Origin of the sequence: Rothia sp. HMSC065D02 (genome assembly GCF_001815285.1) — a bacterium.
Classification (GTDB): domain Bacteria; phylum Actinomycetota; class Actinomycetes; order Actinomycetales; family Micrococcaceae; genus Rothia; species Rothia dentocariosa.
In genome coordinates, this window is the sequence record NZ_KV820060.1 from 1 (window position 1) to 169,206 (window position 169,206).

The window sequence follows — 169,206 nt, forward strand, 5'->3', positions numbered from 1 at the left end:
GTTTAATTGTGGTTTTTACCAAACAACCCCGACCTACTAGCCCGCCTTCTACGAGTAGATGCAGTAGACAAAGTTATCTTGTGATCTAGCATCTCTAGGGTATCGGTCTATGCCAACCTGTACTAGAATATAAAAGGTGCATTTAGCACCCTGAGATTATCTTCCAAAATTTGTAGCGAAGATTCTGTGTTGATCCCGCCTTCCCCTTTGAGGAGATTCATGTCTGAGACCCCCCAGTCTAAAAATAAGCAGGGTGCTATTGGTGCTTCCACTGCGAAAAACTCCCAGAAGAGCAACTACCACACTAACGCTCAACATTCTGATGGGGCTGGGGCAAATCATAAGGATAGCGATGGAGGACGCCAAAACGATTTGAAAAACCCGAATAAATCGCATCGTTTCGGTTTTCGGAGTAAGTCACCTAGGCAGCACGTGTATAAGGCAGAGTCTCAGGAGAACGTGCGATCTGTTGACGGTCGGGCGGGTTATCGTCCTGCCAAGCCAAAGGCGCCTGAGCTTGACAGTGATGTAACAGGTCGTGAGTTAGATAGTGCTACAAGCCGTCAACTTCGCGCACTTGAGTCTAGGAATGCCGCTACCGTTGCAAAACATCTTGTTATGACTGGACGATATCTGGAGCTTGATCCCCAGTTTGCGCTAGAGCATGCTGTTGCTGCGTCTCGAAGCGCAGGACGTATTTCTGCGGTACGTGAGGCTGTAGGTGTCGCCGCATATGTCGCTGAAGATTACGAACTAGCATTACGTGAATTACGTACGCATCGTCGCATAAGCGGTTCTCTGGATCATCTTGCGCTCCTCGTAGACTGCGAGCGCGCTCTTAACCGTATTTCTAAAGCTCTTGACATGATAGAGGAAGCTAAACGTGAAGAGCTTCCTGCCCCGGTTCGCGTTGAACTCGCCATTGTTGAATCTGGGATATATGCAGATCAGGGCAAAAAATCGCAAGCGATATCGGCCCTTCAAATTCCGCAGCTAAACCCAAAACGGGCTTTCGAATACAGCCCTCGACTCTTCACAGCATATTCCGAGGCTCTAGATAATGCAGGACGAAGCCAGGAAGCAGAACAGTGGGCACGCCTCGCGTTCAGGGCCGAAGCCGCTTTGGGACAGGGTGAGTTCGCCGAGCCTGAGATTTTCGATATTTATGGTGAATCCGAGCTCTTTGAACCTGAGGAACCTGTGCTAGAAGACCTCGAACAACAAAGCAATACTGACGAGGGAACACAGCCAGAGAAGGAAGAGACATATAGTTCTGACAAGTCAAAGAACTTGGCGGTTGCATCTTCTGAATATGAAACGAAGCCTTCCCAAAATGAAACAGAGCAGTAGAAACTATCCGTCCCTCGCCTGAGGCTACTTGCTTTGTCTATAACCAGAAAGAATTGAACATTATGACGAGCGAACCCCTACTAGCTCAGTACGATGCCTTACTTTCAGATCTCGACGGGGTAGTATACGCTGGACCCTACGCTATTGAGGGAGCGCCAGAAGCCTTGAACCGCGCTGAAAGCAGTGGGGTTCCCGTCGTCTTTGTGACTAATAATGCCTCGCGCTCCGTAGAATCTGTAGCGGCTCACCTGCAAGATTTAGGCGTGCGCACGCAGGCGGAACGTGTTGTCAGTTCTGCCCAGGCTGGTGCGGCTTTATTGGCTCAACATGTGCCCGCCGGGTCTAAAATTCTGGTTACCGGTACTGAAGCTTTAGCAGATTGTCTGCGGGCTGTCGCGTTGGAGCCTGTATCATCACAGTCCGACAACCCTGTTGCCGTGGTTCAGGGTTTTAACCCGCAACTCAGCTGGGAAGATTTGGCAGAGGCAGCGTACACTCTCGCTGATCAGAACGTCTTATGGGTTGCCACGAACACAGACCAAACTATTCCTAAGGAACGAGGGCAAGCGCCCGGTAATGGTACTCTAGTAGCGGCGGTAGGCATCGCAGCACGCCGTACTCCGATAGTCGCAGGGAAACCTGAAGCCGCTATTTTTGAGACTGCGGCTCAATCAGTAAAAGCCTCAAAGCCCGTTATTGTAGGGGACCGCCTTGACACCGATATTCTGGGAGCCAACAAAGCTCATATGGCGGGTGCACTTGTGCTGACCGGCGTGCAGACCTATCAGGATGTTATATCGGCGGTCCCTGAACAACGTCCCACATATATTTTGCGCACTCTTGATGACTTTTTCGAACCATATCCACAGATCGAAATTCTCCATGAGGACCACGCGATTACAGCGCATGGACCATCATGGACTGCCAAGGTACAGGGAAACAATATCTATTTAACCGTCCAAGGCTCTTTCGCGCCAGATGACTTTTCCGGCAGCGATGCGGAAGCAGAAGCCTGGCGCGTAGCCTGCGCTGCCTGGTGGGCGGCGCATCCGGAGCAGGCTGTGACCCCGAATATTCAAGGCCTTCCCGAGGTTTAACTTATGGGTAAGAAACAACAAAACTCTACAGAAAATGCTGATAGCCATGAGTCCCTTGAAGAAGCTGATTACCAGGAGTTTGAAACACAGCTGCAGGCTGTTTTAGCGATGGATCCTGTAGAGCGTATTCGGGCCTATGGAACCTTAGTTGATAACCTCGAAGATAATGTACGTTTCTCCCGAGAACCCGGGGAGAACTCCTAGGTGCGGCTCGATAAATTTCTTGCCGAGCATGGGCTTGCTGCATCTCGTACTTTAGCGGCAAAACTTATTGATGCCGGGTGCGTGAGTGTTAATGGGAAAATTGTGTATAAGGCATCGCAGCCTGTACATCGTGACGATGATGTACTGGTACAAGAAAGCCCTCTTACAGAATATGTGAGTCGTGCCGGGCATAAACTTGCTGGTGCCTTAGATATTTTTACGCACATAACTGTAGCCGGCCGTCGCTGTCTGGACGCAGGTGCCTCTACCGGAGGATTTACCGACGTACTCTTGCGCCGTGGGGCTTCACATATTGCAGCAGTTGACGTGGGTCACGGTCAACTTGTTGAGTCTTTGCGCATGGATCCTCGAGTTGATGCTTATGAAGGTCTTAACGTGCGTTATCTAACTCCAGAGGATATTGGGGGCTTAGTTTCCCTAGTTGTCTCTGACCTATCATTTATCTCGTTGACGTTAGTCATAGATGCTCTTGCGCAGGTGACCGAGGAAGATGGGGACTTAGTGCTCATGGTGAAACCACAATTTGAAGTAGGAAAACATCAAATTGGGCGTGCAGGAGTGGTTACAGATCCTCAAGCACATGCTTTCGCCGTGCGTAAGGTGCAAGACTCGGCTCAATCATGTGGTCTTCGCGTGATAGATACTGTGCAAAGCCCCTTACCCGGGCAAGATGGTAACGTCGAATTTTTCTTATGGTGCAAGAAGCAGAAATAGCAAACAAATCTTTTTATCGAAATAATGTTCTAGAAAATATGTTCCAGTATAATGGGAAATTCGGCTATACTAAAGAAGTAGTCGTGGGATAATTCGCAAATAATGCCTGCTGTGAGGAGGGTAGAACGTGTCAATAACAGAAAATCGTAAAATTCTAGTCTTTGCGCATACTGGCCGCAAAGAAGCACGGGATGCAGCCCGCCAGGCGTGTAAACAGCTGCATAGTGCAGGTCTAGTGCCCGTGATGAACCGTTCTGATCTGGAAGCCTTGACGGAAAACTGGGACGATCCGGTGCCTGTGCAGGTGGTACATGAGAGTGTTGCGCTTATTGATATTGAGCTTGGTATGGTCCTCGGCGGTGACGGTTCTATCCTGCGTGCTGCAGAAATGGTGCGACATACAAGCATTCCGCTGATCGGCGTGAATTTGGGACACGTAGGATTCTTAGCGGAATCGGAAGAAAGTGATCTGCAAGAAACTGTAGACCGCATCGTCAAGAGCGAGTATGCGGTCGAAGAGCGTATGGCAATCGACATTGAAGTATGGCACGAGGAGAAACGTGTTCACACGGATTGGGCGCTTAATGAAGTAAGTGTTGAAAAAGGCAACCGCGAGAAGATGATTGAGGTCATCATTGAGGTAGATCGTAAGCCAATAAGCACATTTGGCTGTGATGGTGTGGTGATAGGTACGCCCACGGGATCCACCGCATACGCATTTTCAGGTGGGGGACCGGTAGTCTGGCCCGAGGTAGAAGCTATATTATTGGTGCCACTTTCAGCACATGCCCTTTTTGCACGACCGCTAGTAGCATCTCCGTCTTCTATGGTAGCTGTTGAAATGATGGCTCATGGTGCATCCGGTGTATTGTGGTGCGATGGACGACGTATGAATGATCTGCTGCCCGGTTCCCGTATTGAGGTGCGTAAATCTGAAAAACCAGTGCTTTTGGCACGTATCCACCCCGCCCCGTTCTCTGAACGGCTGGTTCGTAAGTTTGCTCTGCCTATTCGAGGATGGCGAGGCCCAACCTCTGAGGAAGAGCGTGAGGCGTGTGATGCCGGTGAAAAAAACAGCTCACAAGAGCCTCATTGATTTATATCTGGTACTCACACGAAAACCGAATGTTTGGGGTGCTCCAACAGGAAGTCAGTCAGTGCAATAGAGCCGCACATAGCTTGCGTATGTGGCATGACTCCAGCCCCTATGCGGTAAGGACTTTAAGGTAGACGCATCGTGATTGAAGAAATCCATATTCGGGACTTGGGCGTTATTACTGATGCTCGATTACCCTTGCAGCCCGGGCTGTCGGTTCTAACAGGTGAAACTGGTGCCGGTAAAACTATGGTCGTTACGGCGCTTGGTATGCTTCTTGGGGCACGTAGTGATGCTGCAAGTGTGCGTCAAGGGGCAAAGAGCGCTTTAGCGGAAGCCATCGTGCGCCTACCTCAAGAGCATAAGGCTTTGACCCTTGCGGAGGACGTGGGCGGAACAGTTGACCCGGTAGATGAAAAAACAAGCGAACTTCTCTTAGCTCGCACCGTTAATGCTTCTGGGCGTTCTCGAGCACATGTAGGAGGATGCACTGCGCCTATCGGTAAGCTTTCAGAGATTGGGCAAACTCTTGTAGCTGTGCACGGTCAGTCGGATCAATTGCGTCTCAAGTCTGCCAGCGAGCAACGTCGTGCACTAGACCTTTATGCGGGCGAAAAGCTTTTTGACCTGTTAGAGAAGTACCAGCATACCTATGAGCGGTACCGAGTCGCAGCCGCTGAATATAAAGAGGTTCGTGAGAATTCTCGTGCACGAGCATTAGAGGCGCAAAGCTTGCAGGGGGCGCTTGAAGAAATAGACTCCGTAAACCCACAGACGGGCGAGGACGAAGCGCTTAAGAATGAAAGCATCAAACTGATGAATGTTGAGGCCCTTCGTACCGCAACCGATGTTGCAGCGGCGGCGCTGTCGGGCAGTGAATATGCGGAAGGCACAGAGGCAAATGTACTGAGTCTTCTGGATGCGGCCCATACATCTCTTCTGGGACAAGCCGGTGCCGATAGCGATATAGAGAATTTAGCTCAACGGGTCAACGAACTTTTAGTTCTGGCGACCGATGTTGCCACCGATATCTCTACCTATTCGACCTCGTTAGATTCTGAAGGGCCTGAACGCCTAGCGCAGGTACAGGAGCGTCGTGCGCAGCTGAAAAATTTGACGCGAAAATATGGTGCAGATATTGCGGAAGTCCTTGAGTGGGCCGAAGAATCTCGTGATCGCCTGACTCGCCTTGTTGATGATCCAGCGCGACAGGAATCTCTGGAACAAGAGCTCACCGACCTGCGTCAGGCTTTAGGAGAGCAGGCAGCTCAGCTTATGAAAGCGCGTCAAGAAGCCGCTTCGCGCTTGGCGGATTCTGTTAGTGAAGAACTAACCGCGCTTGCCATGCCGAATGCTTCTCTTGTTGTTGAAGTTGCCGAGGCAGATAAATTTTCAATTCATGGTCGTGACACAGTGACCTTTATGCTTGCTCCGCATCGTGAGGCAATCCCTCGTCCACTTGGGAAAGGCGCCTCTGGAGGTGAGCTTTCGCGCGTAATGCTTGCGTTGGAGGTTGTGTTGGCAGAAGTTGATCCGGTACCTACCTTTATCTTTGACGAAGTAGATTCGGGCGTTGGCGGTAAGGCTGCTATTGAGATCGGTCGCAGGCTTGCAATGCTTGCCCAGCATGTACAAGTTTTGGTGGTAACTCACCTACCACAGGTTGCGGCTTTCGCGGATCAGCATATTCTGGTCCTTAAAAATGATGACGCATCGTTATCGAAAGTACAGGTACTTTCTGACCAAGAGCGTGTTGTAGAACTCGCTCGTATGCTCGCCGGACACGATCAGTCGGAAGCAGCCCAAGAACACGCGCGGGAGCTTTTACGCGCAGGGGGTCAGCTTGAGTAAACAGGTGCTGAAAAGACAACGGTCATAGCTGATATATCTGAGGAGCATTCCAAGGATATTCGGTAGTATTGGGTCGCAGATATTTCTAGAGGCCGTTGTGGTGTAACACGGTATTCAGCGGTAGATGAAGCGTTTATTATGGCGTAAAAACTGCGCGAAATACGGGAAAGAGCTCATTAAATCTAGGGAAGAGAAACGCTCTCGTCCGTTAGTGTTCTATTGGATAGGGGAAAAGAAAATGGTAAGCTTGAATTCCGTGGTGAATGAAAATAATAACGCTCTTAACGCGTCCGCTAACGGTAAGGTAACCCGCCAAATCTTTGTTACGGGTGGTGTTGCTTCTTCTCTCGGTAAAGGTCTTTCAGCTTCTTCTCTCGGCCAGATTCTACGTTCTCGTGGTCTATCGGTCACGATGCAGAAATTTGACCCGTACCTTAACGTAGACCCCGGTACCATGAACCCTTTCCAGCACGGCGAAGTCTTTGTAACTGACGATGGTGCTGAAACAGACCTTGATATTGGGCATTACGAACGCTTTCTTGATGAGAACCTTGACCAATCCGCTAACGTTACAACCGGTCAGGTGTACTCGACCGTTATCGCAAAAGAACGTCGCGGAGAATATTTGGGCGATACCGTGCAGGTTATTCCTCATATCACTGATGAAATCAAAGCACGTATGCGTTACGCCGCCGAAATCGAAAACGCGCCCGATATCATCATCACCGAAATCGGCGGTACGGTAGGCGATATTGAATCGCTGCCCTTTATGGAAGCGGCACGCCAAGTACGCCGTGACGTTGGACGTCAGAACGTGTTTTTCCTCCATGTATCTTTGGTCCCCTTTATCGGCCCTTCCGGCGAACTCAAAACGAAGCCTACTCAGCATTCCGTTGCAGCATTACGTGGTTTGGGTATCCTGCCCGATGGCTTGATTCTGCGTTGTGAGCGTGATGTTCCGGAATCGCACCGCGCCAAAATCGGTAACGCCTGCGATGTTGATACTGCCGCCGTTATCTCATGTCCCGATGCCCCCAGCATCTACGATATTCCCAAAACCCTTCATTCCCAGAAGCTCGACGATTATATTCTGGAATACTTCGGCATGACTGCCCCCGACCCCGATTTCACGCAGTGGGATCGTTTGTTGGATGCGGTACACCGCCCCTCCGCCGACGTTAACATTGCCCTCGTGGGTAAGTATATCGATCTTCCCGATGCATACCTCTCGGTTTCTGAGGCTCTGCGCGCCGGGGGCTTTGCGAATAATGCAAAGGTCAATATCAAATGGGTCGCTGCAGACCTATGCGCCACCGATGAAGACGCAGACCATCAGCTGCACGATATGGATGCCATTTTAGTACCCGGCGGTTTCGGTATTCGCGGTCTAGACGGCAAGATCGGCGCATTGAAATATGCTCGTGAACATAAGATTCCTACTCTGGGCATTTGCCTGGGGCTGCAGTCCATGGTGATTGAGTACGCTCGAAACGTTTTGAATCTTTCTGACGCATCCTCAACCGAGTTTGACCCGGAGACATCGGTTCCGGTCATTGCCACGATTGAAGAACAAAAGCAGTTTGTGGAAGGCGCAGGTGATTTGGGCGGAACCATGCGTTTGGGCCTGTACACAGCTAATCTGGTTCCCGGTTCACAGGTTGCTCAGGCCTATGGCGAGACCGAGGTGGCGGAACGGCATCGTCACCGGTACGAAGTTAATAACGAGTACCGTGAACAGCTTGAGAACGCGGGCTTGGTTATCTCCGGTACTTCGCCGGATTCCTCGCTCGTGGAGTACGTTGAGCTCCCCACTGATGTGCATCCTTACTATGTGGCGACTCAGGCACATCCGGAGTACCGTTCGCGTCCTACGCGGCCGCATCCGCTTTTTGCGGGGCTGGTGAAAGCAGCTCTCAAGCGTAGCGGTAAAGAGTAAGAACTTTCTTCATAAAAAGTCGCGGACTGCCGATGTAGTCCGCGACTTTGCTCTGCCAAAGGAAAATAGAAACGTCAGCGCTGTCAGCTGATAGCTCTGTCCTTAAGGTTCTGATTCTGGCGACCGTAAGTATGCAAATTAGAATAGGGATATGAACACTTCAGAGAACAAGAATCCGCATCGAATAGATTCTATGTATGCTGATGTGATCGATGCTCCCTCAACGCGAGAAATCCTAAGCCGTGAGGTGCAGTATAGCGGATATGTTCTCCAAGCAGCCGTGGAACACTATGATCTTGACGGGCACGGTACCACTTTAACGCGGGATGTTATCGACATGCCCGGTTCCGTTGCGGTTGCTGCGGTGAACAACCGGAATGAGATTCTGCTTCTGCGCCAGTATAGGCATCCCGTGCGTATGAATCTCTGGGAGGTCCCCGCAGGTCTTCTTGACATCACCGGTGAAGATCCTCTTCATGCAGCGCAGCGCGAGCTTGCGGAAGAAGCCGATCTTGGGGCTGATCGCTGGCACAGCCTGGTCGATTATTATACGACTCCGGGAGCCGCTTCGGAAGCGGGCCGTATATACCTTGCCCAAGACCTGTACGAGATTCCTGAAGCAGACCGTATAGTACGCAGGGACGAAGAAGCGGAGATTACCTACCGGTGGGTTCCACTTGAACAGGCCGTACGCCTTGTGCTCGCGGGACGACTACATAACGGTTTGGCTATTCAGGCTATTCTCGCGGCATATTGCGCGGTCGGGACTCGACAAGAGCAATTGCCTTTGCGAGATGCCGCCGATACCTGGGATTTTCACCCTTACTTGGGAGGGCGCCGTATCCGACCCGAAACTTTTAAACACGAGGAATAATTCGCTATGGTTTCTCAGCACCTGAGCGAAGGAATACATCGTATAAGTCCGCTTGAGCGGGATATTGAACAGTATCTTATTCACCTGCGAGTTGAAAAAGGCAGCAGCGAGAATACGATAGCTTCGTATTCACGTGATTTAAGGCGGTATGTAGAATTTATGGCGTCACGCGGTATCATTGATGCTCACCGAATTCGCACTGCCGATGTGCGTGCCTTTATGCGTGAACTTGCCCAACCGACACTGCCGCGTGCGGAGGAGAGCGGGGATTCGGGGCATCCCAGCAAACGTCAGGGAGAAAAACCATCTGAATCTGATACCCGAGCAGAGGAACTCGAAGATACCCTGGAGTCTTTGGCGGTTTCCCTCTACACCTCGGATCAGACAAAGGCTCCTTCAACGAGTACGCGTGATGTCACACTGCCTCTGCCGCTGGGCCCTAATTCAATTGCACGTACCATGGCTGCAGTTCGTGGCGCGCATAGTTTCTGGCATGCTTCGCGCATCCTGGAGACCGATCCTGCCGCTGTCGTGAAACCGCCTAAAAATGTGAAGCGATTGCCCAAAGCCGTATCCGTGGAGCAGATGCAAAAACTTCTTGCCACTCCCAGCCTCAAGAATCCTACCGGTCTGCGTAATCGAGCGATACTTGAGTTCTTATATGCTACCGGCGCGCGCGTGAGCGAGATGCTGGCGACAGATCTGGACGATATACACCTGGGTGAAAAACCCCGCGATGAAAACGGAGAATCTATTGCACTTCCCGGGTATGTGCGCCTTTTTGGAAAGGGGGGTAAAGAGCGTTTAGTACCTTTGGGATCCTACGCGCAGAGGGCGCTGGAAGACTATATTGTGCGCGCTCGCCCCAAGTTTGCGTCACACGGCAAAGGTACTGCTGCGCTTTTCCTCAACGGGCGGGGGAGCCGGCTGGGTCGACAGGGAGCATGGCTTATCCTCAAAGAAGCAGCTGAGGAGGCAGGGCTGAGCTCTGATTTTTCGCCCCACTCTATTCGACACTCGTTTGCGACGCATCTTGTACAGGGCGGCGCCGATATTCGCGTGGTTCAGGAACTATTGGGACACGCCTCGATTGCGACTACGCAGGTGTATACCAAGGTTACTCCGGAAGGGATGCTGGAGGTTTACCGTATGGCGCATCCTCGTGCACATGAGCGTACTTAGTAGGTGATTAGTAGAAGTAGACTGTGGGGAATAGCTGCGCGGAACGACGACACTATGTCTGTATAGCTATGCCGACAAATATGCGTTTAAAGAGAAAATACGCCAATAAGATACTATAATTTAGCTTATTTATACGATTTACACTCTAAAGATGTAATATTTATGCTGTTTGTAACAGACATGTAAATATTCTGTTGCAATGGCATATTTTAGTCAGAAAACACCCGCGTTAATGTTGCCGTAGGTGTAGCCTGTATAACATCCTGAATCCGGAACAATAAAGTTCTGGTCGGTATAGACACACAGCACCGTGCGTCCCCGGCGCGAAAGGAAAGAATTAATGAGTACGGAATCCGCAAAGAAACCGTTCTACAAAGACCCAACCCATATGCTCTACCTCTCGGTGATTGCCGCTGTGATCCTTGGGTGTATCTTGGGAATGACCGTTCCCGATTTTGCAAAAGAGCTGCAGCCCATCGGTACTGGTTTTATCGCTCTCATCAAGATGATGATCGCTCCTGTAATTTTCTGCACGATTGTGCTGGGTGTAGGGTCTATTGCTAAGGCAGCAACCGTTGGCAAGGTCGGTGGATTGGCGTTGCTGTACTTCGTACTCATGTCGACCTTTGCCTTAGGGATTGGTTTGGTTGTGGGTAATATTATCGAGCCGGGAAGCTCGCTGCACTATGACCCGGCAACAACGAAATACACGCTTCCAAATTCGTCTGAAGGACATGGCGGTGACAGCACTGTCTCGTTCCTGCTCAACATCGTGCCGACTTCTTTGCTTTCGGCCTTGACAAGCGGTAATATTCTGCAAACCCTTTTCGTAGCGCTTTTGACCGGCTTTGCCCTGCAGAAGATGGGACCGGTTGGCGCTCCCATCCTCAAATTTCTGACCTACTGTCAGGCGCTCGTATTCCGTCTGCTCATGATGATTATGTGGTTAGCGCCTGCTGGTGCGCTTGGTGCGATTGCAGCTGTTGTAGGTTCTACCGGTTCCCGTGCGATCTCCTCAATGTTTATTTTGATGGTGGCATTCTATATCACTTGTATTCTCTTTGTCGTAATCGTTCTGGGCACTATTCTCAAGCTCGTAACCGGTGTGAATATCTTTACCCTGTTGAAATATCTGGCGCGCGAATATCTCCTCATCTTCTCAACATCCTCGTCTGAGGCGGCGCTGCCGCGTCTTATCGCCAAAATGGAACACTTAGGTGTTTCGAAGCCTGTCGTAGGCGTTGTGGTTCCTACGGGGTATTCCTTTAACCTGGATGGCACCGCAATTTACCTGACGATGAGCGCCCTTTTTGTCGCGGAGGCTATGGGGACTCCACTTGCATTAGGCGAGCAGATTTCTCTGCTGGTCTTCATGATCATTGCTTCGAAAGGAGCTGCCGGTGTTTCGGGCGCAGGGTTGGCGACCCTGGCAGGCGGTTTGCAGTCACACCGCCCCGACCTTGTTAATGGTGTGGGCTTGATCGTGGGAATCGATCGCTTCATGTCTGAAGCACGTGCGGTCACTAACTTCACAGGCAACGCAGTGGCGACGTTACTCATGGGGAAGATTGTTAAAGAGGTAGATATGGATCGTGTTCATGCGGTGCTGAAAGGGGAGATCCCCTTTGACGAATCCACCATGGGCGGCGAACTACACGGTGACCAATACGTGGATAATGCGGTAAGTCAAAAATCTCCCACCAAACAGATGTCCGTTGTGACTGAACCAAAGATTAAAAATACTGTAACGCTACCGGAAGATCAATAAGTTAAAAAGTATGCGGGGAGGTGTATCTGTTTCTAGGAGGAAAGCGCCTTCCCGCATATTGCAAGGTCTGATTTAGCATGAGAATTACATAATGCTGTGGCTTATGGTGAGCGGGGCCTCTAGAATTCCCGAATTATTTGTTTTATAGACCTGAACAGAGCGCGATGTAACATAATTCGTACGTAAAGCGAACTCACAAACCTGCTGAGCGGGCGTGTGTGGGGTAACCTTATACATGAAGAGAAAATTCGTTGACGAAGGTGAAGATAAGTTGACCGAAGCACCGGCACAAGAACTCGGACCAACCGGCCGACCCCTACGTGAATATCCCGATCCTGCGCCTATAAGCCAACATGGTCCCGCCCGCATCATCTCAATGGTGAATCAGAAGGGTGGCGTAGGAAAGACGACCTCAACCATAAACCTTGGTGCTGCACTTGCGGAGTGTGGTCGTAAAGTGCTCCTTGTAGACTTTGACCCTCAGGGTGCCCTATCCGCTGGTTTCGGTACAAATCCGCATGAGCTTGAGCTGACCGTGTACAACGTGATGATGGATCGTAAGGTCGATATTAACGACGTTATTCTACCGACCGATATCGAGAACATCGACCTTCTTCCCGCAAACATCGACCTTTCTGCGGCTGAAGTTCAGCTAGTAAACGAAGTTGCTCGCGAGCAGGTACTCGCCTCAGCCCTACGTAAGGTACAGAATGAGTACGATGTTATTCTGATTGACTGTCAGCCCTCGCTCGGCCTGCTAACCGTAAACGCATTGACAGCATCGCATGGCGTTATCATTCCGCTTATATGCGAATTCTTTGCCCTGCGAGCTGTGGCGCTTCTCGTGGACTCTATCGAGAAAGTGCAGGATCGCCTGAACCCGGATCTAGAAATTACCGGCGTTCTTGCGACCATGTTTGACGCCCGCACCATCCATTCTAAAGAAGTGCTTGCACGTATTATTGACGCCTTCGGAGATAAAGTCTTTGACACCGTGATTAAGCGAACCGTTAAATTCCCGGATGCTACAGTATCGGCAGAGCCTATCCTCTCATATGCCAGCAACCACACCGGGGCTCAAGCTTACCGGCAGGTGGCCCGTGAACTTATTTACAAGGGCGGAGCCCGATAAGATCCTGGATCCCATGTGCCTTGACACCACCTATAAACCTTGAAGGTATGGTGTCAAGGCACGTATAATATGGGCGGTACATCCTGTATCTTTCATGATCTCGCAGGTTATCCTGCAACCCCCCAGTAAAGGAAATCGGTCACCTATGACCAAAAATGTCGCTGCCGTGAGGGTACCGACACCGCATGAGACGTCTGATGCCTCCAATTCGGTGAACGGTGCCGGATTCACGCTTAATTTACCGAATTTTGAGGGTCCATTCGACCTTCTCCTAACACTGATCACACGTCGTAAGCTCGATATTACAGACATTGCGCTTGCTGAAGTAACCGACGAGTTCCTGGAGTATCTGCATGCCTTATATTCACAGGGCACCGAACGCGCATTAGATGAGGCAAGCGATTTTTTGGTAACGACCGCGACTCTGCTAGAGCTTAAAGCCGCCCGGCTACTCCCGCAGAATCATGAACCATTGGATCAGGATGTGGCTCTTCTAGAAGCGCGTGATTTGCTTTTTGCCCGGTTGCTTCAGTACCGCGCCTACCGTGAGGTAGCCGCTATTTTCGCTGATCGTTGGCGCGAAGAGACCCAGCGCTTTCCGCGGACCGTGGCGCTGGAACCTGTATTTGTGAAGGCCCTTCCAGAGCTTGTTTTCAAAGGGGGAGTAGAGGAATTTGCGCGTATTGCAGCGCAAGCATTTGCCCCGAAACCTTCGACTAATCTAGAACCGAATCCGGCTGATGTTGCTGAGGAACTGAATGAGCATCTTCACGGCGCCTCAACAACGATTGCACACGAAGAACAATATATTCTGGATGCGCTTCTTACGTGTAAACCGACGGTATCATCGGTAACATTTTCGGCACTGGTGCATGATGCTCAGGGACTTGACATCGCAGTTGTGCGTTTCTTGGCGCTCTTAGAACTGTATAAAGAGGGTGCGGTAGACGTACATCAGGATGCGCCGCTTGCCGAGATTTCGGTACGTGCTACCGAATATGCGCGTGCTTTTGTTCCTGCTGAACCGGCAGTGTCAGCACATGATACAGGGCAGAGCTACAGCCCAGAACATCGCGATAGCCCGGATGATCTTACCTTTTCAGAGAGCGTTAAAAACGCAGGGGAGGAGACCGCATGAGCGAAGAATCCTTCAACTCCGCTGGTAAGACAGCCGCGCAGCAGCAGGGGAGCCGATTTGAGGATGAATTCACCGAGAATGATTTAGCGATGGTGAACCTAGGCTACTGGGACCCTAGTGCCGATACTGAGACAGACAGTGAATCCGGAGAAGAATCTGATCGCGAAAATGCCTCGGTACCCGAGCAGACTTCTACTGACCAGGAACACAAAGCCGAGACTGAGCGCGATTCTGATAAAAATATAACGTCTTCGGATGCTCGGCATCCCGCGAAGATAACCCGAGCGGTTGCCGCTGATGCAGAGGAATTCTCGCGCGTTGAGCTTATTCCTGGGGGCGTGAAAAGCGCTATTGAAGCTATTCTTGCTGTTGCTGATACTCCTGTAAGCGTGCGCGAACTCTCTGCCGCCCTGATTGTCAATGAACGCAGTATTGAGCATGCTCTTGACGAGCTTTATCGTGAATATAACGGTGACGATTCGGAATATGGTGAAGACACTCCAGCCCACGAGCCGCGTGGTTTTGAGCTTCGCCAAGTTGCCGGTGGCTGGCGGTTGTATTCTCGCACCGATTTTGCTCCCTGGGTAGCGAGGTTTGTGACCCGTTCACAGAGCGCTACCCTGAGCAAAAGCGCATATGAAACCCTGGCAGTTATCGCTTACCGGCAGCCGGTTACGCGTGCCGCAATAGCCGCAGTCCGAGGAACAAACGCAGATGCATCGGTACGTCAGCTGCTACAGCGCCAGCTCGTGCGCGCGGCCGGTAAAGAGGAGGGAACCGGCGCGGTTCTTTACGAGACTACGGAACTTTTCTTGACAAAATTAGGTCTCAACTCTCTGGAAGAGCTTCCCGCGCTTGCGCCTCTTTTACCTGATGAAACCGAGGCAGCAGTGCTCTCTGACAGCCCCTCTGAACACGGTAATCGTAACTAACCTATCCGCCCGCGGACTAAATCTAGGAAGCGGCGGGCACCAAAATCTTGTGAAAACTTCAGGCGAACGACATAAGGAATAAGACTATGACATATGGAAACTCTCGCGGTAAAAACCCCGGGTCGCGGAAACCTCGACCTGGCGTGAAACGTAATGGCGTGGGCGCTAGCTCCTCAACCCGAGGCGGTAAATTTAGCGGCAAAACTTCAGGCGGCGGAAAGCCTAAAGCCGGTACATCAGGGTCTCCACGCGCCGCGCGTAGCCACGGTGCGGGTGCTTCCAAGCGGGATAGGCGGGCGCCGCATCGCCCCTATCGTTCCGGTGAAGCTTTCCCACATGAGCGCGGTGAATACAGGGTAAATAACTACTCTGGGCCACATCGCCCACGCCGTCCCCGTAACGCGCCTGTGGATCATTTTGATTTCTATGATCACGACGGTGTACGCCTGCAAAAATTGATGGCGCAGGCAGGTGTTGCATCGCGTCGTGTATGTGAAGAGATGATCACGGAAGGACGAGTGACCGTTAACGGTGAGGTCGTGACCGAGCTGGGGGTGCGTGTTAATCCTGCCGATGTGATTGTGCAGGTTGATGGTATGACCGTGCAGACTAACGAAAAGCTCATCTACATGGCGTTCAATAAACCTGCTGGCGTCGTTTCCACGATGGAAGACCCCGATGGCCGCCCCTGCATTAAAGATTTTCTACGTGACTCTATGAATGAGCGCGTTTTCCATGTGGGACGATTAGACGTGGAAACCGAGGGGCTGCTGCTTCTTACTAACGACGGCGAGCTTGCAAACCGTTTAACACATCCTTCGTATGAGGTACCCAAAACGTATCTGGTGCAGGTGCGCGGTCCAGTAGAATCAGGTATTGGCGCTGAGCTAAAGAAAGGTATTCGCCTTGAAGACGGCATATCGAGGGTGGATTCTTTTAAACTTGTGGATTCGGCGCCCGGCCATGTGCTGATTGAAGTGACCATTCACTCGGGCAAGAACCGTATTGTGCGCCGCCTCTTTGAAGCCGTGGGGTATCCTGTGGAGAAACTTGTTCGTGTGCAGATGGGTCCCATTCGTATCGGATCGCAGAAGCAGGGGACTGTTCGTAATCTTTCTAAAGTCGAAATTGGGCATCTGCTTGCTTCGGTGGAGATGTAATGACAGAAACAACTATGACCCCCATGCTGGAAGGACCGGTCCTCGTGGTAGGGGCTGGCCTATTGGGCGCATCTATCGGGCTAGGTTTGCGTGCTGCGGGGCTTGAAGTTTATCTGCAGGATATTTCGCCCACCGTTGAAGCCGTCGCCGAAGATATTGGGGCAGGAACCCGGCTCGATACCCTTGAGCCCGATGAGCGTGAGTCTTTCGCCCCGCAGCTGGTAGTTGTGGCTTCTCCGCCGGATATAGCCGGAAAGCTTTGCATACAGGCATTGCGGGAGTATGCGCCTAGCCCCGGATATGCGGGCGCTACCGTGACCGACATTGCCTCCGTTAAAGTACAGCCTTTAGAGCAGGTACTCGCCTCTGATGCTGATGCTTCACGATACGTTGGTTCGCACCCGATGGCTGGGCGTGAAAAGACCGGCCCGGTTGCGGCGCGTGGGGAGCTTTTTCAGGCGCGTCCCTGGATTATCTGCGAACATGACGATGCACGTATCGAGTGCGTGCGATTAGTGCGCGCCCTTGCGGTAGAGCTTGGCTCTTTCGTGACGACTCTTAGCGCTGAAGAACACGACGAAACGGTTGCGTTGATTTCACATCTGCCGCAGGCTATGAGTTCCCTGCTAGCGACTCGGCTGCAGGAAACTCCCTTATATGCGCTTGGTTTAGCGGGGCAAGGGCTTCGCGATACGGTCCGCATCGCTGCTTCCGACCCCGCACTCTGGGTGCAGATTTTTGCGGCGAACGCAGCGCCTATCGTGAAGAGCCTCTATGGTGTGCGAGAAGATTTAAACCGTCTGATTGAAACATTGGAAGATCCTTCGGCATCGGGCGCCAGGCTTGATCTTGCGCAGCTGATGAGCGAAGGCAACGCCGGTGTGGCGCGCATCCCCGGTAAACACGGCGGAGTTCCGACGGCTTTTGCGACCCTCACCGTTTTGGTTGATGATGAGCCCGGAACTTTGGCCCGGATGCTGGCAGATATTGGTGACTTAGGGGTTAACCTTGAAGATTTGCGGCTGGAGCACTCCACGGGCGCGCCCGTCGGCATGGCTGAGGTCTCGGTAAACCCGGCAAAACACGACTATTTGGTAGACGGGCTCACGGAACGAGGCTGGAAAGTCGTAAAATAGCTGGCGTTCTTCAGCAGTTACCCCCCCCCGTAAGCCTGGATATTCAAGATTATTTTGACACTCAACATGCGGGACCCCTCGCAGACAGAAAGTAATGTTATGCATGAGAACCCTAAACTTACGATCGCGATCGATGGACCGTCAGGTTCTGGAAAATCATCGGTCTCAAAAGAAGTCGCACGCCATTTTGGGTTAGCGTATCTAGACACAGGCGCTATGTATCGTGCCGCAACCTATCGTGTACTTCAACTCGATATTGATCTTGCTGACCAAGACGCTATCGGGAAAGCTGTGCGAGAGATGCCGCTCGTCTTCGGAACCAATATCAATGAAGAAGAAATTTTGATGGGCACCACCGATATTCGCGAGGAAATCCGCACTGAACGAATTTCTGGTGCGGTCTCTGCCGTAGCCTCTGTGCCTGCCGTTCGTGAATACCTCATCGAGCTACAACGCTGGACGATCAACCACGCGGTCAACGGTATTGTGGCAGAGGGGCGAGATATTACAACCGTGGTGGCACCGGATGCAGATGCACGCATACTGCTAACCGCATCGGAAGAGGTGCGCATGGCACGCCGTGGACTGGAGAACACCGAAAAATCAGGGGAGTCCGGCGACCTTACGCAGCAGATCTCTGAACGCGATACCCAGGATTCTAAAGTGAATAATTTTATGGAAGCCGCTCCCGGTGTAACCTTGGTAGACAGCTCCGATCTGGACTTTAACGAGACCGTATCAACCGTTATTAACGCTGTTAACGCGCAGGTGAAGGCGAAACGACAGGCATTACGGGATGCCTCTGCAGGGACCGAGACCGCATAAAATACTTGAAAGACAGCGAACATACTAGTGAGAAATTAAAGCTGCTAGGACAAGCCTTAAGCTGGCGTTCGCGCAGAAGAAAGGATGGCGCATGGCTGAGAACGACGCTACCCGCGATGACTACGAAGACAAATACCTAGGCGGCGGAGAAGATGACCTCACCGAACGTTTAGCCGATATTGACGACGAAACCGCAGAAGCGCGTGCGCAGGCTCTTCTGGAAGGACTCGAGGACTATGACCTTGATGAAGAAGACCGTGCCCTTCTTGGCGCTTGGGGTTTCGACTTTGACGAAGAAGACGAACAATTCGCCGATCCTGTAGTAGCTATCGTGGGGCGCCCCAACGTGGGTAAATCCACCATTATTAACCGCATTCTGGGGCGTCGGGAAGCCGTGGTAGAAGATAAGCCAGGCGTGACTCGCGACCGCGTCTCCTATAAGGCTGAATGGGTGGGCAAATGCTTTACCCTCGTCGATACTGGCGGCTGGGAGTCTGACGCACGCGGTATTGATGCTCAGGTAGCGGATCAGGCAGAGATCGCGGTTGAGCAGGCCGATGTTGTCATCCTGGTTGTGGACGCACGCGTGGGAATTACCGCCTCAGACGAACAGATCGTGCGTATGCTTCGCCGTGTCAAGAAGCCCATCATTCTGATGGCAAATAAGATCGACGATTCCCACTTGGAACCGGAAATTTACAGCCTGTGGTCGCTGGGTATGGGACAGCCCTTCCCGGTTTCGGGTTTGCACGGTCGTGGTCTGGCGGATGCCCTCGATGAGCTTCTAGAGGTTATGCCCGAACACTCCCAGTATGCGCAGCCGGAGGCACCGGGCGGACCTCGCCGTGTGGCACTTATCGGCCGCCCCAACGTGGGTAAATCCTCGCTGCTGAACAAACTAGCGGGTTCCGAACGCGCCGTCGTGAACGATCTCGCGGGTACTACACGCGACCCTATTGATGAGGTTATTGAGTTGGGCGGCTACCCGTGGCGATTCATCGATACGGCGGGCATTCGCCGTCGCCAGCATATGGCGAAAGGCGCCGAATTTTATTCCTCACTCCGCACTCAGACAGCCCTGGAACGCTCCGAAGTCGCAGTCGTACTTCTGGATGTTTCTGAACCGCTGAGCGAGCAGGATGTGCGCATCATTCAGACCACGATCGATTCCGGTCGCGCTATGGTATTGGCCTTCAACAAATGGGATACCCTCGATGAGGAACGCCGCGACATGCTCGAACGCGAAATTGACCGCGACCTGGCACATGTGAAATGGGCTCCGCGCGTGAATATCTCGGCAAAAACCGGCTGGCATAAAGATAAGCTGGTTCCCGCCCTGGAACGCTCGCTGGAATCCTGGGATTCGCGTATTCCAACCGGGCGACTGAACGCTTTCTTAGGCGAATTGGCGGCGGCGCATCCCCATCCGCTGCGTGGTGGTAAGCAGCCGCGCATCCTGTTCGGTACACAGGTGTCTTCACGCCCGCCGAAGTTTGTGCTCTTTACAACCGGGTTCTTAGACCCGGGGTATCGGCGTTTTATCACGCGCCGCCTGCGTGAAACCTTTGAGTTCACAGGTACGCCGATCGAAATTTCGATGCGCGTGCGCGAACGCCGCTCTCTCGGGGACCGTCAGGGGAGCAAAGCGAAAAAGGGCGGCAAGGGCTCACGCAAACGCTAACGTGCTACCCAAACGTGAACGAGCATAACTACCCCACCCTTTATATCTTTGGTGGGGTGCTTATGCTTCCCTTGGCTAATTCGTCGCGCTCATCTAAAAAGGTACGTTTGCGAGTAACTGGGCGCGTTGCTCAGCCGTCATTTTGTCTACCCGCGCATAAGGAAGCCAGCGGAAATTTTTGATCCCGGTCTTCCGGAAAATACTCTGTTTGAAAATTCTGACGGCGGGCGCTCGCATGATGTATTTGTATATGGGCAAGGGCATACCGAGAGGGGTTACAAGAACGATTTCGGTATCGTGATTCAACGCAGTAACAAGCCGGTATTCGCTGGGCTGTGTGTACAGCAGATCTTTGGCGTAGACTTTATCGATAAAGCCCTTGGTCATGGCGGGCATAGAATCCCACCAGATAGGGAAGATAAAGATCAAGCGGTCTGCGGATTTTACACGCGCCTGATAGTCCGCTATCTGGTTAGTGATGGGATTACCACGACGCCAGTTAGCAAGATCTTCTGCTCGCATGACCGGGTCGAAACCATCGGCATGTAGATCAAGAAGATCGACCTCGTCGCCGCGTGCCTCAAGTTTATCGGTTATATTCTTGCATAGGGCAGCGCAAAAAGACCGCTGATGGGGGATATTACGCCAAGCCTCGGCAGTGTAGGGATGATCGAAAATAATGAGGTTTTTCATGATGCCCTCTCTAAAAATCTGTAGCGTCTGTGAAGAGTCAGTGTGTTTTAACACTGTCATCGCAGTAGCCCATATGCAAGCAGGGCTTTGGCAGTAATCCAACCATTCTGAAGAGACGCTATGTTCTCAAAGTTCCCTTAGTTGTCTGCGTGGAATATATATTGAGCGGCAGCGAAAAATCCAGTATTTTCGCGTTTTCTAAGTTGCACGGGGTGAGAACCTGGGGTATAGTTATTCGAGTGTTCGCAGGGATTTCCTGGAAACACGGTACATAATAGTGTGATGTACATCGGGTTGTGGCGCAGCTTGGTAGCGCACTTGACTGGGGGTCAAGGGGTCGCAGGTTCAAATCCTGTCAACCCGACGCAGAAGACGCTCTAATCGGTAAAACTATCGATTGGAGCGTTTTTATTATTGGGTTTATCGTATATCGCTGTTTTCTGTCTACAACGCCGTTTTTTGTTAAGCTCTGCCGTGGTATGGGTAATCCCCGTCTTGGTTATTGAGCTGTTACTCTCGTATTTTTTACCGCATCTGAACATTCTTTAGATCTGTGAGGGCGATGTCGCTGCAAGCTCCTTCTTGGATAGATTATTTCGCGAATCAATATCGTTTTGTCTCGATTCGTATGCTTTGCGTATTATGGCTTTCACTAGGCAAGAATACGCTTTAGGTGAAAGTACAACTATGATGTTCCTGTCTTTGAGTGGGAATACTTGCGAATTATTCTGTCGATAGTGGTATATTTTGGAGTGGATGAGGTGTCTACAGCTGGTCTGCCAAGGTAAATTCCTTGACACTACAAAGAGGTACTGGTAGCGCAGTGTGGAAGCAACATCCGCACACACTGGCTTTCGTAGCCAAAAACCACAGAATCGCAACCGTGGATCTTGGGTAAAAGTTCATGAACCCACGTTAATCCACATTAGCGGTATGCAGTGACCACTAAGAACCGCGTATGTCGCGGAAAGGAAAAACCATGTGGCAGCAGGTATATGACCCGCTCAATTCCACTATGCTCTCAGCACTAGTAGCGGTAATCCCCATTGTCTTCTTCCTCCTTGGACTAACCATTCTCAAACTCAGCGGTATCAAAGCGGCGATTATTTCTCTCGCACTCGCACTCGGTATCGGAATCTTCGTATTTGGGCTGCCAGTAGGCGCTGGAGCGGGCTCAATCCTTTATGGTTTCTTGGCTGGTCTATGGCCTATCGGCTGGATCGTGCTCATGGCGGTGTGGCTATACCGCATTACAGTGCGTTCCGGTCACTTCGACATTGTTCGCTCCTCTATCTCGGCCATCTCTACTGACCAGCGTATCCAGATGCTGCTGATCGCATTCTGTTTCGGTGGATTTCTCGAAGGCGCGGCAGGGTTCGGTATTCCGATCGCAATTTGTGCGGCTTTGCTGGTCAGCCTCGGGTTTAACCCGCTCAAGGCCGCAATGTTCGCGCTGGTTGCTAACGTTTCATCCGGTGCATACGGTGCTATCGGTATTCCGGTCAGCACCGGCGCCGAGAAAGGCAGTATTCCTCTGGCCGAATTATCGGCAAATATGGTTCCTGTGTTGCAGATTTTTGCGATGCTTATCCCAGTGCTCATGGTCGTTATCCAAGACGGGATACGCGGGTTACGCGAAACTGGCTTGGTGGCTCTGATCGTTGGTGCCGTTTACTCTGGCGGACAATCCCTGCTGCTACTGACCTTGGGAAACCCTGAGCTGGTTGATATTATTCCGCCGCTTCTATCATTGATCGTTTTGGCTCTCATCATGCGCGCATGGCAACCCAAGCATATTTTCCGTGAGCCTACCGCTCCCTCCCTGGAGGAAGTGCAAGCACAAGGCGAGACCAAGCATACCTCCGGTGAAATATTCAAGGCTTGGAGCCCATTCATCTACCTGTCCGTCGCAATTCTGCTCTGGTCTACGGTCCTAAAACCGGTATTCCCTAAAGCAGGGGAGAGCGATGGCCCCCTAGGTTTCACTAATATCCTCGTCAATGTTCCTGGTATTCATGGGGCGATCGAGCAGGTGGCTCCTATCGCTAAAAACCCGACCCCTGTGAAAGCCGTCTTCACCTGGAATATTCTGGGAGCCTCGGGTACCGCGATCCTTGTGGCTGTTATTATTACCGTGCTGTTCTCCTCCATCAGCTGGAAGGCCGCTTTCGAAGAGCTGGGCGGTGCTTGGAAACAGCTGCAGACGCCCATCATTATGATCTGCCTTGTGATGTCAGTTGCTAACGTGATGAACTATGCGGGTATGATCTCTTCCATCGCACTGGCCGTTGCGACGGTAGGGACGCTCTTCCCACTCTTCTCGCCGATTATCGGCTGGATCGGTGTGTTTGTGACCGGTTCGGTGGTTAACAACAATATTCTCTTCGCGGGTCTGCAATCGACCACCGCGCACCAGATCAGCGTGAACCCCACCCTGCTGGTGGCATCAAATACCGCCGGCGGTGTGATGGCGAAGATCGTCTCGCCGCAGTCTATCGCTATTGCGGCTGCATCTGTGGAAAGCTCTGGGCAGGAGTCGAAGATAACCTCAATGGCGATCAAGTACAGTGCTATTTTGCTGGTGCTGACCTGCGTGTGGGTATACCTGCTGTCGCTCGTCGTCCACTAGCACATACCCCCCCCCGAATGCGCCAGTCTTGTGCCTCGAACGAGGTATGAGCTGGCGTATTCTGTATGTAGGTGGGAGGAGGTTCCTCTTGTTTATCCTTGAGCCTTGGCTGTCTTACGGATTATGACGATGAGATAGTAAAATTGGTGCTTGATTTACCGAACTACCTTCGAGAAAGAGGAAATAACAATGTCTACCTTGGCAAGCGTCGTCACGGTCTTCGCATTCGTGTCCATCGCTATTCATGTGTATATCTGGATTCTTGAGACTTTCCTGTGGACTAAACCTCGGGGTCGGAATACCTTCGGTACCACGGAAGAATTTGCCGAAGCCTCCAAAGAAATGGCTGCAAATCAAGGGCTCTACAATCTCATGCTGGCCTGGATTGCAGCAACCGGCCTGTTAGCGTTCTGGGTTGGTGGTCTGCCTCAAGTTGGCATCGCCCTCATGTTTGCCGGTCTAGGTTCGATGGCCGTCGCGGGAATTTATCTCTTCGCGACCTCACCGGATAAGCGTAAACCCGCGCTTATCCAGTGTGTGCCGCCAATCCTATCTCTCATATTGCTTTTCACGATGGTGTCATAATGCAGAGCTTCACGAAATAAGACCGAGCTTGCAACATGATAGAGGTTTCTGCTTTCGCCTTTCAGTAGGCGAGGCAGGAATCTCTTCGTTTTAACCAAAAACCTTTATATCTATGAGCCCCGGCGCAATTCTCCTTCGGGAGTAAATAAGCCTGATGACCCACGCCGGTGTGAGTCCAGTAGGTGCGCATCCACCATACCAACGGCACTCATTAAGGCGTAACAGCTGGTTGGACCCAAAAATTTGCCTCCGAGCTTCTTGAATGCTTTCGACATAGCTGCAGAGACATCATTTTGCGTAGGAACCTCCTCAAGAGTTTTCGGAGTAATAGTGCTTTCGGGAAGGAAAGACCAGATAAAAGCGGGTAAACCAGGTTCAACCCATAACCCGTTTGGGAGGTAAAATCCTGCTAATGACTCGTCTCCAGCAGCTGCACGCTCGCGTAGGTCAAGAGTTAGGCGCGCATTTGAGATAGTGGCACGAATCTTGAGGTTATTCCGAATGATACGTTTATCGTGGAGCAATCGTTCAACATCATCGTCTGTAAATGCTGCAAGCTTTTCAGGAAGAAAGTTGGCAAAGACTTCCCGAAACACTGGCCTTTTGACTAAGACCGTATACCATGAAAGACCGGCCTGAAACCCTTCGAGACAAACCCGTTCAAGCACCCCGGTTTCATGGGTGATAGGTATGCCCCACTCCTTATCGTAGTAGTCGCGTTCAAGATCATGACGTACCCAAGCAGGATATTTTCGGTCTGCGCTCGTTTCGACTTTGCCAGAAGCGACAGCGTTCGCAGAATCATCTGACGACATGGCCACCTCCTAATATCGTAAATATATACTAGTATAGTATATAGAGATTCAGTTGGAAGGCAAATATAGAATATTATTTCGATAAAATAGTCGAGAGCCTAAAAGAGTCGACCCTCGCGAATTTCTGCAGGTTCTTCGAGGTCGAGAAGGAATTGTTTGCGGTCGAGCCCGCCTGCGTAGCCGGTGAGCTTGCCATTAGACCCCAAAACGCGATGGCAAGGGATGATGATTGAAATTTTATTGTGCCCAACAGCTTGTCCGACCGCCTGTGCGGGTGCGCCTGGCCCCACGGCATGTGAGATGGTTCCGTAGGTTGTGGTGTATCCGTAGGGGACTGAACATAAATATTCCCATACCATGAGCTGAAAATCTGTTCCCTCAGGCGCTAAAGGAATTGTGAAGGTTGTACGTTTGCCGGCGAAATACTCCTGCAGTTCGCGAGTGGTGTGCTTAAGGATGCTCGCTGCAGGCGCTGGCTCGCTGTTTGCAGCGATTGCCGAGGGGTCTGGAATAAACTCACCGAGCTCGTCTGGTATAGGAAAATGTGTCTGTTCCTCATACCAAAGCCCGGTAAGAGCTTTGGTGCTTGCTGCAAGATAAAGGCGTCCTACTGGGCTGTCGATGAGGCTGTGCCAGCGTTTTGCTGTGTTGTTAATGAGTTCTTGTGGTGCTTTAAGTTTCTTCTCGCTCATGACAGCTCCTTTGTGTTTTTACTTCCTTAATCATAAACTCTGCCGCGAAAACATGACGTAGAAAAACTTTACATTGCATATTATTATATAAAAATATGATATAAAATACATAGTTGTTTTTAAATTTTTTAGTTATTTTGGGTAAAATAAAACTTACATACTCACTCTTTCACTTATATGTTCGGGACCCAAAGATGACTTCCTTGACTTACCCGCAAAAAACTGTGGGCGCGCATACCGTACATTCGGTGCCAAACCTAGATTACTGGCGTAATTTAGTTCTTGACTATCTTGATGATAGTGATGACATAAATCTTTATTTCGCTGCGCAAAAACTCAACGTTTTAGCACCTGAAGACCCGGTAGGTTTATATGGACTAGCTTGCGCTCAACGGTATAGAGGGGAACTTAATACCGCATATTTTAATGTTATCCAAGCACGTCGACGATTGGCATACAATTCCGGGTTTCCCGTAACCTACGAGGAAGCTCTAGAACTTGAAGCAGCTATTGCCGTCGATCTGGGACATATTGCAACTGCGATCGATCGTTATGGGGAACTCATTGAGTTGAACCCCTTAGAACCTAACTATGTATCGGCTCGCGCAAAGTTATTCGATACCGCTGAGAACATGACGGTTAGCGCGCATAAGCGACGGCAGGGACAGGACGATTCCTCTCTGGCTGATGCGCAGACCAGCCTGTTTTTGCGCGCTGCTGAGGCACACGCAATTGAGCTTGAGGGTAAGCCGGTTTTCGTTTCCTACGAAGCCGCTCTTGAAGCGTCCAAGGCACTAAGGCGCATTCAGGATATTCAGCGGGCACCGCAAAACCTCAGAATGCGATATACCGAATTGCAATCCGCTGTTACCTATGCTCTCCGTAGAAATTTTGTGCGTTACCAATGGTGGCAATTTTGTCTTTACGTTCTGTGCGGAATGACTCTGCCAGGATCGGTCATGAACAATATTGCAAAAGATATTGCAGAAAAGGGGAGCGCCGGAGTTTTCTCTGGAATATTCACGAGTATTATGATGATTTCTCTCTTTATTCTTGTGGGACTTTATTTTTTCTACCCCGTAGGGCATAAATACAATGCTCGTCGCGTGCGTAAACGTGATGCAAAACTACGTGCAGAGATGCTTGAAGAACCTGAGGGCATCTCTAGTTAACCCTGCGAATCCTGCGATGATAGACTCGTATCCCGTACACTTTCCTGCATATCGTACGCTTTTACCCTACGAAGATGCGGCAAAGTGTACGGGATATTTCTATCCTTCTAGGCGTATCACCTAATCATCTGAGACGCTGACTGCTTTTTCGATAGGTTTGATACCCTAGACATGCGCAGTGCTGAAGGGAGTGCGTAGATGCCCATACGTTTTTCTAGCGAGCAGGAAGCCAGAGACTATTCTCAGAGCGTGCTGGTTCTCCCGCTTTCGACGATGCGCGTGAGTATCAGTCCTGATGCTCGTAAACACAAGCGGCTATTTTTTGCCCCGGTTTATTATATAGATATACAGTTTGAGACCAGCCAAGAGACCGTTGTTATTGGTGGGTATGAGTTCTATGACCGTGCGTTGACCATGTTAGACACTGATCCTGATCACGTGCTTATTGGTGATAATGGGCCACCTTTTCTGATGGGCGGTGGTTTCCCAGGTGTGTATGCAGGAGAACTCAGAGATGCATATCATGTCCCAGAAGATTATTTAGCTTTAACCAGCGCAGATTGTGAACGTATTATCGCGACCGTTGCTCCGAACGAAATTCCTATGCTTCGTACTTGGATGGCTAGAGTTGTCTCTTAAAACTCGAATAGCATTTATCTTGTCTTGGGTCGCTCAACTACTCGACGGCGTAGTCTGCCAACGCTGTAAGAAGAGAGAGCTCAGATTCCGAATAGAGATTGCCGGTTTTCAATCCATATCAAGTGCGATGGTGCCGGAGTTGAACTCTGTCATGAATTCAGATGCACTATAGGTTACAAGAAAACCTAATGAAGGGGTCTGTTATGGAATCAATGCGCCAGATGATGACGGTGCTCCAGCGCGCGATTCCTGATGTGGGCGTGTGGTGGCCAGCCGAAACAAAATTCGAGATCTTGGCAGGCGCAGTATTGGTGCAAAACACCACGTGGACGAACACCGAAACCGCATTGGCAAACTTGCGTACCCTTGACCTTCTCAATCCTGAAACACTCGCTGCAGCTGATTCGGCTGTGGTACAAGAAGCGATCCGTCCCTCAGGATATTGGCGCACTAAAACCGTCTATCTGCATACCATTACCGATTGGTTCCTTACTACCGATACCCTTGCTGAATCTATGAGTGATGCACAGTTGAGGGCTTCGCTGCTAGGGGTGAAGGGCGTAGGCGAGGAAACCGCTGACGATATTTTGCTGTATGCCTATCACCGAGGTGTGTTTATTTACGATGCTTATGCGCGCAGGCTTCTCGCAGCGGCTGGATGGGGAGATTACACCACCTATGCGCAAGCACGTAAAGCGTGCGATGAACGCATCCGTTCTGAAGTATTGAGCGTTGAAGAGTATGCACTGTTACATGGGCTAATCGTCCAAGCAGGCAAAGCGGCCCGAACCGCGGGAGGATGGCAAACCTATTGGCCTGCTATTGCTGGTAACTAAGGTTGTTCTCATACCTGATATAGACACGTGCTGTAATTACCCCGTACATTTTCCTGCAATTTCGTAGGGTAGAAGCGTACGATATGCGGCAAAATGTACAGGATACAGTAAGAATATAAAGCCCGCACTCTTTTGCATGTCTCGAACAGCGGTGCTGTGCGTTTTACGCAAAAGAGTGCGGGCTTTATGTACGAAGAAAATTCTTAGGAAGTCGGCACGTCCTCATCCACCCAGTCGAGGGTACGTGCCACGGCTTTCTTCCAGAGGCGGTACTGGCGGTCTACCTCGGACTGCTCCATGGCAGGCAGCCACCGCTTATCCTCAGCCCAGTTTTCGACAACGTCTTTCTCGCCGTCCCAGAAACCGACCGCAATACCGGCTGCGTAGGCGGCACCCAACGCAGTAGTCTCAATAACCTTCGGACGGATCACCGGAACCCCTAGAATATCTGCCTGGAACTGCATCAGGAACTCGTTTGCGGTCATACCGCCATCCACACGCAGCTCGGAAAGCTTCACACCGGAATCGGCGTTCATCGCGTCCAACACCTCGCGGGTCTGGAAAGCGGTTGCCTCCAACGCCGCGCGCACAATATGCGCCTTGTTTACATAGCGGGTTAAGCCCACGATCACGCCGCGTGCGTCCGAACGCCAGTGCGGTGCAAACAGGCCCGAGAATGCAGGAACCACATAGCAGCCACCCGAATCCTCAACCGAAGTTGCTAGTGCTTCGGAATCGGAGGCGTTGGTGAGCATGCCCAGGTTATCGCGGAGCCACTGAATCAGCGAACCGCTCATCGCAACCGAACCCTCTAGGGCATAAACGGGGTCAGCGTCCCCAATCTTGTACGCCACGGTCGTAAGAAGGCCGTTATCTGAGAATACGGGCTCTTGTCCGGTGTTCATCAGCATGAAGTTACCGGTGCCGTAGGTGTTCTTCGCCATGCCCTTCTCGAAACAAGCCTGCCCGAAGGTTGCCGCCTGCTGATCGCCCAGAATACCGGCAATGGGTGTGCCGCGCATCAGACCGGTGGGGCGACCATAGCCGTAGACCTCAGATGAAGACTTGATTTCGGGGAGCATGCTCATGGGAATACCCATATCGGCAGCGATCTGCGGATCCCACTCAAGAGTACGAATGTTCATGAGCAAAGTGCGGGATGCATTCGTAACGTCGGTTACATGTACACCGCCATCAACACCGCCGGTTAGGTTCCACACTACCCAGCTGTCGGTGTTGCCAAAAAGCAGATCACCACGTTCGGCACGCTCACGGGCGCCGGGAACGTTATCAAGAATCCACTTAATCTTGGGTCCTGAGAAGTAGGTTGAAAGATTCAGACCCACAACATCGTGGTACTTACCCACGCCATCATCGCCAGCAATTTCATCGACAATCTCTTGGGTGCGGGTATCCTGCCAGACAATTGCGTTATAGACCGGCTCACCAGTGTTCTTATCCCACACCACCGTGGTCTCACGTTGATTGGTGATGCCCACTGCGGCAATCTCGTGATGGTTTACTTCACCGTTTGCCATCGCCATTGCAACGGCTTTACGCACGTTATCCCAAATCTCAGCGGGGTTGTGCTCAACCCAGCCTGCCTTGGGGAAAATCTGCTCGTGCTCAAGCTGACCCACAGAAACGATCTTGCCCGCCTTATCGAAAAGGATAGCTCGGGAACTGGTGGTGCCCTGATCGATAGACATAATGTATTTACGTTCAACATCCAAAGTTGCCGAATGCAAGGAAGTAGTCATGAGTAACCTCACTTAAATGGTTGGGGGAGGCGCATGACCGCGCCATAACAAGGAATAATGGGTGATGCCCATTCATTAAAATATCTTTAAACCGTGCAGTGGTTTCTAGAATCCCAAGACTGCAGGCACGATCAAGCCAGCCAATACGCCACCGATGATAGGGCCCAGAATCGGAACCCAAGAATATGCCCAATTCGAGCCGCCCTTACCGCGAATAGGCAGAACAGCATGGGCCATACGAGGGCCAAGATCACGCGCAGGGTTAATAGCGTACCCGGTAGGTCCACCTAGACTCATGCCGACAGCTACTACAATAAGTGCCACGGCCAGTGGACCCAAGCCGGAAGGAGTCTGTCCGGAGGCAACAACCCAGCCAACAAGTACGAATGTACCCAGAATCTCCGTCACCAGGTTCCAACCATAAGACTTGATCGCGGGACCGGTCGCAAAGATACCCAGACGATTACCGGGCTCTTCATCAAAGTGCTTCTTGTAGGCCAAGAACGCGGCAACAGCACCTAGGAAAGCCCCAAGAATCTGCGCCACAATATAGATCGCAATGTTTTCCGGAGTTGCTGGAACACCCTTGGCCAAATCTTTACCGGCCGCCGCTAAGCCAAGGGTAACCGCCGGGTTAAGATGCGCACCCGAAGGCCCGGAAAGATAAACGGCCGCAAAAACCGCAAACCCCCAAGCGAAAGTAATGACAACCCATCCGGCGTCCTTCGCATACGATTTGGGGAGTGAGACACCGGCGACCACGCCAGCGCCCAGAAGAATCAAAATGAACGTTCCAAAGAGCTCAGAAGCAAAAAGCCCAAGATGGGTAGCAACACCATTATCTCCCACCAGCAGGCTTACCGCCTGCACAGGAATGGTTGCAGCCAAGAGAGACATATTTTTCCTTTCGTCGCCGTACAAGATATCCGCACTAGGGCACGTTACCGGGTAGCCCGGTCGTGCCATTGCGGATGCGCCATGACGGTGCGTTTGTGAGGTAGAGGAATCTCACGGAATACAACATATCGTAGGATTCCAAAATTATGGGTGGTGTGCCTGCTGGAAAAATACTAAATCAAACAGGCATACCATGCAGGATACGGCAACTATAAATGCCGTATCCTGCGGCAGTATTGAGCGAAACTCTGAGCTTCGCACAAGTTTTAGTGGTGCTGCACGTTGAGCTTCCTGCGGGGAGCCACCGGGTCTACAGCCACAATCTTGGCAGACGCCTCAGCATCGGTAGAAGTGGACTCTGCCTCGCGAATAGCTTTCACCCGTTCGGTGTAGAGTGCAAGTTCGCGCGCGACCTTCGTATCATCCCAGTTGAGTTCGGATCGCATAATCTCAAGGATCTCAGGAGCCGCAGCCAACCCGCGATCACGCTGTTCAAGGTCAAGACGCACGCGGCGAACCAGTACATCCTCGAGGTGCAGGACACCCTCGTAGCGAAGAGCGAACACGACATCGGCGCGTAAGAACTGCGGTGCATGTTTAAGAGGTTTGCCAAGATCCGGATCAGCATCAATAAGCGCACCAAGATCCTCAATCTGTGCGCCATAGCGTTCCAGCAGATGGGTAATACGGTCTTCATCCCAACCATAGCGTTGTGCGTAACGGCCACGGCCCGCCTCAATAGCGCGATACCCATCAGCACCCACCAGTGTGATCGTCTCCGTCACCGATGGACGTTCCTGCGCACGATCACCGAGCGCAAAATCAACCGCATCAGCCGCCATTACACGGTAGGTAGTCAGCTTGCCGCCAGCAATGGCACTCATACCGGGGGCAACCTCCGTAACAGTATGCTCACGAGACACCTTAGTGGACTGAGCGCCATCACCCTTAACCTTCGGCTGCAAGAGGGGGCGCAGCCCCGAATAGGTACCGATGATATCGTCGTGGGTCAGCGGATTAGCAATCAGCTTATTCGCCTGCTCCAGCACATAATCAATATCCTGACGCGTTGCCACAGGGCGCTCGCGATCCTCGGTATACGGGGTATCGGTCGTACCAATAATCCAGTAGCGCTGCCACGGAATAATGAAAAGCACTGATTTTTCGGTTTTCGTGAAAATACCGCTGGTAGCCTGGATACGATCACGCGGCACGACAATGTGAATACCCTTAGAAGCGAGTACTTCAAGACCGGCATCCGGGTTTGCCAGAGATTCGGATTCTTCGGTCCAGACCCCGGTGGCGTTAATAATGTGCTTGGCTTTGACCGTGAGTTCCTGTCCGCTTTCAAGATCTGCCAGTCGCGCACCTACCACCTTGCCAGAGGTGTCTTTATCAATACCCACCACCTGGGTACGTGAGGCAGCCAGGGCACCATAACCGCTGGCGGTGCGAACAACATCAACGACCAGGCGGGCATCATCTACACGGGCATCGTAGAACTGAATAGCGCCGGTAAAAGCGGAGTCTTTGATATCTGGGAAGACTGTTTTGGTGCCCTTTTTTGTAAAGTGACGCTGCGAAGGAACTCCCTTTTTGCCACGCGAACCGAAGTATGCGAGAGCATCGTACATGCCAATACCGATAGCGGAATAGGAGCGCTCAATGACCGGTGTCTTCAATGGCCACAAAAAGGGCTGCGCGTGTACAAGGTGAGGTGCAATTTTTTCGAGTAACAGACCGCGTTCCTTGAGAGCCTCGGTTACGAGTTTGAAATCTAGGTTATAGAGGTAACGTAGGCCACCGTGAATAAGTTTTGAGGACCAAGCGCTGGTGCCCGCAGCCCAGTCTCCGGCCTCCACAATACCCGTACGTAGGCCGCGAGTCGCCGCATCAAGGGCAATACCGGCACCAGTAATGCCGCCGCCAATTACCAGAACATCAAGTTCAGTACCGCTGCTCATCTCAGCTAGGGCACGTGCACGGGAATCTGTTGTTAGGTGCGAGAGTTGCGCAAATTGTTGAGAGCTCATAGGTATCTTTCTTCTTGTGAGTATGGAGGCCGGACTACATGCCGAACCGAGGACGTATTGCTCTCAAGTAAAACTTAGTGGTGAAATAATTACCAAGTGGAGTGAACGGATTTTCACTTAAGGTTAGGAACGAATGAACGAACGACTCAGCCAAACCTATGAGGTCGCGCAGCTGTATTACATCCAAAATCTCACAATGGATACTATTGCATCCCGCCTAGGAGTTTCACGCGCAACTATCTCGCGTTTACTCAAAAATGCGCGCGAGACAGGCATGGTGCAGATTCGCCTCGACGACTCGTATAGAACCCGACATGAGCTCGAAAAACGGTTGGGGGAGCGGTACAAAGTTCGCGTTACTCTTGTGAATACCAAGCAGGACGCTACCCCAATCGCTAGGATGAGCCAGGTTGCGCGTTCTGCCGCGCAACTTCTTGATTCGCTAGTCGATAACGGCACAAGCATCGGGGTGGCCTGGGGTGCAACTCTCACAGAGGTTTCGCGGCATCTGCCTAAACGACCACTAGAGGGGGTGAGCGTGGTGCAATTAAATGGGGCAGGGAATGCGCATCATTCTGGAATACCATATTTAGGCACGCTATTGGGACGCATGGTAAGCGCTTACGATGCTTATATGATTCATTTTCCGGTGCCCGCATTCTTTGACTTTGCCGATACCAAAGCTGCGATGTGGCGCGAGCGGAGCATCCAGGCAACACTGCAGGTACAAAGCCGGGTCGATGTAGCAGTTTTCGGTATTGGCGCTTTCGGAGGGGCTATTCCCTCACATGTGTACTCTGGCGGGTACTTTGATGCGGCAGAACAACGCCTACTGCGTGAGCAGGGAGTGGTCGGCGATATCTGTACGGTACTTCTGCGGGAGGACGGAAGCTGGAATGACCTTGAGATTAACCGTCGGGCATCCGGCCCCAGCCCTCAAGAGCTTTCCCGCATTCCTCGTCGTATATGCGTAGCCTCCGGAACGCACCGTGCGGCAGCGCTGAGAGGAGCGCTGCGTACGGGCGCTATTACAGACTTGGTGCTCGACGAAAAACTCGCCCGAGCCGTGATAGAGAAATAAGTGTTTAGGTTTCTTGTTATGAGCCGAATGCTTCTTTAACGGCATGCTGAAGTGCATCACGAACCATTACTAGAGCCGGATTCTTCGCCGACTCTGTGCGGACTGCGGTAAAGATCTTGCGTGAAGGCTTACCCGGAAGATCTACTGTGCGAATACCCTTTGTGTTAGAGAGGCTTGAGAGTACGAATCCAGGCACTATAGTGGTTGCGCAGCCTGAACGCACCAGGTTTGCATTAGTGATCATATCATTTGCGCTGTACCGAATATCTGGTTCGAACCCTACAGTGCGGCACTGATTGATAGCCCACTGACGTGATGTATTCTGCTCCATCTCAAGAACCCAAGGCAATTCGTTGGCTTCTTTGAGAGATTTGATGCTGGATTCTTCGGGGACGATAAGACTCAGGGGATCCTCTACCAAAAGCTCAGAGTGCAGGTCTGGATACTCGGGGATAGGGTGGTGCGGATAAGCCTCTGAAAGAACCATGTCGTACTCGCGGCTTCGAGTGAGTGAAGTTCCCGTCTCTGGGTCGATCTGTAGAACGTGCAGAATTAGACGCGGTGCATGTTCTTCGAGGTATTTGATAGCGCGGGGCAGAAGCGCAAAGGAAGCGGATTGGAAGATCGCCAAGCGCACGGTTCCTGCTGGTTCTCCTGCAAGGTTTGCTACTGCTGTCTGCATGCGGTCTATCTCGCGCAATATAGTACGAGCACTATCGACCATGACAAGACCGGCGTTCGTGAGCTGAACGCGCCGCCCAACACGTTGTAATAATGCTGTACCTGTATCTTTTTCGAGGTTTGCAATTTGCTGTGACACAGCAGATGGGGTCAAGCTAAGAGCATCCGCAGCAGCGATAATGGTGCCGCGTTCGTGAATCTCCAGAAGCATTTGCATACGCCGGATATCAGATACAGACATAAAGTCTCCTTAAATTAGCGCGGTCGTGGTTGGTTTAGTGGAGTAAGGGTGCGCTGTTCGCATCGGTCTTGCTGCCCCTCATTTTGCGGAGTACTAGGCTGCCTGATGCGGTATCTTAAACCACCTTAAGCTTTTCTTCATGGTATCGAAATAGGTACTTTCTGTGTCGCAGAAACGACGGACGCAACGATAAAGTTTTCATAAACATTTTGGGATGTCATTCTCTTGTAATAAATGAACTCTGTTCGTTTTGTCCGGCATTAAGTACTGTATTTTGATTGCAAACAAGTCGGGCTTAAGGCCGTAAATCTTTAAGGTTTAAAGTGCTTGTTGAATGTTGGATGAGGTGGGGTTGGATGGTAGTTGTTTGGCTTGTAGTGCGCTCATGCCCTTCCGCCTATTTCATAGGGCTTAGTGGGGATTTGCGGCCGTCAAAAATATTTAGATATTCTAAAATATTATTGGCAAAAACATTCAGTTTTTCTAATGAGGTATTCAATACCCTTTTGTGGTGAAATAGAGACATCAATACGCTTCGTGTGCTTATAGCACACCGTAGTTAGTTAGGAGTCAAGGATGACGCATCCTTTCGCATCTGAGCATTACCAGAAATTGGCTCAGGACGCTCGTGCACTCGTTCGTCAATGGGTGACTGAGTCTCAGTCCATTAAGCCAACTTATGCTGCCAAGCAACTGGCTGGTGTTTTGAAAGACCCAAAGGGTCTGCCCTTTACCGTTGGATTTGTCGATGGCGTCATTCGCCCTGAGGACGACAACGTTTCGGGTCGTAACCTATCTCGTATTTCTGGTCTAGCCCCTTCCTTCTTGCCGTGGTACATGAAGTCCGCCGTTGGCTTCGGCGGTAAGCTGGCCGGTAAGGTGTCGTGGCCTACCGTTCCTGTGGCGCGTCGAGTATTGCGCGAAATGGTGGGTCACCTGATCGTCGATGCTTCCGAAGAGAAACTGGGAGATGCCATCGCAGAACTTACCAAGAGTGGTAACCGTTTGAACGTTAACCTGCTGGGTGAGGCAGTGCTGGGTGATAATGAAGCCGAGCATCGTCTCTCTGAGACTAAGCGTCTGCTCGCTCGTGACGACGTTGATTATGTTTCTATTAAGGTATCTGCTGTCTCTGGTCCTCATCAGCACTGGGCATTTGACGAAGTTGTCGAAGAAGCGGTTCGACGTTTGACTCCGCTGTATGAGCTGGCCGCATCCTCTTCCCCCAAGAAGTTCATTAACCTGGACATGGAAGAGTACAAAGATCTCGATATGACTATTGAGGTCTTTACCAAGATCCTGGATCAGCCTCATCTGAAGGATCTTGAAGCAGGCATCGTGCTTCAGGCATACCTGCCCGATACTCTCGCCGCAATGCAGCGGTTGCAGGCATGGGCAGCAGAACGTGTTGCTAACGGTGGTTCCTCGATCAAGGTTCGTCTGGTTAAGGGCGCTAACCTCTCTATGGAAATCGTGGAGGGTGTTATGCATGGTTGGCCTGTTACCACCTGGGACACCAAGCAGGCTGCAGACACCAACTACAAGCGCATCCTCGATTACGCACTGCGTCCCGAGCATGCGAAGAACATCCGCCTAGGCGTTGCCGGGCACAACCTCTTTGACGTTGCGTTTGCGTTGCTTTTGGCTGAAGACCGCGGCGTTAAGGATCGCGTGGAGTTCGAGATGCTGATCGGCATGGCCGAGCAGCAGGCAGAAATCATTCGCCGTCGTGTGGGACACCTGCTTCTGTATGTGCCCGTGGTGAACCCCAAGGAATTCGACGTTGCTATTGCATACCTGATTCGTCGCCTAGAAGAGAACGCATCTTCCGAAAACTTCATGTCGGGTATTTTTGATCTCGCAACTGACGAAGAAATCTTCAAGCGCGAAGAAGACCGCTTTATGCGCTCACTGAACTCGGTCACTGATGAGGTTCCGGAAGGCAAACGCCATCAAAACCGTCAGACTGAGAATGCAGATAACGTCTTCGTGCCCGCAGGTCGTTTTGAGAACACACCCGATACCGACCCATCGCTGTCTGGCAACCGTGAGTGGGGCCGAGCAATCCTTGAGCGTTCCAAGACCACTCAAATCGGTATTGCTACTTTGAAGGAAAACGAGCTAACTTCTGCCGCTGAGGCTGAACAGCTTGTTGCTGATGCTGAAGCATCGGGTAAGGTTTGGGGTCGTCTCTCTGGCGCTGAGCGTGCTGCTGTACTGCGTAACGTTGGTAAGGAAATCGCCCTGCACCGTGCCGAGCTTCTGGAAGTTATGGCTGCTGAGGCTGGTAAAACTCTGGATCAGGGTGATACCGAGGTTTCTGAAGCTATCGACTTTGCCTACTACTACGCAATGCTTGCTGAAGACTTGGAAAAGATTGACGGTGCTCAGGTACAGTCGGTTGATTTGACTGTGGTTGTTCCGCCGTGGAACTTCCCGACGGCTATTCCCGCCGGTGGTGTTCTTGCCGGTCTGGCTGCAGGTTCGGCTGTTATCTTCAAGCCTGCAACTATTACCGCACGTACTGGTGCTCTGATTGCTGAGATCATGTGGAAAGCAGGTGTTCCCAAGGACGTTCTGAAGCTCGTCAAGGTTGTTGACCGTGAGGCTGGCAAGGTTTTGATCTCTCACCCCGAGGTTGATCGTCTGATCCTCACCGGTGGTTACGAGACGGCAGAGCTCTTCCGCTCCTGGCGCGATGATCTTCCGCTGTTTGGCGAGACCTCTGGTAAGAACTCTATCATCGTGACCCCCAACGCTGACATCGATCTTGCTGTCAAGGATGTTGTATACTCGGCATTTGGACACGCAGGTCAGAAGTGCTCCGCAGGCTCTACCGTCATATTGGTAGGCGCTGCCGCACAGTCCGAGCGTTTCCGTCGTCAGCTTCTTGACTCCGTCAACTCTCTGCACGTGGCACATCCGCAGGATATTGAAGCTCAGATGGGGCCTGTTGCACAGAAGCCTGAAGAGAAGCTTCTGCGTGGTTTGACTACTCTAGGGCCGGGGGAGCGCTGGCTCATTCAGCCTAAGGAACTTGACGATACCGGTCGCCTATGGAGTCCCGGTGTTCGTGAAGGCGTTAAGCCTGGATCTGAGTACCATATGACCGAGTATTTTGGTCCGATCCTGGGCATCATGACCGCGGATACTTTGGAAGAAGCTATTGAGCTTCAGAACGCACCGGATTACGGCCTCACCGCTGGTCTGCATTCGCTGGATGCAGAGGAGCTTGAGCTCTGGCTCTCCAAGGTGCAGGCAGGTAACGTCTATGTGAACCGTGGTATTACCGGCGCTATCGTCCGCCGTCAGCCCTTCGGTGGCTGGAAGAAATCCACTGTTGGTTCTGGTACCAAGGCAGGCGGTCCTAGCTATCTCATTGCACTGTCCGACTGGGAGCGCACCGAGGCTACCGCAACCGCTGTTCCTCAGTCAGTTGCTGTACGTGAAGTTCTGGCAACAGCAGATAATGCCGATTTGTGCACCGCAGAAGATTTCGCCTTCCTGACCCGTTCGGCATCCTCGGATGCTGAAGCTTGGGAGAGCGAGTTTGGTTACGGCTACGATCCCTCGAAGCTTGGCGTTGAGCGTAACATTCTGCGTTACGTTCCCACTCAGGTTCTGGTACGTGCTGACGAATCCGCCTCTGTCGCAGAGGCTGTTCGTGTGGTTCTTGCTGGCTTGGCTGCGGGTGCGCCGATGGCTCTGTCTGTGGGCAAGGATCTGCCGGTCGCTGTACGCGGTATTCTCGAAAACAAAGGCATCAAGTACCTGGTCGAGTCCGATGAAGCATGGCGCACATACTTGGCTTCTAACGCTAAGACTCCGGTTCGCGCTCTGGCTGGTACTCCGCTTGAAGGTACTCGTATCCGTTACATCGGTGATGACGTCAAGTCCGTGTACACGGCCCTGGGTGGTCGTCCCGATGTTGCTGTGTACTTCCACCCCGTGACCGAGGCTGGTCGTATCGAGATGCTCCCCTTCCTGCGTGAACAGGCCGTTTCGATTACCGCACACCGCTTCGGTAACCCGAACCCCTTCTCAGAGAGTGTTATCTCCTCTCGATAAGTGAGGTTCTAGCCTGAGTTGGGCTAAATAGAATGAGATGCCTCGTCTCTGCTATACGTAGAGGCGAGGCATCTCACTATATTCTGTCTGATTTTCAATGTGTGAAATTTGCGAGGCACATCTTAACCTTACGGAAATTACTTCTAAGAACCCATGACACGATTCGGAAAAAACGTGCTCAACATTACGTATCTATGAGATAATTTATGTATTGCCTCTCGTGTCCCACACCGTGAGAGGTTCGCACAGAACCGTGCGTAGCAAGAACACACTGAAAGGAAATCGCTGCTATGAGCAACGTTCCCGCAGAACTTCTGTACACATCTGATCATGAGTGGGTTTCCCCCCTTTCGGCTGAAGGTACTGTTCGCGTCGGTATTACCGATCATGCGCAGGATGCGCTGGGTGACGTGGTTTATGTAGACCTGCCCTCTGTCGGTGACTCCCTCGATGCTGAGGGTAGCTTTGGCGAGATTGAGTCCACTAAGTCCGTATCCGATCTTCTGTCACCAGTTGCTGGTGAGGTTGTCGCCGTCAATGAGGCGCTGGCTGATGACCCCGCACAGGTGAACTCCGATCCTTACGGTGAGGGCTGGCTTATCGAACTTCGTCCTGAAAATGCTGATGATGTGGCAAAGCTTCTTTCAGCGGAGGCCTATCAGGCTGAGTTGGACTAATTACCGGTACCTAGGCGTAGATATATATCCGGTGATTACCGCCAAAAAGACGGTAATCACCGGATGATTTTGTAAAATGTGACGAAAAATAAATACAAATAATTCTAAAAATTTATCAATACCTATACTTATATATCGCGTGGAAAAATAAGGGTTTTTGGATAAATTGGTATTGTTTTACTACTTGATGGTTAAAGTTTTGTAATCTTTCGGCATCGAAAATGCCGTTATTCGGCGGTTTTCTAATGGAATTCTGAGACGGAACACTATAAGATTGACTCAAAGGTTCAGTGTTTATCATTTTGTGATAAATTATCTGAACCTCACTCACTCACAATACAAAAGAACAAGTAACGCCGTCTGCGAAGAAGCCGATTAGGTACTATGCAGCACGCCGAGGCGGTCTGCGCATCGGCGTAACTTTGACGAGCACAATTTCTCAAAGGAATACTATGAACTCCCGCATTGATGACAATCTCGCTCGGGCAGAGGCTCTAGTAGAGAGCGCTGAACGTGGCAAAGATAGTCGTGACCCCCGAGATATTAAGAGCCGCACTATAGGACAGGTTTTAAGTCAACTGGATCTTGATTTTCCGGGGATTAGCGCCTCTAAGATTCGTTTTTTGGAGGAGCGTGGTTTGGTCCATCCCAAACGTACCGATACTGGGTATCGAAAGTACTCCCAAACCGACATCGAGCGCCTGCGGTATATCTTGACGATGCAACGCGACTACTATATGCCGCTCAAGGTTATTCGTCAGCATCTTGACGATCTTGAGGCGGGTCGCGCCATTAACTCTGTACCTGCACCCGTTTCGGACGAGATGTTGGACCAGGTTTTGGGATCCACCAACGTTGCGGAGGGGCGTACATACAGTATTCGTGAACTCGCAGAGTACTCGGGTGCGCCCGTTGAGCTTATTCGTGAGCTTATTGACTTCGGCCTTCTGGATGACGAGGCAGATGCGAAATATACTGAATATGATGTGCTTATTGCCCGAGCTAGCGCTGAACTTATGGGACATGGCATTCAGCCCCGTCATCTGAGAGCTTTCAAATCTGCAGCAGACCGTGAAATCTCTCTTGTTGAGATCGCGGTAGCTCCTTTAGCTTCGCGCCGTGACGCAGCTTCTCAGACGCAGGCTCAAGAGCGAGCCGATAAGATTCGCAAACTTTGTCTGCAGTTGCATGCAACCCTTGTAGAGTCTGCAATGCCGACGTATAACTAGGGCTTTCTGTACGCATGTAGTTAGAAACTTGCGCTGGCTTCTGCGTCTGTCTACGAAGTAGGGGCTAGTCCTGCCAAGAAAAATATCACTCAATCTCAGTGTTGGATGCGTGAAAGTTTGATCGCTTTTGCGCATCCATTTTTTAAGGTTTGTTGCAGATATAGTGCTCAATATGAGTAGGGTTTACATGTTTCCATGACCGTATTCTAGGCGCGCTTAGATGTTGTATGGGCGGAGAATAATCTACTAAAGCTCAACTCCCACCCTGAAGATGTGCAAGTTTTATGCTAAAGGGAGAGATAGGTTAAACTATAAAGGCTGCCGTAGCTTTCAGAAGGCGCGGTTCCTCTTTTTATCCCGTAATGTATTTGCTCTCTAAACGTGTAAAAACTGCTGGAGCTTAGTGCCCGGTATTTCCGTGCATTTGAACGGGTAACAAGGTAGGATAACAAACAGAAGTAACCCGTTCGGCTACGGACATCGGATAAGAAGGAGGTATTGCCAATGGCGCGATATAGCGTCGGTGACAAGACCACACCAGGGAATACCTCAAAAACTGGATCTCGTTCTTCTGAGGCTTACCATGATATGCATGGTACAGCCGAGCAGTTAGAAGGGTTTGAAGTTCTTCTTCCGATGGCACCACCTCCGCGTGGTGAACAGGGGGTTCTTTTTAAAGATCCTGTATCAATCGTCGACGAGAACTTAGGGTACCGCGGGTCTGTTGCCAGGAAAGCTGCCGGGATTAGCTATCGGCAGCTTGACTACTGGGCTCGTACGGAGCTTGTGGTGCCTACTGTGCGCTCCGCCTCAGGGTCTGGGACTCAACGGCTCTATAGTTTCCGCGATGTATTGGTTCTCAAGATCGTTAAGCGCCTTCTCGATACCGGAGTATCTTTACAACAGATTCGTACCTCTATTGACCATCTTCATACTCGGGGGATCGAGGATCTTGCAGGAATCACCCTGATGAGCGATGGAACCACCGTTTATGAGTGTACGTCACCGAGCGAAGTTATTGATCTCGTACAGGCTGGCCAAGGTGTCTTCGGAATTGCTATTGGGCGAGTCTGGCGTGAGATCGAAGCGAATCTGAATGGGCAACCTAGTGAAGAGATGCAGACGGTATCGGACGCGGAAGACGAACTTGCCGCACGCCGCGCCCGTAAAGCCTGACGTGCACTAAAACCTCAATACTCTAGTAGAGTGGTTTTAAAGACATACGCTGTGGCACCACATATGCGTGATATACACGAGTGTAAAGATTATTGGGAAAACTTGCGATCGAGAGTTATCGAACGCAAGTAATTTCGATAAAATAAGAGTGCACTCATTCAATTGTTGAACTTATAACTTCGGAGCGCCATGCCTAGAATTGTCAGTGTTAGTAGCCTCAAAGGTGGCGTGGGTAAGACCTCCATTGTGTTAGGTCTTGCATCAGCAGCGTTGCACGGTGGGCTCAAAACCCTTGTCATAGATCTCGATCCCCACGGGGACGCTAGTACCGGACTTGCCGCGGAAGGCGGGTGCCCGGACATTGCCTCTATCCTGCTTACCCATGACACCGATGCGCTCACCCGCCTTGTGAGCCCGTCAGCTTGGAATAGCCTGGTGGGTACACCTACGCTACTCACGAGCAATCCTATAGGGGGCGGCGAAATTCATGTAGCTCGTGGTTCGGCGCGTTCGGCTCTTCTCGATACGAAAGAGCCCACGCCCTTCATTGAACGGTTGCAGAATCTTATCGAAAATACTGGGAGCACATACGACCTAGTCCTCATCGACTGCCCACCGTTTTTAGGGACCCTTACAGCAACTGGATGGGGCGCAAGTCAGCGAGTGCTTTCGATTGCGGAGCCTTCACTTTTCTCCGTGGCGGGTACTGAGCGTACCCTCCGTGCGATTGTTAGGTTCCAGAAAGACGAGAATAGTTCTGTTGAGGCTGCTGCCGTTGTCGTGAATAAATTACGTGCCGACGATCCTGAGCACAGCTATCGGTACGAAGAATTGAAGGCACTCTTTGGGCAGCTTGTTGCTGAGCCTACGTTCAACGAGGAAGCTGTTATTCAACGTGCTCTTGGGGCAGCACATCCGATTCACTTCTGGCCCGACGAAGAAGCTGTGGAGCCCTCCATACGATTTACACGTCTGCTTGCCGGACTCATGGCAGCACTGTAGAACCTAAGTAATTGGTTGCCTGCCTGCACCCCGGAATAAAATCTGGGGTGCAGCGTTGTATTGTTCGTATTAAGACTCAAGTAATTTTTATTGCAGGTGAGGGACTATGAGTATCAAAGAGCTCGAAATTATTGATGGCGTAGCACAGTACGACCTTATCGTCATCGGTTCGGGATCGGGGAACACCCTGATAGGACCGGAATGGGATACCAAAAAAGTAGCGCTTATAGACGGCGGTACTTTTGGCGGAACATGCCTGAACGTTGGGTGCATCCCCACGAAAATGTTTGTGTACCCGGCAACTACTGCGCAGAAAGCACGTGAGCTCAATAAGTTAGGCATTGAGGCTGAAATTACTGCAATTAACTGGGCACAGATACGCGATCGTATTTTCCCTCAGCGCATCGATAAAATTTCTGCTGGTGGGCGTGACTGGCGCGCTGGTCTACCTAATGTGGATTACTACCCCGAATACGCTCATTTTGTTGATGCTCACACAGTGCAGACAGAGTCCGGGCAGAAACTTTACGGTCGCCAGGTTGTAATTGCTGCGGGTTCGCGGGCGGTTCTTCCGGCGGTTCCCGGTATTGACTTACCACAGGTTCATACAAACGACACGATTATGCGTTTGGAGGAGCTCCCTAAACGTCTTGTAGTGCTTGGTGGCGGGGTTGTCGCTGCTGAGTTCTCACACGTATTCTCTGCTTTGGGGGCACAGGTCTATCAGATGGTCCGTTCTAACCGTATTCTCCGTGAGGTAGATGTAGAAGTTGTAGACAGGTTCGTAGAAGCAGCATCTCACCAGTGGAACATTCTCCTGGAACGCTCTCTTGTCGAAATCCGCGAGAATGGCGATGGAACCGTTACCGTTGTGGTTGAACACAATGGTGAGGTAGAGGAGATTGTTGCGGATATTGTACTTGCCGCAACTGGTCGCCGCTCCAATAGCGATACTCTTAAAGCATCCAGTTTCTTTGACGTCGATAGCCGCGGGTTTATTGGAACTGATAAATACCAGCGCGTACTGTATAACGGTTCTCCCGTACCTGGAGTATTCGCGCTAGGTGATGTCTCCTCGCCATTCCAACTCAAGCATGTGGCGAACCATGAGGCACGGACCGTTCAACATAACCTCAGCCACTCCGATAGCTTCGTTGCCAGCGATCATCGTTTTGTCCCTGCTGCGGTTTTCAGTAATCCGCAGATAGCAACTGTGGGACTCTCAGAAGAGAACGCCCGGAAGCTGGGAGAGCGTGAGGGCTTCGAAGTTACGGTGAAGAGCCAGAACTACGGCGATACCGCTTATGGATGGGCTATGGAAGATTCCGTGGGATTGGCGAAACTTATTGCCCGCAAAGACACGGGACAGCTCTTAGGCGCTCACCTTGTAGGGGAAGAAGCCTCAGTGTTGATCCAGCCGCTTATTCAAGCCATGAGCTTCGGGTTAGGCGTGAAAGACATGGCCCGTGGTCAGTATTGGATTCACCCTGCTCTGACTGAAGTTATAGAAAATGCTCTTCTTGGGCTAGATGTAGATAACTAGTTTTCATATATAAAGCTGTGGGGCCCTCCCCAACCTTGGTGAGAACCCCACAGCTTTTAGCCTCTTTTCGCATTCAAGAGCTACGATTCTTCCGAAGAGATTCGTGGAGCTTTTTGTTGTTCTGAATCTCCGTGCACGTGCTCTTTACCATCAGGGTATGTACGCTCTTTATCTGAAGGTGTGGCTCGGACTGGCTGATGCTGAGATAACTTTTCCGCCGCTTGCCCTTTAAACTCTTCAAGACGTTCAGTCGCTTCAACCTTCAGATCATGAAGTTTTTCTGTCTTCTCTGTTTTGAACTCTTGGAGCCTATCAGAAGCTTGCTCGGCGTAGCTTTGCAGACGTTCGAGTTTATTATTAGCGCTTTCCGAAACACGGCTATAGATGTCATCCACATAAGCAGAAAAATCCTGCAGAATCTTAGCCCGTTTGAGCTTTTGAGAAGGTGTTAAATAGCCGTCCGCCTCCGTCAAATCCTTACCCATAATGCGGAATTCGCGAATAGCTTCTGCACGAGATACCAGTTGATTAGCCTCATCAATAATGCGCTGGATCGCGGCGCGCACGGCAGGATGCACGGCGGCCTCTGGCATAGAAAGGGAACGCGGAAGCCCCAAATGCTCAAGCTGATCGGGGAGAGTATCGGGATCGAGAGTAACCAAAGCCGCAATAAAGGGTTTCTGGTCTCCCACGAGCATAGCCTGAGATACCAAGGGAGAAGTTCGTAGATGGTTCTCCGCAGTGCCCGGAATAACATTCTTGCCCCCGGCCGTCACGATGATTTCTTTTTTGCGCCCCACAATTTTGAGGAGCCCTTGATCATCGAAACGGGCTAGATCACCGCTCTTGAACCATCCATCGTCAGTGAAAGACTGGGCATTTTCAGCGGGATTTTTGTAGTATTCCTTCATCACGCCGATTCCACGCAGTTCAAGCTCGCCATCTTCGGCAAGACGGCCTTGAGAACCTGGCAGGAGCGGACCAATAGCCCCGATCTGAAAATTGCTGATGCGCCCGGCAGCAATCGGCGCACATGTTTCCGTGAGACCATAACCCTCAACCACTCGGACTCCTACCGCATGGTAGAAATGATTCAACCGTGGGGAGAGAGGCCCGCCTCCGCAGACTGCGTAACGTAATTTACCACCCATAGCGGCACGCAATTTTGTGTAAACTAGCTTATCGTAGAGTGCATATTGTGCCGCCAACTTGAGGGGGAGTCGTCCAGAAACTTTAGCCTCAGACCAAGCGATGGCGACCTTAACCGCTCGCTTAAAAAGATTTTCGTTTATGGTTCCGCCACGAGCCGCCTTAGCCAATGCTCCCTCATAAATCTTTTCAAAGACACGCGGTACCACCAGCAACATGGTGGGCTTAAAACTATCCAGATCAGCCGCAAGATTCTTGATGGTAGGGGAGTGCCCAACAACAACCCCGGAATCCAAAGCAAGAACCTGAATAAACCTTGCCAGAACATGCGCTAAAGGTAAGAAAATAAGGGAAGAACTACGCGGATTAGCGATCTCCGGCTCCGCGATGCGCGTGTTAAGACTCAAATTAAGAAAGTTTCCGTGCGTGAGCGCACATCCTTTAGGCTTACCTGTTGTTCCAGACGTGTAGACGATGGTTGCAAGCGAATCGGCATGGGCATGTGTGCGTGCCGCTTCAAGTTCGGCATCGGAGACGTCTAAACCTGCTCTGATGAGCATATCCAAATCCCCATTTTCAATGACCCAACGATTTTTAATATTGAGCGGGTGAAATTTATGCGCCTTATCAGTAATCTGAACCAGTTTATCGTTCTCCACAAAAATTGCTTGTGCCTCAGAATGCGATAAGGCCCAGGCAACTTGTGCGGGTGCGTTCGTCTCGTAGATAGGTACCGATATGGCTCCGGCATACCAGATAGCAAAATCTATTAAAGCCCACTCAAAGCGGGTGCGGCTCATAATACCTATGCGATCACCAGGTTTAACGCCATGCGCAATGAGTCCCTTGGCTACAGAAACCACCATGTCATGAAACTGATGTGCGTGAATGTCCTGCCAATTGCCAGGCGACATCTGCCACCGATACAGCACTGGATTTGAGGTGTCGGAGGCATGGCGTTCCACAATACTGGTGAGATTCAACGCTGGATCTACCATAGCTTCTGCGGGTACGGAGACAATTTGCATACAAGGCCTTTCAACGCTGTAGCTTGGATTATGCTTCACAGTCAACGACAAAATCTTGTATCACGGATAAGACAAGTTCCGCGTCGTAGTCTAGAGTCGGCACATGGTAACTGTGAGTCAACCATTTAAAGTTTACCGGTGCTGAGCAGTGTTCTAGAAAATAGCGGTGCGAACTATCTGAGACAACATGATCATGAAGGGAACGCAGATAAAGCACCGGAGCTCGTAGCAAGGGTATCAGCTCACGAGTCTCTCGGCCCAAAAGGTGAAGCTGCCGTACAGAAACGGTAGGAGTTCGCGGATATGCACCTTCATCAACTCCAGGACGGGCAATGTCAGATCCCACAGATTTGAGCGAAGGAAATATAGGGGCAACTCGGTGTGCCACTTTCATCATGGGGTTTACATCCACAAAATAGGGGTTAATGAGCACCATGCCTAGAACATCATGCCGAGCCGCTAAATTGGCAGCAATGCACCCGCCCATAGAAATACCGATTACGATAACCCGATAGCCTGCATTGAGGAGTTTCCAATATCCTTCTTCGACACCGTCAACCCACTCTTTATACTCGGTCGCCACCATGTCTCGCCAGTGTGTGCCATGCCCAGCAAGACGAGGCATCTCAACAGGGTAGCCGAGCTTAATAAAGTGATCTGCTATAGGTCGCATACTGTGCGGGGATCCTGTGAAGCCATGAATGATGAGAATGCCAACATCACCCTCATAGAGTTCACGGTCAGCCGGATGGGAAATAGGATCGTGGTTGAACTCCGACTCTAAAGAGCTTTGCGCACGCATTATTGAGGGCTGGATGGCAAGCTCACGACGCTGACGTGCCTGACGGCGGATGCGGCGAAACGGTTCACCTGCATTCTCGAAAATACTCATGGCATCCTTTCAACAGTACACTCTCACTTTGAGACTTGGAACCGTTCAAGAGTTGAAATAGGTTCGTGGTCAATTATTACCTACAGCTCTGGGATAACACCGTCTGAGCTACGCTAAGAGCGCGAAAACGATAATATTCACAGATAACTATCAGACAAAAGTCACCTCGGCGTCGGGAAAGAGGGGATTTCGGCACGGTACTGCTAAAACCGTTACAATCTAATCACGTAGAGGTTTCGCATTGTTGCCGTCCTCTCGTGATATGTGCTCGCTAACCACATCCGTCATATACGGGTACGCGTGCCTATCCCGCATTTATTGTTTTATGACGGAAGAGCTATGACCCTCGCCTACAGCACCCTCAAATTTCTTAGTACGCCCATTCTGCATAGTCTCTATCGGCATGAGATTATCGGGCTTGAGAACATACCCCAGGGACCGGTCATTATTGCAAGTAACCACCTAGCATTTTGCGATTCAGTTTTTATACCTCTTGCGCTCGATCGCCCTATTAATTTCTTGGCGAAAAGTGATTACTTCACAACATCCGGTGTCAAAGGTCGCGCTATGGCTAAATTTTTTACAAGCATGGGTCAGCTTCCCATGGATCGTTCCGGTGGGGTCAAAAGTCAAGAATCTCTTGCCAGAGGCCTTCGGGTGCTAGAATCAGGCGGCATACTGGGGATCTATCCCGAAGGCACCCGCAGTCCTGACGGGCGTGGCTACCGTCCCAAAGTTGGAGTAGCAAGATTAGCCCTTGAATCTGGAGTTTCCGTCGTACCAGTAGGGCAGATTGGTACGGACCTGGTGCAGCCGCTGGGAACAAACAGGCCGCACCTGCACAATCGCGGACAAAAGATAACGATTCGTACAATTTTTGGAAAGCCGCTAGATTTCTCCAGCAGAAGTCACGAAGCGCATCTTTTCTCCGTACAGCGTGAGATTGCGGATCGTGTAGGTGTAGCTATTCGTGAGCTTAGCGGGCAAGAATATGTTGATGTGTACGCGGATGCGGTGAAAAAACTCATGGCGTCCGACAGCTTAACCGCCGAACAGGCTGTAAACCGTCTGTGTGCAGAGTGCCCATAAACTTATCTAAGACTGCGCCATATGCTCAGATACGGCATTTTAGGAAGGTACAATAATCTTTATCCTTGTAACGCCGCGTCAGCGTGCTGAACCATACAGAAATTCTGGAGTACACACCCATGAGCAACGCGAACCATAACCACCAGCTTGGCGCAGATTACGGGTTGGATACCTGGCGGAATCTGCATATAGATCAGCAGCCTACATGGGCAAATCACGCTGATTTTGACGCAACTGTTGCCGAGCTGAGCTCTCTGCCCCCGCTAGTTTTTGCTGGTGAGGTAGATTCTATGCGCGAACAGCTGGCGGAAGTAGCCGAAGGACGTGCGTTCTTGCTACAGGGCGGTGACTGTGCCGAAACTTTTGAAGGTGCCACAGCCTACAAAATCTCTGGTCGCATCAAAACTCTTCTCCAGATGGCGGCGGTTCTTACCTACGGCGCTTCGATGCCTGTGGTGAAGATGGGTCGTATGGCTGGCCAGTTCTCAAAGCCACGTTCCTCGGATACGGAAACACGTGGCGATGTTACTTTGCCTTCCTTCCGGGGCGAAACCGTCAACGGTTTTGAGTTCACGCCTGAAGCTCGTGAGCATGATCCTAAACGTATGCTGCGCGGCTACCACACCAGTTCCGCCACCCTTAACCTTGTGCGTGCTTTTACAAAAGGTGGCTTTGCAGATCTACGCGCGGTACATCAATGGAACCGCGGGTTTACTTCAAACCCAGCGCATGAGCGATACGAACAAACAGCTGATGAAATCGGCCGCGCCCTCAAATTCATGGAAGCCTGTGGGGTTGATTTTGATGCGCTCAAAACTACCGATATGTATGTGGGGCATGAGGCTTTAGTCCTTGACTATGAAAGGTCCCTCACTCGCATCGATTCACGAACCGACTTGCCCTATGACACCTCAGCCCATTTCTTGTGGATTGGTGAGCGAACTCGTGGGATTGATGATGCGCACGTGGATTTCCTCTCTAAAGTGCGTAACCCCATCGGTGTAAAACTCGGTCCCACAACCACCGCTGAAGATGCACTGGCCCTTATCGATAAACTTGACCCGAATCGTGAACCCGGTCGCCTCACTTTTATTACCCGTATGGGGGCTAAGAATATTCGAGAGAAGCTGCCTCCTATCGTCGCAGGGGTACAAGCTGCTGGTGCACAGGTTATCTGGGTAACCGATCCTATGCACGGTAATACAATTTCCGTTCCTTCTGGCTATAAGACCCGCCGTTTTGATGATGTACTCGATGAAGTTCGCGGTTTCTTCGAGGTACATGATGCTCTCGGCTCATTCCCTGGCGGTATTCACGTTGAGATGACCGGGGATGACGTTACTGAATGCCTAGGTGGCTCAGACGCTATTGATGAAGAAGCCCTCGCTGATCGTTATGAATCTCTTTGCGATCCCCGGCTGAATCACTCGCAGTCGCTTGAAATCGCGTTCTTGGTATCCGAGTATCTCAGGAACCGATAAGCAATCTAGTTTTAGCTTTATGCTGAAGGTCGCATAGAACTTTACAGAGCTCTATGCGACCTTCGCATATGGGATTACTCTATAATCCGCCGAAAAGCTTGGAAAAATCTTGCCACCAGGCGGCCTGCAGCACTGATGTGGCGAGCATCCAGCCCGTAAAACCAGCCGCCATAAAGAGAACGACCACCACTAATGCGGCGAGACTCCACGCTGTAGCTGAAGGTGGCTCGGCAAGAGACTCGGTAGGGAATCGAGGATCAAGAATGTGCCGACGTTCGCGCTCCTGCGTTTGAGAAATCCAGCTTTGTTCAGAGTCTAGAGAGGAATTTTGCTCCTGGTTTGCTTGGACAGGAACACTTGAATTCCGGCGATCATATATTCGTTGCGGATCTGCATAGGCAGAGAACGATTCATTGTCCAGCTGCTCTTTGGACATAGACTTTTCTTGCTGAGGAACGTGCTGAGTGGAAGGTGATTCTGATCGTGGTACTGGCGATGGCTCTGGTTGTAGCGCGTTATGGAGATTCGCTGGTGCACTAGGGGTTGAAGATGGGGGAGATATTAGGCTCTCGTTGGGACCATGTGGTTCTGGGCCAATACCGATATGCCCTTGTTCATGGACAGCAGGGGAGAGAGGGACACCAAAATCGTCAATTACCGAATTCTCTGCATCTACGTCGAGAATCAAATCTACCGCGCTGCCGTACGCGCTAATAGGAGTATCACGCACCATTTGCGCCATGCCGCTGCGCTCAGCAATATCACCCACCTCATCCCAAAGTGCAAGCTCGGGAGGTTCAAGATGCGGGGAACGCCATGCACGATCTTTAGGATTCATCCGCTGGGCTATCTCGGATAAAGCAGTGAAAAGTTCCGTGGCGTCCTCGGGGCGTGCATCCGCTTGTTTACGTGTGCACCACCTGATAATCCCCGCTATATCGGGGTCGATTCCCGGAGCTACTTCCGTAATTGGAGGCATCTCAATGTTGGCGTTGTGGTAGAGAACCTGTTGATCGTTGTGTAAACCGGTAAACGGTAAACGACCGGAGAAAATACGGTACATCATAACGCCCAGCGCAAAAATATCCGCTGGAGCACCAACACGTCCTTGCGGGTCTAAAATTTCAGGCGCCACATAGGCGGGGGTACCCATAAGAACCCCAGAGTCATATTGGTCATTGCGGCGCGTAAGACCAAAATCTGCTAACTTAATGCGCCGCTGAGTATCTAAAAGAATATTCCCCGGCTTCATATCGAGGTGAACATACCGATGCGCATGCACCTCTGAAAGCCCCTCAACAACGGGAAGCAAAATTTCAAGACCTTCCCCCATAGACAGCGCTTGGCGAGAGCGAAGGAGCTGGCTGAGCGTACACCCATAAACGTACTCCAAAGCGATATACATAATGCGCTGCCCCTGAAGATACTCGGTACCTGAAGACAACACACCTACTGTGTGACCCCCGCCAATTTTACGCAGAGAGCTTTCCTCACGATGGAATTTTTGCCTGTTCTCCGCTTGTTCGGCAAGTTCGGGCGTAAGTACTTTAATAGCTACGGGATTATTCGACCACAAGTCAGAAGCGTAATAGACTTCACTCATGCCTCCGCGGGCTATCATTCGTCCCATGAGGTAGTGCTTTTCGAGCACTTGACCGGTTAACCGCAGCGGCTGCTTATGATTCGTCTGGGGAGCAGGACCGGGCACAGAGGAACCGGAATTAGGCTGTGGAGTATGACTCATAGTGATAAAAATTTTAGGCGATGCATTTGAATGATGCGACCCTATTCGTCATGTCGGAACCCAACCCTCAGCAGATTTTCAGGAAAGGTGTATACCTGTGATTTAGTCGTAGGCTAGATGAGCACGCTACTTGCAACACACCAGCTTGCGGTACGGAATAAGTGGTAATTGATTAGGCTCTCTGGCACTCTTAAAGGGTGACTAACGAAAATATTGCTCAGACCTTTGCCCTTGTAGGCGAGTGGGTCACTATTCCAGAGATCTCTGAGATCCTCGATCTGAAGATCACTCGCATACATAATCTTCTTTCTGACGGGTCTTTGATAGCCTTGCGTGATCCCGAAACCAACGTGCGTAAAGTCCCCGCACTCTTTTTGAACGGGAACCGCGTCTTGGAATCTTTAAAGGGAACTCTAGTCGTACTCAAAGACTCAGGGTTCAGCGATGAAGAAGCAATCGTCTGGCTATACACGGATGATGACTCTCTTCCTGGGCGCCCTATTGATGCTTTGAAAGACGGACGCAAGACAGAGATCCGCCGTCGCGCACAGGCGCTTGCCTGGTAGAACAAAACTAAGAAGAGTTTTTATCAAGATCGAGTTCCAACGGTACCCGAAAAATATATAGTTATGCGGCGCATCTAACAGCTTGGATGCGCCGCATCGCCATTCTCTCTAAGCTTTACGGTGCAGCGCCTTAGCCGCTATCGCGCTGAGCGCGCAGCGTATCGGCTCGGATACCGGCAGCGCATGAAGAGCAGTATCTACAGCTTCTGACTTCTGAGCGATAAGCTCTTCGACATGCTCTAGAGCCCCAGAGCCTATCATAAGCTCTCGGATTTTAGAGATTTGCTGGTTCGTGAGTTCCGGGTTCCCTAAGGCGCCTTCAAGCATCCTGCGGTCTTCAGCAGAGATATTTTGTGTTGTTAGCGCTATGAGAACGGTGCGTTTTCCCTCACGAATATCATCTCCGGCGGGTTTGCCTGTGGCGCTAGGTTCTCCAAAGACACCAAGTTCATCATCACGAAGCTGAAATCCTTCTCCCAGCGGAAGTCCGAAAGCACGATATTTCCCAAGAATCGGGTGGTCTTGATGCGCGATTGCGGTGAGTGCTAAAGCCCCTCCTAAGACGAGTGGGTGCTCACAGGAGTACTTTGCGGATTTGTATTGAATAACACGGTGAGCACGAGCGAGGGCGTTCTCAGGAGTCTCTGCTGGAATAACTTCGGAAAGCACATCAAGGTATTGGCCAGCCATGACTTCGGTACGCATAGTATCGAAGATGTTTCGCGCTTCGGTGCCGGATAAAGCACCTTCTCCGATGGATGAGAACATCTGTTCCGACCACGAAAGGCACAGATCACCCGCGATGATTCCACCGGTTAGTCCGTAGTTGAAAGTATCGCCCACCCATGAGTTCTGGATGTGCTGCGTTTCAAACTTTTTATGTACTGAGGGCTTTCCGCGGCGTGTATCAGAGCGATCGATAATATCGTCGTGAATAAGAGCCGCTGATTGAAAGAGCTCAAGGGCAGCCCCTGCTCGAATAATAGGGGCAGGAGCCGACCCTTCGAGTATGGAGTCTCCTCCAGCACCTCGCCATCCCCAATAGCTCAGAAGAGCCCGGAGACGTTTCCCCCCGGAAGAGAGCGACTCGATAGCTTCAAGAAGGGGCAGCGCATCGTGAGATATAGCGGTCAGCAGAGTGCGTTGTTGTGCGAAAAATTCTGACATAGTAGCTTCGACTGCGCGTAGGTAAGCTTCTTGCTCAGACTTAACGCCGTCGCTGAGATTTTCAGGTTTCGGCTGTTCTGTCATGTTTGTGTTCCTTAGGGGAGTGCGCGCGAATACTCCTCTAGAGTAAAGCACCGGTTGATATTTGCGAATATTATAACCTTCCTAAGGTCTGAGGTTTCTATAATATAGAATACAAGTACTAATTATAGAATATATATGCTATTATATTGTGAATTGGGAAGGAGGGGTATGAACCAGCAGCAGGGGCGCGTTGTTATGCATCTTGATATGGACGCTTTTTTCGTTAATGTGGAGCTTCTGGAGAGCCCCGAATTACAGGGTGCACCTATCATCGTTGCTCCACAGGGGCCTCGCGCCGTGGTGTGTTCTTCCTCGTATGAGGCTCGCATATATGGAGTTCGTTCTGGTATGCCCCTTTCACGAGCTCTTTCTCTATGTCCTGCTGCTGTGGTCATGCCTCTTCGCGGTAACTATAGGTATTATTCGCAGGCTGTTATGGATATTTTGCGTGCAGAAAGCCCGTTGGTAGAACAGGTAAGCGTGGACGAAGCTTTTGTGGATCTCACGGGTGCAGTTATCCATGGAACGAGTCCTGTAGATATCGCTCAGCGTGTGCGTTCACGAATTGCGGAGGAACTTCATCTACCAAGCTCGGCAGGGATTTCCGTCAATAAACTTATTGCCAAGATGGCTTCGACCGGTAGTAAACCTAACGGGCTATGGGTGGTTCCTCCCGCAAAAGTCCGTGAGTTTTTAGATCCACTTCCTGTCTCAAAGCTCTGGGGTGTAGGGTCTAAAAGTGCTGCAGCCCTCGGTAAATACGGTATTACAACAATTGCTGGTTTACGCGAACTCGACATAAGCTGGCTGCGTGCACGGTTCGGACGAGCTGCTGGAGAACACCTTTGGGCTACATCTCGTGGGCTCGATAGCCGTGATGTTGTGCCCTATCGTGAAGAGAAAAGTATAGGCGCTGAGCACACATTCGGGACTGATACTACGGCGGGGTATGAGATTACAGATGCTTTGCGCTCGCTTTCGTTTAAAGTGGGTATACGTTTGCGCCGTGCACGTAAGCTGGCCGGTTCTCTCAGCCTCAAAATTCGGTATGAAGGATTTGAGACTCATACGAAATCTGTGCCGTTGTCGGTTTCTTGCGATTCAGGTATGGAAATTTATCGGGCATCTCATGCTGCACTGCGCGGGATGGGGCTTTTGGCCTTTTCTGCTGAGCAATCTCAGGAGTATGCGACACGCGCTATTCGCCTCATTGGTGTTCGCGCCGAAAAACTTGAACGTAGTGAGCTCGGAGTGCAGTATCCACTCTTCGACGATGCAATACTGTTAGATATAGAGGCAGGTTCTAAACATCTTGAAGATACTGTGGGTGATGATAGGTTCAGGGTCGGTGCTTGGAATGGAATCCGCAGTGCTCCTGACTGGAGCGCAGTGGAACATGCTCTCGATAGTATCCGTCAGAAGTTTACTGATGCAGCTGTTTCTAGTGCTTCTGATCTTTCATATATTCACAAGAGCAGCCCAGAAAAACAGAAAACTTCTTAGGGGAGCGCTCTGGAGTATAGGGGAGTAAAAAGTGGAGGGAATCGAAGGATTTGGGGTAGAAAAATCTGTCCTGAGGTGAATCTTCCCATAAAGAGTGTAAACAAGACCATATTTGGTTAGAGAAGAAAATTTTCACGCGAGCGAGCGGTAGGTATCTTAAAAAAGGATTGCGGGGTAGTATAAAAGCAACGGAGTGTTGTAGGTTTAGGATAGACGAATAAGCACTCATGTCACCGGTTCGTTCAAGGAGAATGAAATGGCACTTTCTGAGCGTGAACAGAAGGTTCTCGACCAGCTCGAAGAACTGATGAGCGCTGAGGATCCACATTTTGCGTCATCAATGTCATCAACGGGTAATACAGCTCCCGTATTTAGTGCCCGACACATGGCTCTCGGCATTTTAGGCGTGTTAGCTGGGTTGGGTATTATTATCGGTGCCGTTGCCTCAAAGATGATATGGCTGGGCATTATTGGATTTATTATTGCTGCCGGTGGTGTTTATTTGGCGACAACAAGTAAGAAGACTCCGGTGGATTCGTTCTTAGGAGACAAGGCGCAGGGAGCAACCCAAGCTCGCCAGGAAGGTGCGGGTTCTTCTGAAAAATCTACAAAGCAGTCGAAGTTCATGTCTCGCCTCGAAGAGCGTTGGGACGATCGTAACCGTGGTGAAAACTAACTTTTGATGATTTAAATTTTACTAATAAGTTTAAAGAAACGTCCGAGAGGGCGAGTGGTTTTTGATAAACCACTCGCCCTCTTTGGCGCTTAAAACTAAGGAAAAGCTGTGTTCTTTCTGAGAAAAATCCTCATGAGGTAGGAATAGTGGAGCAAAATGGAGTAAAGTGGAGGGGAAGATAGTTTCAGGGGTAGACATGCCTAATTGGAGTCGCGGGTATTCCGCTTGTCAGGAAAGGGGTGCCGCATGTTTCTTGGAACATATACACCCCGCCTGGACACCAAGGGGCGCATCATCCTGCCAGCGAAATTTCGCGATGAGCTATCAGCTGGTCTCGTGCTAACACGCGGTCAGGAACGCTGCCTATACGTGTTTCCTGTCGCCGAGTTTGAGCGTATCCACGAAACGATGCGAAGCTCTCCGCTTCCTGGGCGGCAAGCACGTGACTTTATGCGCATGTTCCTTTCGGGAGCTTCTGATGAGGTGCCTGATAAGCAGGGACGTGTAACGATCCCGCCTGTGCTGCGTGAGTATGCAGGTCTGTCGCAAGAGCTGACTGTGATTGGTTCAGGAAGCCGTGCGGAAATCTGGGACTCCAAAGCATGGGAAGAATATATGGCACAGACAGAAGCAGAATTTGCGTCGTTGGACGAAGATCCTTTCGCCCCAATTCTGTAATGACTATGTCACCACACAGTTTTGTTGCCCCAAACGTAACCTGTGATCCGCTGTGAACGACCGCTAGAGCTATGGGAAGGAGCATCATGATCGCCGAGTCTCACTCACTTACCGGCGTGGTTGCCCCAACGCACGATGTTTCGACATCCCCCAATGCTGTATCTGGCGACCCTGGATATCGGGAAGGGCTTTTGGGGCAGCTTTCACAACGACAGGCACAGGAACGCCATGTTCCGGTTATGCTCGATCGTTGCCTGGAGCTGTTGGAACCCGCTATTTCGCGCCAGGATGCGGTTGTCATTGACGGGACTTTGGGTATGGGGGGTCATACAGAAGCAATGCTTGAAAGGTTCTCCAACCTAACGGTTATCGGCATAGACCGTGATGCACAGGCGCATGCTATTGCTGCCGAACGTCTGGCACGTTTTGGAGATCGCTTCGTGCCTGTGCACACCGTATATGACCATATAGAAGATGCGATGTCCGCGGCGGGAGTCACCTCTGTAGATGGCGTTCTTCTGGATCTAGGCGTGTCTTCGATGCAGCTGGACGAACGTTCCCGTGGGTTCGCGTATTCCTATGATGCACCTTTGGACATGCGCATGAACGGTGATGATGAGCTAACTGCCCGCATCGTTGTCAATGAGTACAGCGAGAATCAGCTGCGTCGCATCATCAAAAACTGGGGTGAAGAGAAATTTGCTGCCCGTATTGCCCGGCATATTGTGGAACAGCGAAAGCACGCACCCTTCACCACGACTGGGGAACTGGTAGCTGCCATTCAGAAGGCTGTACCCGCTGCAGCACAGCGCAAAGGCGGTCATCCGGCTAAGAGAACTTTCCAGGCTTTGCGTATCGAGGTTAATCATGAGCTAGAAGCTCTTGAACGGGCGGTTCCAGCGGCTTTGGATGCTCTGAGACTCGGCGGTCGTTTTGTCGCTATGAGCTATCACAGCCTTGAAGACAAAATCGTCAAACGTGCTTTGACCGAGGCTGCTACGTCGAAGGCCCCTAAAGGCTTTCCTGTGGAGCTCGACGAACATCAGCCGACGATAAGAGTTATCACCCGCGGTGCAGAGCCGCCTACAGAGGCTGAAATCGCCGAAAACCCGCGTGCAGCAAGCGCTAAACTGCGTGCCGGAGAAAAAATCAAAGTATCCAGCTGAATCTCTAAGACAGCTTAATTTAACTCTCCCGGCACATCTACCTAATTGGCATAACAACAGATACAGACTTGAAAGAGCAGGATATGACCCCTCCGCAACACTCTCCGAGCGTTACCACTCCCGAAGCGCCGACTGTAACCGGCGTAGAGGAGACGCCCCGCACTGCCAATCGGCGCAGGGGAACTCGGAACGCTAATTTGCGTATTATCCCTGAGCATAAACCTGCTCAAAAACACCCAACGCGCCGGGGTGTACCGGGGCGGAATAAACCTGCGTCAAATGTGAAAAGCCGTGTTTCTCAAATCCAGGTTCCACGTACTTCTGTAACTTCTGATACGCACGCTCGAATTGCTCATCGTGCGCAGAACCGGTTGTCGGAACATGTAACCGCATACGCTGGTCCGCGCACTGGCGGTGCTCAGCATCCGCGTACTATCGGATACCCGGCGAAATCTGCATACCCAGCTCGTTCGATTGCGGCTAAGAGCTCACGAGTAAAAGCTCAGGCTCGGGAGACTCGTCGTGTACCGCTTGCCCTGTCACTGGTACGTCCGCGAAGCTGGAGTCCTGTGGCGTTGGTGGGTGTATTTGTTGCTATCCCGTTGACCTTGGTCTTTATCTTGATGCTCAATATCTTGATCGCAACCCGTCAATACGACCTTGTGGACTTGCGTACCCAAGAGCAAACACTGACCCAAGAGAACCAAGCCCTGCAACAAGAAATTGGGTACCAACAGGCCCCGCAAAACTTGGCGAACCGTGCAAGCTCACTGGGTATGCATGCGACGGATATTCCGGCAACTTTGGATATCAACAGCGGGCAGATTAACGGCACGGCTACTCCTGTAGCGAAGCCTAAAGATGATGCCCCGGGCGCTCGCAACCTCGTGGATGCCCCCGCCGTTCCCAGTCAGGGGAGCCGCGCTTCGACATCTGCAACACCGAGTGCAGCACCGTCTGCATCGGCAGATAAACAGCAGCCGGCTTCGAGTGCGTCTGCTTCATCGTCAGCGTCTGCAAAACCCTCGGCATCCACTAACCCTTCAGCATCTCAACGATAGTATATTGGTGGAGACTGGAACGAACTGTTTAAGAGTTTGAAAGGACACCTTTGAGCTTTCATGAGAATGCGCCCGTGCCGCCCGAGCCTCAACAGCTTGGGCGTCGCGGGTTTGTAGTGGGTGCTTTGGCCACTGGCGGCTTGGCAGCCGTGGGTGCACGGCTTCTCTATCTACAGGGGTTTGATCCACAGCATACTGCCGAGAAATCGCGTGAGAAACGCATGCGCTCTCAGACTGTTCCAGCGGTTCGAGGTCAGATTCTCGATATTAACGGAGTGGTGCTTGCTCGAAGCGTGCAGCGGTACAACATCATTGCGGATCAGACTATTGTTGCTTCGTATAAGCGCTACGATAATGACCGCGATACTAAGAGTGAAATTACTCCAGAACAGTTGGTGTATGAGCTAACCGACATTCTGCATACCGTTGACCCTACGATTACAGACGAGTTTATCAAGTCTAAGCTTGACGGAGACTCAAAATATGCCGTCGTGAAATCAAATGTCACCCCTGAGATATTTCGCCGTATTGATGCTCTAGGAGCCCCGTTCCTTTATGGGGAAGCCATCTCTGAGCGCCTGTACCCAAACGGACCCGTGGGCGGCTCTGTTGTGGGCCGTTACCGCATTGTTGATGAGGCAACCGGTAACGAGAACGAGACGATCAAGAAGAATTTATCTGTAGGTATTGAGCGCGTCTTTGAAAAAGATCTTGCGGGCGTGGACGGTCAGCGTACCTACGAAATTAGTGCCGATGGTGTGCGTATTCCTGTTACTAAAGAAGAGGCGACCGATGTAGAAAATGGGAAGAACGTACGTTTGACCATTAACCAGGACATCCAGTATTTCGCGCAGCAGATTGTCAAAGCGCGTGTGGACGAGCTCAAAGCGGAATGGGGCACCGTTATCGTTATGGATGTGCGGGATGCCTCGATTTTGGCAATGGCCGATTCTACGATGATGGATCCCGGCGCTGAGAAAGTTAAGAACGAGCAGGATACAAGCCCACGCGCTATTTCCCAGGTTGTTGAGCCTGGCTCGACTGAGAAGATTCTGACTGCATCAGCTTTGATCGAAAGCGGCATTACGACCCCTACCTCGGCGTATGACGTTCCGGAACGTTTGGTGATCAACGGGCAAACATTCACGGACGCTTTTGACCACCCCGCACAGCGCCGAACTTTTTCCGGTATTATTACCGACTCGATGAATACCGGAACGGTACTTGTCGGGCAGAAACTCCCTAAGGAAGACCGCTATAACTGGCTCAAAAAATACGGTATGGGGGATTATACGGGTATTGAGCTGACTGGCGAACAGCAGGGGTTAGTAACTGATTGGCATGAGTGGGACGGTCGTCAGGAATACACAGTTTTCTTCGGGCAGGGTATTGCCCAGACCCCTCTACAAACCGCCATGATTTTTCAGGCACTCGGTAATAACGGTGTGAAACTTAAACCGCGCATCGTTGACGCTTTGATTGATGCCGATGGTACGGTGCATAAACGCGATGTGGAACCCGGCACCAGGATGGTGAGCGAAAAAACTGCTGAACAATGTCGAGAACTAATGGAGAATGTTGTACTTCAAAGCCATGCGAAAACGGCCACGGTCGAAGGGTACCGAGTCGGCGGTAAGACGGGTACAGCTGAAGCTCCCAGCGATAAAGGCGGATATGACGGATACACCACATCCTTTATAGGGCTTGCGCCTATAGACAACCCGCAGTTTCTCGTAAGCGTTACTCTGCAGCGCCCTCAGGGCGATGTGCGTAGTGTGGGAGCAACAAGCCAGTTCTCACAGATTATGGAGAAAGTACTGCACACGTATAACGTGCCTAAATCCACCACAGACCCAGTAAAAATTCCTATTTTTGCGGATGGAAAATCTAACGGGTGAGTTACATGCGGTCACCCGACCGTGCAGAACTTATTACAATAGGAACGTACCTTGACGTTGATCGAGGACGATAACAATAATAATCTCGGCGGCAAGAAATGCGTATGACCGTCAGGAAAGAAGGATAATGGACAGCGAAACGCGCTTGGCTCAAGACGTTCGTCGCATCCCGCACTTGGGAGGCGATGCGCAGAGTCTGCGACCTCAGAATCCACGAGGGAGCACGGTTACTGAGCTCGTGGAGCATCTAGAGGCCTTAGGTGCGCATCCTGTTCTAGAACATCAAAGCTCTGAAGAAGATGTGCGAGGGATCAGCATGGATTCTCGTGCAGTTCGTCCTGCAGACCTATATGTTGCTCTTCCAGGCGCGAAAGCTCATGGTGCACAATTCGCGCAAAAAGCGCTGGAGGCCCAGGCTCACGCTATCCTTACGGATACTGCAGGCGCTCGGATGATTCGGGAGGCAAATCTTTCTTTAGATGGGTGCTCCCTGCTGGTCTGTGACTCTTTACGTCCTGTTATAGGATCACTCGCCGCTTTGATCTATGGGTCACAAGATTACAAGGGTCTGAATCGCTACGCTGTCACAGGAACCAATGGAAAAACGACGACTACCTACATGCTGGAGTCGGTATTCCGAACTGCTCTCAAGGCTAAGACCGGTCTTATCGGTACTATCCAAATTCTCGTTGATGGTGTGAGCGTTCCTTCAGCTCTAACCACCCCAGAGTCTGTTCACGTTCATTCGCTCCTTGCGATTATGGGGGAGCGCGGTGTGTCTCATGCAGCAATGGAAGTTTCCTCGCATGCTATCGACTATCACCGTGTGGATGGTGTAGTTTATAAGGTTTCTGGGTTTACAAACCTCACCCAGGATCATTTAGATTTGCACGGCACCATGCAGAATTATTTTGATTCTAAAGCACAGCTTTTTACGCCCGAGCGGACTGAGCGTGCTGTCATCACTGCCGATGACAAGTGGGGCGAGAAGATGCTTCGCCACGCCCAGATTCAGCTGGGGACCGGTAATGCTGTTCGGCTTGTTACTGAGTACGGCATGGGTCTAGCCGAGGTTCCAGCTGAGTTCGGTCCGCTTGATTGGGCGGTAATCAACGTTGAACGTGATGGGTTAGGGCATCGTTTTACGTTGGCTAACGGCGCAGGAGACACTATTCCCTGTTGTACCCATCTTCCGGCAGATTTCAATGTCTCAAACGCCGCGCTCGCCGCGCTGATGGTATATATTGGTGCTTCTGAGGAAGAACGCATGATCCTACGACCTGCCCTAGCTGATGGCACGGCACTAACCCCTATAGTGCCCGGGCGTATGCAGCTGATTTCTCTGGCACCGCATACTATTGTCGATTTTGCCCACAACCCTGACGGGCTCACTCGGGCGCTTGAAGCCATGGACCGACCAGGTGGTGGGCGAGTCATTATTGTTTTCGGGGCAACAGGCGAACGCGATCATCTCAAACGTCCCCTAATGGGAGAAATTGCTGCGCAGCACGCCGATATTGTGATTGTGACCGATGACGATCCGCACGGTGAAGACCCCGCCCCAATTCGCGAGGCTGTTGTTGCCGGGGCTGAACGAGCGATTGCCGGAGGTGCGCGGGCATCCCAAATCCTTAATCTTGCTCCACGAGAAGTAGCGATTGCGCGGGCAATTGAGTTCGCAGATGCGAGAGATGCTATTCTTATCGCCGGTCGTGGACATGAAACGGCACAGGATGTTGCCGGTACCGATGTGCAACTTGACGACCGCGTGGAGACCGCGAAAGCGCTTGTCTCCAACGACTTCGAAATTCTTCCGGATTATCGACGCATGCTTGAAGAAGCATAAGGAGCATAGATGATTAAGCTTTCCGCCGCCGAAATTATTACGGCAACAGGCGGCTCACCGCTCGGCTTAGCCGGGCGTGAGAGCGAGCTAGGTGCTACCTTCGCGACCACCGATTCGCGTGAGGTTATACCAGGCACACTATTTGTTGCTAAGCCAGGTGAGGTGACCGACGGACACAACTTTGTGTCGGGAGCCTTCGACAAAGGCGCTGTCATAGCGCTTGTTGAACGCCCCGTTAAAGATGAGCGGGGTGTTTTGTACCCCAGCATCCAGGTTGATGATGTGGTTCTCGCCATGGGTAAGATCGCACAGTATGCTGTTGAAAAGATGCGGTCTCTAGGCGATCTTACGGTTATCGGTATTACCGGTTCTGCGGGGAAGACCACCACAAAAGATTTATTAGCAGCGATCCTAAGTTCTCAGGGCGAAACTATAGCCCCTGTAGGTTCGTACAACGGCGAAGTTGGCGTACCTTTGACTGTATTCCGCGCTGACGAAAGTACTCGCTACCTTGTGATTGAGATGGGTGCCGATCATGTGGGGAATATCGAATACCTGGCAAATATTGTGCACCCTGACCATGGTGTGATTCTTAAAGTTGGCACCGCACATGCTGGCGAGTTTGGCGGGGTCGACAACATCGAACGTACTAAAGGGGAGCTTGCCGAAGGTATTCGTACTGGCGGAACCTTGATCCTCAATGCTGATGATGAGCGTGTTGCACGCATGTCAGCTCGCGCAAGTGTGCCGGTAACCTACTTTGGGGTGGGGGAGAAACCGCAGTACGAACGCTATGCTGCCGCTTTGGGGCTGCATACTAATGATGCTGGTTGTCCGGAATTTACTCTTCGCCTTCCCGACGCCAGCGAATATGAGATTTCCTCCAAACTCATTGGTGAGCATCATGTATGCAATATTCTGGCGGCTGCTACGGTAGCCTATAACGCTGGTGTTCCTGGAGGCGCTATTGCGCATGCCCTCAATAACACCGGTGCGCTGTCGAAATGGAGGATGGCTCGCACAGACCGCGCAGACGGCGTGACTGTCATCAACGATGCCTATAATGCTAATCCCGAGTCAATGACAGCTGCTTTACGCACTTTGGCCCAACTGGGACGAGGCGCGAAGCCACGACGGACATGGGCAGTTTTGGGGGCCATGCTCGAACTGGGCGAGGCCTCTTTGGAGGAGCACGATCGACTCGGTCGTCTGGTGGTACGCATGAATATATCAAAGCTTATTGCGGTTGGGAAGGAGGCGAAACCAGCCTACAACGCCGCGCATCTTGAAGGTTCATGGGGTAACGAAGCTACCTGGGTAGAGACACCGCAAGAAGCACTAAATATTTTGCGTGCAGAGTTACGTTCTGGCGATATTGTGCTGTTTAAATCTTCAAATGGCGCTAAACTAGGTTCTTTGGGCGATGAGGTTGCCTTCTGCACCGAGACCTTTGGCGAGGCTCAAGAACAGGCTCCAGCTTGGCTGAGTGCTGGCGATTTTGTTGAGGTGACGGATTTAACGGGCGCCGCTCTGAGCACGGTATCAGCTGGTAGTTCTGCAGCGCAAACCTCGACGACCGACCTAGACCGTAGCCATCTTCACGAAGGAACACATTAACCATGATTACTGTGCTTATTGCTGGAATCCTAGGGTTTATTATCTCCTTCTCAGCAATACCGCTCTTCATCAAGCAGATGCAGAAGCTCAAGTTGGGGCAGCTGATTCGTGAAGAAGGCCCCGCCGCGCATCAGCATAAGGCGGGGACGCCCACGATGGCAGGTCTTATTTTTATCCCAGCCGCCGTTGTTGCCTACTTGCTTGCGTTGCTGATTAACGCTGCGGTTTTTGGAACCTCGCCGGTTCCTAGTGCGACGGCTTTATTGACCCTCGGGTTTACACTAGGAATGCTCGGAGTCGGTGCCGCCGACGATATTATGAAGTTCCGCAACCAGGGGAACGAAGGACTTACCGAGAACCAGAAGACTATTGGTCTGCTGGCGGTGACTCTTCCTTTTGCGTATTTGGTGTTTCAATTTCCTAATGCGGCGGGAGTGACCCCCGCCTCGACGGCGATTTCGTTTGTGCGTGATCTTCCGTTCGACTTCATGGCTGCTGGGGCTATAGGCGGTACTATCCTCATGGTGTTGTGGATTACCCTGATTTCTCTTTCGGGCACTAACGCCGTGAATTTCACTGATGGTCTCGATGGACTTGCGGGTGGCGCAACGATGACCATCTTTACTGGATACCTTGCCATGACTATCTGGCAATACGTACATGCCTGCAGCGGTGGGGCGGGAAATGCATGCTATGATGTGCGGGATCCAGGGTCGCTGGCACTTATTGCAGCCGCACTTGTTGGTTCCCTCGCCGGGTTCCTATGGTGGAACGTTTCTAAGGCACAAATCTTTATGGGAGACTCTGGTTCTCTTGCTTTGGGGGGTGCACTGGTCTCCTTCGCTATTTTCACCCGTACCGAGCTCCTGCTTCCCATTATCGCGCTTGTGCCGGTTCTGGAAGTGTTTTCGGTGATTGTGCAGAAAGTTGTCTTCAAAGTTAGCCGTAAACGTTCTGTATCTGTTGGCGATAAAATTCCTCATGCCTACCGTTTCTTCCGCATGACTCCTTTCCACCATCATCTTGAGAAAACCGGTGCAAACGGAAGATACTCCATAGATAAGAAGGGTCTTGTCCCCGGCTCTGTCAGCAGTGGTGAAGTGAACTCGGTATTCCGTCTGTGGATTGCAAATGCGCTTTGTGTGCTGGTTGCTCTTGCAATTTTCTTTGGAGATTGGTTCTCACAGACGTCTGGAGTGATTCACTAATGCCTGACGCTAAGAACTCGCAGCGGGCCTCCAAGTATCAGGCACAGCGTGCCCAATATGCAGATGCTATCGCCGTCAATCCAGTCGTCAATAATCCTCGGCTTGCTGAGCTCACTACCTGGGACGGGCCTTGGGCGGGGCTGAAGGTTGTCGTGATAGGCCTCGGCACCAGCGGCGATGCTGCAGTGGATGTGCTGGCCCAGAAGGGGGCCCACATTACCGCTATTGATGCGCAAGATACGCAGGAAAAGCGAGAGCGCATCCGAATTTACCAAGAGGCCTATGGAAACGTGGCGGGTTTATTTGGTGAGGAATACATGGAATGTGTGCCTCGTGTCGATGATCAAGACCCGGATGTTATCGTGACTTCGCCAGGAATCCGTCCAGATAGCCTGGTCATGCTCGATGCTTATGAACGGGGTATCCAAATTTGGAGTGAAATCGAACTGGCATGGCGTCTGAATCAACGTCAAGGTCGGGTTACTCCAAAGTGGCTGTGCCTGACGGGAACCAATGGGAAAACTACGACCGTGGGCATGGTCGATTCGATTCTTAAAGCAGCCGGTAAAAAATCTCTGCAGGTTGGGAACGTGGGCATGCCAGCAGTCTACGCTGTTGCCGACGATGAACCCTATGAATTTTTTGCGGTAGAGCTTTCGAGCTTTCAGCTGCATTGGACTTCTTCACTGTCGCCATACGCTTCCGTGGTGCTTAACGTAGCGGAAGATCACGTCGATTGGCACGGTTCCTTTGAGGCTTACAAGGCCGATAAAGCACGTGTGTACGAAAATACTCAGGCAGCGTGTATTTTCAATACCGATCATGCTGATACTTTGCGTATGGTCGAAGAAGCAGACGTTATAGAAGGTGCCCGTGCCATCGGTATTAGCTCAACCGAGATCCCCTCAGTCTCCATGTTGGGCTTGGCGGAAAACATTATTGTTGACCGTGCGTTTTTGAAGAATCGATACAGCGAGGCACTTGAGCTTGGTGTTCTTGAAGATTTAGCGCCCGTTCCCGGTCAAGCTCCCGCACAGCACACCGTGGAGAATGCGCTAGCCGCTGCCGCATTATGTCGTGCTGCAAATATTGCTCCTGAGGCTGTGCGGGATGGACTGCGTTCTTATAAGCCTGGTGCGCATCGTAATCAGACGGTGCTTTACCGCGATGGAATCCAGTGGGTCAACGATTCTAAGGCTACTAACCCACACGCCGCTAACGCTTCAATGAGCGCTTATCCTTCGCTGATTTGGATTGCTGGAGGTCTTTCTAAAGGGGTGGAGTATGATGATCTTATAGCTCAGCATGCTTCACGTTTGAAAGCAGTATTAATCATTGGCACTGATACGGCGGGACTTAAAACATCTTTGGCGAAGTATGCAAGCCATGTTCCTACCTATAATATGACGGCTTCGGCGGATGATCCCTCTGACGGGGTTAATGTTATGGAAGCTGCCGTAGTCAAAGCAGAAGAGCTAGCCGCTGAGGGTGATACAGTACTCATGGCGCCTGCCGCTGCTTCGATGGACCAATTTAACAATTATGCCGTTCGTGGCAACGCTTTTGTGGATGCGGTCAAATCTCATATTGTCGGTAACTGAAGGCATATTGATTGCTCTGAAACGATAAACGCCGTGTAGACTTTTCTGCTGTAGGAAAAATCTATCGAGTTTGTCGCGTCAAGACACAGAAGAGGAGAGCGCATGAGTAATGCACCCGGTCAGACTCACTCGTCGGCCCGTGGAGGCGTAAGTCATGCACAGCGCCAGGGCAGGAACGGCTCAACGAGGCTCGGTTCTTTTCTGCATAACGCTATCTCGTCTCTTTATAAGCGTTCCGCATCGCGCGATTTAGCGGATGTGCCGCGACTGATTCTTTTAGTATGCGCTGGTCTCACAGTTTTTGGCGTGATCATGGTACTGTCTGCATCATCTGTGAGCATGATTTCACAAGGGATGTCCCCTTTCTCGCAGGTAACTCGCCAGGTAATGTTTGCCGCTCTAGGCGCCGCCGCATTAGGGGCTATAGCAGTCTTGAAAGTACAGCGGTACCGCAAAATGTGGGTTGTCAATATCCTCTTAGCCCTGGCGATTCTTGCCCAAATTGCCGTTCTTGCTATCGGTACCGATATTAATGGCAACCGTAACTGGATTAGGTTCAGCGGCATTCAGATTCAGCCTTCGGAGTTTTCTAAACTTGCTATTGTGCTGTGGATGGCGATGGTCATGACTCGGCAGGGCAGTAAACTCAAAGAGAAGACATCTCGTGCAATTTTTCCCGCACTTTTTGGACTCTTGCCCTTGATGCTGCTTATTCTGGCCGGTAAAGATCTCGGTACCGTGATTGTCTATGCCTTTATCTTCTTGGGCATGGTATATATTGCGGGCGCAAACCGTAAGACTATGGTGTGGCTTTCGATTATTCTGATCGTGGGTGCCGTAGCGGGGTCAATTTCGAGTTCAAACCGTCGTGAACGACTGATGAGTGTTTTCGGCGTGTGCACCGGTTCTGTCTGTGATCAATCTCAGGCTGGCGGGGTCGCCTTGGCAACCGGTGGGTTCTGGGGCGTTGGGCTAGGACAATCCCGTCAGAAGTATAACTATTTACCCGAAGCACATAACGATTACATTTTCGCCATTATCGGCGAGGAACTGGGGCTTTTGGGTACGCTTACCGTGGTGCTTTTGTACCTGGGTCTGATCTATTGCGCATTACGCATTATTGCCCGAACAGCAGACCCGTTTATTCGTATTGCCACGGGCGGTATTATTGCGTGGCTTTCTACCCAAGCTATCGTGAATATGGCGATGGTTTCCGGTATTTTGCCTGTGATCGGCGTGCCGCTTCCCTTTATCTCATACGGCGGTTCATCCTTGATTTCATCAATGCTTGCCGCAGGGATGCTTTATGCTTTTGCACGTCAAACTCCACTTGTCGGCGGGCCTATACCAGCCGCCGATTTAACGAAGCAGACACCTCGCGAAGTGCGACGCGCTAATGAAGACTGGAAGCGACGACTGTCTCTTCAAGCCATCGTTGAAGATGAGCGGCTTCAACTGCAAGAAGCCGGTGGAGCTCTTGGTAAAGAATACTGGGGTGGGGGCTTACTGCGTAGAGTCAAAGAACTGCCATCCTGGTTGGGCATAACCCAGCGACAGCGTGAGCATACTCGCAAGACGTATGAGCAGCGCGCTCAAGCACGTGCCGATCGTGCTGCTGAGCGCCGCCGTGAGGCGGAGCATCAGGAAGCTCTCGCTCATGAAGAGCAGCGTATTCAGCGTGAACGGCAGCGACTTCGTGAGCAGCGGTTCCAAGAGGAACATCCAAATGGATTGCATACCCATGAACGGGTTCCTCAGCTACGCCGTAAGGGAGATGTGCATCCTGAGCATCGTCTTGCGCCGGGCAAGCAACGAATGACTCCTGCAGACCACGAAGATACGATTCCCCTGCAGAATCCACAAAAGCCGACAAATGCCAATCGAGCGCGTCACCGCTCTTCGTCATCGGGACGTTTGCCAGCCGGGTTGCGACCTTTGCATCCAGGATCCCCGACGTCTTCTTCCGGGCAACCTTCGGCGGGAGCATCACGTCAGATACGTCGGCAGCAGCCTTCACAGAGTCAGCAGAACCCGCGAGGCCGTAAACCTGGCCAGGGTGGTTCACACTCATAGCCCCTGGAATAGGGAAAGGAGGAATACCAGGCTCGGGACGTGGGTATATACCCGACTTCATATTCTTTCACTACGGGGTTAGTCCTGCTATGTCGTAAAATGAGGTGAATGTATTTGTTGGGAGTTATTATCTATGTCTAAGGCACCCTCTGTGGTCCTCGCTGGCGGCGGCACCGCTGGTCATATTAACCCGATGCTTGCTATAGCACGCGAAATCCGCCGGATCGAGCCGGAAGCTAATATTCTGACTCTTGGCACCGAGGATAAGATGGAAGCTCAATTAGTTCCTGAAGCTGGATTTGATATTGAGTTTATTCCGCGTGTAGCTTTCCCCCGAAGCCTATCGCTTAACGCATTAACCTTTTTACCAAGATTCGCAAAAGCGATTTCGCAAACCCGTAAAATTCTCAAAGATGCGAATGCAGATGTTGTAGTAGGCGTAGGCGGTTATGTGTGTCCGCCAGCATATCTTGCCGCTTTTTTCTCCCGCATTCCTGTTGTTATTCACGAGGCTAATGCAAAACCAGGTTTAGCAAATAAACTGGGTGGTCCTCTAGCGAAGTTTGTGGGTGTGGCTTTCTCCAACACCCCTTTCCCTCGCGCCAAACTTGTGGGTATGCCCATGAAAGATGAGATCGCGCATCTGAACCGTCGAGCGGCACGAGCACAGGCGAGGCATACTCTAGGTCTTGACCCCGATAAGCCTGTTCTGATTGTGACGGGCGGTTCCTTAGGCGCACAAAGCCTTAATAATGCCGTCGCTGAGAACATTACGAATTTTGAGGACTGGGGTTTTCAGGTTTTGCATATTACTGGTAAAGGCAAAGCTATCGTGGATGATTCAGGCGAGCCCGTTACAGCCCCAAATTATCGTCAGATTGAGTTTAGCCACGGTATGCAGGATGTTTATGCCGCCGCCGATCTTTTGATAGTCCGTGCTGGAGCCGCAACCGTAAGCGAAGTTGCTGCGGTGGGTGTACCCGCAATTTTTGTTCCGCTCCCGTTTGGTAATGGTGAACAAAGTCTCAATGCTCGTTCTCTGGTTATGGCAGAAGCCGCGCTTCTCATCGAAGATAAGAAAATGACCGGGGCGTGGTTTGCCCGTGAAATTCCATCGTTGATGGCTGATGCTCAGAAGTTAAAAGAAATGGGTCGTCGAGCATATAAATTGGGCATTCGTGATGCCGCACATGTTATGGCTGAGGCAACCCTGAAGGTGGTTAAATAAATGTCCGAACTGATGAACCTTAACATGGTGCTTCCTGAGCCCCTGAACCCGCCGTTTCCCGCGCGCGCATCTCTGCAGGAGTTGGGACGTGTGCATTTTATAGGGATCGGCGGTGCCGGTATGAGTGCTATTGCAACGTTAATGCTGAAAGCTGGTATTCCCGTAAGCGGCTCTGACCGAGCAGAAACGGCGACTATTCAGGCTTTACGTGAAGCGGGCGCTCGTGTTTATACTCCCCAAGATGCTGCGAATATTCACGATATTGATACCGTTGTTATCTCAACGGCCATTCACGAAGATAACCCCGAACTGATTGCGGCTCGTGCTCAGAACCTTCGGGTGTTGCACCGCTCTGAGGCTTTGGCTGCCGCTATGGGAGCATCACAGGTTGTAGCGGTTGCTGGCACGCATGGTAAGAGCACAACCAGTTCCATGATTGCCGTCATGCTGGATAAGTTAGGGTTTCACCCGTCTTTCGCGGTAGGAACAGTTATTGCAGGATACGGCAGCAACGCGCGATTGGGGGCCACTGGTGAAGGCTCTTGGTTTGTAGCAGAGGCTGACGAATCCGATGGGTCTTTTGTGCGCTACCAGCCTGCGATCGCAGTGGTTACCAACGTTGAACCTGACCACTTGGATTTCTACGAAACTCCCGAACGCGTGTATGAGGCGTTTAACCGTTTTGTTGCCTCTATGGCCTCTGGGGGCGTCTTGGTGACATGCTGGGATGATGAAGGCGCTCGTGCGCTTGCAGAACGTGCGCGCGATGCTGGGATTGAAGTGGTAACTTACGGCCAGTCTACTGAGGCTGATCTACGGGTTTCACGCATTACGAGCCACGGCTCAGAGTCTTCGGCAACACTGCGCTGGTCTTTCGAGTGCGCGAGTAAACATTACGAAGGCGAACAGGATGCTCAGCTGCGGGTACCCGGTATTCACAATCAGTTGAACGCAGCGGCAGCTTTTATTACCGCTCTTCTCGCTGGAGCACAACCTGAGGACGCGGCCGCCGCGTTATACGGCTTCGTAGGAGCAGATCGACGTTTTACTCTGCGTGGTGACGTAGCGGGTATTAAAGTCTTTGACGATTATGCTCATCACCCAACAGAGGTATTCCGTGCGCTTGAGACCGGCCGCACGGTTGCCGATGGGCATAACCTCTATGTGGTTTTCCAGCCGCATCTGTTTTCACGTACCCAAGAATTTGCCGCCGATTTCGCGCAGGCTCTTTCGAAGGCTGATCGTTCGTATGTACTGGATATTTATCCTGCCCGGGAACTTCCGATTGAGGGAGTCACGAGTGAACTTATCACCGGTGCTGGATTTTCTGAGGTGCATTATGCGTCGGATGCAGCTGCAGCCATTGAAGATATTGCTATGTGTGCTGTTCCAGGCGATATTATTATGACCATTGGTGCAGGTGATGTTACCGCATTAGGAGAGCGTATTCTGCATGAGCTACATGCCCGTTACCCTAAGGAGTAATAGTGGCTAAAGGACGTCAAGAGCGAAAACCGGGCACGGAAGCGTTTGCAACCTCGCCGATACGTACTCCGAAGTTACCGGTTGTTCGCGGCAAAAAGAAAGCTAAACCTGCTGAAGATACGTCAAAATCTTCTGACGGTGCGAGCCCTCAGAATCAGACGAATCCTGTTGAGCAAGAAACTCATACCGAAAATAAGAGCCAGACGGGTTCTTCCCGTGCAACGTATTCTGAGTCTTCAGAGCCCAAGGACCGTGATATACGTCTGGATGCAGGGGAATCTGAATCGGATGAGCTGGATTCACAATCGGCGAAATCTACGTCTAGTACCTTTGGCCGATGGCGTCGTGAACGTGAGAAGGAACGCCAAACCGAGATAGCGCGGGAACAGGAGATCCGCGAAGAGCAGGGGCGTATCGCCCAATTACGCGATGACCCCGGGCTCGACGGGCTTTTGGCAGAAGACCAAAGTAAGAGTCAGACTTCGAAGCGCCGACGTCCGCTCACTCGATTGCGGAAACTCCTTTACGGCTTTGGTGCGTTCATGCTTGCTGTGCTTCTATATATCGGTTTGGTCTTTTATTCTCCGCTGCTCTCTGTTCAGACTATTCGAGTTGAAGGCGCTTCGCTATTGGATAGCGTGCAGGTTGAGCAGAAACTGGAACCACTCAAGGGCACGCCGCTGACTCGTATTAATGATCAGAAGGTGCGTGAACTTATCGACCAGGAGCATGTACTGCGCGGCGTGCAGATTGAGGCGCATCCTCCGCATGAACTAGTTGTAACCCTCAAAGAGCGTACCCCTGTTGCCGTCATTCATCAGGACGGGAAATATGTGGTTGTTGATAGTGAGGGAATCAAACTTCGTGAAGTTGAGAATGCTGATGGAATCAATGTTCCGCTTGTCGATGTTGGACAGGAAGTTCCCCAGGATTCTGCGGCCTTCCGCACGGTTGCAAATGTGCTCTCTGCTTTGCCCTCATCAATCCTGACGCAGGTGAAGGAGGCACGGGCAAGCTCAACCTCAAATATTAACTTAACCTTGAAGGATGGGGTTGTCGTGCAGTGGGGTACAGCTGAAGAGAGTGACCTTAAAGCTAAGGTTTTAACTAAGCTGATGGAGGCGGTACGTGAGGACCAGTCAAAAACCGCACAACAAGGACGAGCCGCTAATAAAGTAAACACTTATGATGTTTCTTCGCCGCGTGTTCCGGTTACTCGTTAGCCTTTAACCTTATGGTTAAGCATCGGGTAAAAAGATAGATTTTTTATAAAAATCTATAAATAATGCACGTCAAATACCTCAGGCAACTAGGAACCTGGTGAAACTGTTGGTATCCTTGCAGATAAAGTCACTATGAGGTTAGGAAGACTAAGGTTCTACTTGAACCCTTGGGTTTTTCTAGAGATTTACACGAAATAATCGAGGGATAAATGGACGCTGGAACTCCCCAGAACTACTTGGCAGTCATCAAAGTCGTCGGTATCGGTGGCGGTGGCGTCAATGCAGTCAACCGCATGATCGAGGTTGGCCTGCGAGGCGTAGAATTCATCGCTATTAACACAGATGCTCAGGCACTTTTGATGTCTGACGCTGACGTCAAACTTGATGTTGGTCGTGAACTAACTCGCGGTCTCGGAGCGGGCGCAAACCCCGAGGTCGGTCGTCAGGCTGCTGAAGACCACGCCCAGGAAATCGAAGAGGTTATCAAGGGCGCAGACATGGTCTTCGTGACTGCAGGTGAAGGCGGCGGCACCGGTACCGGCGGTGCTCCCGTTGTAGCACGTATTGCACGCTCTTTGGGTGCCCTCACGATCGGCGTGGTAACTCGTCCCTTTACCTTTGAAGGTCGTCGCCGTTCGAACCAGGCGGAAACCGGCATTGCTGCACTTCGTGATGAAGTAGATACCCTCATTGTGATTCCGAACGATCGTTTGCTCTCTATCTCTGATCGCAACGTTTCGATGCTTGACGCCTTCAAATCGGCAGATCAGGTTCTTCTCTCCGGTGTGCAGGGTATTACCGACCTGATTACTACTCCGGGTCTGATCAACCTTGACTTTGCAGACGTTAAGTCTGTTATGCAGGGGGCTGGTTCGGCTCTGATGGGCATTGGCTCTGCCGCTGGTGAAGACCGCGCTGTTAAAGCCGCCGAGCTTGCTATCGCATCCCCACTTTTGGAAGCATCCATTGATGGGGCACACGGTGTACTCCTCTCCATTCAGGGCGGTTCCGATCTCGGTCTATTTGAGATCAATGAGGCTGCCCGCCTGGTCCAGGAAGTCGCACATCCTGACGCAAATATTATCTTCGGTGCTGTGATTGATGACGCCTTGGGTGATGAAGCACGTGTGACCGTTATTGCCGCTGGATTTGACGCCGTCAACCCTGAGACTAACACCAACGCTAACAGTTCAGCTTCGGCAAATGCTCAGGCGCAGCGTACCCAGCAGGCATTCGGCGGCTCTGCGCAGGCCGCTCCTGCAGCTCCCGCATCAACCGGATATGGTTTCGGCGGTGCGCAGAATGGTACTCAGCAGAATGATGTTCCTGCCGCAGCTGGCTTTGATGTTGATCTACCGCCCGTCGTGGAAGAATCCCCGGCACGGCGCGATACCCTCGATGTGCCCGACTTCTTGAAGTAAGTCGCACACATCCTTTTTAGACATAAGGGAGCCAAGGACATATACGTCCTGGCTCCTTTGTGTATGCTTTGACCTTATGACAGCAGAAAGAACCATGAGTACCCTCAACCCGTTTTACTCCACAGGAACTTATACCAGCGGCCCATATACCGTGCATATCGGATTTACTTCACGGTCGGCCGGTAATTTGGGGCTTCATGTTAATGCGGGCGAGCCCCATACCGCAACGCTGAAAAACCGTGCTGATGTACAAAGTCTCTGTGGTTCAGCTCCTTTCCTCTACCTCAATCAAGTACATGGTGCAGATATTGTATGCGCCGATCATATTCTGACTACTCAGATTTCTCCGAATGACGAGTGTGGGGCATATACGTTGAAACGTGCCGATCAATTACGCGAGCAGGCTCCGCAAGCAGATGCTGCCTACAGTACAACGGGTCAGCCTCTAGCTATTATGGTTGCTGACTGCATTCCACTCGTGTTCGTGGGAGAGAAATCTACCCCACATGACGTGCCCATTATTGCTGTGGCGCATGCAGGGCGTCCTGGGCTACTTGCAGGAGTTATTCAACGCACAGTTGCGACGATGCGAGAGCAGGGCGCAACACAGATTCACGCGTGGTTAGGGCCTAGTATATGCGGAAGCTGCTATGAGGTACCCGAAGATATGCGCGAACATGCGACACAGCAGATTCCCGAAACATACGCTCAGACAAGCCAAGGAACACCAGCTTTAGATTTGCCAGCGGGAGCGATTGCTCTCTTGAATAAGCTGAAGATAGAGGTTTCTACCGACTTGGCAGCCTGCACTTATGAAAGCACCAGCCTCTTTTCGCATCGAGGATTTATGAATCGAGGTGAAGCACCCGGACGTATCGCTGGGCTCGTATGGGTGACGAAACCTTCCTAAGATCTTAAAATCGAAGAAAAGCTGAGTATGAGGGTATATCGGTAAAGGGGACTGATGATGAGCGAAGAACAGACATTGACGTACACCTCGGAACGTGCGCAGCAGCTTGCGGATAACTACGCACGGGTTATGGCGCGCGTCCGTGATGCTGAAGCCGATACCAGTGGTGTGCGCACCGAGCATAGCCCTACAGTTCACCTTGTCACCGTGACCAAGTTTTTCCCTGCCTCTGATGTAGCAGCGCTTTACACCCAGGGGGTACGTATTTTTGGTGAGAACCGTGATCAAGAGGCGGCTCCTAAAGCTCGTGCTCTTCGAGCCATCGAAAAACCTGACGACCCCGCTTACTGGGCGTTTATTGGGCAGTTGCAAACAAATAAGGCAAAGTCCGTCGTAAAATATGCCCATCAGGTACAGTCCGTAGATCGTGCGTCTCTGATTGATTCTTTAGCAAAAGCCTATCGCAACCAAGTAGCTCGCTATGAGGCGGGGGAGCAGGACGCCCCAGGGGCTCTATCCCAAGGAGCTCTAGAATGTCTGATTCAGGTTTCGCTTGAAGCGCAGGCAACGGCCGGGCATGCATCGGAAGGGGCGCGTGGTGGAACGGACCAAGACGAGATTTTAGAGCTTGCTGAGCGTATCGAAGCTCAAGAAGAATTACGCTGTGGGGGTATTATGGCGGTGGCGCCACTGGGTGCGAACCCTGACGAATCCTTTGAAAAACTCTGGGAATTGGCGCAGGGTCTGCGCGCCGAGTTCCCGCATGCAGATCAGATTTCGGCGGGCATGAGTGCAGATTTAGAAGCCGCTATTCGCTGGGGGTCTACGTGTGTGCGGGTAGGAAGCGACATCATGGGGAAGCGAGATTACGCCTAGATTTTTACCAGGTTTTGTTGTGCAAGGTATGCAGCAGATGAGAAATACGCTGATAGGATTTTCAAGCGCTGGTAGAATATACACCTGTGAGGGCTGGTTGACGTCGTCTTTAAGAATATGCATCATCGTCAATAAAGCCCGTGGGAATACCCCCAAAATTCTCTGTGAACATATATAATCGGTGTCGAACCGACAGCATGTGCGGTGCTATTTCCCACGTTAGAATCTCAGGTATCGGTGGAGCGAATCTCCCGCATATATGTGAATGTACGACTGCGAAACGAGAGTAAAGAATGGCGAAACAAGGCGGTGGCAAACTTGCCAATAGCCTCGGTTCTTTCTTCGGCGTGACTCGTTATGGGTCGGAAACTGAAGAATTATCGGAAGGTATGCAGGATGTCCATAGTCATGATTCGACGGATGAGGCATCTATTCCTTCCACTGAAACTCCCGCTCCATCACCTGGAATCCGGCTGAATGCATTACCCACACCAGCATCTGCTAACCCTGATACCGCAGCTATGCCACAGGCAACGGGCGCTGCGGAGCCACTATCTGTAGAATCAGAAGCGATTACGGCATCGTCTGCTTATCAAACTTCAGCTCAGCGGCAAGAAACCAACCAGTTTGCCGCGACTTACACGCCAATCCCACACCGGGAACAGAAAACTAACCGAGAGGAATACCAGGTGCAAAATCACTACGAGACCGACGAGTACCCCTACCCTTCCTCCGGCTACGATCAAGTTCATGAGCTTGATGTGAACTCTTACGGCATTGACGAGGGTCTTGGTGCCGGATACCCCTACGAGGAAGATGAGGACGAATTGCGCCGCATTACAACAATCCACCCCCGCTCATACAACGACGCCAAAATTATTGGTGAAGCGTTTCGTGAGAATATTCCCGTGATTATGAATGTCGCTGAAATGAGCGATTCGGATGCTAAACGTCTTGTGGACTTTGCCTCCGGACTCGCATTCGGGCTCTCAGGTCGCATTGAACGTGTGACCGGGCAGGTATTCTTGCTAACCCCCGAAAACCTAGAGGTACTGGGGGCTGACACGACTCCGGCACCGGGCGCTTTTGAGGCTGAGGGCCCGTTTCCTTTTGACCAGGGGTAATGCATGGGGTACATCTTCGCCATCATTACCATAGCCCTGCACATTCTGTACATTGGGTTGCTCTTGCGGATGCTTCTGGACTGGGTGCGTGTCTTTGTGCCGGGGTGGCGTCCGCGAGGGATTGCCCTGCTGTGCGCCTCTGGAGTGTATGCTCTGACGGACTGGCCGATGAACCAGCTTCGCAAGGTTGTACCGCCACTGCGTATTGGTAATTTCGCCCTTGATACTGGGTTTCTGATTCTGATTTTAGGCGTGGGACTTTTATTGTCAGTGATGACCTCTTTGACACTAACTTTTTCACGCTAAATAACAGTTATATTTCCTGGTCAAAGCATAAATTTTTCTGATATGCATAAAGATGTATGAAGCAATAACGGCGAGGCAGACTTTCCGTCAGGAAATACATTTACTATGATGGTAAGAGGTTCTCTGCGCCGAATTCCTGGAAAATCGGGTCTTGAAGTGTAGAGAAGAGTAGAATAATGGGCGGTACCCTAGCCAGCACCGTAAGTTTATTTAATAAATTTATGGGCATCCCAAAACCTATTCACAGATAACTTTATTCCAAAGGAGATAAGCTGTGGCTATCACCCCCGAAGATCTGATTAACAAGAGCTTCAAAATTGTGAGAAACGAATCCGGGTACGACCGCGATGAGGTTGATAATTACCTTGATGAGCTTGTTGTTGAGCTCCGCGCGCTGTACACCGAAAACGAATCCCTCAAGCGTAAGCTTGCAGCCGCCCAGTCTGGTTCGGCAACTCCGGCGACCAACAATACGTCTTCTTCGTCCGCAACGGCTAAGTCCGCTGCACAGGATAAGACCAGCACCCCAGCACCCGTTGCTGCTGGCGGCGCTCAGGATGCAGCAGGTCTGCTTGCCATGGCCCAGAAACTCCATGACGAATACGTCTCTCAGGGTGAAAAAACCCGTGCAGAACTCGTTGCTAAGGGTGAGAAAGAAGCTAAAGATCTGGTGGCAGCTGCACGTTCTCAGCGTGATGAGGTTCTTTCCAAGCTCACCGATGAGCGTGACAGTTTGGAAATCACCGTGGAATCCCTGCGTGGTTTTGAGTCGCGTTACCGTTCGAAGTTGCAGGAACACCTCACCTCTCAGCTTGAAGAGCTGAAGACTCTTAAGTCTTTTGAAGCAGATGCTCGCTAAGCTCTAAGCTTCGATACCTTTTTATAAACACCGTCCGCATCCGTGGCAAGAAGAACTTTGCTACTGGCTTTGCGGGCGGTTGTTTATACCTGGCTTAAGATAAGCTAGAGGAGGGCGAATTCAGGTACAACATCCGCCGCCCTGCTCATTGCCCTTCACCGAGGAGATACATGGAATCTGAAGAGACCACTGCGTCTGCCGCTGGTTCAACAGCATCGCATAAATCTGTTACGCGCATACTCTCATCACGCGGCGCATGGGTAGTCGGGATTCTAACAGCTCTTACTATTTTTTTCATTGACCAGGGCACAAAACTTCTGGTGGTTACCAAGATGCAGATTGGGGAGCGCATCCCCGTGATCGATGGTCTTCTGTGGTGGTATTCCATCAGGAATTCTGGCGCTGCCTTTTCTCTCGGCGAGAATGCAACCTGGATATTTACGGTTATTATGGCGTTTGCCGCGGCAACCGTCCTTTACCTCTTCCGAAGGACGCGGGCTCTGAACTGGACCCTTGCCCTTGGAGGGCTGCTGGGCGGTGTTCTCGGAAACCTTTTTGATCGTCTTTTCCGTGAGCCAGGATTCGGTATGGGACACGTGGTGGACTTTATTTCGGTGCCTAACTTTGCCATCTTTAATATTGCCGATTCGGCGATCTGCGTTTGTATGGCTTTAATCGTACTGCTTAACTTCCGTGGCATAACGCTGCTTGGTACACGTGCTAAATCCTCTGCGAAGAAGGCTTCCGCACTATCTACCCACGTGAAAACTCAGAAGATCTCCGAAGGGGAATAATTGACCGATAATGTTGCGCCAGCAGGCATAACCGCCGAGTTCGATGTTTCTGAGGCTTTAGTAGGTATGCGATTGGACGCTGCTCTCGCCGGTGCCCTTGAGATACCGCGTACCCGCGCATCCAGCTGGATTCGCGACGGGCATGTGCGTGTGGTTCAGCGTGGAAATGAGCTGAAAATCGGTAAGTCGCATAAACTGTCCGCGGGCGAGACTGTGTTTGTGAATGCGCCTGCTCCGCGTGACCTTGCCGATATTCAGCCCGAAAAGGTAGATGGCTTCGGCATAGTCTATTGCGATGACGATATTGTGGTGGTCGATAAACCTGCTGGTGTTGCCGCGCATCCTTCTCACGGGTGGCATGGACCCACTGTTCTTTCGGCTCTTCTGGGAGAAGGCGTTACCGTGGCTACCTCCGGGGCGGCGGAGCGTCAGGGGATTGTGCACCGGCTGGACGTCGGCACTAGCGGGCTTATGGTGGTGGCGCGCAGCGAGCGGGCATATACCGAGCTTAAACGTGCCTTTAAGGATCGTACCGTTGAGAAGGTATATCATACCCTGGTACAAGGACTGCCGGATCCTCTCATGGGGACTATTGATGCTCCTATCGGCAGGCACCCCGGACATGAATGGAAATTCGCCGTTATTGAGGATGGACGTTCTTCTATTACCTACTATGAAACTTTGGAATCTTTCGGGTCTGCCTCTCTTGTTGAGGTGCATTTAGAAACGGGACGGACTCACCAGATCCGTGTGCATTTCTCTTCATTACGGCACCCCTGTTGCGGCGACCTCACTTATGGAGCCGACCCCCGGTTTAGCGCCGAACTTGGTCTGACCCGGCAGTGGTTGCATGCACATCGCCTAGGCTTTACCCACCCGGGAACTGGAGAGCACATTAAGTTTGAGAGTCCCTACCCGCAGGATTTAGACTATGCACTTGAGACACTTCGCACCGGGAACATTACTAGAGCATAACTAAAACTCAGTCAGCACACTAAGAGACCAACAACCACAGCTAACGAGGAGAAAACGTGGCTAAGAAGGGCTTCGCGCATCTGCACGTGCATACCGAATATTCCATGCTGGACGGCGCTGCCCGCCTAGGCGACCTCTTTCAATACGCACGGGAACTCGGAATGGACTCTATGGCCACCAGCGATCACGGGTTCCTTTTCGGCGCGTTCGACTTTTGGCGTCAAGCGAAGGCCAATGACATTAAACCCATTATCGGTGTGGAAGCGTACCTGACTCCCGGAACCCACCGTACCGACCGTTCACGTGTGCGCTGGGGCGATGGCTCTCGCGACGATGTTTCCGGTGGTGGTGCATACACCCATATGACTATGTGGGCGGAAACCACCGAGGGCATGCACAATCTTTTCCGCGCATCATCTGTCGCCTCTCTGGAAGGTCAGCTGTACAAGCCGCGTATGGACCGCGAAGTACTGCAAACCTACTCTAAAGGGCTCATCGCCACGACCGGATGTCCTTCCGGAGAAATTCAGACTCGTCTGCGCTTGGGTCAGTACCAAGAGGCAGTCGCAGCGGCAGCAGAATTCCGTGACATCTTTGGCAAGGACAATTTCTATTGCGAGGTCATGGATCACGGGCTTGATATCGAGCGTAATGTGCAAGCAGATCTGCACCGTCTGGCCAAAGAGCTTAACCTGCCGTTTGTCGCGACGAACGATCTGCACTACACTCGCCAAGAAGATCACACCGCGCACGCTGCACTTCTGTGCGTGCAGTCTGGTTCGACCCTGACCGACCCTAAACGCTTTAAATTCGATGCTGACAACTTCTACCTGCGCTCGCCGGAAGAGATGTATCAGATATTCGGCGATGTTCCAGGGGCCTGCGAGAACACTCTTGAAATCGCTGAACGATGCAACGTCGAGTTCAATACCAAAGCGAACTATATGCCGAATTTCCCTGTACCCGAGGGGGAAAACGAAGAATCCTGGTTCGTGAAGGAAGTTGAACGAGGACTGCACTACCGATTCCCCAATGGCGTGCCCGATAAGGTACGTGAACAAGCGGAATATGAGGTAGGCGTTATTACCTCCATGGGATTCCCCGGATACTTCCTGGTGGTGGCTGACTTTATCAACTGGGCAAAGAACAACGGTATCCGTGTGGGCCCAGGGCGTGGCTCCGGCGCAGGCTCGATGGTCGCCTACGCCATGCGTATTACCGATCTGAACCCGCTCAATCACGACCTGATTTTTGAGCGCTTCCTCAATCCCGACCGCGTGTCGATGCCCGACTTCGACGTGGACTTTGACGATCGCCGCCGTGCCGAAGTGATCGACTATGTGACCGAGAAATATGGCGAAGACAAAGTCGCACAGATCGTCACCTTCGGAACCATTAAAGCGAAGCAGGCGCTCAAAGATGCTTCTCGCGTGATGGATCAGCCCTACTCGGTAGGTGAGCGCCTCACGAAGGCGATGCCGCCGGACGTTATGGGTAAGAACATTGCACTTGCCAATGTGTATAACCCCGAAGATAAGCGCTACTCCGAAGCGGGCGATCTGCGTGCACTTATCGAGGACCCGGTCGATAAGATTTACGGCGAAGTCTTCGAGACCGCAAAAGGTCTGGAAGGTCTGAAACGTCAGTGGGGCGTGCACGCCGCGGGCGTTATCATGTCGAGCAAAAACCTGACTGACGTGATCCCTGTGATGCGCCGCGAGGCTGATGGGCAGGTTATTACCCAGTTTGATTACCCCACCTGTGAAGGTCTGGGTCTTATCAAAATGGACTTCTTGGGTCTTCGCAACTTGACGATTATTTCTGATGCGCTAGATAACGTCAAGATGAACCGCGGCATAGAGATAGACCTCGAAAACCTAGAGGTTGATGACAAAGAGTCCTACCGCCTACTGGCGCGTGGTGACACCCTAGGCGTATTCCAGCTCGATGGCGGTCCAATGCGCAGCCTGCTTAAACTCATGGAGCCCGAAGAGTTCGAGCATATTTCCGCTGTGCTTGCCCTGTACCGCCCCGGACCTATGGGCGCGAACTCGCACACGAACTATGCACTCCGTAAGAACGGTAAGCAAGAGATTCAGCCGATTCACCCCGAGCTTGAAGAGCCGCTTGCCGAAATTCTTGATACCACTTACGGCCTGATCGTGTATCAGGAGCAGGTGATGGCTATTGCCCAGAAGGTTGCGAATTATACGCTGGGTGAAGCGGATCTGCTGCGTCGCGCGATGGGTAAGAAGAAGAAAGCTGAGCTGGATAAACAATATGAGGCTTTCCACGATGGCATGATTTCTAACGGGTACTCGGAGGGCGCAGTTAAGGCCCTGTGGGATATTCTGCTTCCGTTTTCCGATTACGCATTCAACAAAGCCCATACTGCGGCATACGGTTTGGTATCGTACTGGACCGCCTATTTGAAGGCGCATTATCCGCAGGAATATATGGCGGCTCTGCTAACGAGTGTGGGCGATAACAAGGATAAGCTGGCTCTATACCTCAACGAATGCCGTGCCATGGGTATTACCGTGCTGCCCCCGGATGTGAACGAATCCACCCTGACTTTTGCGCCTGTGGGGAAGGATATCCGTTTCGGCATGGGCGCTATTCGTAACGTGGGCGCAAACGTGGTCGACGGCATGATTGCAGCCCGCGAAGAGAAGGGACACTTTGAGTCTTTCAACGACTTCCTGAAGAAAGTTCCGCTGGTTGTGTGTAATAAACGCACCATAGAATCGCTGATTAAGGCGGGTGCTTTCGACGAGTTGAAACATACTCGCCGTTCTCTTTCTCTGGTGCACGAGTCGGCAGTAGATGCTGCAGTCTCCGTGAAACGCAAAGAGGCAGCAGGTCAGTTTGACCTCTTCGGTTCCCTGGGCATGGATGATGCGCTCGGTGACGATCTTTCGGTGACCGTTCCAGATATTCCCGACTGGGAACGCCGCGAGAAACTGAATTTCGAACGTGAAATGCTGGGTCTGTACGTTTCCGATCATCCACTGCGCGGTCTGGAACGTGCGCTTTCGGACGCGGCAACCGCATCCGTGCACGATATTATCGACGAGGACTCGCATATTCGCGACGGCGAAGTGGTAACGATCGCGGGCATGCTCACGAGCGTTTCGCGGCGTATTGCCAAGTCGAGCGGTAATCAGTATGCGTCGGTAGAGCTTGAGGACTCATCGGGTGCTACCCTGACCGTCATGTTCTTCTCCCGTGCATATGAGACGATGGGCAATGCCCTGGCGGATGACCTGATTTGTTCTATTAAGGGCCGTATTCAGCGGCGTGATGACGGTAGCGTGAATATGAGCGCTCAGGAAATGCAGATTCTTGAGCTGAGCGATGATGGTCGCGGCGCCCCGATTACGATTTCGGTGCCCGAGTACCATGTGACGGAGGACCGTCTCAAGGAACTGAAGGACGTTCTGCGTGATCATCGCGGGAATGTGGATGTTCGGATGCTCCTGCGCACTCGTGATAAAGAACAGCTGGTCCTTCTGGATTCGAGTGTGCGAGTTGATCCCAATCCCAGCCTCTTTGGTGAGATTAAGACGATTTTCGGTCCCAGCTGCATTCGCCGGTAGGGGAGAAGCCCTCAATATCTAGCGGTATGGGTAAGGCTTATTCAGGAGGGGTAATTCCCCTGGATAATCCTTACCGAACCGTTAGGTCAGCTCTTCAGAGATCTACACGGCGGGCTAATGCTGGGTGTTAAACCATCGTGGGCGTGGCTAGGATGGACACAAGCCTCTGACGGTTCTCTTGACGGCATCGGTAAAATAAGAATGATGATGCTCGACGCGGGTGCTGCACAGCGCCCACCTGAGGAGACACCATGTATTGCCCGTACTGCAAACACACAGACTCTCGCGTAGTAGATTCGCGAACTACCGACGATGGTGCGGCTATCCGCCGTCGTCGTCAATGTACCGCGTGCAGTCGGCGTTTTACAACCGTTGAAACAACCACTATTTCCGTCATTAAACGCTCCGGTGTGACCGAGCCCTTCGACCGTTCTAAGATTGCTGCCGGTGTGCGTAAAGCCTGCCAGGGGCGTCCGGTGGGCGAAGACGATTTGGCAAAACTTGCTCAAGAAGTCGAAGAACTTATTCGGGCCCGCGGACTCGCCGAAATTAACGCGCACGAAGTGGGACTTACCATCCTTGAACCGCTCTCCAAACTGGATGCGGTAGCCTACCTGCGCTTTGCTAGCGTTTACCAAGCGTTCGAGAACCTTGAAGACTTTGAATCCGCGATCGCTCTTCTGCGTGAGGACCGCGTGGGAGATGCCGAGCCTCCCGAGGACGCGGTAGCCTCTTCGGATAAAACTTCCCAAGACAAACGAAATAAAGACGCGAAGCCCGCGAAGAAAAATACCGCCAAAACTACCAAGGCTCGCTCCGGGAAATCAAACGAGAGCAACCCGCTTCAGGGGACATTCCTCTAAAACTTCAACAGCTACTCCTCGCGAACAGATAGTATTTTGACGAACAGATAGCAATCGGCTATCTGTTCGTCAAAATACTATCTGTTCGCGCTTTATGAAGTTTTACGGGCTTTAGAGTTCGCCGCGCCGCTGACGTTCGGAAGGCATTCCGCCAGCCCAAAGCGCAGCGCCCACGATGCCTGCATTATTGCGCAGAGTCGCCATCACCATAGGGGTACGAATCTCGTCCTCGAAGTAGGGCATAAATTTTTCGGGGTTCTTTGAGATGCCTCCACCAATAATGAAAAGGTCAGGGGAGAACAACGCTTCAACATGCTGGAAATACCGGCGCAGACGCTTTTTGGCGTACTTCTTCCACGAAAGATCATGAACTTCGCGTGCTCGCGCGGATGCGCGGGACTCCGCATCATACCCGTCAATTTCAAGGTGTCCGAGTTCGGTGTTCGGCACCAAAACCCCGTTGTTAATCAGGGCGGAACCAATACCGGTTCCTAAAGTGATAACGGCGATGAGCCCCGTCTTGTCTCGTCCTTGCCCGTAGGTGGCTTCGGCAAGACCTGCGGCATCAGCATCATTAATGCCGTAAACAGTCCTTGAATCCAGAGCGTCGCTGATGAGCTGCTCAAGGTTAGTGTTAATCCAGGCGGGATCAACATTTGCAGCTGAGAAAACCACACCATTCTTCACAACGGCGGGGAAATCGACGCCGATAGCAGAATAAGGCTCTGGCGCTATCTCACGTGATTGAAGCTCATCAACAATCTGGCGTGCCACCTGTGCGATAGCCTGTGGGGTTGCTGGCTGCGGGGTGGGAATACGAAAACGCTCGGATACCAGGTTACCGGTTCGCAGATCGACGATACCGCCTTTCATACCGGTACCGCCAATATCAATACCGATCGTCAGGTCTTTGGGGGTGGGCGCCGGAACATCGACGTATTCTACCGAGTTTTCGACCGGAGGAATTGCAGCAGTAGTCTCGTTCATAGGTCTCTCTTTCGTCGTGTCTGTGTTATTGGGAGGAAACTAAGGTAGGGTGAGAACATCCACGCCGTCTGCTGTGACAACCATGGTGTGCTCAAATTGGGCGGTGCGTTTGCGATCGCGGGTGACCACAGTCCAATCGTCATCCCACAGATCCCATTCGATCGTGCCGAGGGTCAGCATGGGTTCGATGGTGAAGATCATGCCCTCTTTGATTTCCATATCATAGGCGGGTGCCGCATCGTAGTGCGGGATAATAAGGCCCGAGTGGAATTCGCGCCCCACGCCGTGCCCGGTATAGTCACGCACTACACCGTATCCAAAACGCGCCGCGTATTTTTCAATCACGCGACCGATAACGTTGATCTGACGGCCCGGTTTAACCGCCTTCATCGCACGGTTGAGGGCTTCTTCAGTACGTTCGACCAGCAGACGGGATTCTTCATCGACATTGCCCACCAACAAGGTTTTATTGGTGTCGCCGTGCATTCCACAAAGGTATGCGGTGACGTCAAGGTTCAGAATGTCGCCGTCCTCAAGTACCGTGGAGTCGGGAATGCCGTGACAGATTACCTCGTTCAGCGAGGTGCATACCGATTTCGGGTAGCCGCGATAATCCACGGTGGAGGGGTAAGCGCCGTGATCGCAAATATACTCGTGGATCAGCACATCGATCTGATCGGTTGTCGTGCCCGGGACGGCAATCTTTGCCGCCTCCACAATAGCGCCTGCAGCAACCTTACCCGCTGCACGTACTCTCTCAACCTCTTCAGGGGTGTACATATTTGAATCGTTGCCCTCATTGGGGGTTTTCTTACCCACGTATTCGGGGCGAACAATATCTGCCGGTACAGTGCGCATGGGGGTAACAACTCCGGGGGTCAGGCACCCTATGGGTGCGGCACCCGGTTCTGCGGGAAGATTATGAGAAGTATCCATAAAATTATCTTACCGGCAGAACACAGGTGTATCGCTAGGTACCCCATACAAAACCCGAACCTTTTTCCATATACGCAGAATATTTTTCATCATGCGCGCACAAGCTCTAAAACGGCTATAGAGTAGTCCACGAAAAATAGTGAAACGGTACACGAGGATGTAAAAGATGTGTAAATACGTTACTGTAAAGGACATAGAAAACCCGCATAGTTTTCTGCCACCAAAGCGCAAGCGTGGGCATGCTGAAGGAGAATAATGAGCATTACCGAAGACATCACCCCCGGTCCGCACCCTGTGCAATACTGGTACAACACCTTTACTGGGCAGGTAGAAGAAGGGCAGCAGAGTAAGATTACCCACCTGTGGGGTCCTTATGCGACACGCGAAGAGGCCGAAAAGGCCATGGAAACAGCGCAGAAGCGTAATGAAGAATGGGACAATCAGGACTAGCCGATTTCCGCGCAAATCTTAAGAGCCAGACTCACCGTGTGTGAGGCTGGCTCTTGTGCTTTGTAGATTTTCCGCTGCTCCCTAAGACGGCTTTTCTGAGAGGATTTCTACTCAAAAGTGTGTTCTTGGGCGGGGAACTCACCCGAGCGCACCTCGGCGCGGTAGGCACGTGCCGCATCCTCAAGAAGCGAACCGATCTGCGCAAATTGTTTGACGAACTTGGGGAGTTTACCCTCGCGCATTCCCATAGCGTCTTGCCAGACGAGAACCTGACCGGTAGTGACGTTACTTGCGCCGATACCGATAGTAGGGACTGCGCCCACCGCCTGATCAACGCGGCGCGCGGTCTCTGTAGTCACCATTTCGAGAAGCACGCAGAATGCGCCAGCTTCGGCGAGAGCGCGTGCATCCGCAACAACGGCATCGCTTTTTTCGCCGCGGCCCTGCACCCGGAAACCGCCGAGAGCATGCTCCGACTGCGGGGTGAAGCCGATGTGTGCGACAACTGGAATACCTGCACGAACTATGGCACGAACCCACTCGGTCATAGCGGCGTTGGCCTCGATTTTGATAGCGTGTGCCCCGCCTTCTTTCATGAGGCGCGCCGCCGATGTGACCGCTTGTGCGGGAGACTGCTCGTAACTGCCGAAGGGGAGATCGGCGACCACCATAGCACGGGATGCGCCGCGTGCTACCGAGGCTACGAGCGGAATCATCTCGTCAAGAGTAACGGTGAGGGTGGACTCATATCCGTAGACGACATTAGCGGCGGAGTCACCGATAAGAAGCATGTCGATTCCCGCGCGGTCAAAAATCTGGGCTGTTAAGAAGTCATAGCAGGTGAGCATTGAGAACTTTTCGCCCGCAGCTTTAGCTTGCGCGAGGTGGAGGGTACGCACTTTTTTCACCGCTTCAAGGCTGAAAGGCTTATCCCCGGTTCCTGTGGGGGTGGCACTCGTCGCGTTGTGCGGGTGCTGCGTAGATGTGGCAGACGCGGATGGTGCGTAAGGGGCGTTTTCATTCTCGCTCATGGGGTCTATTTTATCGTGGTTGCTCCGGTATTGCTGGGGAACGGTTCGCTGATAGATAACGCCTGATGCTATGGCATACCAAAACACCCATCATCTGGTTTAGTACAGGGCGCGTAATGGAGAGTAGTCGCCTCTGACAAGGGACTTTCGCCAGCCCCAGCGCCAACCGTGACGTTCTGCGTGGAAGAGGAAAACGGTATCTTGTGTGAGAGCAGGGGGCCAGTACACGAGTGGGTCGGTACTGGAGTCTCGTTTCTCAGCGGCGAGCGCATCGCATTGGAATTGTTCAAGACAGTGTTGTGCTTGGGCTTGCAGTTCGGCTGAAGACCGGGTTAGAGCCTCCGTTACAGTCGAGAGAATTTCTTCATGCGTAAAGGCTGAGAATTTTTCGTGATATTCAGTGCGGGCGCGATGGTGCAGCGCAGATGCGGATTTCATGAGGCGTTCGCACTCGCGGATCATCTGGCTAAGCGACATCATCTCGTAGAGTTGGGGTACCTGAACATGTGCCTGAGAGAGGGCGGCACAAAGCTCTGGGCTTACAGGCAGAAGGCGACCGAGCGTGTACACGTTGGTGCGGGCTAGATTAGCAGAGATAAGTGTTTCGGTAGTGGTGCTCAGGAGGGCTCGCGCATCGTTTTTAGTGTCTGCGGAAAATGCGTATCCGAGAGCTTTGACAATATCGAGAGTAAGCTGTGTTGCCTGTACTAGCGCGGTGATGGGGTCTTGTGATGGCACCGCCGATTGTAGCTCGGTGAGCCTTGCACGATATTCGGTAAGTGTCTGAAAATGCTCTGATGCGTGGTCATCAATCTGCTGAAGCAGACGCTCAAGGGTTTTCAGCGTTGGGTTCAGCTGTGATTGTGCGGAGTCGAATGCGTCCGTGAGCAGAGCAAGGTGTCGATAAATCGTCTGGGCACCTTGGAGATATCGTTCATGGTGTGTATTCTCGTGCAGCGTTTGGGCTAGGCGAAGGTGCCTATGTAGTACCTCAAATGGGAATGAGGTGATGGCTGGATAGCGTGTCTCAAGATCGTGAATTTGGCGCGATAAAGCCTGTTGGCGCTCCCGAGCACGGTCGGCGATATGCGCGAGTTTTTCATCGGTGAGATAACTTTCGGGAACGGGCAAATAGGCAATGCTCAAGAGCACTCCGAAGGAACAGCTAAGAGACTGCGCTACAGCGGTTTTGAGGGCTTGATCGTCTCTGTGCACCGTAGTCGCGAAAGCATAATATGCAGCGTGCATATTCCGGATGAAACTATCGGTATCTTCCAGATAGTCACGACTGACGGCTTTGCTGACTCGAACTTGGGCTATCTGCGCCCGTTCTCGTAGCAGCTGAAAATATTGGGCGGCGTATACAGCTTCGCGGTACCATGCGGTGCATCTGTGCATGAGTTCCGCCTGCGATAGCTCGAAAATTGAGGGGTGAGCGTTGGCAGGGGCGAACCCTTGGGGAGAGAGTGCGACTGCCGAGAGCGCATACGGATCGGCCACGATAAACTCGGGCTCATAGACTCCATTGGGTAAAGGACAGGGTTCTTTGAAAGAAGAGATATAAGAAATAAGCCAGATGATACTGAACATAACGAGCATGAAGGCGCCGCTGAAAATAAGATACTCCACAATTATTCCTTCCTGGTTTTACGAAGGGCAGCTTCGCCACTTTATACGACGTGATGAACCGAGTATCAGACCTTCAGATAGTCCGGTCGTGGGCAGTCTGGCTCCTCCCACACCTTATGCCAGGGTACAAAAAAGTCATCCTTATACAGGGAATGATAAAACCAACTAGGATTTTGCAGCATCCAGTAATGATATTCCTCTGAATCGGGCTGCAGTCTGCTGCGCTTATCGCGTTCGAGCATACGCTGGCATTCGTCATATGCCGCATACATTTCGGTGTCAGATACAAGAAGCTCGTAGCTTAGCGCAGTCACAAACCGTTTTTGGCTTGGGGAATCTGGTGTCATATCGGGAAAGTAGACGTCGTATGTTTGCAGCATTTCCTCTCGCGTATGCCGTAATTGTTTTACCAGGTTCACCAGGTACTCTAAAGAACCCGATAGATCATCTTTATCCTCCAGAAGTATTTGGCAAGCATACTGATTCAGCATAGGCGTGCAGAGCTCATGTGCGTTCAGCGGCGCGTATTCCCCAGCAAGAAGGAGCTTTGTGTAACCGTATTCGCGTCGTATCTGCGTTATGCATAGGCGTTGAATAAGGCGCTCGCAGCGTGTATAAGACTCCTCTGAAAGTACCGGCTTCAACTCGGTAAGAAGATCTATGCAAAAGCTCGTTATACGGTCTCGAATCTCATGATTCTGCGGCAGGTCAGCGGGTGCTTTGCCGGTTGTTGCTAGAAGTTCTTCGAGCTGTTCGGCACGGTGGCTAAAAATTTGCCGATAAAAACGGTTGCGGCGTTCTTCGGCTCCGTGTTGCGCCGCTTCAAGAAGTTCAACGGCAGTCTGCGCTTCGGGGGCGGCACGGCAGTATTCCTCGCATGCATCAAGGGCTTCTTGTAGCGCCGTCAATATAGTCCTAACGCCGCAGATTGCACGTTGAATTTCGTGGTGCAGGTAAGTGCGTGCTGCGTCCCCGCGAATATGCGGATGTTCGGCGAGTTTATGCTGCGCTGCCTCTAGAACCTGTGTTGCGGCGGCAAGCACCGCACAAGCAATCTGTTGGGGAAAATCACTGTTCTTATGCTGCGATAGTGTGGTGGAAAGATGCTGTTCGGTTTCATCACGGATGCCGCAAAGTTCTTGTACCTTAGCTTCTTGCCCTTTAAAGATTTTTGCGGCTATATTCCGTGGGTCTTTCCACTCTCCAAGTATCAAACCTGTCTGACGTATAACACCCCGAGAGTATCCGAGAGCGTCGGTACTCGCCTGACGGAGTTTCTGCGGTTGAGAAGATTTAGTATCTAGCGCGTATTCATATCTGTTCAAGACCGTGTAGGCTCGCAGAATGTCAACACGGACAGCTTCAGAGTAGGCATCGTCCAACGCGGGTTTTTTGAGGGTATCAGGGCGGATAGCGATATTGAGGTAAATACGATGCGCCCACCGTACGTACAGTTCATGCCGGTCGCGCAGTTGGCGAGGCGATAGAGCCCAGGTAATTTCGTCGAGTTTAAACGGGTTTTTGGGAGTCTCTGGAACCGGGGTGGGGTTTCGATTGCGGAACTTGTCTATGACCCATAGGATTGGCGTGAGGGGTATAGCTAGAAGGGCGCATACGATAAATCCAGCGAAAATGAGAACGGGAATTCCTATAACGATAAAACATACGATGTACATGAACGCTATAGCTATCATTCTGCATATTTCTGCAATGCTCATATGTATTTCCTCTGGAACGTATTCAGTGATTTCGCGGTTGGGCTGTACACAAAATTTTGAAGTGATGGGAGTCACCCGGCAACTTCTATCTTAGGTGACTCGCCGGGCAGTCCAGCGCCCGTTAGCGTGAATTGAACGTGAATTTTGGGGGAATAAACTACTGTGTGCATATGAAGCGGGCTTTTTGGTTGGGAACGAGAGAGGTCTACTTTCTCAGCCAAAAGCCCGCCTCTTGTGGTTCAGTTTTCAAAGGTGGGTAAAACGCGGAACATACAACAACTGAGCTACACCTGCCTACCTGACCCACAGAATTTACATAAACGAAACCTGAACATCGGGCGTTTGCGGGAAGAAACCGATAGTCTAGAAAGAGACATAAAACCGTGCCAGCGCACTCGCGTCTTGCGGCACCAACATATGCGTGAGCACGGCATCACTCACCGCCGAGTCAGCTACCGCCCGGAACACAGGGAGATATCTATGGACCGTCAACAGGAATTTGTACTGCGCACCATCGAAGAGCGCGACATTCGCTTTATTCGGCTGTGGTTTACCGACGTGGTGGGAACCCTCAAATCCGTGGCATTAGCCCCAGCTGAGGTTGAAAGTGCCTTCGAGGAAGGACTCGGCTTTGACGGTTCCTCTATTGAGGGTCTTTCGCGCGTGTACGAATCCGACATGCTGCTTCAGCCCGATCCCTCCACATTCCAGATATTGCCTTGGCGCGGGATTGAAGACCATACCTCCCGCATGTTCTGCGATATTCTTACACCTGATGGTGAGGCGAGCGCATCCGACACTCGCGGCGTACTCAAGCGAACCCTCAACAAAGCTGCTGAAATGGGATTCACTTGCTATACCTCGCCCGAAATTGAGTTTTATCTGCTCAAATCTGCTCAGCTGGGTGATGACGGTTTTCCGGTACCGGTAGACTATGAATCCTATTTTGATCACACTCCCGGCGGGATTGTACAGGATTTCCGTCGCAAGGCGGTGACCATGCTTGAAGAGGTTGGTATCTCGGTGGAGTTCAGCCACCATGAAACTGGTCCCGGGCAGAACGAGATCGACCTGCGCCATGCTGATGCCTTGCAGACCGCCGATAATGTGATGACGTTTCGTACCGTCATCAAAGAGGTTGCGTACACGCGGGATCTTTACGCAACGTTTATGCCTAAGCCTTTCACCAAATATGCTGGCAGCGGTATGCACACCCATTTCTCGCTTTTCGAGGGCGATACTAACGCGTTCTTTGAGGCCGGGGCTGAGTATCGTCTCTCAAAGACGGCACGGCACTTTATTGCCGGTGTGCTCAAGCATGCCCCGGAGTTTACCTCGGTCACCAATCAGTTCATCAACTCATACAAGCGGCTGTGGGGCGGTGGGGAAGCACCCAGCTACGTTTCATGGGGGCACAATAACAGGTCGGCGCTGGTGCGTGTACCGCTCTATAAGCCGAATAAGATGCAGGCGGCGCGCATCGAATACCGCGGGCTTGATTCGGCCTCGAACCCCTATCTGGCATATGCGGTAATTCTCGCCGCAGGGCTCAAAGGTATTGAGCACGAGTATGAGCTCATGCCTGCCGTGACTGAAGACCTTGCCGCCATGACAACCGCAGAACGCCGCGCTATGGGTTACAACCCGCTGCCTGCTTCTCTGCGTGAGGCTATTAACCGCACTGAGGACTCCGAGTTTATGGCAGAGGCTCTGGGGGAGCAGGTTTTCGAACAATTCTTACGCAATAAGCGTGCCGACTGGGAACAATACCAGGCGCAGGTCACTCCGTACGAGCTCAAGCATAATCTGGGTATTCTCTAGCGGATAGGCGAGTTTCGGGAGGGGACCATGCCAGAGCAGCAACCTACTGAAGGCACAGCGGCGGCACCGGCGGATGCGGAACGTCAAGAACGCGCACGCAGGCGCACACGCATGGTCGCCGCCGGGTTCTACGATGCCGCAAAGAGCGAGCGCTGGCTTGATTCCCCCGAACTCGCCCAGGTTAATACGGATGCTCTCTTCGCCGGGCTGCGCTGGGCACCCTCGCCGGATATCGCGTTACCTTCGCTGGTAAGGCTTATCGAAAAGCACCCCGCAACGGCGGAGCGCGCGAACCGCGGGGATGCCGAATTTAGCATGTTCCGGCTTTTGGGTTCTTCACAGGCATTGGGCGATTTTCTGTACCGCAACCCGCATTTAATCGACCATGTTCTCGACAGTCACGGGCTAGACTCTGAACCTGAGCTCATCGCCACTCAAGAGCCCAGCACCGTTCAGGCGGAGGATATTGAGCCGCAGATAGACCCGCACGATGTTGAAGAAACCCCGCATATTCGCGGGTACAGCGGCGCTGCCGGGGGTAAAAAGCTCGACGATATTGATGAGCCTACGGCCCCGCTGGCAACCGCATACCGTATGGAGCTGTTGGAAGCGGTGGGTGCAAACCCCGACGATGAGCGGCCGCGCGCATCACGTGAGATGACGGGTAAAGACGGGTATACAGCGCTGCGCGTGGCGTACCGTGCCGCACTCACGAAAATTGCGCTTGTGGATGTGTGTTCGCCAGACCCTGTGGAACTTATGCCCACGGTTGGGCGGCATCTTGCCGATCTTGCCGCCGCCGCTCTGGAAGGGGCGCTCGCGATAGCCCGCACTGAGGTTGCTGAGGGTTTGGGCGGTGGACTGTGCTCGGCACCTGCTCGGGGTGCATCCGTAGATGCCCTGGATTTGGCGATTATCGGTATGGGTAAATGCGGGGCACGTGAACTGAACTATATTTCTGATGTAGATGTGGTGTATGTGATAGCACCCGTTCCCGCCAGTGAACTGCCCGAGGGAGTAGAACCCCTCACCGAGCAGGACTGTGCCCAGATCGGTACTGAGCTGGTGCACGCGCTAACGAAGGCGATCATGGCGCCCGCCGCTGAGCCTCCACTGTGGGAGGTAGACGCGAACCTGCGCCCCGAAGGCAAGGACGGGCCGCTGGTGCGCACCGTCGAATCCTATGTACGGTACTACAAGCGTTGGGCTGAGAACTGGGAGTTTCAGGCGCTTTTGAAAGCCCGACCGATCGCTGGGTCTGCGCATTTGGGTGAAAAATACGCGCGCGCCATTGAGCCGTTCGTGTGGGAATCAGCCGCTCGGGATTCCTTCGTGGAATCTGTGCAGGCTATGCGTGCCCGCGTGACCGATAATATTCCTGCCGCCCAGCTGGAACGTCAAATAAAGCTCGGCCCCGGTGGTCTGCGCGATGTCGAGTTCACAGTTCAGCTTTTGCAGCTGGTGCACGGGCGCACCGACCCCGCCGTGCGCACCAAATCTACTCTGGATTCGCTCGCTGCACTCACCCGTGCCAGTTACATTAGCCGTTCCGACACCGAAGCTTTCTCACGCGACTACAAGAAGCTGCGTCTGCTGGAGCACCGCATTCAGCTTATGCACCTGCGACGTACCCACCTGATGCCCGACCGCGCCGGGGAACAGCGCGCCCTCGCCCGTTCCTTGGTGCCCGCCGAACGTATGGGAACACTCTCGGCTGAACAAATGCTCAAGGCCTGGCAGAAACTCAAACGCAATGTGCGTTCCCTGCACGAACGTATTTTCTTCCGCCCGTTGCTGGCCGCAGTCTCAACACTGAGCCGCGACGAAGTGGCGCTTTCTGACCAGGCAGCGCAGGACCGTCTGGCTGCGCTCGGCTACCGCGACCCGCGCGGAGCCATGCGGCATATTGAAGCACTCACCAACGGGGTCAGCCGCCGCGCTGAGATTCAACGGCACCTGATGCCCGTGCTCTTGGGCTGGTTCGCTGAAGGCGTGGATGCAGACGCCGGGCTGCTGGGGTTCCGTCTAGTTTCGGAGTCTTTGGGCACCACGAGCTGGTACCTGCGTATGCTTCGCGATTCACCCGCCGCAGCGGAGCGGCTGTGCCAGATACTCTCAAGCTCGCGGTATATTACCGATCTGCTGGAAGACGCGCCCACCTCCATCACCTGGCTTGATAAGGTTGCCGACCTGCAGCCGCTGAGCGCGGGCGCTCTCAAGGCCGAAATTACCTCGCTCCTGTCACGACACGAGGACTCTGCGGACGCTATGCGCGCGGTACGGTACCTGCGCCGCCGCGAGATTTTGCGCATTGCGATGGGGGACGCCCTGAACCTGCTGAGCGTGCAGCAGGTATGCACCGGGTTGGCGACCGTGGATGAATGTACCATTGGCGCGGCACTCGCCCTGGCGGAACGTGAAGAGGTCAAGGCAGGGGAGCGTGACGAGGAAACTGCGCCCCAGAAGAGCGACGCACCGCAGCGTGATTCTCTAGAGGCGGCGGGGGAGAACTCCGAAGAAGAACAGCGGAACCCACTGCTGACCGAGATAACGGTAATTGCGATGGGTCGCCTGGGTGGTGCCGAGAACGGTTTCGGCTCCGACGCGGACGTGATGTTTGTGCATCGCCCCGTGGAGGGAGCCGATGAGAAAGAAGCCCAGGCGCAGGCAAACCGTATTGTGAACCGGCTGATGCAGCTGATTAAACAGCCGGTACGCCCAGCAATTCGTGCCGAACGCCCGCTTGAAGTAGACGCAGATTTGCGCCCCGAAGGTAAGCAGGGGGCGCTGGTGCGCTCGCTGGATTCATACCGCGCCTACTATGAGCGCTGGGCAGAGACGTGGGAGTTTCAGGCGCTCTTGCGGGCTCGCCCGATCGCCGGTTCTGAAGACTTGGGGAGCGCGTTTGTTGAGCTGATTGACCCGTACCGGTACCCGCGTGAATTCACGGTGGAGCAGGCGCAGCAGGTGCGGCGCATGAAGGCGCGCGTGGAGCATGAGCGGATGCCCCACGGCGCGGATCGTACCCGGCAGTTGAAGTTGGGGCGTGGCGGCCTTTCGGACGTGGAGTGGCTGGTTCAGCTGATTCAGCTTCAACATGCTCATAAGGTGGAGGAGCTTCGCACGACTTCAACCCTGGACGCGTTGGATGCAGCCATTCAGGCTAATCTGGTGGCTGCCGAAGACGCCGAAGTTTTGCGGGATGCGTGGCTGCTGGCGACCAAGATTCGCGGCGGCAACGTGCTGCGCGGTGTGCGCCAGTCCGATCTGCTGCCGACCCTGCGCGATGCCCTGGAAGCGGTAGCCCGCTGGAGCGGCTACACTCCAGGCAGCGCCCGCCAGTTAGAAGAGGATTATTTACGAGTTACCCGAAATGCCAGGAAAGTTTATGAAAGGCTTTTCTTTGAGGTGTGAAATTATATAGTCTTTATATAATCTAGTAGAAAGACTGGAAGGTGTATCTTAGTTATGGATCGTATTTTTCGTACTTTGAAAGAATATTGGATAATTATTTCATTTATATGCCTATCTATACCATACATACTGCTAGTTTCGGCTTATACTAATATATTTTCAGGGAATTTTTCTCTTGCGGTAGATTATGTTAATTCGAATATAACTCAAGGAAAATTTAATATTATTATGATGTTTCTTATTTTGTGTTTTCAAGTTGGCTCAATATTGGTTATTCCTGTATATTTAACGGAAAAATTATATTTTAAAAGTATTTATAACGTAAGGAATAACATGGAATATTCTAAAAAAGAATTAGAGACAATAAATGGAAAATGGGTTATAAAATACCCAAAGATTCAGAAGGGCTTAGAGCCGAAGTGGTACAAGAAGATCGGGTTTTTCTATTCGCTTATATTTTATCTGTACTGGTTAGCCTGGTTCCTATTTCTTTTTTCTATCTCGTGCTGGGGGGGGGGGCACTATAGGATGTTAATTTTATTCTAGGAATTTTTGATGTATTTTGTGTTTTTATTATATGTTTTTTAACGATCCACAGCAGTTCTGGTGTTATGTTGCTGGCTGGTCTAACTCTTGTGATTACTGTAAATCTAGGGTATCCTCAAACGTCTGCATATATCCTCAATTATTCCGGGTATCCGCCTAGCTATATATATTGCTTAAGTGGTTATGTGAAAGATTATGATAATGCTAATGAAGTCTTGAAGGTCAAAAATATTGATGCGTTGCCAATAAGTTACGATTCTAGGGGGGTTCAGGTGCTTACCGGTGAGTACGATAATAGTACTAAAACTTGGAAAAATGAGGGAGAAAATGGAATCCATCGGGAGTATTTGCAATTTGAGAAGGGTTATAAAGTTACCTCTGGTGCCTGCAAGTCTGGCTCTGGCATGTCTTCTGTACCTCCCCCGCAGGGGCAATAACTTCCGTAGTATCCTAAATGAAACCTGAATTATACGTTGTTCTTATTGTTGGCATCTTCCTCTCGGTTATACAACGTTCCTACTATTTGTATAATCCAAACACTAAGCAATATGTTCCGCTTATATTCTCTGTTCTGATAGGGTATCTGGGATATATGGGTCTTGTAGGAGTTATTAAAGAGATTGGTAGAAACAATTTAGAAGGATTTATTTTACTTTCAGTTTTTTCTGGCATACCAATTACCTTTACAGTTCTTTTTCTTCGAACCTTTGTGCAATTCCATGATGATGGTATAACTTACCGTAAGTTTGGGAGACGTAAAAAGTTTATGCCTTGGAAAGATATCGTCGAACTTGAGTGGAGAAAAGATGACTGGCGTGATATCTTCCTGTATGTCGAAGACGAATCAGGCAATAGCGCAAAATTTATCAAGACTGTTTTTGTAGACCCCGGAATAGACCTCTACATGAAGTTTTATACTCGAACAGGGCGTTTTCCCGCATCTTATGAGGAATTAGCTAAAAAACTCAAGGTCAAGAAGAAAAAAAGATCGTTTTGGAAACACTTCTTTTTCCTCTTGCTAGAATCTATTTTCATGTTTGCGCCCAGACGATAACAGATCGTTAGATATTCATCTTTAAGAACTATTCTTACCCCAACCGCGAAGATCACCCTATGAAAACTTTTTCCTATAACGGTTCTGCCGAGCAGTTTATCGAAATTTTCGACTACGTCGAAGCGCATCGTGAGGAAGCTACGATTACCCGTGCAGAGCACGAACCCACTGTGGTTATGCCTCTCTCCGAGTATGAATCACTTCGAGAAACTATGTACCTCATGAGTTCTCCGGTAAACGCTCGTCGCATCATAGATTCTACAGCCCCTCTTGAGCAGCATATTCACAAAACAAGAGCGGTTTCTTTATCTGAGGGCATTTGAACCGCTCTCGGATAAAGAAACCGCCCCCGAACTGGGTGACGACCCTATACATATGTGCATACGTACCTGTAGAACGTTACACCTGTTGACCGCTTAGATTTTGACCAACTGGGTTCTCCGTAAGATATTGCGGAGCGGCTGCTAATGAGGCTTCCTGCATCAAAACCTGTTGATCTTCGGGACTCGTTGGGGAAGGCCAGCGGCCATTAATCTGACGAAATACCAGTGCACACATAACTCGTTCACCTCGCAGATACCGGGATGTAAATGCAATCTTGCGCTTATCTGCTGCCTTGAGAACCAACCATCCACCGGGATGCCCCGAGCTATACGCATACGAATCAATCTCGTGAAAGGGGATGCGGGTAACTTTGCCGTACCAGGTGCACTGCTCAATATAATCTACGCCGGTTTCAACATACTGACGTTGGCCCATGAGAATTGCCCAGACGCCAAACACTAAGCAGATTCCAATAACCCCAAACGCCATATATGAAGGCATTGGATTACTGCCCGAGATCAAAGCTGGGGTGATAAGGGCAAAGAGCACTCCCACAGCAACAAGGAAGTAACCACAAAATCTGTACCAACCAGGCATCTTTGCCCTGATCGTTCCATCGGGTTGAGGCTTTACCTGCGCGGCATGTTTTCTATAGAATTAGCCGCTAACCGCACCGATACACACCAGAAGAATCGCAGTAATAATAAAAGTCATATATCCATAATACGTGTTCAAAAACTGAGGAAGGGGAGACCAGATACTTGCGGGACCGACCTTAGAGTAAGGTTTTCTTGCCTACCTCCGAGTCTCTTGACGTTCTAGGCACTAATCCGTCACCTCCGCAAGCCCCGAGCTTTTGGAGTCTTCGCAAGGTATTGCTGAGCGGCTCTCAGGGATGATTCCTCTCCCAAGATTCGTTGTTCCTCCTGGTTGTATGGGGAGGGCCAGCGGCCATTAATCTGGCGAAACGCCAACGCAGCAATCACCCGTTCACCCCGTAGAAAACGAGAGTTAAACGCTATCCTGCGTCTATCCGCCGCCTTAAGAACCAGCCACCCGCCAAGGCCCGCTGGACTATACGAGTACGAGTCAATCTCATGGAAGGGAATTCGGGTCACTTTGCCGTACCAAGCGCGGCGTTCGATATAGTCCACGCCGGTTTCAATGTATTGGCGCTGACCCATAAGAATCGTCACGATACCAAGACCGAAGGTCATAGCAGGAAAGCCAATCGCCATGTTTAGGGGCATAGGATTGCTGCCTGAACTTAAAATAAGTGAAGCAAAGGCTAAGAAGACTCCTGCTGCAATCAGAAAATAACCAAACGCGATATACCAGCCGGGCAGCTTCGCTCGGACGGTTCCATCAGACTGAGGTTTTATCCGCGCGGCATGTTGTCTGTAAAAATAGCTGCTTCCCGCACTAATACCTATCAGAAGAACCAACGTAGCGATAAAACTCATACCATCATCATACGTGTTCAAAACTTTCGGATTGGCGCAGAAATAACTGGAGAAACCGGTCTAAATGTATGGTAACCGAGCTTCATTGCTTTCCTATCAACCCCTCTGTACATTATACTGTACAGAGAAGGAAGGTGTTTATGAAAACCATGTCTTACACCGAGTCTCGGGCTCGGTATGCTGAAGTACTTGACCACGTTGAAGATCACCGTGAAGAGGTTATTATTACACGTGCCGGGCATGAACCGGCAGTCATTCTCTCATTGTCTGAGTACGAATCTCTTCAAGAGACTGCCTACCTCATGCGTTCCCCGGCTAATGCACGTCGTCTTATGGAATCTATCTCTCGTCTTGAAGCTGGTCTTGGGTCTGAACGTCAGCTGATTGAGGAATAGTTGTGAGAATTATTTTTGACGATTCAGCATGGAGCGACTATCTCTGGTGGCAGGTGCAAGATCGGAAGGTTCTCAAGCGCATTAATCTACTGATCAAAGATGTTGAGCGAAATGGTAATGAAGGTATAGGGAAGCCTGAAGCTCTCAGACATCAATTTTCAGGCTGGTGGTCACGCAGAATTACTGATGAACACCGTCTCGTATACAAGCTTACTGACGACTCTATTGTCATAGCTTCATGCCGATATCACTATGGCGCGTAGAAGGGTTGGGTGTTGCCACAAGACTCTGAGTCTTGTGGCAACACCCAACCCTTCGAGGAACGAAAACCTAGACAGAGCCCGCCGAAAACCTACCTTTTCACCTGTTCCAGCGCCTCGCGCTGAGCCTTGGCGATGCGCTTCTCAGAGACCGTGTACGCCGTGCCGAGTTCCTGGGCGAAGAAGCTAACACGCAGTTCCTCAAGCATCCAGTTCACGTGGGCGAGCGCATCGGGAATAAGAGTCCCCTCGGGCAGCGACTTGACGGCAGAATCGTAGGAGTCCTCCAAATCCTGCACCGTGAGCATGAGCTGATTATCTCGGTTCAGGTTCGGTCCCAGCTTCGTCAAGCGTATCTGCGCGGCCTTCAGATAGCGCGGCAGGTGAACCAGCTGATCGTACCCGGTGTTCGCCACGAATCCGGGGTACACCAGATTATCGAGCTGCCCCTTCACGTCTGAGACGGCGTGCATGGTGCTCAGCGAGGTTGCTTTCTTAATGGCTTTGCGCAGCGCCGCCGCCTCTGAGAGGATTTCGGCAACCAGCTTGGTGACCTCAAAGACGGTATCGATCAGCTCGGCGCGCACATGCTCGAACAGCTCGCGGTATTCGGCGCGCGTGAAAACGGGCGTATGCGGAACCAGCTTGTCGAGTGCGGCAACCGTGCAGTCCCGAATCAGTTCATCAATCGAGCCGTGCGGGTTCTGTGTGAACACAATCTTCTCTTTATTTGACAGGTGATCGCTCACGTACCGTTCTGGTGAGTGCACCTGCAGCTGCAGAAGACGAATAATACCGCGCCGCTGCGAATGTACCTGCTCGGCCTCGGTGGGGAAAATACGGATGCCCACGCTCGTTTTTTCGTCCACCAGCGCCGGGTATCCGCTGACCGCCTGGGTTGCAATAATGCGTTGTACCTTGCGCGGAATCTCCTCGCCAGGAAAGTCGGTCAGGCCCGTGGTTTCGTGGATAGAATCTTGAGAGCCTGCACCCTGAGCGGCGGTTTTCCCGGGTTTTGCGCCCGATCCTGCACTGTTTTCCTGCGCGCCCTGCTGCGCCGAACCGGTCTGCGATGTGGCACTCTGTGCGGAGTTCCCGCCCGCGAGCGCCGCCATCTTCGCCACCGTATCTTCAGAAGCGCCCAGCGAATCCGCTAGGGCTGAGCGAATCTGCGCGTGAAGTTTTTGCTGCAGTTCACGAATATCTTTGCTTTCGCCCAGAATCTTATTGCGGGCATCGCGCACCTGGAACGTGAACTTCAGATGATCTGGCACGGACTTCCAGTCGAATGCATCCGGCTCAACCACCACGCCGCGCAGACGGCGCAGCACCAGTGCGAACGAAGGCAAAAGCTCGTCGGTCGCGGGGGAGTAGTCCGCCTCCAGAGACTCCAACGCCATGCGTGCAACATCCGGGGCGGGCACAAAATTACGGCGAATCGCCTTCGGAAGCGATTTAATGAGTGCCGTTAAAAGTTCATGGCGCATTCCCGGAATCTGCCAGCGGAACGGCTCGGGGGTCAGCTGGTTCAAGAACAGAATCGGTACCTGAACCGCCACTCCGTCGCGTTTTGCCGCATCCGTGCGGGCACCGCCCAACCCTGCCCCCGGGGCGTATTCGTACCGCAAATCCAGGGTGAGTTCGCCGCCGTCAGTACGCTGTACCCACTGGCGCGGGAACTGCGAATCGTCATAATCGGCGGCATCCTCATTAATAAGGTTTTCCGGGTTGAAATCGAGCAGGTTATCGTTCTCTAAACGTGCGTGCTTCCACCATTTATCGAAGGAACGAACGTCCGTCACATGCTCGGGGATGCGCGCATTATAGAAATCGAAAAGCACGGCGTCATCCACTCGCAGATCGCGGCGGCGCAGGCGGGCCTCAAGCTCCTCAACCTCAGCCAGGGCACGCAGGTTGCGCTTGTAGAACTTGTGCTGGGTGCGCCAGTCGCCCTCCACCAGGGCGGAACGAATAAAAATCTCACGTGCAGCGGCGGCATCTACCCGGGAATACTGCACTGGACGGTCAGCATAAATCGTCAGTCCGTACAGTGTGCCCTTCGTATACGCCACGGCGGCACCTCGGCTTGCCGACCAATGCGGCTCGGAATAATGCTTCTTCAGCAGGTGCCCGCCCACTTCTTCAACCCATTGCGGCTCAATCGTGGCGTTTGTGCGTGCCCACAGCCGGGAAGTCTCTACAAGCTCGGCAGAAAGCACCCAGTCAGGGTTCTGTTTGAAAAGCCCGGAACCTGGGAAGATAGCGAATTTTGTGCCGCGTGCCCCCAGATATTCGCGCGGACCACGCGGGGCTTTGCCGTAGGTTTTCTCACGCTCCTCCTTAGCGCCCACATGCGAGAGCAGACCCGAAAGCAGGCTCTTATGAATCTCAACCTCACGCCCCGAAGCGTCAATATCGCGCCCGTTCGACACGCGGATATTCGCGGTGCGCCCCATCTCACGCAGCTGGGCGAAAAGATCCTGCCACTCACGAATACGCAAAAAGTTAATAAACTCGCGGTGGCACATCTTTCGCAGCTGCGAAGAGGAAAGCTCAGCCTGGCGCTCATTAATGTACTGCCACAGCAGCAGGAACGATGAAAAATCAGATTTATCGTCCGTGAAACGGGCATGCATCTCATCGGCAGTGCCACGCACCTCAGCCGGGCGTTCGCGCGGATCCTGAATCGTCAAAGCGGCGGCGAGCACCATCATCTCTTTAGCACAGTCACGGCGCGAACCCTCAATAATCATGCGTGCCAAGCGCGGATCGACCGGGAACGCACTCATTGCACGCCCCGTAGCGGTCAGCGTCGAGGTAGTACGATGATGCTTCCCCCTTTTATCCGTGCGCGCCGGTTTTTCAGAAAGCGCCCCAAGCTCACGTAGCAGATTCACGCCGTCATTAATCGCGCGTGATGCGGGCGGCTGCACAAACGGGAAACGCGCAATATCGCCGGGCTCACGCACCACGCCGATCGCAATCATCTGCAAAATAACGGCCGCCAGGTTCGTGCGCAGAATCTCCGGGTCGGTAAACTCGCTGCGCGACGCGAAATCCTCTTCAGAATACAGCCGAATTGCAATACCATCGCTCACACGGCCGCACCGCCCCGAGCGCTGGTTCGCGCTTGCCTGCGAAATCCGTTCGATCGGCAGGCGCTGTACCTTCGTGCGAGCCGAATACCGCGAAATGCGGGCGGTACCGGTATCGATCACATACTTGATACCCGGCACCGTCAGCGAAGTTTCCGCAACGTTCGTCGCCAGCACGATGCGCGGCCGACTCCCCGGCGTAAACACACGATGCTGCTCCGCGAGAGACAGACGCGCATACAGCGGCAGAACCTCATAGTTCATACGTGGGGACTTGGCAACCAAAGACTCTAAAGCATCGTGAGCATCGCGAATTTCACGCTCGCCCGAGAAGAAAATCAGGATATCCCCGGGCGCCTCCTTCGACAACTCCTCAACGGCGGCAAGGATTCCATCGGTTGGGTCACGGTCTTCGTCGCCTTCATCTTCATCAGCGTAGTCGTCCCCATCGAGCGGGCGGTAGCGAATCTCCACCGGGTAGGTGCGCCCCGAAACTTCAATAATCGGGGGAGCGTCATCGGGAAGAATCTGCTCGGCAAGCTCACGTTCCTCATCGCTGAGAGAATCGTCTACCACACCCTTACCTGGCACGAAACTCGGTGCGAAATGCCTCGCGAATCGTTCAGGATCAATGGTTGCGGAGGTAATAATGACCTTCAAATCGGGGCGCTTCGGCAGAATCCGCTTCAGATACCCCAGAATAAAATCAATATTTAGGCTGCGCTCATGTGCCTCGTCAATAATGAGCGTGGAATACTTGCGCAGCAGCTTATCGTGCTGAATTTCGGCGAGCAGAATACCGTCCGTCATGAGTTTGATAGCGCTGTTCTCGCCCACCTCAGAGGTGAAACGCACCTGGTAACCCACGGTCTCACCAATTTTCTGCCCCAGTTCTTCGGCGATGCGCTCCGCCACCGAACGTGCGGCAAGGCGGCGCGGCTGGGTGTGCCCAATCATGCCTTTTTCAGCAAGACCGAGTTCCAGGCACATCTTGGGCAACTGCGTGGTCTTACCCGAGCCGGTCTCGCCAGCGACAATGATGACCTGGTGATCACGAATAGCCGTCTTAATGTCTTCGCGGCGCTCGCTGACGGGCAGTTCTTCGGGATAGGTAATCTCAGCGGGAATCAGCGGGTTGTAGGGACGCTGTTCGGGCCGGTCCCGGTGGTTCTTGTGATGCGCGCGTTTTTGCGGGTTTTTGGAGCGTGAAGCGTTATTTTTACGCGAGGAATTCTTGTGGGCATTACGCCGTTTCGAGCTTGGCTCTGCTGTGGAAGCATCGCCGGGTTTCTCATCGGATGTTTGGGATGTGCGCGCGGGCTTTTGAGGTGCGCGCACCGGCGCCGCATGAATGGCAGCCGCCATGCTCGCCATACTGGGCGCGGTTCGAGTGGTCTTAGAAGTATCTGTGTGTTCGGTAGGTTTCTGCTCAGACATATCGTTACTAGTTTACTCTTCTGTATTTGGTGCCCAAGAAAGCCGTATTTTCGGCGAAGTTTTGTGTAATCTTGGAGCAGATACTAATAACCTCAAACGCGGAGGAAGGTCATGAAAATAAAACTGCGGGCTTGGCGGGAAGATGACGCCTCAAGACTCTATGACATATACCGTGCAACGCCCGATCTTGTACATCAGATGCCAGCTCTCGGTAGTGTAGAAGATGCGCGAACTCTCATCTGCGAAGAGCTTCTTCCGTCTTCTGAACACATAGCATGGTGTCTGGAAGCTGATAACCAAGCTGCCGGGTGCGTAGGTTTCAGATGTATGGGGCGCCAGCCTTCTGGAACCTGGGATAGAGCTTGGGTTTACTATTGGATCTCGGCAGAAACCCGTGGGCTTGGTATAACAAGTCGATGCGTGCGTGCGGCGTGCGACTGGGCACAGAATATAGACGCGTCGAATGATAGCGCTGCATCACCCGGAAAACCCGCAGAACAAGCCAAGATCAGCTACGATTTCTCAGCTCTTACAGCCGCAAGGTCCCCACGGGTTCGTCGTTTAGAGCTTGGGTACCGCACCAATAACCCGGCGTCAGCGGCAGTGGCGCGCCATACGGGGTTCGTGGTTGAGGGCGTAGAACGTGAAAAGTTCTGCTACGACGGCGTGCTCTATGATGCCGCCATAGCCGCGCGTCTTCACAGAGACGTGGACCATATGCTGGCAGCACCTCATTGTCTGGAGCATCGGCAGCCCTATAAATAAAGATTCAGGATCGTCTTCTTCTAGAGAACACGCAGATTCCTAAGGAACAAGCACCACTTTGCCGCGCACATGCCGGGAGCCCACAAGCTCATGAGCTTTCGCTGCCTGCTCTAGCGGGAAAGTCTGATCTACGTGAACTTTCACGATCCCCAGCGACATGAGTCGAGCAATCTCACCCAGCTGATAACGGTCGGGATGCACCGTCAGCCACTCTGCCGTAAACCCGCGCTCGCGTGCAGTCTCTAAAGGGTCGGGGCTTGTGAGGGTCACGATTCGACCGCCCGGAACCAGCACATCCAAAGAATCTATGAAGGTCTGTGCCCCTGTAGAATTCAGTACTACATCAAGGGTAGGACCGAGAATCTGTTGGAAATTCTGGGTTGTATAGTCGATAAATTCTGCGCCCAAAGACTGTATAAAATCACGGTTCTTCTCAGAAGCCGTAGCGTAAACTGTAGCGCCAGCGTCGAGGGCAAGCTGAATCGCGAGATGACCAACACCGCCAGCGCCCGCATGGATCAGCACGCGCTCCCCGGCGCTAAGATTCGCAACCTCAAAAAGTGCCTGGTATGCCGTCAAGGCTGCCAGGGGAGCGGCACCCAGCTGCTCATCGGGAATATCTGCAGGTGCGTGCACAAGCTGATGGGCAGGAGCCAAAACGTATTCGGCATATGCCTTACCCGGATGCGGAAACTGCACCAGCCCGAAAACCTTCTCGCCTGGCTGGAATCCCGTGTAATCGCCCGCCGTTTCACAAACCAAACCGGCGACATCCCATCCTAAAACGGCGGGTTCTTGGTCAAGATTAATCAATGATGCCGCAGGGCCCAATCCCTTGCGCGTTGTAAGGTCTATAGGATTAACACCAGCGGCGGTAACTTTGAGAAGAACATGCCCGCGAAGGGGCGAAGGCATAGGAGTCTCTGTAAAATGCAGATTCTCGGGCTCACCCCATACGGTGAGCTGTACCTGGTGCATGGTCATGATGAGCCCCTTCTGCCGTGACGATAACGATTGGAAACATTCTCTCAAGCGCAGGTCACGGGGCAAAATAGCATGTCATAAAAGGCAACTCTCACACGTGCCGTTTTCGTGGCGAGTGTGTGTATATCCTAGCTAAATTGAAGCCCTATAAGTTCCTGTAGCAGAGAGCTATCAGCGCCGCGGGGGCTTATTGCCTAACTATAGAAACCCGGGAACCCTAGTATTACGCGATCTTCTGAATGAACGTTTCAATCTTTCCCGATAGTCGGTAAAGCATCTGTAGGTTAATAAGAACTACAGCACTCAAGACCACGGTCAAAATAACTAATTTGAGGTAATCGATATGCTGGGTAGCAAAGATAGCGTATAAGGTAATAGCGTTAAGCGGCATCGTAAATACTGCGGTCCTGCTGCCCGGTGCCCATCCAGGAAAGATAAACGCCTCACGGATATGAAGGATAAGATGCAGGATATAAGCGATAAAGATAGCTATGACGGTCTCAATGGAATCAAATATGACCCCGCTAAAAAGGATCAGACAAGCAACAATAAATTCCTCACCGATCATGGCGGCAATAGCTGCGGTTGAGGGGTAATGGTCTTGCCCCGCTATAAAGATTTCGTCGTGGTACCGGTTATCGCTGGAGTACTTCTCGATGTAGCGGCGCACGAAGATGATCTCCTCAAATTCGTGCACCATGAAGAGAGCGATCGTAATAAATGCAAAAGTGCCTATAGACATCCTAGCCTCCCAGGTTCCTGCATAGTTTCGTTTCTCCACGTTATTTCATGGTATGGCTCAGCGGGCTAATTGTCAGTGGTTTAAACAAAAATGGCCTGTGCCCCATCAAGAACGAGGGGTAAGCCAATAAAAAGTGCCATTAAAGGCTGAGGGGAGGAGGTTCGAGCGCGCGAGAACAGAGGAGCCGACCGAAGGCGCGCAACGCAACCTTCGACTTTTGGGTGTATATAAAGCCTACCCGCTGAAGCGGATAGACCAATAAAAAAGTGCCCTTGAAAGGATTCGAACCTTCGACTTCTTGCTCCGGAGGCAAGCGCTCTATCCACTGAGCTACAAGGGCTGACATATGAAATTTTGGTGACCGCCTTGGCACCTCAACCGGAAACTAGGCGTTTCAGCCGCATACGGCGCACAAGCGAACCTCTATATCCTATCAGATGTTGCTAGAATATGTAGCTATGACTCCCGAAGAATTATCAGCAGCAATTGCTCAAGAACTCGATAAAACTATCGCATCCGGTCAGCTTACCCTCGCAGATAACGCAGAGCTTCCCCTCGCGCGCGTGGAACGCCCGAAATCTCGCGAACACGGTGACTGGGCGACTAATATTGCGCTGCAGCTTGCCAAGAAAGTTGGCAAGAATCCTCGCGAAGTAGCAGCTGTTCTTGCCGATAAAATTGCCTCAATTCCGGGAGTTTCAACGGTAGATATTGCCGGTCCAGGCTTCCTCAATATAACCCTGGATGCGGCTGCGGCAGGCACCCTCGCCGCCACTATCGTCGAAGCCGGGAAAACATACGGAACCAGCGATAAATTCGCGGGAAAAACCATTAACCTTGAATTCGTCTCGGCTAACCCCACCGGCCCCATCCACTTGGGTGGAACCCGCTGGGCGGCCGTGGGTGATGCGCTCGCCAATATCCTCGAAGCCGAGGGCGCAAATGTGGTGCGCGAATACTACTTCAACGATCACGGCACTCAAATTGATCGGTTCGTAAACTCGCTTCTTGCTGCAGCCAAGGGAGAGCCTACCCCTGAAGACGGCTATGCGGGCGCCTATATTACCGATATCAAAGATCAGATTCTCGCCCAACGCCCAGACGCGCTCGACGCCGAAAACCCCGCAGAAGTTTTCCGTGAAATCGGAACCGAGCTTATGTTCGCACAGATTAAAGAGTCTCTGCACCGTTTCGGTACCGACTTTGATGTCTTCTTCCACGAAAACTCGGTATTTGAATCTGGCGAGGCCGACCGCATCATTGAGCAGATGAAACAGGATGGTCAGCTTTATGAATCCGAGGGCGCGTGGTGGATGCGCACCACCGATTACGGCGATGATAAAGACCGGGTGGTCATTAAATCGGATGGTAATCACGCCTATGTTGCTGGAGATATTGCGTATTTCCGCAATAAAATGACTCGTCCTGAGAACCCTGCGGACATAGCCATCTATATGCTTGGTGCAGACCATAGCGGCTATGTGGGACGGCTCAAGGCTATCGCTCAAATCTTGGGGTACCGGACCGAGCAGATTGAGGTCATGATTGGGCAGCTGGTGAACCTTGTCAAGGACGGCAAACACGTGCGTATGTCGAAGCGCGCCGGTAACGTCGTCACCCTTGAAGACCTTGTAGAGGCTGTGGGTGTGGATGCGGCACGCTACGAACTTATCCGCTACTCGGTAGACAGCACAATTGATATCGACCTTGATCTGCTGGTGCAGAAGAGCAGCGATAACCCTGTCTACTATGTGCAGTATGCGCACGCCCGCACTGCGGCTGTAGAACGTAACGCCATTGATGCTGGCGTGCATCTTGCCGATGGCGTGGACACAGGGCTTCTGAATACGCCCGCAGATACTGAGCTTCTTGCAGTGCTGGGGCAATACCCGGCAACCGTGCGTACCGCAGCGGAATTCTACGAACCGCACCGCGTGAGCCGTTATCTGGAAAACCTTGCGGCGGCCTACCACAGCTGGTACGGCCTCTCGCGCGTGGCTCCGAAGGGCGATGAGCCAGTGACTGATCTGCACCGTACCCGTTTGCTTCTCAACAATGCAACACGTCAGGTACTCGCCAACGGATTGGGTCTGCTGGGGGTCACCGCCCCCGAGCGTATGTAATGCCGAACCGACCGGAAGCTGCGTACCCCGCCAACACGATGACGGGGCACGCGGCTTTTGTATATTGGTTTATCCGCTATCTGAACACCACCTATGAGCAGCATCGTGGCAGCAAGGCGTTCCGATATAGTGGTGATGGGATCACGAATCTGTGACCGTGACACAAGACCCGAGGACTTCTGCATGAGCGACGCACAATCCCTGTACGCCCCCGAATGGCTTACCTGCCCCGAACATCCGGCTGAGCTGAACCGTACCATCTGGACGGACTCATTTCAGCGTAATCATGGGGGAGAGCTAACTATTGACGGCATTGCAGCGAGTGAGCTTGTCAAAGAGTTTGATACTCCGCAGTACGTATTTTCGGAAGATACATTCCGAGCTAGGGCACGCGGGTACCGCCAGGCATTCGAGGATGCTTTCGCCCGGTATGGCGCGCAGGTGAGTGTCTACTACGCGGGAAAGTCATTCCTGTGCACGTCCGTGGCCCGGTGGGCGCATGAAGAAGGTTTGTGTCTTGATACGGCGTCGGGAGGGGAACTGGCGATTGCCCTGCGGGCTCAGGTTCCCGGGCAAAATATTGCGCTGCACGGTAATAACAAGTCGCGCGGCGAGATTGCGCGCGCCATCAAACACGGGGTAGGGCGTGTGGTGGCAGATTCCGTTGACGAGCTTAAACTCATCGCGGATGTGCATGCCGAGCTGAACACAGAACGCACCGCAGCGGGGCAGGAGCCGTATCCGGCGGTACCCGTGCTCATTCGGATTACGCCCGGGGTACATGCCTCCACCCACGAATCTATTGCTACGGCGCATGAAGATCAAAAATTTGGGATGTCGCTTCAGCCTGGAACCGCGCGTCTTGCCGGGTTAGATGCCGATGAACTTGAGTATTGGACGAGTACCGAGAATGAATCCTACGCGATGCTTGCCGCCGGTATTCTCACCGCTATGGATTCCCTGGAATTCCGGGGGATTCACTGCCATATAGGTTCGCAGATTTTTGAGGCTCAGGGTTTCGAGCAAGCGGCAGATACTGCCCTCACCTTTATGCATGCCGTGAACCAGAAATACGGTCTTAGCCTGCCTGAGCTTGACCTGGGCGGCGGCTATGGTATTGGTTATACCGAGGCCGATACCCCGCGCAGTATTGAGCAGATTACCGTCTCGATTGCGGATGCGGTCGCGGCAACCTGCGAGCGTCTTGGCATGACAATTCCGCATATGTCTTTTGAACCTGGCCGCTCGATTTCAGGCCCCTCAGGGGTGACGCTCTACACCGTCGGCACCATTAAAAACGTGAGTATTGAGGATGAACACGGTCAGATTCGAGTGCGCCGGTACGTCTCGGTGGACGGGGGCATGAGCGATAATGCGCGCCCGGTGCTCTACGACGCCGACTATGCGGTTACCCTGGCAAACCGCGCCCCGGCGGGAGAGCAGGTGCTTTCACGTGTGGTAGGTAAACACTGCGAATCGGGTGATATTGTGGTGCGGTACTGCTATCTTCCCGCTGACCTTCAGGCGGGGGATATTCTCGCGGTGCCAGCCACCGGGGCGTACTGTTATGTGCTGGGGTCGAACTATAACTACCTGAGCCGTCCGCCGGTTATTGCTACGTCGGCGGGGGAGGCGGCGCATCCTATTATTCGTCGACAAAGCGAAGATGAGATGCTTGCTCTAGACACGGGTTTCTAGTACGGGCACTGAATCTTTTCCGCATGATGACACCGCATGGCGCATGTTTGGGTAAGAAGCTGCACGTAATATAACGACACCCCCGTAAATGGCGGTAATGTTGGCGTCTTGACCGCGTCCAGGCGCCGCTCTCTTGATACAGTTGATGATGACGTCGCCCGTTCGTACAGGCGCGTTCACCACTCGGTCAAAATGTAGGAGATAACGTGACTGACACCATTAAGGTTGCTCTGCTCGGCGCTGGGAACGTTGGTTCTCAGGTAGCGCGTATTTTTAGTGAGGATAGCGCGGTTCTCAAAGAACGTATAGGGGCACCTGTTGAGCTGATCGGTATAGCCGTGCGTGATACTGCGGCTAAACGCCACTGGGATGCCGACCCAGGGCTGTATACCACCGACGCAGACGCCTTGATTGACGCTGCCGACGTGGTGATCGAGCTGACCGGCGGTATTGAACCTGCACGAACCCGCATTCTGCGTGCTCTAGAATCTGGTAAATCGGTGGTTTCAGGGAATAAAGCGCTCCTGGCAAAGCACGGTGTTGAGCTTCAGGCTGCTGCCGATAAGTCCGGTGCACAGCTTTCCTATGAGGCGGCGGTCGCCGGTGCAATTCCGATTTTGCGCCCCCTGCGCGATTCTTTGGCAGGCGATACAGTCACACGTGTGCTGGGCATTATGAACGGCACCACCAACTACATTCTGGATCAGATGGATACCACCGGCGCAACTTTTGCCGATGCGCTCAAAGACGCCCAGGAACTCGGCTACGCCGAAGCAGACCCCACCGCCGACGTTGAAGGCCACGATGCCGCATCAAAGGCTGCTATTGTAGCCTCATTGGCGTTCCACTCTGATTTCACCATTGATGACGTTCACATAGAGGGTATTACCACCGTAAGCGCCGATGACGTTGCCGCCGCAGATGCCGACGGCTACGTGATTAAACTCCTGGCCATTTGTGAGCGAGATGGTGACGGAGTCAATATCCGTGTGGCTCCTACGCTTATTCCGCGGCAGCATCCACTGGCAGGTGTTCATGGCGCATTTAATGCCGTGTTTGTACAGGCACAGAACGCAGGCGAGCTGATGTTCTATGGCCCTGGTGCTGGCGGAGCACCGACTGCTTCCGCCGTTCTGGGTGATTTTGTGTCGTTAGCACGCCGTCTGGTATTGGGTGGTCCAGGTGTGCCCGAGTCCTCTTACGCGCAGCTGCCTGCTACCGGATTGGGCGACATTATCTCCCGCTACTCGGTAGGCATGCTGGTTGATGACAAATTGGGCGTGCTCGCAAACATTGCCCGTATTTTCGCCGAACACGGTATTTCGGTGGATTCTTTGCGTCAATCTACTCCGCGGGATGGCGCCGCACAGATTCGCCTGGTGACGCACTCTGCCAAAGACTCTGACCTGCGCCGCGCGATCGCGGTGATCGACGGTTTAGATACTGTGCGCGAGATTATTTCCGTGATTCGCGTCGAGTCCGGTAAATAGATCAGGAAGACTAGAATTTCAGCGCGGAAATTCTCAAGTCCGCGCGAGTAAAACCATCAGCAGAAAGTAGGAGAATCCCATGGCACATGTGTGGCAGGGCGTCATTAACGAATACCGCGACCGTCTTCCGTTCGGGGACGAGGTAAAACCGGTAACTCTAGGCGAAGGCGGAACACCGCTGATTCACGCACCGGCGCTGTCAGCGCAGACTGGCAATACGGTATACCTCAAATTCGAGGGGATGAACCCCACCGGATCTTTCAAAGACCGTGGCATGACGAGCGCTATTACCGCCGCTAAACGCGAAGGTGCGAAGGCTGTTGTGTGCGCTTCGACCGGTAATACTTCAGCGTCGGCAGCGGCATATGCGCTTCAAGCGGGGATGCGTTGCGCGGTACTCGTGCCGGACGGCAAGATTTCGATGGGTAAACTCTCGCAGGCAATCGCCCACGGTGCCGATATTATTCAGATTGACGGAAACTTCGATAACTGCCTCGAAATTGCCCGTAAACTCAGCGAGAATTACCCAGTATTCTTGGTGAACTCGGTGAACCCCTACCGCATTGAGGGGCAGAAGACCGGTTCTTTTGAGGTCGTCGACACTCTGGGAGACGCCCCCGATTACCATCTGCTCCCGGTAGGTAACGCGGGCAATATTACCGCTTATTGGAAGGGATACAAGGAGTATTCAGAACCCTATACGAACCGTGACGGCAAGGTCCTAGAGCCGGTCGCCACCAAGCGACCCATCATGTGGGGTTTCCAAGCAGCCGGCGCGGCCCCGATTGTTGCAGGGCACCCGATTGACACTCCCGAAACGATTGCGACCGCAATTCGCATCGGCAACCCTGCCTCATGGGAGAAAGCTGAGGCGGCACGTGACGAATCCGGCGGCGTGATTGAAGCTGTCACCGATGAGGAGATTCTTGAGGCGCACCGCTGGCTCTCTTCCCGCGAGGGCGTTTTCGTTGAGCCCGCTTCAGCCGCTGGTGTTGCGGGTCTGCTCAAGAAACATCGCGCTGGTGAGGCTCCCGAAGGCAAGACCATTGTCATTACGGTGACAGGTCATGGTTTGAAGGATCCGCAATGGGCGCTGGAACCGGTCAACGGCGCGAAGGTTGAACCGACTAAGGCAGCCTTCGATGTTGTGGCTGTGGCAGATATTCTTGACCTGAACTAACCACCCTATAGCCTGTTAACCGATAGGTCGATGCGCCCTTGTCCGAGAAAATTTTCTTGGGCAAGGGCGTCTTATTCTGTCCGTAACCCGCTCAATGCTAGGATAAATTCTCGTAAAGTAAGTGACATTAGTGTTGTTCCACCGCTTAAACAGCACGGTATGCGCTCCTAACGTCCACATGCACCCGAGGTTTCCATGTCGAATTCCGATACCCCTATCACATGCGCAGATATTCCTGTCGGTAAAACCGTCACCGTCAAGGTCCCGGCATCAAGTGCTAACCTCGGGCCCGGCTACGATACCTTAGGGGTGGCTTTAGGGTTTTATGATGAACTCAGGGTTGAGCGTATTTCTGAAGGTTTAGAGTTTGAGCTTTCAGGCGAGGGCAGCGAGGCCGTACCGCGCGATGAAACCCATCTGGTGATTCAGGCGATGCGTTCCACTTTTGAGAAGGTCGGACTTCATGATTTCCCGGCCCTCAGGCTGACGGCACACAATCGTATTCCGCATTCACGGGGCATGGGCTCATCTGCCTCCGCTATTGTTGCGGGCGTTGCGGCGGCTTCCGGGTTGCTTCCCGAGCACACTCAATTGAGTCGTGACCAGATTCTTCAAGTAGCTTCAGACCTTGAAGGACACCCCGATAATGTGGCGCCTTCGGTGCATGGTTCACTGTCAATATCCTGGGGCGAACTGGGGAACTGGCGCTCGCTGGTCGTACCGGTTCATTCTGCCGTTGTACCTATCGTAGCGGTGCCCGATTATGAAGTTTCTACAAAACTTGCGCGTTCGCTGATTCCTGCCGAGATTCCGCATGAGCAAGCTGCGGCAAACTCAGGCCGTGCCGCTTTATTGATTCAAGCCCTTTCGCAGGCACCGGAGTATCTTATGGATGCAACCGTGGACTATCTGCATCAGGGCTACCGTATTCCTGCGATGCAGCCGAGTGCGGCGCTGGTCGCCTATCTGCGTGATCGGCAGCTTCCCGCCGTAATTTCGGGGGCCGGGCCTACCGTATTAACCTTCTCCCGTAGCTGTGAAGAAGTCGCAGCAGCACAGCGAGCGATCGCTGAGTTTGAGGCTACTCATGAGGGAAGCGAATATGAGGGGCGTCGCCTGTCATGGCGCGTCATGCCCCTTGAAATCGATGCAGAAGGTGTTATAGTTACACAGTAAGGTGTTTTTCACCTGACATGGTTTGTCGTGTTTATTTTATCTCCCGGTCGCACGAAGAACCGCCACATCCGGGAATGGAAAGTATTTTCTTTGAACCACGTCTTTTTGTGTGTTCGCGTATGCTTCTTCTTCCGTGGGGAGCTCGCGAGGAAATATTTTTTCTGTGGTTATGTATTTTTTTGCCTCACTTCACAAGGACTTTGCCGTTTCTTGACCTCACGTAACGACGGTTCGAAAGTGAGTGCCTCGGATATATATGAGGCAATACAGCGTAGCGCGATACCGCACAGTATGCGGTATGTAGTTTCTACACTGTACGCATGATGAGAAAAACCCGATCCTCAATTCTGAGAGGATTTTCTGGGTGTCCCTGACTAAAAGGATAAATCGTTTGGCAAAGAACATTGTCGTGATCGAGGATAATGGCACCGGTTCCGGTGACGCTTTCTCCGAATTCAGCGGCTTGAAGGTCGCACAGCTTCGTACTCTCGCTCAGCAGCTCGGTATTCGTGGATACCTGAAAATGAAGAAGGCTGAGCTTGTGGAAGCGTTAACCCTGCATCAGCGCGGCGGCACCACCGAAGGTGCCGAGGCTGCCTCGACTCAAGAAAGCACGAAAACTTCTAAAAACACCCGCTCAAAGTCGCAAGATTCTCAAGCGCAGGATGAGACTCCGGCACAGAAGCGCGCGCGTAGTCGCAAGGCCGCTAAGGCAGCTTCTGAAGAAGCCGCTAAACCTGATGAGGCTTCCTTAACAAAGAAATCTTCCGAAGAAGCAGCATCTGGCGAGAGTACCGAGACCCTCGAGCACGAGGAACGTACCACTCGCCGCACTCGAAATTCACGATCTCGGAAAGACCGTGAAGCTAAGAACGGTCGCGGTCCCCAAGAGGGTAAGAATGCGGATTTGCCTCCCTTAGATGTGAAAGCAGAACTGGCTTCTGAAAGCATCGGTTCGCGTTCTGCACAACGTGATCTTCCCGAGAATTCCGCCGATTTGAAAGCCACAACTTCGGACGGCTCTACTACCCTGGACTCCATTACGGCGGCTCTGGATATGACTTTCGGTTCTGAACCTGAGAAGCCGACTAAACGTACACGCACACGCGATCGGAATAACCGTCGTAAGGGCGAAGAAGAGGCCGAAGAGCGCACTAGCCGCCGTAACAAGCGTGACCGTTCTGAGAAGAATGAGCGTTCCGAGAAAAACGATCAACGATTCGAAAAACAGAATCAGAATCGTGAGGAGCGCACTAGCCGCCGCAATAAGCGTGACCGCTATGAAAAGAATGATCGTCGTAACCGTCGTGGGGACTCCGATGAGCCTCAGGTGAATGAGGACGACGTACTGGCACCTATTTCCGGTGTCCTCGATATCCTCGATAATTATGCTTTTGTGCGTACCTCCGGCTATCTGCCCGGTCCGAACGATGTCTATGTATCCCTGGCTCAGGTTAAGCGTTACCACATGCGTAAGGGTGACCATATTCTGGGCGCTATTCGCGTGCCGCGCGAGGGAGAACAAAACTCGCGCCAGCGTTTCAACGCGCTTGTGAAGGTAGAGGCTATTAACGGGCAGCCTGTGGAAGAAGCTTCCAGCCGTCGTGAGTTCTCGAAACTTACCCCGCTGTATCCCAAGGAACGTCTGCGCCTAGAGACTACCCCGAAGAAACTGGGTACCCGTGTTGTTGATTTGGTATCTCCGATCGGTAAAGGTCAGCGCGGTCTGATCGTTTCGCCGCCAAAGGCCGGTAAAACCCTTATGCTGCAATCGATCGCGAACGCTATTACTGCCAACAACCCTGAGGTTTACCTCATGATGGTTTTGGTGGATGAACGCCCTGAAGAAGTAACCGACATGCAGCGCACGGTCTCCGGCGAGGTTATAGCTTCAACCTTCGACCGTCCTGCTGAGGATCACACCACCGTTGCTGAGTTGGCTATCGAACGAGCTAAGCGCATGGTTGAGCTGGGTTACGATGTGGTCGTGCTGCTGGATTCCATGACTCGTCTGGGGCGTGCCTACAACCTTGCGGCTCCTGCCTCCGGCCGTATTCTGTCCGGCGGTGTCGATTCTGCCGCTCTGTACCCGCCGAAGAAATTCTTCGGTGCCGCTCGTAACATCGAAGAAGGTGGCTCGCTTACTATTCTGGCGACGGCTCTGGTAGAGACCGGCTCGAAGATGGATGAAGTTATCTTCGAAGAGTTCAAGGGCACCGGTAATATGGAACTGCGTCTGTCACGTCAGCTCGCGGATAAGCGTATTTTCCCGGCGGTGGATATTAACGCCTCCGGCACACGCCGCGAAGAGAATCTGCTCTCTCCGGACGAAGTTAAGATTATGTGGGGTCTGCGCCGTGCTCTGGCCGGTATGGAACCCGAGCAGGCTCTAAATATTCTTACGAACCAGCTTCGGAAGACTGAGAGCAACGTTGAATTCTTGCTGACCGTTCAGAAGAATGGGCTGCGCCTTGTGGATTAGCAAGGTAACCGTCTCGTAGCGGTTATCGCACAGCATTGTTCGCCCCGTACCGCCCAAAAGATTGTGCGGTACGGGGTGTGCGGTGCCTAGACCCTGTAATAATGAAGTGAAGATATACGCGAGTCCCGAAAATCGGCGCGTATACAAAGGTAAGAGAGCAAAAATGTTTGAGTCTATCCAGGTGCTCCTTGACGAGCACACTGAGCTTCAGGAGCAGCTGGCTGACCCCGCCGTTCAGGCAAATCAGGGGAAGGCTCGCCGCGTGGGGCGGCGTTATGCGGAACTCACCGGTATCGTGACCGCATATAACAAATACAAGTCCTTGGCGGATGACTTAGAAGCGGCGCGTGAAATGGCCTCAGAAGACCCTGAGTTTGCGGCTGAGATTCCTACTCTTGAGGCCGAGCTTGAAGAAGCCCAAGAGAGGCTACGCCGTCTTTTGATCCCTCGTGATCCTGATGATGGTCGCAACGTTATTCTTGAGGTCAAAGCGGGCGCGGGCGGTGATGAGGCGGCTCTCTTCGCGGGTGACCTTTTGCGCATGTATCTGCGTTATGCCGAGCATAAGGGCTGGAAGACTGAGGTTATTTCCTCCACCAGTACCGATGTGGGTGGGTACAAGGATGCCCAGATAGCAATCAAGGGAACCTCCAACGAACCTGCCGAAGGCGTATGGGCACACATGAAATATGAAGGCGGCGTGCACCGAGTTCAGCGTGTTCCCGCGACTGAATCACAGGGGCGCATTCACACGTCGGCTGCGGGCGTGCTCGTATTTCCTGAGGTTGATGAACCCGAAGAGATCGAGATCAGTCAGAACGACCTGAAGATTGATGTTTACCGTTCTTCCGGTCCCGGTGGACAGTCTGTGAATACAACCGACTCTGCCGTGCGTATTACTCACCTTCCTACGGGCATTGTTGTGGCTATGCAGAATGAGAAATCACAGCTGCAGAACCGCGAAGCTGCAATGCGCGTGCTGCGTGCCCGTTTGCTGGCGCATCAGCAGGAGCAGATCGACGCTGAGAACGCCGCGCATCGTGCCTCTCAGGTGCGCACGATGGACCGTTCGGAACGCATACGTACCTACAACTTCCCCGAGAACCGTATTGCCGACCATCGTACCGGATACAAAGCATATAACTTAGACGCGGTTTTGGACGGCGACCTTGATCCAGTCGTGCAGTCTGCCATCGAAATGGATGAGGCTCACCGACTGGAACAGGTTGGCCAAGAGCAGGAATAATCCGAGGCAACGCAGAAGTGACAGGATTACGGGTCACCCCAACAGCACACCGCGGCGAAGGGCTTGATGAAGCCTTGCGCCGCGGTGCTGATGTACTGCGTCACGCCGGGATAGAACAATACCGAGCAGATGCCGAACTTCTTGCCGCATATCTGTTAGGTACTGGCTCTCAAGGCATTAAGCGCGGTAGCTATGGGGAATCCTCAGTAACTCGTGCGGACGTGCAGCGGTTCGCCCTGATGGGGCGTAGGATTACCCCACAAGATTCAGTACGCTATACGGAACTGCTAGAGTGTAGAGCTCAGCGCGTTCCGTTGCAGCATATTACGGGGGTCGCACCTTTTTATCACCTGGAGATAAAGGTAGGTCCGGGTGTTTTTATTCCCCGTCCTGAAACTGAGCTTCTAGTGGAGGAAGCTCTGCGGGTCTTGGCGTCATACGAGTCTAACGCTCGCCCTCGCGTCGTGGATTTATGCACGGGATCCGGGGCAATCGCCGCAGCGATTAAAGAAGAGAATCCTCAAGCAGAAGTTTTTGCGGTTGAACTTTCCGAGCAGGCTCTCCTCTGGGCACGCAAGAATCTTGATCCTCAGAACGTACACCTTATTCCGGGCGATATTCGTACCTCGCTTGAAGATCTGCCCGGATACTTTGACTTGGTGCTTTCAAACCCTCCATATATTCCTCCTCACCGCAAACCCCAGGCTCCTGAAGTCGCCGAGTATGACCCGCAAATGGCGCTTTATGGCGGGGGAGAAGACGGCATGGAAATTCCTCGGGAGGTAATCGCTCGGGCTCACTATCTTTTGCGTCCCGGCGGTTTCTTTATGATGGAGCACGATGATTCACAAGAGACCCGAGTGGCTGAGACATTGGCGGCACAGGGGTTTGTGAGCATATACTCAATCCGAGATTTGAACGGCAAACCCAGACATACCGCAGGATATAAACCCCGGTAGAGAGCGGTATATTCGGGTGTGGCTACTCGCTTATTGCGTAACCTTGTCACGCCATCCACCGCCTCGTACCAAAACATGAGAGAATAAGGCACGTGAACGCAAAGCTGTACCCAGTAACGACTGATACCGAGACCACGGAGGCCGTCGAAGCCGCTCGTGAGGCATTGAATGCCCACGAAACTATCGTGATTCCTACCGATACCGTCTACGGCATCGCCTGTGATGCTTTCTCGCATCAGGGCGTTTCGAAGCTTCTGGCTGATAAAGGCCGTTCCCGTACCATGCCTCCGCCTGTGCTGATATTCGACCTTGCAGCTCTTGCGGGCGTTGCTGACGAAATCCCAAACGATGTATATGATTTGGGCAATAAGTTTTGGCCCGGAGCCCTAACGATTATTCTGTATTCCTATCCATCGCTGACGTGGGATTTGGGCGAAACCCAAGGGACGGTTGCTGTACGTGTTCCTGACGATAAGTTTGCGCTCAAGCTTCTTACCGAGCACGGCCCATTGGCAGTGTCTTCGGCTAACAAGACAGGACAGCCTGCGGCAGCTAATGCCGAAGAAGCGCTTACTCAGCTGGGTAAGGACGTCACGCTTGTTGTGGACGATGGTCCTCGTCCTGCACCACAGGAAGACGGAAGCGTTGGCGAAAGCAAACCGTCCACAATCCTGGACTGTACTTCGACCCCTTATGTTGTGGTTCGTGAAGGTGCTATTACCGTTGAAGAGCTTCGTGAGGTTGTGCCTTCAATCGTGACCCGTAGCGAGCTCAATGCTCGTAACGATGAGAAAGATAAGCAAGAAACCTCCACTCAAGAAGATACTGAGCAGAAACCTACCGGTCAGGAAGACCTTGATGAAGCATATGACCAGTGGGACGCAGAGCATTCCGGCAGCGGCAAAGAACCGGAACGGGCAGCATCCCCGGTAGCCGGTTCCATCGCAGACATGCTGTTGGGAGCCGTTAATACCGCCACCTCGCTTGCTGCCGATAAAAAGCCTGAGTTTGATCAAAAACGTTTGCGCGGATACCGCAACAACACACCTCAGCCGGTCAAGACAGCGCAGGCTCCAGTTAAGCCGGTATCGACGGATGCTGCTCGCGCCCTTGTGCACGGCGAGGCGAAATCAGAATCTTAGAGGGCAGATAATTCTCACAAGAAAATACGGCTATTCAAAAACGGTGAGGGAATCGAGATACTAACTCTCGAATCCCTCACCGTCGTTGCTTATGCTGTGTAGAAAAGTGTAAGGGCCTGTAGCTAGGCGTTCTTAAATCGCTTATCTTTCTTTTTACCGAGTGCAGTATGGGCATTGCGCAGCACTTCACGCACTCGCGGCTCGGGTAGAAGACCGTTTTCACGAGCCCAGGAATCGTCGAGTTCTTGTCCAAACCACATGAGCTCAACTTTGCGAACGGAACCTTGGAACCTATCGTTCATCATTTCGGAGACTGTATACCCGGTCTTAACCGCCAGATTGCACAGCCATTCAGGCAGGTGCACGGGCTTGCGGCGACCGGCATCCGCCATGGTAGAGGCTACCGTCTCGCCTTCCCACGGCTGCAGCACAATAGAGGGCAGTTCACCCTTAAAGGAGCCGACTTTAACCACAAATTCAGCCAGTGCATATGAGCTCGATACGGGGGATTTGCGGGTTCCTGCACCTGCTACAGAAGCTAACGGGGAAGAGGCTATTTTGGCGAAGACCTCGGTAGTGCGGCGCCCGCGCCCCTGCACGCTGGTGGCTCGCAGGATGCACAGCTCAACAGGTTCAGAGGTTTCGCCATGCGAGGCCTCGTGGAACGTATCCTGCAAGTCTAAAAGAGCTTCTTCACCCAAGGCTTTTGAAAAGGAGTATGCGCTAAAGGGAGCTGTGTATTCGCTCGCATCAAGAACAGATTTTGCGCCCTGAACTGCTGCCGAACTGAGGTGAATAACTCGGCGTACTCCGGTACGGTGTGCTGCTATAGCGATAACCGCCGGTAACAGAGCATTAGCACCCACTAGCGCAGGTACGTCTTGCATATTGGGGGCAGCAAGACCTGCTGCGTTAACAACAACCTGAGCCCCGGCAAACGCATCCGCTAGGGAGTCGATGATGCCTTCAAGGAGCTGAGCTTCTTCGATAATAGTTCTTGAGTCGAGTGCTCGGGTTGCTAAACGGGGTGCCTCAATGGGATCTACGCTGATTCCTTCGGCATTTAGTCGTGCCACGATGGACGACCCCACGAAGCCACTTGCACCGATAACTTTCCATTTAGACTCGGACACGTCTTTTCACCTTTCTCACCCCAAACTGTTACGGAGTGTGTATTTCAACTTTCGCATATTCGGTGGTGTTTAAGAAACAGAAATAACGTTTTAGAGTAGTACTTCAGGGCAGAAGAGAGCTAAAGCATAGTCGTGGCACAGGAGCACGTGGCGGAACTAACTTTTTGGTCTCTAGTCGAAACTGAAGCTGGAACGTAATGTTTAGCTATAGAGCTTTCGACGGGTAGAATAGCTATCTTGGGATGTCTCATATATCCGTGTGTTTATAGGTCCGCCTGAAAAGTGCGTGCTGGGGGAGGAAGCGTCGATGCCTGATGAGAGCGAAAACTCGGTGAGTGCGCCTGTCTGCGGTGTGGCACAGCTCGGTAGGCCGCGTGTTGTAGCGGTTGTTGTGACCTATAATCGTCAAGATTTATTACCCATTACCCTTGCGGGTATCGCCGCAGGGCAGGTTGTGCCGGACGCTGTTGTCGTGGTTGATAACGCTTCTACCGACGGCACGGTCGAGTATCTAAAAAATCTAAGCTATTCGCTTCCGCTCGATATCATCACATTGTCTCAGAATATGGGAGGTGCGGGTGGATTCGCCGTTGGAATCGATCGAGCGTTAGCGCGCCACAATCCAGATCTTGTGTGGGTTATGGATGATGACACTGAACCAACCGAAAACACCCTGCATGAGTCTGTTCAAGCATGGGAATCATATTCGCCGGACCGCAGCCGTCGTCCCGCCTTGATAGCTTCACGGGTTGTGTGGACCAATGGGGAAGACCATCCCATGAATACGATGCGCACTATGTTCGGTGCTGGCTCTGGGCGGCATCGTCGTGCACAAGCGGTGGGGGGTCGGCCTATACGCAGCGCCTCCTTTGTATCTTTGGTGATGGACGCTCAAGTTATTCGTCAGAATGGCGGCCTACCGATTGCGGATTTTTTTATCTGGAATGATGACTTTGAATTTTCGACCCGTCTTGCGCATCACCGAGATGCCATTGCTGTACCCGCCTCGGTGGCTCGTCACCACACGAAAACTTTTGGGACGACGAATGCGAAGCCGGGCCCACGATTTTATAACGATGTTCGCAATAAATTGTGGGTTTTCACGCGAGCCCGTACTCTGAGCCCGCTTGAGAAGTTTTTATATGGCGGGTCGGTAGCAAGACTTTGGGCTTCGACGGTTCTGCGTACGGACGAAAAATCTATCTACTTGGGGTATTTCCTGAGGGGCATCAAGGATGCGCTGCATGCCCCTCGCCTTAATCGTGATGTGCTTCGCGAAGTGTACGACCTTGAATTTCCGGGGCATTATGGTATTCAAGAAGACCATGATTCCTTTGGCGCACCACAATCTCAGGCAGAGTTCTCCGTTCTGATGAGTGTTTACGCTCGGGAATCTGCTGATCATGTGGAGGCGGCTATTGCCTCGAACGCTCAGTATCAGACCCTTCTGCCTGCTGAACTGGTTTTGGTTCAGGATGGCCCGTTGCCTTCTGAAGTGTGCGCGGTCATTGACCGTTGGGTCGAACGTAGCAGGGCGGGGGAATGCGCTCCTATCGTCACAGTCAAACTGCCTCAGAACGTGGGTCTTGCCGCTGCACTCAATGAGGGGCTGAATGCTTGTTCTTACGGCATCGTTGCCCGCGCGGACTCTGACGACATTTCGGAGTCAGACCGATTTGCAACCTTAATTCCGGCGCTTATCGAGAGCGACTGCGCGGTGATGGGCTCTGCCATGTACGAAGTTGATGCGCAGAATACCACAGTAGAGGCTACCCGCCAGACGGTAACTGACGTATCTCGGTTGGCTGACATGATGCCTTCGCGCAATCCCCTGTACCACCCAACGGTGGCTTTCTACAAAGACGTTGTTCAGCGTTTAGGAGGGTATGAATATGTACCCGGGGCCGAAGACTGGTGGCTGTGGTCGCGGGTTATCTCAGCCGGTTATAAGATTGGTAATGTGCCTGAGCCATTAGTCCGTTATCGTGCGGGTGCAGGTGCCTACACACGGCGGGGCGGACTTAACGCCTGGAAACAGGATTGGGCGATTCAACGTCGACTATATACCGGGCACGCGATCTCAAAGCTCGGGTGGATTAAGAATATGAGCGTTCGAACGGCGTACCGGTTTATTCCGGAGAGTACGCGCCGTAAGGCATTTCGAGCGCTCACCGATATACGGCCTAGTAGGAACGTAGAGAATAGTTTGCAGGGGAAGGACGCATAAGTGGAGAACTATCCCACGACTCAACCGATTGCGGTGGTGGATCGCCAACGCCCCTACACCCCTAAAAGCTGGTGGCTTCTCGTTCAGATTGCACTAGATTCCGTAGCCTGGATTATAGGGCTTGTCATCGCGTTTATGCTGCGGTACAGCCTGCTTTTGAACCAGAACTCTGTCTTTGATGTGATTGATCTTCAAAGCGTGGCGCTCAGTATGGGGTTTGCGATTATTCTGCAGATTCTTGTGGGCTACGGTATGAAGGTGTACCGCGGCCTGTATTCTTACGGTTCTTTCGAGGAAGTCTGGCGTGCGGGCGCAACCGTAGGTATCGTCTCGGTGGCGCTTTTCCTCTTCAGCTACGTAGATGAAGCTCTCGGACTAGTACATGTGCCTCATGGTGTGCCGCCTATCTCGGTGGGTATTACATTGCTGTTCATGGCGGCGATGCGCATGGTTAAGCGCATTTATGTTGAGCATAAGACTTTGCGTAATCTTGATGGTGAGCCTGTTATCGTCTATGGCGCCGGGTTTACAGGTCGCACAGTTATCGAAGCTCTTATGCATGATGACTCTGCATATATGCGACCTGTTGCGGTAGTGGACGATAACCCTCAGCTACGCGGTATTAACATTCATAATGTGCCGGTTTATAACACCGGGAAAGAACTGGATGCGGTCATCAGGCGCTATGCCCCTAAAAAAATGATCGTCGCTATCACCAACATGCCGCATGATCGTTTCGACAGGGTCTGGGCACGCATGCAAAAACACGGAGTCGAAGTAACTCGTGTAGCGAGCGCCAGCGAAAAGCTCTTCGGCAACAATGTGGTAGAAACCGACGATAACGAGCTCATGAAGCTTATCCGCGGTGAAATCAACTACGATGTCGATACTGAAGTTTTGCGCAGCTACCTTCAAGGTAAGCGGGTCTTGGTGACCGGTGCAGGAGGATCTATTGGTTCTGAGCTATGCCGTCAGATCCACGAATACGACCCTGAGCTGCTCATGATGCTCGATCGTGACGAAACCCTGCTGATGGAAACAAAGCTCTCGATCACTGGCGAGTCCAGCCTGGATGATGAGCGTATTATTCTCGCGGATATTCGTGAGGGAGAAAACCTGCGTAATATCTTCCTTGAACGAAAACCGCAGGTGGTTTTCCACGCCGCAGCTTTGAAGCATGTTTCTGCACTGGAGGCATACCCTGAGGAAGCATGGAAAACAAATTCGCTGGGCACCCTTAACGTTCTATATGCTGCGCAAGCGGCGGATGTTGAAACGTTTGTGAATGTTTCAACTGATAAAGCGGCAGACCCTAAGACCGCTTTGGGGCAGTCAAAACGAACCGCTGAATGCTTAACCTCGTGGTTTGGACAGCAGACGGGGAAGACTTATGTATCGGTTCGATTCGGTAACGTTTTTGGCTCGCGCGGCTCTATCAAACCTCTGTTTACGCAGCAGATTCTCAACGGCGGTCCCATTACACTTACTGATGAGAACGCTACCCGATACTTTATGCTCATCACGGATGCTTGCCTGCTGGTGATGCTGGCAGGGGCTATTGGTCATCCGGGTGAAGTTATGGTGCTTGATATGGGTGAGCCTGTATTTATCTACGATGTTGCACATGAGATGCGTAAAGCCTATGAACGTTACGATGTTGATATTGTAGTGACCGGTCTGCGTCCTGGCGAAAAATTGGATGAAACCCTCTTTGGTGCTAATGAGCAACACACTCGAAGCACTCAAAACAAGTTTATTTCTCACTCGACGGCACCAGCTCTCAATCCTGAGGATTTGGATTATGAGCAGTGGATTCAGAATTATGAAGCGCATCGTTCTTATGAGCGTCATGGATTTACCCGCGTAGTAGATCCGCGTCAGGGTCGTCTTCTGGAAGAACACAGGGACTGAATATTGAACGATGAAATTTTGCCCCGTTAACGTCTACATAGGCGTGTACTACGTGATGAATTCGTCTTGTAGAACCAGCAGCGGGGAAGTAGAATCCCAAATTACACCCTGTTACGAGGTTTTACCGTCTAGAGGAGAGACATGAACCAGGCATCTCTGGTGCTTATACTAGCGTTTGTGTTAGGAGCGCTTCTGCCTTTTGCGGTACGCCCCCTGTTGCACGCGCTAAATATGGTTGATATACCCAATGAGCGTTCCTCGCATACGATTCCGACGTACCGGGGCATGGGGCTGGCAACCGCTAGCGCTACCTGTTTGAGCTTCGCGGTCGCTACCCTCATGGGGTGGACTGTAAATCTCCCCATCTCGTTAACTTTTTTGGCAGGCGGCGGTCTTGCTTTGCTTTTGGGATGGACCGAAGATGTCTATGGGGTCAGCGTTGCCAAGCGTGCCGGGATGCAGCTTGTTATAGGACTCGGTATTGCACTTTCTCTCGCTATTATTCAAGAGGCATCATTGCTGTGGGTTCCTGTAGCGGGGCTCTTTATTGCGGGGTATATAAACGTTACAAACTTTATGGACGGCATCAACGGTATCTCCGGATGCCATGGGCTGGTGGCTGGGCTTGCCTACGCCTATATGGGTGGCGTAAGTAGTTTGCCGTGGATGACGATAGGTGGTCTGGCAGTTGCAGGTGCCTATACGGCTTTCCTACCTTGGAATTTACGCATGGGTCACAATGTTTTCTTAGGTGATGCTGGTTCTTACTTTCTAGGTGCCTCTCTTGGAACAATTGCCGTTGGTGCTTTCTATGCTGGAATTCCGTTCCTTGCGTCGATAGCCCCGCTTCTGGTTTATCTTGCAGATTCTGCGATGACTCTTATACGTCGTATGGCTGCTGGGGAGCAGTGGTACAAACCGCATCGAACCCATGTGTATCAGCGTCTGACTGACGTCGGATTGGGACATATCAGCGCAACAATTATGGTGAGTTCTGCGACTGCGATTGTATGGGCTTTTGTACTCTTTGCCTCAGATCTTTTCCTAACAGGTGCCTTTTTTGCTGGTGTTGGCGTTCTTGCCCTTGCTGTAGCCGTCATTGTTTTATACCTGCGACTTCCCGAACTACTGGATACGCGTCTGCAGCCTGCCGAGCAAGGGCACTCTAATTCCAAGCAGAATATTGCAGATCTGAACACAGAGACGCATCCTATGAGCGAGCGGAAGTCTGAAGGTTCACAGGAGTGAAACAACGGCGGCTAAATTCGATTCGGAGGGCTCTGTGGAACCCAAAATTTATCTATGGTATAGGTAAGAAAGACAATAAGCAAAATAGGGTGCAAGGCTTTTCCTGGGGGCTTTTAGCCTATCGCGAGACCGTAATGTCTGCACTGGTTTTAGTTCTTTGTTTACCGATTCTGGGAATCATATTGGGCATTCGCGGGTCGGCGGGATTTATGGTTGGGTTTCTGGTAGTCTATATATGTTTCACCATGGGCGTAGCAACTGCTTTGGGGGCACACCGTATAAAGATTGGGATTCCTCAGGCTTTGCTTGTAAGTTATGTGGTGAAGGTGTTACTCATGGCGATGGTGCTTTTACTAGTACCTATGCCAGAGGCACTTAAACACGGTTGGACGCTTGGTGGTGCCGTCATAGGAGCGGTACTGTGGTTAAGTGTCGAGGCTGTAACCATTATGAATTCAAGGATTTTGTACTTCGATCCTGAGTCTTAGCACACACAAAGGCTTACTCAGAAGTAGATAGGGAAATTTTTGACCGATTCTGAGAAGAAATGGTGGGACGGAGATAAGAAACTCCGTACCACAGGAGAACTGGTATCCGGCGGTGGATTATCCGGCGGCGTGATGTCTGTTTTGTATCTTATTATCGGCATGGCTTTTTGGGGATTGGTCGGCTTTGGAGCTGACTGGCTCCTCAATACCCGGTGGTTTGTATGGGTTGGTGTTCTGATAGGTGCTTGCGGAGGCATCTACCTGGTATATCTGCATACGAGTCGCTCTAAATAAATAGCCTAAAAATTTTAGGTTTTGCACACATTCCATCCAGTTAGTTGAGCATAGTTTTGCACCAGCAAGTAGCCAGCTAACGGCAAGAAAGGACTTGCTTTGAACGAGAACGGGTCTGTACTCGCAGAAGGCTATACGCCGCCGACACCGGCCGATATGCATCTGCCTGACTTCTTCCAGGTTGATTCTCTTGGGTTCGGCTTTGGTAAACAGATGCTGCTCGTCATCCTGTCTGTCGTAGTCGTTTCCCTATTCTTTATGATGGCTGCACGCAAGCGTGCAATGGTTCCGGGTAAAGCCCAGTTCATTGCAGAATCAGGCTATCTCTTCACCCGTAATTCACTTGGCAAAGACCTGATTGGCGCACAGCATTTCAAGCCTTTCGTGCCCCTGCTCTTTACTTCTTTCTTCTTTATTCTGATTAATAACCTTTACGGTTCAATTCCCCTTATTCAACTTCCTTCTTTTTCTCACCCAGGCAGTGCATATGCATTGGCTATCGTCGGCTACCTTACCTGGGTCGGTGTAGGTATCAAGCGCAAGGGACTGGTTGGATTTTTTAAAGATCTGACGATGCCCTCCGGAGTTCCGGGGTGGGTGTACGTTATTTTGGTGCCGATTGAGTTCCTCTCGAACCTTATTATTCGTCCCGTGACCCACGCGCTTCGTCTTTTCGCTACGATGTTCGGCGGTCACATGGCAATGATGGTGGCAGCATCCCTAACTCAGTTCCTAGTGATGAGCGTCGGCGGGGCTGCAGCTTTGGGCGGTATCGCCTCTGGGGCGTTGGGTCTATTCCTCTACTTCCTGGAACTGATGATTCAGGTAATCCAGGCTTATGTCTTCACACTGCTCCTCGCGGTATACCTGCAAGGGTCGGTTTCCGAAGGACACTAAAATATAGGTTTTCGTAACTGGCTATCTAGTTGCGAAGAAAGCAACCCGTTTTACGGGTCGAATACACATAAGTAGCTCTGTAACTTCGGTATTTTCACTGAAGCACACACTGTTGAAAGGAATCAACATGAACGTTATTGGTTACGGCCTCGCAGCTATTGGTGGCGGCATCGGCGTGGGTCTAATCTTCGCTGCCTACATGACGAGCGTTGCGCGTCAGCCCGAGTCCCAGCGTACCCTGCAGCCGATGCTGTTCATGGGTTTCGCGGTGGTTGAGGCTCTGGCGATTCTGGGTCTCGTTCTGGCCTTCATCATCTAAGCTCAGATATAGCTGTTAACGAACCAACCTAAAGAACAGGAAATCCCTCAATGACTTATCTGGCAGAAGGAGGGGGCGCAGAGCACAGCTCTAACCCTCTAATTCCCAATCTCTGGGAATTGGGCATCACCGTCGTTGGGTTCGTGATTCTCTATTTCATCGTTCATAAATACGTTGTCCCGGCGTTCGAGAAGATCTACCAGGACCGTAAAGAAGCAATCGAGGGTGGTCTTGCCAAAGCTGAGAAAGCTCAGGCGGAGGCCGCAGCGGCTCGCGAAGAGTACAACCAGCAGCTTGAAAGCGCTCGTCTGGAAGCTCAGAAGATTCGCGAGGAAGCGCGTACCGAAGGCGAATCAATTATCGCAGCGGCTCGTGAGCGCGCAACCGTTGAGGCTCAGCGTATTACTGATAATGCGCAGAAGACTATCGAGGCTGAGCGCCTAGCTGCTTCAGTATCTCTTCGTCATGAAGTTGGTACTTTGGCGACTACTCTTGCAGGAAAGATTGTGGGCGAAGCCCTTGACGATGATGAGCGATCGGCCCGCGTGGTAGATCGTTTTCTTGCTGACCTTGAAACCGAGCAACAGAATGCAGGTGCAACTCGGTAATGGCAGGAGTATCTACTGAATCACTGAGCAAGGTGGAAGCGGTTCTTGAAGCCAACGCTTCGTTGAACCCACTCAACCTAGCTAGCGAGCTTTTCGCCGTGGTCGATGTACTTGACCACGATGGCGGTTTGCGTCGTGGTTTGACCGACTCTTCGCGTGAAGGGAAGGATCGAGAAAATATTGCACAGGCTATTTTTAGCGGCAAAATTTCTTCTCAAGCACTCAAAGTGCTGACTACGGCGGTAGCACTGCGTTGGTCTCAAGAGCGTGATCTTGCAGACGCGCTTGAGAAGGCTGCGGTACTCGCATCCATCGCATCCGCTCAGTCTCGTGGTGGTGCTGATGCCCTTGAAGAGGTTACCAACGAGTTGTTGACGTTTGTGCGCAACGTTGATGGTACCCCCGAAGCGCAAGCGGCGCTGTCCGACAACTTGGCAAGCAAAGAAGCAAAGAAGAAGCTCGCTGTAGCATTAGGCGGTCCAGCCGTCACCGCGGAAGGCGTACTTCTCTTGGAACGAATTGGTAGCGAATCCCGTGGTCACCATGCCGCTCGCCTCGCTGACGAATTCGTGGAAATCATCGTCACGCGACAGAACCGTTACATCGCAAAGGTAACTTCTGCAGTAGCACTGTCGCAGGCACAGCTTGAACGCCTGAGCCGGACCTTGAACAAGATCTATAATCGTCAGCTTAAACTCGACGTATCTATAGATACAGCTGTTCTAGGCGGTATGCGCGTACAGATTGGAGATGAGGTTATCGACGGAACCGTTGGTACCCGTCTTGATGATCTTGAACGTGACCTTCAAGCATAGAGATTAGCTGAACATTTCTGCGATACGTCGCAACGGTGATTTAGAAGATACCTTGGGAAGCAGACAAATTTTTAGAATATTGTTCCTTCCCACGAAGCAAGTTTCGGTTGTTCCGAGAGGTGCAACCACAATTAGGAGAGCAGGGACATAAGATGGCCGATTTGACCATCAACGCCGATGATGTCCGTAACGCGCTGAACGAATTTGCAGCGTCTTACGAACCCGGCAACGTGGAACGTGTTGAAGTGGGGCGCGTTGTAGCAGCCTCCGATGGTATTGCGCGCGTCGAGGGTCTGCCCTCGGTGATGGCGAACGAACTACTTCGTTTTGAGGATGGCACCCTTGGCCTCGCGCAAAACCTTGATACCCGCGATATTGGCGTCATTATTCTGGGCGACTTTACCGGTATCGAAGAAGGACAGCCAGTTCACCGTACCGGTGAGGTGCTTTCGGTCCCGGTAGGCGATGCTTACCTCGGTCGTGTAGTCGATCCGTTAGGTAACCCTATTGATGACCTGGGTCCTATTAAGGATGAAGGGCGTCGTGCTCTTGAGCTGCAGGCACCTGGTGTAACGCAGCGTAAGTCTGTGCATGAGCCCCTACAGACCGGTCTGAAAGCTATTGACGCTATGATCCCGATCGGTCGAGGGCAGCGTCAGCTTATTATTGGTGACCGTCAGACCGGTAAAACTGCGATTGCAGTCGATACGATCCTGAACCAGAAGGCTAACTGGGAAACCGGTGACCCCAGCAAACAGGTTCGTTGTGTTTACGTGGCAGTTGGACAGAAGGCCTCCACCATTGCCGCTGTTCGACATACCCTTGAAACCAGGGGAGCGTTGGAATACACCACGATCGTTGCTGCCCCCGCATCTGACGCAGCAGGCTTTAAATACTTGGCTCCCTACACCGGTTCTGCCATTGGTCAGCACTGGATGTATGGCGGAAAGCACGTCCTGATTATCTTTGATGATCTTTCAAAACAGGCAGAAGCATACCGCGCCGTGTCGCTATTGCTTCGTCGTCCGCCGGGACGTGAAGCATACCCTGGTGACGTTTTCTACCTGCACTCTCGTCTATTGGAGCGTTGCGCTAAGCTCTCTGATGAGTTGGGCGCAGGGTCGATGACCGGTTTCCCCATTATCGAAACCAAGGCAAATGACGTTTCTGCCTTCATCCCGACCAACGTCATTTCTATCACTGACGGTCAGATCTTCCTACAGTCTGATCTGTTCAACGCTAACCAGCGCCCCGCCGTTGATGTTGGTATTTCCGTCTCTCGTGTGGGTGGTGCAGCGCAGACCAAGGCTATGAAGAAGGTCTCCGGTACTTTGAAACTGGACCTTGCTCAATACCGTGCTATGGAAGCGTTCGCAATGTTCGCCTCCGATCTCGACGATGCTTCCAAGGCACAGCTGACTCGCGGTGCCCGTCTTACCGAGCTGCTTCGCCAGCCGCAGTACACCCCGTATGCGGTAGAAGAGCAGGTTGTCTCCATCTGGGCAGGTACCAACGGTTACCTTGATGATCTTGAGGTTTCTGACGTTCTTCGCTTCGAGGCAGAGTTCATTGACTATCTGCGTCACCGGACCTCGGTGTTGAGCGATATTGCCGCATCCGGCAAGCTTGAGGATGAAACCCTAGATGCCTTGAAAGCTGCCGTTGCAGATTTCAAGAAGGGATTCCGCTCGGAGGGTACAAGTCACCTTGTTGATGCAGGTCATGAGGAGCATAAAGCGGCTCAGGATCGTGACATCACTCAGGAAACCATCGGTTAGCGATTAGTCCTAGGTGTTAGCCCCGCTCTGAACTTTCAGAGTTATGGGCGGGGCAGATGTCCAGGAGAAAGGAAGCTCTATGGGAGCCCAGATTAGGGTTTACCGACAGAAAATTGCTTCGACATCGTCTATGCAGAAGATCTTCAAGGCGATGGAGATGATCGCGACCTCCCGTATTAACAAGGCGCGTCGGAGCGCTCAAACCACGGGTCCTTACGCAAACGCATTGACCCGCGTTGTGACTGCTTTGGCAACGCAACAGTCCGTGCAGCATCCTCTGATCCATCGTCCTGATACCTTTGGCAAGCATGAGCATAAGCGCTCTGCAGTCTTGGTGATGACGAGTGATCGCGGTCTTGCAGGTTCGTATTCGTCGTCTGTGCTGAAGAAAACAGAGGAGCTTATCGAGAGGCTACGCGGCGAGGGGCGCGAAATACAGCTGTACTTGGTGGGGCGTAAAGCGAAGTCTTATTTTGAATTCCGGGAACGTCCCTATGAACGTGCTTGGGAAGGACACACCGATAATCCGCATATTGATACCGCAGTTGAGATTCGCGATGTGTTCTTGGAGGAGTACGAAAAGGGACATGAAAACGGCGGGGTAGACGATCTACACATCGTATACACCGAATTCAAGTCCATGGTGACTCAAGAGACTAAGATTCTTCGTTTGCTTCCCATTCACGTGGCAGAAGCAACTAAATTGGGGGAGGAAATCGTACCTGACGAAGAACTGTCTTCGGCCGATTATCAGCAACCCGCATCCTTTGAATTTGAGCCTTCTCCCCAGGAAGTATTGGATGCGCTGCTACCGCGTTATATCGCTTCTCGTATCTTCGCGTGCCTGCTCCAAGCCGCTGCAAGTGAACTTGCGTCGCGTCAGCGTGCGATGAAGACTGCGGGCGATAACGCTGAGACTCTAATCAAGAAGTACACTCGACTGATGAACAACGCTCGTCAGGCCGAGATTACTCAGGAGCTCTCTGAGATTGTGGGCGGCGCAGACGCTCTCGCCTCCTCTTAAGAACATTGCTAACTCGAAGCTATCTACTTTCAACTTTTCAAGGTAAGTGAGAAACATGACTACTACCACCACCCAGGGCGCAACGGGTCGTATTGCCCGCGTGATTGGCCCCGTGGTTGACGTTGAGTTCCCCGCTGGTCAGGTGCCGGATATTTACAATGCACTGACCACTGAACTCACCCTCGACGGGAAAACCTACACCATCACCTTTGAGACTGCTCAGCATTTGGGTGATTCGATTGTTCGTGCCATCTCTATGCAACAGACTGACGGTCTTGTGCGTGGGCAGGCTGTTCTAGATACCGGGGCTCCTATCGCTGTACCCGTGGGCGATGGCGTGAAGGGGCACCTCTTCAACGTTCTTGGTAACGCACTAGATGTGCCGAACTCCGATATCGATGCTGACGCATACTGGCCTATTCACCGCGCCGCTCCCGGCTTCGCAGAGCTAGAGGGATCGACCGAGATGCTAGAGACCGGTATTAAATCTATCGACCTGCTCACCCCTTACATTAAGGGTGGTAAGATCGGTCTGTTCGGTGGTGCTGGCGTTGGTAAGACAGTGCTGATTCAGGAAATGATTACCCGTGTGGCGCGCAACTTCGGTGGTACCTCGGTGTTCACCGGCGTTGGTGAGCGTACCCGTGAAGGTAACGACTTGTGGGTTGAGATGGAAGAAGCAGGGGTTTTGAAAGATACTGCCCTTGTCTTCGGACAGATGGATGAACCCCCGGGAACTCGTCTGCGTGTGGCACTCACCGGCTTGACTATGGCGGAATACTTCCGCGATGTGAAGAACCAGGATGTGCTGCTCTTTATCGATAACATCTTCCGCTTTACTCAGGCAGGTTCTGAAGTTTCGACTTTGCTCGGCCGTATGCCCTCTGCTGTTGGCTACCAGCCTAACCTGGCGGATGAAATGGGTCTGCTTCAGGAACGCATTACCTCGACTCGCGGTCACTCCATTACTTCAATGCAGGCAATCTACGTTCCTGCAGACGATTACACCGACCCTGCACCGGCGACAACCTTCGCACACTTGGACGCGACTACCGAGCTTTCGCGTGAGATTGCATCGCGCGGTCTGTACCCGGCAATTGACCCGTTGACCTCGACCTCTCGTATTCTTGATCCGCAGTACATTGGGCAGGAACACTATGACACGGCTATTCGCGTGAAGGCTATCCTGCAGGAAAACAAGGACCTTCAGGATATTATCGCGATTCTGGGCGTTGATGAGCTTTCTGAGGAGCAGAAGGTCGTTGTTTCACGTGCACGCCGCATTGAGCAGTTCCTCTCACAGAACACCTATACTGCAAAGCAGTTCACCGGCGTTGAAGGATCTACTGTCCCGTTGAAGGACACCATCGAATCATTCCAGATGATCTGCAATGGCGATGTAGACCATATTCCTGAGCAGGCGTTCTACAACATCGGTGGCATGGATGACGTGATGCGTCAGTACGAGGAAATCAAGGCACAGACCGGAGCCAAGTAATTATGGCACTAACAGTTGAAGTTGTTTCTCGCGAAAACGTCGTGTGGACTGGTGAAGCTTCCTATGTACGGGTGCGTACTACGAACGGCGATTTGGGCATTTATCCCGGACTCATCCCCACCTGTGCGCTTCTTGCGGAGGACGGAGAACTTCTGATTCGACCCGTCGATGGTGGCGAACTCACCACGCGTTTGCATGATGGGTTCTTGACCGTCTCAAACGATAAGGTAACGATCGCGGCAAAGCATGCCGAGATCGCTACCCCTACGACGGGTAAGAAGTAAACCGTTAATAAGGTAAAAGCCGGTACAACCTATTGTTGGTTGTACCGGCTTTTACTTTCCCGAATACTTGAGTTTTAGAGTCGCGAAGATCTCTACAGTGCATAAATGTTGGCTTAGAAAAGCCGATCTGCTGCGTCGTCGATACCGCGCATCGCATCGTAATCGAGAGAGATGCAGCGGATACCGCGATCTTCGGCAAGAGTCCGTGCCTGGGGCTTGATCTTTTGTGCAGCAAAAACTCCCTTGACGGGTGCCAGCCGCGGGTCGCGGTTGAGCAGATCGAGGTACCGGGTAAGCTGTTCCACCCCGTCAATATCGCCCACGCGCTTGAGCTCTACCGCAATGCTGATACCGTTGGAGTCTCTCGCCATAATATCTACAGGACCAATAGCCGTAGGGTATTCACGGCGTACTAGAGAGTAACCCTTGCCGAGCGTTTCAATCTGTTCTGCAAGAAGACGCTGCAGGTCGGCCTCTACGCCGTCTTTGATAAGTCCAGGATCGACTCCTAAATCATGGGCGTGCTCATGAATAACTTCGTACACGCGGATGAGAAGGCGGTCATCACTTTTAGCGGCTTGTACCGTCCACAGCTGCTGCACATCCGTATCAAGGTCTTCCCGGGTGCTATCTGGAATCTCATCATAGTCTGCGACAAGGAGAGAACATGGTGGGCTCATCCAGTTCAGCGGCTTATAGGAACCGCCATCGGAATGGATAAGCACAGAACCGTCATTCTTCACCATAAGTAAGCGGGTAGCACGGGGGAGATGGGCACGCAAACGCCCTTCGTAATCAACAGAACATTCAGCTATAACGATACGCACCCCATCTACTCTACCGAGGAAGACTATGACATGCCAGCTGTAGAAACCGCTGCCTGGCGGCATCAAAGCAGCTAAAAGATGGCATGCCGTACTGAACGCTAGAATAGAAAGCATGGCACGCAAGAATCACCCCGGTAAACGTTCCTCGGGCACAACCTCCAACAAATGGACGCGGTCTGCACCCGGTGGACGTGATATATCTCGTATTCTTGACCCGGCGCCGCGCATTGAACGTGACCGTTTTGGTGATTGGCTGGTGCAGTACATTCCCGCCGTAAATGCTCTGAAAACCTATACGTGCCCAGAATGCAACCGTCCAATTCCGCCAAGAACAGCGCATCTTGTTGTATGGCAAGAAAGCCATACACTGGGGCGTTCTCGCGCCATTGATGAGCGCCGCCACTGGCACCAACATTGTTGGCGTACCAGACGCGCTTAGAACTATTACGAAATCGGAATACCTATCGTGGGCGCGAAGACCTGTTAGAACGAAGAAAGTGACACTATGGCGACTGAAGAGTCCTCTGGAAAACTCCGAGAGTTTGATCCCTCACGGTATGTTTTCACCCAATCTGATCAGCCTGTTCTCATTAAATCTCGCACGGTACTTCCCGCGCGCCGAGAGAACTTTGATGTTACAACCGCTGACGGGAAGCGCCTTGTGGGTGAACTGGCACTTCCCGAAGGGGAAATTAAAGCTACTCTCGTGACTTTTCACCCGCTTCCAACGCACGGCGGATATATGGATTCGCATGTGTACAAGAAGGCTTCATTCCGTCTGCCAGCGCTTGCAAATATTGCGGTTCTGCGGTTTAACACCCGCGGTACTTCTTCGATCCGCGGTACAAGCGAGGGAGTGTTCGACGGAGGATTTGCTGAGAAAAAAGATTTTGACGCGATCTTACAATATGCCGTAGAACGCCAGCTGCCGAATATCTGGTTAATCGGGTGGTCCTTCGGCACGGAGCTTGTGCTCAAGTACGCCCCAGAACATGCATCAGAATTTGTGGGGGCTATTCTGCTTTCTCCGCCGCTGCACCGAGTGCATCCCGCCGAACTGGACGAATGGAATAAAATCTCAAATCCGCTCTATGCCTTTATCCCGGAGTTTGACGACTATCTACGCCCCACCGAAGCGCGCGAGCGTTTTAAATCAATAGCCCGCACTCAGGTCGTGCCTTTTGAGAACTGTAAACACCTTTGGGTGGGTGAAAAGTCGGTAAACAGCGTGATCAACGCCCTTGTCTCAGTGGTGACGGGTCAGCAGACTACACTTCCTACCGAATACAACGGCCCGGTCGCAGAAGAGATTACTGAACCATAATCTGTCTACTCCGTCTATACGAAGGATGCGCCTGCCGCTTTTCTCAACGGCGGGCGCATCCTTATATTTCTAAGAAAAGGTTTTTTTACCGATGGTCTTGGCGGGGAATAAAGACTTCCTTCACCAGAATCAGTAACGATGCGGCGACAGGAATCGCGATAAGCGCGCCCAAGACGCCCCACAGCGCACCGCCTGCAGCGACGGCGATAATAGCGACACCGCCGGGAACCGAAACAGCCTTTGACATAATACGCGGCGAAATTATGTATGCCTCAATCTGTAGGTAGATAAAATAGGCGATCGCAAATGTGACAGACATTTGCCAGCCCTGCGTCAAAAGAATGAGAGACACCAGAACAAGCGCCGCTACGCCGCCAACCAATGGGATAAAGGCCAAAATCAAGACGAACACAGCCACAAGTTGAGGGAATGAGAACCCCAAGATAATCATGGTGATAAGCGCGAAGGTTGCGTTGAGAACAGCGACAACTCCCTGCCCCATCACATAGTTACCAACAGCACCCGTGATACGTTCGGTAAGTTCCTCAACACGTTCCCGCTTGGAAGCCGGAGCCAAACGCGACCCCCACGCCTTAATAGTGCGCATTGATGAGAGGAAATAGAGCGAGAGGAACAGCACAATAATAGTGCCGGTCAAAATCTGCGCAATTGTGGAACCCGCAGTAATTAGGTTGCTCATAAATCCGCCGACCGCAGAGCTTGATGTAAGAGACTCTAGGAACTTTGGAACGTTGTTATTAACCCAGTCGTTAACATGCAGAACGTCATCAATGCGTTTGAAAGTATCAGAATCGATGAAATCCTGATAAATAGCGGGTGCCCGATAGACAAAGCTGCTGGCCTGTGCGCTGATAATAGGCACAATCCACACCACAAGTCCGCTGATGATGGCTGCGAAGGAAAGAACCACAATCACCACACCGGCACTGCGTTTAACGCCGAAACTCTCAAGTTTACGAACAATGGGATCAAGCCCAAGCGCGATGAAGATAGCGCCAGTGACCCAGCCGACAAGCGCGCCGACATTGGTAAAAGCGTAGTAAGCCAGCAGGGCCAGACCAACACCAACCGTCGTCAGGAAACCGAAAGATACAGGATTATGCAGCGGTGAGCTTTTCTCATAAATATGAAATTCAGAAGCCTCATCGACTTTTGGAGAGATGCGGGGAGGAAGAGAAGCTTTGCGGCGTTGTGAGCGTGCCTGACTGATGCTATCGGTCAAATCGCTGATGGTACCCGTAATATGTGAAGTCAGGGATTCGCGCTTTGTAGACGATACGGAACCGTCCTGTTCAAACATGGGTTCTTCCTGCTCCGGCTTTTTCCGCGGAACCCGGGGAACTGGGGGAGGAGTCTGCTGGGCTTGCGGATTCGAGCTATCGGACATAGTCTGCCTTTCATAAAGCTTACCTGGCTATTCTACCGGGCATCTCTGAAAACTGTATGCGCTCGCAACATTCTTGAGGCAGAAAGCTACCGAGTAAGCCTATCTGAAATTTCGCGCACCTCGAACGATTGCCGAGAATCCTGTAAAACAGTGGGTCGCGCGGGATAATTAGGGAGTACGTTAAATTTTTTCTGAGGCTCGCAAAGGATTCTCGATGACAATTCCTCCCACCCCGAACCAACTGCCAACAAACCCCCAAAGCTCAGCAGAACAAATTCCCGCGTCGGTACGTAGCGCTCCAGTGCTTGGCGGTCATGATATCAGTACTTCTACACCCACTGCAGCACAAAACAATTCGGCGAAAAGCTGGCGTTTCGATGTTGCAACACCTGAAGATTTTCAGAAGCACGTACAACTGTCTACCCAAGGCGCCGTGATCTTTGGGCTATATGCCCCGCATTCTCCAGCGTCGCTTGAAATGCTAGACGCCGTCGAAAACCTAGTCAATGCGGCGGAAGGTGCGATGCTGCTTGCCGCCGTCGATATTACGAAACTTCCGGAGGCTGCCCAAGCGTTTGGCCTGGACGGCGTACCGGCAGGCGTGGCCGTTATCGCCGGTCGCCCGGCCCCTCTTTATAACGGTCAGATTAGCCCGCAGGATCTGTCAGAAATGCTGAAGCAGGTCTTGCAGGTTGCTGCGCAGTATCAGCTTCCCGGTGGGTTTGAGCCTGCACCTTCAGCTGAGGAAGAGAAGACGCTGCCGCCGCTGCACGCTAAAGCTTTGCAGGCTCTTGACGAACGCGACTATGAAGGAGCACGAGCCGCCTACCGCGAGGCTTTGACAGAGAACCCGGGCGATCATGATGCTAAAGTCGGGCTTGCTCAGGTTGATTTATTAGCTCGCGTGGCAGATTTGGATCTTGCCCAAGAGCGTGAAGCAGCTGCATCCGATGCTCTCAACATTGAGGCTGCCTTTAACGTTGCCGATCTTGACGTTATAGGCGGGCATGTTGAAGATGCTTACGCACGACTGCTGCGACTTTTTAAATCTGTTTCTCCGGAAGATAAGACCCGAGTACGTGAACGTCTTGTGCAGCTCTTTGACGTTGTGGGTGCTACAGATCCGCGAACAGTCAAAGCACGGGCTGAGCTGACGATGGCAATTTTCTAGACCCATAGAAGAGAAAATAAGGTGGGATGTATGTAGCTTGTGACGCATCCCGCCTTATTCGCACCTTCAACGTGAAGGTAATAAAAAATACTCTAGTAATCCTTATAGTTCATGCTTTGAAAAGTTTAGAGAATTATTGGTGATATAAGCCCAAAATATGGTTCTGAAGTATTCCCAAACTGGTACCGTTGTATGTATGAAAGAACACAATTCTGTGCCTGGGATGGCACCTGAGGACTACGGCTATTCACCAGAGAATACACAAGCTGGTACACCGACGTATGATGTCGGTCAGTCAATGACCGAACAGAGTTATGCAAACGCGCAGCTGGGGAGCTTGCCTCAAGTCACCCGTGAGGCTCTTAGTCACCAACCTGGTGCGCACCTTGTTAATGCCATCGAAATTCATGGTTTGACGAAGGCGTTCGGCATGACTGTTGCCGTTAATCGCATTAATCTTTCCATTCCTACCGGCTCTTTTTACGGTTTGGTAGGGCGCAACGGTGCCGGTAAGACGACGACTATCTCAATGGTTTCTGGTATGCTGCAGCCCACCGAAGGCGTGGCGTTGATTAAGGGAACCGATATGTGGCAGAACCCTTTGGAAGCCAAAAAGCACTTGGGCGTTCTGCCGGATGGCGTACACCTTTTCGATAAACTCACAGGTGAACAGCTTATTACCTATTCGGGGTACCTGCACGGTCTCGAACGTGACACTGTCGCCGAACGTACCAAGGATCTTCTGCAGGCTATGGATTTAACCGATGCAGCAGGCCGCGCGGTCGCCGACTATTCAGCAGGTATGACTAAGAAGATCGCCCTCGCAGCAGCGCTGATTCACGCCCCTTCAGTCTTGATCTTGGATGAGCCCTTTGAAGCGGTTGATCCGGTTTCAGCGGCTAATATTCAGGATATCCTCAAAGGATTCGTCGCCTCAGGCGGAACAGTTATTCTCTCCTCGCATGTTATGGACTTGGTGCAGCGTTTATGCGATCACGTCGCCATTATGGATGAGGGACGGATTCTCGCTGCGGGTACGGTTGATGAAGTGCGTGGGGAATCTACTTTGGAAGAACGTTTCATACAGCTCGTGGGCGGACGCACCACCTCGGAAGGACTATCATGGTTGCGCACCTCGTCTCACTAAAATGGCGGTATGTGCTTGCTTCGCTCAAACGTAGTGTGTGGGCGATTATTGGTATTGCCTTTGGCGCCCTATATCTGCTTGGCACACTGACTGGTTTGGGGTTCGCTTATGTTGGTTTAGGGATTGATGGTAGTTTAGATGGTCCTGCACTCGCCCTATTCCTCGGGTTTCTTGTATCTCTTGGCTGGGCTCTTATCCCCATTGTCTGGACTGGCCTAGACGGAACCCTTGATGAAAGCCGCTTCGTGTTATTCCCGCTAGAGGCTAAGACGCTGCAGAAGGGGCAATTTTTCGGTGGGTTTATAGGTCTTCCAGGTATAGCGACGATTATCCTAATCCTTCTGGGAACCCTTGGATTTATTGGTAATCCTGTGGGACTAGTAGCCTATCTGCTGAGCATAGTGTTGGGGCTGGCTTTGCTGATGACAGTGGCGCGCCTTGCCAATCAGCTTGGCGTTTATTTGAATGCTAACCCCCGTATTGATCTTATCTTCAAGATTATTCTGGGCGTGCTGTTGGTAAGCTCGGGCTTCATATTCAGTGGAGCTATGTTCTATGTGATAGATCATTTCCAGGAGATCGCTCAGAACGTTCAATGGTTGGGGTATACGCCTTTCGGGTCCGCTTTTGCGATTGCATACCATGTGGCGGCGGGTAACTGGGCTCTAGCAGGTCTAAGTCTGGTACTTTCCCTCATATACCTGGGTGGTGCTTGGGTATTGTGGGGTCGTAGCCTCGAACGCTCAATGCGTAATGTCAGCGGCGAACAAAAACGGGGCAAGGCTAAGAACCTGACGGCAGGAGATATTGGTATTTTTGCGAGGTTCCCAAACACTGGTTGGGGTGCTGTGGCTGCACGTACCATTCATAGCTACTTCAAAGATACGCGCATGACTTTGCTGATCGCCATGACTGCCATGCTCTATGTACTCTTTGCTCTCGTGATGCCGCTCTTCACGGGCAGCATGGGGTCTCGTGGTGCGACGACGGGAATCCAGCTCGCTAGTTCCGGGGCTGGACCTGAAACGCTCTTTGGCTTCTGGGTCTATTTCTGCAATGTCTTCACAGGATTCTACATAGCGTATATGGTCTCGTACGATAACACGGCTTTTAGTCTGCACGTGCTCTCGCCTCTGCGTGGGCGTGATGATAGGCTTGGGCGTGCACTCGGACACTCCATCGTAATGCTGCCAATCGTCGTGGTGATGTTCTTTATTATGTGCGCTGTCCACGGGCTTATAGCCTATTACCCGGTCGTGCTTTTGCATCAGCTGGGAGTCTACGCAGGAACCGTAGGGTTCGGATTGATGCTTGATACAGTGCTTTCGCCACCGGTCGCGCCTCCTGGAGCCAACCCCTTCAAAACGCCTAAACAGCCAGACGGCTTTGCGAAGCAGCTTTTGCTGATGGGCAGCATGATTATCTGCATGCTGATCGCTCTTCCCGGTGGGATTGGCTCGTTCATCTACATGGTCGGCGGCAAGGACGACATGGTGCTGATTATCTCTGGCGTTATCCAGCTGGTTATCGGTGCTGCACTATTCATTATTGGAATTTCTGCAGGTGGTAAACTCTACGATCGCCATAGCTCGATGATGCTTCAGCGGGTTGCAAAGTTCAATACGAACTAGAACCTATAGAGAATATGGGGGGCGGCGTTATGGGACAGTTACACGTATGTTTCCAAGCGTCGCCCTTGTTCTCTATGGAATAACTCGGCATCCCTTCCCGTTGTTACACTAGTCTCTACAATAGAACTAATAGCATTAAGACGGCGAGAGCATACTTGGAGGAGAGAACATGAGCTCCATTGAAGGCGTTGAAGATCCCTTTGGCCCCGAGACGGCGGGCGGTACCGCACTACTTGAGCGGGAAGAAACCCAGCTTTCTGAGCCGGGCGACCATGAACGCTTCTCGCACTACGTGCGTAAGGAAAAAATCATGGAATCCGCCCTTACCGGTGAGCCCGTTCGCGCGCTGTGCGGTAAGGTGTGGACTCCTGGACGCGATCCCCAGAAATTCCCAGTCTGCCCAACCTGCAAAGAAATCTACGAGGGTCTTAAGCCTGGTAAAGATAATTCGGATAACGGCGACAAATAACCGAAGTTTCGCTCCGGAATCTGAAGAGTATGTGCCTGCATCCCCATCATGGGGGCGCAAGCACATACTCTATTTTTGGGCTCAAACAGACTTCGCGTCGGGCAAAATAATTGCGCGAACCCTCGCGGACGTATCACGACACGGTGGTAGAATTTATAATCTGTGTTTCTGTAGGAGCCTTTGTACACAGGAAATACTGAATCAAAGGTAAACCAGAGAAAATATGGGGGAGAAGAGCATGAGCGAGTACGAAGAACCTACATTATTTGACAGTATGGTTAAGCCAAAGCTCTCCCCGGCATACCCTGACCGTGCACCCTGGGGTACTTCCGTCAGTCTGCGTGCCTGGCAGGCCGAGGCGATGAAAAAATATTTTGAGACGAACCCTCGGGACTTTATGGCTGTAGCAACCCCTGGTGCGGGCAAGACAACCTTTGCTCTCACCTTGGCACGCGAACTCTTCGATCGCGGGGTTGTGCGAAAACTTACCGTGGTAGCACCCACCGACCACCTCAAGAAACAGTGGGCGGATGCCGCTGCTAAGGTCGGTATTCCGATCGATCCTAATTTCAAAAACGCCGATGTTCACGTTGGACGCCAATACAAGGGCGTAGCGCTCACATATTCGCAGGTTGCTAATAAGCCGCAGCTACACGCCCGAAATACCGAAAATGACAAGACTCTTGTTATTTTCGACGAAATCCACCATGCAGGTGATGCTTTATCTTGGGGTGATGGTCTGCGTGAAGCTTTCGATGAGGCCACACGTCGCCTTGCGCTGACCGGTACACCATTCCGATCTGATGCCTCACCTATTCCATTTGTTACCTATGAGCAAGACCATGAAGGTATTCGTCGATCGCGAGCCGATTACTCCTATGGTTATGGCCCCGCACTGAAAGACCACGTGGTGCGGCCAGTTATCTTCATGGCATATTCCGGACAAATGCGCTGGAGGACCTCCGCCGGAGAAGAAATGGCGGCGAATCTAGGGGAAGGATTCACTAAAGATATTACCGCCCAGGCATGGCGCACCGCACTTGATCCTCAGGGTGAGTGGATTCCCACAGTGCTCTCTGCGGCCGATAAACGACTCACCGAAGTGCGCCGCACTGTTCCCGACGCGGGGGCGCTCGTCATCGCAACTGACCACGCCGATGCCAAAGCCTATGCCGAAAAACTGCACAATATCACGGGGGAGAAGCCGACCGTAGTACTTTCTGACGATCGTGAAGCATCCGCTAAAATCGACGATTTTCGTGAAAGCAGCAAGCGGTGGATGGTTGCGGTACGCATGGTGTCCGAAGGGGTGGACGTACCCCGCTTGGCGGTGGGTGTGTATGCTACCAGCACCAGCACACCTCTCTTCTTCGCACAGGCGATTGGCCGTTTTGTACGTGCCCGTAAACGTGGGGAAACCGCATCTGTCTTTCTGCCGTCTGTGCCGCAGCTGATGATGCTTGCCAATGATATGGAAGTTGAGCGTGACCACGCTCTCGATCGCCATACCACCGACGACGATATCGATCCAATGACTGAAGGGCTGGACGATGAAGCGCTCGAAGAAGCAAACCGAGAGGAACGTGCTTCCGAACAACTAACGCGCGGTAAATTCGAGGCGATTGGTTCGCAAGCTTCCTTCCACGGCGTGCTCTTCGATGGCTCCGAATTTTCGTCAGGTGGTCTGGAGATCGGTTCGGAAGAAGAACAAGACTTCCTCGGTATTCCCGGTTTGCTGGATGCCGACCAAGTGGGTACTCTACTTCGTGCACGCCAGCGTGAACATGCATCCCGCCGCCCAGCGACAGCAGCTCCCGCAATTGTGGACCACCGCCAGCTTAAAGAGATGCGCAATAAACTGGCGAAAAACGTGGCGGCCTGGTCTATCCGTTCAGGCAAACCACACGGCGTTATCCATAATGAGCTGCGTAAAATTTGCGGTGGTCCCGCAGTTGCGCAGGCATCCGCGGAACAAATTCAGGCTCGCCTGGATAAACTGGCGGATTGGTTCGTGGGCAGGAGCTCGTAGAATAATCTCTCGCCTGACTAAAGCACTTCCGCAACGGTAATACCGTCATCCTCCATATCGGCGATAACATCATCCAGTTTGTCTTCATGAACCGGCGCCGTGAGGTCAATCAGAACGCGAGTTTCGTACCCGGCGTCTACTGCATCCTTTGCCGTCGCTAGTACACAGAAGTCGGTCGCGATCCCGACGATATCAACATCTTTAACATCATGTTCGTCGAGCCAATCGGCGAGCGGGGTGTTAGGTGCCTCATCTTCCAACGATGCTTCGGGATCGTGCTCACCGGTCATCACGGAATCTTCGGCAGCTTGAAGACCCTCGAAGCCCGAATATGCCGCCTCATACTTACCCTTGCGGAAATATGCTTCGATATAGTCGGTATCAAGATTCGGGTGAATCTCTGCCCCCTCGGTGTTGGCAACGCAGTGTACGGGCCAGGAATTCACATAATCTGGGGTATCTGAGAAATGATCACCGGGATCAATGTGCCAGTCTTGAGTTGCCACAATGGCATCGTACTGGTGATGGTGTTCCTCAACGTATTCGCTAATTAGCGATGCAACGTTGGCGCCTTGCTGTGTTGCAAGGGCTCCGCCAGGGCAGAAATCATTCTGAACGTCGACAATAATAAGCGCTTTTGTCATGTGTATAGTCCCTTTCTTGGCAATATCTGGATGGGCTGTGGCTAGATGAATTCAGTGGGAATAACGGGTTCGCCTTCTGAAAGGCGACGAGCGGATTCGGGAAGTTCCGCTAGGGATGCGCTATGTCGTTCGGTTGCGTTGCGTACCGCCTCCTCGCCAGTAAAACCGGGCAGGAGCTCGCCAGAAACCACAAAATCGCGAATGAGGTCGCGAGTATTTTCGAGGGCAGCGGGGTTGTTCCCCGTTCCGATAAGCTCGGCGGTGGCGATACCCAAGGAATTGTGGCGGCGCGCAGCTTGCTTTGCACCACCTAGAGAACGTTTGCCAGCAGAGGTTTTAGCGACGGGTTCCAGCTCGCCAGCAGTATTTTCACGTTCCACCAGCTTGTACACCATTGCGGAGGTAGGCGCACCGGAACCGGTCACTAGCCTGGTGCCCACACCGTAGGAATCTACCGGCGCGGCGGCTAAGGAAGCGATAGCATATTCATCAAGATCACTCGTTACTGTAATCTTGGTGTTGTGGTTGCCCAAAGAATCGAGAAGTTCACGCACGCGCTGCGCCGATGCTACCAGATCACCTGAGTCTAGGCGGACTCCGCCGAGCTCTTCGCCCGCGAGTTCCACGCCAAGGCGTACCGCATTCTCGACATCATAGGTATCAGCAAGAAGGGTCGTGCGTGCCCCTAACGATTGCAGTTGCGCTTCAAAGGCTTCACGCTCAGAGTCGTAAAGAAGGGTAAAGGCGTGGGCGCTGGTACCGAGAGTGTGAAGCCCATAGCGCCTGCCCGCTTCCAGGTTAGATGTTGCAGTGAAGCCTGCAATAGCAGCGGCACGTGCCGCCGATACAGCGGCACGTTCGTGCGCACGGCGCGAGCCCATCTCAATACAGGGACGGTGGCCCGCCGCCGCAGTCATACGTGATGCTGCAGAGGCAACAGCTGAATCATAGTTCAAGATAGACAACAGGTAGGTTTCTAAGACGCAGGCTTCTGCGAAAGTTGCTTCGACCTGTACAACGGGGGAGTGCGGAAAGAAAATCTCTCCCTCGACATAGCCTCGAATATTGCCGGTAAACCTAAAGTTCTCAAGGTATTTTAGGGTTTGCGCATTCACAACATTGCGAGAGGCTAGAAAAGATAGATCTTCGTCATCGAAGCGGAAAGACTGAAGCCCTTCGAGAAAGCGTCCTGTACCTGCGAGCACGCCGTAGCGGCGGCCCGCGGGCAAGCGACGTGTAAAGACTTCAAAGGTGCAGCGGCGATGCGCAGTTCCAGAGGCGAGCGCTGCCTGGAGCATCGTAAGTTCGTAATGGTCGGTTAGAAGCGAGGTAGTTGCCATATGTCTCATTTTAGTTGTCTGTTAGGCAGGTTACTACCTTTACGGGATGTGTTGTCCGCGACATAATGTAAATTTGACTTTAATATATTTATGATTATTTGAACGGAATCAATCCCGCAGGAACAAAGCCCCCACGAGTATAATCTTATGCATGACCAACAAGCTCACCCATCTTTCCAACCACACTGTGACGGCTGTTCTTGCGACCGATACTCTAGATGCCACTGAGCTTGATGCGACGATTGACGAAAATCTTGAAACGCAGACGCCGTGGCAGGTAATCGTCTGGAACGATCCCGTTAATCTTATGACCTATGTTTCCTATGTTTTTCGCGCTCATTTCGGGTTTAGCCGTCGTCGTGCCGAGAAACTGATGCTCCAGGTGCACAATAATGGCAAGGCTGTTGTGTTCACCGGTAGTCGTGAGGATGCGGAAAAGCATACCCAGGCCATGCACGCGTGGGGTTTGATGGCGAGCTTTGAAAAGGCGGAGAACTAATTTATGGCGCAGGGTTTTCGACATACACCGCATGGCTATGCCGCTCGATTTGAGAAGGCTGAATTTGATCTTATTCGAGATCTAGCTGAAGACGTGATTGCTCTTCTGGAATCTCCGGATTCGGAAAATCATGATCCTCTTGAAGCTCTCATCGGTATTGTCGAGAATCCCAGCATCCCAGACGATCCAGCGGTGGCACGAGTACTGCCGGCTGGAAGTAGCGATCCTGAGGCAGCGCTGGAATATCGCCGGTACACCGAACAGGATTTACGCGCCACGAAGGTGGCAAATCTGAGTCTCCTCGCTTTCGATATTGAAGCGGGAGACATTGTGCTTAGTGATGAGCACGCGCATGCGTGGGCGTCTGCACTTAACGATATCCGTTTAGTCTTGGGAAGCCGTTTAGACATTATCGATGAAGAACGTGCAGACCAGGTGCACCATCTCACGGACTGGTCAAAGGTTGAGAACGATGACGATTATTTGGCGGTCGTGTACAACTTCGTGACCTGGGTACAGGACTCGCTTATGGTTGCGATGCTCGATTCGATGGAAACCCCACAGTCTTAGAAACGTGCTGCTCAGAGGCAAGGTAAACGCATCGCACGATGCCCTCCAGATTAACGGATCCAGTACCGCATGCGATATGAAACATCACTGCCCGAACCTTGATGTGGCTCATCCTATAGGGTGGTTTAGGACTCAGAGACGGCTATCTAGAACAGGACAGTATCTGTAACACCTTAGAATGAAAATAAAGTACATCATATGCTGAAGGAAAACAGGTAAAGTTCGTGAGCGATAACTTAGATACCTCAAATCCATATCGTACCCGCACCCCGTGGGGAACCCCCGCGCCACCGGCTGGTCCGACATCAAGCGCACCCATCGGAGTTTTTGACTCCGGGGTAGGTGGTCTGACCGTTGCGCGCGCTATTATGGATCAGTTGCCGCATGAGCGCATTATTTATGTAGGCGACACCGCTCATGGACCCTACGGCCCGCTCAAAATTGCTGAGGTTCGTGCCAATGCTCTGCGCATTATGGACGAGCTTGTTGATTCCGGCGTAAAAATGCTGGTTATTGCGTGCAATACTGCCTCTGCCGCCGTGCTTCGGGATGCGCGCGAACGCTACACCCGCCACTACGGTATTCCCGTGATTGAGGTAATTCAGCCTGCTGCGCGTCGAGCACTAGCCGCGACCCGCAACCGTAAGATCGGGGTTATCGCCACAGAGGCAACGGTAACCTCACGCGCTTACGAAGATACATTTGCGATCGCCCCGAACCTTATGGTGCAGTCTGTCGCATGTCCTCGATTCGTCGAGTTCGTGGAGAAGGGCGTGACATCCGGACCCGAACTTTTGCGTACTGCCGAAGAATATCTGCAGCCCCTTAAAGATTTGGGAGTAGACACGCTGGTACTTGGCTGCACTCACTACCCTTTGCTGACGGGCATTATTTCCTACATCATGGGGGAGGACGTAACTCTTGTTTCTTCGGCAGATGAGACTGCCAAAGACGTTTATCGGGCACTTCTTACCGAGAATATTGAGAACCCTGACCTTGAAACGAATCCGCATCATGAATTCTTAACGACCGGCGAATCTGAGACTTTCGAGAACCTAGCGCGCAGGTTCTTGGGTCCAGAAGTTCACAATGTGCGGCACACGGCATCTGTGGCAGAACGATTCCCCACGGGCTCTTTGGCGGCTCTTCCCGCACCAGCAGGCAGCGAAAAGGCCACTACGAAAGACTCCAACTCCAAAGAAGCCTCAGGACTGCCTTCCGTCACGATCGACTCAAGTCTTGCTGCTTTCACACACACCGAATAGGAAACACCCCGTATGCGCTTGACGATTATCGGCTGTACCGGCTCGTTTCCCGGACCAAATTCTCCGGCGAGCTGTTATCTGCTCTCAGCAACCGACTATGCTGGGCGCACGTGGCGTGTGCTCATGGATATGGGCAACGGCTCCCTAGGCGTACTTCAACGGTATATTGACCTAGCTGAGATTGACGCTATCCTGATATCGCATCTTCACCCTGACCACTGCATTGACCTCTCCGGTTTGCATGTCGCCGTGAAATGGGATCCCCGAGGCTGGCCCAAAGGTAGGATTCCTCTCTACGGACCTGCTGCCATTAACGAATATCTTTCGGCAACGCACGGGCTTGACCCAGACCCGGGCATGAGTACTGAGTTTGAATATCATACTTGGGACGAAGGGCATAAAGTCGAAATTGGACCTTTCACGGTCGAGCCATTCAGGGTACTCCACCCCGCTAAAGACCCTTACGCCCTGCGTATTACCTGCAATAGCCGGGACGGCAGAACACTTTTTGCTTACTCCGGTGATACCGATACATGCGATGGGCTCATCAAGGCTGCCCGCGGCGCTGATCTTTTCCTATGCGAGGCGGCATACCAAGAAGGGCGTGACGACGCGCTGCGTGGTATTCACCTGACCGGTAAGCGCGCCGGTGAAGCAGCCCAAGAAGCCGGGGTACGCAACCTTTTGTTAACGCATCTGCCCGTGTGGAATGACCCCGATATCGCCCGTGCCGAGGCACAAAGCGCATTTGACGGGCCGGTAGGCGTCGCCGAGGTTGCAGCAAGCTATCGCGTGCATCCTAGGCCAGCCCCCACGCATCCGCCAACCTCAACCCTGAACGTTATCGAACTGCTCGATCCACCCATGTCAAACATATCTCTTCCCCCGGAAGAAGAGTAGGAGAACTATGACTTCTGTAGCCCGTGCCGACGGTCGTGCCCTCAACGAACTGCGCCCCATCATCATCACTCGTGGGTGGTCAAACCAAGCCGAAGGGTCTGCGCTGGTAGAGTTCGGCGATACCCGGGTGCTGTGCACCGCATCCTTCACGGAAGGGGTACCACGCTGGCTCAAAGGTGAAGGAAAAGGTTGGGTAACCGCAGAGTACGCTATGCTTCCGCGTGCTACAGGAACCCGGTCTTCGCGTGAATCCGTCAAGGGAAAGATTGGCGGTCGTACACACGAAATTTCCCGTCTTATTGGGCGATCCTTGCGTGCCATTATCGATATGAATGCGTTGGGAGAAAATACCATTGTTCTGGATTGCGATGTTCTTCAGGCAGATGGCGGAACACGTACCGCTTCGATCACGGGTGCCTATGTAGCGCTCGCCGATTCTATCGCGTGGGCACAGCGTAATGGTCTGCTTTCACCCAGTGATAAGCCTTTAAAAGACTCTGTATCCGCTATTTCTGTGGGTATTATCGACGGTACTCCCATGCTTGATTTGCCCTATACCGAGGATGTGCGCGCTGAAACTGATATGAATGTGGTCGTGACTGGTTCCGGGAAATTTGTGGAGGTTCAGGGTACGGCAGAGGGTGCACCGTTTGACCGTGATGAGCTGAATGCTTTGCTCGATCTTGCTTTAGAAGGCACCGCCGAACTTGCTCGGATACAGCGTGAATCTCTTGAAGAGGGGTAATACTTTTATGGTTAAGGTTGTCTTAGCGAGTCGCAATCAAGGTAAGCTGCGCGAACTTCGCGAAATTTTGCGTAACCGTATTGTTGGGCTGAACGTGGATACCGATGTGGTCGACGCCGCCAGCATCAATGCCCCCGATGTTCCAGAGACCGGGGTAACATTTGCCGAGAATTCATTGCTCAAGGCACGTGCCGTGGCAGAATCTACAGGGTGTATCGCTATTGCCGATGATTCGGGTCTTTCCGTTGAGGTTCTTCACGGCGCTCCCGGCATTTTTTCGGCGCGCTGGGCAGGGGAGCATGGGGACGATACCGCGAATCTCACCCTGCTGTTGAAACAACTTTGTGATATCAGCGATGAACACCGTGCCGCTAAATTCTGCTGTGCCGCCTCCTTAGCTGTTCCTTCAGCGCTCGGTGGGTATGAAGCAGTTGAGTACGGCGAACTTCCTGGAACGCTTTTGCACGCACCGCAGGGGAACGGCGGGTTTGGGTATGATCCTATTATGATGCCGGTGGAGCTTAATGGTGACAACGCGCTTTATGATGGAGCCTATGCGGACCAGTCGTGTGCCCAGATCCCGGCGGAGATCAAAAATTCAATAAGTCACCGGGCGCGTGCCTTTGAAGCATTAGTTCCGCATCTGCAGCAAGCTCTTGAGCATAAATAATCATGCGTCCTATGAGGTTCTTTCATAAAGACACATGATCGGAGTGTTTTAGCACATCAATCGGGTATGTACGACATCTTCTGAAGAAAGAACGTTGCGGTCATCTCTTTCTCAGCTTCGACCGTGAAGATCGTATAAAACGATTCTGGTACAAGGCACAATGGTAAGTAATATATACGGCAACAGATATGCTTTGAGGCCCTGATGATTGTTCTCTTTGCTGTAATGATTATTCTGCTGATTCCCGCGCTGTGGGCATACTCTTATATCTGGCGCGGGCTCAATCGGCGTGTTATCGCCGCTGTTAAAGTAGTTGATCCAGTGATAACTCTCGGGCCCTATGCCATGGGATGCTGGGGGCTCTTAACAGCATGGGTGGGCATCAATATCTGGGCGACAGGTACCGCAGCACTGGTTGGAAGTATCGTAACTCTGAGCGGCGCAGCTTTATGCTTTCTCTGGGCAGGGTTTTGGGTTTTGATGCACTGTTTGGGCGGGCAAACCCCCGGTAAACGGCCCCTTTGGTGGCGCGAAGCAGTTGCCGCAAAATACGCATGGCGCAATCTGGAAAGGATGCCCGCCTACTTCGGTGGACGCACCAGCATTCTTCCGGTGCAGAACCCGCGCATCGTCAAACCCTATTCAGGATCATGGACTCGACCGGTGGGAGCAACTCTGGAAGGTTATCTGCCGGATGGAAAATCCCGTGAGGGTTTTGACGAATATGGGCGGCCTATGCCCCGTATGTACCCTGTAGGACCGGAACCAACTATTTTTGAAGTTGCACGCTGGGGCAAATCGGTAAGCGCCGATAGGTTGCTTTACACTTTTCTGCCTACAGCACCCTTTGAACGGTTACGTTTGGCCGGTACTATTCGCGGTCCGTTCACCTTTGCGGGAGAAGTTCCTCATGGAGCCGTCACCAAATGGCCGCGTCGTTCCGGCGCAAACCGCGCTTTTGGGAACTACGCCAAGCTGGGGGACATCACGGAACGTCGGGTAGAGCTCTTGATTGACCACCGCCTTATCGCGGCTTTGCAGACAACCCGTGAATGCTATGAGCGCCGACATAGCTGGATGCTCGCGTTCACCGATATTATGCCCAATGATCTTCTTTATTCCACGACCGACGATGGGTTCTTGCAGATTACCTTCGGTACCGTCGCTGAAGGATACGAGAAACCGTGGATTTTTACCTCGACGCAGAAAGATACCCCACGACTTCGCCGTCAAGTAGCGCGCGCCATGCGTGTGCGTAAGATCCTGAAACAGACAAGCGCCGAGCTGATGGACTGGTATTTTGTGCCTAAGATTAGCGAATTTCCGCACGGTCCTGTGACTAACGAACTGCCGGAAGAGTTCTATTTCTCGTCCAATATTATGGTGACTAATAGGCATGAAAGCTCGGCGCGGGCGACCGGCGAAACGCATTAGAAACTTCAAGGGTACGACTTCCTCCGTCAAGAAGAAGTCGTACCCTTGGTAATTTACTGGCGGATGTCACCCCCTCGGGAATCTCGCCCTAAAGTCGTGACGTCTGATCGTCCCACAACAAGATGCCTTCAAGCCCTTTGAGCTTTTCTTCGTGGGCACGTCCGTGGTGACCGCAGAAGAACAGTTCACTCCCGGAAGGCAAGACCGCACGAATATATGCCTGAGAACCACACGCATCGCAACGGTCGTGGGAATTCAACGTACGCGAATCAACAGATTCGAGAGTTGCATGAGCATTCACTGAAAATCTCCCTTACTGAAGTTCTCATAGGTTCCTAGAATTGTCGTAACTCTATCCAACCACACATACCCTCGGTGCCATACCTTCGCCCTGACCCTTTCGCTCTCAGCGTCCAGGATGGACTACACATGAAATGTCCGTGACGAGAGTGAACACAAGTTACCTGCGGTGCACGATAGAATAGACTTACGAAGAAAACCATTTCGAAAGGGAACATCTTGGCTGCCTCGAACTATACTGCCCGACACCTCTCGGTTCTCGAAGGTCTTGAAGCGGTGCGTAAGCGCCCGGGCATGTATATTGGTTCGACCGATTCCCGCGGTCTTATGCACTGCCTCTGGGAGATTATTGATAACTCTGTTGATGAGGCTCTTGCCGGTTACGGACAGTCAATTCAGATCATTCTCTACCGAGACGGTTCTGTTGAAGTACAGGACGACGGTCGTGGTATCCCTACCGATGTTGAGCCTCGAACCGGGCTTTCCGGGCTAGAAGTGGTTTTCACGAAACTCCATGCTGGCGGCAAATTTGGCGGCGGATCGTACACGGCATCGGGCGGTCTGCACGGTGTGGGCGCCTCGGTGGTGAACGCGCTTTCATCACGTCTTGACGTTCAGGTAGATCGCGGGTCAAAAACCTATCAGATGTCCTTTCGACATGGGCTACCGGGCGTGTTCGATTCCGGGCGCACTCCTAAGCCTGAAGACTCTTTTACTCCTGCAGATGAGAAACATCCTGCGCTTCAGATCGTGGGGCGCGCCAAGCGTGGTGTAACTGGAACCAGAGTACGGTATTGGGCTGATCCGCAGATTTTTACCCCGGATGCGCGTTTTAGCTACGAGGATTTGGTGGCACGTGCCCGCCAAACTTCATTCCTTATTCCCGGGCTGCGCATTGCTATTCGAGACGAGCGGCGCATCCCTGGAACTCCGGGGGAGTTCGGCCCTTACGAAGAGGTCTTTCAGCATGACGGCGGCATTAGCGAATTTGTTGAATTCCTGGCCCATGACTCTGCCGTGACCGATATTTGGCGTTTTAGCGGCAGAGGCTCTTTTACGGAAACCGTACCCGTTCTAGGCTCGGATGGGCGCTCTAAGCTCACCGAAGTTGACCGTGAGTGCGAGGTTGATATTGCTCTGCGCTGGGGCATTGGCTACGAGACGACAATCCGCAGCTTCGTCAATATTATTGCCACGCCCAAAGGCGGAACCCACGCCACGGGGTTTGAACAAGGACTTCTCAAAACATTCCGCAAGCATCTTGCCGACAACGCTCGAAAGTTTAAGGTTGGCAACGACAAGATCGAGAAAGACGATGCGCTCGCCGGTCTTACCGCCGTGCTGACGGTGCGTCTTGCGGAGCCTCAATTCGAGGGGCAGACAAAGGAAATTCTGGGAACGCCGGCTGTGCGGCAGATCGTCTCTAAAGTAGTTGGTGATCAGCTCAAGGCTCGGCTGAACTCTACGGCACGCGCCGAGAAAGCACAGGCTGCAGCTCTGTGTGAAAAAGTTGTGTCTGAGATGAAAACCCGCATCTCAGCACGTATTCACAAGGAAACTCAGAGGCGCAAAACTGCCTTGGAATCTTCCTCAATGCCAACAAAACTTGTGGACTGCCGGTCAACAAACGTAGAGCATTCTGAGCTGTTTATTGTGGAGGGTGACTCTGCACTGGGTACCGCCCGCTTGGCGCGATCCTCGGCCTATCAGGCGCTTCTACCGATTCGCGGCAAGATTCTGAACACTCAGCGTGCCTCGGTAACAGATATGCTGGCGAACGCCGAATGCGCGGCCCTAATCCAGGTAATTGGTGCCGGTTCTGGGCGTACATTCGAGCTGGAGGCGGCACGCTACAGCAAAGTCATCATGATGACCGATGCCGATGTTGACGGTGCTCATATTCGTACCCTGCTTCTTACTCTCATGTACCGGTACATGCGCCCGCTCATCGAAGACGGTCGTGTATATGCGGCTGTACCACCACTGCATCGTGTAGAGGTTATTAACCGAGGTAAACCGAACGAGATGGTGTATACCTATTCAGAACGTCAGCTGCATGAACTGCTGAGCCAGCTGCAGGCTGAGGGTAAGGGCTATAAAGAGCCCATTCAGCGCTATAAAGGTTTGGGTGAGATGGATGCCGACCAACTTGCCGAAACTACGATGGATCCCCGGCATCGTATGCTACGCCGCATCCGAATTGAAGACGCGGAGGCAGCTGAGCAGGCTTTCTCGCTCCTGATGGGGGCGGAGGTTGCTCCGCGTAAGGAATTTATTATTGCTGGTGCGCATCAGCTCGATCAGGACAATATTGATATTTAGCTTGCACCTGTGAACAATCTGACGCAGGAGAGTTGAAACCTCTTTTTGACAGATATTTGACGCTGAAAATATTGGTGATTATACTCACTGTGTCCTTCTTCATAAATCATGTATGACTATAAGAAAAAGGTGTCTCTCCTCATAATTTGGGGGAGTCACCTTAGTACGTGTAAATTGCTGACCTTCGATTTCTTGGAAAGTTTTAGGAAAGGCATCACCAAGGCATGATGCTTATCTTGAAATTTCTCCCAATATCTACGGGTCAAAGCGCATAAAAATCAATAATTGTGTTAACTACCTTTATAGGTTCGTCAAGCCATGCACACCTGAGTGTAAAACTTGCCTGGTTCATGCCGTTTTTAAAACGCGTTACCTTACCTATGTAAGACATCCTGAGATATGTGCACCTGACTTCCGGAGGTGTGCTACGCTCCCGGGCGTGTCTGCCAACAGTAGACTTTACACATTCTAGAAAAGGATCATGTACATGGATCCCCTTGACATTGGGCGGTGGCAGTTCGGTATCACGACCGTCTACCACTTCTTTATGGTGCCCCTAACCCTCGGCTTGGGTATGGTCGTCACCTTCCTGTACCTGCGCTATATCTTCACGAAAAAAGACGAATACAAACGTATGACGAAGTTCTGGGGAAAGCTCTACCTCATCAACTTCGCAATGGGTGTGGCAACCGGTTTAGTGCAGGAATTCCAGTTTGGTATGGCTTGGAGTGAATACTCGCGTTTTGTGGGTGACGTCTTTGGTGCGCCGCTAGCTATGGAAGGTCTTTTTGCCTTTTTTATCGAATCAACCTTCCTGGGGCTTTGGATCTTTGGATGGGACAAACTCAAGCCCAAAGTTCACGCCCTATGCCTCTTCATGGCGGTTCTCGGTTCTTGGGTATCCGCATACTTTATTCTGGTGGCAAACTCCTGGATGCAGCATCCGGTAGGCGTTGAAATGGTCGATGGCCGTCCCCGCATGACCGATATCTGGGCTGTTCTCACAAATAACACTGCGCTTCTTACCTTCCCCCACGTGATCTTTGGCGCCATTCAGGTCGCCGGTGGATTCCTGGTCGGTATTTCTTGGTATAAGCTCTGGCGCCGACGCCATGACGGCATTGACATCGTAGAGGATGGCAAGGTTGTAGTTGGAGATGCCGAAGTTGGCGGTCGTGATAAGACCGACTACAAGGTTTGGTTCCGTTCCCTGCGCATCGGCGCGATTGTGGGTCTCATCGGGTTCTCTGGTGTGGCTCTTAGCGGTCACGCTCAAGCTCAGCTCATGATTCATCAGCAGCCCCTTAAAATGGCGGCTGCCGAGGCGGCATGCCATGACGGTACCGGTTTCTCGGTTCTTTCTATATCTTCTCTGGGTTCTCAAGACTGTGATAAAGTGCAGGCAGTGCTTGAGGTTCCCGGTGCGCTCTCATTCCTGGCCCACGAAGATTTCACCACCGAGGTCAAGGGTGTGAAAACCCTTATGCCTGAATACGAAGCTAAATACGGTACGCATCTGGCGGATAACCCGCTCTACGGTGATCGCGCTGGGCAGAAGATCAACTATTTGCCCCTTATGGAAGTCACCTACTACGGATTCCGGGGCATGATCACGCTTGGTGGTATTGGTGCACTTTCGTACGTCTACGTACTATGGGTTACCCGTAAAAAAGGAACCGGTACTGTTCCCGAAGCCAAGTGGCTGAAAACCCTGGCTTTGTGGGGAATTTGGGCTCCCTTCTTCGGCAACGCCCTCGGCTGGATCTTCACCGAAATGGGACGCCAGCCCTTCGTGGTGGCGCCCAACCCTGAAGGGGATCCGTCTATCCTCATGTTCACGGCAGCAGCGGTTTCTCCGGGTGTGAGCGGTGAAGAGATACTATTCTCGCTTATCGCACTAGGAGCGGTGTACGGCATCCTGATGGTGGTTGAAATTTACCTGCTGACTAAATATATAAAGGCTGGTGTAGTAGCCGCTATGCCCGAACTCGTGCGCTCTGAACACGAGCAGGACGGCGAAAAGAGCGGTCACGATAAGCGCGATGTCTTGGAGTTCGCCTACTAGGCGGGTAAGGATTCTAAACGATGACCTTCGACTTTAATATCTTTGCCGGGCAGCCACTGCTACCAACCATCTGGTTCGTCGCTATCGGTATTTTCTGGATTGGCTACCTTATCCTCGACAGTTTCGATTTGGGCGTGGGCATGCTCATGAGCATCTTCGCCAAAAACGAGAAAGAGCGACGCCTGCTTCTGAACACGATCGGTCCCGTATGGGATGGTAATGAAGTTTGGATTGTTACCGGTGGTGCTGCTACCTTCGCGGCGTTCCCGTTATGGTACGCATCCCTATTCTCAGCCCTATATATTCCACTAACTTTAGCGCTGCTTGCCCTGATCTTCCGCGTGGTTGCTATTGAGTATCGCGGTAAGAAAAACGATGAACGATGGATTCGCGGTTGGACTATCACTCTCTCGCTATCATCATTCTTCATCGCTTTACTGGTAGGTGCGCTTCTTGCGCTGACCTCCATTGGCTTACCAATTAATGCCAACGGTGACCGTGTAGGCGGTGCCTTCGCCTGGGCCTCCTGGCCCGTGCTTCTAGGCGGCCTCTCTCTTGTAGGGTTTGCCCTCGTGCAAGGACTTGCCTTTGTTGCCTTGAAAACCGATGGAGATATACGCCACCGCGCACGCACCGCCCTGGTGCGTTGGCTTCCGCTTCTGCTTTTGCCTATCGTGCTCTGGGTACTGTACATGCAGGTTACAACCGGTAACGGTATTTCCTGGCTATGCACTATTCTTGCCGTATTTGCAGTGCTCTTTGCATGGATAAGCGCCCGAAGCTCACGTGAAGGCCGTGCCTTCGCAGGTCTGAGCTTCTTCATGGCTTTTGGCGCGCTGGCGATTTTCACCGCTCTTTTCCCCAACGTACTACCTTCAACCTTGGACGCGGCTCATTCGCTCACCATTGCAAACGCCTCAAGCTCGGAGTACACACTTGGAGTTATGAGCGTTGTGAGTGGATTTGGATTGCCCGTTATTATCGTGTACCAAGTCTGGACATACTGGGTGTTCCGCAAGCGTTTGCGCGTTGAAAATATCCCCGATGCCCACGATGCTAGCGAGCTGGTGACGCACCCGAACAGGGCGTCATAGCCAAGAATGTACCCGGTAATCGGGAGGGTACAGAAGTATTTCCGGTGCTTTCAGCAACATATGAAGGCACCGGAAATACTTTAAAACCGAAAGCAGACAAGCCCGCCACCAGTGTCTAAACTAGGAAACACACCGGAGAAAATATCCACACTCACTTTAGCGGTAGGGAAGGAACGAGACGTGAGCCCACGCGCCAATAAAACACAGCGCAACAACGATAAACGTCCTCCGCTAGGACCAGACGCCCGTAAAAACCTAGGGGTTTTCGGGCTTATCACCGGGATACACACACTGGCAACCGTGATCTTCAGCGCGGCGCTCGCATCCCTCATTGCCCGGGCAGCCCACGCCGGATTTACTGCGCTCGCCGCCGAGCACGAGCATCTAAAGGCCGCCAGCGATCCAGAAACCTATCGCGCTCTCATCGAATTCTCGGGTGACTCACAAGCGAAACTCGACAGTACCAATGGATGGCTTCTAGGACTAGGCAATCTTCTTGGCACCGGAAACGCCGCCATAACGTGGGGGCTAATCGTTACGGCGCTGATAGCGCTTGCTGTACGTTCGGGTGCCGACTACGCGCTGTCCGTAAGTGCTCAGCGTGCAGCCGTAGGAGCCAAAGCAAGTATCCGCCAAAAACTTGTGCATCGTGTCTTAGCTACAGGAGGGGCAGACACCCCTGAAGGTACAGGCGCAACTGCCGTTCTGCTGGCGCGGGGACTGAACGCTCTTGATGATTATTACACTAAAACCCTGACTGCCTTTGTCTCGGTCGCCGTAGTGCCCGTTCTGCTGTGGCTTATTGTGCTCTCATTGGATATCACAAGTGCCCTCGTCCTAGCGTGCACCCTGCCGCTTATTCCCATCTTCATGATACTTATCGGTAAAACCACACGTGAAGATACAGCCGCCGCTCAAGCCGAGCTGCACCGTCTATCAGACCATATTCTTGAACTCATCCGTGGGCTGCCCGTATTGATCGGGCTGGGGCGTGAACGTGCACAAACTCGTGCCCTTAGGAAGCTGGGTGAACAATACCGCGAACGTACCATGCAGACGCTTCGCAGCGCATTTATGTCTTCGCTCGCTTTAGAACTTATCACGACCATCTCGGTGGCGCTGATCGCCGTGCTTATTGGCGTGCGTTTGGTACAGGGTACACTCGGACTCGATACCGCAATCCTTGTACTCCTGCTGGCTCCTGAATGCTACCAGCCTTTGCGTGATGTAGGTGCAGCCTACCACCAATCTGAAGACGGCATAGCCGCACTTCGATCTGCACGTACAGTCCTTGACACTCCTGTACCAGAAGCCTCTGTGAGCGCTTCCTGCGAAAAAGTATCGACGACTCCCGAAACACCCGAGCACCTTGTGATTGAGAACCTCTCGGTCACATACCCCGGACGTACACAGATCTTAGACTCAGTAAACCTGAATATTCCACGTACTTCGAAGCGCCCAAGCGCGGTAGGAAAACAGCGCGGAGCGTTAGTAGGCATTCTGGGAGCATCAGGATGCGGTAAATCAACGCTCCTCGGAATACTTTCCGGGAGCGTCCGCGACGGATTGGTACCAACCGGCGCATCCGCACCGATTAAGGTAACCGGACGCATTATAGGTGCCGGAAACATCCTGAGTATTCCGCAGAATCCTATTTTTGCCGCCCCCACGGTCCTGCGCGAGATGGCGCTCTACGCCTTCAGCGCCGATCTCAGCGAAGAGGACTATGCGGCTAAACTTCTCACGGGGGAAACACAGATACGCCCCTCAGATCGTGAACGCCTAGAGAACTATTTGTGGAAGCTCGGGCTCGAAAACCTGAGCGAGCTTAGCCCCGAATCGCTCAGCGCGGGTCAAGCGCGCAGGTTGGCGTGCGCCCGCATCTTAGCTCGCATTGATGCCCTCCACCGTGCAGCCGATCACCATCAAAATCTCCAGATTACCGTTCTAGTAGATGAACCTACCGCCCACCTGGATGCACACGCCGCCCACCTTGTAACTCAGTCCCTGGACGCACTCGCAGAACGCGGAGTAACCGTTCTAATCGTGACCCATGAAACGGAACTTACCGAGTACTGCGATAGCGTGGTGCGGGCATCGGCGGTAGTCGAGGGAGCGCATGCGGAACCATCGCATGAGCAGGTGTATCGGTGGAGCATCGTCCAGAATGAGGCGCCCAAGATTATTCCCGCTGCAGCCCCGCATAAGCAGGACTCAGCCGATACCTCTGCTGAGCATGGCCCAACGTTACACAACGCTCCTGAAAAGATGGTTCGAGAAAACACAGAACATGCTGTCGGAGTCGTGAAAACCCTCAACACACTGCGGAATCTTACGGGACTAGGTATATTACAGGGATTGCCGCCGGTAATTCTTGCTGCTCTCACCTCCCTTGCCGTAATTTCTCTGACCGCGCTCTCAGGATGGCTTATCGTGCGTGCAGCCGAAGGCCCAGCCATGATGTTCCTTATGGTAGCTATTGTGGGTGTGCGCTTCTTTGGGCTAGGGCGTGCCTGTGCTCGATATGCCGAGCGTTTACTTACCCACGCTAAAGTCTTGACCGCAGCGAATACTCTGCGTGTGCGCGCCTGGACCGGGACCTATCTTAATGTTGGCAGCGTGCGGGCCCTGCTTCGCGGCGACGCCCTGCTGGAAAGGCTTATTGGCGGCATAGATGAGCTGCGCGACAGTATTCCGCGTGTTCTTATTCCACCTGCCGCACATGTGCTTGTGATGGTAACAGCGCTAATAACCACAATTGTTGTGCTACCTCAGGCTATTGTGCCCGTAGCGCTCGCAGCCTTGATAACAACAATTTTTGTGCCATGGGCTGTTACGCGTGCGGACGCTCATGCTGAGGAAACCACACGGGAAAGTACAGCTGAGCTTCTGCGTTTAGGCACCGGTGTGCTAAGTGCCGCAGAAGATATTCGCGCTAACGGGGTTGCGCCGAGCATTGAGATTGCTACAACACGTTTGAACGATCGCAATGTTGCCGCATTGACTCGCACCTCGTATGCCCAAGGTCTTGGTAGGGCACTTGTGACCCTGAGCTGGTTCGGAGCGGCACTGTGGTGCGCAATTATTGCGCATCCGTTAGCGGTATCGGGAACGGTAGGTGCTCCGGAATCTGCCGCCGTAGTTCTCATGTGTACGGCGATGATAGAAAGCTCTGTGCAGCATATAGAAGCGGTGCGTTCGTGGCCTTCTTTCGCCGCGTTGTTGGCGCAGATCGCTCCCGGTATTGCGGATGAAAATAGTATTTCAGACCTTGAGGACGATACATCGGGTGCCTCTCATGCTAAGTCTGTTCGCGAGTCTCAGGGGCAGGAACCTGATCTTGAACTTGTTGATGCTGCCGCTCGGTGGCCGAGCATGGACAAGCCTGTTTTTGAGCATCTTAACGCTACGGCGCATACCGGAAAGTGGACGGGAATTACCGGTCCCTCAGGTTCGGGCAAGAGCACCGTGCTGGCGACTCTTTTGGGCTTCCTACCGTTGGAAGCTGGCGAAATTCGTTCCTACGGGAAAGCACGGGGGAACGATCAGCTCCGCGGGTATGCGGCATGGTGCCCACAGGCTGCGCATATTTTTGAGTCTACTCTTGAAGGTAATTTACTCTTGGCGCGCGATCGTGCTGATCGTCCGAGTGAAGAACAAATGATAAAAGTTCTGCAGCGTGTAGGCTTGGGGGAGTGGTACAGCACCCTGCCGGAAGGCCTGCACACCCGTGTCGGTGCTGGTGGCGGGTTCCTGTCGGGAGGCCAGCGGCAACGTCTTGCGGTGGCTCGTGCTCTGCTCGTGGAATCTCCGGTGCTTTTGCTGGATGAGCCTACCGCGCATTTGGATTCTGAATCAGCTGCGGCGCTTATGGCTGATCTGGACACGGCAACTCGCACCAGCGGAATGGCAACTGTTTTGGTCTCGCACCGCCCTGAAGACATTGCCCGCTGCGATGCGGTTGTTACATTGGAATAGGTCTATACATGACGTTGTGAGGGGTTCAAGAAATGTTAGAACCCGTTTTAGATGTCTTGAGAAGCGTAAGCTTTTGGAAGGATGAAGCCTACGCTCTATGTACGTCAAGCCAGTTAGATTGCTTTTACCATAATCAGACAGGGAGTATCTTCGCCCCACAGGTTCGTCTCTTCAAGGGGCAAAAACCCTACAGATTTATAGAAATTGCGGGTGCGTTGGTACGGTTCGTTGAGAAAAGATTCTCCAAGTGTCTTTACCTGTATCAGCCTGATACCGCGGTTACGTGCATCCTTTTCAAATGCATTTATTAGGGAAGCGCCAATTCCGTATCCGTGAAAGGCGGCATCTACTGCCAGCAAATGAATTTCTGCCTCAACCGGGTAGTGCTGGGCGATCAGCATGATACCCACAACTTCGTGGGTTTCGGGATGGGTTACCGTCCACGTTTCCAGTTGTTCAGCATCATGGATGTATTCGGCATTGGACTCTTCACGTCCAAACCATTCAGGCAGGGTCTTGAGGATACGTTCCACCGCTTGAGGGTTGTGAGCGGTTTGAGCTGCAGGGAGCCAGGGGATATTCATGACTGCTTCCTTAAGAATTATGTTTTATGGATACTAAAAATAGCCGTGTTCACACTACGGGGTGTGACACGAATACGTGGAACGGAATCGTCATAAGACGATAACTAAACAGTCATGAGACGAGCATACCTGATGAATATGACGGAATGGAACTTTCAGATGCTAGGCTGAGCTTGTACGTATTTCCACGTCAGAGAGCGAGGGCATCATGATTGACGAGACGATGAAAACGCTCACCGAGGAGCTGATTGCGCGCGGCACCAGCTACGATATTGATTTTCTGCGGCGGGTGTACGCAGATGACCTGAAATTTGTGCGGATTCTACCGGATAATACCGTGCAGATTCTCTCGAAACAGGACAACATCGATTTCTTTCAAACCCTCAAAGACAGCGGCGCCGCTCCCCTGAACACAGCGCACACCATACTTTTTGCAGATTCTGACGGTGAAACTGGAACTATTGTGCTCAAACGCAGGATGAGTCAGGGCTCGCAGGAGCAGGATTTTCTATTCACTATCACCTGGAAAAAGCGCGACAAACACTGGCAGATTGTTCAAGAAATCGTGGCGGTACTGAGCGAGTAAACAGCGTGCGCCTTAAAAGCAAGTTGCGGTGATAATACCTCACCGCAACCGCTATCGAACTATTAGGAATCTTCGTCGTTCAGATATGACTGAGCCACCTCATAGAGCTCAGGAAAATCTGGGGAAACACGTTTCCATGCCTCAAAAGCCTGGTCATCGTGCCCCATCTGCTGGTACAAAACGCCTAAATTCAGCTGTGCTCGCGCATACTGATCGGGAACACTGGCAGGTATTTTCTGATAGGTACTTAGAGCCGTGGTCAGGTTACCATGCAGGTGCAGGAGCACAGCGCTATTGAACTGTGCCATGGAATAGTGCAGAACATCTATTTTAGGAACTTTGCTGTATGCCGCTAAAGCAGACTCATCCTGCTCTAAAGCCTCGTGCACAGATCCGATATTGTACTGTGCTACGGCATAGGGCTGAGTCTCACTTTCGGGAACCTTCTGCCACGCCTTAATGGCCTGCTCATGCTGGCCTTGACCGTCGTAGACAATGCCGATATTTACATGCGCGATGGCGTATTGATCGGGAACACTTTCAGGTACTTTCTCCCACGCTTCACACGCCTGATCGAGCAGACCCTGTTCGTAGTATTGTGCGCCAAGATCTACCTGTTCCTGGGCGTAGCGTTGCATCTCTGCATGAGGCTGATCGACCATGATTTCCTTTCCTGCACCAGGTGTTGATGAGCACCTATTTTGCCGGGGCTTACCCTCAAGCAAAAACTGTTTTCTCTAACTATACGGGAAGGAGCCTCAGCGCGAAGATAAGCGCATCCTTCATATCCTAACCACCGAAGGGATTCAGGCTAGGCGCAGCGTTTAGGCGGCAACAGATTTCTTCATCAGGATATCCGTCTGCTGGTCGTTACCCAGCTGAAAAATATGCGTACCAAAGGCGATAAACCCGTTTTTCTCATAGAAGCGCAGGGCTCGATGATTATGCTCCCACACCCCTAGCCACACATAGCTTGCCTTTCGGTCTTCTGCCACACTCATGGCGTGATGGTAGAGGGCCTGCCCAACACCATGTCCGTGATAGCTGCTCAACACGTAGATACGCTCAATTTCGAGTGCGTCCGCCGCCTGTGGTTCGGTTTGTGCGTGTGCAATATTGAGCTTGAGGTAACCCACGACGTGTCCGTTTACCTCGGCAACGTAGAAGAACGAATCAGGGTTGCTGAGCTCCCGGGCGAGCTGCTCTTCCGAGAAGTTCTCTGTAAGATAGCGATCCATATCTTCGGCTTTGTTAGCCTCTGAAAATGTTTCGATGAACGTATCACGGGCAATGCCGCGCAGAATCGAAACGTCACTGACAGTGAGGGAGGTAATCCTCACGTTATCTTAGCCTTCCTGGCTTTGCTCGTTACTCTGCTTCTTCTGTTCGGAAGGTTTTTCTTGGTTCTTGGCGCTCCCGTCCTGCTGCTCGGTTTCGCCGCTATCCTTGGCTTTTTCCTGGTTCTCGGCGATGATACTCAGGTTGGTTTGTGCCATCTCATACTGCTCCGCAGCAGACTCGGGAATATTCTTCCAGACGGCAACTGCCTCGTCCGTTTCACCCAGTTTGTAGTAGGCCCCGCCAATATTGAATTGGGCTTTGTAGAAGTGCTCAGAAGCATCCTTGGGAACACGTTCCCACGCCACTAGGGCATCGTCGATATTGCCCTGTTCTTCGTAGATAAGTCCGGTGTTGTATTGGGCTACCGCGTAGGGCTCAGAGGCGCTCGCAGGAATACGCTCCCAAGCCTCGACTGCTTTCGTCGGTTTGCCCTGCTCCACATAGGAAGTACCGATGTTGTACTGTGCTGAAGCGTAGCGTTCCGGTAAGCTCTCGGGTACACGCTCCCACGCAGCAATAGCATGTTCTAGCTTTCCTTGACTGTCGTAGACCATACCCATATTCATCTGCGCCGTCGCGTACTGCTCGGGAACATCGGTAGAAACGGTCTCCCAAAGTTCGAGAGCCTGCTCTGTCTTGCCTTGGTTGTAATAGGTTACGCCCAAGTTGTTGAGAGCCATCGCGTATTGGTCAGGAACGGTGCTGGGTACCTGCTGGTAGGCTTCAGAAGCCTGTTCGGCTTTACCCTGCCCTTCGTAGAGCACGCCCAGGTTGTTGAGTGCTTTCGCGTATTTTGCGGGGGCCGCATCGGGGACGTTCTTGTAGGCTTCAGTGGCCTCATCCATTTTGCCCTGCTGCGCGTATGTGGCACCCAGGTTGTATTGCGCGTGCGCATAAAGATTAGTGACATCCTTGGGAACACGCTGGTAAGCTTCGACAGCTTCATCAACGTTGTTTTGCTGCGCGTAGGTTACACCCAGGTTGAACTGCGCCATTGCGTACTGCTTTGGGGCAGCAGAGGGAATGTTCTTCCACGCTTCAAGGGCTTTATCAGTTTCGCCCTGTTTAATATAGGCAGAGGCAAGGTTATTGTGCGCCTTGGCATATAGTTCGGGAACATCTTTGGGAATGCGGTTCCAGGCTTCGACCGCCTGCTCTACCTTGCCCTGGTCTCGGTAAACGATGCCGAGATTGTTTTGAGCTGTTGCGTAGGCTTGCGGGTTCTCGTCGGCAGAAATTGTGCCCAGGACATCGATAGCTTTATCGAAAGCACCAGCTTTGTAGTGCTCCTTGCTCAGGTTAAGGCGCTCCTGCACGGTCATCTGCTCTAACGGGTTCTCTGCTTCGGTCACGGTGATCTCCATAGGCGGTGTCTGTAGAATTTCGGGCAGGGCATAAGATCCTGCCTGAAACGCATATATATAAGAGTAACGGTGTGCAACCTCTGTGTGAAGTTTGACGCCCCCGTAGAAAGATGAAGATTAGAATAAGTTTTTGCGGGTAGACATCATGTTTTCAGGTGGAGGAAGACCCCTTGTGCAGGCTCCCTACTCCTTTACTCCTTGTTTCTAAAGGGGTTTTGAGAGATACGAACCTTGTTGTCGTTTTCTCCTTTATCTAACAGGATGCGGAAGAAATCTTGGTATTTTGCCGCACCGGGGGAGAGCCAGATCTTATCGATATGTGGCAGTACTTGCTCCTTATACTCGACGTACATCCACTGTTTTTCCCAATCATGATGGATTTTCTCATCGTGAAGATGGGTAGTGTACATAATGCGGCATTCCTGTTCCTCCTGGAAAGCAATATGTTTCACCAGGTACTGCAAGGGGAGAAGAATAAACCGGATGACTTCAAGAATTTTCTGTTTTTTGTCTTTATCGCATTCATTGTATGTGTGATTTTTATCTGTAAACATTAAATTAAGTACTTGTGAGATAGATTTAATTTTATTATTTTCGTTGCTAACGGAGTTATTGTCATTAGTTTCTTTGTTAAATAAGTGTTTTTCGACTTTTTTATCTTTTATTAGGATTAACTTATAATATGTTTTCCACTTTTTTTCTGCTTTCTCTTTATAGTGACGGTAGAAAGTGGATTTATCACGTTGAGCCAGAGTCCAATATCCGGTCTCGGGGTCTAGATAAATACAGCGGTAGAGTGTGGATTTACCTATTATTTTTTTCTTATTGTCACTCTCCAGTTTCCCTGCTTCGTCGGACTCATTTTCGCCAGATTTATTAGATGGATCCGATGAGGCACCGGCTATATACTTTAGTGCGCCTGAGTGCTTGCTAAAAAACTCTTTCTTGAATACCAGGCTGACGCCTGTTGCTTCCCGGCCATCCTCTTTCCCATAGAGACGAAACTGATTAAGACTGTCGTGATTAAAAGTGAAGCAACTAACGAAAGTTGCGGTATCATTTGTATGTGTGGTTTCTGGAATACCTTGCTGATCCCAATAATTACTCAGAACTAGCCCTTCTGTTGGGTCATTGACACCACGAATAGTATTGAGTCGTAATTTTGATGGCTTCTGCTCATTTTTCTCACATTCAAATAGTTTAAAAGCTGTTAACGCTCGACTATAGTGTGCAACCTTCGACTCAAATTCTGGGATTATCTGAAGAGACTTTAGGACTTCATCAGTATTTTTAGCTAAACTATGAAGGTCTTCCCTTACTTCCAGAGGGCAATTAAGAATCTTGAATCCGCGTTCAGACTTGTAGTAGGAGAAATCACGTACATTATCGTACGCGTCGTGTGCTTGTTCCTCTTTTTCTTTATCTAGTGAGTAAACCTCCCCGAGACCAAGTTGTGCTTCGACATAGGTTTCGGGGTCGGCTTCTTCGCGGCGGATCTTTGATAACACAGTGATGGCCTGATCCGGCTTGTTTGATGCGTTATAGGCGGCTCCGAGGTTGAACTGTGCCCGTGCGTAGGTTTCGGGGTCATCGTCGTAGCTTATGTTGGACCAGGCTTCGATGGCCTGCTCCAGCTCGTCCTGGTTTTTATAGGCGAGTCCGAGGTTGAACTGTGCCCGTGCGTAGGTTTCG

Annotated in this window: 137 protein-coding genes, 2 tRNA genes and 1 pseudogene; 107 read left to right on the plus strand and 33 right to left on the minus strand. The window is 52.1% G+C overall.

What is annotated here, in order from left to right; genetic code table 11:
• Positions 1-219 precede the first annotated feature (219 nt).
• From HMPREF3016_RS00095 to der, 17 genes are all read left to right on the plus strand, one after another.
• Entirely contained in the window at positions 220-1,350 is a 1,131-nt protein-coding gene (locus tag HMPREF3016_RS00095; RefSeq protein WP_070536486.1) for a tetratricopeptide repeat protein, read from the plus strand.
• Positions 1,351-1,412: 62 nt separating this feature from the next.
• Entirely contained in the window at positions 1,413-2,447 is a 1,035-nt protein-coding gene (locus HMPREF3016_RS00100) for an HAD-IIA family hydrolase (protein WP_070449441.1), read from the plus strand.
• A gap of 3 nt (positions 2,448-2,450) precedes the next feature.
• Complete coding sequence (locus tag HMPREF3016_RS00105; RefSeq protein WP_004004338.1) at positions 2,451-2,651, plus strand: hypothetical protein; 201 nt, start codon at positions 2,451-2,453, stop codon at positions 2,649-2,651.
• Positions 2,652-3,386 carry a TlyA family RNA methyltransferase gene (locus HMPREF3016_RS00110; RefSeq protein ID WP_004004339.1) on the plus strand — a complete coding sequence of 245 codons (735 nt, stop codon included), beginning with the start codon at positions 2,652-2,654 and terminating at the stop codon, positions 3,384-3,386. It abuts the gene before it with no gap.
• Between the two features lie 127 nt (positions 3,387-3,513).
• Positions 3,514-4,482 carry an NAD kinase gene (locus HMPREF3016_RS00115; RefSeq protein WP_070739253.1) on the plus strand — a complete coding sequence of 323 codons (969 nt, stop codon included), beginning with the start codon at positions 3,514-3,516 and terminating at the stop codon, positions 4,480-4,482.
• A gap of 141 nt (positions 4,483-4,623) precedes the next feature.
• Complete coding sequence (recN, locus tag HMPREF3016_RS00120) at positions 4,624-6,333, plus strand: DNA repair protein RecN (RefSeq protein ID WP_070627630.1); 1,710 nt, start codon at positions 4,624-4,626, stop codon at positions 6,331-6,333.
• 238 nt (positions 6,334-6,571) lie between these two features.
• Positions 6,572-8,269 carry a CTP synthase gene (locus HMPREF3016_RS00125; protein ID WP_070739256.1) on the plus strand — a complete coding sequence of 566 codons (1,698 nt, stop codon included), beginning with the start codon at positions 6,572-6,574 and terminating at the stop codon, positions 8,267-8,269.
• 151 nt (positions 8,270-8,420) lie between these two features.
• Positions 8,421-9,143: an NUDIX domain-containing protein gene (locus HMPREF3016_RS00130; RefSeq protein ID WP_083315846.1), complete on the plus strand. Its 723-nt coding sequence runs from the start codon at positions 8,421-8,423 to the stop codon at positions 9,141-9,143.
• 6 nt (positions 9,144-9,149) lie between these two features.
• Positions 9,150-10,325 (plus strand): site-specific tyrosine recombinase XerD, encoded by a 1,176-nt coding sequence (locus HMPREF3016_RS00135; protein ID WP_070739259.1) that lies wholly within the window; start codon positions 9,150-9,152, stop codon positions 10,323-10,325.
• 340 nt (positions 10,326-10,665) lie between these two features.
• Positions 10,666-12,093 (plus strand): cation:dicarboxylate symporter family transporter, encoded by a 1,428-nt coding sequence (locus tag HMPREF3016_RS00140; protein ID WP_070627636.1) that lies wholly within the window; start codon positions 10,666-10,668, stop codon positions 12,091-12,093.
• A gap of 235 nt (positions 12,094-12,328) precedes the next feature.
• A complete protein-coding gene (locus tag HMPREF3016_RS00145; RefSeq protein ID WP_013398802.1) occupies positions 12,329-13,225 on the plus strand; it encodes a ParA family protein in 897 nt (298 codons plus the stop codon).
• A 145-nt stretch (positions 13,226-13,370) separates the two neighbouring features.
• Entirely contained in the window at positions 13,371-14,363 is a 993-nt protein-coding gene (locus HMPREF3016_RS00150) for a segregation and condensation protein A (RefSeq protein WP_070739262.1), read from the plus strand.
• Entirely contained in the window at positions 14,360-15,295 is a 936-nt protein-coding gene (gene scpB, locus HMPREF3016_RS00155) for an SMC-Scp complex subunit ScpB (RefSeq protein ID WP_048752011.1), read from the plus strand. Before HMPREF3016_RS00150 ends, scpB begins: the two co-directional genes overlap by 4 nt.
• Before the next feature lie 86 nt (positions 15,296-15,381).
• Positions 15,382-16,455 carry a pseudouridine synthase gene (locus HMPREF3016_RS00160; protein WP_048752009.1) on the plus strand — a complete coding sequence of 358 codons (1,074 nt, stop codon included), beginning with the start codon at positions 15,382-15,384 and terminating at the stop codon, positions 16,453-16,455.
• Positions 16,455-17,591: a prephenate dehydrogenase gene (locus tag HMPREF3016_RS00165; RefSeq protein WP_048752008.1), complete on the plus strand. Its 1,137-nt coding sequence runs from the start codon at positions 16,455-16,457 to the stop codon at positions 17,589-17,591. Before HMPREF3016_RS00160 ends, HMPREF3016_RS00165 begins: the two co-directional genes overlap by 1 nt.
• 99 nt (positions 17,592-17,690) lie before the next feature.
• Positions 17,691-18,416: a (d)CMP kinase gene (cmk, locus tag HMPREF3016_RS00170; protein ID WP_070739265.1), complete on the plus strand. Its 726-nt coding sequence runs from the start codon at positions 17,691-17,693 to the stop codon at positions 18,414-18,416.
• 91 nt (positions 18,417-18,507) lie between these two features.
• On the plus strand, positions 18,508-20,097 hold the full coding sequence (gene der, locus HMPREF3016_RS00175) for a ribosome biogenesis GTPase Der (protein ID WP_070739268.1): 1,590 nt from the start codon (positions 18,508-18,510) through the stop codon (positions 20,095-20,097).
• A 93-nt stretch (positions 20,098-20,190) separates the two neighbouring features.
• Here the strand turns inward: der and HMPREF3016_RS00180 are convergent, their stop codons facing one another.
• Positions 20,191-20,790, minus strand: coding sequence for an NAD(P)H-dependent oxidoreductase (locus HMPREF3016_RS00180; protein WP_048752002.1), 600 nt, complete (start codon positions 20,788-20,790; stop codon positions 20,191-20,193).
• Between the two features lie 290 nt (positions 20,791-21,080).
• On the opposite strand from HMPREF3016_RS00180, the gene HMPREF3016_RS00185 reads away from it, so the two are divergent.
• The 3 genes from HMPREF3016_RS00185 (at position 21,081) to HMPREF3016_RS00195 (ending at position 24,004) form a co-directional block, all read left to right on the plus strand.
• Positions 21,081-21,154, plus strand: a tRNA-Pro gene (locus tag HMPREF3016_RS00185).
• Positions 21,155-21,769: 615 nt separating this feature from the next.
• Positions 21,770-23,419 carry an L-lactate permease gene (locus HMPREF3016_RS00190; RefSeq protein WP_070739271.1) on the plus strand — a complete coding sequence of 550 codons (1,650 nt, stop codon included), beginning with the start codon at positions 21,770-21,772 and terminating at the stop codon, positions 23,417-23,419.
• Positions 23,420-23,608: 189 nt separating this feature from the next.
• Positions 23,609-24,004: a DUF1304 domain-containing protein gene (locus HMPREF3016_RS00195; RefSeq protein WP_048752000.1), complete on the plus strand. Its 396-nt coding sequence runs from the start codon at positions 23,609-23,611 to the stop codon at positions 24,002-24,004.
• A gap of 110 nt (positions 24,005-24,114) precedes the next feature.
• Here HMPREF3016_RS00195 and HMPREF3016_RS00200 read toward each other — a convergent pair whose 3' ends face one another.
• On the minus strand, positions 24,115-24,819 hold the full coding sequence (locus HMPREF3016_RS00200; RefSeq protein ID WP_070627649.1) for a DNA-3-methyladenine glycosylase I: 705 nt from the start codon (positions 24,817-24,819) through the stop codon (positions 24,115-24,117).
• A gap of 98 nt (positions 24,820-24,917) precedes the next feature.
• On the minus strand, positions 24,918-25,511 hold the full coding sequence (locus HMPREF3016_RS00205) for a methylated-DNA--[protein]-cysteine S-methyltransferase (protein ID WP_048751996.1): 594 nt from the start codon (positions 25,509-25,511) through the stop codon (positions 24,918-24,920).
• Between the two features lie 194 nt (positions 25,512-25,705).
• On the opposite strand from HMPREF3016_RS00205, the gene HMPREF3016_RS00210 reads away from it, so the two are divergent.
• The 3 genes from HMPREF3016_RS00210 to HMPREF3016_RS00220 all read left to right on the plus strand — a co-directional run bounded on the left by HMPREF3016_RS00210 (position 25,706) and on the right by HMPREF3016_RS00220 (position 28,158).
• On the plus strand, positions 25,706-26,683 hold the full coding sequence (locus HMPREF3016_RS00210) for a hypothetical protein (RefSeq protein WP_048751995.1): 978 nt from the start codon (positions 25,706-25,708) through the stop codon (positions 26,681-26,683).
• 198 nt (positions 26,684-26,881) lie between these two features.
• Positions 26,882-27,322: a hypothetical protein gene (locus tag HMPREF3016_RS00215; protein ID WP_048751994.1), complete on the plus strand. Its 441-nt coding sequence runs from the start codon at positions 26,882-26,884 to the stop codon at positions 27,320-27,322.
• Between the two features lie 203 nt (positions 27,323-27,525).
• A complete protein-coding gene (locus HMPREF3016_RS00220) occupies positions 27,526-28,158 on the plus strand; it encodes an endonuclease III domain-containing protein (protein WP_246828393.1) in 633 nt (210 codons plus the stop codon).
• 203 nt (positions 28,159-28,361) lie between these two features.
• On the opposite strand, the gene glpK is transcribed toward HMPREF3016_RS00220, so the two are convergent.
• The 3 genes from glpK to HMPREF3016_RS00235 form a co-directional block, all read right to left on the minus strand.
• Complete coding sequence (glpK, locus tag HMPREF3016_RS00225; RefSeq protein ID WP_070739277.1) at positions 28,362-29,918, minus strand: glycerol kinase GlpK; 1,557 nt, start codon at positions 29,916-29,918, stop codon at positions 28,362-28,364.
• 105 nt (positions 29,919-30,023) lie between these two features.
• Positions 30,024-30,815 carry an MIP/aquaporin family protein gene (locus tag HMPREF3016_RS00230; RefSeq protein WP_037230801.1) on the minus strand — a complete coding sequence of 264 codons (792 nt, stop codon included), beginning with the start codon at positions 30,813-30,815 and terminating at the stop codon, positions 30,024-30,026.
• Between the two features lie 266 nt (positions 30,816-31,081).
• Complete coding sequence (locus HMPREF3016_RS00235; RefSeq protein ID WP_070739280.1) at positions 31,082-32,848, minus strand: glycerol-3-phosphate dehydrogenase/oxidase; 1,767 nt, start codon at positions 32,846-32,848, stop codon at positions 31,082-31,084.
• 133 nt (positions 32,849-32,981) lie between these two features.
• Between HMPREF3016_RS00235 and HMPREF3016_RS00240 the strand changes: the two genes are divergently transcribed.
• Positions 32,982-33,929: a sugar-binding transcriptional regulator gene (locus HMPREF3016_RS00240; RefSeq protein WP_004004364.1), complete on the plus strand. Its 948-nt coding sequence runs from the start codon at positions 32,982-32,984 to the stop codon at positions 33,927-33,929.
• Between the two features lie 16 nt (positions 33,930-33,945).
• On the opposite strand, the gene HMPREF3016_RS00245 is transcribed toward HMPREF3016_RS00240, so the two are convergent.
• Complete coding sequence (locus tag HMPREF3016_RS00245; protein ID WP_004004365.1) at positions 33,946-34,851, minus strand: LysR family transcriptional regulator; 906 nt, start codon at positions 34,849-34,851, stop codon at positions 33,946-33,948.
• Between the two features lie 576 nt (positions 34,852-35,427).
• On the opposite strand from HMPREF3016_RS00245, the gene HMPREF3016_RS00250 reads away from it, so the two are divergent.
• The 6 genes from HMPREF3016_RS00250 (at position 35,428) to HMPREF3016_RS00275 (ending at position 44,546) form a co-directional block, all read left to right on the plus strand.
• Positions 35,428-38,919 (plus strand): bifunctional proline dehydrogenase/L-glutamate gamma-semialdehyde dehydrogenase, encoded by a 3,492-nt coding sequence (locus HMPREF3016_RS00250; RefSeq protein WP_070739283.1) that lies wholly within the window; start codon positions 35,428-35,430, stop codon positions 38,917-38,919.
• Positions 38,920-39,209: 290 nt separating this feature from the next.
• Entirely contained in the window at positions 39,210-39,596 is a 387-nt protein-coding gene (gene gcvH, locus HMPREF3016_RS00255; protein ID WP_004004367.1) for a glycine cleavage system protein GcvH, read from the plus strand.
• Between the two features lie 452 nt (positions 39,597-40,048).
• Positions 40,049-40,825 carry a transcriptional regulator FtsR gene (locus HMPREF3016_RS00260; RefSeq protein WP_004004368.1) on the plus strand — a complete coding sequence of 259 codons (777 nt, stop codon included), beginning with the start codon at positions 40,049-40,051 and terminating at the stop codon, positions 40,823-40,825.
• 588 nt (positions 40,826-41,413) lie between these two features.
• The gene (locus HMPREF3016_RS00265; protein ID WP_004004369.1) at positions 41,414-42,001 is read left to right on the plus strand and encodes a MerR family transcriptional regulator; all 588 of its coding nucleotides are present in this window, start codon (positions 41,414-41,416) and stop codon (positions 41,999-42,001) included.
• 189 nt (positions 42,002-42,190) lie between these two features.
• Complete coding sequence (locus tag HMPREF3016_RS00270; protein WP_004004370.1) at positions 42,191-43,003, plus strand: ParA family protein; 813 nt, start codon at positions 42,191-42,193, stop codon at positions 43,001-43,003.
• A gap of 106 nt (positions 43,004-43,109) precedes the next feature.
• Positions 43,110-44,546 (plus strand): mycothione reductase, encoded by a 1,437-nt coding sequence (locus HMPREF3016_RS00275; protein WP_048751980.1) that lies wholly within the window; start codon positions 43,110-43,112, stop codon positions 44,544-44,546.
• 80 nt (positions 44,547-44,626) lie between these two features.
• Here HMPREF3016_RS00275 and HMPREF3016_RS00280 read toward each other — a convergent pair whose 3' ends face one another.
• Together HMPREF3016_RS00280 and HMPREF3016_RS00285 are read right to left on the minus strand one after the other, a co-directional pair.
• Positions 44,627-46,723 carry an AMP-dependent synthetase/ligase gene (locus tag HMPREF3016_RS00280; protein WP_239664739.1) on the minus strand — a complete coding sequence of 699 codons (2,097 nt, stop codon included), beginning with the start codon at positions 46,721-46,723 and terminating at the stop codon, positions 44,627-44,629.
• 28 nt (positions 46,724-46,751) lie between these two features.
• The gene (locus tag HMPREF3016_RS00285) at positions 46,752-47,615 is read right to left on the minus strand and encodes an alpha/beta hydrolase (protein ID WP_048751979.1); all 864 of its coding nucleotides are present in this window, start codon (positions 47,613-47,615) and stop codon (positions 46,752-46,754) included.
• Positions 47,616-47,954: 339 nt separating this feature from the next.
• Here HMPREF3016_RS00285 and HMPREF3016_RS00290 point away from each other — a divergent pair, with 339 nt between their 5' ends.
• A complete protein-coding gene (locus HMPREF3016_RS00290; RefSeq protein WP_013398829.1) occupies positions 47,955-48,704 on the plus strand; it encodes a lysophospholipid acyltransferase family protein in 750 nt (249 codons plus the stop codon).
• Positions 48,705-48,823: 119 nt separating this feature from the next.
• Positions 48,824-50,185: a class II 3-deoxy-7-phosphoheptulonate synthase gene (locus tag HMPREF3016_RS00295; protein ID WP_013398830.1), complete on the plus strand. Its 1,362-nt coding sequence runs from the start codon at positions 48,824-48,826 to the stop codon at positions 50,183-50,185.
• 79 nt (positions 50,186-50,264) lie between these two features.
• Here HMPREF3016_RS00295 and HMPREF3016_RS00300 read toward each other — a convergent pair whose 3' ends face one another.
• Positions 50,265-51,929 carry a serine/threonine protein kinase gene (locus HMPREF3016_RS00300; RefSeq protein WP_070739287.1) on the minus strand — a complete coding sequence of 555 codons (1,665 nt, stop codon included), beginning with the start codon at positions 51,927-51,929 and terminating at the stop codon, positions 50,265-50,267.
• 197 nt (positions 51,930-52,126) lie between these two features.
• On the opposite strand from HMPREF3016_RS00300, the gene HMPREF3016_RS00305 reads away from it, so the two are divergent.
• The gene (locus HMPREF3016_RS00305; protein WP_013398832.1) at positions 52,127-52,495 is read left to right on the plus strand and encodes an Rv2175c family DNA-binding protein; all 369 of its coding nucleotides are present in this window, start codon (positions 52,127-52,129) and stop codon (positions 52,493-52,495) included.
• Between the two features lie 108 nt (positions 52,496-52,603).
• Here HMPREF3016_RS00305 and HMPREF3016_RS00310 read toward each other — a convergent pair whose 3' ends face one another.
• Positions 52,604-53,746 carry a polyprenyl synthetase family protein gene (locus HMPREF3016_RS00310; protein ID WP_070739290.1) on the minus strand — a complete coding sequence of 381 codons (1,143 nt, stop codon included), beginning with the start codon at positions 53,744-53,746 and terminating at the stop codon, positions 52,604-52,606.
• 168 nt (positions 53,747-53,914) lie between these two features.
• On the opposite strand from HMPREF3016_RS00310, the gene dinB reads away from it, so the two are divergent.
• From dinB to nrdR, 24 genes and pseudogenes are all read left to right on the plus strand, one after another.
• A complete protein-coding gene (dinB, locus tag HMPREF3016_RS00315) occupies positions 53,915-55,249 on the plus strand; it encodes a DNA polymerase IV (protein WP_070739293.1) in 1,335 nt (444 codons plus the stop codon).
• 256 nt (positions 55,250-55,505) lie between these two features.
• Positions 55,506-55,925, plus strand: a complete 420-nt coding sequence (locus tag HMPREF3016_RS00320; RefSeq protein ID WP_004004380.1) for a DUF3040 domain-containing protein — start codon at positions 55,506-55,508, stop codon at positions 55,923-55,925.
• Between the two features lie 246 nt (positions 55,926-56,171).
• On the plus strand, positions 56,172-56,603 hold the full coding sequence (gene mraZ, locus HMPREF3016_RS00325) for a division/cell wall cluster transcriptional repressor MraZ (RefSeq protein WP_004004381.1): 432 nt from the start codon (positions 56,172-56,174) through the stop codon (positions 56,601-56,603).
• 86 nt (positions 56,604-56,689) lie between these two features.
• The gene (gene rsmH / locus HMPREF3016_RS00330; RefSeq protein WP_256370645.1) at positions 56,690-57,769 is read left to right on the plus strand and encodes a 16S rRNA (cytosine(1402)-N(4))-methyltransferase RsmH; all 1,080 of its coding nucleotides are present in this window, start codon (positions 56,690-56,692) and stop codon (positions 57,767-57,769) included.
• Positions 57,770-57,852: 83 nt separating this feature from the next.
• Positions 57,853-58,830 carry a cell division protein FtsL gene (locus tag HMPREF3016_RS00335; RefSeq protein ID WP_135007633.1) on the plus strand — a complete coding sequence of 326 codons (978 nt, stop codon included), beginning with the start codon at positions 57,853-57,855 and terminating at the stop codon, positions 58,828-58,830.
• Positions 58,831-58,880: 50 nt separating this feature from the next.
• On the plus strand, positions 58,881-60,728 hold the full coding sequence (locus HMPREF3016_RS00340; RefSeq protein WP_070739296.1) for a peptidoglycan D,D-transpeptidase FtsI family protein: 1,848 nt from the start codon (positions 58,881-58,883) through the stop codon (positions 60,726-60,728).
• A 127-nt stretch (positions 60,729-60,855) separates the two neighbouring features.
• Positions 60,856-62,574, plus strand: a complete 1,719-nt coding sequence (locus tag HMPREF3016_RS00345; RefSeq protein ID WP_070739299.1) for a Mur ligase family protein — start codon at positions 60,856-60,858, stop codon at positions 62,572-62,574.
• A 9-nt stretch (positions 62,575-62,583) separates the two neighbouring features.
• Positions 62,584-64,191, plus strand: coding sequence for a UDP-N-acetylmuramoyl-tripeptide--D-alanyl-D-alanine ligase (murF, locus tag HMPREF3016_RS00350; RefSeq protein ID WP_070739302.1), 1,608 nt, complete (start codon positions 62,584-62,586; stop codon positions 64,189-64,191).
• A gap of 2 nt (positions 64,192-64,193) precedes the next feature.
• Positions 64,194-65,399 carry a phospho-N-acetylmuramoyl-pentapeptide-transferase gene (mraY, locus tag HMPREF3016_RS00355; protein WP_048754838.1) on the plus strand — a complete coding sequence of 402 codons (1,206 nt, stop codon included), beginning with the start codon at positions 64,194-64,196 and terminating at the stop codon, positions 65,397-65,399.
• On the plus strand, positions 65,399-67,000 hold the full coding sequence (gene murD / locus HMPREF3016_RS00360; RefSeq protein ID WP_070739305.1) for a UDP-N-acetylmuramoyl-L-alanine--D-glutamate ligase: 1,602 nt from the start codon (positions 65,399-65,401) through the stop codon (positions 66,998-67,000). Before mraY ends, murD begins: the two co-directional genes overlap by 1 nt.
• Before the next feature lie 102 nt (positions 67,001-67,102).
• The gene (locus HMPREF3016_RS00365) at positions 67,103-69,073 is read left to right on the plus strand and encodes an FtsW/RodA/SpoVE family cell cycle protein (RefSeq protein ID WP_070739308.1); all 1,971 of its coding nucleotides are present in this window, start codon (positions 67,103-67,105) and stop codon (positions 69,071-69,073) included.
• 133 nt (positions 69,074-69,206) lie between these two features.
• On the plus strand, positions 69,207-70,301 hold the full coding sequence (gene murG, locus HMPREF3016_RS00370) for an undecaprenyldiphospho-muramoylpentapeptide beta-N-acetylglucosaminyltransferase (protein ID WP_048751959.1): 1,095 nt from the start codon (positions 69,207-69,209) through the stop codon (positions 70,299-70,301).
• Complete coding sequence (gene murC, locus HMPREF3016_RS00375) at positions 70,302-71,786, plus strand: UDP-N-acetylmuramate--L-alanine ligase (RefSeq protein WP_070739311.1); 1,485 nt, start codon at positions 70,302-70,304, stop codon at positions 71,784-71,786. It abuts the gene before it with no gap.
• 2 nt (positions 71,787-71,788) lie between these two features.
• Entirely contained in the window at positions 71,789-73,009 is a 1,221-nt protein-coding gene (locus tag HMPREF3016_RS00380; RefSeq protein WP_246828394.1) for a cell division protein FtsQ/DivIB, read from the plus strand.
• 209 nt (positions 73,010-73,218) lie between these two features.
• Positions 73,219-74,430 carry a cell division protein FtsZ gene (ftsZ, locus tag HMPREF3016_RS00385; protein WP_004004394.1) on the plus strand — a complete coding sequence of 404 codons (1,212 nt, stop codon included), beginning with the start codon at positions 73,219-73,221 and terminating at the stop codon, positions 74,428-74,430.
• Positions 74,431-74,524: 94 nt separating this feature from the next.
• Positions 74,525-75,340: a purine nucleoside phosphorylase YfiH/LACC1 family protein gene (locus tag HMPREF3016_RS00390; protein WP_070449489.1), complete on the plus strand. Its 816-nt coding sequence runs from the start codon at positions 74,525-74,527 to the stop codon at positions 75,338-75,340.
• Positions 75,341-75,394: 54 nt separating this feature from the next.
• Entirely contained in the window at positions 75,395-76,216 is an 822-nt protein-coding gene (locus tag HMPREF3016_RS00395; protein ID WP_070449491.1) for a YggS family pyridoxal phosphate-dependent enzyme, read from the plus strand.
• Positions 76,217-77,028: 812 nt separating this feature from the next.
• Positions 77,029-77,340, plus strand: a pseudogene (locus HMPREF3016_RS11175) (cell division protein SepF); the annotation flags it as partial.
• Positions 77,341-77,343: 3 nt separating this feature from the next.
• The gene (locus HMPREF3016_RS00405) at positions 77,344-77,646 is read left to right on the plus strand and encodes a YggT family protein (RefSeq protein WP_004004398.1); all 303 of its coding nucleotides are present in this window, start codon (positions 77,344-77,346) and stop codon (positions 77,644-77,646) included.
• A 274-nt stretch (positions 77,647-77,920) separates the two neighbouring features.
• Entirely contained in the window at positions 77,921-78,505 is a 585-nt protein-coding gene (locus HMPREF3016_RS00410) for a DivIVA domain-containing protein (protein ID WP_013398846.1), read from the plus strand.
• A gap of 170 nt (positions 78,506-78,675) precedes the next feature.
• The gene (gene lspA, locus HMPREF3016_RS00415) at positions 78,676-79,299 is read left to right on the plus strand and encodes a signal peptidase II (RefSeq protein WP_070449493.1); all 624 of its coding nucleotides are present in this window, start codon (positions 78,676-78,678) and stop codon (positions 79,297-79,299) included.
• A 66-nt stretch (positions 79,300-79,365) separates the two neighbouring features.
• Positions 79,366-80,274: an RluA family pseudouridine synthase gene (locus HMPREF3016_RS00420; RefSeq protein WP_246828402.1), complete on the plus strand. Its 909-nt coding sequence runs from the start codon at positions 79,366-79,368 to the stop codon at positions 80,272-80,274.
• Positions 80,275-80,330: 56 nt separating this feature from the next.
• Entirely contained in the window at positions 80,331-83,873 is a 3,543-nt protein-coding gene (dnaE, locus tag HMPREF3016_RS00425) for a DNA polymerase III subunit alpha (RefSeq protein WP_013398849.1), read from the plus strand.
• A gap of 251 nt (positions 83,874-84,124) precedes the next feature.
• Entirely contained in the window at positions 84,125-84,736 is a 612-nt protein-coding gene (gene nrdR / locus HMPREF3016_RS00430) for a transcriptional regulator NrdR (RefSeq protein WP_013398850.1), read from the plus strand.
• Positions 84,737-84,847: 111 nt separating this feature from the next.
• Here nrdR and ppgK read toward each other — a convergent pair whose 3' ends face one another.
• Together ppgK and map are read right to left on the minus strand one after the other, a co-directional pair.
• Positions 84,848-85,723 carry a polyphosphate--glucose phosphotransferase gene (ppgK, locus tag HMPREF3016_RS00435; RefSeq protein ID WP_070739317.1) on the minus strand — a complete coding sequence of 292 codons (876 nt, stop codon included), beginning with the start codon at positions 85,721-85,723 and terminating at the stop codon, positions 84,848-84,850.
• Between the two features lie 39 nt (positions 85,724-85,762).
• Positions 85,763-86,659: a type I methionyl aminopeptidase gene (gene map, locus HMPREF3016_RS00440; RefSeq protein ID WP_070739320.1), complete on the minus strand. Its 897-nt coding sequence runs from the start codon at positions 86,657-86,659 to the stop codon at positions 85,763-85,765.
• Positions 86,660-86,914: 255 nt separating this feature from the next.
• Here map and HMPREF3016_RS00445 point away from each other — a divergent pair, with 255 nt between their 5' ends.
• Positions 86,915-87,109 carry a hypothetical protein gene (locus tag HMPREF3016_RS00445; RefSeq protein ID WP_004004406.1) on the plus strand — a complete coding sequence of 65 codons (195 nt, stop codon included), beginning with the start codon at positions 86,915-86,917 and terminating at the stop codon, positions 87,107-87,109.
• Positions 87,110-87,216: 107 nt separating this feature from the next.
• Here the strand turns inward: HMPREF3016_RS00445 and panB are convergent, their stop codons facing one another.
• The 3 genes from panB to HMPREF3016_RS00460 form a co-directional block, all read right to left on the minus strand.
• On the minus strand, positions 87,217-88,140 hold the full coding sequence (gene panB, locus HMPREF3016_RS00450) for a 3-methyl-2-oxobutanoate hydroxymethyltransferase (protein ID WP_070739398.1): 924 nt from the start codon (positions 88,138-88,140) through the stop codon (positions 87,217-87,219).
• 99 nt (positions 88,141-88,239) lie between these two features.
• Entirely contained in the window at positions 88,240-89,769 is a 1,530-nt protein-coding gene (locus HMPREF3016_RS00455; RefSeq protein WP_070739322.1) for a hypothetical protein, read from the minus strand.
• 65 nt (positions 89,770-89,834) lie between these two features.
• The gene (locus HMPREF3016_RS00460) at positions 89,835-91,487 is read right to left on the minus strand and encodes a hypothetical protein (protein ID WP_070739325.1); all 1,653 of its coding nucleotides are present in this window, start codon (positions 91,485-91,487) and stop codon (positions 89,835-89,837) included.
• 480 nt (positions 91,488-91,967) lie between these two features.
• On the opposite strand from HMPREF3016_RS00460, the gene HMPREF3016_RS00465 reads away from it, so the two are divergent.
• The 5 genes from HMPREF3016_RS00465 (at position 91,968) to HMPREF3016_RS00490 (ending at position 98,645) form a co-directional block, all read left to right on the plus strand.
• On the plus strand, positions 91,968-93,308 hold the full coding sequence (locus HMPREF3016_RS00465) for a glutamine synthetase family protein (RefSeq protein WP_004004410.1): 1,341 nt from the start codon (positions 91,968-91,970) through the stop codon (positions 93,306-93,308).
• Positions 93,309-93,335: 27 nt separating this feature from the next.
• The gene (locus HMPREF3016_RS00470) at positions 93,336-96,722 is read left to right on the plus strand and encodes a bifunctional [glutamine synthetase] adenylyltransferase/[glutamine synthetase]-adenylyl-L-tyrosine phosphorylase (RefSeq protein WP_070739328.1); all 3,387 of its coding nucleotides are present in this window, start codon (positions 93,336-93,338) and stop codon (positions 96,720-96,722) included.
• Positions 96,723-97,357: 635 nt separating this feature from the next.
• A complete protein-coding gene (locus HMPREF3016_RS10895; protein WP_210399769.1) occupies positions 97,358-97,705 on the plus strand; it encodes a hypothetical protein in 348 nt (115 codons plus the stop codon).
• A 155-nt stretch (positions 97,706-97,860) separates the two neighbouring features.
• Entirely contained in the window at positions 97,861-98,322 is a 462-nt protein-coding gene (locus tag HMPREF3016_RS00485; protein ID WP_168160756.1) for a hypothetical protein, read from the plus strand.
• A gap of 59 nt (positions 98,323-98,381) precedes the next feature.
• Positions 98,382-98,645: a type II toxin-antitoxin system Phd/YefM family antitoxin gene (locus tag HMPREF3016_RS00490; protein WP_070739337.1), complete on the plus strand. Its 264-nt coding sequence runs from the start codon at positions 98,382-98,384 to the stop codon at positions 98,643-98,645.
• 76 nt (positions 98,646-98,721) lie between these two features.
• On the opposite strand, the gene HMPREF3016_RS11180 is transcribed toward HMPREF3016_RS00490, so the two are convergent.
• The gene (locus HMPREF3016_RS11180; RefSeq protein ID WP_246828395.1) at positions 98,722-99,081 is read right to left on the minus strand and encodes a hypothetical protein; all 360 of its coding nucleotides are present in this window, start codon (positions 99,079-99,081) and stop codon (positions 98,722-98,724) included.
• A 398-nt stretch (positions 99,082-99,479) separates the two neighbouring features.
• Positions 99,480-99,896: a hypothetical protein gene (locus HMPREF3016_RS00500; RefSeq protein ID WP_246828396.1), complete on the minus strand. Its 417-nt coding sequence runs from the start codon at positions 99,894-99,896 to the stop codon at positions 99,480-99,482.
• A gap of 353 nt (positions 99,897-100,249) precedes the next feature.
• Here HMPREF3016_RS00500 and HMPREF3016_RS00505 point away from each other — a divergent pair, with 353 nt between their 5' ends.
• Together HMPREF3016_RS00505 and HMPREF3016_RS00510 are read left to right on the plus strand one after the other, a co-directional pair.
• Positions 100,250-100,504, plus strand: a complete 255-nt coding sequence (locus HMPREF3016_RS00505) for a type II toxin-antitoxin system Phd/YefM family antitoxin (protein ID WP_070739342.1) — start codon at positions 100,250-100,252, stop codon at positions 100,502-100,504.
• Positions 100,505-100,506: 2 nt separating this feature from the next.
• A complete protein-coding gene (locus HMPREF3016_RS00510; protein ID WP_013398864.1) occupies positions 100,507-100,767 on the plus strand; it encodes a Txe/YoeB family addiction module toxin in 261 nt (86 codons plus the stop codon).
• A gap of 89 nt (positions 100,768-100,856) precedes the next feature.
• Here the strand turns inward: HMPREF3016_RS00510 and hrpA are convergent, their stop codons facing one another.
• Positions 100,857-105,296, minus strand: coding sequence for an ATP-dependent RNA helicase HrpA (gene hrpA / locus HMPREF3016_RS00515; RefSeq protein ID WP_070739345.1), 4,440 nt, complete (start codon positions 105,294-105,296; stop codon positions 100,857-100,859).
• A gap of 111 nt (positions 105,297-105,407) precedes the next feature.
• Between hrpA and HMPREF3016_RS00520 the strand changes: the two genes are divergently transcribed.
• Entirely contained in the window at positions 105,408-106,061 is a 654-nt protein-coding gene (locus HMPREF3016_RS00520) for a GNAT family N-acetyltransferase (RefSeq protein WP_246828397.1), read from the plus strand.
• A gap of 39 nt (positions 106,062-106,100) precedes the next feature.
• Here HMPREF3016_RS00520 and HMPREF3016_RS00525 read toward each other — a convergent pair whose 3' ends face one another.
• From HMPREF3016_RS00525 to HMPREF3016_RS00535, 3 genes are all read right to left on the minus strand, one after another.
• Positions 106,101-107,045, minus strand: a complete 945-nt coding sequence (locus HMPREF3016_RS00525; protein WP_210399770.1) for an NADP-dependent oxidoreductase — start codon at positions 107,043-107,045, stop codon at positions 106,101-106,103.
• Between the two features lie 223 nt (positions 107,046-107,268).
• Positions 107,269-107,787 carry an HXXEE domain-containing protein gene (locus tag HMPREF3016_RS00530; protein ID WP_070739348.1) on the minus strand — a complete coding sequence of 173 codons (519 nt, stop codon included), beginning with the start codon at positions 107,785-107,787 and terminating at the stop codon, positions 107,269-107,271.
• Positions 107,788-108,054: 267 nt separating this feature from the next.
• Positions 108,055-108,127 (minus strand) — tRNA-Arg (locus tag HMPREF3016_RS00535).
• Between the two features lie 118 nt (positions 108,128-108,245).
• Here HMPREF3016_RS00535 and argS point away from each other — a divergent pair.
• The 9 genes from argS to HMPREF3016_RS00580 all read left to right on the plus strand — a co-directional run bounded on the left by argS (position 108,246) and on the right by HMPREF3016_RS00580 (position 121,283).
• On the plus strand, positions 108,246-109,910 hold the full coding sequence (argS, locus tag HMPREF3016_RS00540) for an arginine--tRNA ligase (RefSeq protein WP_210399771.1): 1,665 nt from the start codon (positions 108,246-108,248) through the stop codon (positions 109,908-109,910).
• Between the two features lie 183 nt (positions 109,911-110,093).
• Positions 110,094-111,608 (plus strand): diaminopimelate decarboxylase, encoded by a 1,515-nt coding sequence (lysA, locus tag HMPREF3016_RS00545; RefSeq protein ID WP_070739354.1) that lies wholly within the window; start codon positions 110,094-110,096, stop codon positions 111,606-111,608.
• Positions 111,609-111,814: 206 nt separating this feature from the next.
• On the plus strand, positions 111,815-113,098 hold the full coding sequence (locus HMPREF3016_RS00550; RefSeq protein WP_004004422.1) for a homoserine dehydrogenase: 1,284 nt from the start codon (positions 111,815-111,817) through the stop codon (positions 113,096-113,098).
• Positions 113,099-113,177: 79 nt separating this feature from the next.
• Entirely contained in the window at positions 113,178-114,278 is a 1,101-nt protein-coding gene (gene thrC, locus HMPREF3016_RS00555; protein WP_013398873.1) for a threonine synthase, read from the plus strand.
• Positions 114,279-114,473: 195 nt separating this feature from the next.
• Positions 114,474-115,454, plus strand: a complete 981-nt coding sequence (thrB, locus tag HMPREF3016_RS00560) for a homoserine kinase (protein WP_048754817.1) — start codon at positions 114,474-114,476, stop codon at positions 115,452-115,454.
• A gap of 391 nt (positions 115,455-115,845) precedes the next feature.
• Positions 115,846-117,936 (plus strand): transcription termination factor Rho, encoded by a 2,091-nt coding sequence (gene rho / locus HMPREF3016_RS00565; protein ID WP_053089336.1) that lies wholly within the window; start codon positions 115,846-115,848, stop codon positions 117,934-117,936.
• 163 nt (positions 117,937-118,099) lie between these two features.
• Positions 118,100-119,182: a peptide chain release factor 1 gene (gene prfA / locus HMPREF3016_RS00570; RefSeq protein WP_048754816.1), complete on the plus strand. Its 1,083-nt coding sequence runs from the start codon at positions 118,100-118,102 to the stop codon at positions 119,180-119,182.
• A gap of 17 nt (positions 119,183-119,199) precedes the next feature.
• Positions 119,200-120,141, plus strand: a complete 942-nt coding sequence (prmC, locus tag HMPREF3016_RS00575) for a peptide chain release factor N(5)-glutamine methyltransferase (protein ID WP_070449530.1) — start codon at positions 119,200-119,202, stop codon at positions 120,139-120,141.
• Between the two features lie 92 nt (positions 120,142-120,233).
• Positions 120,234-121,283 carry an L-threonylcarbamoyladenylate synthase gene (locus HMPREF3016_RS00580; protein ID WP_070449534.1) on the plus strand — a complete coding sequence of 350 codons (1,050 nt, stop codon included), beginning with the start codon at positions 120,234-120,236 and terminating at the stop codon, positions 121,281-121,283.
• A 122-nt stretch (positions 121,284-121,405) separates the two neighbouring features.
• Here the strand turns inward: HMPREF3016_RS00580 and HMPREF3016_RS00585 are convergent, their stop codons facing one another.
• Positions 121,406-122,416, minus strand: coding sequence for an NAD-dependent epimerase/dehydratase family protein (locus tag HMPREF3016_RS00585; protein WP_013398879.1), 1,011 nt, complete (start codon positions 122,414-122,416; stop codon positions 121,406-121,408).
• A gap of 307 nt (positions 122,417-122,723) precedes the next feature.
• On the opposite strand from HMPREF3016_RS00585, the gene HMPREF3016_RS00590 reads away from it, so the two are divergent.
• The 13 genes from HMPREF3016_RS00590 to HMPREF3016_RS00650 all read left to right on the plus strand — a co-directional run bounded on the left by HMPREF3016_RS00590 (position 122,724) and on the right by HMPREF3016_RS00650 (position 135,807).
• On the plus strand, positions 122,724-124,643 hold the full coding sequence (locus HMPREF3016_RS00590; RefSeq protein ID WP_246828398.1) for a glycosyltransferase: 1,920 nt from the start codon (positions 122,724-122,726) through the stop codon (positions 124,641-124,643).
• Positions 124,644-126,554 carry a polysaccharide biosynthesis protein gene (locus tag HMPREF3016_RS00595; protein WP_048754813.1) on the plus strand — a complete coding sequence of 637 codons (1,911 nt, stop codon included), beginning with the start codon at positions 124,644-124,646 and terminating at the stop codon, positions 126,552-126,554. It begins immediately after the preceding gene.
• A gap of 141 nt (positions 126,555-126,695) precedes the next feature.
• Positions 126,696-127,802 carry an MraY family glycosyltransferase gene (locus HMPREF3016_RS00600; protein ID WP_048754812.1) on the plus strand — a complete coding sequence of 369 codons (1,107 nt, stop codon included), beginning with the start codon at positions 126,696-126,698 and terminating at the stop codon, positions 127,800-127,802.
• A gap of 134 nt (positions 127,803-127,936) precedes the next feature.
• On the plus strand, positions 127,937-128,290 hold the full coding sequence (locus HMPREF3016_RS00605; protein ID WP_239664734.1) for a hypothetical protein: 354 nt from the start codon (positions 127,937-127,939) through the stop codon (positions 128,288-128,290).
• A gap of 39 nt (positions 128,291-128,329) precedes the next feature.
• Positions 128,330-128,584, plus strand: coding sequence for a DUF2339 domain-containing protein (locus HMPREF3016_RS00610; RefSeq protein WP_048751857.1), 255 nt, complete (start codon positions 128,330-128,332; stop codon positions 128,582-128,584).
• Between the two features lie 99 nt (positions 128,585-128,683).
• Positions 128,684-129,481 carry a F0F1 ATP synthase subunit A gene (atpB, locus tag HMPREF3016_RS00615; protein WP_004004435.1) on the plus strand — a complete coding sequence of 266 codons (798 nt, stop codon included), beginning with the start codon at positions 128,684-128,686 and terminating at the stop codon, positions 129,479-129,481.
• 127 nt (positions 129,482-129,608) lie between these two features.
• Positions 129,609-129,800: an ATP synthase F0 subunit C gene (gene atpE / locus HMPREF3016_RS00620; RefSeq protein ID WP_004004436.1), complete on the plus strand. Its 192-nt coding sequence runs from the start codon at positions 129,609-129,611 to the stop codon at positions 129,798-129,800.
• A 50-nt stretch (positions 129,801-129,850) separates the two neighbouring features.
• The gene (locus HMPREF3016_RS00625; RefSeq protein ID WP_048754810.1) at positions 129,851-130,408 is read left to right on the plus strand and encodes a F0F1 ATP synthase subunit B; all 558 of its coding nucleotides are present in this window, start codon (positions 129,851-129,853) and stop codon (positions 130,406-130,408) included.
• Positions 130,408-131,223: a F0F1 ATP synthase subunit delta gene (locus HMPREF3016_RS00630; RefSeq protein WP_013398886.1), complete on the plus strand. Its 816-nt coding sequence runs from the start codon at positions 130,408-130,410 to the stop codon at positions 131,221-131,223. Before HMPREF3016_RS00625 ends, HMPREF3016_RS00630 begins: the two co-directional genes overlap by 1 nt.
• Before the next feature lie 152 nt (positions 131,224-131,375).
• Entirely contained in the window at positions 131,376-133,001 is a 1,626-nt protein-coding gene (atpA, locus tag HMPREF3016_RS00635) for a F0F1 ATP synthase subunit alpha (protein WP_037230835.1), read from the plus strand.
• 79 nt (positions 133,002-133,080) lie between these two features.
• Entirely contained in the window at positions 133,081-134,025 is a 945-nt protein-coding gene (locus HMPREF3016_RS00640; protein ID WP_037230839.1) for a F0F1 ATP synthase subunit gamma, read from the plus strand.
• 55 nt (positions 134,026-134,080) lie between these two features.
• Positions 134,081-135,523, plus strand: a complete 1,443-nt coding sequence (gene atpD / locus HMPREF3016_RS00645; protein ID WP_013398888.1) for a F0F1 ATP synthase subunit beta — start codon at positions 134,081-134,083, stop codon at positions 135,521-135,523.
• 2 nt (positions 135,524-135,525) lie between these two features.
• Positions 135,526-135,807, plus strand: coding sequence for a hypothetical protein (locus HMPREF3016_RS00650; protein WP_004004442.1), 282 nt, complete (start codon positions 135,526-135,528; stop codon positions 135,805-135,807).
• Positions 135,808-135,920: 113 nt separating this feature from the next.
• On the opposite strand, the gene nucS is transcribed toward HMPREF3016_RS00650, so the two are convergent.
• Positions 135,921-136,634 carry an endonuclease NucS gene (gene nucS / locus HMPREF3016_RS00655; RefSeq protein ID WP_070739406.1) on the minus strand — a complete coding sequence of 238 codons (714 nt, stop codon included), beginning with the start codon at positions 136,632-136,634 and terminating at the stop codon, positions 135,921-135,923.
• 112 nt (positions 136,635-136,746) lie between these two features.
• On the opposite strand from nucS, the gene HMPREF3016_RS00660 reads away from it, so the two are divergent.
• Together HMPREF3016_RS00660 and HMPREF3016_RS00665 are read left to right on the plus strand one after the other, a co-directional pair.
• Positions 136,747-137,073: a hypothetical protein gene (locus HMPREF3016_RS00660; RefSeq protein ID WP_004004444.1), complete on the plus strand. Its 327-nt coding sequence runs from the start codon at positions 136,747-136,749 to the stop codon at positions 137,071-137,073.
• Positions 137,074-137,139: 66 nt separating this feature from the next.
• Entirely contained in the window at positions 137,140-137,958 is an 819-nt protein-coding gene (locus HMPREF3016_RS00665; protein ID WP_013398891.1) for an alpha/beta hydrolase, read from the plus strand.
• An 85-nt stretch (positions 137,959-138,043) separates the two neighbouring features.
• Here HMPREF3016_RS00665 and HMPREF3016_RS00670 read toward each other — a convergent pair whose 3' ends face one another.
• Entirely contained in the window at positions 138,044-139,366 is a 1,323-nt protein-coding gene (locus HMPREF3016_RS00670) for an AI-2E family transporter (protein WP_246828399.1), read from the minus strand.
• 214 nt (positions 139,367-139,580) lie between these two features.
• Here HMPREF3016_RS00670 and HMPREF3016_RS00675 point away from each other — a divergent pair, with 214 nt between their 5' ends.
• From HMPREF3016_RS00675 to HMPREF3016_RS00695, 5 genes are all read left to right on the plus strand, one after another.
• Positions 139,581-140,537 (plus strand): co-chaperone YbbN, encoded by a 957-nt coding sequence (locus HMPREF3016_RS00675; RefSeq protein ID WP_070739360.1) that lies wholly within the window; start codon positions 139,581-139,583, stop codon positions 140,535-140,537.
• A 298-nt stretch (positions 140,538-140,835) separates the two neighbouring features.
• On the plus strand, positions 140,836-141,684 hold the full coding sequence (locus HMPREF3016_RS00680; protein WP_070739408.1) for an ABC transporter ATP-binding protein: 849 nt from the start codon (positions 140,836-140,838) through the stop codon (positions 141,682-141,684).
• The gene (locus HMPREF3016_RS00685; protein WP_070739363.1) at positions 141,660-143,315 is read left to right on the plus strand and encodes a transporter; all 1,656 of its coding nucleotides are present in this window, start codon (positions 141,660-141,662) and stop codon (positions 143,313-143,315) included. Before HMPREF3016_RS00680 ends, HMPREF3016_RS00685 begins: the two co-directional genes overlap by 25 nt.
• 169 nt (positions 143,316-143,484) lie before the next feature.
• Positions 143,485-143,784 (plus strand): DUF3039 domain-containing protein, encoded by a 300-nt coding sequence (locus HMPREF3016_RS00690; protein WP_070619990.1) that lies wholly within the window; start codon positions 143,485-143,487, stop codon positions 143,782-143,784.
• Positions 143,785-144,022: 238 nt separating this feature from the next.
• Complete coding sequence (locus HMPREF3016_RS00695) at positions 144,023-145,813, plus strand: DEAD/DEAH box helicase (RefSeq protein ID WP_210399772.1); 1,791 nt, start codon at positions 144,023-144,025, stop codon at positions 145,811-145,813.
• A 17-nt stretch (positions 145,814-145,830) separates the two neighbouring features.
• Here HMPREF3016_RS00695 and HMPREF3016_RS00700 read toward each other — a convergent pair whose 3' ends face one another.
• Together HMPREF3016_RS00700 and HMPREF3016_RS00705 are read right to left on the minus strand one after the other, a co-directional pair.
• A complete protein-coding gene (locus tag HMPREF3016_RS00700) occupies positions 145,831-146,457 on the minus strand; it encodes an isochorismatase family protein (protein ID WP_070739368.1) in 627 nt (208 codons plus the stop codon).
• 41 nt (positions 146,458-146,498) lie between these two features.
• Positions 146,499-147,806 carry a nicotinate phosphoribosyltransferase gene (locus HMPREF3016_RS00705; RefSeq protein WP_285840324.1) on the minus strand — a complete coding sequence of 436 codons (1,308 nt, stop codon included), beginning with the start codon at positions 147,804-147,806 and terminating at the stop codon, positions 146,499-146,501.
• Positions 147,807-147,948: 142 nt separating this feature from the next.
• On the opposite strand from HMPREF3016_RS00705, the gene clpS reads away from it, so the two are divergent.
• The 7 genes from clpS (at position 147,949) to HMPREF3016_RS00740 (ending at position 153,880) form a co-directional block, all read left to right on the plus strand.
• On the plus strand, positions 147,949-148,296 hold the full coding sequence (clpS, locus tag HMPREF3016_RS00710) for an ATP-dependent Clp protease adapter ClpS (protein ID WP_013398899.1): 348 nt from the start codon (positions 147,949-147,951) through the stop codon (positions 148,294-148,296).
• Positions 148,297-148,299: 3 nt separating this feature from the next.
• The gene (locus HMPREF3016_RS00715; RefSeq protein ID WP_013398900.1) at positions 148,300-148,866 is read left to right on the plus strand and encodes a DUF2017 domain-containing protein; all 567 of its coding nucleotides are present in this window, start codon (positions 148,300-148,302) and stop codon (positions 148,864-148,866) included.
• 224 nt (positions 148,867-149,090) lie between these two features.
• Positions 149,091-150,131, plus strand: a complete 1,041-nt coding sequence (gene murI, locus HMPREF3016_RS00720; RefSeq protein ID WP_070739371.1) for a glutamate racemase — start codon at positions 149,091-149,093, stop codon at positions 150,129-150,131.
• A gap of 12 nt (positions 150,132-150,143) precedes the next feature.
• The gene (locus HMPREF3016_RS00725) at positions 150,144-151,031 is read left to right on the plus strand and encodes an MBL fold metallo-hydrolase (RefSeq protein ID WP_070449564.1); all 888 of its coding nucleotides are present in this window, start codon (positions 150,144-150,146) and stop codon (positions 151,029-151,031) included.
• Between the two features lie 7 nt (positions 151,032-151,038).
• Complete coding sequence (gene rph, locus HMPREF3016_RS00730) at positions 151,039-151,776, plus strand: ribonuclease PH (RefSeq protein ID WP_070697877.1); 738 nt, start codon at positions 151,039-151,041, stop codon at positions 151,774-151,776.
• A 7-nt stretch (positions 151,777-151,783) separates the two neighbouring features.
• Complete coding sequence (locus HMPREF3016_RS00735) at positions 151,784-152,446, plus strand: non-canonical purine NTP pyrophosphatase (protein ID WP_070627708.1); 663 nt, start codon at positions 151,784-151,786, stop codon at positions 152,444-152,446.
• A gap of 204 nt (positions 152,447-152,650) precedes the next feature.
• Positions 152,651-153,880 (plus strand): peptidase E, encoded by a 1,230-nt coding sequence (locus tag HMPREF3016_RS00740; RefSeq protein ID WP_048780159.1) that lies wholly within the window; start codon positions 152,651-152,653, stop codon positions 153,878-153,880.
• 88 nt (positions 153,881-153,968) lie between these two features.
• On the opposite strand, the gene HMPREF3016_RS00745 is transcribed toward HMPREF3016_RS00740, so the two are convergent.
• Positions 153,969-154,181, minus strand: a complete 213-nt coding sequence (locus tag HMPREF3016_RS00745) for a DUF7455 domain-containing protein (RefSeq protein ID WP_070523566.1) — start codon at positions 154,179-154,181, stop codon at positions 153,969-153,971.
• A 218-nt stretch (positions 154,182-154,399) separates the two neighbouring features.
• Between HMPREF3016_RS00745 and HMPREF3016_RS00750 the strand changes: the two genes are divergently transcribed.
• From HMPREF3016_RS00750 to cydC, 4 genes are all read left to right on the plus strand, one after another.
• Entirely contained in the window at positions 154,400-156,502 is a 2,103-nt protein-coding gene (locus HMPREF3016_RS00750) for a DNA gyrase/topoisomerase IV subunit B (RefSeq protein ID WP_004004463.1), read from the plus strand.
• A gap of 487 nt (positions 156,503-156,989) precedes the next feature.
• Positions 156,990-158,567 carry a cytochrome ubiquinol oxidase subunit I gene (locus HMPREF3016_RS00755; protein ID WP_070739374.1) on the plus strand — a complete coding sequence of 526 codons (1,578 nt, stop codon included), beginning with the start codon at positions 156,990-156,992 and terminating at the stop codon, positions 158,565-158,567.
• Positions 158,568-158,587: 20 nt separating this feature from the next.
• Entirely contained in the window at positions 158,588-159,661 is a 1,074-nt protein-coding gene (cydB, locus tag HMPREF3016_RS00760) for a cytochrome d ubiquinol oxidase subunit II (RefSeq protein WP_004004465.1), read from the plus strand.
• Between the two features lie 180 nt (positions 159,662-159,841).
• Complete coding sequence (cydC, locus tag HMPREF3016_RS00765) at positions 159,842-163,639, plus strand: thiol reductant ABC exporter subunit CydC (protein ID WP_246828400.1); 3,798 nt, start codon at positions 159,842-159,844, stop codon at positions 163,637-163,639.
• 113 nt (positions 163,640-163,752) lie between these two features.
• Here the strand turns inward: cydC and HMPREF3016_RS00770 are convergent, their stop codons facing one another.
• Positions 163,753-164,223, minus strand: coding sequence for a GNAT family N-acetyltransferase (locus HMPREF3016_RS00770; protein WP_070739377.1), 471 nt, complete (start codon positions 164,221-164,223; stop codon positions 163,753-163,755).
• A gap of 208 nt (positions 164,224-164,431) precedes the next feature.
• Here HMPREF3016_RS00770 and HMPREF3016_RS00775 point away from each other — a divergent pair, with 208 nt between their 5' ends.
• Positions 164,432-164,809 (plus strand): nuclear transport factor 2 family protein, encoded by a 378-nt coding sequence (locus HMPREF3016_RS00775; RefSeq protein ID WP_070739380.1) that lies wholly within the window; start codon positions 164,432-164,434, stop codon positions 164,807-164,809.
• A 62-nt stretch (positions 164,810-164,871) separates the two neighbouring features.
• Here the strand turns inward: HMPREF3016_RS00775 and HMPREF3016_RS00780 are convergent, their stop codons facing one another.
• The 4 genes from HMPREF3016_RS00780 to HMPREF3016_RS11015 all read right to left on the minus strand — a co-directional run.
• Positions 164,872-165,471 carry a tetratricopeptide repeat protein gene (locus tag HMPREF3016_RS00780; protein ID WP_070739383.1) on the minus strand — a complete coding sequence of 200 codons (600 nt, stop codon included), beginning with the start codon at positions 165,469-165,471 and terminating at the stop codon, positions 164,872-164,874.
• A 162-nt stretch (positions 165,472-165,633) separates the two neighbouring features.
• On the minus strand, positions 165,634-166,149 hold the full coding sequence (locus HMPREF3016_RS00785; protein WP_070739386.1) for a GNAT family N-acetyltransferase: 516 nt from the start codon (positions 166,147-166,149) through the stop codon (positions 165,634-165,636).
• A gap of 6 nt (positions 166,150-166,155) precedes the next feature.
• Positions 166,156-167,502, minus strand: a complete 1,347-nt coding sequence (locus tag HMPREF3016_RS00790) for a tetratricopeptide repeat protein (protein ID WP_246828401.1) — start codon at positions 167,500-167,502, stop codon at positions 166,156-166,158.
• Between the two features lie 203 nt (positions 167,503-167,705).
• Positions 167,706-169,206, minus strand: a 1,501-nt coding sequence (locus HMPREF3016_RS11015; protein ID WP_168165972.1) for a tetratricopeptide repeat protein, incomplete at its 5' end; no start/stop codon positions are given.

Excerpts from the sequence above, each read along its gene's own strand:
- HMPREF3016_RS00095 (WP_070536486.1), top strand. The coding sequence starts at position 220 with ATGTCTGAGACCCCCCAGTCTAAAAATAAGCAGGGTGCTATTGGTGCT.
- HMPREF3016_RS00100 (WP_070449441.1), top strand. The coding sequence starts at position 1,413 with ATGACGAGCGAACCCCTACTAGCTCAGTACGATGCCTTACTTTCAGAT.
- HMPREF3016_RS00105 (WP_004004338.1), top strand. The coding sequence starts at position 2,451 with ATGGGTAAGAAACAACAAAACTCTACAGAAAATGCTGATAGCCATGAG.
- HMPREF3016_RS00125 (WP_070739256.1), top strand. The coding sequence starts at position 6,572 with ATGGTAAGCTTGAATTCCGTGGTGAATGAAAATAATAACGCTCTTAAC.
- HMPREF3016_RS00130 (WP_083315846.1), top strand. The coding sequence starts at position 8,421 with ATGAACACTTCAGAGAACAAGAATCCGCATCGAATAGATTCTATGTAT.
- HMPREF3016_RS00135 (WP_070739259.1), top strand. The coding sequence starts at position 9,150 with ATGGTTTCTCAGCACCTGAGCGAAGGAATACATCGTATAAGTCCGCTT.
- HMPREF3016_RS00140 (WP_070627636.1), top strand. The coding sequence starts at position 10,666 with ATGAGTACGGAATCCGCAAAGAAACCGTTCTACAAAGACCCAACCCAT.
- HMPREF3016_RS00145 (WP_013398802.1), top strand. The coding sequence starts at position 12,329 with ATGAAGAGAAAATTCGTTGACGAAGGTGAAGATAAGTTGACCGAAGCA.
- HMPREF3016_RS00150 (WP_070739262.1), top strand. The coding sequence starts at position 13,371 with ATGACCAAAAATGTCGCTGCCGTGAGGGTACCGACACCGCATGAGACG.
- scpB (WP_048752011.1), top strand. The coding sequence starts at position 14,360 with ATGAGCGAAGAATCCTTCAACTCCGCTGGTAAGACAGCCGCGCAGCAG.
- HMPREF3016_RS00160 (WP_048752009.1), top strand. The coding sequence starts at position 15,382 with ATGACATATGGAAACTCTCGCGGTAAAAACCCCGGGTCGCGGAAACCT.
- HMPREF3016_RS00165 (WP_048752008.1), top strand. The coding sequence starts at position 16,455 with ATGACAGAAACAACTATGACCCCCATGCTGGAAGGACCGGTCCTCGTG.
- cmk (WP_070739265.1), top strand. The coding sequence starts at position 17,691 with ATGCATGAGAACCCTAAACTTACGATCGCGATCGATGGACCGTCAGGT.
- der (WP_070739268.1), top strand. The coding sequence starts at position 18,508 with ATGGCTGAGAACGACGCTACCCGCGATGACTACGAAGACAAATACCTA.
- HMPREF3016_RS00180 (WP_048752002.1), bottom strand. The coding sequence starts at position 20,790 with ATGAAAAACCTCATTATTTTCGATCATCCCTACACTGCCGAGGCTTGG.
- HMPREF3016_RS00190 (WP_070739271.1), top strand. The coding sequence starts at position 21,770 with ATGTGGCAGCAGGTATATGACCCGCTCAATTCCACTATGCTCTCAGCA.
- HMPREF3016_RS00195 (WP_048752000.1), top strand. The coding sequence starts at position 23,609 with ATGTCTACCTTGGCAAGCGTCGTCACGGTCTTCGCATTCGTGTCCATC.
- HMPREF3016_RS00200 (WP_070627649.1), bottom strand. The coding sequence starts at position 24,819 with ATGTCGTCAGATGATTCTGCGAACGCTGTCGCTTCTGGCAAAGTCGAA.
- HMPREF3016_RS00205 (WP_048751996.1), bottom strand. The coding sequence starts at position 25,511 with ATGAGCGAGAAGAAACTTAAAGCACCACAAGAACTCATTAACAACACA.
- HMPREF3016_RS00210 (WP_048751995.1), top strand. The coding sequence starts at position 25,706 with ATGACTTCCTTGACTTACCCGCAAAAAACTGTGGGCGCGCATACCGTA.
- HMPREF3016_RS00215 (WP_048751994.1), top strand. The coding sequence starts at position 26,882 with ATGCCCATACGTTTTTCTAGCGAGCAGGAAGCCAGAGACTATTCTCAG.
- HMPREF3016_RS00220 (WP_246828393.1), top strand. The coding sequence starts at position 27,526 with ATGGAATCAATGCGCCAGATGATGACGGTGCTCCAGCGCGCGATTCCT.
- glpK (WP_070739277.1), bottom strand. The coding sequence starts at position 29,918 with ATGACTACTTCCTTGCATTCGGCAACTTTGGATGTTGAACGTAAATAC.
- HMPREF3016_RS00230 (WP_037230801.1), bottom strand. The coding sequence starts at position 30,815 with ATGTCTCTCTTGGCTGCAACCATTCCTGTGCAGGCGGTAAGCCTGCTG.
- HMPREF3016_RS00235 (WP_070739280.1), bottom strand. The coding sequence starts at position 32,848 with ATGAGCTCTCAACAATTTGCGCAACTCTCGCACCTAACAACAGATTCC.
- HMPREF3016_RS00240 (WP_004004364.1), top strand. The coding sequence starts at position 32,982 with ATGAACGAACGACTCAGCCAAACCTATGAGGTCGCGCAGCTGTATTAC.
- HMPREF3016_RS00245 (WP_004004365.1), bottom strand. The coding sequence starts at position 34,851 with ATGTCTGTATCTGATATCCGGCGTATGCAAATGCTTCTGGAGATTCAC.
- HMPREF3016_RS00250 (WP_070739283.1), top strand. The coding sequence starts at position 35,428 with ATGACGCATCCTTTCGCATCTGAGCATTACCAGAAATTGGCTCAGGAC.
- gcvH (WP_004004367.1), top strand. The coding sequence starts at position 39,210 with ATGAGCAACGTTCCCGCAGAACTTCTGTACACATCTGATCATGAGTGG.
- HMPREF3016_RS00260 (WP_004004368.1), top strand. The coding sequence starts at position 40,049 with ATGAACTCCCGCATTGATGACAATCTCGCTCGGGCAGAGGCTCTAGTA.
- HMPREF3016_RS00265 (WP_004004369.1), top strand. The coding sequence starts at position 41,414 with ATGCATGGTACAGCCGAGCAGTTAGAAGGGTTTGAAGTTCTTCTTCCG.
- HMPREF3016_RS00270 (WP_004004370.1), top strand. The coding sequence starts at position 42,191 with ATGCCTAGAATTGTCAGTGTTAGTAGCCTCAAAGGTGGCGTGGGTAAG.
- HMPREF3016_RS00275 (WP_048751980.1), top strand. The coding sequence starts at position 43,110 with ATGAGTATCAAAGAGCTCGAAATTATTGATGGCGTAGCACAGTACGAC.
- HMPREF3016_RS00280 (WP_239664739.1), bottom strand. The coding sequence starts at position 46,723 with ATGCAAATTGTCTCCGTACCCGCAGAAGCTATGGTAGATCCAGCGTTG.
- HMPREF3016_RS00285 (WP_048751979.1), bottom strand. The coding sequence starts at position 47,615 with ATGAGTATTTTCGAGAATGCAGGTGAACCGTTTCGCCGCATCCGCCGT.
- HMPREF3016_RS00290 (WP_013398829.1), top strand. The coding sequence starts at position 47,955 with ATGACCCTCGCCTACAGCACCCTCAAATTTCTTAGTACGCCCATTCTG.
- HMPREF3016_RS00295 (WP_013398830.1), top strand. The coding sequence starts at position 48,824 with ATGAGCAACGCGAACCATAACCACCAGCTTGGCGCAGATTACGGGTTG.
- HMPREF3016_RS00300 (WP_070739287.1), bottom strand. The coding sequence starts at position 51,929 with ATGAGTCATACTCCACAGCCTAATTCCGGTTCCTCTGTGCCCGGTCCT.
- HMPREF3016_RS00310 (WP_070739290.1), bottom strand. The coding sequence starts at position 53,746 with ATGACAGAACAGCCGAAACCTGAAAATCTCAGCGACGGCGTTAAGTCT.
- dinB (WP_070739293.1), top strand. The coding sequence starts at position 53,915 with ATGAACCAGCAGCAGGGGCGCGTTGTTATGCATCTTGATATGGACGCT.
- HMPREF3016_RS00320 (WP_004004380.1), top strand. The coding sequence starts at position 55,506 with ATGGCACTTTCTGAGCGTGAACAGAAGGTTCTCGACCAGCTCGAAGAA.
- mraZ (WP_004004381.1), top strand. The coding sequence starts at position 56,172 with ATGTTTCTTGGAACATATACACCCCGCCTGGACACCAAGGGGCGCATC.
- rsmH (WP_256370645.1), top strand. The coding sequence starts at position 56,690 with ATGATCGCCGAGTCTCACTCACTTACCGGCGTGGTTGCCCCAACGCAC.
- HMPREF3016_RS00335 (WP_135007633.1), top strand. The coding sequence starts at position 57,853 with ATGACCCCTCCGCAACACTCTCCGAGCGTTACCACTCCCGAAGCGCCG.
- HMPREF3016_RS00345 (WP_070739299.1), top strand. The coding sequence starts at position 60,856 with ATGGACAGCGAAACGCGCTTGGCTCAAGACGTTCGTCGCATCCCGCAC.
- murF (WP_070739302.1), top strand. The coding sequence starts at position 62,584 with ATGATTAAGCTTTCCGCCGCCGAAATTATTACGGCAACAGGCGGCTCA.
- mraY (WP_048754838.1), top strand. The coding sequence starts at position 64,194 with ATGATTACTGTGCTTATTGCTGGAATCCTAGGGTTTATTATCTCCTTC.
- murD (WP_070739305.1), top strand. The coding sequence starts at position 65,399 with ATGCCTGACGCTAAGAACTCGCAGCGGGCCTCCAAGTATCAGGCACAG.
- HMPREF3016_RS00365 (WP_070739308.1), top strand. The coding sequence starts at position 67,103 with ATGAGTAATGCACCCGGTCAGACTCACTCGTCGGCCCGTGGAGGCGTA.
- murG (WP_048751959.1), top strand. The coding sequence starts at position 69,207 with ATGTCTAAGGCACCCTCTGTGGTCCTCGCTGGCGGCGGCACCGCTGGT.
- murC (WP_070739311.1), top strand. The coding sequence starts at position 70,302 with ATGTCCGAACTGATGAACCTTAACATGGTGCTTCCTGAGCCCCTGAAC.
- ftsZ (WP_004004394.1), top strand. The coding sequence starts at position 73,219 with ATGGACGCTGGAACTCCCCAGAACTACTTGGCAGTCATCAAAGTCGTC.
- HMPREF3016_RS00390 (WP_070449489.1), top strand. The coding sequence starts at position 74,525 with ATGAGTACCCTCAACCCGTTTTACTCCACAGGAACTTATACCAGCGGC.
- HMPREF3016_RS00395 (WP_070449491.1), top strand. The coding sequence starts at position 75,395 with ATGATGAGCGAAGAACAGACATTGACGTACACCTCGGAACGTGCGCAG.
- HMPREF3016_RS00405 (WP_004004398.1), top strand. The coding sequence starts at position 77,344 with ATGGGGTACATCTTCGCCATCATTACCATAGCCCTGCACATTCTGTAC.
- lspA (WP_070449493.1), top strand. The coding sequence starts at position 78,676 with ATGGAATCTGAAGAGACCACTGCGTCTGCCGCTGGTTCAACAGCATCG.
- HMPREF3016_RS00420 (WP_246828402.1), top strand. The coding sequence starts at position 79,366 with ATGCGATTGGACGCTGCTCTCGCCGGTGCCCTTGAGATACCGCGTACC.
- nrdR (WP_013398850.1), top strand. The coding sequence starts at position 84,125 with ATGTATTGCCCGTACTGCAAACACACAGACTCTCGCGTAGTAGATTCG.
- ppgK (WP_070739317.1), bottom strand. The coding sequence starts at position 85,723 with ATGAACGAGACTACTGCTGCAATTCCTCCGGTCGAAAACTCGGTAGAA.
- map (WP_070739320.1), bottom strand. The coding sequence starts at position 86,659 with ATGGATACTTCTCATAATCTTCCCGCAGAACCGGGTGCCGCACCCATA.
- HMPREF3016_RS00445 (WP_004004406.1), top strand. The coding sequence starts at position 86,915 with ATGAGCATTACCGAAGACATCACCCCCGGTCCGCACCCTGTGCAATAC.
- panB (WP_070739398.1), bottom strand. The coding sequence starts at position 88,140 with ATGAGCGAGAATGAAAACGCCCCTTACGCACCATCCGCGTCTGCCACA.
- HMPREF3016_RS00460 (WP_070739325.1), bottom strand. The coding sequence starts at position 91,487 with ATGAGCATTGCAGAAATATGCAGAATGATAGCTATAGCGTTCATGTAC.
- HMPREF3016_RS00465 (WP_004004410.1), top strand. The coding sequence starts at position 91,968 with ATGGACCGTCAACAGGAATTTGTACTGCGCACCATCGAAGAGCGCGAC.
- HMPREF3016_RS00470 (WP_070739328.1), top strand. The coding sequence starts at position 93,336 with ATGCCAGAGCAGCAACCTACTGAAGGCACAGCGGCGGCACCGGCGGAT.
- HMPREF3016_RS00485 (WP_168160756.1), top strand. The coding sequence starts at position 97,861 with ATGGGTCTTGTAGGAGTTATTAAAGAGATTGGTAGAAACAATTTAGAA.
- HMPREF3016_RS00490 (WP_070739337.1), top strand. The coding sequence starts at position 98,382 with ATGAAAACTTTTTCCTATAACGGTTCTGCCGAGCAGTTTATCGAAATT.
- HMPREF3016_RS11180 (WP_246828395.1), bottom strand. The coding sequence starts at position 99,081 with ATGGGCCAACGTCAGTATGTTGAAACCGGCGTAGATTATATTGAGCAG.
- HMPREF3016_RS00500 (WP_246828396.1), bottom strand. The coding sequence starts at position 99,896 with ATGCCCCTAAACATGGCGATTGGCTTTCCTGCTATGACCTTCGGTCTT.
- HMPREF3016_RS00505 (WP_070739342.1), top strand. The coding sequence starts at position 100,250 with ATGAAAACCATGTCTTACACCGAGTCTCGGGCTCGGTATGCTGAAGTA.
- hrpA (WP_070739345.1), bottom strand. The coding sequence starts at position 105,296 with ATGTCTGAGCAGAAACCTACCGAACACACAGATACTTCTAAGACCACT.
- HMPREF3016_RS00520 (WP_246828397.1), top strand. The coding sequence starts at position 105,408 with ATGAAAATAAAACTGCGGGCTTGGCGGGAAGATGACGCCTCAAGACTC.
- HMPREF3016_RS00525 (WP_210399770.1), bottom strand. The coding sequence starts at position 107,045 with ATGACCATGCACCAGGTACAGCTCACCGTATGGGGTGAGCCCGAGAAT.
- HMPREF3016_RS00530 (WP_070739348.1), bottom strand. The coding sequence starts at position 107,787 with ATGTCTATAGGCACTTTTGCATTTATTACGATCGCTCTCTTCATGGTG.
- argS (WP_210399771.1), top strand. The coding sequence starts at position 108,246 with ATGACTCCCGAAGAATTATCAGCAGCAATTGCTCAAGAACTCGATAAA.
- lysA (WP_070739354.1), top strand. The coding sequence starts at position 110,094 with ATGAGCGACGCACAATCCCTGTACGCCCCCGAATGGCTTACCTGCCCC.
- thrC (WP_013398873.1), top strand. The coding sequence starts at position 113,178 with ATGGCACATGTGTGGCAGGGCGTCATTAACGAATACCGCGACCGTCTT.
- thrB (WP_048754817.1), top strand. The coding sequence starts at position 114,474 with ATGTCGAATTCCGATACCCCTATCACATGCGCAGATATTCCTGTCGGT.
- prfA (WP_048754816.1), top strand. The coding sequence starts at position 118,100 with ATGTTTGAGTCTATCCAGGTGCTCCTTGACGAGCACACTGAGCTTCAG.
- HMPREF3016_RS00590 (WP_246828398.1), top strand. The coding sequence starts at position 122,724 with ATGCCTGATGAGAGCGAAAACTCGGTGAGTGCGCCTGTCTGCGGTGTG.
- HMPREF3016_RS00600 (WP_048754812.1), top strand. The coding sequence starts at position 126,696 with ATGAACCAGGCATCTCTGGTGCTTATACTAGCGTTTGTGTTAGGAGCG.
- HMPREF3016_RS00605 (WP_239664734.1), top strand. The coding sequence starts at position 127,937 with ATGTCTGCACTGGTTTTAGTTCTTTGTTTACCGATTCTGGGAATCATA.
- atpE (WP_004004436.1), top strand. The coding sequence starts at position 129,609 with ATGAACGTTATTGGTTACGGCCTCGCAGCTATTGGTGGCGGCATCGGC.
- HMPREF3016_RS00625 (WP_048754810.1), top strand. The coding sequence starts at position 129,851 with ATGACTTATCTGGCAGAAGGAGGGGGCGCAGAGCACAGCTCTAACCCT.
- HMPREF3016_RS00630 (WP_013398886.1), top strand. The coding sequence starts at position 130,408 with ATGGCAGGAGTATCTACTGAATCACTGAGCAAGGTGGAAGCGGTTCTT.
- atpA (WP_037230835.1), top strand. The coding sequence starts at position 131,376 with ATGGCCGATTTGACCATCAACGCCGATGATGTCCGTAACGCGCTGAAC.
- HMPREF3016_RS00640 (WP_037230839.1), top strand. The coding sequence starts at position 133,081 with ATGGGAGCCCAGATTAGGGTTTACCGACAGAAAATTGCTTCGACATCG.
- atpD (WP_013398888.1), top strand. The coding sequence starts at position 134,081 with ATGACTACTACCACCACCCAGGGCGCAACGGGTCGTATTGCCCGCGTG.
- HMPREF3016_RS00650 (WP_004004442.1), top strand. The coding sequence starts at position 135,526 with ATGGCACTAACAGTTGAAGTTGTTTCTCGCGAAAACGTCGTGTGGACT.
- HMPREF3016_RS00660 (WP_004004444.1), top strand. The coding sequence starts at position 136,747 with ATGGCACGCAAGAATCACCCCGGTAAACGTTCCTCGGGCACAACCTCC.
- HMPREF3016_RS00665 (WP_013398891.1), top strand. The coding sequence starts at position 137,140 with ATGGCGACTGAAGAGTCCTCTGGAAAACTCCGAGAGTTTGATCCCTCA.
- HMPREF3016_RS00670 (WP_246828399.1), bottom strand. The coding sequence starts at position 139,366 with ATGTCCGATAGCTCGAATCCGCAAGCCCAGCAGACTCCTCCCCCAGTT.
- HMPREF3016_RS00675 (WP_070739360.1), top strand. The coding sequence starts at position 139,581 with ATGACAATTCCTCCCACCCCGAACCAACTGCCAACAAACCCCCAAAGC.
- HMPREF3016_RS00680 (WP_070739408.1), top strand. The coding sequence starts at position 140,836 with ATGACCGAACAGAGTTATGCAAACGCGCAGCTGGGGAGCTTGCCTCAA.
- HMPREF3016_RS00685 (WP_070739363.1), top strand. The coding sequence starts at position 141,660 with ATGGTTGCGCACCTCGTCTCACTAAAATGGCGGTATGTGCTTGCTTCG.
- HMPREF3016_RS00690 (WP_070619990.1), top strand. The coding sequence starts at position 143,485 with ATGAGCTCCATTGAAGGCGTTGAAGATCCCTTTGGCCCCGAGACGGCG.
- HMPREF3016_RS00695 (WP_210399772.1), top strand. The coding sequence starts at position 144,023 with ATGAGCGAGTACGAAGAACCTACATTATTTGACAGTATGGTTAAGCCA.
- HMPREF3016_RS00700 (WP_070739368.1), bottom strand. The coding sequence starts at position 146,457 with ATGACAAAAGCGCTTATTATTGTCGACGTTCAGAATGATTTCTGCCCT.
- HMPREF3016_RS00705 (WP_285840324.1), bottom strand. The coding sequence starts at position 147,806 with ATGAGACATATGGCAACTACCTCGCTTCTAACCGACCATTACGAACTT.
- clpS (WP_013398899.1), top strand. The coding sequence starts at position 147,949 with ATGACCAACAAGCTCACCCATCTTTCCAACCACACTGTGACGGCTGTT.
- HMPREF3016_RS00715 (WP_013398900.1), top strand. The coding sequence starts at position 148,300 with ATGGCGCAGGGTTTTCGACATACACCGCATGGCTATGCCGCTCGATTT.
- HMPREF3016_RS00725 (WP_070449564.1), top strand. The coding sequence starts at position 150,144 with ATGCGCTTGACGATTATCGGCTGTACCGGCTCGTTTCCCGGACCAAAT.
- rph (WP_070697877.1), top strand. The coding sequence starts at position 151,039 with ATGACTTCTGTAGCCCGTGCCGACGGTCGTGCCCTCAACGAACTGCGC.
- HMPREF3016_RS00735 (WP_070627708.1), top strand. The coding sequence starts at position 151,784 with ATGGTTAAGGTTGTCTTAGCGAGTCGCAATCAAGGTAAGCTGCGCGAA.
- HMPREF3016_RS00740 (WP_048780159.1), top strand. The coding sequence starts at position 152,651 with ATGATTGTTCTCTTTGCTGTAATGATTATTCTGCTGATTCCCGCGCTG.
- HMPREF3016_RS00755 (WP_070739374.1), top strand. The coding sequence starts at position 156,990 with ATGGATCCCCTTGACATTGGGCGGTGGCAGTTCGGTATCACGACCGTC.
- cydB (WP_004004465.1), top strand. The coding sequence starts at position 158,588 with ATGACCTTCGACTTTAATATCTTTGCCGGGCAGCCACTGCTACCAACC.
- HMPREF3016_RS00770 (WP_070739377.1), bottom strand. The coding sequence starts at position 164,223 with ATGAATATCCCCTGGCTCCCTGCAGCTCAAACCGCTCACAACCCTCAA.
- HMPREF3016_RS00775 (WP_070739380.1), top strand. The coding sequence starts at position 164,432 with ATGATTGACGAGACGATGAAAACGCTCACCGAGGAGCTGATTGCGCGC.
- HMPREF3016_RS00780 (WP_070739383.1), bottom strand. The coding sequence starts at position 165,471 with ATGGTCGATCAGCCTCATGCAGAGATGCAACGCTACGCCCAGGAACAG.